221 protein-coding genes, 2 tRNA genes and 5 pseudogenes (2 of these 228 only partly in view) are annotated in these 219,596 nt (G+C 61.9%); 122 read left to right on the top strand and 106 right to left on the bottom strand.

What is annotated here, in order from left to right:
• The 8 genes from ATY02_RS08450 to ATY02_RS08485 form a co-directional block, all read left to right on the top strand.
• Nucleotides 1-209 carry the 3' portion of a TonB-dependent receptor plug domain-containing protein gene (locus ATY02_RS08450; protein ID WP_068582148.1) on the top strand. Its footprint begins 2,260 nt before the window's first position, so the window shows 209 of its 2,469 coding nt (coding positions 2,261-2,469); its start codon lies beyond the left edge, outside the window; its stop codon occupies nt 207-209.
• 3 nt (nt 210-212) lie between these two features.
• On the top strand, nt 213-1,178 hold the full coding sequence (locus tag ATY02_RS08455) for an aliphatic sulfonate ABC transporter substrate-binding protein (RefSeq protein ID WP_083235912.1): 966 nt from the start codon (nt 213-215) through the stop codon (nt 1,176-1,178).
• A gap of 289 nt (nt 1,179-1,467) precedes the next feature.
• Entirely contained in the window at nt 1,468-2,244 is a 777-nt protein-coding gene (locus ATY02_RS08460) for a 2OG-Fe(II) oxygenase (RefSeq protein WP_068582150.1), read from the top strand.
• A gap of 4 nt (nt 2,245-2,248) precedes the next feature.
• A complete protein-coding gene (locus tag ATY02_RS08465; RefSeq protein ID WP_068582152.1) occupies nt 2,249-2,998 on the top strand; it encodes a tRNA-dependent cyclodipeptide synthase in 750 nt (249 codons plus the stop codon).
• A gap of 74 nt (nt 2,999-3,072) precedes the next feature.
• Complete coding sequence (locus ATY02_RS08470; protein ID WP_068582154.1) at nt 3,073-4,500, top strand: MFS transporter; 1,428 nt, start codon at nt 3,073-3,075, stop codon at nt 4,498-4,500.
• Between the two features lie 13 nt (nt 4,501-4,513).
• Complete coding sequence (locus ATY02_RS08475; protein WP_068582207.1) at nt 4,514-5,845, top strand: LLM class flavin-dependent oxidoreductase; 1,332 nt, start codon at nt 4,514-4,516, stop codon at nt 5,843-5,845.
• Between the two features lie 62 nt (nt 5,846-5,907).
• A complete protein-coding gene (locus ATY02_RS08480) occupies nt 5,908-6,246 on the top strand; it encodes a YegP family protein (RefSeq protein ID WP_068582157.1) in 339 nt (112 codons plus the stop codon).
• A 174-nt stretch (nt 6,247-6,420) separates the two neighbouring features.
• A complete protein-coding gene (locus tag ATY02_RS08485) occupies nt 6,421-6,924 on the top strand; it encodes a hypothetical protein (RefSeq protein ID WP_068582160.1) in 504 nt (167 codons plus the stop codon).
• A gap of 102 nt (nt 6,925-7,026) precedes the next feature.
• Here the strand turns inward: ATY02_RS08485 and ATY02_RS08490 are convergent, their stop codons facing one another.
• Together ATY02_RS08490 and ATY02_RS08495 are read right to left on the bottom strand one after the other, a co-directional pair.
• Nucleotides 7,027-7,914, bottom strand: a complete 888-nt coding sequence (locus ATY02_RS08490) for a dihydrodipicolinate synthase family protein (protein WP_068582163.1) — start codon at nt 7,912-7,914, stop codon at nt 7,027-7,029.
• A gap of 33 nt (nt 7,915-7,947) precedes the next feature.
• The gene (locus ATY02_RS08495; protein ID WP_068582166.1) at nt 7,948-8,730 is read right to left on the bottom strand and encodes an aldolase; all 783 of its coding nucleotides are present in this window, start codon (nt 8,728-8,730) and stop codon (nt 7,948-7,950) included.
• Nucleotides 8,731-8,891: 161 nt separating this feature from the next.
• Here ATY02_RS08495 and ATY02_RS08500 point away from each other — a divergent pair, with 161 nt between their 5' ends.
• Nucleotides 8,892-9,434, top strand: coding sequence for a helix-turn-helix domain-containing protein (locus tag ATY02_RS08500; protein WP_068582169.1), 543 nt, complete (start codon nt 8,892-8,894; stop codon nt 9,432-9,434).
• A 138-nt stretch (nt 9,435-9,572) separates the two neighbouring features.
• Here ATY02_RS08500 and ATY02_RS08505 read toward each other — a convergent pair whose 3' ends face one another.
• On the bottom strand, nt 9,573-10,592 hold the full coding sequence (locus tag ATY02_RS08505; RefSeq protein WP_068582209.1) for a DUF4917 family protein: 1,020 nt from the start codon (nt 10,590-10,592) through the stop codon (nt 9,573-9,575).
• 157 nt (nt 10,593-10,749) lie between these two features.
• Between ATY02_RS08505 and yiaY the strand changes: the two genes are divergently transcribed.
• Complete coding sequence (yiaY, locus tag ATY02_RS08510; RefSeq protein ID WP_068582173.1) at nt 10,750-11,898, top strand: L-threonine dehydrogenase; 1,149 nt, start codon at nt 10,750-10,752, stop codon at nt 11,896-11,898.
• Between the two features lie 43 nt (nt 11,899-11,941).
• Here the strand turns inward: yiaY and ATY02_RS08515 are convergent, their stop codons facing one another.
• Both ATY02_RS08515 and ATY02_RS08520 read right to left on the bottom strand, forming a co-directional pair.
• Nucleotides 11,942-12,226, bottom strand: coding sequence for a type II toxin-antitoxin system RelE/ParE family toxin (locus tag ATY02_RS08515; protein WP_068582176.1), 285 nt, complete (start codon nt 12,224-12,226; stop codon nt 11,942-11,944).
• On the bottom strand, nt 12,216-12,455 hold the full coding sequence (locus ATY02_RS08520) for a CopG family ribbon-helix-helix protein (protein ID WP_068582179.1): 240 nt from the start codon (nt 12,453-12,455) through the stop codon (nt 12,216-12,218). Before ATY02_RS08520 ends, ATY02_RS08515 begins: the two co-directional genes overlap by 11 nt.
• Nucleotides 12,456-12,651: 196 nt before the next feature.
• Between ATY02_RS08520 and ATY02_RS08525 the strand changes: the two genes are divergently transcribed.
• The 7 genes from ATY02_RS08525 (at nt 12,652) to ATY02_RS08555 (ending at nt 18,368) form a co-directional block, all read left to right on the top strand.
• Complete coding sequence (locus ATY02_RS08525) at nt 12,652-13,392, top strand: hypothetical protein (protein ID WP_068582182.1); 741 nt, start codon at nt 12,652-12,654, stop codon at nt 13,390-13,392.
• 10 nt (nt 13,393-13,402) lie between these two features.
• Nucleotides 13,403-14,128 (top strand): hypothetical protein, encoded by a 726-nt coding sequence (locus tag ATY02_RS08530; RefSeq protein WP_068582185.1) that lies wholly within the window; start codon nt 13,403-13,405, stop codon nt 14,126-14,128.
• 3 nt (nt 14,129-14,131) lie between these two features.
• Entirely contained in the window at nt 14,132-14,575 is a 444-nt protein-coding gene (gene fos, locus ATY02_RS08535; RefSeq protein WP_068582188.1) for a fosfomycin resistance glutathione transferase, read from the top strand.
• A gap of 101 nt (nt 14,576-14,676) precedes the next feature.
• Nucleotides 14,677-15,315: a LysE family translocator gene (locus tag ATY02_RS08540; RefSeq protein WP_068582191.1), complete on the top strand. Its 639-nt coding sequence runs from the start codon at nt 14,677-14,679 to the stop codon at nt 15,313-15,315.
• Between the two features lie 109 nt (nt 15,316-15,424).
• Nucleotides 15,425-16,774 carry a GGDEF domain-containing protein gene (locus ATY02_RS08545; protein ID WP_068582196.1) on the top strand — a complete coding sequence of 450 codons (1,350 nt, stop codon included), beginning with the start codon at nt 15,425-15,427 and terminating at the stop codon, nt 16,772-16,774.
• Between the two features lie 123 nt (nt 16,775-16,897).
• Nucleotides 16,898-17,422, top strand: coding sequence for a DUF4142 domain-containing protein (locus ATY02_RS08550; RefSeq protein ID WP_068582198.1), 525 nt, complete (start codon nt 16,898-16,900; stop codon nt 17,420-17,422).
• Between the two features lie 172 nt (nt 17,423-17,594).
• Nucleotides 17,595-18,368, top strand: a complete 774-nt coding sequence (locus tag ATY02_RS08555; protein ID WP_068582199.1) for a GNAT family N-acetyltransferase — start codon at nt 17,595-17,597, stop codon at nt 18,366-18,368.
• 9 nt (nt 18,369-18,377) lie between these two features.
• Here ATY02_RS08555 and ATY02_RS08560 read toward each other — a convergent pair whose 3' ends face one another.
• The 5 genes from ATY02_RS08560 to ATY02_RS08580 all read right to left on the bottom strand — a co-directional run bounded on the left by ATY02_RS08560 (nt 18,378) and on the right by ATY02_RS08580 (nt 22,775).
• Nucleotides 18,378-19,154: an AraC family transcriptional regulator gene (locus ATY02_RS08560; RefSeq protein WP_068582201.1), complete on the bottom strand. Its 777-nt coding sequence runs from the start codon at nt 19,152-19,154 to the stop codon at nt 18,378-18,380.
• Between the two features lie 75 nt (nt 19,155-19,229).
• Nucleotides 19,230-20,498, bottom strand: a complete 1,269-nt coding sequence (locus ATY02_RS08565) for an NAD(P)/FAD-dependent oxidoreductase (protein WP_068595822.1) — start codon at nt 20,496-20,498, stop codon at nt 19,230-19,232.
• Entirely contained in the window at nt 20,495-20,728 is a 234-nt protein-coding gene (locus ATY02_RS08570; protein ID WP_068584276.1) for a (2Fe-2S)-binding protein, read from the bottom strand. The genes ATY02_RS08565 and ATY02_RS08570 overlap by 4 nt, the downstream gene beginning before the upstream one ends.
• Nucleotides 20,725-21,846: an NAD(P)/FAD-dependent oxidoreductase gene (locus tag ATY02_RS08575; RefSeq protein ID WP_068584279.1), complete on the bottom strand. Its 1,122-nt coding sequence runs from the start codon at nt 21,844-21,846 to the stop codon at nt 20,725-20,727. Before ATY02_RS08575 ends, ATY02_RS08570 begins: the two co-directional genes overlap by 4 nt.
• Complete coding sequence (locus ATY02_RS08580; protein WP_068584281.1) at nt 21,843-22,775, bottom strand: 4-hydroxyproline epimerase; 933 nt, start codon at nt 22,773-22,775, stop codon at nt 21,843-21,845. Before ATY02_RS08580 ends, ATY02_RS08575 begins: the two co-directional genes overlap by 4 nt.
• Before the next feature lie 317 nt (nt 22,776-23,092).
• On the opposite strand from ATY02_RS08580, the gene ATY02_RS08585 reads away from it, so the two are divergent.
• A complete protein-coding gene (locus tag ATY02_RS08585; protein ID WP_164823634.1) occupies nt 23,093-23,242 on the top strand; it encodes a hypothetical protein in 150 nt (49 codons plus the stop codon).
• A 121-nt stretch (nt 23,243-23,363) separates the two neighbouring features.
• The gene (locus ATY02_RS08590; RefSeq protein ID WP_068584283.1) at nt 23,364-24,935 is read left to right on the top strand and encodes an APC family permease; all 1,572 of its coding nucleotides are present in this window, start codon (nt 23,364-23,366) and stop codon (nt 24,933-24,935) included.
• A 138-nt stretch (nt 24,936-25,073) separates the two neighbouring features.
• On the opposite strand, the gene ATY02_RS08595 is transcribed toward ATY02_RS08590, so the two are convergent.
• Nucleotides 25,074-27,233 (bottom strand): TonB-dependent receptor, encoded by a 2,160-nt coding sequence (locus tag ATY02_RS08595; RefSeq protein WP_068584285.1) that lies wholly within the window; start codon nt 27,231-27,233, stop codon nt 25,074-25,076.
• A 231-nt stretch (nt 27,234-27,464) separates the two neighbouring features.
• Here ATY02_RS08595 and ATY02_RS08600 point away from each other — a divergent pair, with 231 nt between their 5' ends.
• A complete protein-coding gene (locus tag ATY02_RS08600) occupies nt 27,465-28,016 on the top strand; it encodes a GNAT family N-acetyltransferase (protein ID WP_068584286.1) in 552 nt (183 codons plus the stop codon).
• A gap of 54 nt (nt 28,017-28,070) precedes the next feature.
• Here ATY02_RS08600 and ATY02_RS08605 read toward each other — a convergent pair whose 3' ends face one another.
• A complete protein-coding gene (locus ATY02_RS08605; RefSeq protein ID WP_068584289.1) occupies nt 28,071-28,445 on the bottom strand; it encodes a hypothetical protein in 375 nt (124 codons plus the stop codon).
• A 165-nt stretch (nt 28,446-28,610) separates the two neighbouring features.
• On the bottom strand, nt 28,611-28,898 hold the full coding sequence (locus ATY02_RS08610; RefSeq protein ID WP_068584291.1) for a hypothetical protein: 288 nt from the start codon (nt 28,896-28,898) through the stop codon (nt 28,611-28,613).
• 607 nt (nt 28,899-29,505) lie between these two features.
• On the opposite strand from ATY02_RS08610, the gene ATY02_RS08615 reads away from it, so the two are divergent.
• From ATY02_RS08615 to ATY02_RS08625, 3 genes are all read left to right on the top strand, one after another.
• On the top strand, nt 29,506-31,281 hold the full coding sequence (locus ATY02_RS08615; RefSeq protein WP_068584294.1) for a sensor domain-containing phosphodiesterase: 1,776 nt from the start codon (nt 29,506-29,508) through the stop codon (nt 31,279-31,281).
• 199 nt (nt 31,282-31,480) lie between these two features.
• Complete coding sequence (locus tag ATY02_RS08620; RefSeq protein ID WP_068584298.1) at nt 31,481-32,575, top strand: alpha/beta hydrolase family protein; 1,095 nt, start codon at nt 31,481-31,483, stop codon at nt 32,573-32,575.
• Nucleotides 32,576-32,644: 69 nt separating this feature from the next.
• Entirely contained in the window at nt 32,645-33,073 is a 429-nt protein-coding gene (locus ATY02_RS08625) for an SMI1/KNR4 family protein (protein ID WP_068584327.1), read from the top strand.
• 115 nt (nt 33,074-33,188) lie between these two features.
• On the opposite strand, the gene ATY02_RS08630 is transcribed toward ATY02_RS08625, so the two are convergent.
• The 5 genes from ATY02_RS08630 to ATY02_RS08650 form a co-directional block, all read right to left on the bottom strand.
• Nucleotides 33,189-33,815, bottom strand: coding sequence for a hypothetical protein (locus tag ATY02_RS08630; protein ID WP_141698273.1), 627 nt, complete (start codon nt 33,813-33,815; stop codon nt 33,189-33,191).
• 348 nt (nt 33,816-34,163) lie between these two features.
• Nucleotides 34,164-34,237 (bottom strand) — tRNA-Gly (locus ATY02_RS08635).
• A 157-nt stretch (nt 34,238-34,394) separates the two neighbouring features.
• Nucleotides 34,395-35,279 (bottom strand): alpha/beta fold hydrolase, encoded by an 885-nt coding sequence (locus ATY02_RS08640; RefSeq protein ID WP_068584303.1) that lies wholly within the window; start codon nt 35,277-35,279, stop codon nt 34,395-34,397.
• 324 nt (nt 35,280-35,603) lie between these two features.
• Nucleotides 35,604-36,296, bottom strand: a complete 693-nt coding sequence (locus tag ATY02_RS08645) for a pseudouridine synthase (protein ID WP_068584306.1) — start codon at nt 36,294-36,296, stop codon at nt 35,604-35,606.
• A 33-nt stretch (nt 36,297-36,329) separates the two neighbouring features.
• Nucleotides 36,330-36,548: a cysteine-rich CWC family protein gene (locus ATY02_RS08650; RefSeq protein WP_068584330.1), complete on the bottom strand. Its 219-nt coding sequence runs from the start codon at nt 36,546-36,548 to the stop codon at nt 36,330-36,332.
• Nucleotides 36,549-36,860: 312 nt separating this feature from the next.
• On the opposite strand from ATY02_RS08650, the gene ATY02_RS08655 reads away from it, so the two are divergent.
• Nucleotides 36,861-37,238 (top strand): hypothetical protein, encoded by a 378-nt coding sequence (locus ATY02_RS08655; RefSeq protein ID WP_083235914.1) that lies wholly within the window; start codon nt 36,861-36,863, stop codon nt 37,236-37,238.
• A gap of 77 nt (nt 37,239-37,315) precedes the next feature.
• On the opposite strand, the gene ATY02_RS08660 is transcribed toward ATY02_RS08655, so the two are convergent.
• Entirely contained in the window at nt 37,316-38,428 is a 1,113-nt protein-coding gene (locus ATY02_RS08660) for an enoyl-CoA hydratase/isomerase family protein (RefSeq protein ID WP_068584308.1), read from the bottom strand.
• A gap of 131 nt (nt 38,429-38,559) precedes the next feature.
• On the opposite strand from ATY02_RS08660, the gene ung reads away from it, so the two are divergent.
• Nucleotides 38,560-39,252 carry a uracil-DNA glycosylase gene (ung, locus tag ATY02_RS08665; protein WP_068584333.1) on the top strand — a complete coding sequence of 231 codons (693 nt, stop codon included), beginning with the start codon at nt 38,560-38,562 and terminating at the stop codon, nt 39,250-39,252.
• Between the two features lie 43 nt (nt 39,253-39,295).
• Here ung and ATY02_RS08670 read toward each other — a convergent pair whose 3' ends face one another.
• From ATY02_RS08670 to ATY02_RS08695, 6 genes are all read right to left on the bottom strand, one after another.
• Nucleotides 39,296-40,324 (bottom strand): AbrB family transcriptional regulator, encoded by a 1,029-nt coding sequence (locus ATY02_RS08670; protein WP_068584311.1) that lies wholly within the window; start codon nt 40,322-40,324, stop codon nt 39,296-39,298.
• Nucleotides 40,317-41,831 carry a tripartite tricarboxylate transporter permease gene (locus tag ATY02_RS08675; RefSeq protein WP_068584314.1) on the bottom strand — a complete coding sequence of 505 codons (1,515 nt, stop codon included), beginning with the start codon at nt 41,829-41,831 and terminating at the stop codon, nt 40,317-40,319. The genes ATY02_RS08670 and ATY02_RS08675 overlap by 8 nt, the downstream gene beginning before the upstream one ends.
• 1 nt (nt 41,832) lies before the next feature.
• Nucleotides 41,833-42,291, bottom strand: a complete 459-nt coding sequence (locus tag ATY02_RS08680; protein ID WP_068584318.1) for a tripartite tricarboxylate transporter TctB family protein — start codon at nt 42,289-42,291, stop codon at nt 41,833-41,835.
• Between the two features lie 53 nt (nt 42,292-42,344).
• Nucleotides 42,345-43,331, bottom strand: coding sequence for a Bug family tripartite tricarboxylate transporter substrate binding protein (locus ATY02_RS08685; RefSeq protein ID WP_068584320.1), 987 nt, complete (start codon nt 43,329-43,331; stop codon nt 42,345-42,347).
• Between the two features lie 102 nt (nt 43,332-43,433).
• Nucleotides 43,434-44,720, bottom strand: coding sequence for an OprD family porin (locus tag ATY02_RS08690; protein ID WP_068584324.1), 1,287 nt, complete (start codon nt 44,718-44,720; stop codon nt 43,434-43,436).
• Between the two features lie 253 nt (nt 44,721-44,973).
• Nucleotides 44,974-45,954 carry an IS5-like element IS1384 family transposase gene (locus ATY02_RS08695; RefSeq protein ID WP_010466230.1) on the bottom strand — a complete coding sequence of 327 codons (981 nt, stop codon included), beginning with the start codon at nt 45,952-45,954 and terminating at the stop codon, nt 44,974-44,976.
• Nucleotides 45,955-46,147: 193 nt separating this feature from the next.
• On the opposite strand from ATY02_RS08695, the gene ATY02_RS08700 reads away from it, so the two are divergent.
• The gene (locus ATY02_RS08700) at nt 46,148-46,819 is read left to right on the top strand and encodes a response regulator (RefSeq protein ID WP_068580051.1); all 672 of its coding nucleotides are present in this window, start codon (nt 46,148-46,150) and stop codon (nt 46,817-46,819) included.
• Complete coding sequence (locus ATY02_RS08705) at nt 46,812-48,206, top strand: sensor histidine kinase (protein WP_068580049.1); 1,395 nt, start codon at nt 46,812-46,814, stop codon at nt 48,204-48,206. Before ATY02_RS08700 ends, ATY02_RS08705 begins: the two co-directional genes overlap by 8 nt.
• Before the next feature lie 12 nt (nt 48,207-48,218).
• Here the strand turns inward: ATY02_RS08705 and ATY02_RS08710 are convergent, their stop codons facing one another.
• Together ATY02_RS08710 and ATY02_RS08715 are read right to left on the bottom strand one after the other, a co-directional pair.
• Entirely contained in the window at nt 48,219-49,040 is an 822-nt protein-coding gene (locus tag ATY02_RS08710) for an HDOD domain-containing protein (protein ID WP_068580048.1), read from the bottom strand.
• A 38-nt stretch (nt 49,041-49,078) separates the two neighbouring features.
• Complete coding sequence (locus ATY02_RS08715; RefSeq protein ID WP_068580046.1) at nt 49,079-50,020, bottom strand: YgfZ/GcvT domain-containing protein; 942 nt, start codon at nt 50,018-50,020, stop codon at nt 49,079-49,081.
• A gap of 149 nt (nt 50,021-50,169) precedes the next feature.
• On the opposite strand from ATY02_RS08715, the gene ATY02_RS08720 reads away from it, so the two are divergent.
• Nucleotides 50,170-50,424, top strand: a complete 255-nt coding sequence (locus tag ATY02_RS08720; RefSeq protein ID WP_068580044.1) for a succinate dehydrogenase assembly factor 2 — start codon at nt 50,170-50,172, stop codon at nt 50,422-50,424.
• The gene (locus ATY02_RS08725; RefSeq protein WP_068580042.1) at nt 50,408-50,857 is read left to right on the top strand and encodes a protein YgfX; all 450 of its coding nucleotides are present in this window, start codon (nt 50,408-50,410) and stop codon (nt 50,855-50,857) included. The genes ATY02_RS08720 and ATY02_RS08725 overlap by 17 nt, the downstream gene beginning before the upstream one ends.
• A gap of 80 nt (nt 50,858-50,937) precedes the next feature.
• Here the strand turns inward: ATY02_RS08725 and nadB are convergent, their stop codons facing one another.
• The gene (gene nadB, locus ATY02_RS08730) at nt 50,938-52,542 is read right to left on the bottom strand and encodes an L-aspartate oxidase (protein ID WP_068580041.1); all 1,605 of its coding nucleotides are present in this window, start codon (nt 52,540-52,542) and stop codon (nt 50,938-50,940) included.
• A gap of 555 nt (nt 52,543-53,097) precedes the next feature.
• Between nadB and rpoE the strand changes: the two genes are divergently transcribed.
• From rpoE to ATY02_RS08750, 4 genes are all read left to right on the top strand, one after another.
• Nucleotides 53,098-53,679, top strand: a complete 582-nt coding sequence (gene rpoE, locus ATY02_RS08735) for an RNA polymerase sigma factor RpoE (protein ID WP_007930230.1) — start codon at nt 53,098-53,100, stop codon at nt 53,677-53,679.
• A 31-nt stretch (nt 53,680-53,710) separates the two neighbouring features.
• The gene (locus tag ATY02_RS08740) at nt 53,711-54,298 is read left to right on the top strand and encodes a sigma-E factor negative regulatory protein (RefSeq protein WP_068580039.1); all 588 of its coding nucleotides are present in this window, start codon (nt 53,711-53,713) and stop codon (nt 54,296-54,298) included.
• An 8-nt stretch (nt 54,299-54,306) separates the two neighbouring features.
• Nucleotides 54,307-55,263, top strand: a complete 957-nt coding sequence (locus tag ATY02_RS08745) for a MucB/RseB C-terminal domain-containing protein (protein WP_068580037.1) — start codon at nt 54,307-54,309, stop codon at nt 55,261-55,263.
• Nucleotides 55,264-55,487: 224 nt separating this feature from the next.
• A complete protein-coding gene (locus ATY02_RS08750; RefSeq protein WP_068580035.1) occupies nt 55,488-56,912 on the top strand; it encodes a DegQ family serine endoprotease in 1,425 nt (474 codons plus the stop codon).
• Between the two features lie 72 nt (nt 56,913-56,984).
• Here the strand turns inward: ATY02_RS08750 and ATY02_RS08755 are convergent, their stop codons facing one another.
• Nucleotides 56,985-58,418 (bottom strand): M48 family metalloprotease, encoded by a 1,434-nt coding sequence (locus ATY02_RS08755; RefSeq protein ID WP_068580033.1) that lies wholly within the window; start codon nt 58,416-58,418, stop codon nt 56,985-56,987.
• Nucleotides 58,419-58,649: 231 nt separating this feature from the next.
• Here ATY02_RS08755 and ATY02_RS08760 point away from each other — a divergent pair, with 231 nt between their 5' ends.
• Together ATY02_RS08760 and ATY02_RS08765 are read left to right on the top strand one after the other, a co-directional pair.
• A complete protein-coding gene (locus ATY02_RS08760) occupies nt 58,650-58,889 on the top strand; it encodes a sulfurtransferase TusA family protein (protein ID WP_016963906.1) in 240 nt (79 codons plus the stop codon).
• A 36-nt stretch (nt 58,890-58,925) separates the two neighbouring features.
• A complete protein-coding gene (locus ATY02_RS08765) occupies nt 58,926-59,996 on the top strand; it encodes an AI-2E family transporter (protein ID WP_068580032.1) in 1,071 nt (356 codons plus the stop codon).
• 49 nt (nt 59,997-60,045) lie between these two features.
• Here ATY02_RS08765 and ATY02_RS08770 read toward each other — a convergent pair whose 3' ends face one another.
• Together ATY02_RS08770 and ATY02_RS08775 are read right to left on the bottom strand one after the other, a co-directional pair.
• Nucleotides 60,046-60,519, bottom strand: coding sequence for a peroxiredoxin (locus tag ATY02_RS08770; protein WP_068580030.1), 474 nt, complete (start codon nt 60,517-60,519; stop codon nt 60,046-60,048).
• Nucleotides 60,520-60,529: 10 nt separating this feature from the next.
• The gene (locus ATY02_RS08775) at nt 60,530-61,090 is read right to left on the bottom strand and encodes a glycine cleavage system protein R (protein WP_068580029.1); all 561 of its coding nucleotides are present in this window, start codon (nt 61,088-61,090) and stop codon (nt 60,530-60,532) included.
• A gap of 327 nt (nt 61,091-61,417) precedes the next feature.
• Here ATY02_RS08775 and dapA point away from each other — a divergent pair, with 327 nt between their 5' ends.
• The 6 genes and pseudogenes from dapA to ATY02_RS08805 form a co-directional block, all read left to right on the top strand.
• The gene (gene dapA / locus ATY02_RS08780) at nt 61,418-62,296 is read left to right on the top strand and encodes a 4-hydroxy-tetrahydrodipicolinate synthase (protein ID WP_068580027.1); all 879 of its coding nucleotides are present in this window, start codon (nt 61,418-61,420) and stop codon (nt 62,294-62,296) included.
• Between the two features lie 17 nt (nt 62,297-62,313).
• Nucleotides 62,314-63,429 (top strand): outer membrane protein assembly factor BamC, encoded by a 1,116-nt coding sequence (bamC, locus tag ATY02_RS08785; protein WP_068580025.1) that lies wholly within the window; start codon nt 62,314-62,316, stop codon nt 63,427-63,429.
• 4 nt (nt 63,430-63,433) lie between these two features.
• The gene (locus ATY02_RS08790; protein ID WP_068580023.1) at nt 63,434-64,192 is read left to right on the top strand and encodes an MBL fold metallo-hydrolase; all 759 of its coding nucleotides are present in this window, start codon (nt 63,434-63,436) and stop codon (nt 64,190-64,192) included.
• A gap of 28 nt (nt 64,193-64,220) precedes the next feature.
• On the top strand, nt 64,221-64,934 hold the full coding sequence (gene purC, locus ATY02_RS08795) for a phosphoribosylaminoimidazolesuccinocarboxamide synthase (protein WP_011059799.1): 714 nt from the start codon (nt 64,221-64,223) through the stop codon (nt 64,932-64,934).
• Nucleotides 64,935-65,018: 84 nt separating this feature from the next.
• Nucleotides 65,019-65,108, top strand: a tRNA-Ser gene (locus ATY02_RS08800).
• Between the two features lie 236 nt (nt 65,109-65,344).
• Nucleotides 65,345-65,962 (top strand): annotated as a pseudogene (locus tag ATY02_RS08805) (IS3 family transposase); the annotation flags it as partial.
• Between the two features lie 294 nt (nt 65,963-66,256).
• Here ATY02_RS08805 and ATY02_RS08810 read toward each other — a convergent pair.
• From ATY02_RS08810 to ATY02_RS08850, 9 genes are all read right to left on the bottom strand, one after another.
• The gene (locus tag ATY02_RS08810; protein ID WP_141698172.1) at nt 66,257-66,967 is read right to left on the bottom strand and encodes a hypothetical protein; all 711 of its coding nucleotides are present in this window, start codon (nt 66,965-66,967) and stop codon (nt 66,257-66,259) included.
• Between the two features lie 705 nt (nt 66,968-67,672).
• Complete coding sequence (locus tag ATY02_RS08815; RefSeq protein ID WP_416220657.1) at nt 67,673-68,500, bottom strand: glycosyltransferase family 2 protein; 828 nt, start codon at nt 68,498-68,500, stop codon at nt 67,673-67,675.
• Nucleotides 68,500-68,856, bottom strand: coding sequence for an EamA family transporter (locus tag ATY02_RS08820; RefSeq protein WP_068580019.1), 357 nt, complete (start codon nt 68,854-68,856; stop codon nt 68,500-68,502). The genes ATY02_RS08815 and ATY02_RS08820 overlap by 1 nt, the downstream gene beginning before the upstream one ends.
• A 2-nt stretch (nt 68,857-68,858) precedes the next feature.
• Complete coding sequence (locus ATY02_RS08825) at nt 68,859-69,695, bottom strand: sugar phosphate isomerase/epimerase family protein (RefSeq protein ID WP_068580017.1); 837 nt, start codon at nt 69,693-69,695, stop codon at nt 68,859-68,861.
• The gene (locus ATY02_RS08830; protein WP_068580016.1) at nt 69,692-70,486 is read right to left on the bottom strand and encodes an NAD(P)-dependent oxidoreductase; all 795 of its coding nucleotides are present in this window, start codon (nt 70,484-70,486) and stop codon (nt 69,692-69,694) included. Before ATY02_RS08830 ends, ATY02_RS08825 begins: the two co-directional genes overlap by 4 nt.
• Nucleotides 70,487-70,515: 29 nt before the next feature.
• A complete protein-coding gene (locus ATY02_RS08835) occupies nt 70,516-72,546 on the bottom strand; it encodes a hypothetical protein (protein WP_141698171.1) in 2,031 nt (676 codons plus the stop codon).
• Nucleotides 72,512-73,570 carry an FAD-dependent oxidoreductase gene (locus tag ATY02_RS08840; RefSeq protein WP_228022311.1) on the bottom strand — a complete coding sequence of 353 codons (1,059 nt, stop codon included), beginning with the start codon at nt 73,568-73,570 and terminating at the stop codon, nt 72,512-72,514. Before ATY02_RS08840 ends, ATY02_RS08835 begins: the two co-directional genes overlap by 35 nt.
• A 121-nt stretch (nt 73,571-73,691) precedes the next feature.
• Nucleotides 73,692-74,672 carry an IS5-like element IS1384 family transposase gene (locus ATY02_RS08845; protein WP_010466230.1) on the bottom strand — a complete coding sequence of 327 codons (981 nt, stop codon included), beginning with the start codon at nt 74,670-74,672 and terminating at the stop codon, nt 73,692-73,694.
• A 184-nt stretch (nt 74,673-74,856) separates the two neighbouring features.
• A complete protein-coding gene (locus ATY02_RS08850) occupies nt 74,857-75,882 on the bottom strand; it encodes a glycosyltransferase (RefSeq protein ID WP_068586157.1) in 1,026 nt (341 codons plus the stop codon).
• A gap of 717 nt (nt 75,883-76,599) precedes the next feature.
• Between ATY02_RS08850 and ATY02_RS08855 the strand changes: the two genes are divergently transcribed.
• The 7 genes from ATY02_RS08855 (at nt 76,600) to ATY02_RS08885 (ending at nt 83,326) form a co-directional block, all read left to right on the top strand.
• A complete protein-coding gene (locus tag ATY02_RS08855) occupies nt 76,600-77,313 on the top strand; it encodes a GntR family transcriptional regulator (RefSeq protein WP_068586154.1) in 714 nt (237 codons plus the stop codon).
• Nucleotides 77,310-78,098, top strand: a complete 789-nt coding sequence (locus tag ATY02_RS08860; RefSeq protein WP_068586149.1) for an SDR family oxidoreductase — start codon at nt 77,310-77,312, stop codon at nt 78,096-78,098. The genes ATY02_RS08855 and ATY02_RS08860 overlap by 4 nt, the downstream gene beginning before the upstream one ends.
• 98 nt (nt 78,099-78,196) lie before the next feature.
• Nucleotides 78,197-79,129: a 3-keto-5-aminohexanoate cleavage protein gene (locus tag ATY02_RS08865; RefSeq protein ID WP_068586146.1), complete on the top strand. Its 933-nt coding sequence runs from the start codon at nt 78,197-78,199 to the stop codon at nt 79,127-79,129.
• Between the two features lie 76 nt (nt 79,130-79,205).
• Nucleotides 79,206-80,543: an MFS transporter gene (locus ATY02_RS08870; protein ID WP_176719760.1), complete on the top strand. Its 1,338-nt coding sequence runs from the start codon at nt 79,206-79,208 to the stop codon at nt 80,541-80,543.
• A 130-nt stretch (nt 80,544-80,673) separates the two neighbouring features.
• Nucleotides 80,674-81,600 carry a LysR substrate-binding domain-containing protein gene (locus ATY02_RS08875; RefSeq protein WP_068586141.1) on the top strand — a complete coding sequence of 309 codons (927 nt, stop codon included), beginning with the start codon at nt 80,674-80,676 and terminating at the stop codon, nt 81,598-81,600.
• Nucleotides 81,601-81,693: 93 nt separating this feature from the next.
• The gene (locus ATY02_RS08880) at nt 81,694-82,875 is read left to right on the top strand and encodes a low temperature requirement protein A (protein ID WP_068586138.1); all 1,182 of its coding nucleotides are present in this window, start codon (nt 81,694-81,696) and stop codon (nt 82,873-82,875) included.
• An 85-nt stretch (nt 82,876-82,960) separates the two neighbouring features.
• Nucleotides 82,961-83,326: a 5-carboxymethyl-2-hydroxymuconate Delta-isomerase gene (locus tag ATY02_RS08885; protein WP_068586135.1), complete on the top strand. Its 366-nt coding sequence runs from the start codon at nt 82,961-82,963 to the stop codon at nt 83,324-83,326.
• A gap of 48 nt (nt 83,327-83,374) precedes the next feature.
• Here ATY02_RS08885 and ATY02_RS08890 read toward each other — a convergent pair whose 3' ends face one another.
• From ATY02_RS08890 to ATY02_RS08910, 5 genes are all read right to left on the bottom strand, one after another.
• Nucleotides 83,375-84,313, bottom strand: a complete 939-nt coding sequence (locus tag ATY02_RS08890) for a LysR family transcriptional regulator (RefSeq protein WP_068586165.1) — start codon at nt 84,311-84,313, stop codon at nt 83,375-83,377.
• A 180-nt stretch (nt 84,314-84,493) separates the two neighbouring features.
• Nucleotides 84,494-85,402 carry a DMT family transporter gene (locus ATY02_RS08895; RefSeq protein WP_068586133.1) on the bottom strand — a complete coding sequence of 303 codons (909 nt, stop codon included), beginning with the start codon at nt 85,400-85,402 and terminating at the stop codon, nt 84,494-84,496.
• 31 nt (nt 85,403-85,433) lie between these two features.
• Complete coding sequence (locus ATY02_RS08900) at nt 85,434-86,618, bottom strand: cyanate transporter (RefSeq protein WP_068586130.1); 1,185 nt, start codon at nt 86,616-86,618, stop codon at nt 85,434-85,436.
• A 199-nt stretch (nt 86,619-86,817) separates the two neighbouring features.
• Nucleotides 86,818-87,288: a cyanase gene (gene cynS / locus ATY02_RS08905; RefSeq protein ID WP_068586127.1), complete on the bottom strand. Its 471-nt coding sequence runs from the start codon at nt 87,286-87,288 to the stop codon at nt 86,818-86,820.
• 35 nt (nt 87,289-87,323) lie between these two features.
• Nucleotides 87,324-87,983, bottom strand: a complete 660-nt coding sequence (locus tag ATY02_RS08910; RefSeq protein ID WP_068586124.1) for a carbonic anhydrase — start codon at nt 87,981-87,983, stop codon at nt 87,324-87,326.
• Between the two features lie 108 nt (nt 87,984-88,091).
• Between ATY02_RS08910 and cynR the strand changes: the two genes are divergently transcribed.
• Complete coding sequence (gene cynR, locus ATY02_RS08915) at nt 88,092-88,979, top strand: transcriptional regulator CynR (RefSeq protein WP_068586121.1); 888 nt, start codon at nt 88,092-88,094, stop codon at nt 88,977-88,979.
• On the opposite strand, the gene ATY02_RS08920 is transcribed toward cynR, so the two are convergent.
• Nucleotides 88,958-89,740 carry a transporter substrate-binding domain-containing protein gene (locus ATY02_RS08920; protein ID WP_068586118.1) on the bottom strand — a complete coding sequence of 261 codons (783 nt, stop codon included), beginning with the start codon at nt 89,738-89,740 and terminating at the stop codon, nt 88,958-88,960. The genes cynR and ATY02_RS08920 overlap by 22 nt on opposite strands.
• Before the next feature lie 175 nt (nt 89,741-89,915).
• Between ATY02_RS08920 and ATY02_RS08925 the strand changes: the two genes are divergently transcribed.
• The 4 genes from ATY02_RS08925 to ATY02_RS08940 all read left to right on the top strand — a co-directional run bounded on the left by ATY02_RS08925 (nt 89,916) and on the right by ATY02_RS08940 (nt 93,175).
• Nucleotides 89,916-90,578, top strand: a complete 663-nt coding sequence (locus tag ATY02_RS08925) for a class I SAM-dependent methyltransferase (protein WP_068586164.1) — start codon at nt 89,916-89,918, stop codon at nt 90,576-90,578.
• 121 nt (nt 90,579-90,699) lie between these two features.
• Nucleotides 90,700-91,833, top strand: a complete 1,134-nt coding sequence (rnd, locus tag ATY02_RS08930) for a ribonuclease D (RefSeq protein WP_068586116.1) — start codon at nt 90,700-90,702, stop codon at nt 91,831-91,833.
• Entirely contained in the window at nt 91,830-92,123 is a 294-nt protein-coding gene (locus ATY02_RS08935; protein WP_068586113.1) for a YcgL domain-containing protein, read from the top strand. The genes rnd and ATY02_RS08935 overlap by 4 nt, the downstream gene beginning before the upstream one ends.
• 119 nt (nt 92,124-92,242) lie before the next feature.
• The gene (locus tag ATY02_RS08940) at nt 92,243-93,175 is read left to right on the top strand and encodes a D-2-hydroxyacid dehydrogenase (RefSeq protein ID WP_068586110.1); all 933 of its coding nucleotides are present in this window, start codon (nt 92,243-92,245) and stop codon (nt 93,173-93,175) included.
• Between the two features lie 50 nt (nt 93,176-93,225).
• On the opposite strand, the gene ATY02_RS08945 is transcribed toward ATY02_RS08940, so the two are convergent.
• Complete coding sequence (locus ATY02_RS08945; RefSeq protein WP_068586107.1) at nt 93,226-93,819, bottom strand: nitroreductase family protein; 594 nt, start codon at nt 93,817-93,819, stop codon at nt 93,226-93,228.
• Between the two features lie 271 nt (nt 93,820-94,090).
• Between ATY02_RS08945 and ATY02_RS08950 the strand changes: the two genes are divergently transcribed.
• Nucleotides 94,091-94,540: a YcgN family cysteine cluster protein gene (locus ATY02_RS08950; RefSeq protein ID WP_068586105.1), complete on the top strand. Its 450-nt coding sequence runs from the start codon at nt 94,091-94,093 to the stop codon at nt 94,538-94,540.
• A gap of 54 nt (nt 94,541-94,594) precedes the next feature.
• On the top strand, nt 94,595-95,830 hold the full coding sequence (locus tag ATY02_RS08955; RefSeq protein ID WP_068586102.1) for a hypothetical protein: 1,236 nt from the start codon (nt 94,595-94,597) through the stop codon (nt 95,828-95,830).
• A gap of 8 nt (nt 95,831-95,838) precedes the next feature.
• On the opposite strand, the gene ATY02_RS08960 is transcribed toward ATY02_RS08955, so the two are convergent.
• From ATY02_RS08960 to ATY02_RS08970, 3 genes are all read right to left on the bottom strand, one after another.
• A complete protein-coding gene (locus tag ATY02_RS08960) occupies nt 95,839-96,213 on the bottom strand; it encodes a DUF2892 domain-containing protein (protein WP_068586099.1) in 375 nt (124 codons plus the stop codon).
• Nucleotides 96,214-96,295: 82 nt separating this feature from the next.
• Nucleotides 96,296-96,763, bottom strand: coding sequence for an RNA methyltransferase (locus ATY02_RS08965; protein ID WP_031321120.1), 468 nt, complete (start codon nt 96,761-96,763; stop codon nt 96,296-96,298).
• A 98-nt stretch (nt 96,764-96,861) separates the two neighbouring features.
• Nucleotides 96,862-97,236 (bottom strand): YajD family HNH nuclease, encoded by a 375-nt coding sequence (locus ATY02_RS08970; protein WP_068586096.1) that lies wholly within the window; start codon nt 97,234-97,236, stop codon nt 96,862-96,864.
• Between the two features lie 171 nt (nt 97,237-97,407).
• On the opposite strand from ATY02_RS08970, the gene ATY02_RS08975 reads away from it, so the two are divergent.
• Complete coding sequence (locus ATY02_RS08975) at nt 97,408-97,695, top strand: hypothetical protein (protein ID WP_068586093.1); 288 nt, start codon at nt 97,408-97,410, stop codon at nt 97,693-97,695.
• 18 nt (nt 97,696-97,713) lie between these two features.
• On the opposite strand, the gene ATY02_RS08980 is transcribed toward ATY02_RS08975, so the two are convergent.
• Together ATY02_RS08980 and ATY02_RS08985 are read right to left on the bottom strand one after the other, a co-directional pair.
• Entirely contained in the window at nt 97,714-98,187 is a 474-nt protein-coding gene (locus tag ATY02_RS08980; protein WP_068586090.1) for a cyclic nucleotide-binding domain-containing protein, read from the bottom strand.
• A gap of 93 nt (nt 98,188-98,280) precedes the next feature.
• The gene (locus tag ATY02_RS08985; RefSeq protein WP_068586087.1) at nt 98,281-100,335 is read right to left on the bottom strand and encodes a S9 family peptidase; all 2,055 of its coding nucleotides are present in this window, start codon (nt 100,333-100,335) and stop codon (nt 98,281-98,283) included.
• 109 nt (nt 100,336-100,444) lie between these two features.
• On the opposite strand from ATY02_RS08985, the gene ATY02_RS08990 reads away from it, so the two are divergent.
• The 3 genes from ATY02_RS08990 to ATY02_RS09000 are packed head-to-tail and all read left to right on the top strand — an operon-like array spanning nt 100,445 to nt 102,296.
• Nucleotides 100,445-100,933 (top strand): MFS transporter, encoded by a 489-nt coding sequence (locus ATY02_RS08990; RefSeq protein WP_068586083.1) that lies wholly within the window; start codon nt 100,445-100,447, stop codon nt 100,931-100,933.
• 33 nt (nt 100,934-100,966) lie between these two features.
• Nucleotides 100,967-101,743 (top strand): class II glutamine amidotransferase, encoded by a 777-nt coding sequence (locus ATY02_RS08995; protein ID WP_068586078.1) that lies wholly within the window; start codon nt 100,967-100,969, stop codon nt 101,741-101,743.
• A gap of 10 nt (nt 101,744-101,753) precedes the next feature.
• Complete coding sequence (locus tag ATY02_RS09000) at nt 101,754-102,296, top strand: DUF2937 family protein (RefSeq protein ID WP_068586075.1); 543 nt, start codon at nt 101,754-101,756, stop codon at nt 102,294-102,296.
• Between the two features lie 7 nt (nt 102,297-102,303).
• On the opposite strand, the gene ATY02_RS09005 is transcribed toward ATY02_RS09000, so the two are convergent.
• A complete protein-coding gene (locus tag ATY02_RS09005) occupies nt 102,304-103,224 on the bottom strand; it encodes a LysR family transcriptional regulator (RefSeq protein WP_068586072.1) in 921 nt (306 codons plus the stop codon).
• Nucleotides 103,225-103,357: 133 nt separating this feature from the next.
• Here ATY02_RS09005 and ATY02_RS09010 point away from each other — a divergent pair, with 133 nt between their 5' ends.
• From ATY02_RS09010 to ATY02_RS09025, 4 genes are all read left to right on the top strand, one after another.
• Nucleotides 103,358-104,641: an MFS transporter gene (locus ATY02_RS09010; protein WP_068586069.1), complete on the top strand. Its 1,284-nt coding sequence runs from the start codon at nt 103,358-103,360 to the stop codon at nt 104,639-104,641.
• A gap of 69 nt (nt 104,642-104,710) precedes the next feature.
• Nucleotides 104,711-105,463, top strand: a complete 753-nt coding sequence (locus ATY02_RS09015) for a 5-oxoprolinase subunit PxpA (RefSeq protein ID WP_068586066.1) — start codon at nt 104,711-104,713, stop codon at nt 105,461-105,463.
• Nucleotides 105,460-106,164: a 5-oxoprolinase subunit PxpB gene (gene pxpB / locus ATY02_RS09020; protein ID WP_068586063.1), complete on the top strand. Its 705-nt coding sequence runs from the start codon at nt 105,460-105,462 to the stop codon at nt 106,162-106,164. Before ATY02_RS09015 ends, pxpB begins: the two co-directional genes overlap by 4 nt.
• Nucleotides 106,161-107,078: a biotin-dependent carboxyltransferase family protein gene (locus tag ATY02_RS09025; RefSeq protein WP_068586060.1), complete on the top strand. Its 918-nt coding sequence runs from the start codon at nt 106,161-106,163 to the stop codon at nt 107,076-107,078. The genes pxpB and ATY02_RS09025 overlap by 4 nt, the downstream gene beginning before the upstream one ends.
• 143 nt (nt 107,079-107,221) lie before the next feature.
• On the opposite strand, the gene ATY02_RS09030 is transcribed toward ATY02_RS09025, so the two are convergent.
• From ATY02_RS09030 to ATY02_RS09040, 3 genes are all read right to left on the bottom strand, one after another.
• Nucleotides 107,222-108,400: a vWA domain-containing protein gene (locus ATY02_RS09030; protein ID WP_068586055.1), complete on the bottom strand. Its 1,179-nt coding sequence runs from the start codon at nt 108,398-108,400 to the stop codon at nt 107,222-107,224.
• A gap of 12 nt (nt 108,401-108,412) precedes the next feature.
• Nucleotides 108,413-109,258 carry an AAA family ATPase gene (locus ATY02_RS09035; RefSeq protein ID WP_068586053.1) on the bottom strand — a complete coding sequence of 282 codons (846 nt, stop codon included), beginning with the start codon at nt 109,256-109,258 and terminating at the stop codon, nt 108,413-108,415.
• A gap of 143 nt (nt 109,259-109,401) precedes the next feature.
• The gene (locus tag ATY02_RS09040) at nt 109,402-110,475 is read right to left on the bottom strand and encodes a DUF748 domain-containing protein (protein WP_068586050.1); all 1,074 of its coding nucleotides are present in this window, start codon (nt 110,473-110,475) and stop codon (nt 109,402-109,404) included.
• Between the two features lie 127 nt (nt 110,476-110,602).
• On the opposite strand from ATY02_RS09040, the gene cysK reads away from it, so the two are divergent.
• The 3 genes from cysK (at nt 110,603) to ATY02_RS09055 (ending at nt 113,956) form a co-directional block, all read left to right on the top strand.
• Nucleotides 110,603-111,577, top strand: coding sequence for a cysteine synthase A (cysK, locus tag ATY02_RS09045; protein ID WP_068586047.1), 975 nt, complete (start codon nt 110,603-110,605; stop codon nt 111,575-111,577).
• Between the two features lie 226 nt (nt 111,578-111,803).
• Nucleotides 111,804-112,742 (top strand): aspartyl/asparaginyl beta-hydroxylase domain-containing protein, encoded by a 939-nt coding sequence (locus tag ATY02_RS09050; RefSeq protein WP_068586044.1) that lies wholly within the window; start codon nt 111,804-111,806, stop codon nt 112,740-112,742.
• A gap of 350 nt (nt 112,743-113,092) precedes the next feature.
• Nucleotides 113,093-113,956, top strand: a complete 864-nt coding sequence (locus tag ATY02_RS09055; RefSeq protein WP_068586041.1) for a DMT family transporter — start codon at nt 113,093-113,095, stop codon at nt 113,954-113,956.
• A 63-nt stretch (nt 113,957-114,019) separates the two neighbouring features.
• Here ATY02_RS09055 and ATY02_RS09060 read toward each other — a convergent pair whose 3' ends face one another.
• Complete coding sequence (locus tag ATY02_RS09060; protein ID WP_068586038.1) at nt 114,020-114,913, bottom strand: DMT family transporter; 894 nt, start codon at nt 114,911-114,913, stop codon at nt 114,020-114,022.
• Between the two features lie 250 nt (nt 114,914-115,163).
• Between ATY02_RS09060 and aceK the strand changes: the two genes are divergently transcribed.
• The 6 genes from aceK to ATY02_RS09090 all read left to right on the top strand — a co-directional run bounded on the left by aceK (nt 115,164) and on the right by ATY02_RS09090 (nt 124,871).
• Nucleotides 115,164-116,885: a bifunctional isocitrate dehydrogenase kinase/phosphatase gene (gene aceK, locus ATY02_RS09065; RefSeq protein WP_068586035.1), complete on the top strand. Its 1,722-nt coding sequence runs from the start codon at nt 115,164-115,166 to the stop codon at nt 116,883-116,885.
• 94 nt (nt 116,886-116,979) lie between these two features.
• On the top strand, nt 116,980-120,891 hold the full coding sequence (hrpA, locus tag ATY02_RS09070; protein ID WP_068586032.1) for an ATP-dependent RNA helicase HrpA: 3,912 nt from the start codon (nt 116,980-116,982) through the stop codon (nt 120,889-120,891).
• 252 nt (nt 120,892-121,143) lie between these two features.
• On the top strand, nt 121,144-122,265 hold the full coding sequence (locus ATY02_RS09075) for a beta-ketoacyl-ACP synthase III (RefSeq protein ID WP_068586028.1): 1,122 nt from the start codon (nt 121,144-121,146) through the stop codon (nt 122,263-122,265).
• Between the two features lie 79 nt (nt 122,266-122,344).
• Nucleotides 122,345-122,959: an RNA polymerase sigma factor gene (locus ATY02_RS09080; RefSeq protein ID WP_068586026.1), complete on the top strand. Its 615-nt coding sequence runs from the start codon at nt 122,345-122,347 to the stop codon at nt 122,957-122,959.
• Nucleotides 122,953-123,186 carry an anti-sigma factor family protein gene (locus ATY02_RS09085; RefSeq protein ID WP_022642937.1) on the top strand — a complete coding sequence of 78 codons (234 nt, stop codon included), beginning with the start codon at nt 122,953-122,955 and terminating at the stop codon, nt 123,184-123,186. The genes ATY02_RS09080 and ATY02_RS09085 overlap by 7 nt, the downstream gene beginning before the upstream one ends.
• 350 nt (nt 123,187-123,536) lie before the next feature.
• The gene (locus tag ATY02_RS09090; protein WP_068586024.1) at nt 123,537-124,871 is read left to right on the top strand and encodes an OprO/OprP family phosphate-selective porin; all 1,335 of its coding nucleotides are present in this window, start codon (nt 123,537-123,539) and stop codon (nt 124,869-124,871) included.
• A gap of 102 nt (nt 124,872-124,973) precedes the next feature.
• Here ATY02_RS09090 and ATY02_RS09095 read toward each other — a convergent pair whose 3' ends face one another.
• Together ATY02_RS09095 and ATY02_RS09100 are read right to left on the bottom strand one after the other, a co-directional pair.
• Nucleotides 124,974-125,375: a nuclear transport factor 2 family protein gene (locus ATY02_RS09095; RefSeq protein WP_068586021.1), complete on the bottom strand. Its 402-nt coding sequence runs from the start codon at nt 125,373-125,375 to the stop codon at nt 124,974-124,976.
• The gene (locus ATY02_RS09100) at nt 125,356-126,726 is read right to left on the bottom strand and encodes an MFS transporter (RefSeq protein WP_068586017.1); all 1,371 of its coding nucleotides are present in this window, start codon (nt 126,724-126,726) and stop codon (nt 125,356-125,358) included. The genes ATY02_RS09095 and ATY02_RS09100 overlap by 20 nt, the downstream gene beginning before the upstream one ends.
• Nucleotides 126,727-126,816: 90 nt before the next feature.
• Between ATY02_RS09100 and ATY02_RS09105 the strand changes: the two genes are divergently transcribed.
• On the top strand, nt 126,817-127,719 hold the full coding sequence (locus ATY02_RS09105) for a LysR family transcriptional regulator (protein ID WP_176719761.1): 903 nt from the start codon (nt 126,817-126,819) through the stop codon (nt 127,717-127,719).
• Nucleotides 127,720-127,786: 67 nt separating this feature from the next.
• Nucleotides 127,787-128,911 (top strand): GNAT family N-acetyltransferase, encoded by a 1,125-nt coding sequence (locus tag ATY02_RS09110; protein WP_068586014.1) that lies wholly within the window; start codon nt 127,787-127,789, stop codon nt 128,909-128,911.
• A gap of 3 nt (nt 128,912-128,914) precedes the next feature.
• Here the strand turns inward: ATY02_RS09110 and aqpZ are convergent, their stop codons facing one another.
• From aqpZ to ATY02_RS09135, 5 genes are all read right to left on the bottom strand, one after another.
• Complete coding sequence (gene aqpZ, locus ATY02_RS09115) at nt 128,915-129,613, bottom strand: aquaporin Z (protein ID WP_068586012.1); 699 nt, start codon at nt 129,611-129,613, stop codon at nt 128,915-128,917.
• A gap of 327 nt (nt 129,614-129,940) precedes the next feature.
• Complete coding sequence (locus ATY02_RS09120; protein WP_068586008.1) at nt 129,941-131,773, bottom strand: ABC transporter ATP-binding protein; 1,833 nt, start codon at nt 131,771-131,773, stop codon at nt 129,941-129,943.
• An 87-nt stretch (nt 131,774-131,860) separates the two neighbouring features.
• A complete protein-coding gene (locus tag ATY02_RS09125; protein ID WP_068586006.1) occupies nt 131,861-132,424 on the bottom strand; it encodes a peptidylprolyl isomerase in 564 nt (187 codons plus the stop codon).
• A gap of 3 nt (nt 132,425-132,427) precedes the next feature.
• Complete coding sequence (locus tag ATY02_RS09130; RefSeq protein ID WP_068586003.1) at nt 132,428-133,231, bottom strand: alpha/beta fold hydrolase; 804 nt, start codon at nt 133,229-133,231, stop codon at nt 132,428-132,430.
• Between the two features lie 30 nt (nt 133,232-133,261).
• Complete coding sequence (locus tag ATY02_RS09135) at nt 133,262-134,185, bottom strand: LysR family transcriptional regulator (RefSeq protein WP_068586000.1); 924 nt, start codon at nt 134,183-134,185, stop codon at nt 133,262-133,264.
• Nucleotides 134,186-134,234: 49 nt separating this feature from the next.
• Between ATY02_RS09135 and ATY02_RS09140 the strand changes: the two genes are divergently transcribed.
• The 4 genes from ATY02_RS09140 (at nt 134,235) to ATY02_RS09155 (ending at nt 137,901) form a co-directional block, all read left to right on the top strand.
• Nucleotides 134,235-134,549, top strand: coding sequence for a 3-phosphoglycerate kinase (locus ATY02_RS09140; RefSeq protein ID WP_068585997.1), 315 nt, complete (start codon nt 134,235-134,237; stop codon nt 134,547-134,549).
• A gap of 158 nt (nt 134,550-134,707) precedes the next feature.
• Nucleotides 134,708-135,307 (top strand): FMN-dependent NADH-azoreductase, encoded by a 600-nt coding sequence (locus ATY02_RS09145; protein WP_068585994.1) that lies wholly within the window; start codon nt 134,708-134,710, stop codon nt 135,305-135,307.
• A gap of 211 nt (nt 135,308-135,518) precedes the next feature.
• Nucleotides 135,519-136,382, top strand: coding sequence for a carboxylate/amino acid/amine transporter (locus ATY02_RS09150; RefSeq protein WP_068585991.1), 864 nt, complete (start codon nt 135,519-135,521; stop codon nt 136,380-136,382).
• Between the two features lie 274 nt (nt 136,383-136,656).
• Entirely contained in the window at nt 136,657-137,901 is a 1,245-nt protein-coding gene (locus tag ATY02_RS09155; RefSeq protein ID WP_068585987.1) for an MFS transporter, read from the top strand.
• 215 nt (nt 137,902-138,116) lie between these two features.
• Here the strand turns inward: ATY02_RS09155 and ATY02_RS09160 are convergent, their stop codons facing one another.
• Nucleotides 138,117-139,415 carry a mechanosensitive ion channel family protein gene (locus ATY02_RS09160; protein WP_068585984.1) on the bottom strand — a complete coding sequence of 433 codons (1,299 nt, stop codon included), beginning with the start codon at nt 139,413-139,415 and terminating at the stop codon, nt 138,117-138,119.
• A 193-nt stretch (nt 139,416-139,608) separates the two neighbouring features.
• On the opposite strand from ATY02_RS09160, the gene ATY02_RS09165 reads away from it, so the two are divergent.
• A complete protein-coding gene (locus ATY02_RS09165) occupies nt 139,609-140,952 on the top strand; it encodes a DEAD/DEAH box helicase (RefSeq protein WP_068585981.1) in 1,344 nt (447 codons plus the stop codon).
• Between the two features lie 62 nt (nt 140,953-141,014).
• Here ATY02_RS09165 and ATY02_RS09170 read toward each other — a convergent pair whose 3' ends face one another.
• Nucleotides 141,015-141,290, bottom strand: coding sequence for a hypothetical protein (locus ATY02_RS09170; protein ID WP_068585978.1), 276 nt, complete (start codon nt 141,288-141,290; stop codon nt 141,015-141,017).
• 303 nt (nt 141,291-141,593) lie between these two features.
• Between ATY02_RS09170 and ATY02_RS09175 the strand changes: the two genes are divergently transcribed.
• A complete protein-coding gene (locus ATY02_RS09175) occupies nt 141,594-142,175 on the top strand; it encodes a hypothetical protein (RefSeq protein WP_068585975.1) in 582 nt (193 codons plus the stop codon).
• Between the two features lie 81 nt (nt 142,176-142,256).
• Here the strand turns inward: ATY02_RS09175 and ATY02_RS09180 are convergent, their stop codons facing one another.
• Both ATY02_RS09180 and ATY02_RS09185 read right to left on the bottom strand, forming a co-directional pair.
• The gene (locus ATY02_RS09180) at nt 142,257-143,201 is read right to left on the bottom strand and encodes an AraC family transcriptional regulator (protein WP_068585971.1); all 945 of its coding nucleotides are present in this window, start codon (nt 143,199-143,201) and stop codon (nt 142,257-142,259) included.
• Nucleotides 143,202-143,267: 66 nt separating this feature from the next.
• Nucleotides 143,268-144,014 (bottom strand): DUF899 domain-containing protein, encoded by a 747-nt coding sequence (locus tag ATY02_RS09185; protein WP_068585967.1) that lies wholly within the window; start codon nt 144,012-144,014, stop codon nt 143,268-143,270.
• A gap of 159 nt (nt 144,015-144,173) precedes the next feature.
• On the opposite strand from ATY02_RS09185, the gene ATY02_RS09190 reads away from it, so the two are divergent.
• Nucleotides 144,174-144,566, top strand: a complete 393-nt coding sequence (locus tag ATY02_RS09190; RefSeq protein ID WP_068585965.1) for a transcriptional regulator — start codon at nt 144,174-144,176, stop codon at nt 144,564-144,566.
• A 1-nt stretch (nt 144,567) separates the two neighbouring features.
• Here the strand turns inward: ATY02_RS09190 and ATY02_RS09195 are convergent, their stop codons facing one another.
• The 3 genes from ATY02_RS09195 to ATY02_RS09205 form a co-directional block, all read right to left on the bottom strand.
• On the bottom strand, nt 144,568-145,437 hold the full coding sequence (locus ATY02_RS09195) for a DUF6279 family lipoprotein (RefSeq protein ID WP_068585962.1): 870 nt from the start codon (nt 145,435-145,437) through the stop codon (nt 144,568-144,570).
• Between the two features lie 72 nt (nt 145,438-145,509).
• A complete protein-coding gene (locus ATY02_RS09200) occupies nt 145,510-146,229 on the bottom strand; it encodes a TorF family putative porin (protein WP_068585959.1) in 720 nt (239 codons plus the stop codon).
• Between the two features lie 194 nt (nt 146,230-146,423).
• On the bottom strand, nt 146,424-146,615 hold the full coding sequence (locus ATY02_RS09205) for a hypothetical protein (RefSeq protein ID WP_176719762.1): 192 nt from the start codon (nt 146,613-146,615) through the stop codon (nt 146,424-146,426).
• Between the two features lie 351 nt (nt 146,616-146,966).
• On the opposite strand from ATY02_RS09205, the gene ATY02_RS09210 reads away from it, so the two are divergent.
• A complete protein-coding gene (locus ATY02_RS09210; RefSeq protein WP_068585956.1) occupies nt 146,967-147,803 on the top strand; it encodes a S1 RNA-binding domain-containing protein in 837 nt (278 codons plus the stop codon).
• 228 nt (nt 147,804-148,031) lie between these two features.
• The gene (locus ATY02_RS09215) at nt 148,032-148,877 is read left to right on the top strand and encodes an SDR family NAD(P)-dependent oxidoreductase (RefSeq protein WP_068585953.1); all 846 of its coding nucleotides are present in this window, start codon (nt 148,032-148,034) and stop codon (nt 148,875-148,877) included.
• An 8-nt stretch (nt 148,878-148,885) separates the two neighbouring features.
• On the opposite strand, the gene ATY02_RS09220 is transcribed toward ATY02_RS09215, so the two are convergent.
• Nucleotides 148,886-150,046, bottom strand: coding sequence for a YbfB/YjiJ family MFS transporter (locus tag ATY02_RS09220; protein ID WP_068585949.1), 1,161 nt, complete (start codon nt 150,044-150,046; stop codon nt 148,886-148,888).
• A gap of 104 nt (nt 150,047-150,150) precedes the next feature.
• Here ATY02_RS09220 and ptrR point away from each other — a divergent pair, with 104 nt between their 5' ends.
• Nucleotides 150,151-151,044, top strand: coding sequence for a putrescine utilization regulator PtrR (gene ptrR / locus ATY02_RS09225; protein ID WP_068585947.1), 894 nt, complete (start codon nt 150,151-150,153; stop codon nt 151,042-151,044).
• 134 nt (nt 151,045-151,178) lie between these two features.
• The gene (locus tag ATY02_RS36335; protein WP_011059908.1) at nt 151,179-151,307 is read left to right on the top strand and encodes a PA1414 family protein; all 129 of its coding nucleotides are present in this window, start codon (nt 151,179-151,181) and stop codon (nt 151,305-151,307) included.
• Nucleotides 151,308-151,381: 74 nt separating this feature from the next.
• Here ATY02_RS36335 and ATY02_RS09230 read toward each other — a convergent pair whose 3' ends face one another.
• The 5 genes from ATY02_RS09230 to speB form a co-directional block, all read right to left on the bottom strand.
• Complete coding sequence (locus tag ATY02_RS09230) at nt 151,382-151,642, bottom strand: hypothetical protein (RefSeq protein WP_068585943.1); 261 nt, start codon at nt 151,640-151,642, stop codon at nt 151,382-151,384.
• Nucleotides 151,643-151,671: 29 nt separating this feature from the next.
• The gene (locus tag ATY02_RS09235) at nt 151,672-151,932 is read right to left on the bottom strand and encodes a hypothetical protein (protein WP_068585940.1); all 261 of its coding nucleotides are present in this window, start codon (nt 151,930-151,932) and stop codon (nt 151,672-151,674) included.
• A gap of 295 nt (nt 151,933-152,227) precedes the next feature.
• Nucleotides 152,228-153,607 (bottom strand): sodium:solute symporter, encoded by a 1,380-nt coding sequence (locus ATY02_RS09240; RefSeq protein WP_068585937.1) that lies wholly within the window; start codon nt 153,605-153,607, stop codon nt 152,228-152,230.
• 419 nt (nt 153,608-154,026) lie between these two features.
• The gene (locus tag ATY02_RS09245; protein ID WP_068585932.1) at nt 154,027-154,395 is read right to left on the bottom strand and encodes a hypothetical protein; all 369 of its coding nucleotides are present in this window, start codon (nt 154,393-154,395) and stop codon (nt 154,027-154,029) included.
• Nucleotides 154,396-154,405: 10 nt separating this feature from the next.
• Nucleotides 154,406-155,356: an agmatinase gene (speB, locus tag ATY02_RS09250; protein ID WP_068585929.1), complete on the bottom strand. Its 951-nt coding sequence runs from the start codon at nt 155,354-155,356 to the stop codon at nt 154,406-154,408.
• 355 nt (nt 155,357-155,711) lie between these two features.
• On the opposite strand from speB, the gene ATY02_RS09255 reads away from it, so the two are divergent.
• Complete coding sequence (locus ATY02_RS09255) at nt 155,712-156,605, top strand: LysR family transcriptional regulator (protein WP_068585926.1); 894 nt, start codon at nt 155,712-155,714, stop codon at nt 156,603-156,605.
• A gap of 9 nt (nt 156,606-156,614) precedes the next feature.
• Nucleotides 156,615-157,211 carry a tRNA-uridine aminocarboxypropyltransferase gene (locus ATY02_RS09260; protein WP_068585924.1) on the top strand — a complete coding sequence of 199 codons (597 nt, stop codon included), beginning with the start codon at nt 156,615-156,617 and terminating at the stop codon, nt 157,209-157,211.
• Nucleotides 157,212-157,240: 29 nt separating this feature from the next.
• Here ATY02_RS09260 and ATY02_RS09265 read toward each other — a convergent pair whose 3' ends face one another.
• On the bottom strand, nt 157,241-157,636 hold the full coding sequence (locus tag ATY02_RS09265) for a YbaN family protein (protein WP_068585921.1): 396 nt from the start codon (nt 157,634-157,636) through the stop codon (nt 157,241-157,243).
• A 10-nt stretch (nt 157,637-157,646) separates the two neighbouring features.
• A complete protein-coding gene (locus ATY02_RS09270; protein ID WP_068585918.1) occupies nt 157,647-158,234 on the bottom strand; it encodes a YecA family protein in 588 nt (195 codons plus the stop codon).
• 356 nt (nt 158,235-158,590) lie between these two features.
• Between ATY02_RS09270 and recQ the strand changes: the two genes are divergently transcribed.
• A complete protein-coding gene (recQ, locus tag ATY02_RS09275; protein ID WP_068585914.1) occupies nt 158,591-160,717 on the top strand; it encodes a DNA helicase RecQ in 2,127 nt (708 codons plus the stop codon).
• Between the two features lie 121 nt (nt 160,718-160,838).
• The gene (locus tag ATY02_RS09280) at nt 160,839-161,273 is read left to right on the top strand and encodes a MarR family transcriptional regulator (protein ID WP_068585911.1); all 435 of its coding nucleotides are present in this window, start codon (nt 160,839-160,841) and stop codon (nt 161,271-161,273) included.
• Nucleotides 161,274-161,369: 96 nt separating this feature from the next.
• On the opposite strand, the gene ATY02_RS09285 is transcribed toward ATY02_RS09280, so the two are convergent.
• Nucleotides 161,370-163,559: a patatin-like phospholipase family protein gene (locus ATY02_RS09285; RefSeq protein ID WP_068585908.1), complete on the bottom strand. Its 2,190-nt coding sequence runs from the start codon at nt 163,557-163,559 to the stop codon at nt 161,370-161,372.
• Nucleotides 163,560-163,630: 71 nt separating this feature from the next.
• Between ATY02_RS09285 and ATY02_RS09290 the strand changes: the two genes are divergently transcribed.
• Nucleotides 163,631-163,918: a SelT/SelW/SelH family protein gene (locus ATY02_RS09290; protein ID WP_068585905.1), complete on the top strand. Its 288-nt coding sequence runs from the start codon at nt 163,631-163,633 to the stop codon at nt 163,916-163,918.
• On the opposite strand, the gene ATY02_RS09295 is transcribed toward ATY02_RS09290, so the two are convergent.
• Together ATY02_RS09295 and ATY02_RS09300 are read right to left on the bottom strand one after the other, a co-directional pair.
• Nucleotides 163,912-164,805: a DMT family transporter gene (locus ATY02_RS09295; RefSeq protein ID WP_068585902.1), complete on the bottom strand. Its 894-nt coding sequence runs from the start codon at nt 164,803-164,805 to the stop codon at nt 163,912-163,914. The genes ATY02_RS09290 and ATY02_RS09295 overlap by 7 nt on opposite strands.
• A 51-nt stretch (nt 164,806-164,856) precedes the next feature.
• A complete protein-coding gene (locus ATY02_RS09300) occupies nt 164,857-165,672 on the bottom strand; it encodes an AraC family transcriptional regulator (protein ID WP_068585899.1) in 816 nt (271 codons plus the stop codon).
• Between the two features lie 132 nt (nt 165,673-165,804).
• Between ATY02_RS09300 and ATY02_RS09305 the strand changes: the two genes are divergently transcribed.
• Nucleotides 165,805-166,626, top strand: a complete 822-nt coding sequence (locus ATY02_RS09305) for a UDP-2,3-diacylglucosamine diphosphatase (RefSeq protein ID WP_068585895.1) — start codon at nt 165,805-165,807, stop codon at nt 166,624-166,626.
• 57 nt (nt 166,627-166,683) lie between these two features.
• Here ATY02_RS09305 and ATY02_RS09310 read toward each other — a convergent pair whose 3' ends face one another.
• Nucleotides 166,684-166,995: a DUF962 domain-containing protein gene (locus ATY02_RS09310; protein WP_068585892.1), complete on the bottom strand. Its 312-nt coding sequence runs from the start codon at nt 166,993-166,995 to the stop codon at nt 166,684-166,686.
• A 161-nt stretch (nt 166,996-167,156) separates the two neighbouring features.
• Here ATY02_RS09310 and ATY02_RS09315 point away from each other — a divergent pair, with 161 nt between their 5' ends.
• On the top strand, nt 167,157-168,218 hold the full coding sequence (locus ATY02_RS09315; RefSeq protein ID WP_068585889.1) for an AraC family transcriptional regulator: 1,062 nt from the start codon (nt 167,157-167,159) through the stop codon (nt 168,216-168,218).
• On the opposite strand, the gene ATY02_RS09320 is transcribed toward ATY02_RS09315, so the two are convergent.
• Nucleotides 168,175-169,629, bottom strand: a complete 1,455-nt coding sequence (locus ATY02_RS09320) for a TrkH family potassium uptake protein (RefSeq protein ID WP_068585886.1) — start codon at nt 169,627-169,629, stop codon at nt 168,175-168,177. The two genes, ATY02_RS09315 and ATY02_RS09320, sit on opposite strands and share 44 nt — an antisense overlap.
• Before the next feature lie 120 nt (nt 169,630-169,749).
• On the opposite strand from ATY02_RS09320, the gene ATY02_RS09325 reads away from it, so the two are divergent.
• Entirely contained in the window at nt 169,750-170,316 is a 567-nt protein-coding gene (locus ATY02_RS09325; protein WP_068585884.1) for an NAD(P)H nitroreductase, read from the top strand.
• Nucleotides 170,317-170,391: 75 nt separating this feature from the next.
• Here the strand turns inward: ATY02_RS09325 and ATY02_RS09330 are convergent, their stop codons facing one another.
• From ATY02_RS09330 to ATY02_RS09355, 6 genes are all read right to left on the bottom strand, one after another.
• The gene (locus ATY02_RS09330; protein ID WP_068585879.1) at nt 170,392-171,732 is read right to left on the bottom strand and encodes a sensor histidine kinase; all 1,341 of its coding nucleotides are present in this window, start codon (nt 171,730-171,732) and stop codon (nt 170,392-170,394) included.
• 65 nt (nt 171,733-171,797) lie between these two features.
• Nucleotides 171,798-172,235, bottom strand: coding sequence for an LTXXQ domain protein (locus ATY02_RS09335; protein WP_068585876.1), 438 nt, complete (start codon nt 172,233-172,235; stop codon nt 171,798-171,800).
• 187 nt (nt 172,236-172,422) lie between these two features.
• Nucleotides 172,423-173,100, bottom strand: a complete 678-nt coding sequence (locus ATY02_RS09340) for a response regulator transcription factor (RefSeq protein ID WP_068585874.1) — start codon at nt 173,098-173,100, stop codon at nt 172,423-172,425.
• A gap of 7 nt (nt 173,101-173,107) precedes the next feature.
• Nucleotides 173,108-173,518, bottom strand: a complete 411-nt coding sequence (locus ATY02_RS09345; RefSeq protein WP_068585870.1) for a translation initiation factor 2 — start codon at nt 173,516-173,518, stop codon at nt 173,108-173,110.
• Nucleotides 173,519-173,629: 111 nt separating this feature from the next.
• Nucleotides 173,630-173,929: a YciI family protein gene (locus ATY02_RS09350; protein ID WP_068585869.1), complete on the bottom strand. Its 300-nt coding sequence runs from the start codon at nt 173,927-173,929 to the stop codon at nt 173,630-173,632.
• A 1-nt stretch (nt 173,930) separates the two neighbouring features.
• A complete protein-coding gene (locus ATY02_RS09355) occupies nt 173,931-174,527 on the bottom strand; it encodes a septation protein A (RefSeq protein ID WP_068585866.1) in 597 nt (198 codons plus the stop codon).
• An 87-nt stretch (nt 174,528-174,614) separates the two neighbouring features.
• On the opposite strand from ATY02_RS09355, the gene ATY02_RS09360 reads away from it, so the two are divergent.
• The 5 genes from ATY02_RS09360 to rluB all read left to right on the top strand — a co-directional run bounded on the left by ATY02_RS09360 (nt 174,615) and on the right by rluB (nt 179,288).
• The gene (locus tag ATY02_RS09360) at nt 174,615-175,475 is read left to right on the top strand and encodes a PHP domain-containing protein (protein ID WP_124346082.1); all 861 of its coding nucleotides are present in this window, start codon (nt 174,615-174,617) and stop codon (nt 175,473-175,475) included.
• Between the two features lie 13 nt (nt 175,476-175,488).
• A complete protein-coding gene (locus ATY02_RS09365) occupies nt 175,489-176,118 on the top strand; it encodes an L-threonylcarbamoyladenylate synthase (RefSeq protein WP_068586229.1) in 630 nt (209 codons plus the stop codon).
• Nucleotides 176,119-176,238: 120 nt separating this feature from the next.
• Nucleotides 176,239-176,937 (top strand): segregation and condensation protein A, encoded by a 699-nt coding sequence (locus ATY02_RS09370; RefSeq protein WP_176719765.1) that lies wholly within the window; start codon nt 176,239-176,241, stop codon nt 176,935-176,937.
• A gap of 12 nt (nt 176,938-176,949) precedes the next feature.
• Nucleotides 176,950-177,954, top strand: coding sequence for an SMC-Scp complex subunit ScpB (scpB, locus tag ATY02_RS09375; protein WP_068586221.1), 1,005 nt, complete (start codon nt 176,950-176,952; stop codon nt 177,952-177,954).
• A gap of 176 nt (nt 177,955-178,130) precedes the next feature.
• Entirely contained in the window at nt 178,131-179,288 is a 1,158-nt protein-coding gene (gene rluB / locus ATY02_RS09380; RefSeq protein ID WP_068586215.1) for a 23S rRNA pseudouridine(2605) synthase RluB, read from the top strand.
• 78 nt (nt 179,289-179,366) lie between these two features.
• Here rluB and ATY02_RS09385 read toward each other — a convergent pair whose 3' ends face one another.
• Both ATY02_RS09385 and ATY02_RS09390 read right to left on the bottom strand, forming a co-directional pair.
• Nucleotides 179,367-180,332 carry a leucyl aminopeptidase gene (locus ATY02_RS09385; RefSeq protein ID WP_068586212.1) on the bottom strand — a complete coding sequence of 322 codons (966 nt, stop codon included), beginning with the start codon at nt 180,330-180,332 and terminating at the stop codon, nt 179,367-179,369.
• Nucleotides 180,333-180,394: 62 nt separating this feature from the next.
• Nucleotides 180,395-180,532 (bottom strand): hypothetical protein, encoded by a 138-nt coding sequence (locus tag ATY02_RS09390; RefSeq protein ID WP_164487269.1) that lies wholly within the window; start codon nt 180,530-180,532, stop codon nt 180,395-180,397.
• A gap of 1,024 nt (nt 180,533-181,556) precedes the next feature.
• Here ATY02_RS09390 and ATY02_RS09395 point away from each other — a divergent pair.
• Both ATY02_RS09395 and arfB read left to right on the top strand, forming a co-directional pair.
• On the top strand, nt 181,557-182,978 hold the full coding sequence (locus tag ATY02_RS09395) for an amino acid permease (RefSeq protein WP_068586210.1): 1,422 nt from the start codon (nt 181,557-181,559) through the stop codon (nt 182,976-182,978).
• A gap of 116 nt (nt 182,979-183,094) precedes the next feature.
• Entirely contained in the window at nt 183,095-183,508 is a 414-nt protein-coding gene (arfB, locus tag ATY02_RS09400; protein ID WP_068586206.1) for an alternative ribosome rescue aminoacyl-tRNA hydrolase ArfB, read from the top strand.
• Here the strand turns inward: arfB and ATY02_RS09405 are convergent.
• The 5 genes from ATY02_RS09405 to ATY02_RS09420 all read right to left on the bottom strand — a co-directional run bounded on the left by ATY02_RS09405 (nt 183,505) and on the right by ATY02_RS09420 (nt 186,706).
• The gene (locus ATY02_RS09405; protein WP_068586203.1) at nt 183,505-184,704 is read right to left on the bottom strand and encodes an MFS transporter; all 1,200 of its coding nucleotides are present in this window, start codon (nt 184,702-184,704) and stop codon (nt 183,505-183,507) included. The two genes, arfB and ATY02_RS09405, sit on opposite strands and share 4 nt — an antisense overlap.
• 117 nt (nt 184,705-184,821) lie before the next feature.
• A complete protein-coding gene (locus tag ATY02_RS09410) occupies nt 184,822-185,004 on the bottom strand; it encodes a hypothetical protein (protein ID WP_068586200.1) in 183 nt (60 codons plus the stop codon).
• Between the two features lie 74 nt (nt 185,005-185,078).
• Nucleotides 185,079-185,210: a hypothetical protein gene (locus ATY02_RS36340; protein WP_263986922.1), complete on the bottom strand. Its 132-nt coding sequence runs from the start codon at nt 185,208-185,210 to the stop codon at nt 185,079-185,081.
• A 195-nt stretch (nt 185,211-185,405) separates the two neighbouring features.
• On the bottom strand, nt 185,406-185,723 hold the full coding sequence (locus ATY02_RS09415) for a cupredoxin domain-containing protein (RefSeq protein WP_068586198.1): 318 nt from the start codon (nt 185,721-185,723) through the stop codon (nt 185,406-185,408).
• Between the two features lie 11 nt (nt 185,724-185,734).
• A complete protein-coding gene (locus tag ATY02_RS09420; protein WP_068586195.1) occupies nt 185,735-186,706 on the bottom strand; it encodes a metallophosphoesterase family protein in 972 nt (323 codons plus the stop codon).
• A gap of 150 nt (nt 186,707-186,856) precedes the next feature.
• On the opposite strand from ATY02_RS09420, the gene ATY02_RS09425 reads away from it, so the two are divergent.
• On the top strand, nt 186,857-187,366 hold the full coding sequence (locus tag ATY02_RS09425; RefSeq protein ID WP_068586192.1) for a sigma-70 family RNA polymerase sigma factor: 510 nt from the start codon (nt 186,857-186,859) through the stop codon (nt 187,364-187,366).
• A complete protein-coding gene (locus ATY02_RS09430; RefSeq protein WP_068586189.1) occupies nt 187,359-188,126 on the top strand; it encodes an anti-sigma factor family protein in 768 nt (255 codons plus the stop codon). Before ATY02_RS09425 ends, ATY02_RS09430 begins: the two co-directional genes overlap by 8 nt.
• A gap of 70 nt (nt 188,127-188,196) precedes the next feature.
• Here the strand turns inward: ATY02_RS09430 and ATY02_RS09435 are convergent, their stop codons facing one another.
• From ATY02_RS09435 to phhA, 3 genes are all read right to left on the bottom strand, one after another.
• The gene (locus ATY02_RS09435) at nt 188,197-189,393 is read right to left on the bottom strand and encodes an amino acid aminotransferase (RefSeq protein ID WP_068586187.1); all 1,197 of its coding nucleotides are present in this window, start codon (nt 189,391-189,393) and stop codon (nt 188,197-188,199) included.
• Entirely contained in the window at nt 189,393-189,749 is a 357-nt protein-coding gene (locus ATY02_RS09440; protein WP_007930096.1) for a 4a-hydroxytetrahydrobiopterin dehydratase, read from the bottom strand. Before ATY02_RS09440 ends, ATY02_RS09435 begins: the two co-directional genes overlap by 1 nt.
• 209 nt (nt 189,750-189,958) lie before the next feature.
• The gene (gene phhA / locus ATY02_RS09445; RefSeq protein ID WP_228022263.1) at nt 189,959-190,903 is read right to left on the bottom strand and encodes a phenylalanine 4-monooxygenase; all 945 of its coding nucleotides are present in this window, start codon (nt 190,901-190,903) and stop codon (nt 189,959-189,961) included.
• Nucleotides 190,904-191,054: 151 nt separating this feature from the next.
• On the opposite strand from phhA, the gene ATY02_RS09450 reads away from it, so the two are divergent.
• The 16 genes from ATY02_RS09450 (at nt 191,055) to ATY02_RS09525 (ending at nt 213,235) form a co-directional block, all read left to right on the top strand.
• Nucleotides 191,055-192,623, top strand: coding sequence for a sigma-54-dependent transcriptional regulator (locus tag ATY02_RS09450; RefSeq protein ID WP_068586180.1), 1,569 nt, complete (start codon nt 191,055-191,057; stop codon nt 192,621-192,623).
• Nucleotides 192,624-192,848: 225 nt separating this feature from the next.
• Nucleotides 192,849-193,589 (top strand): flagellar basal-body rod protein FlgF, encoded by a 741-nt coding sequence (gene flgF / locus ATY02_RS09455; protein WP_068586177.1) that lies wholly within the window; start codon nt 192,849-192,851, stop codon nt 193,587-193,589.
• Between the two features lie 45 nt (nt 193,590-193,634).
• A complete protein-coding gene (gene flgG, locus ATY02_RS09460; protein ID WP_068586175.1) occupies nt 193,635-194,420 on the top strand; it encodes a flagellar basal-body rod protein FlgG in 786 nt (261 codons plus the stop codon).
• Nucleotides 194,421-194,476: 56 nt separating this feature from the next.
• Entirely contained in the window at nt 194,477-195,172 is a 696-nt protein-coding gene (flgH, locus tag ATY02_RS09465) for a flagellar basal body L-ring protein FlgH (protein ID WP_068586172.1), read from the top strand.
• Nucleotides 195,173-195,179: 7 nt separating this feature from the next.
• Nucleotides 195,180-196,289 (top strand): flagellar basal body P-ring protein FlgI, encoded by a 1,110-nt coding sequence (locus ATY02_RS09470; protein ID WP_068586169.1) that lies wholly within the window; start codon nt 195,180-195,182, stop codon nt 196,287-196,289.
• 10 nt (nt 196,290-196,299) lie between these two features.
• A complete protein-coding gene (gene flgJ / locus ATY02_RS09475; protein ID WP_164823635.1) occupies nt 196,300-197,574 on the top strand; it encodes a flagellar assembly peptidoglycan hydrolase FlgJ in 1,275 nt (424 codons plus the stop codon).
• Nucleotides 197,575-197,584: 10 nt separating this feature from the next.
• Entirely contained in the window at nt 197,585-199,642 is a 2,058-nt protein-coding gene (gene flgK / locus ATY02_RS09480) for a flagellar hook-associated protein FlgK (protein ID WP_068585859.1), read from the top strand.
• A 13-nt stretch (nt 199,643-199,655) separates the two neighbouring features.
• A complete protein-coding gene (locus tag ATY02_RS09485) occupies nt 199,656-201,218 on the top strand; it encodes a flagellar hook-associated protein 3 (RefSeq protein WP_068607858.1) in 1,563 nt (520 codons plus the stop codon).
• Between the two features lie 120 nt (nt 201,219-201,338).
• The gene (locus ATY02_RS09490) at nt 201,339-204,908 is read left to right on the top strand and encodes a glycosyltransferase (RefSeq protein WP_068585853.1); all 3,570 of its coding nucleotides are present in this window, start codon (nt 201,339-201,341) and stop codon (nt 204,906-204,908) included.
• Nucleotides 204,909-205,157: 249 nt separating this feature from the next.
• The gene (gene rfbF / locus ATY02_RS09495) at nt 205,158-205,931 is read left to right on the top strand and encodes a glucose-1-phosphate cytidylyltransferase (RefSeq protein ID WP_068585851.1); all 774 of its coding nucleotides are present in this window, start codon (nt 205,158-205,160) and stop codon (nt 205,929-205,931) included.
• The gene (gene rfbG, locus ATY02_RS09500) at nt 205,913-206,998 is read left to right on the top strand and encodes a CDP-glucose 4,6-dehydratase (RefSeq protein WP_068585848.1); all 1,086 of its coding nucleotides are present in this window, start codon (nt 205,913-205,915) and stop codon (nt 206,996-206,998) included. Before rfbF ends, rfbG begins: the two co-directional genes overlap by 19 nt.
• Nucleotides 206,995-207,555 (top strand): dTDP-4-dehydrorhamnose 3,5-epimerase, encoded by a 561-nt coding sequence (gene rfbC, locus ATY02_RS09505; RefSeq protein WP_068585845.1) that lies wholly within the window; start codon nt 206,995-206,997, stop codon nt 207,553-207,555. The genes rfbG and rfbC overlap by 4 nt, the downstream gene beginning before the upstream one ends.
• A complete protein-coding gene (locus tag ATY02_RS09510) occupies nt 207,555-208,424 on the top strand; it encodes an NAD-dependent epimerase/dehydratase family protein (RefSeq protein ID WP_068585843.1) in 870 nt (289 codons plus the stop codon). The genes rfbC and ATY02_RS09510 overlap by 1 nt, the downstream gene beginning before the upstream one ends.
• Nucleotides 208,414-209,484, top strand: coding sequence for a class I SAM-dependent methyltransferase (locus ATY02_RS09515; RefSeq protein WP_068585841.1), 1,071 nt, complete (start codon nt 208,414-208,416; stop codon nt 209,482-209,484). The genes ATY02_RS09510 and ATY02_RS09515 overlap by 11 nt, the downstream gene beginning before the upstream one ends.
• 19 nt (nt 209,485-209,503) lie before the next feature.
• Entirely contained in the window at nt 209,504-210,241 is a 738-nt protein-coding gene (locus ATY02_RS09520) for a cephalosporin hydroxylase family protein (RefSeq protein ID WP_068585838.1), read from the top strand.
• Between the two features lie 51 nt (nt 210,242-210,292).
• Nucleotides 210,293-213,235 carry a TIGR00180 family glycosyltransferase gene (locus tag ATY02_RS09525; protein WP_068585836.1) on the top strand — a complete coding sequence of 981 codons (2,943 nt, stop codon included), beginning with the start codon at nt 210,293-210,295 and terminating at the stop codon, nt 213,233-213,235.
• Between the two features lie 136 nt (nt 213,236-213,371).
• Here the strand turns inward: ATY02_RS09525 and ATY02_RS09530 are convergent.
• Nucleotides 213,372-213,584 (bottom strand): annotated as a pseudogene (locus ATY02_RS09530) (IS5/IS1182 family transposase); the annotation flags it as partial.
• 87 nt (nt 213,585-213,671) lie between these two features.
• Between ATY02_RS09530 and ATY02_RS09535 the strand changes: the two are divergent.
• Nucleotides 213,672-214,212 (top strand): annotated as a pseudogene (locus ATY02_RS09535) (YkgJ family cysteine cluster protein); the annotation flags it as partial.
• A gap of 225 nt (nt 214,213-214,437) precedes the next feature.
• Here ATY02_RS09535 and flgE read toward each other — a convergent pair.
• The 5 genes from flgE to ATY02_RS09560 are packed head-to-tail and all read right to left on the bottom strand — an operon-like array spanning nt 214,438 to nt 217,798.
• Nucleotides 214,438-215,775: a flagellar hook protein FlgE gene (gene flgE / locus ATY02_RS09540; RefSeq protein WP_068586271.1), complete on the bottom strand. Its 1,338-nt coding sequence runs from the start codon at nt 215,773-215,775 to the stop codon at nt 214,438-214,440.
• Between the two features lie 28 nt (nt 215,776-215,803).
• Nucleotides 215,804-216,532 carry a flagellar hook assembly protein FlgD gene (flgD, locus tag ATY02_RS09545; RefSeq protein ID WP_164823636.1) on the bottom strand — a complete coding sequence of 243 codons (729 nt, stop codon included), beginning with the start codon at nt 216,530-216,532 and terminating at the stop codon, nt 215,804-215,806.
• A gap of 15 nt (nt 216,533-216,547) precedes the next feature.
• A complete protein-coding gene (gene flgC, locus ATY02_RS09550; RefSeq protein ID WP_068587379.1) occupies nt 216,548-216,991 on the bottom strand; it encodes a flagellar basal body rod protein FlgC in 444 nt (147 codons plus the stop codon).
• Nucleotides 216,992-216,994: 3 nt separating this feature from the next.
• A complete protein-coding gene (gene flgB / locus ATY02_RS09555) occupies nt 216,995-217,402 on the bottom strand; it encodes a flagellar basal body rod protein FlgB (protein ID WP_068595672.1) in 408 nt (135 codons plus the stop codon).
• A gap of 51 nt (nt 217,403-217,453) precedes the next feature.
• Nucleotides 217,454-217,798 (bottom strand): hypothetical protein, encoded by a 345-nt coding sequence (locus ATY02_RS09560; RefSeq protein ID WP_068578584.1) that lies wholly within the window; start codon nt 217,796-217,798, stop codon nt 217,454-217,456.
• Nucleotides 217,799-218,008: 210 nt separating this feature from the next.
• Between ATY02_RS09560 and ATY02_RS09565 the strand changes: the two are divergent.
• From ATY02_RS09565 to ATY02_RS09575, 3 genes and pseudogenes are all read left to right on the top strand, one after another.
• Nucleotides 218,009-218,119: pseudogene (locus ATY02_RS09565) on the top strand (SAF domain-containing protein); the annotation flags it as partial.
• 217 nt (nt 218,120-218,336) lie between these two features.
• Nucleotides 218,337-219,263: a ketoacyl-ACP synthase III gene (locus tag ATY02_RS09570; protein ID WP_068578582.1), complete on the top strand. Its 927-nt coding sequence runs from the start codon at nt 218,337-218,339 to the stop codon at nt 219,261-219,263.
• Between the two features lie 80 nt (nt 219,264-219,343).
• Nucleotides 219,344-219,596 (top strand): annotated as a pseudogene (locus tag ATY02_RS09575) (motility associated factor glycosyltransferase family protein) (it continues 1,038 nt past the right edge of the window).

Consider the following 219,596-nt stretch of genomic DNA (forward strand, 5'->3'; position numbering starts at 1 on the left):
CCTACAGCGCCAAGTGGATCACCGACCTGGACGTGGCCTACGACGTGACCCAGAACCTCACGGTGGCGGTGGGGGCCAACAACCTGTTCGATGTCTACCCGGACAAGATCGGCCTCAAGGCCTGGGCCGGCACCTACGAGTACGGGATGTTCTCGCCCTACGGCCTGGGTGGCGGCTACTACTACAGCCGCGTCAGCCTGGCGTTCTGAGTGATGGCCGAACCTACCGGCAAGTCCTGGCGCCAGCGCTTGGGCCAGGTGGTCGCGCTGTGCGGCGGCTTGCTGTTGCTTGGCGCCCAGGCCCTGGCCGAACCGACGCTGCGGGTCTCCAGCCAGAAGCAGTCGCTGAAGATCCTGCTGCAAGCGGCTGGAGAGCTGGAACAGGTGCCGTATCCCATCGAATTCGCCTCGTTCGCTGCCGCCGCGCCCACCGCCGAGGCCCTGGCCGCCGGGGCGGTGGACATCGGCAGCCTGGGAGATGCGCCGTTCGTGTTCGCCGCCGCGGCTGGGGCGCCGCTCAAGACGGTGGGGGTGATCAAGCTCAAGGTCACCCCCACGGCGGTGGCGATCGTGGTCAGGGACGACTCGCCCTTGCAGGACGCTACCAGCCTCAAGGGGCGGCGCATCACCACCACCCGGGGGTCCATCGGCCATTTCCTGGCGCTGGCGGCGCTGCGCTCGGTGGGCCTGCATGGCAGCGATGCGCAGTTCATCTTTCTCCAGCCTGCCGAGTCCCGCAGCCTCTTGAGCAACGGCCAGGTCGACGCCTGGGCGACCTGGGACCCCTACACCAGCATGGTGCAGCTGGAGGGCGGCACCCGGGTGCTGGTCAGCGGCGCGGGGTTATTCGCCGGGCATATGCTGCTGGTGGCCAACGACCAGGCGATTGCCGAAAAACCTGTGCAGATCGCCGATTTCCTGCGTCGCCTGGGGCGTGCCTATGCCTGGGCCAACCAGCATCAGGAGGCGTTCTCGCGGATCCAGGCTAGCTACAGCGGGTTGCCGGTGGAGGTGCACCTGCGTTCCAACCGTTATGCCGAACCCCGGCGTATCGCCGTGGGGCCGCCGGTGGTGGAAGACCTGCAACGCACCGCCGACCTGTATCGGGAGGAGGGCATCATCCAGAAGTCTTTCGAGGCCTCGGCCCATATCGATCGGCAGTTCAACGAAGTTGAATGAAAGATGGCGGTTTGATTAATAAAGCTCAGGAGGAAAGAGTAACTAACCAATTAAGTATGTGAGTCTTTCAAGTTAGCTATCAGTGAATTTAATACTTGTTCCGCAGCCTGTTCAAACGGCCTGTGATGGCCGGTATTTGCCTGATTTTCGATACATTTTTAAGTTTGGATATTAGAGATAAAGGGTATTTCACAAGCCTTGGGCGACTGCCTAAGGTGGCCTTGCAACAAATTATTACGTTCCATCCAGATGCACTTCATCGCTACTTCCAGGGAATAAGGGAGCTTGCATGTTCACAGTCACTACTGCCGACAAACTTGAAGCGCGGCACATTATCGATGTGGTGGAAAAACGCTCTTACGGCGTTCAGCTCAAAGGTTTCTGTCCGCCGGATACCTTGCAGGTGGCACGCGAGCACCTGTACCAGCAGGACCTGCGCAGCGCCTTCAGCCAGCAGCAGGAGTTCGTGCGCATCGGCAAGGCCTATATCGAGATCCAGGATGAGCAGAGCCGGGCCGAGTACCACGCCCTGGCGCTGCCCAACATCCGCAAGATCCGCAACCTGTTCCGCCCGCTGGCCTCGCCCATCGATGAGCTGCGCCTGCTAATGGACGAGGTCTGGCCCCAGGGTGCGCACCTTTTGCAAGTGGACGGGCAGAAGTGCTTTGTCGGTATCGCCCGTTTCCAGGGCTCGGGGGTCGATCTCACGCCCCATACCGACAAGCTCGAGCGCAATGCGCCAGAGGGCCACAGCCCGCCGTTGCTGACCCAGCTGTCCACCAACATCTACCTGGAGATTCCCGAGGACGGTGGCGAGCTGGAGATCTGGGGCATCGAGCCGGACGAGGAGGAGTACGAGCGCCTGCGCGGCGAACGGGCCTACGGCATCGAACGCCACCTGCTGCCGCCGCCGGACTTCGTGGTCAAGCCCGAGCCCGGCGACCTGATCCTGCTCAACCCGCGGCTGATCCACGCGGTGCGCCCCTCGGCCACCAGCACCCGGGTCACCCTCGGGGTCTTCATCGGTTACTACGGCGAACAACAACCTTTGGCCTACTGGAGCTGAATTCATGAGCAAGGTGCAGGAAATCAACCTCAAGGCCTACTTCAACAAGGGCGGCGAAGAGCATCAATTCGAGGGCAAGCGGGTGGTGCTGGCGGTCAGCGTCGGCCAGGAGTACCACGAGGACCAGAAGCTGCGCTCGACCATCCACCTGATCAACCAGTCCGGCTTCAGCCACGTCAAGGTGGTGGTGGCCGACACCCTGCAGCGCCACAACAAGCATGGCCAGTCGCCGGGGGAGGCGCTGTCGGCGGCGATCCGCGATGGCGATGCCTGGCTGGCGCGCAATCAGGTGATCCTCGATGGCTTGCGGGTGCCTTACCACATCACCCGCTGGAACCAGGAGCTGGCCAGCGATCGTTATGCCGAACTACGCCAGCGGCTCAACCAGGTCTACCAGCAGCAGGTGGAATTGCGCGAGGCCATCGACAGCACCATCGGCGTGTTCATCGAGCGCCTGCGATTGCGTGACGAACACGCTGACCTGGAGCGGGCAGCGGCCCAGTGCCGGGAATACATCCTCGAGGAGATCCCGATCATCCTGCCGCTATGGGCCGACGAGGGTTACCACTACGTGCTCTATCCGCAGCAGATGACCACGGCCATGGCCACCAGCCGCGACCTGCTGATCGAGCCCCACAGCCCGGACCGGGTGCGCTGGTTGCCGCTGAAGTTCAAGAAGCGCGGGATCCCGATCCCGTTCACCTTGCCCGGCGCCATCCACCCGAACTGGACCCGCGGCGCCATCGCCATCTGAGTCCGTGTTTTTTTCTGCCAATGGCCGTCGCCTTGGGGCACGGCCAACGGGATTTGTGAATTCAAGGAGTTTCCATGGGCGTTTTTGCGCAACAGCAACGCAAATGGTGGGCCTTGCTCGGAGTGAGCATCGCCAGTTTTCTCGGTTGTGTGGATTTCACCATCGTCAACACCGCGCTACCGGCCTTGCAGGCCGACCTCGGGGCGGCGGTGGACAGCCTGCAATGGGTGATCAACGGCTTCATCCTGGCGTTGTCCAGCTTCATGGTGCTGGTGGGGCGGCTGGCCGACCTGCACGGTCGCAAGCGGGTGCTGTTCATTGGTCTGAGCGTGTTCGGCCTGGCTTCGCTGGCGGCGGGCCTGGCCGGGCAGATCGATACCCTGATCGCGGCCCGGGTGATCCAGGGGCTGGCTTGCGCGGTGCTCTACACCGCCTCGGGGGCCATCGTCTCCAGCACCTTCGACAGTGCCGAGCAGGGCCGGGCCTTCGGTGTGCTGTTCGGGGTCAACGGCGTGGGCCTGGCGGCCGGGCCGGTATTGGGCGGGTTGATCACCAGCAGCTTCGGCTGGCAGTGGATCTTTTTAATCAATGTGCCGTTCGTGCTGCTGAGCCTGGGGATCTGCAGCTTCAGCGTCAGGGAGTCGCGAGGACCAGAGGCCGGGGCCCGGCTCGACGGCTGGGGCGCCTTGCTGTTGCTGATCGGCCTGCCGAGCCTGGTGCTGGTGATCGTCCAGGGCGCGGCCTGGGGCTGGGGATCGCCGCCGGTCCTGGGCCTGGCGCTGTTGGCGCTGCTGGCCCTGGGCGGGTTCGTGGCGGTGGAGCGGCGGGTCGCGGCACCGATCATCGACCTCAAGCTGTTCGCCAACCGGCGGTTCGTCGCGGCGGTGGTGGCGAGCTTCAGCCTGGCGGTGTTCTATTGCGTGGCGTTCTTCGTCATGCCGCTGTACCTGGCGCAGATCCTTGGTGCCTCGGTGCAGGCCAGCGGCCTGTTGCTGCTGCCCACCACCCTGGGCGTGGCGTTGCTATCGCCGCTGGTGGGACGCCTGGTGGACCGCAAGGGGCCGGGGTTGCTGATCAAGGCCGGGCTGGCGCTGTTCATCCTGTCGGCGCTGTTGCAGACCGGGTTCGAGCGCCAGACGTCGTTGCCCTACCTGCTGGGCGCCTTCGTGGTCATGGGCCTGGGCTGGGCGAGCATCCTCGGGCCATCGACGGTACTGGGGATTTCCTCGGTGCCCCAGGAGGTGGGGTCGGTGGCCATGGGCTCGTTGATGACCTTGCACAATGTCGGCGGCGGTATCGGGCTGGCCCTGGGCGTCGGCTTGTTCCACCAGTTTGCCGCTGCACCGGCGGGCGATGCCCAGGCGGCCTTTCTCAATGGCTACCAGGTGGTGATGGGTTTCCTGGCATTGGTCAGCCTGCTGGCCTGGAGCGCGGTGAGCCTGTTGCTGCGCGCCGCGGCCGCCCCGGCACCGGTGGCGCAAGAGGAAACCAGCTGTGGCTGAGCGCGGCGGGCAGATGGGGCTGGGGGCATTTCTTTCCGGCTCCGGTGCCCATGGCGGCAGCTGGCGTCATCCCCTGGCGGACGCCGATGCGTCGTTGAATTTCGAGCGTTACCGCCACTATGCGCAGACCCTGGAGCGGGGCTGTTTCGATGCCCTGTTCCTCAACGACAACGTGGCGGTGGGCGAGCTCGATCCGCGGGTGTTGGCCCACAGCTCCTACAGCCTGCGCTGGGACCCCTTGACCCTGCTGCCGGCCCTGGCGGTGGTGACCCGGCATATCGGCCTGGTCGCTACCGCCAGCACCTCCTACAACGAGCCGTACAACCTGGCGCGCAAGTTCGCCTCCCTGGATCACCTGAGCGGCGGTCGGGCTGGCTGGAACCTGGTGACCGGGCTGATCGGCGGCGAGAACTTCAACCAGCCCCAGCCCCCCGACCATGACCTGCGCTACGAGCGGGCCGAGGAGTTCTTCGATGTGGCCAGCGGCCTGTGGGACAGCTGGGCCGATGATGCCTTTCCCCGGGACAAGGCCAGCGGTGTGTGGCTGGATCCGCAGCGGATGCATCTGTTGCAGCATCGCGGCCGGCACTTCCAGGTCCAGGGCCCTTTGAATGCGCCAAGGCCGGTGCAGGGCTGGCCGGTGATCGCCCAGGCCGGTTCCTCGGGACCGGGGCGCGAGCTGGCGGCACGCTGCGCCGAACTGGTGTTCACCGCCCAGACCGACCTGGCCCAGGCCAAGGTTTTTTATGCCGGGCTCAAGGAACGGCTACCCCATTACGGGCGGCATGCCGGCCAGTTGAAGATCTTCCCGGGGATCGCCCCCACCGTGGGCCGCAGCCTCAATGAGGCTGAGGAGAAGTACCAGCAGTTGCAGGAGTTGCAGGATCCCCAGGCGCAGCTCAAGGCCCTGTCCTACCTGCTGGACCTGGGCATCGACCTGTCGCGCCTGGCGCTGCATGCACCCGTGCCGTTGCCGGACGACGGCAGCTCCACCGAACGCCACCAGAGCCGGCGGCAACTGGTGGTGGAGCTGATCCGGCGGGAGCGGCCAACCGTGGCTCAGTTGCTGCGCAGCCTGTCCGCCAGTGGGCATAAAGTGCTGGTGGGGACCCCGGGACAGATCGTCGATGAACTGGCCACCTGGTACCAGGAGTACGCCGCCGATGGCTTCAATGTGCTGTTCACCCACCTGCCGGGGGCCATCGACGACTTCGTCCGGCTGATCACCCCGCAGTTGCAGCGGCGTGGCCTGTTTCGCCGGCGCTATACAGGGCGGACCTTGCGCGAGCACTTGGGACTGGCGCGGGTGGAGAACCGCTTTTTCAAGGCACGGGAGCCTGGCTGAATCGTTGTGAGGGGCTTTACTCAGTAGGCGTGACACCTATCGATCAGCCAAGGAGCGACAGCATGTCCGGATGGTATGAGTTGAAGAAAAGCAGCAATGGCCAGTTTCGTTTCGTGCTCAAGGCCGCCAATGCCGAGGTGATTCTCACCAGCGAGCTGTACACCACCCGCGCGGCAGCGCAAAACGGTATCGCCTCGGTCCAGGCCAACAGCCCGCTGGACGAGCGCTATGAGCGCAAGAGCGCCAAGGACGGCAAGCCCTATTTCAACCTCAAGGCCGCTAACCACCAGGTCATCGGCAATAGCGAGTTGTATTCCTCGGAGGCGGCCCGGGAGAAGGGTATCGCCAGCGTCAAGAACAATGGCCCGACCCACAATATCAAGGACCTGACGGCGGCCTAGCCAGCCACTGGACCTGGTCGTCCATGGGGCGGCCAGGGCAGCGGATGCGGTTTCCTGACGGCGGAATTTTGTCGATGAGCCCCAAGCGGTTTATCCTGCGCGGGTCATCCGGCCGCGACGACCTGTCGAGCCAGGGTGAGGCTTTCGAACATTGTCCAAGGGAACTGCGACATCATGCTTCGTCCGTTGATTGTGCTGCTCGCGTTGTTGACGCTGGGCGGCTGCCAGACCCAACACAGCCTGCCTCCCGTGCAGTTGGAGCCGGCGCGCGAATTGCCGGTGATCTACGTCAGTGGCATGGGTGACCTGACGTCCGCGCCGCTGCGCGAGGCGCTGGCCCGGCGCGGGGCCTTTGCCGACGTGCTCAGGGGCCATGACCCCGAAGGCTACAACGTCATCGTCCTGGCCCAGAGCGATCTCGAAGACCAGCACAACCTGCCCCTGACCCTGCTCAGTGCCTGCACGCTGTTCATCGTGCCGGCACCGGTGAGCTGGAACAGCCAGATGATGTTCCATGTCAGCCGTGGCGACCGACCACTGGCCAAGTACATGATCGACAACCGCACCCAGGCCTGGCGCGGGCTGTTCAACCCCGATGGCGGGCGCAACGAGCATCTGCAGCGCATCGCCGACGACTTCATCGCGCAGATGCGCAAGGACCCCAGCTGGCGCGAGTAGCGTCGTGGCACCAGGCACCAGGCACCAGGCACCAGGCACCAGGCACCAGGCACAAGGCCCGAGCGGTTCGCACCGCTCGGGCCTTGTGCTTTCAGCGGCAGCTCAAGACAGCTGGTGCAACAGCCCCTGCAATTGCTGGCGTCCGGCCTGGGCCAGGGGGAACACCGGCCGGCGCGGTTCGCCGGCGGCCAGGCCTGTGAGCTCCAGGCCAGCCTTGACCGTGGCAGGCAGGCCGCCCTTGAGGATGAACTCCAGCAATGGCAATTGCCGGTAGAACAGGGTGCGCGCGCGCTCCAGGTCGTTGTCGCGCATCGCCTGGTAGAGGTCGAGGTTGAGCTGCGGGATCAGGTTCGCCGCCGCGGTGCACCAGCCCCGGGCACCGGCCGCGAAGGCTTCCAGCGCCAGGGGGTTGCAGCCGTTGTAGAACGGCACCTGTCCTTCGCCGAGCAGTTGCAGCTTGTGCATGCGCTGGATATCGCCGGTGCTTTCCTTGACCAGGGTGACGTTTTCCACGCTGTGGAAGATCTTCAGGATCAACTCCACGGACATGTCGATGCCGCTGGTGGCCGGGTTGTTGTAGAGCATGATCGGCACGCCGATGCTGTCGCCGATAGCCTGGTAGTGGGCGAGGATCTCGGCCTCGCCGAGCTTCCAGTAGGAGGCGGGCAACACCATCACCACATCAGCGCCCTGGGCTTCGGCAAAGCGCGCGCGGCGGATGGCCTTGGCGGTGGTCAGGTCGGAAACGCTGACGATGGTTGGCACCCGGCGGGCCACGTGGCGGATGCTGAATTCACTGACCTGCTCCCATTCGGCGTCGCTCAGGTAGGCGCCTTCGCCAGTGCTGCCCAAGGGGGCGATAGCGTGTACGCCGGCGTCGATCATGCGATCGATGGAGCGGCCGAGGGCTTCCAGGTCCAGGCCTTCGCCGTGGGCACTGAAGGGGGTGACGGTGTAGCCGATGATGCCGTGAATGTTGGGGGTGGACATGGTGGAACTCCTGCAAGGCATGAAAGGGGCGGATCAGTTCAGGCAGTCGGCGTGTCGTTTTAGGTTTTGCCGGGCGTAGTAGTTGAAGGCGGCGCCATGGCGCTTGGGCTTGGAGATCCAGTCGTGGGCTTCGCGGCCCAGCTCCGGGAGGATCGGCTTGATGCTGCCGGCAGCCATGGCCAGCAATTGCAGGCGCGCCGCGCGTTCGATCAGTTGGGCGATCACGCAGGCTTCCTCGATGCTGGCGCCGGTGGACAATTGGCCGTGGTGCGACAGTAGGATCGCGCGCTTGTCGCCCAGGGCCGCGGAGATGATTTCGCCTTCTTCGTTGCCCACCGGCACACCCGGCCAGGCTTCGAGAAACGCACAGTCCTCGTACAGCGGGCACAGGTCCATGTGCGAGACCTGCAGCGGCACTTCGAGCATCGACAGCGCGGCGACGTGGGTCGGGTGGGTGTGGATGATGCAGTTCACATCCGGCCGGGCGCGATACACCCAGCTGTGGAAACGGTTGGCCGGGTTGGGCATGCCGTGGCCTTCCAGGACGTCCAGGTCCTCGTTGACCAGCAGCAGGTTGCTGGCGCTGATTTCGTCGAAGCCCAGGCCCAGTTGCTGGGTGTAGTAGGTGCCTGGTTGCGGGCCGCGGGCGGTGATCTGCCCGGCCAGGCCGGAGTCGTGGCCGTGTTCGAACAGAATGCGGCAGGTCAGGGCCAGCTTTTGCCGGTCGGTCCACGTATTATCCGCCAGGGTATTGTGCATCTGGGTCAGGGCTTGCTTGACCAGTTGCTCTTTGGGCAGTGCTAATGTCTTGGCCATTTTCGGGGTCCTTTGATCGGTGCGATGGACGTCGGGTCTGCAGCTCACCCGCTGCTTGCGAGGTCGTTGGGTGAGCGCTAATGACACTAAAGAGGCTATATGACACTTTGTGTCATTGGCAAGCACCAATCGTTGTTTCCTAGATGGATTAATCGTTCTACATGTCTATCCGTTTGAAATTATTGAGAAAAAAACTTGGCGTGACCCTGGAGGCCCTGGCCGAGAAATCCGGCATGACCAAGAGCTACCTGTCCAAGGTCGAGCGGGGGCTGAACACGCCGTCGATATCGGCGGCGCTGAAGCTGGCCAAGGCCTTGAACGTCAAGGTCGAGGAATTGTTCGCCGAGGACAGCGTCAGTCTCGATAGCTACAGCCTGGTGCGCAGTCACGAACGCCAGTCACTGGCGGCCAACGACCAGGCCCCGGGCTATGCGGTGCTGGCCCATCAGGTCAGCGAGCGCAACCTGCTGCCGTTCATCATCTACCCGGCCCGGGAGTTCAGCGACAAGACCTTCAAGGAGCACCTGGGGGAGGAGTTCCTGTTCGTCCATGAAGGTCGGGTGGAAGTGGATTTCATGAACGAACGGGTGGTGCTCGAGCGTGGCGATGCGCTGCATTTCAACGCGCAAAAACCCCACCGCATCCGCTCCCTGGGGGACGAGCAGGCGCAGTTGCTGGTGGTGGTGCACAGCGCCGAGGAGTGATGCGCTACACGGCCGCTACTGGGCTGGCGAAGCTGTGCCAGGGCTCGCAGGGCCTTGCGCCAGGATGATCGTGCGGCCGCTACGCGCCCGTGCGCAGCCTGCGGCAGCGGCTACACGGGGCGTTTGTGGTCGATTGGCTCAGCGCTCTACCGGGACTGCCAGCGCCGGTTTGCCCAGGGCGTGGGTCCTGGAGTCGAAGAATCGCAGGTCCAGTTCCAGGCCGTCGAACAGCTTGGCGTAGTGGCGTTTCTGGTGCTGGATGAACGCCGGGCTGCGTGGGTAGATGGAGATGGCCAGGGTGCCGGCGCCGCACTGGCGGATCGCCTGGACCAGGTGGGCATCCTGGGGACCGAGGTTGTGGCCGAAGAGGCACAGGGCGCCCTGGTGGTCCAATAGCTGCTGGTAGCAGAACGACAAGTAGTCGCTGCTGCGGATGGTCTTGAGCTTGTCCGCCAGGGGGCCCTCGCTGACGAACAATGGCACGTCGTCCAGGGTCTTGAGGGTGTTGTTGATGGCGAAACTGCCCAGCAGGGTGCCTTCGGTGGAGGTCAGCTTGCGTGCGCTGCCATCGAGGTTGCGTACCAGGTGCAGGCCACCGTGCAAGTACAGGATGCGGGTTGCGCTGGCATCGGCGCAGCCCAGCTCGAAGGCCGGGTCGGCGCCCTGGAACAGGTCGCTGAGCCCTTGGGGATCATGCTGCACGGCCCAGTAGTTGAGCAGGTCGTAGTTGCTGGTGAACACCGTGGGGTATTGCCGCAGCTCGTGGTTGATCGCTGCCAGGCTTTGTGGCTGCACCAGGCGCCAGGGAATGTGCATGGCGTGCACGGTGTTGATCAGCGCTTCCTTGATGGCGTAGTAGCGATTGCGCGGTGCCGCCGAGCTGACGGCCAGGGCCTTGTTGACCCGGCTGGTGGTCTTCAGCGCGCCCAGCACTTGCTCGAAACTGCGGGTCTGCAGGGCATCGAACACGCTGAGTTCGGACTGGCCAAGGGGTTTGTCCTCAACGCTGCGGGCATTTTCGAACAACGACTCATAGGCGAAGTCTTCCCATACCGCCCGGCTGGCGCCGTTGCCGATCAGCAGGCCGGTAAACCCGGTGCTTGCGCGCAGGGCATTCCAGTCTTCAAGTTCGGCGTCAAATTCCTGGAAATCCATCATCGCGGTCATTGGTCTCAAGGCAGAAGGTAGGCGGGCGCAGACTTTATCACGACCGACCCTTGCGCCAGATCAAGAACGCCAGTGACCGATCGGTCGATTCTGTTCGACAGACATTGAATCGACACCCTGAAAGGGCCCCCCGCCTGGAGATTTCCTGATGAGCAGCACCTTCTTCATTCCAGCCGTCAACATCATGGGCATCGATTGCCTCGACGAAGCCATGAGCGCCATCCGCAACTATGGTTTTGGCAAGGCGCTGATCGTGACCGATGCCGGGCTGGCCAATGCCGGCGTGGCCGGAATGATCGCCGAGAAGCTGGCCATGCAGGACATCGACTCGGTGATCTTCGACGGCGCCAAGCCCAATCCGAGCATCGCCAACGTCGAGCAGGGGCTGGCGCTGTTGCGCGAGTCGCAGTGCGATTGCGTGGTCTCCCTGGGGGGCGGTTCGCCCCATGACTGCGCCAAGGGTATCGCCCTGTGCGCCACCAACGGCGGACAGATCAGCGACTACGAAGGGGTCGATCGCTCGGCCAAGCCACAGTTGCCCCTGATCGCCATCAACACCACTGCTGGCACCGCCAGCGAGATGACCCGTTTCTGCATCATCACCGACGAATCGCGCCACGTGAAAATGGCCATCGTCGATCGCAATGTCACACCGCTGTTGTCGGTCAACGATCCGGCGCTGATGGTTGCCATGCCCAAGGGGCTGACCGCCGCCACCGGCATGGATGCCCTGACCCACGCGGTGGAAGCCTATGTGTCCACGGCGGCCAACCCGATCACCGATGCCTGCGCGCTCAAGGCCATCAGCATGATCAGCCACAACCTGCGCCAGGCGGTGCATGACGGCGGTGACCTGGTGGCGCGGGAAAACATGGCCTATGCCCAGTTCCTCGCCGGGATGGCGTTCAACAACGCCTCCCTGGGCTTCGTGCATGCCATGGCTCACCAGTTGGGCGGCTTCTACGATTTGCCGCACGGTGTATGCAATGCCGTGCTGCTGCCCCATGTACAGAGTTTCAACGCCAGTGTCTGCGCCGAGCGCCTGACCGATGTGGCCCATGCCCTGGGCGCGGACATACGTGGCTTCAGCCCGGAGGAGGGGGCCCAGGCCGCGATCACCGCCATTCGTACCCTGGCTCGTGACGTGGAGATCCCCGCTGGCCTGCGTGAATTGGGCGCCAAGCTGCAGGACATTCCGGTACTGGCCGCCAATGCCTTGAAGGATGCCTGTGGCCTGACCAACCCGCGTCCGGCGGAGCAACGGCAGATCGAGGAGATTTTCCGCAACGCCTTCTAAAAGGGCAGCGCCGAGCGAATTGGGCCCCTGCCGTTGCAGGGGTCTACCAGCGCTGCGGAGGCTGGCGGCGAGTGTGGAAGATGCGCAGTATCTGCAACCGACTACCGCGCACTCGATAGGGAATCAGATAAGGCCATCCAGGCACGACCCATTCTCGGGTACCGGGTAGCCGACCTTCGCGCCCGCTGGCCGGAAAACGGGCCAAATGCCCGATGCCAGTGAGCAGGGTCTGCACGAACTCCCTGGCGGCTTCAGGATTGTCCTGGGCAATGTAACGCGCCTCGTCATCCAGGTTTTTCAGGGCTGTTCGCAGCCACTCAATGTGCATTGCCGGTCCATTTACCCGTGATGGCCGCTACTTCCTCCGCGCTGGCGAAATCCCCCGCATCAGCTTCCCCGAGCGCCTTTTGGATCTCCTCGATCTGCCAGGCTTCCCGGGCGAGGTATTCACGCAACGCATCCACCGCCAGGAACGACTTGCTACGCCCTGTCGCTTTCGCCAGCAGAGCAAGGGTTTCAGCCATTTCGTCGGGCAGGCGCAGGGACATGATGGACATAGCGTTCTCGTTGTAGTGATGTGTAATACAACATACTACTCCGTCATGTCGTGGTTGCGAGGTCGCCGTTCGTCAGGCCTGGAGTGGTGATCGGTCCATGCCAGGATGGGTGATTTCCTTCACTGATTGCATTGAAAGCGGCGGTTCCACGGAGGATAGTGCGGCCCTTGTCTGCCCTCATCACAAGGAGCCGTGAATGATCCGTCCATCGTCCCTGATCCAGGTCCTGGGTGGCATTGGGTTGCTGTTGGGCAGCGCCGCGGTCGCTGCCCAGTGCCTGCCGCCACCACGCAATGCCCAGGTGCCGGGGTTTTCCCTGTGCAAGGAGTGGCCGGCCTTCGCTGACCAGAGCATCAGCCTACTGGCCGAACTGACGCCGGATCCGGCGGTGGCCGATGCCTCCGATGATGGCTCCTATGATCTGCAACTGGCGGTGCTGGATCGCCAGGGCGGGCAGGTGCTGGCCAGCTACCGCCAGCCGGCGGCCTTCGTCTCCGACGCCATCCACCTGGACAGCCTGAAGCTCGACACCGGACGCTTCCAGCTGGCCCCGCAGGTGCGTGCCTTTGGCGTCAGGGCGGCATTCTCCGGCTCTTCGCGGGTCAATCCGTTCGATCAGGTGCTGCTCAGTCTCTATGTGCGCGAAGGCACCAGGCTGCGTCCGGTGATGGAGAAGTTCGTGGCCTATTCCTACAGCGGCGAGTGGGATGGGCAATGCACCGGACAGCGGGTCGAGACCACCCGTACCCTGGATATCGCCAAGACCGGCAGCCACGGTTATGCCGACCTGATCGTGCGCTCGGTGAGCGTCACCACCCTCGGCGAAGGCCAGGGCGAGCAGTGCCAGTCCCGTTCCGTCACCAGCAAGCCTGTGTTGACCACCCTGCATTACGATGGCCAGCGCTATGTGTTGCCCAATGAACTGAACGGGATTTGAAGGCGTGTCGATGAAGCGCTGTGGAGTTGGCCCTGGGCTGGCGTTATTGGGTTTGTTGGTGGTCACGGCGGCCCGGGCCGACTGTGATGACCGCGTCGATGTTCCTGGGCAGTTGCATGTTTGCAAGGCCTGGCCTGCGCAGCCTGGGATGAGCATCAGTGCCCGGGCGACCCCGATGCCCGGGCCTGGGGATGGCGACACTCGCCGCTACAGCCTGGATGTGGCCCTGGTGGATGGTGACTCCGGTTGGGCGGTGGCCAGCAACTACAAGGATTCGGCACTGTTCTGCGATGCCGTGGCCGTGCAGGGCCTGCAGATCGATACCGCGCGTTATCGCTTGAACCAGGCGGAGCAGGCCTTTGGCCTGCGGGTTCTTTACAGCCACGACTCCAGCGCCGCTCCCTACGAGAAATCCGTGCTGACTCTCTACCGGCGTGAGGACAAGGAAATCCTGCCCTTGCTGGAAGGGCTGGTGGTGGATGAGCGCTCCGGTGAGTTCGGTTGGGAAGGCCAGTGCTCGGGGCGTTCCCGGACAATGCACCGGACCTTGCAGATGGGCCCTGGCCAGCGTCATGGCTACGCCGACCTGATCGTGCGCACCCGCGAAATCAAGACTGAGCACTTCAAGGGCCGCGACGGTTGCGACAGCCGCGACCTGCCTGCTCGTGACAGTACCCTGACGTTGCACTACGACGGTGTGCGTTATCCGATTCCCGACGCCTTGAAAGGATCCTGATCCATGCTGACTGGCCTCAACCACCTGACCCTGGCGGTCACCGATTTGCCTCGCAGCCTGGCCTTCTATCATTCGCTGCTGCAACTGCGCCTGGAGGCCAGTTGGGATGGCGGCGCCTACCTGTCGCTGCCAGGGCTGTGGTTGTGCCTTTCGCTGGATGCGCAACGCCAGGTGCCGGCGGTGGCCGACTACACCCACTATGCCTTCAGCCTGGAGGCTGGCGATTTCGATTCCTTCGTCCTGCGTATGCGTGAGGCCGGGGTAAGGGAGTGGCGCGACAATCGCAGCGAGGGCGCTTCGTTCTATTTTCTCGATCCGGACGGGCACCGGCTCGAAGCCCATGTCGGCGACCTGGCCTCGCGGTTGCGGGCCTGTCGCCAGCGGCCCTATGCCGGCATGCGTTTCTATCCCGCCGACCAGAAGAGCAGTGCCGTGTTCGACAGTTGAACAAAGCCGCTGGTGGTCGGGGCCCGGGATCGTGCAGAATCCTGCACATTCATCCTGTACCTGGCGCCCTTCGCGAGGTGCACTGACTTGGAGTCTTGTCGATGACCTCATCGCTGTTGCTGGCCGTTATCACCTCGGGTTTCATTTATGCGATCACCCCCGGACCCGGGGTGCTGGCAGTATTCGGCATTGGCGCGGCTCGTGGACGGCAAGCCGGGGCGGGGTTTCTCTGTGGGCATATGGTCGGTGATGTGGTCTGGTGCAGCACGGCCCTGGTGGCCATTGTCGGTGCCCGGGAAATCGGCAGCGAAGCCTTCAATATCCTGGGCTTTCTCAGTGGCCTGTATCTGTTCTGGCTCGGTCTGCGAGCCATTCGCAGCAAGGGTGGCAGCGCCGATGATCCCCAGGGGGCGGCTCGTAATCCGTTCTGGCACGGCATCCTCTTCGGCCTGACCAATCCCAAGGCTTATCCGGTGGCGGTGGCGACCTTCACTGCGCTGCTTTCCAGCCGGGCCGAGATGCTCAGTTGGTCGATGCTCCCCGGCCTGATTGCCTTGAGTTTCCTTGGCGGTCTTGCGGCATACGCTATTCTCATCGGCATTGTCGGGGCTCGCCAGGTGCGTGGCTGGTATCAGCGTCACGAACTGGCGATCACCCGGGTGTGTGGCGTGATGTTCATCGGCTTTGCGGTCAATGCCCTGGTGCATGCGGTGCCCGGGCTGGTCGGCAACAAATCGTAGGCAAGGCCGTTCGCAGGTTGCGACGCAGCGCAGCCGGTGCCAGGCATCGGCTGATCGGGCTCAAGGGATGGGTACTCAGTGCATTTTCCATGGGTAGTAACTTTCTCTGATGGCAACCAAAAACTCCGCGCCTCTGGCCAGTTTCATCGACCTGCTCCTGGACGCCGTATGTGCGGTGGATGCCGAGGGTCGCTTCGTATTCGTCAGTGCGGCTTGCGAGCGTGTGTTCGGTTATACGGCCGATGAACTGATCGGCCGAATGATGATCGAGCTGGTGCATCCGGACGATCGCGAGCGCACCTTGCAAGCCGCCCGGGAAATCATGGGTGGCGTGCCCAAGCCCAATTTCGAGAACCGCTACCTGCGCAAGGACGGGCGGGTGGCGCATATCCTCTGGTCCGCGCGGTGGTCGGAAGTGGACCAGTTGCGCATCGCCGTGGCCCGAGATATCACCGAGCGCAAGCGAGCCGAATCCAAGCAGGCGGCACTGTATGCGATCTCCGAAGCTGCCCACGCCACCGAGGACCTGCTGGTGTTGTTCAAGCACGTGCACCGGATCATCGGCGAGTGGCTGCCGGCATTGAACTGCTCCCTGGCGCTGTATGACGAGCGTTGCGCCGGCTTGAGCTTTCCCTACCATGTGGATGATTGCGAGCGCAGCCCGGAACTGCCGGGGACATTGATCGGGCGCTTTTGCCACGAGGTGCTGCTCCGCGGCCAGCCCTTGCTGCTGGCGCCCGAGTGCTCGCCGACCCGAAGCATCTGGGACGAATTTGCGGCGATCCAGGGGCCGCGGTGCTGGCTTGGCGTGCCGCTCAACGCACAGAAGGGCACCATCGGCGTGCTCATGGTCAAGAGTGCTCCGGGTACCCAGGGCTACGGCGAGCAGGACCAGGAACTGCTGCAGTACGTCAGCGCCCAGCTGGCCGCGGCCATCGAGCGCAAGCAGTTGCATGCCCGGCTGCACTACATGGCCGAGTATGACCAGCTGACTCACCTGCCTAACCGCGAGCTGCTGAGGGAACGCCTCAGGTCGGCGCTGGCCCGTGCCCGGCGTGAAGCCGGGCGCATGGCCTTGTTGTATGTCGATCTGGACAGGTTCAAGGAGGTCAACGATACCTGCGGGCATGCGGTGGGCGACATGCTGTTGCAAGCCGTGGCCACCCGCCTCAAGGCCTGTATCAGGGAGACCGATACCGTGGCTCGGATTGGCGGCGATGAATTCGTGATCCTGCTGGAGAGCGTGCAGCACAGCGACGATGCCCAGCGGGTGGCGGACAAGATCCGCGGTGCGCTGGGTGAACCGCTGCGCCTGGACGGCCATTCGCTGCACATCCTGCCGAGCATCGGCATTGGCCTGTATCCCGAGCATGGCCTGGAGGAAAAGCAACTGTTCAAGCATGCCGACGAGGCCATGTATGCCGTCAAGCGCGCCCACAAGAGCCGTTCCAACGCCTGATCGAACGAGCACCGTCCCGGGCGCCGTTCGTCGCGCAAGCTAAACCTTTATGGCTTGGGCTTTTCCCTATGCAGACGAACGTTTTCGTTCACGACCGATTCATCTGCAACAGGAGAACTCCCCATGAACGCCATTGCCACTGTGATGCGCAGCGCCGGCCTGGCGCTGCTCCTGGGCCTGTGTGCCAACAGTGCCCTGGCCCAATCCCCTGTGGCCTTCATCGATGACGCATCGGCCCAAGGCATGGCCGACATCGAGGCCAGTCGCCAGGCGCACCAGCAAACCTCTTCCAGGGCGGTCAAGGAATACACCATCCAGGTCATCAATGACCGCACCACCGCCAACCAGCATCTGGCCAGGATCGCCAAGCAACTGGATTTGCCGATCGCTCCACGCGAGCAATTGATGGACCAGGCCAGGCGCCTGATTCCTGCCGTCGCCGAAGGCGAGGACGTCGACCGGGCCTACGCGACGAACCAGATCAAGAGCACCGAGCAGGCGATCCGGCAGATCCGCCAGCAGGCCCAGGCCAGCGAGCTGCCTGAGCTCAAGGCCTTTGCCGAGGAAACCTTGCCCAAGCTGAAAAATCACCTGCAGATGGCCAAGGCACTACAGGCCGGACGCCTGTCCGATCACCTGGAGGGGTGACGAACAGCGGGCTTCAGGGCCGGTACCGGGCGGGTGGTTGCCCTGATGGTTACACCTGAGAACATTCCTTCGCAGAATAAAACAGGATTGTGCTGGAGCCTTGGCGGTTGCGGGCTTAACGTGACCAGGACCCGGCGCCGCCAGGGCGCCGCGAGGCTCAAGGAGACAGCACATGACGAGTACGGCCGGGGATTCGGTCTGCGACCTGTATCACCGTGCGGAGGACTATTTCTTCGTATCCATCTCCCAGTTCTATCGTCGCTTCGGAGCGGACCTGAGTGCCTATTGCACCGGGGTCGAGGCCAGCAGCCTGAACTTGCTGATCATGAAGAACCAGGGCCCGCACAGCGCTGCCCAGCTGGCCGAAGGCGTGGCCTTCCTGCAACTGACCGGCATGCCGTTTTGCGTCGTGGTACCCGAGGCTCATGTAGCTCATGTCAGCGAACCGTTACGCCAGCAACAGCTACTGCCGGCAGACCGAACCACTTGCATGGTCCTCGACCTCGAGGCCTATGAAGCGCCACAGGTATCGGCGCAACGGCTGGATATCCGTTGCACCGATGATTGCCTTGAAGACTGGGGGCTGCCGGTGGAGAGCGCATTCGAGTCCGGCGCAGGGGGGATCGAACAGTACCTGGCCCGGCACCGGGCCGCGTTGCAGTCCGGTAGGGCATTGCGCCATTTCACCCTGTATGTCGATCAACGTCCGGTGAGCGCCTTGACCCTCTCCCTGGGGCCTGCAGTGGCGCGCCTGGACGACATCGGTACCTTGCAACAGTGCCAGGGGCGCGGTCACGCCACGGCGCTCATCCACCATGTGCTGGCTTTCGCCAAGGCCCAGGGGGCCGGGACTTGCGTCCTGGAGGCGTCTCTGGACGGCCTGTCGATCTATCGCAAGGTCGGCTTCAAGCGCCTGTTCGACTACCGCACCTTCTGCCAGGAGTGACTCGCGCCGCTAGCGACCGGCATTGAGTCGGAACTGGCGCGGGCTGACTCCGGTCAGGGCCTTGAACTGTCGGCTGAAGGCGCTGTGGTCGGTGTAGCCGCACTGCAGCGCCACCTCGGTGATCGGTTCCTCGGTGATCAGGAGGCGCGAGGCGTTTTCCAGGCGGGCCTTGTGAATCATCTGCCGTGGCGTCAGGTGGAAGATGCGCTTGCAGTAGCGCTCCAGCTGGGCGATGGACAGGTTGGCGATGCGGGTCAGGTCCTCCAGGCGGATGGCTTCGCTGTAGTGCTCGCGAATGTGCCGATCCACCGCTGCCAGGCGTTCGTAGGCCGGGTGGGTGTCGCGAGCGGCTTGCAAGTCAAGGGATATGCCGGCCATGCCGATGATCTCGCCACTGCTTCCGTGCAGTGGCAGCTTGTGGGTCAGGCACCAGCCTGGTTCGCGGCTGCCATACAGGTGCAATTCCAGCTGGCCCTTGATGGTGATGCCCTGGAGCAGCACGCGCCGATCCTGCTCGGTATAGACGGGCCCGAGCATTTCGGGGAAGACCTCGGCGGAGGTCTTGCCCAGCAACGGGCGGATGTTCTTGAAGCCACAGCGTTGGGCCAGGGTCAGGTTGGCAATCAGGTAGCGGGCCTGCAGGTCCTTGACGAAGAACACGGCGCTGGGAATGCCGTCCAGCAGGGGCATGACCAGCGCCAGGTTGGCCAGCAGGCTGTCGATGTCCCGGGGGCGCTGGGCGGCCATGGCCCGGGGCAGATGGTGCAGTTGTGCGCTATCGATCATCGTCGGCCTCTCTCCTGGGTGCTTGGCGGGTCGGATGCGGCATGAACTGGCTGGGGTATTTCCCCGTGCGCCCATTCAGGGATCGCAGGCTGGCTGCGCGTCATCGAGCAGCAGGCTGGCAATCCGGGCCGGCACCAGTGGCGCCCGTGGCGCCGGGATGCTCCAGCCGAACAGCTGCTGGGCGGCACTGGCACAGACCCGGCCCTGGCAAGCCCCCATGCCACAGCGGCTTTGCAGCTTCGCGGTAGGCCAGTCGGGGGCTGCTGCCACGGCGGCGTAGGGTACGTCTTCGCAGCGGCACAGCAGCGTATCAGGCTGGGCCAATTCCAGTATCTGCGGCTGCAGGGCGAAGTGTTTCCGCAGTTGACCGGCAAACCGCTGCCAGTGCTGCCGCTGGGCGTTCAATGCGGCGGCTCGACCGGCCTGGCCGGTAGCGGCGTAGCCGGCGATTTCCCCTTCGACCAGAGCCAGCTCACTGCCGCCGATACCCGTGCATTCTCCCGCGGCGTAGACCAGGGGCAGGCTGCTGCGCTGCTCCGAGTCCACGGCAATGGCACCTTGTTCCAGGCGGCAGCCCAGGTGGCTGGCAAGACGCGTGTTGGGTACCAGCCCGAAGCCACATGCCAGGTAGTCGCAGGAGATTTCCCGGATGCGTCGGCCCTGGCGGATGCGGACGGCTTCCAGGCGCCGTTCGCCCAGTGCCTCGACCACATGGGCGTTGCAACGATAGGCCGTGGTGCCCAGGTGCAGGGCCTGGGCCAGTTTGTTTGGCCAGCGCCACAGCTGGCTGGCGAACCCGAGCAAGGCACTTGCCGAGGCTTGCTCCAGTACTCGCTCCACCCGAGCCCCGGCCTGGCGTGCGGTGGCGGCACTGGCCAGCAGCAGGGGGCCGCTACCGGCGATCACCACGGACTGGCCGGCCATTGGCAGGCCGTTCTTCAGCAGGGCTTGCAAGCCGCCGGCGCCGGTGACGCCTGGCAAGGTCCAGCCGGGAAAAGGCAGCAGCAGCTCCTGGGCGCCGCAACACAGGATCAGCCGCTCGTACTGCACCTGCCAGGCTTGCTCGGCGTCCTCCAGGAGCAGGCTGTCGGGCCCCAATGCACAGATGATGCGGGTGCCACTGAGGTAGCGTACCGATGGATGTTGCAGGATCTGGAAGTATTCGGCCTGGGCGGGTGTCGGCGGATGGTTCGGGCCGTTGCGCCAGATCTGCCCGCCAGGGCGCGGATTATCGTCGATCATCAGGATCGAACGGGCGTTGTGGCTGGCGGCCCGGGCGGCGGCCAGCCCCGCGGGGCCACTGCCGACGATCAGGACCTGGCATTGCAGGTGAGGGTTCGTCATTGGCTGCGCTCCACCTGCATGCCGTCGCGGCACAGTGTCTGGCAGGCCAGTTGGCGGCGCCCGTCGATGGTCATCCGGCATTCCTGGCAGATTCCCATGCCGCAGAACGCTGCCCTGGGACTTCCGGTACAAGAGAGCCGGGTGCGTGAGTTGCCGCTGACGGCCAAGGCAGCGGCAACGCTGATGCCAGGGCGTACCAGCACGGCCTGCTGGTCCAGGTAGATGATCATGGGGTGACTCCAGTCAGGGAGGTAAAGCGCCCGGGCAGGTAGGGACGAGGGTCGATCGCTGGGGGCCGGTCGCACATCAGGTCAGCCAGCAACCGTGCACTGGCGGGGGCGGTGGTCACCCCCAGTCCTTCATGTCCGACTGCCAGCCACAAACCTGGCTGTTGCGGATGTTCGCCGAGGATCGGCAGGCCATCCGGGGTCGCCGAGCGAAAACCGGTCCAGCTTCGAATACCGTTGAGTTGCGCCAGTTCCGGCAGGTAGCCCACGGCCCGGCGCAGCATCGGTGCCAGCACTTCGGGATCGACCTGTGGATCGAGGGTGTCGAACTGGCGGGACGAGCCGATCAGCAACTGGCCGGTTGGGCGTGGCTGGACGTTGAAGGCCACGGAGGTGCCATTGCTGGCGTGGGCGCTGGCGGCGTACCCCAGCTCCACCAATTGATGATTAACCTGGCGCGGATAGCGATCGGTAATCAGCAGGTGGCCTTTTTTCGGGCGCAGGGGCAGGGTCGGTAGCAGTTGGCGAGCACCGAAGCCGTTGGCCACCAGGATCCTTGGGGCGTGCAACAGCTGGCCGTCATCGAGTTCCAGCCGATCTTGGACGACATGTCGTACATGGCCGCGCCGGCGGCTGATCGAAGGGTGACTTTCCAGCAGCCATTGGGCCGTGGCGGGTGCGTAGAGAATGCCGTCGCCAGGAATCTTCAAGGCACCACCCAGCCCCTTGCGCAGCATGGGTTCCAGCTTCGCCAGATGCGTTGCATCCAGTAGCTGGGTGGCCACGCCGTGCTCGGCCAGGGTGCGCTGCTTGGCCCGTGCCAGGTCCATTTCCGCGCTATCGGCGGCCAGCCACAACGTGCCGCAATTGCGATAGGCGCAGGCTGTCGGCAGGCGCTTCTGGAACTGTCGCCAGAGTTCTATGGAGTAATGACTCAAGGCCAGTTCGGCGGGGTTGTCGTCCATGACCACCAGGTGGCCCATGCCCGCCCCGGTGGCGCCGCCAACGGCGTCGTCCAGTACCAGTACCCGCAATCCGCGCAGCGCCAGCTCATGGGCGCAGGCTGCGCCGATGATCCCGGCGCCGACCACGATCACATCCGCTTCGGCTCCGTGGCTCACGAGCCGATGCCCCAGGCGAACGGATCGCTGTCGTCCAGTAGCAGGGTGGCTTCGGCGCTGATATGCGCGCTGCCACGCAAGGTCGGGATGATGCGCTCACCGGTAGTTTCATAGGAGGCGCTGAACTGGCTGCCGATGACGCTGGCCTGGCGCCACGTCTGGCCCGGAGCGAGCTTGCCGTCGGCTGCCAGGCAGGCCAGCTTGGCGCTGGTGCCGGTACCGCAGGGGGAGCGGTCGTAGGCCTTGCCGGGACAGAGTACGAAGTTGCGGCTGTCGGCTTGGGGATCGTCGGCGAACAGCTCGATATGGTCGATCACTGCGCCTTCGGCGCCGGTGATCCCGGTGGCCTCGAGGGCCTGGCGTACGTTCCAGGTGTACTGGGTCAGGGCTTCGACGTGGTCCAGGGCGATGCGTTGGCCGTGCTCGCTGATGAGGAAGAACCAGTTGCCACCCCAGGCGATATCACCGTGCACCAGGCCCAGGCCGGGAACCTGCACGCCCACCTGGCGACGATAGCGATAGGCGGGGACGTTGCGCACGCTCACCGACAGGTCTTCGTGCAGGGTGGCCTGCACCGTGCCCACCGGTGTTTCGATGTGGTGCACGCCACAGCCGATGCGCCCCAGGTGGTATAGCGAGCGGACCAGGCCGATGGTGCCGTGGCCGCACATGCCCAGGTAGCCGCTGTTGTTGAAGAAGATCACTCCGGCACAGGCGTCGGCCGCCTGCGGCTCGCAGAGCAGGGCTCCCACCAGCACGTCGCTGCCGCGGGGTTCGAGGACGCAGGCGCGGCGCCATTGATCATGCCGATCGCGCAGGATATCCAGGCGCTCGGCCATGGAACCCCGGCCCAGGTCGGGGAAACCATCGATGACCAGGCGAGTGGGTTCGCCGCCGGTATGGGAGTCGATCACGGATATTTTTTTCATGGCAGCACCTGATGGAAAAGAGCTACAGAGTGAGCGAGACAGGGGCTTGGTGCTTGTGGGTTTTCGCTGGCTTTGATGACGAAATCAGCATAGTCGAAAGGTTGGGCGCCTCTCGTGAGGTACGCGGGATGAGGCAGCTATTTGCTTGGCGCCTAGCGAAATAGAGAACGCTTGCTCCTCCGCGCGGGGCTTGAAAGTGTGCTGATTTCGTCTATTTCGAGGAGGAAAAACCTCAAGCTGCAACGAGGAGAAAAGGCGACTCTGGTTTTTGTTTCCGGCCTTGATCGGCTGGGACGACTCCATATAAGGACAAGACCATGAGCCGTACAGCCATCCGCCGGAGCGGTGCATCGCCCTCCGAGCCCCCTCAGTTCGACACCGGTTGCCCCCATCACCTGCCAGCTTTGCGCAAGGTATTGCGTTGCCAGCTGGAGGCCGCGCCCGGCCGGGCGGATTCACTGTCCTGAGGCGCTACCGCGCTTGTGAAGCCACTACGCACAGCTGGGTACAGCACTGCCGCTGCCGGATGATCCGGCCGGCGCAACGTTCGATCTGCCTATTCCAATAACCTCAAAAAGGCGCGCCTCCATGTCAGGCAAAGGTAAATTCAAGAAACAACTCTCTCTGGTGGACCTGACCTTCATCGGGTTGGGTGCGATCTTCGGTTCCGGCTGGCTGTTTGCCGCCAGCCATGTCTCGGCGATTGCCGGACCGGCAGGGATCTTTTCCTGGCTGCTGGGCGGTTTTGCCGTGCTGTTGCTGGGCATCGTCTACTGCGAGCTGGGGGCAGCCTTGCCGCGCGCTGGTGGCGTGGTGCGCTATCCGGTGTTCTCCCATGGCCCGCTGCTGGGGTACTTGATGGGGTTTATCACCTTGATCGCCTTTTCCAGCCTGGTGGCGATCGAGGTGGTGGCGGCCCGGCAATACGCAGCGGCCTGGTTTCCCAGCTTGACCCATGAAGGCAGCAGCGACCCGACGATCATAGGCTGGTTGGTACAGTTCGCGTTGCTGTGCCTGTTCTTCTGGCTCAACTACTACAGCGTCAAGACCTTCGCCAAATCCAACAACTTCATCAGCCTGTTCAAGTTCGTGGTGCCGTTGCTGGTGATCGGCGTCCTGTTCACCTTCTTCAAGCCCGACAACTTCCATGTCCAGGGTTTCGCCCCATTCGGCCTGTCGGGGATCGAGATGGCGGTCTCGGCGGGCGGCATCATCTTTGCCTACCTGGGGCTGACCCCGATCATCTCCGTGGCCAGCGAGGTACGTAACCCCCAGCGTACGATTCCCATTGCGCTGATCCTCTCGGTGCTGCTCTCGACCTTGATCTACGGCTTGCTGCAACTGGCATTCCTGGGCAGCATCCCCACGGAAATGCTGGCCAATGGCTGGAGCGGTATCAGCAAGGAGTTCTCGCTGCCGTACCGTGATATCGCCCTGACCCTCGGAGTGGGCTGGCTGGCCTACCTGGTGGTGGCCGACGCGGTGATCTCCCCCAGCGGTTGCGGCAATATCTACATGAACGCCACGCCGCGAGTGGTCTACGGCTGGGCCCGGACCGGCACCTTCTTCAAGATATTCACCCGTATCGACGAGCAGTCGGGTATCCCACGTCCGGCGCTGTGGCTGACCTTCGGCCTGTCGGTATTCTGGACATTGCCGTTCCCGTCCTGGGAAGCCCTGATCAATGTGGTCTCGGCCGCGTTGGTATTGAGCTATGCCGTCGCGCCAGTGAGCGTCGCCGCCTTGCGCAAGAGCGCCCCTGATCTGGCGCGACCGTTTCGGGTCAGAGCGTTCGCCGTGCTGGGGCCGTTGTCGTTCGTGATCGCTGCGCTGATCGTCTATTGGTCAGGTTGGAGCACCGTGTCCTGGCTGCTGGGGCTGCAGATCCTGATGTTCGTGATTTACCTGCTGTGCAAGCGCCTGGTACCCACCGATCACCTGAGCCTGGGTGAGCAGGTACGTTCGTCGTCGTGGCTGATCGCTTTCTACGCGCTGACCATCGTCATTTCCTACCTGGGCAGCTTTGGCGGGATTGGCGTCCTGGCGCATCCGTTCGATACCTTGACCGTCACCCTGATGGCCCTGTGTATCTACTACTGGGGAGCCAATACCGGCGTTCCCAGTGCCAAGCTGGCGCTGGATGGCGACGAAGAAGAGTGAGCGCCGTCTCTTTCGATCGATGACGGCTTGCGGTCTTGAGCACAGAGGGCCTGCTCAAGGCGGCTGGTCGGAATCCCTGGACCCATAGCTGACCAGCCGGCCCCACGAAGATCGTGGGGCCGGCTGGTATCCGGGGTATCAGAAGCGCACGTTGGCTGCCAGTTCGGCTGAACGGCCAGGGGCGACGATGGCGAACATGCCGACGTGGGAGGCGTCGTAGTAGGTCTCGTCGGTGAGGTTCAGCAGGTTGAGCTGCAGGTCGAGGTTCTTGTTCACCCGGTAGGCCAGCATGGCGTCGTAGCGCCAGTAGGAATCCAGGCTCCGGGTATTGGCATCGTCGGTGTAGCGCTTGTCTACATAGTTGGCGCCGGCACCGGCCTTCCAGCGTTCGGCGAAGCTGTAGGTGGTCCACACCGAGCCGCTGTTGGGAGCGATGAACTTGGCGCGGTTGCCGTCGAAGTTGGTGTTCTTGCCTGAGGCGTACTTGACCGTCTTGGCGTCCAGGTAGGTGTAGCCTGCCATCACTTCCCACTGGTCCGTGAGATGGCCAGTGGCTCCCACTTCAAAACCCTTGACCTCGACATTGCCGTCCAGGGTCACCTCATTGCTGAGCGGGTCGTAGGTCCGCGCATTGGACTTTTCGGTCTTGAACACCGCGGCCGTCAGGGCCAGGCGTTCATCGAGCAGGTCCCACTTGGTGCCCAGTTCGATGCTGCGGCTCTTTTCCGGATCCAGGTTGCTCAAGCGGCCGCCGGCCGCGCCGTCGGCCCCGCCGGATTGCCCGGCTGTTTCCCCAGATGGGTTGAACGAGGTGCCGTAGGACAGATAGAGGCTGGCGTAGGGCAGGGGCTTGAAAACGAGGCCGGCCTGGTAGGTCCAGATATTGCTGCGGTTGCTCTGGGCAGCGTCCCGGACGTGGTAGTTGTCGAAGCGCGTTCCCAGGTTCAGGTCCCACTGCTCGTGCAGGGCCAGGGTGTCCATCACATACAGGGCGCGGTTGTTGTGCCGGGTGACGTCGTGACTGCCATTACCTCGTGCTACCGGGGCATGGGCATCACGTGGGTTGGGGGCGTGCAGGCTACCTGGATCGGAACCACGGGGGGCGTAGCGGTTCTTCACATCGATCCGTTCACGGGAGAACTCCAGGCCGGCGCTGTAGCTGTGGCCGATGGGACCGGTGTCGAAGGTACCGAAGATGTCGGTCTGGTTGATCAGCGAGGTGTTGACCACGTTGCGTCCACGTGCGGGGCCACGCATCACCACGCCGGCCAGCTCATTGTCGATGGAGCCGAAGGTCGGCCGACTCATGATGTAGTCCTGCATGCTGCGCCCCTGGCGGGTGGTATTGCGCAGGGTCAGGTGTTCATTGACGTCATGTTCCAGCTGCAGGGTGGCGATGTCGGAGGAGGTCTTGCGGAAGTCGCGCTTGGCAAAACCGTAGAAGTTATCCCTGTCGACCTTGGCCGGCTTGCCAGTGATGGCCGACACCGGATGCCCCTGGTCGGGAATGTCGTCGCTCTGCATGTGGTAGTAGCTCAGCGTACCGCGGGTATCGGTGTTCAGGCCGAAGGAGACGCTCGGGGCCAGGCCCCAGCGGGTGACTTCGACATCGTCGCGCCCGGGCGTGTCGGCTTCGTGCTTCATCGCGTTCAGGCGCAGGGCCATGTTCTGTTCGGGCAGGTACTGGTTGACGTCGAGGGTGCTACGGCGAAGTTGATCGGTCCCCAGGGTCAGGCTGCCGGAGGCGAAGGATTCCTGCTTCGGGGCCTTGCTGATCAGGTTGATGCTGCCACCCGTGGAGCCGCGGCCGGAATAGGCTGAGCCTGGTCCCTTGACGATCTCGATCTGTTCGACATTGAAGGCTTCGTGGGTCATGCGCCCTACATCGCGAATGCCATCGATCATGATGTCGGTGCTGGCTTCGAAACCGCGAATGAACGGGCGATCGCCCAATGGCGTGCCACCTTCGCCAGCGCCGAAGGTGATGCCAGGAGTGGTGCGCAGGGCGTCTGCCAGGGTCGACACCGCACGCTCCTGCATCAGGGATTCGGTGATGATGGTGACCGACTTCGGGGTTTCTCTCAGCGGGGCTGTGAATTTCACCGAGTCGGAGGCCTCACGCTTGTAACCGGGCTGGTGCTGCCCCTTGACCTGGGTGGTGCCGAGGGTGACGGCAGCGCTGCCGGATGGCGCTTCGGGGTGTTCCGAGGTAGCACCCAGGCTGGCTTCACTGAGGGCCAGCAAGCCAAGGGATGTGGGCCACAACTTCCAAGAATGTGGACGGGTAGTGCTGGACATTGAGATATGACCTCCGGTTTATTTGGAAGTGATTCTCATATGCGAATTTGTGTCATTCAATCGGATCTATCCGAACAATCATGTCTAAAAATGTATTCGGATCGATAGGCTGGTCGTCAGCCAAACTTGGGGTTGTTGGCTGCGCATCCTGGATTCTGAGGTTGTTGCGGGCGATGTTCTTTTGCCCCAGATTACGCCTTCGTCGATACCGTCCGAACAAGGAGACCTGCCATGGACTTGCACTTCGAAACCGCCAACCTGTTGCTGCGACCGCGCACCTTCGAGCATTTCGAGGCCTGCCTTCGCATGGACCAGGACCCGCAAGTTACGCGTTTCATACCCGGTGAGTGGGACGGCGGGCAGTGGCACCGGGATTTCCTGCAGGCGCGGATTTCCCAGGACTTTGGTGAGCGGTGCGGTTATTGGGCGATCTTCGCCAGGCAGGCGCCTGACGAGTTGCTGGGCTGGGTCTCGTTCATCCCCTTCGATGCCGTAGGGCCCGAGTTGGAGATGGGCTGGCGCCTGGTGCAACGAGCCTGGGGGCGGGGCTTCGCTTCCGAGGCGGCCCGACGGATCGTCGAGCACGCGTTCGCCGATCCGCAGGTCGAGCGGCTGGTGGCCGATGCACATGTGGACAACCTTGCCTCGTTGGCAGTGGCCCGCAAGATTGGCTTTCGGGTTTCCCACGACGCTGACTTCGAAGGCCTGCCCAGCCGTTTCTTCGAGATGACCCGCGAGGATTTTCTTCGGCAGCAGGCCAGCGCTGGATTGTCGCGTGCCTGAGACTGGCAGGCGTGGCGCCATTGCTTGGCGCCACGTGATGTTGAACGCTTGGGATCAGAGGTGGCGGCCGACCCACCACAGCACCAGGAACGCGATGCAGGCGACCAAGGCCGAGAGTTGGAACAGATTGATCGACCACTTCAGGCCCAGGGGGAAGTTTCGATAGTCCCGCGCGTTCAAGCCGCCGTTACGCAGGAACAAGTGGGGCATGGCGAACATGGCGCCGATGCACAGCAGCATGAAGAAGCGGCTAAGTGGGTCCTTGCCCAGCAGGGGCAGGCGAATGGCGATGGCCCGGCAGCGGGATAGATGCCCGACCATGTCGTCGAGCCTGAAGTAACCCAGGTAGACCTGGATCGCCAGGGACACCAGTGCGGACATGACCACCAGTACCCAACCTGCGGTGTAGATATCTTCGGCGTTGCACATAGCTCTTCAATGACCTCCTCGAACCTTGCGACCAGGCGCTTGGTGTATTGCTCCTCCGATTGACCCTGCATGCAGGGCAGCCGGCCACCATACCATTCCCAGCGACATCAGGGCGCAGGTTCGCCCGCAGATGATGGCTGGCTGGGCAGGGCGCAAGGCAGAGAGTCAGAGTTTGGCGCACCGCTCCACATCGGCCTGGGTAGTGACCTGGGTGTCGATGCCAAGGCGATATTTGCAGTAGTCGATGATCATCTGCCGTTCTTCGGCGGTGAGCTTCTCCACGCGCCGGTAATCGCCGTCGTTGGCGTGGATATTGAAGAACTCCAGTTGCAGGCTCGGCGAATGCTTGAGGAACCAGCGGGTGTGGGTTTCAGCTTCTTCCAATTCGGTGTAGTAGCCGATATTGAGCTCGACCAGCAGGCCGATAACCAACAGGAGGATGAGTTTTTTCACGTGCGGCTCCTTCCATGGATAAGGCGCCAACGGCACCGGGGGCGCGCATGGTTCCGGGATTGGAGGCGCTTGGCAAGTACCTGTTAAGAGGTATGGCTGTCATGAATTGTGACGTTTGCCCGGGACAGGTTCAGCCAATAGACAGGAGCGGGCTGTTACAACGTTCACGCACTCGGCAGGAGCCGGGTGGACAAGGGGGCAGTGAGGTCGGGGCTATGGCCCCGACCTTCCCATGCAGCAATAGCAGTACGCAATAACAGAGAAAGCGATCTTGGGATCGCTTTTTTTGTGCCCGCAAATGGCCGGTCAATGAGTTTGGTCCTGTTGCCGGGCTCCGGCTTTGCGGAGCATGAACCCCCGGCATATCTGCTACCTGTGTTAACGGAAGGCTCTGGCCCGGCCATTACCTCGGTGGGGAACACTCTCTCCAGATTACCGTTCGTCCGACGGATGGAATTGGCAAGTATCAGTCACTGCGGCATGCTGTCAGAGGATGTCGTAGTGCCACTACTTTGGCGGTATGGACATTTCATAGCTGCTGTTGGGCTCCCCTTCGATGGTGAAATAGGTGTTCTGATGATTGTGTTGATCCTGTCCGAGTCGCGGCATGCCGGATAAGGCATTGGCCGAGGAGCAGCGCCTGGCCGCCTTGTATGCCCTCGAGCTGCTGGATACGGCCCGCTGCGAAAGCTTCGATCGCATCTGCCGCCTGGCCGCGCAGTTCTTCAAGGTCCCCACGGCGCTGATTACCCTGGTGGATCGTGATCGACAGTGGTTCAAGTCGCGGGTGGGGTTTGCCGTCGAGCAGACGCCGATCGATCAGTCGTTCTGCGCCTACACGATCAAGTCCGGTGAGGTGTTCGAAGTCCAGGATGCTCGCCAGGACGTGCGTTTCCATGCCAATCCACTGGTGACCGAGGGCCCGGGCATAGGTTTTTATGCCGGGGCGCCATTGATCACTTCCACGGGGCACGCCATCGGCAGCCTGTGCGTCATCGACAAGCAGCCGCAGCGGCTCGATGCCGCCGAGCGTCAACAGCTGCGTGACCTGGCCTCCCTGGTGATGGAGCAGATCGAGCAACGCCAGCGCCAGACCCGCCGTGATCCGGTCAGTGGCCTGCCCAACCGCGAGCAGTTCCAGCGCGACTTGCACGATCTGGCGGACGAACACCCCGGGGAGCGACGGGTGCTGGTGCTGGTGGATGCGGTGGACATGACCGTGGCCCATGAGTTGACCCTGGCCCTGGGCATGGCGCCGTTCGAGATCATCGTGCGTTTTCTTGCCCAGCAGTTGCTCGCCTACCTGGGTCGGCATGTGCGGGTCTATCACGTCTCCGCCAAGCGCTTCGGCTTCCTGCTGCCGGCCGCACCTGGGGTCGAGCGTTTGCTGGAGGGCCTGGTGCGTCGCTTGCGCCGCCAGCCGCCGGGCCTGGAATTGCCGATGGTGCCGGGAGTGTGTGCGGGCATGGTGGAGTTTTCCACGGATCATGACGCCGTGCCGGACGTGTTGCGCAAGGCCATGTTCGCCCTGGAGCTGGCTGCGCTGGAGCGCTGTACCTGGGCGCCCTACGACCTGGTGCGCGACCAGGCCTACCGGCGTGCCTTCAACCTGGCCGCGGACATCGGCGAGGCTCTGGACACCGGGCAGATCTACCTGATGTTCCAGCCGCGCTTCGCCCTGCCCGATGGCGCCCAGGTCAGTGCCGAGGCGCTGATCCGCTGGGACCATCCCTGGCTGGGGCCGATTTCCCCTGCGGAGTTCATTCCGGTGATGGAGCGCAACGCCCAGATCCACCAGGTGACCCACTGGCTGATCGATGCGGTGTTGCACAAGTTGCATCTATGGAGTGCCAGTGATGTGCAACGCCTGTCGATCAACCTGTCACCCCAGGATTTCGAGGACCAGGACATCGCCGATGTGTTGCGCGATGCCTGCCTGCGCCACCGCATCAATCCCCGGCGCCTGGAAGTGGAGATCACCGAAGGCGCCTGGCTGCGCTCCAACCCGAAAGTGCTGGAGCAGTTGAGCAAGATTCGCGCCCTGGGCATGGATGTGGCCATCGACGATTTTGGTACCGGCTACAGCAACTTCGCCTATCTGCACCAGATTCCGGCCAATGTGGTGAAGCTCGACAAATCCATGGTCACTGACCTTGAGAGCAGCGCACAGCACCAGAAGATCACCCGCTCGGTGATCGCCCTGGCCCGCGAACTGGGCTACCGCACCGTGGCCGAGGGCATCGAGAGCTTCAAGTGCCTGCAGATGTTGCGGTCCTTCGGCTGTGACGAGGCCCAGGGTTACTTCCTGGCCCGGCCCATGCCCCAGGACAAGTTCCTGGCCCGTAGCGAAGCGCAGCGCTTTCCGCTGCAGGCAGGCTTCTAGCATTGTGTGGCCTGGCCAGCGCCAGGCGATGTCGCCCGTGTTGGCCGGATCGCTGCCTTGGGTCGTGGCGGAGAGGCCCTGGCCAGGGCAGGTGGGGGTTTAACCTTTCTATACAAAATCCGCACACTTCGTGATGAAGAGCCCAGGGCACTTCTTTAGGCTGCTGTCATTTTTAGCCTGATGCCCTAAGGATCGCTGCATGATGAAGCCTGTCAGAGCCATGGCCTGCTGTGGTGCGCTGCTGTTCGGTATGGCCAGCTGTAGTCACGCTGCGCTGGAACAGCCATACATGCGCCGTTGCGAGTTGCCGGCAGTCAGTGCGCAGGTTCGGCAACTCCCCGCGCCTGGTGGTGCCTGGTGCGTCGGCAAGGCCAGTTTCGCATTGCGGGACGCGGCACGCCCCGAGCCATTCTCCAGGACGGAAAATGCCCGGCGCGAGCTGGCGCTGAAAGTCTGGTACCCGATTGCCAATCCCGCACGCCAGCTGCCTCGTGCCGAATATGCCGAACCCCAGGCCCTGATGGCGATGAAGATTGCCCCTGAGGAGCTCGCGGTGCTCAGCCACTCCGGCGCAGGAGCCCGGATGCAGAAACAGCGTCAATATCCGGTCTTGCTGTTTTCTCCCGGGTTGGGAGCGGTGGCCGAGTTCTACAGTGGCCTGCTCGAAGACCTGGCCAGCCGTGGCTACGTGGTCGTGGCCATCAACCATCCCCACATCTCCGGGGTCACCGTGTTGCCTGGAGGGCGGGTGGTCCCGATGCTTGCGGCCCTGGAAGAAGACGAGACCCGCTTGGCGAGCGCTGCGCCGGTGGTGGTGGATGACCTGCGCACGACACTGGACTGGCTGCAGCGGCAGAACCAGGACCCCAAGCACTTGCTGGGTGGCCATCTGGACTTGAATCGCATCGGTGCCCTGGGCCATTCCTTCGGTGGGTCGGCCGCCCTGCAAGCCGCTCGGGTAGACAAGCGCTTGCGGGCCGCAGCGAACCTGGACGGTACCATCCAGGGCAGCCTGGCCGGCCCCTGGAACAAGCCCCTGCTGCTGTATTCGGCTGGTAACGATCCGCAGGATGCCAGCATGGACCAGGTCTGGGCCGTCCATCGAGGGCCGGGGGTGCGCAAGGTCCTGGGGAATGCAGGCCACCATGATTTCACCGATGGCCGCTGGGTGCTCCCAGGGCCCGTGGTCGAAGAGATGGGGGAGGTGTTCGGCAGCATCGACCGCGGCTTGGCGTTGCGTTCCTTGCGCGTGGACCTCAGTGAGTTCTTTGCACGTTATGTGGCCCATCCATAGCCTGGAAGGGATAATGAACCGCTTCAAGAACCGGCCGTTGGGCCGGTTTTGCGTATGGGGAGAGGCATCATGGGCAAAGTGAGGGTGCTAGGCACGACGCAGGAGGCGATCCATGCCGCCGAGACGCAATTGGGGCTGCCCCTGCCGAAGTCTTTCGCCGATTGGCTTTTGGCTAACAATGGCAGGGCCCTGGGCGCCTTGGTGGTGCTCCCGGTCTTCGATGGGCGCGATCCCCGCAAGACCTGGGACTCCATCGTTCGCTATTTCCAGGGGGGCTGGCAGCGGTGGCAAGAGAATTTTGGCGATCGTCCGGAAGGCTGCTCCAGGTTACTGCCGTTCGCGGAGTTCGGAACGGGGGACTGCTACTGCTTCGATTACGCCACGCTCGGTGAAACCGGCGAACCCGTGGTGGTGCTTTGGTCCCATGAGACAGGCCAGGCTTCAGTCGTCGCCGATAGCTATGCAGCCTTCCTGGCCAGCCCTGATCGGCCTGGGTAGCAGGTATTCCCTGAAACCCTGGCAAGAATCAGGCTTGAGTGGCCAAGCTTGTAGTCGGTAGCGCAGGCGCTTGCGCCATGGGATTGGCAGGAGAGCTGCACATGAAGGAACCGGCTCACGGAAGAGGGGGCTGGCTCGCCCTCTGCTCGGTTTGGAGAGTGAGTTCGAAGCGCTCGGGATCGACCAATGAAAAAAATGCTCGGCTTGCGGCTGGTTCATTATCAAACGCACCATAACCGCAGTCGTCATGAGGATAGATCACTAAGCCACTTTTCTCGAAAACAACAAAAAGATGTCCGTGGAACCCACCGCTCAAGGTGTTCTGCGCCAAAGTCGCATGACTCACAGCCAGAAAGCCATCAAGGTTTTCTGGCGAAAGCTCAATGTCGCGTATCGGGAGTTCCGCAGGGGCGTCGTGATAGTCGTAATCGACGAACTGGACAAACCTCCCACGATTGATAGCCCGGGCGTACAACTCTTGGGCTTCGCGTGCCTTGTACCCTTTCCCTCGCAACTGTCTTTGCGTATAGGCGGTTACAAGTGAGCTGTACACGGTAACTTTCTGCGGGTGCTGTCGGAGGTAGTCAAGGACGATGGAGTTTGCTGCCGCGGCGCAGGCTCTTCGGTTAATACCTTTTTTTGAATGGAAATAACCAGCCCATCCTGGGGATGCGCAGTAGCTGCTGAAATCAAGAAAACGTTGAGCATTGTTCACAAGTGGCTTCATCCGTTGTTGTTTCATCCGGGTGCCGCAAGCCTTTGGAAGAATCACCTAGCCAGTGATTGAGCTAGCCACTGGAGCGGACTCTGCACCGGCTGTAGCCACATCGAAGCCTATCGTTCCCTTCTCACGGTGTGTGAGGGCAATAGAAAGATTGGACGATCGTGAATTGATTCGTGCACGTCTTGTTGCTTCAAAAGTGCGAGCGATGGTGTAGCGGGAGCGTAATGCCCAGGACATCGATTCTGTTCGGGTGGTGTTGGAGTTTGTTGCGTCGTGTCACATCGATAACCCTTTACAGGAGGACTCGCGTGACTTTGTGCTTTAGCTCATGTGATTTATTGAAAATCCATGAGTTGAGGAGGGAAGTGGAGCGGGTGAAGGGAATCGAACCCTCGTTATCAGCTTGGGAAGCTGGAGTAATGCCATTATACGACACCCGCTCGAACGGCTGACTTTGTACCAGATGTAACCGGGAATTTGAAGTTTTTCTTTATCTGGCCCGCATTTATCTGTTTTCCCACACTTGCCACAGGGACGCCAGGCGCCACGGACAGAGGGCTCGTCCAAAGACGGATGGCGACCTGTGGAAGCGGGATTTCAGACGGCTCGTGCATGTTGGCCCTGAACGTAGGAGGGGCGCGGACGAGCATCGTATTGCAAGGGCTTGAGGAAGCTCAGCAGCGCCCGGCGACTGTCCTGGCAAGCGGCCTTGTGTTCCATGTCCAGGAAATGCCCTGTCGCGCTGATCGTACTGAAGCTCGAGTTTCGCACATGGTTGGCGAACAGCCGGGCGTCCTTGGCCGAGGTGTACTCGTCCCACTCGCCATTGATGAACAGCACGGGTATCTGAATATTCTTCGCCGCCTTGATGTAGCACTGGCGATCGCTGTTGAGCACATGACTGATGTGAAAGTGCATCTGCCCGTACTCATGCTCGGCCAGGCTGCTCACATGGCGATAGTTGAAGCGCTTGAACAGCGATGGCAAGTGCTTGCCGATGGTGTCGTTGACCAGATGGCCGACGCGATGGCGGTCAAGGTTGCCGAGGTAGTCGACGCCGCGTTCCAGGTAGTCGCGCATCGGTTCGTTGATCACCGGCGAGAATGAGCTGATCACCGCCTTTTCGATGCGCCGCGGGCATTGGGCGAGTGCCTGCAAGGTCGCGGCCCCGCCCCAGGAAAACGACAGCACATGCTCGGCGGCGAAGTGTTCGATGAGCTCCAGCAGGATCTGCCCCTCGATTTCCTTGGTCAGCATGCGCTCATGCCGGTTATGGGCCTTGGAGCGACCTGCATAGGGCTGGTCGTAGAGCACCACGTTGAACTGCGGATGGAGGTTCTTCACGGTTTGGGCAAAGGACGCCGTGGTGGCCATCGAGCCGTTGACCAGGATGATGGTCTTGTCCGCAGCTTCCGCGCGATAGAACTCCGTGTAAACCCGATACTGACCTTGTATATCCAGCACAGCGATTTCTGGCCTCATGTCATAAGACTCCTGGCAAGCGGGTATGCGCGCATACGATGAGTGTGCACGGGCAATGTGACAGGTAGGCATACGCCTGGAATCGGGGCCCATGTCGATCCGGTAAGGCAGGTCGACGGGTATTGTTATAGGCGGGCGATTTACCGGCGCGAATGCAGAGCAGGCAGGGCTCAAGCCGGCAAAGGGTTTCTGGTTATGGGTGTGACTGGTCGGTCATAATTCGGCCGACGGACTGATTCAAGCAGGGAGGTCCGGAACCCGCAAGTGCCGTTGGGTAAATTGTTCGACAGCTTCCGCCCAGCGGTCGTCCCTGGGCGAAAGGTGTCACACCTGCTCTATCTCGGCGGTGTGAAGGGGCCGATATTCACCAGGGGCCAGGGCCGGGTCCAGTATCAGAGGCCCCATGCTCTCGCGATGCAGGCGCACGACCTTGTTGTCGAAATGACCGAACATGCGCTTGACCTGGTGGTAGCGCCCTTCGACGATGCTCAGCCGGGCGCTGCGGGGGCCGAGGATCTGCAACTGCGCCGGCAGGGTAGTGAGGTCTTCGAAGGCGAAGTACAGGCCCTGGGCGAAGGTCTGGACATACTCGGGGCCAATCTGCCGTTCGGTCTCCACGTAGTAGCGCTTGGGCAGCTTGGTTTGTGGCTGGGTCAGTCGCCGTGACCAGCTGCCGTCGTTGGTGATCAGCAACAGCCCGGTGGTGTTGTAGTCCAGGCGTCCGGCGATATGCAGTTCATGCAGGTCGGGCTCGTCGAGCAGCTCGAGCACGGTCTTGTGTTCGGGGTCGCGGGTGGCGCTGACGCAGCCCATGGGCTTGTGCAGCATGAAGTAGCGCGCTGGCTTGCCGGCCTGCACCACCTCGCCGTCCAGCTCCACCCGGCTGAATTCACGGACCTCGGCCATGGCATCGGTGACTGGCCGACCATCGATGCGTACGCGCTGTTGCGCTAGCAACAGGCGGGCTTGCTGGCGGTTCAAGTGCGGCAGGTTACTGAGGAAGCGATCAATACGCATGGTGCCCAGGCCTTGCAGGCAGGAAGCGCGGGCTCATGAGCGTGGTGCCTGGGCCGTGCGCAACTGCGCCTCGACACCCGCACAGCGCGGACACAGGCACGATTGGTTGCGCAGCTCTTGCGGCAGGGCCTCGATGACGGCAGGGTCGATACTCACGCTGTAGCACCAGCAGGCACGGTCGGCGCTGCGCGGGTCGGCCAGGGTGCAGTCATTGCGGGCGCCGCAGGCTGGGCAAAGGTCGGGTCTGTTCATGGTATGCAGGGGTGTTTGCGCGCAGGCTCGATGGTGTCCGGCCTGCTTCGCATGGGCGGCTCGGGGTAACAGGTTGTGCAGGGTGTCTGCGGATTGCGGACCGGTCAAGCAGCGGCTGACGATCAGTGGCAAGTACCGTGGCCTGGCGGGTTCTCGTGCCCAGGTCGCCGGTGGTCGTCAGGCACTATAAATGTGGGGGTGAGAACCGCACTGAAAGCGGTTTTCGCGGTCAGATATGTTGTCAGTCAGCCATTGCTGGCTGCCGCCTGCCAGCGTCGCTGGTCTGGCTTCTTCGCGGTCCAGGAGGCCGCCATGTATCGTCGACTTCTGCTGCTTATCCTGTTGGGTTCGAGTCTTTGCGCGTGCGTCCCCTATTACGATGGAGACTCCGGTTACTACGGCTCCCGGGTCTACAGCTCGCCGGCGCCGGCCTATTACTACGGTGGCGGTTCTTCCTATTACTACTCCACTGGGCGCAGCTACTACGCGCCCCGCTATTACCAGCCAGCCCCCCGTTACTACCAACCGGCACCACGCTACTACCAGCCTCGACCGGGGTACCGGCCATACCCGGGTCATGGTTGGGGAGGGCATGATCATCAGGGTAACTGGGGCAATAACAATGGGGGCAACCACGACTGGGGAGGCCATGGCGGTCATGACCGCGGCCGGGGAGGGCGCGGCCACTGAGGCTCGCACGACCCGCAATCCTAGGGCCGTTGCACGCCGGGGCTGGATACTTCCCATCCCCGGTAGTGGGTTGGCCGTTAATAGCCTGTGAGGTCCGCCAACGGATGACGGCCCTCCCAGGCCTTGTGGAAATGCGCCTTGACCACGGCTTCCGGCACGCTGGTGATATCTGCCCAGTGCCAACGTGGCTGGTGATCCTTGTCGATCAGGCGTGCACGCACCCCTTCGGCGAACTCCGGGTGCCGGCAGCAATTCAGGCTCAGGGTGTACTCCATCTGGAACACCTCGGCCAGCGACAGGTAGCGGGCCCGGCGGATCTGTTCCCAGACCAGGTGTGCCGTCAGTGGACAGCCTTCGGCGAGGGTCTTGGCCGCACGGCTGTAGAGCGTGTCCTGATGGTCGTGCAACTGGCCAATGGCGCGCCAGGCACAGGCCACGTCGCTGACGTCCAGCCATTGGTCGATTTCGGCCCGACGCGGCAACCATTGTGCTTCGGGCATCTGCCCCAGGGCTTCTTGTTGCAGGGCCTTGAGCAGGCTATTGAGCTGGCGTGGGGTCTGTTCCTGCCAGTTCAATTGCAGCAGCCCCTGGATCAACGCCTCTTGCTGCTCATCCAGCAGGAAGCGGTCGGCCAGGCCCAGGTCCAGGGCATCGCGGCCGTTCATGTGGGCACCGGTGAGCCCCAGGAACAGCCCCAGCTTGCCGGGCATGCGCGAAAGGAACCAGCTGGCCCCCACGTCGGGATACAGGCCAATGCTGATTTCCGGCATCGCCAGGCGGCTGCTGGGGGTGACGATGCGGATGCCGGCGCCTTGCAGCAGGCCCATGCCGCCTCCGAGCACATAGCCATGGCCCCAGCAGATCAATGGCTTGGGATAGGTGTGCAGACGGTAGTCGAGACGATACTCCGCGGCGAAGAAATGCCCGGCCAGGGCTGGTACCTGGCCGGGTTGTGCCAGGCAAGCCAGGGCCAGGCTGCGGACCTCGCCACCGGCACAGAAGGCCTTGGCACCGTTGCCACGCAACATCACGCAGACCACGCGGGGGTCCTTGGCCCAGGCGTCGAGGCGTTCGCTCAACTGCTGGATCATGGGCAGCGACAGGGCGTTGAGGGATTTTTCCGCGTCCAGGGTAGCGATGGCGATGCGGGCGCCGCCGGTACCGGTGAGTTCTTCGACGTGCAGGTTCATCGTGACCTCGATGGAAAATAAGAGCGGTCAGTATGATCGCCGTGAGGGAAAGTACTGCTCCTGTGTCAGATCAATTGACAAGCGAAGTCGGCTTTCCTAGGGTGCGGCCATTGTTTTTCACGGGCATGGCCATGACTGCTGACGATCGTATCAAACTCGAACCGAGCTGGAAGGAGGCACTGCGTGCCGAATTCGAGCAGCCCTACATGAGCGAACTGCGGGAGTTCCTGCGCCAGGAATATGCCGCCGGCAAGCAGATCTATCCGCCGGGTCCGCTGATCTTCAACGCCCTGAATTCGACACCCCTGGACAAGGTCAAGGTGGTGATCCTCGGCCAGGACCCCTACCACGGCCCGGGCCAGGCCCATGGGTTGTGCTTTTCGGTGCAGCCGGGCGTGCCCGCGCCACCCTCGCTGGTGAATATCTACAAAGAGCTCAAGCGCGACTTGAACATCGACATCCCCAACCACGGTTACCTGCAGAGCTGGGCCGACCAGGGCGTGTTGATGCTCAACACCACCATGACCGTGGAGCGCGCCAATGCCGCCTCCCATGCGGGCAAGGGCTGGCAATTCTTCACCGATCGGATCATCGAGGTGGTCAGCGCCCACCAGCCGCACCTGGTCTTCCTGCTCTGGGGCTCCCATGCCCAGAGCAAGCAGAAGTTGATCGACGCGACCAAGCACCTAGTGCTGACTTCCGTGCACCCATCGCCCCTGTCCGCTTACCGTGGGTTCCTCGGTTGCGGGCATTTCAGCCGTACCAACAAGTTCCTCGAGCAGAACGGCGAAGCCCCGATCGAGTGGCGCCTGCCACCGCTGTAGGCCAGCCCTGTGGTCGCTGCCCGACCCAAGTCTGCGGCAGCGGCTACAGGTCCTTGTTCCAGTGGCGGAACAGGGGCTCGGCAAGGAACAGCACGAACAACAGGCGCATCACCTGCATCGCTGTCACCAATGGCACCGACAGTTGCAGCACCTCGGCCGTCAGGCTCATTTCCGCAATGCCTCCGGGCATCATGCCCAGGGTCAGTGAACGCAGATCCAGGTGAGTCAGCAGGCTCAAGCACCAGGCCGCCAGGCCGGCGATCAACATGCTCAGGGCGGTGCCTACCAGCGTACGCCCCATGAATGAGGGCGCCCGACGAAAGAACTGCCGATTGAAATGACAACCCAGGCCGCTGCCGATCAGCCACTGGCCCAGCTGGCTGGCTCCGTCCGGCAGGCCGATGTGCAGGTTCCAGGCGATGCTCGCCGTGGCGCTGAGCAGCAAGGGGCCGAACAACCAGGGGTTGGGTTGGCGCAGGCGCTGCCAGAGCCAGGCCAGCAGCGCTCCGGCGGGAAACAGCAGGGCCAGCCAGTGCCAGTCGACGACCGCCCCTTGCAATACCGGTGAGCCTTGGCCCAGCAGGTACTTGAAGGCGGCGGGTACGCACAGCACCACCGCCAGTACCCGCAAGCTCTGTCCGGCGGCTACCCGGCTGAGTACCGCGCCATTGCGTGCGCCGAGGTTGACCATTTCCCCCGAACCACCCGGCATGCTGGAGAAGAAGGCGGTGGCCCGATCCTCGCCGGTACGTCGTAGCAACCAGACCGCCACTACGCTGGACAGGCTGGTAACCAGCGCACCGCAGAAGATCAGGCCGAAATGGCTCATGACCTGTTCCATCACCGCCGGGGTGAAGTGCAGGCCGATGCCGATGCCCACCACCCATTGTCCGCATTTGCGACCGCCGGGAATTTCCCCCAACTGCCATGGGGTCAGGCAGCGCACCAGGATGACGGCCAGCAACGAACCGACCATCCAGGGCAATGGCCAGCCGACCTGGCTGGCCAGATAGCCACCCGCCAGGCCCACCAGGGGCGTGCCCCACCATTGCCTGAAGGTGGCGTCAGACATCGGCTAAGGCGCGGCGTTGGCTGGCACGCTTGCGCCAGATGCGCAGCAGCGGCATGAGCAGCATGCACAGGGTCAGTGCCCAGACACCGACGGTGATCGGGCTCGACCAGAGGATTTCCAGGGCGCCGTTGGAGATCGACAGTGCACGACGCAGGTTCTGTTCCATCAAGCCGCCGAGGATGAAGCCCAGCAGCACCGGCGAGAGCGGGAAGTCGAGCTTGCGCAGGATGTAGCCGAAAATGCCGATGCCCACCATCAGGAACAGGTCGAAAGTGGTGGCATGCACGGCATAGACGCCGATCGCGGTGATGATCGCGATGGCCGGCACCAGGGCCCAGTTCGGCACCGCGAGGATGCGGGTGAAGATGCGGATCATCGGGATGTTGAGGATCACCAGCATGATGTTGGCGATGAACAACGAGGCGATCAGGCCCCAGACGATGTCCGGTTGTTGCTGGAACAGCAACGGCCCCGGCGTGATGTTGTACAGCGACAGGGCGCCGATCATCACCGCCGTGGTGCCCGAGCCCGGCACGCCCAGGGTCAGCATCGGCACCAGGGCGCCGCAGGCCGAGGCGCCGATCGCGGTTTCCGGAGCCGCCAGGCCGCGCTTGTCGCCTTCGCCGAACTTGCCGCTGGCCCCGGCGATGCGTTTCTCGGTCATGTAGGCCACGGCGCTGGCCAGGGTCGCGCCTGCACCGGGCAATACCCCCATGATGAAGCCCAGCAGGCCGCAGCGCAGGTTGACGGTGAACACCGAGGCGGCTTCCTTGAAGTTGAACAGCATGCGTCCGGTGGCCTTGACCGCTTCCTGGCCGCGGTGGGTCTTTTCCAGCAGCAGGAGGATTTCGCTGATGGAAAACAGGCCCAGTACCAGGACCACGAACTGAATGCCGTCGGCCAGATGGATGCTGTCACCGGTGAAGCGATACACGCCGCTGTTGGCATCGATGCCTACCGCCGACAGGAACAGCCCGATCAGCGCGGCAATGAAGGTCTTCAGTGGCCGGTCGCCCGCCATGCCGCCGAGAGCGACGATGGCGAACACCATCAGCACGAAATATTCCGCAGGGCCGAAGGCGATGGCCCACTTGGCCAGCAGCGGGGCGAACAGCACCATGCCGCAGGTGGCGATGAAGGCGCCAAGGAACGAACTCCAGGCCGATAACGACAGGGCCACCCCGGCCAGGCCCTTGCGAGCCATCGGATAACCGTCGAGGGTGGTCATCACCGTAGAGGCCTCGCCGGGGATGTTCAGCAGGATCGAACTGATCCGGCCGCCGTACTCGCAGCCCAGGTAGACCGCCGCCAGCAGGATCAGCGCCGACTCCGGCGGCAGGCCCAGGGCGAAGGCGATGGGGATCAGCAGCGCCACGCCGTTGATCGGGCCCAGGCCCGGCAGCAGGCCGACGACGGTGCCGATCAGGGTGCCGGTGAGGGCGGTGACCAGGTTGTACGGGCTCAGCGCGACGCCGAAGCCCTGGCCGAGATAGCTCAAGGTATCCATATCAATTCTCCAGAACGTCGAGCAGGCCCAGGGGCAGGGGCACGTCCATGACCCGATCGAACAGCCAGTACAGGCCGATGCTGAGCAGGCTGACGATCACCAGGCTGGGCAACCAGCGGCCGCCATACAGGCGGGCCATGGGGACGCCGACGAGGATCCCGGCGAGAATGAAGCCCAGGGGTTCGAAGGTGCCGGCCAATACCAGCAGCAGGGCTACGCAGAGGGCGATCTTGACCAGGGTTTCACGGTCCAGGGGCGGTTCGTCGTCGCTGTGCTTGATCGGTGTCGGGCGCACCAGCAGGTACAGCAGCGCCAGGCCCATCAGGCCGAGCATGAGTAGCGGAAAGGCCCTTGGGCCCACGGGTTCGTAGGAAAAGGCCGCCTGGTACGGCCAGGCCATCAGGGCCAGGCCCGCGCAGGCGAGCAATAGCAACGCGGCAAACAGACGTTGAATGAGCATGGCGAACTCCCGCCCACCCTCAGGTCCGAGGGCAGGCTGTCAGAAAGGAACGGTCACTGGATCAGGCCGAATTCCTTGGCCAGGGCCTTGTAGTCGGCCACCTGTTTCTTCACGTAGGTGTCCAGTTCCGGGCCGGTCATGGCGAAGGGGAACAGCTCGCGCTGGTCACGCAGCTTGGCGAACTCCTCGGAGGCCAGGAGCTTGTCGAAGGCGTTTTTCCACCAGGCGTATTCCTCGTCGCTGACCTTCGGCCCCAGGTAGAAGCCGCGCACCACCGGCCAAACGATGTCATAGCCCTGTTCCTTGGCAGTGGGGATGTTCTTCATTTCCGGCTCGTCCAGGCGCTGCTCGGAAAACACCGCCAGCAAGCGCATGTCGCCGGCGAGGATGTGCGGCATGGAGTCGGAGATGTCGGTACTGCCCACCTGGATGTGCCCGCCCAGCAGGGCCGTGGCGATTTCCCCGCCGCCCTCCAGGGCCACGTAGCGCAGGTCCCGCGGGTTGATGCCCGCGGCCTTGGCGATCAGCGCGGTTTGCATCCAGTCCTGGCTGCCGACGGTGCCGCCGGAGCCGATCACCACCTTGCTCGGATCTTTCTTCAGGGCCGCGACCAGGTCATCGAGAGTCTTGTAGGGCGAATCGTTCTTCACCGCGATGGCGCCATAGCTGGTGCCCACGGCCGCCAGCCAGTGCACGGCGTTTTCATCGAAGCGCCCGAACTTGCCCTGGGCCAGGTTCAGCAGCGAACCGCTGGACCAGGCCACCAGGGTCCCGGCATCGGCCGGGCGCTGGGCCACGACCGCGTTATAGGCCACGGCCCCGACGCCGCCGGGCATGTAGGTGACGCGCATCGGTTTGCTGAGGATCTTCTCGTTGACCAGGGCGCTCTGCACCAGCTTGCAGGTCAGGTCGAAGCCGCCGCCGGGGGAGGCCGGGGCGATGCATTCCGGGCGCTTGGGTTCGGCGGATGCGGCCAGCAGCTGGCCGGTGAACAACAGGCAGCCGACGGCGAGGGCCAGTTTACGCAATGAAAAGTCCATGAGTGTCTCCACAGGAGTTGTTATCGGTATGCCCGGGTCGTCCTCGATCCTTGGGCGCAGGGGCCGGCCTGCCAGCACCGGCCGTGGGCGCGGCCTGTGGGATCACCACAGGGCCACGCTGTAGCTCACCAGCAGGCGTACCTCGTCCGCGTCGCGAGCCGAATAGTTGGAGCGGTAGGTGGCATTGCGCAGGCGCACCGCAACATCCTTGAAGGTGCCGCTTTGCACCACGTACTTGACCTCGGTGTTGCGTTCCCATTCCTTGCCGGTGTCGCCGTTCTTCAAGGCGATGTTGTCGCCGCTCAGGTAGCGGGTCATGAAGCTCAGGCCGGGAATCCCCAGCTTGGCGAAGTCGTAGTCGTAGCGGACTTGCCAGGAACGTTCCTCGGCGCCGGCGAAATCGTTGATCTGCACGAAGTTCACCAGGTATGGGTCGCTGCCATCGACATAGGGAAAGGCGCTGTCGCCGGACATGTGCTGATAGCCGGCGCTGAGTTTATGTCCCTTGAGGGCGTAGCTCACCAGGCCGTTGAGGGCGCGGTTGTCGATTTTTCCACCGCGGGCCTGGCCCTGGTCATTGCTGATGGCCAGGCGCAGGTCGCTGGCGAAGGTGCCGGGCCCCATGGGGCGCGACGCCACCAAGCCGACAAAGTGCTGGTTGTAGACGTCGTCGAGCTGGGCGAAATGGTAGCTGGCGGTGATCTTGTCGCTGAGCTTGTAGTCCAGGCCGCCGAAGTTGAAGTGCTTGCCGGCCACGTTGCCGGCGAAGCGGCTGTTCTTGTTGTTGAGGCGGATATCCTCGTAGTTGCTGTCGTCGCGGTCCTTGGCTTTGTCCAGGCGGCCGCCGGTGAAGGTCAGGTTGCTGATTTCCCTGGAGGTCAGCAGGCCGCCCTGGAAGGTCTGCGGCAAGATCCGCCCATCGTTGGGCTTGAGGATCGGCAGTTCGGGGATCAGGCTGCCGACCTTCAGTTCGGTGGCGGAGAACCTGATTTTGCCGGTCAGGCCCAGCTTGGAGTACTGGTTGGCCGCGCGCCCATCGTCGTGGGTCGGCAAGAGGCCGGTGCCGGTACGGTCGGGGCTGGAGTCGAGCTTGACGCCCAGCATGCCCAGGGCATCGACGCCAAATCCCACGGTGCCTTCGGTGTAGCCCGACTGCAGGTTGAGCATGAAGCCCTGGGCCCACTCGTCGCGCTTGGATTGCTGGGCGCTGGTGCCGTCGCGAAAGTCGCGATTGAAGTACATATTGCGGGTTTCGAAGGTGGCGCTGCTGTCTTCGAAGAACGCGGCCTGGGTCAGCGGAGCAGCAAGGGCGGCGGCGCTGGCGAGGGCGGTCGGGGTCAGGCGGGAGAAACGCACAGGCGCGCTGGCCTGGGAGTGCGTGGATGGCATCCGGTGGTACTCCGATATTGTTCTTATTCTGATGAAAACGCTTCGAGGCGCTTTGCATGTCGGCGGAACTCGGCAAGGCTGCCGAAACTTTCCGTAACAGGACTCTAAGGATGGTCTGAAGTAGCCATGTATTTCCCCGGCATACCACCTAGCGCAACTTTTAAACTCGCCAAATGATCAAAAAACAATCAATTCGACGAGTATTTCTTACGTTTTCGCCACCCGGACCCCACTCCGGTGGCCATTTCCCGCATTACAGGCGCACCTCTCCTGCATTCGTCAGTAAATGTCGGCGCGCCATCCACAGGTTCGACAGAGCGAACAGTGTCACCAGTTGCGCCGTGTTTTTGGCCAAGCCGCGAAAGCGCACCTTGGTGTAACCGAACTGGCGCTTGATTACCCGGAACGGATGCTCGACCTTGGCGCGCACCTGAGCCTTGGCCTTTTCAATCTTGCGCTTGGCTTTGTACAGCACGCTGCGCTTATCGAGTTTTTTGTAGGTGCTGCGGCGTGCCGCCACCTGCCAGATAACTTCACGTCCTTCATGCTCGGGCCGCTTTTCGACACCGGTGTAGCCTGCATCGGCGCAGACCACGTTTTCGTCGCCATGCAGCAATTTGTCCACCTGGGTGACATCCGCCACATTGGCCGCCGTGCCCACTACGCTGTGCACCAGACCCGATTCGTCATCGGCGCCGATGTGGGCCTTCATGCCAAAATAATACTGGTTTCCCTTCTTGGTCTGGTGCATTTCCGGGTCGCGCTTGCCGTCCTTGTTCTTGGTCGAACTGGGCGCATTGATCAGCGTTGCATCGACGATGGTGCCCTGGCGCAGCGACAGGCCGCGGTCGCCCAGATAGCCATTGATGACAGCGAGGATGCCGGCCGCCAGCTCGTGTTTCTCCAGCAAGCGGCGGAAGTTGAGAATGGTGGTTTCGTCGGGGATGCGCTCCAGGTTCAGCCCGGCAAACTGGCGCAGGATCGTGGTTTCGTACAGCGCTTCCTCCATCGCTGGATCGCTGTAGCCGAACCAGTTCTGCAGCAGATGCACACGCAGCATCGCCATCAACGGGTAGGCCGGACGGCCACCTTCACCTTTCGGATAATGTGGCTCGATCAAAGCAATCAAGCCCTTCCACGGCACCACCCGATCCATCTCGATCAGGAACAACTCCTTGCGGGTTTGCTTGCGCTTGCCAGCGTACTCGGCGTCGGCGAAGGTCATCTGCTTCATCGGGAAACTCGGTGGGTGGGGTCGCGGTATTTTGCCAAATCAGAAAGTCTTTTTCAGAGTTTCCCTAAAGGGCCAACCTTTCGCTAACCTTTCAGCCAGCTTTCGCGGTTTCCAGGCTTCACAGCAGCGGTTGCGGCGGTACACTCCGCGCGCAAAAGTACTGTCGATTCCCCCCTGAACGAGGTGCAAAACCATGCGGGTCCTGCTGGTCGAAGACCATCTGCAACTGGCTGAAAGTGTCGCCCAGGCGCTCAAGAGCACGGGCCTGACCGTGGACGTGCTGCACGACGGGGTGGCCGCCGACCTGGCGCTGAGCAGCGAGGAGTACGCCATGGCGGTACTGGATGTCGGCCTGCCGCGCATGGACGGTTTCGAGGTGCTGGCGCGCTTGCGTACCCGTGGCAAGAACCTGCCGGTGCTGATGCTTACCGCTCGCAGCGACGTCAAGGATCGGGTCCACGGCCTCAACCTTGGGGCCGATGACTACCTGGCCAAGCCCTTCGAACTGAGCGAGCTGGAGGCCCGGGTCAAGGCCCTGCTGCGTCGCAGCGTGCTGGGCGGGGAGCGCCAGCAACGCTGTGGAGGGCTGGCTTATGACCTGGATACCCGGCGTTTCACTCTGGGTGATGAGCTGTTGACCCTGACGTCTCGCGAGCATGCGGTGCTCGAGGCGTTGATCGCCCGGCCAGGAAGGGTGATGAGCAAGGAGCAACTGGCCTCCCAGGTTTTTGGCCTGGACGAGGAGGCCAGTCCCGATGCCATCGAGATCTATGTCCATCGACTGCGCAAGAAGCTCGATGGCCACGCGGTGGCCATCGTCACTTTCCGTGGCCTGGGTTATCTGCTGGAAAGCCGCGATGCATAAGCCCAGCAGCCTACGCTGGCGCCTGCTGTGGAACCTGGCGCTGCTGCTGGTGGTGCTGATGCTGGCCAGCGGCCTGAGCGCCTACTGGAATGGCCGCGAGGCGGCCGATACTGCCTATGACCGGACCCTGCTGGCGTCGGCGCGAACCATCGCTGCCGGCCTGTCCCAGCGCGATGGCAGCCTGAGTGCCAATGTGCCCTATGTGGCCCTGGATACCTTTGCCTATGACAGCGCCGGGCGCATCTACTACCAGGTCAACGACATTCACCAGCAACTGATTTCCGGCTACGAGAACCTGCCCGGGCCGCCACCAGGTACTCCGCGTACCGATGACTATCCGGCCCTGGCGCGGTTCTACGACGCCAGCTATCTGGGGCAGAACGTGCGGGTGGTGAGTCTGCTCAAGGCGGTCAGCGAGCCGAACATGAATGGCATGGCGGAAATCCGCGTGGCCGAGACCGATGAGGCTCGGGTCGCCATGGCCCGCAGCCTGATGGCCGATACCCTGCTGCGCCTGGGCATGCTGGCCATCGGCGCCTTGCTCCTGGTGTGGTTTGCGGTGAGCGCCGCCTTGCGGCCCCTGGAGCGTTTGCGCAGTGCGGTGGAGGAGCGCCAGCCGGACGACTTGCGGCCCTTGCCGCTGGTTTCGGTGCAGCGCGAGCTCTGGCCTCTGGTGCGGGCGTTGAACCATTTCACCGAACGCTTGCGCGGGCAGTTCGAGCGCCAGGCGCAATTTATCGCCGATGCTTCCCATGAGCTGCGCACGCCCCTGGCGGCGCTCAAGGCGCGCCTGGAGTTGGGGCTGCGCTCCAATGAACCACAAGCCTGGCGCTCCACCCTGGAGAGCACGGCCCAGGGGACCGACCGCCTGACCCACCTGGCCAACCAGTTGTTGTCCCTGGCCCGGGTGGAGAACGGTGCCAGGGCCATCGCCGAAGGCGGTGCGCAATTGCTCGATCTCAGTCAACTGGCGCGGGAGCTGGGCATGGCCATGGCACCCCTGGCCCATGCCCGTGGCGTGGCATTGGCCCTGGAAGCCGACGAGCCGGTCTGGCTCAAAGGCGAGCCAACCCTGCTCAATGAGTTGCTGAGCAATCTGGTGGACAACGCACTGGCCCACACCCCGTCGGGCGGCAATGTGGTGTTGCGGGTTACCCCACCAGGGGTGCTGGAGGTGGAGGACGACGGGCCGGGGATTCCCCTGGAGGAGCGCGACCGGGTCTTCGAGCGTTTCTACCGACGTAACCAGCAGGTGGCAGGGTCAGGGTTGGGGCTGGCGATCGTCGGCGAGATCTGTCGTGCGCATTTGGCGCAGATCAGCCTGCATGACGGCCAGCCGTCGGGATTGAAGGTGCGGGTGAGCTTTGTCGCGGGCCGGGAGTCCTGACAAGGCACGCTCTCAATAGAGCATCGAACGGGATTCTTGCAGGTCGTTGCACATGGCCTGGTCGTCCGGATCGATCTTGAGTTTCTTGAAGGCCGGTACGCTGAAGGCATCGATGCGCGAGAGCGGGTGGTCGCTGTCCTTGTGGCAGTACAGGGTCGCCACCTGGACCAGGTCCACGTAGTCGATCCCGCTGGATTGGCGATTGAAGTCCAGGTAGTGCTCGGGGATCTGCACCAGTTGTTCGGGAAACTCCCAGACTTGCAGCAGCTTCTTGCCCAGGAGTGGGTGGATCTCTTCGATCACGTGATTGAGGCTCACCGAGTCGGCCAGCAGCTCATAGTGATCTTCGGCGTAGGTCAGGATCGGCAGTACGCCGATCTGGTGCACCAGGCCACCGAGCGCCGCCTGGTCCGGCTTGAGTTGGGTGTAGCTGCGGCACAGGGCATAGCTGACCCCGGCCACTTCCAGGCTCCGGCGCCAGACATCGCGCATCTTGCGCTCCACGACCTCGGAACGGGCGTTGAAGATCTGCTCCATCACCAGGCCGATGGCCAGGTTGCTGCTGTAGTTGACGCCCAGGCGGGTGATGGCGGTGTGCAGGTCGGTGACTTCCTGGGTCGCTCGCAGCAACGGGCTGTTGACCACCTTGATCAGCCGCGCCGACAGCGCGGTATCGCGGCCTATCACTTTGCTCAGGGTGCTGACGCTGATTTCCGGGTCTTCGGCGGCCTGGCGAATTTGCATGGCCACCTCCGGGAGGGTTGGCAGGACCAGGTCATCGTTGTCGATGGCCTCGACCAAATCCTGTTGGACCTTTTCCGCCAGCTCAGTCATTTCAATTCTCTAGGGTATTGCAGGAAAGGGGCAGGCAATCAGCGCTGGATTTCTCGATCACGATCCAACTGGTAGGGCAGGTCCAGCAATTGCAGGCCAGGTCCTTCGAGCGTCCCCAGGTGCAGGTTGTCATCCTCTACCGCTTCGGCCTGCACCACGGCCAGCAGTTCCACCTGGCCGGATGCCTGGGCGGACAGCACCACTTCACCGATGGAGCTGCCGTGGGTTGGGGAAAACAGCGGCGTGCCAGGAGCGGGAAGCTCGTCGCCGGCAAGTGCCAGGCGGTACAGGCGACGCTTGAGTTTGCCGAGGTATTGCATGCGCGCGACGATTTCCTGGCCGGTATAGCAGCCCTTCTTGAAACTGACGCCGCCCACGGCTTGCAGGTTGAGCATCTGCGGGATGAACAGCTCACGGGTCTGCGGCATGACCTGGCCGAGGCCCGCACGGATCTGGCCCAGCAGCCACTGGTTCAAGTCGCCTTGGGGAAGTTGTGCGATCAGTTGCTGGTGCAGGCTCTCGGCGCGTTCGGCCCGGGCCCAGAGCTCGGCGCGATCGGTCGAGACGCGTACGGCGATCAGGTCGTCCGTCCGGACCACGGCGCCGGCTTCCTGGGGCAGTTCCAGGCCCAGGCCGGCTAGCACATGCTGGGCGGCGTTAAGGCCGAAACGTGCCCAGCTGGTGCTTTCATCGGTGAGCTTGGCCTTGGAAAACACCGCGTATTTCTTCAGGTCCGCCAGTTGTGGCTCGATCAGTTCGCAGGCCATGGCCAGCAGGCAACCGTCGCCTTCCAGGAGAATGCGGAAGCTCGACTGCATTCGGCCCTTCTGGGTGCAGCGCGCGCCCAGGCTGGATTGGTCGGCACTGAGATAGTTGAGGTTGCAGGTCAATTGGCCCTGCAGGAATTTGCTGGCGTCGGGGCCGCGGACGGCGAGTACGCCTTCGTGGGACAGGGGGCAGAAAAAAGCGGAGTCAGCCATGGGTCATCGCAGGGTAAAAAGTCTGGGGCACATGATAAGGGGGTGCCCTTGAAATGGATAGTTCACAAAGGATAGGCGGTGGACGACCAAAGCCGACTGTCATCGCTTTCCTCGGGCTGTATACTGGCGCCCTATTTGAGGAGCGTTCCATGGTTGAAGATGTTGAACTGAATCGCCTCTACTGGCACAGCCGTCGCGGCATGCTCGAGCTGGATGTATTGCTGGTGCCGTTCGTCAGGGAGGTGTACCCGAACCTCAACGAGACCGACCGCGAGTGCTATCGCAAGTTGCTCGAATGCGAGGACCAGGACATGTTCGGCTGGTTCATGGAGCGCAGCGAGTCCTCGGACCCTGAGTTGCAGCGCATGGTGCGCATGATCCTGGACCGTGTCCAACCCAAGTAAGTTGTTCGAATGCCGCTGGCAGGCCTCAAGGCTGCTGCTGGCGGCGTACCTGCTGGCCCAGGCCATGGCCCTGGGCGCCATCTTCCTGCTTGATATCCCTTCAGTTGCCAAGGTACTGGCGGTTTTGTCGTGCCTGCTGCACGGCGCCTGGGTGTTGCCCCGGCAAGTCTTGCTGACCCACTCCCGGGCATTCAGGTGCTTGCGCCACGGTACCAGCGGTTGGCAATTGTGGAGCCCGGCACGGGGTTGGCAGGCTGTGGAGCTGCGTCCCGATAGCCTGGCATTGCCATTGATCGTGGTGCTGCGTTTTCGGTTGCCGGGGCGGCCTTGGGTTCATTGCATTTGCGTGCCATGGGACTCGATGGCGTCCGATGAGCACCGGCGACTGCGTGTGCGGCTCAAGTTCGGCCGCAGCAGATGGGGATCGGTCTAGGGGGAGGGCTGGCCCCAAAGAAGGTGTTGCGAAGAGACGGAAAGGGACTGGCGCATCATGCTCAAGCCCCGTTGGCCGGATCAGGTCGGGCAGAGAATGGTGTCTTTGGCTTCGTCGAGCATGCCTGGATAGTCCAGCGTGTAGTGCAGGCCGCGGCTTTCCTTGCGCTCCATGGCCGAGAGAATCATCAGTTCGGCGACCTGGGCCAGGTTGCGCAGCTCGATCAGGTCACGGCTGACCTTGTAGTTGCTGTAGAACTCATCGATTTCATCCAGCAACAGGCGGACTCGATGCTGGGCGCGTTGCAGGCGTTTGTTGGTGCGCACGATGCCAACGTAGTCCCACATGAAGCGCCGTAGTTCATCCCAGTTGTGCGCAATGATCACGTCCTCGTCGGAGTCGGTGACCTGGCTTGCGTCCCAGGCGGGCAGGGCGATGGGAATCGAGACATGCGGCAGTTGCCGGAGGATGTCGGCTGCGGCCGAGCGAGCATAGACAAAGCATTCCAGCAGTGAGTTGCTGGCCATGCGGTTGGCCCCGTGCAGGCCGGTGAAGCTGGTTTCGCCGATGGCATACAGGCCTGGGACGTCGGTGTGGCCGTGTTGGTCGACCATCACCCCACCACAGGTGTAATGGGCGGCCGGTACTACCGGGATCGGTTGCCGGGTGATGTCGATGGAGAACTCCAGGCAACGCTCGTACACCGTCGGGAAATGGCTCTTGATGAAGGCTTCCGGCTGGTGGCTGATGTCCAGGTAGACACAATCGATACCCAGGCGCTTCATTTCATGGTCGATGGCCCGGGCGACGATATCCCGGGGCGCCAGTTCCGCCCTGGCATCGAAGCGGTGCATGAAGCGCTCGCCGTTGGGCAGTTTCAGGTGGGCGCCCTCGCCACGCAGGGCTTCGGTCACCAGGAAATTCTTGGCCTGCGGATGGTAGAGGCAGGTGGGGTGGAACTGGTTGAACTCCAGGTTGGCCACCCGGCAACCGGCACGCCAGGCCATGGCGATGCCATCCCCACAGGCGCTGTCGGGATTGCTGGTATAGAGGTAGACCTTGGCTGCACCACCGGAGGCCAGGATCACGAAGCGTGCGCCAAAGGTGTCGACTTCACCGGTAGCACGATTGAGTACGTAGGCGCCCAGGCAGCGCTCGCCCCCAAGGCCCAGGCGTTTTTCGGTGATCAGGTCGATGGCGACCCGCTGTTCCAGCAGTTCGATATTGGCGTGTTGCCGGGCCTGGGCCAGCAGGGTGGTGAAAATGGCTGCGCCAGTGGCGTCGGCGGCATGGATGATCCGCCGGTGGCTATGGCCACCTTCTCGGGTCAGGTGGAATTCGAAGCCGTTGTCATCGTTGCCGGACTCGTCGTCACGGGTAAAGGGCACGCCTTGGTCGATCAGCCACTGGATGGCTTCTCGACTGTGTTCCACGGTAAAACGCACCGCATCCTCATGGCACAGGCCGGCGCCGGCGTTGAGGGTGTCGTCGACATGGGATTCTATGGTATCGGTGTCATCCAGCACCGCGGCTACACCACCCTGGGCACGATAGGTCGAGCCGTTGGCCAGGTTGCCCTTGCTCAGTACCGCGATACGCATATGGCTGGGCAGGGTCAGGGCCAGGCTCAAGCCGGCGGCGCCGCTGCCAATCACCAGGACATCGTGTTGAAACTGTTGGCTCATTTGATGGATTCCGCTCAAAGCGACCCGATATGGGGTTGGCGCAAGACGCCTGAATCGGCGAGTCGAAGCAGCCACACAGCCCACTAGTATATAGAGGGGGGGATCGGCACAATAGTCGCGCCTTCATGGCATTGTGCGACTTCGCTGAGCAAATGCGTTGTTCTCGATCACTGCGGCGTGTTGGATGTTGTTCGTAGCCGGGTAGATCGAGGGCGCCGGGCTGTTTTTCTCTTTAGCGTTACACAATCTTCGTCCAGCGCAGCTATAAAGATTGGGAACTTTTGCCGAGGCCCCAAACTCAATAGAAGGTTGCCTGAAAGAAGGGACAGCGTCGGTTTTACCCAGGGTTTGCAGTGTATTTCCCTCGGTCGGAATCGATGACAGGATTATTCGCGCAGCCGGCCTAGCCCGCGCTGCGTTTTTCGTGCGTGCCGCTTCAGAGCCCGCAGGAAACTTGCTTGGAGGGGGAGAACTTTTGCGAAAAGCCCGAGTCTATGTTTGCAAGCCTGATCGATTAGTGATGCAAGCCTCCTCCGAGCTTATCGAGGAGTGTTCATGCTAACCCAGGAAGAGGATCAGCAGCTGGTCGAGCGCGTTCAGCGTGGCGACAAGCGAGCGTTCGATCTGCTCGTGCTGAAATACCAGCACAAAATTCTCGGGTTGATCGTGCGTTTCGTGCACGACACCCATGAAGCCCAGGATGTCGCACAGGAAGCCTTTATCAAGGCATACCGTGCACTAGGTAATTTTCGAGGTGACAGCGCGTTCTACACGTGGCTGTACCGCATCGCCATCAACACGGCGAAAAACTATCTGGTTTCACGCGGCCGCCGGCCGCCGGATAGCGATGTAAGTTCCGAGGATGCGGAGTTCTATGACGGCGATCATGGCCTGAAAGATCTTGAGTCACCGGAGCGTGCACTGCTAAGGGATGAGATCGAGGGCACTGTCCATCGAACCATCCAGCAATTGCCGGAAGATTTGCGTACAGCGTTAACTTTACGTGAATTCGATGGTCTGAGTTATGAAGACATTGCCAGCGTCATGCAATGTCCGGTTGGTACCGTGCGCTCCCGGATTTTCCGCGCCCGGGAAGCCATCGACAAAGCCCTGCAGCCGTTGTTGCAGGAAACCTGAGACAGCGGCGACAGCCAAGAGAGGAACCGCCATGAGTCGTGAAGCCCTGCAGGAATCGCTGTCCGCGGTGATGGATAACGAAGCGGACGAATTGGAATTACGTCGGGTATTGAATGCCGTCGACGAAGTGGAGACCCGTGAGACCTGGGCTCGTTATCAGATCGCTCGGGCCGCCATGCACAAGGAGTTGCTGCTTCCGCGTCTGGATATCGCCGCTGCCGTTTCTGCAGCCTTGGCTGATGAAGCCACACCGACCAAGACTTCCCGTGGTCCTTGGCGCAGCCTGGGTCGCCTGGCAGTCGCTGCGTCGGTGACCGTGGCCGTGCTGGCTGGTGTACGTTTGTATAACCACGACGAAATTGCGGGTGTCGAATTAGCCCAACAGGCTAATCAACCTCCTCTGGTAACGCCTCAGGTCAAAGGTCCAGCGGTATTGGCCGGCTACAATGAAAGCTCGGAAGCCACAGGCCCCATGGCCAATGGCGTATTGCAAGGGCAGCCAGGTTGGCATGACCAGCGTCTGCCAAGCTATCTGCGTCAGCATGCCCAGCAAGCTGCACTCAAAGGCACTGAAAGCGCACTGCCTTATGCTCGTGCGGCGAGCTTGGAAAACCGTTAAGGAGGATCATGCGCGCCATCCCTCTACTCTCGCTTCTGCTCAGTGGCTGGTTCGTGGTTCCAGCCCATGCCGATGAAGCCCAGGACTGGCTGCAGCGTCTTGGGCAAGCGGAACAACAGCAAAGCTTTCAAGGTACCTTCGTTTACGAGCGCAATGGCAGTTTCTCCACCCATAACATCTGGCATCGAGTCCAGGATGGGAAGGTTGTTGAGCGGCTGATCCAGCTCGATGGTTCCGCCCAAGAGGTCGTGCGCGTCGATGGTCGCACTCAATGCGTCAGTGGTGCGCTGGTCGCAGGCTTGGGAGACTCGCCCGATTCTGCGGCGCGTTCTTTGGACCCGCAGAAACTCAAGAATTGGTACGATCTTGCCGTTATCGGCAAGTCGCGAGTGGCTGGGCGTCCGGCAGTCATCGTTTCGCTCGCACCCAGGGATCAGCACCGTTACGGTTTTGAACTGCATCTGGATCGTGAAACCGGGCTACCGCTCAAGTCGCTGTTATTGAACGACAAGGGGCAGTTGCTCGAGCGTTTCCAGTTCACCCAGCTGGATACGGCTGATGTGCCTGGGGATGCCGAGCTACGTCCTAGCGGCAATTGCAAGGCCGTAGTGCTGGACAGCGACAAGGCCTCGGCGATCAAGGCTACGCAGGCATGGCATTCCGATTGGCTTCCGCCAGGTTTCGAACTGACCAGCAGTAGCGCCCGCAAGGACCCTGAAACCAAGGTCATGGTCAACAGCCTGCTGTATGACGATGGATTGGCGCGTTTCTCGGTGTTTCTCGAACCGCTCAATGGCGCGACGGTCACCGATACTCGGACTCAGCTTGGGCCTACCGTTGCGGTATCTCGTCGCCTGACCACGCCCGACGGCGAAATGATGGTCACTGTGGTCGGGGAAATTCCTATTGGTACTGCCGAGCGTATCGCCTTGTCGATGCGTTCTGACTCCAGCACCAAGCAATGAAGCGTCGCTGGTTGTGCAAGAGGGCAGGGATGGCTACTTCACAATTGAGAAGATGAAATGTTCGGTGAACAATTTCATTTGCAAAATTCCCAGAGTTTTTCTATAGGTCAGAGCCCCCTCGGTTCTGACCTTATTCGTCGTTCCTGGAATAAAAGTGCCGCCCCTGCTACTACGGCACGGCTTGTTCCATATCGCTTAACCACGCTCGTCGTAACGGGAGCCGTATGTCGATACCACGCTTGAAGTCGTACTTCACCATTCTTGCCACTGTGCTGGTGCTTGGGCAGGCTGTTTCTGCCCAGGCCGCCGAGTTGCCTGATTTCACGCAACTGGTCGAGCAGGCGTCGCCTGCGGTGGTGAACATCAGTACTACCCAGAAATTGCCTGATCGCCGTGTTTCGGCGCAGATGCCTGACCTTGAAGGGCTGCCGCCCATGCTGCGCGAGTTCTTCGAGCGTGGCATGCCCCAGCAGCGCTCTCCTCGCGGGGATCGCCAGCGTGAGGCCCAATCGCTGGGTTCGGGCTTCATCATCTCTCCGGATGGCTACATCCTGACCAATAACCATGTGATCGCCGACGCCGACGAGATCCTCGTGCGCCTGGCCGATCGCAGCGAACTGAAAGCCAAGCTGATCGGTACCGACCCACGCTCCGACGTGGCCTTGTTGAAAATCGACGGCAAGAACCTGCCAGTGCTGAAGCTGGGTAAGTCCCAGGATCTGAAGGCTGGCCAGTGGGTCGTGGCCATCGGCTCGCCATTCGGTTTCGATCACACGGTGACCCAGGGCATCGTCAGCGCCATTGGCCGCAGCTTGCCCAACGAGAACTATGTCCCGTTCATCCAGACAGATGTGCCAATCAACCCAGGCAACTCGGGTGGTCCACTGTTCAACCTGGCGGGTGAAGTCGTAGGGATCAACTCGCAGATCTATACCCGTTCCGGCGGCTTCATGGGAGTGTCTTTCGCCATTCCGATCGACGTGGCCATGGATGTTTCTTCCCAGCTCAAGGCAGGCGGCAAAGTCAGCCGTGGCTGGCTTGGTGTGGTGATCCAGGAGGTCAACAAGGACCTGGCTGAATCTTTCGGCCTGGAAAAACCGGCTGGTGCCCTGGTCGCCCAGATCCAGGACGATGGCCCTGCGGCCAAGGGCGGCCTGCAGGTCGGTGATGTGATCCTCAGTCTCAATGGCCAGCCGATTGTCATGTCGGCGGACCTGCCGCATCTGGTTGGGGCACTCAAGGCGGGCGCCAAGGCCAACCTGGAAGTGATTCGCGATGGTAAGCGCAAGAACATCGAGCTGACCGTTGGCGCTATCCCGGAAGAAGACAAGGACCTGAGCCAGGCGTCCAAATCCGGTGTCGAGCGTAGCAGCAATCGTCTTGGGGTGGCCGTGGTCGAACTCAGCGAAGAGCAGAAGAAGGCTTACGACCTCAAGAGTGGCGTGGTCATCAAGGAAGTCCAGGATGGCCCGGCCGCGATGATCGGCTTGCAGCCAGGTGATGTGATCACGCACCTGAACAACCAGGCGATCACCTCGGCGAAGGAGTTCACCGAGATCGCCAAGGCGCTGCCGAAGAATCGTTCGGTGTCCATGCGCGTGTTGCGCCAGGGCCGAGCCAGCTTCATTACCTTCAAGTTGGCGGAATAATTCACCAGCCCCGGGGTTAACCCAATAAAAAGCCCGCCTCACAAGAGGCGGGCTTTTTTGTTGTTGCCAGGGTCAGCGCATCATGTTCTTGACCATCTGTTCCTGGTCCATCATCTCGCGCTGGCGAGCATCGATTCGTGAGGACAGAGGGAAATTGCTTCCGGCACGGCGCTTGGCAAAATCCAGCTGTTGAATGGCCTGGCGATAGTCGCCCACCAGAGCAAAGTACTCGGCCCGCGCCTGATGCAGGCCAATGATGTTGCCCGACAGGCCACGGGTTTCTGCGACCAGGTACCAAACGTCTGGGTCGTTAGGCCGGCTCTTGAGCAGGCCCTCCAGGGCTTTTTCCGCATCGCTGGGGCGATTCTGCTTGAGCATCAGGTCGACCCGGATCTGGTTCAGCGGATAGTTGTTCGGGTACAGGCCGAGCATCCGCTCGACGCGCGACTGCGCGTCCGGCAGGCGATTGTTGTTCATGTCCAGTTCGATCTGGGCCAGGTTGTAAGTGATGTCGTTGGGCGACTTGGCCAGCAATGGCTTGAGATTCTCCCTGGCTTCGTTCCACTGGCTGCCTTTGAGCTGGGCGATGGCCAGTCCGTAGCGAGCGATATCGTTCTTTGGGTTTTCGTCGAGCTGGGCCCGAAAACGCTTGGCCGCCAGGCCCGGAGACTCTTCGTAATTGAGTTGCACTCGTGCGCGGATCAGTTGATAGCGCAAGCTGTCCTCGACTCCCCCGGGCCTGGCCTGTTCGGCGCGGTTGCGGGTGTCGGCAATCCGTGATTCGGTGACCGGGTGGGTGAGGAGGAATTCTGGCGGTTTGGCATCGAAGCGGTATTGGCGCATCAGGCGTTCGAACATTGTCGGCATCGAGCGAGGGTCGTAGCCGGCCTTCTCCAGGTTGAGAATGCCGATCCGGTCAGCCTCTTGCTCGTTCTGCCGAGAGAAGCGCCGTTGTTCCTGGATCGCCGCTGCCTGGGTGCCGGCAATGGTCGCGATCCCTGCATCGCCAGCGCCGGCGGCGGCCACCACGATGCCGGCGAGTAGCGCGGCCATCATGGGGATCTGCATCCGTTGCTGGGCCTCGACGCCGCGAGCGAAGTGGCGTTGGGAAAGGTGCGCCAGTTCGTGGGCCAGTACCGAAACGTATTCGCCCTCGGTCTGGGCATTGAGGAACAGCCCGCCATTGACCCCGACAATCCCGCCTGGAGCGGCAAAGGCGTTGAGTTGTGGGCTGTTGATCAGGATGAACTCCAAGCGGCGGTCATTGACCTGGCTGGTCTCCACCAGCTTGTAGACGCTGCTTTCGACGTAGTCCTTGAGCTGCGGGTCGTTGAGTTGCGAAACCTGGCTGCGCAGCAGGGCCAGCCAGGCACGGCCCAGTTGGTATTCCTGTTGTGGCGAGACAATGGCTGAACTGGCATCACCGAGTGACGGCAGGTCGTCGGCGAAGCCCGGTGAGGCGAGCAGGCAAGCGAGCGTCAGCAGGGTAGGGCGCAAAAAATTCATGCACAAAGCCTTAATCGACAAAGGGTCTACTGTAGCTGGACACCTGCCTGGGGACCAGACAATAGCATTGAAAACTCTGATCGAAAAAAGGTGCTTTTCGGCAATATCCTGCGTCTACACCAGCAGCGTGATACCCCAGTTGCGTGTTGATTTCTCAGGCTGTCTTATTTGTCGGCAGCTTGGCCTCGCAGGGTATTCTAGGCACCTTGAATCGATCACCGGAGTAACGCCATGACGGATGTTGTCACCCATGATGCCGAGCTGGATGCCAGTGGCTTGAACTGCCCGCTGCCGCTGCTCAAGGCCAAGATGGAGCTCAATCGCCTGGCCAGTGGTGCGGTGCTCAAGGTCATTGCCACCGATGCTGGCTCCCAGCGTGACTTTCGCACTTTCGCCCGGCTGGCCGGTCATACCCTGCTGCGCGAAGAGGACGATGCCGGGGTTTATCGCTACTGGCTGAAAAAGGCCTGAGCGCCGTTCACCGCTTTCATCTTTTAAGGATCATTGATGTTCAAAGTGCTACGCGACTGGATACAGCGTTACTTCTCGGATGAAGAGGCGGTGGTGCTGGCCGTCCTGCTGTTCCTGGCCTTCACGGCCGTACTGACCCTGGGCGGGATGCTTGCGCCGGTGCTGGCCGGCATGGTCCTGGCCTACCTGATGCAAGGCCTGGTGGTGAGCCTGGAGCGCTTGCGTCTGCCCGGGGCTGCGGCGGTGGGGCTGGTATTCGCGCTATTCATGGGGGTGCTGCTGTTGTTCATCCTGGTGGTGGTGCCGTTGCTCTGGCACCAGCTGATCACGTTGTTCAACGAACTGCCGGGCATGCTCGCCAAGTGGCAGTCGCTGTTGTTGCTGTTGCCTGAGCGTTATCCGCACCTGGTATCCGATGAGCAGGTGCTCCAGGCTATCGAGGTGGCGCGCGGTGAAATCGGCAAGTTCGGGCAATGGGCGCTGACGTTCTCCCTGTCTAGCCTCCCGTTGCTGGTGAACATCATGATCTACCTGGTGCTGGTGCCCATCCTGGTGTTCTTCTTCCTCAAGGACCGGGCGATGATCAGTCGCTGGGTCATTGGCTACTTGCCGCGAGAGCGGGCCCTGATTACCCGGGTAGCCCATGAAATGAACCAGCAGATTGCCAATTACATCCGTGGCAAAGTCATCGAGATTGTCATCTGTGGCGGCGTGACCTATGTCGCCTTTGTCATGCTTGGCTTGAACTATGCGGCGCTGTTGGCGTTGTTGGTGGGGATTTCGGTGGTGGTGCCGTATGTCGGCACGGTGATAGTGACGGTGCCGGTGGCGCTGATCGCACTGTTCCAGTGGGGCTGGAGTGATCAGTTCATCTATCTGATGGCGGTCTACGGGATCATCCAGACCCTGGACGGCAACGTGCTGGTGCCACTGTTGTTCTCTGGTGCGGTGAACCTGCATCCCGTGGCGATCATCTGTGCGGTGCTGCTGTTTGGCGGGTTATGGGGATTCTGGGGGGTATTCTTTGCGATTCCCCTGGCGACCTTGTTCAAGGCCGTACTGGATGCCTGGCCACGAAAAGACCCGGTGGTGGCGCCTCTGCTCTAGTGCAGGGCCGGTAGATGCAAGCGGGGCGGCTTATGCCGCCCCGTTGTTTTCAAGCCTTGTGCAGTGCTTGGGCGGCAGCCAGTACCGCATCGACATGACCAGGAACCTTCACGCCGCGCCATTCCTGGCGCAGCACGCCGTCCTTGTCGATCAGGAAGGTGCTGCGGTCTACACCCAGGTATTCCTTGCCATAGAGCTTCTTCAGCTTGATCACATCGAACAGCTGGCAGACGGCTTCGTCCTTGTCACTGATCAGCTCGAAGGGGAATTCCTGCTTGCACTTGAAGTTTTCGTGGGACTTGAGGCCATCGCGGGAAATACCGAAAACCTCGGTATTGGCAGCCTGGAAGGCGGCGTATTGGTCGCGAAAGCCCTGGCCTTCGGTGGTGCAACCCGGAGTGCTGTCCTTGGGATAGAAATAGATCACCACCTGCTTGCCCTTCAGGCCAGACAGGCTGACGGTCTGGCCGCTGGTAGCGGGGGCCTGGAAATCGGCGACGGGTTGGTCGATAGCTACGGCCATGAGGGTTTCCTTACATGGGGTTCTGTGGGCGCCAGGGTTCGATCAGGGCATCGAGGTTCATGGCGTCGGCGAAGTCCAGGAACTGATCGCGCAGCCAGCTGATCTGGGTCCCGGCGGGCAAGGTCACGGTAAAGGTGGCATTGAGCATGGTGCCGCCGGTTTGCGGCGCCTGGTATGTGTCGCAGGTGAGGTTTTCCAGTTCGATTTGGTGGTCTATGAAGAACTGGCACAGCTCGTTGATGATGTCGGGGCGATAGGCTGCGCTGACGTAGGCGACATAAGGCAAGGCCTGGGGGCGATTCTCCAGGGCGGCACTACGCACTACATTGGCGGTGAAGGCATGCTTCTTGGCCAGGAACGGCAGGCTGCTTTCCAGGCGCGCCAGGGCGTCCCAGCTACCGGAAACCTCCAGTACCAACGCACTGCACTCGCCGTGCCGGGTCAGGCGCGAGGTCACCACGGCGCAGCGGTTTTCATGGCTGGCGCGGCACAGGACGTTGGTCAGCTCCATGGGGTTGGCGCCGAGGGCACTGATGACAAGGAATTGTTCGCGAACTGTGGGGGTGGACATGCAGCATTCCTAAAGCGATGAGCGGTCACCACTGTTAACAAGCCAATAGCGGGCAAGGGCCGTGGACGGGTCTGGATGGGCCTTGAACCTCAAGCCGACGGCGGGTCCCGAAACTCGCGGAACACGGGCAGGCAACACAAGAGTGGGGCTTTGCAGAACCAGCAGGCAGGCGATAACCCGGCTTATGTGCTTATTCAGTAGCAATCAAAGGCTGAAGGGTAGCGAAAACCATCGCTCAGGGGAATGCTCAGGGTGCGGGACTTCGCTTGTGCAAGGAACTTGGCGCCAGTACCATTACCGCTCTCTTTTTCCGGCAGGAGCGGTTGCATGATTGCGGGCAGTATGGTGGCACTGGTCACACCCATGGATGCACAGGGGAATCTCGACTGGGACAGCCTGAGCAAACTGGTGGACTTTCACCTGCAAGAGGGCACCAACGCCATCGTGGCGGTCGGCACCACAGGTGAATCGGCTACCCTGGACGTCGACGAGCACATCGAAGTGATCCGCCGGGTGGTTGACCAGGTGGCTGGGCGCATCCCGGTAATTGCCGGTACTGGCGCCAACTCGACGCGCGAAGCGATCGAACTGACCTCCAATGCGAAGATCGCCGGCGCCGATGCCTGCCTGCTGGTGACCCCGTACTACAACAAGCCGACCCAGGAAGGCCTGTACCAGCACTTTCGCACGATCGCCGAGGCGGTGGACATTCCGCAGATCCTCTACAACGTGCCGGGCCGTACCGCTTGCGACATGCAGGCCGAGACCGTGATTCGCCTCTCCAGCGTGAAGAACATCATCGGTATCAAGGAAGCCACCGGCGACCTGGACCGGGCCAAGGCGATCCTGGCCGGCGTGCCTGCCGATTTCCTGGTGTACTCCGGCGATGACGCCACTGCCGTGGAGCTGATCCTGCTGGGCGGCAAGGGCAATATCTCGGTGACCGCCAACGTCGCGCCACGGGCCATGAGCCAAATGTGCGCCGCAGCCATGGCTGGCGATGCCGACAAGGCCCGGGCGATCCACGAGACCCTGATGCCGCTGAACAAGACACTTTTCATCGAATCCAACCCTATTCCCGTGAAATGGGCCCTGCACGAAATGGGCATGATGCCGGACGGTATCCGTCTGCCGCTCACCTGGCTCAGTGCTGCCTGTCACGAACCGCTGCGGCAGGCCATGCGCCAGTCCGGCGTCTTGGTTTAATTGAGGAAGTACAACGCATGAAGCGAATGGCCGGACTTTCCGCACTTGCCTTGATTATCTCCAGCACCAGTGGCTGCGGTTGGATCTGGGGGCCGGAAGGCTACTTCCGTGACCGGGGTAGCGATTACCTGCAAGCGCAACAAACAGCACCGATGCAATTGCCAACGGATGTCCAGACCTCCAAGCGCCTGGATCCGCTGTTGCCGATTCCACGCAACGTTGCCGATGACAACGTCAAGGGCGAGTACGAAGTGCCTCGTCCGCTGCCGTTGTCGGCCATTGCCGACTCCAGCGACTACACCCTGCAGAAGAGCGGCGATTCCCGTTGGGTAATGGCCCAGCACCCACCGGCTGAAGTCTGGCCTGTGGCCGTGCAGTTCTTCCAGGACAATGGTTTCCGCCTGGACCAGCAGCGCCCACAGACCGGTGAATTCACCACCCGTTGGCAGCGCTCCGACGAACTGTCGGCTGCCGTGGCCAAGCGCCTGGCCAGTGCCGGCGTCGCCGCTGACAGCGAGACCCGCGTACGAGTGCGTATTGAGCCGGGCGTGCAGCGCAACACCAGTGAAGTCTATGTGGTCAGCGCCGAGCGTCCTGCCGGAAGCAGCGCGGATGTGGAGTTCACCAATCGTTCGGTCAACACTGGCCTGGACGCCGCCCTGGTGGACGACATGCTGGCAAGCATGAGCCGCACCTCCGAGAAAGGCGGTTCGGTATCGTTGCTGGCGGCCCGTGATTTCGATACCCCGAGCCGAGTCAGCCTCAGCGAAGACGGCAGCGGCAACCCGGTACTGAACCTGGGGGCTGACCTCGATCGTGCCTGGTCCAGCGTGGGTCGTGCCCTGGAGCAGGGCGAATGGCGAGTTGAAGACATCAACCGCAGCCTGGGCCTGTACTACATCAACCTGGCCGAAAAAGCCGAGAAGAAGAACGACGAGCCAGGCTTCTTCGGCAAGTTGTTCGGCAGCAAGCCGGCCAAGGAAGAAATCGAGGCCCGTGCCGAGCGCTATCAGGTTCGCCTGAGCAAGGTGGGCGAGAACGTACAGGTCACTGTCGAGAAGAACATCAACACCGTTGCCCCTGCTGATGTGGCGCGCAAGGTGCTGGGCGTGATTCAGGACAACCTGGGCTGATTGGATGCGTTTTGCCGTTCTCGGCAGTGGTAGCCAAGGGAATGGCACGCTGATCGCAAGCGCCGATACCTGTGTTCTGGTGGATTGTGGTTTTTCCCTGCGAGAAACCGAGCGGCGCTTGCTGCGACTGGGAGTCGATCCCGCGCAGCTGAGCGCTATCCTGGTGACCCACGAACATGCCGATCACGTGCATGGCGTGGGCTTGCTGTCGCGGCGCTACAATCTACCGGTCTACCTCAGCCAGGGCACCTTGCGCGGGATGCGCAAGCCGGTTGAGGCGACAGGTTTTGTCAGTGGTGGCGAGCGGCTGCAGATCGGTGCCTTGGGTATCGAGGTGATTGCCGTTGCCCATGATGCCCAGGAACCTACGCAGTTTGTCTTCAGCGACGGTCGGCGGCGTTTTGGCCTGCTGACGGACCTTGGCTCCTATGGCATTGATGTGCTGGGCGGCTACCGTGGCCTGGACGCCTTGATGATCGAGGCCAACCACTGCCGCGACCTGCTGGCGCGCGGTCACTACCCGTACTTTCTCAAGCAGCGGGTTGGCGGTGACCTGGGACATTTGAACAACCATCAGGCCGCAAGCCTGGTGGCCGAATTGGGATGGCAGGGCCTGCAACACCTGGTCCTGGCCCATCTGAGCAGCAAGAACAACCTGCCGCAGCTGGCCCGGCAATGTTTTGTCGACACCCTCGGGTGCGATCCGGATTGGCTGCAACTGGCCGATCAAGATTCAGGGCTCGATTGGCGCTACATCGCCTAGCCCACCTACTTAGCAAGCGGAGCCCATCATGGAAAAACGTGAAGAACTCTACCGTGGCAAAGCCAAATCGGTTTACAAGACCGATGACGCCGACCGCCTGATCCTGCTGTTTCGCAACGACACTTCGGCGTTCGATGGCAAGCGCATCGAGCAGTTGGATCGCAAGGGGATGGTGAACAACAAGTTCAACGCCTTCATCATGCAGAAGCTCGAAGCCGCGGGCGTGCCGACCCAATTCGACAAGCTGCTGGGCGACAACGAGTGCCTGGTGAAGAAGCTGGACATGATCCCGGTCGAATGCGTCGTGCGTAACTACGCCGCCGGCAGCCTGGTCAAGCGCCTGGGTGTGGAAGAGGGCATGAAGCTCAACCCCTACACCTTCGAGCTGTTCCTCAAGGACGACGCCAAGGGCGACCCGTTCATCAACGAATCCCACGTAGTGGCATTCGGTTGGGGCACTGCCGAGCAACTGGCCCGCATGAAAGAGCTGTCGCTCAAGGTCAATGAAGTCCTGAGCAAGCTGTTCGACGACGCCGGGCTGCTGCTGGTGGACTTCAAGCTGGAGTTTGGCGTGTTCAGCGACGGTTCCATCGTCCTGGGTGACGAGTTCAGCCCGGACGGTTGCCGCCTGTGGGACAAGGACACCAAGAAGAAGATGGACAAGGACCGCTTCCGCCAGGGCCTCGGTGACGTGATCGAAGCCTACGAAGAAGTGGCCCAGCGCCTCGGCGTACCGCTGTAATCGACGCAAGCATCTGATAGCACGGAAAAAAATTGCTAAAGGGGCTTCGCTTCCGGCAAAGGTGCTGTTATGATGCGCGCCGTTGGAGAGATGCCAGAGTGGCCGAATGGGACGGATTCGAAATCCGTTGTACCTTCGCGGGTACCTAGGGTTCGAATCCCTATCTCTCCGCCATATTGAAAGCCCCGAGCGCTTATAGCCCTCGGGGCTTTTTTCATTTGGGGAATTGGGAGAGGGTGATGTTCCGCCCAAGCCCCCGCTATCATCCCCGCCATGGCCTACTACGGGTGCGCGGACTCAAACTGCCACCAAGGGCCTGGTCATCACCGCTCTAGCGACATGGCTGCCTATCGCTCTGCCGATTCAGGGAAGGCAAGTCGACGGCGATTGTTTGTCTTAACCGCGTGGTGATCAGTCACCTCAAGGTACGCAAGCTGATGAGCGAGATGAAACTGGTCAGCAAGCAGCCGGGCTCACATGCCTATAAAAAGGCAACAGTGGAACGGCCAGATATCCCGAATGTACTGGGTCGGGAGTTCACTATAGAGAGGCTGAATAAGGTCTGGTGCGGTGACATCCCCTATATCTGGGCTCAAGGCCACTGGCACTATGTGGCGGCTGTGATCGATCTGTTCGCCCGCCGCGTAGTGGGTTGGGCATTTTCACCGAGGCCCAATGCCGACCGGGTGATCAAGGCTTTGGAGGTGGCGTATGAACAGCGTGGCCGCCCCCAGAATGCGCTATTTCACCGCGACCAAGCAAGCCAGTACGGCAGCCGAAGCTTTCGCCAGCGGCTATGGCGTTATCGCTTCACACAAAGTATGAGTCGGCGTGGAAACTGCTACCACAACGCACCAATGGAGCGGTTGTTTCACCGTCTGAAAACAGAATGGATACCGAGCGTGGGCTACATGAGCGCATCGCTGGCCCAGCAGGATATCGGTCGGTTCTTGATGCAGAGGTACAACTGGCAACGGCCACATCAATTCAACAGTGGGCTGGCGCCCGCAGTGTCCGGGATTAGTTGACCACTACAGGCAGCACCTTCGCCGGCAGGGGCTAGCGACCATCGCTTAGGCGCTAGCCTGCTATGTGGCGAGGAAAACCTCTTGGTCAGCTCGGTACCTTGATCGAAAACCTCTCCTGCTTGAATGTGCAGAGCACTACTATCTCGCTCAAACTTTCCACTTCATGGGCTCCGCCTTACTGGCAGACCGCTGGTCATGGTGTCAACTTCCTATTCGAGAGCTGAGAGTGGCTGCTCGAAATTATGTTTTTTAAGAGTTGACACCCAGTGTGAAATTTTAATCGAGCAGTAATTATTAGCTTGTCCTGTTTGTCTGGAAATTATTTTTTTCGCATGATATTTCTGTAGTGGTTTTACGGAATTTGATTTTCAGTAACCATCCGATAAATCTAACTTGATAAGCCGTGAAGATGACATATGCAGGGAATATATATCTGAATGATGCTGCTTGATTGAGTATGAAGAATGATCCCATGTAGGAAACAGTCAGCGCAATCAGCCAGCGATCATAACGTCCGTAGGATTTCCAGTTAAGTAGAAGTACAAGTAGTGTGATGGGCAGCCAGAAGAATGGTTTTGTGATTGCTTTTAACGCATCACCCATCCAGTTGCTTAGGTTCAAAATCGTACCACCAACCCCTGTCGCTTGACTGTAAGTCGAAACAAGGTTGTTTAGGGTAGGCCAGGGCTCGGCAGCAAACACTTGCGTTTGAATATAGCCTTCGCACAAACCGATCATACACTCATAAACTCTAATTTTCATATTGGCGTATACGAGGGGGTGATGGAGTATCATGCTCATCCATCGAGCCTTTAGTTCATCAGAGTTTACTAATATGATTCCTGGGGGCAGGATTGCATTTTCTCCCCAGAGTAGAGTTTCAATAGTAGAAAATGAATGTCGTTCTATAGCAATATTTGTGTCAGTGATCCCTTCTAGAGTTAGAGACGGCTCAATCGCGATTTTCGATTCTTCAGCTAAACGTAGCATCCCATCAGTTCCCATGCAGGTGCTGCTGAGCTTGTTCGTTCGCTGAAGCCTAGCCAGCTTGGGGATGCAGAAATAAGTCCGATTGAAACATGATCAATGCTATAAGCAAGCATTTGATTTTGCGTGGAATCGTTTTTCCCGTAAATATTAATGCCAATACTATTGGGATGAGTACAAGGGAGTTTTGGCGAAAGCCAAACAAAATAATGCAGGAGAAAAAATAAAGTAATTGGCGCCCATCTGCTGCCTTGCTCTATAGCAAAGATTGCACCTACAACCATAATGATCGATGCAAATGTCCATACATCCGGTACGACGAAGGATGTATAGACAAATGTCAGAGGTAACAAAAATATTAATGCTACCTAGAAAGAGTTTCTACTGGACAACGCTGTGATCCACAACGAGCAGGCTAATATCAGATAGCCAATCTGAACTGCAGTGAAAACGCTTGTGGGCAAGTCAAACAGTCCAATTGGCAGCATGAACATGGTCATTGTGGGTTGAAGCCATTGCTGCATGGGTCAGGCGATATTAAGCTTGCCTGTAATGCTGAAAGCTGTTGCCCATCTTGTCATTGTGTCACTCATGACAGTGTCGGGAGTGAATAAAATAAATGATGCACTAAGTATTAGTGCAAGCAAAGTAATCGCCAGCCATTTATGGCGCGATGCACAAAAAGGGTCTGGGCTCATTTCAAGTTTCTCATAATAAGCAGGCTTAGTTTTTTGGCGAGTAAAAACCAAGACAAGCAAAAAACAGAGTTTTAAGTACAGCAAAATTTCCTTTGAAAGCGCTAATTTTTGTAGGTACTTCACCTTTGGGGTATCGCCGAACAGTGGGGAGTTCCAAGCAGTTATACCCAAGTTTAGGAGCGCGATATGAAAGATACGCCAACAGTTCGTAAGCTATGAACTCATCACGAAATGGTGACACTTTCGGGTCTAGCAGCATTTTCCGGCTGTAAGCACGAAAGCCTTGAGTGGTGTCCGTCCACTTGAACCCGGAGAAAAGGCTAAGCATCGGTGCATGGATAAAGCGAATAGCGAAGTCTCGCGATTTAGGGGTGTTCTCGGCGACACCGCCCGCTACGAAGCGGGAGGCCTGCACAAAATCGACGCCCTGTTTCATCGCGTCGATAAAGCGCGGTATAGCCTCAGGGTCATCCTTGTCATTACCGTCAATGGTCACAATGCCTTCATAGCCTTGATCGAGAGCAAAGGCATAAGCGCAACGGAGCTGGGCGCTGAGTTTTCCGGGAGCCGTTTTGAGCAGTAATCCTCGCACGCCGACTTGTTGTAATGCTTGCAACTCCAGCGAGCCATCTGTGGTACCGCCATCGACAATGATTATGTCGGCAATATTTTCGATCTTGAGTGCCGCCATTCTGGTCAGCAGGCTTTTGATGCGTTCCCCCTCATTGATGACGGGAATCACCACGCACCAAGAGTGCTGACGGCCAAGCCAGAGTCGAGTGTCATAGGAAGGAACTTGCCATGTTTGGCTGGCAGCAGGAGCAATATTAGAAGAAGTCATCATGTTTACCATCAGGCCACGCGAGCTGTAATCAGCCCTACGCCAGCAATTACCAATACGATCCCTGCCCCTGTAGTCCAGTGGAAGGATTCACGAAAAATCACGACTGAAAACAGGGCTACAGTCGCCACTGCTCCGGCAGTCAGAACCGGGTGTGCCACATTCAATGGGAGGCGTGCCAAGGCAGCGGCATAAAGCAGAAAAGCTGCGCCATATAGCCCAAGCCCCACCCAAAATGGCCAATTACTCAACGCCACCATAGGCTCGCTGAGAGAGGGGAACTTACGGGGTGGCATCATGGCCATCTTCACCAGAACACTGGCGGAAGCATTGGAGAGAATGCCGAGAATGAGGATCAGCCACTTCATACTCATGTAGCCACCTCAACGCCAGTCACGCGGTAATGTTGTATCGCCACCTGAAGGGCTCGTTCAATCGACACTACATGCGATTCTCCCTTGGTAGCTACCATCTCGATGGAGACCACATTCGTAGGAAGGTACTGCGTCAGGGCGGCAGCCATTTGTCCATGCTCAGTACCACCATCGCCCAAAGGCAACAGGTCAGGTTCGCTGGCATGTACATGCCCAATCAGCGGGGCACAGTCGCTTAGGACCACCAGAGGATTTTCACCGTTAATAGTGAGCGCGCCAGTGTCCAGTTGCATTCGGATGGCTGGATGTGCAACGCGTTTCACTACATCGGCGGTTTCTGCGCTGCTGGTCATAAAGTTGGCGCCGTAACAGGTTGGGTTAGGCTCAAGACAGATAGTCACCCCGCAAGCCTGAGCGATATCTCCTAGCTGTCGGAAAAAAGGAATCGCGATGTCCAGAGCCTCTAGATCACTCAAACCGCTGCGATCTCGATTCTTCGGTGAGCCAAAAACCACCCGGGTCGCCCCCAGGATAGAGCCGATACGGCATATCGCTGCCAAATGCGTTAGCAGCGCAGCCTGGCTTTCAGCTGAGCCAAAGACATTTAGCCCTGTGGTACCAAACAATAGGGCTTGCATGCCGGTGATCTCGATCCCGCGTTCCGCCCACCAGTCTTTGACTTGATTAATCTCCCTATTCGTAGCTTTGGCTGGTTCTGGAAAATACTTGCCAGGAGCAATATCTATTGCATCAATCGCAAACCGCTGAAGCAGCATAGCGACCGTTTCATCTTCGTCGGTGTCCCACGCAATATTGGAAATCGCCAGCCTCATGCGCCAATCCCCGCGCTGGCTTTAATCGTCAGTGGTTCGGACTGCGCGTAAGCCCTGACCGCTAGAATTGTTTCGCGGGTGCTGTATTGATAGGCGCCCGATGCACCAAATACTTCGGCATGTTTGGTCCGCAGATCATAGGTCGCAGCGGGGTTTGCCAAGGTATGGGTGAAGGATTTACCAAAACCCTGTTGGGAAATGTTCTCGACACTAACGGGCTCTGCCGTAAAGTGAACCAACTTCAAGCCGGCATTGAGTGCTGTTTGAATGTCATACCAAAGGTTAACCATCGGGTAGAACTGGAATACCCCTCGGCTATCAATTGCTTGAAGGTTATTGTCATTCAGAAAGTCGAAGATGACGTTCTTGCGAAGACCTGGACCTACCAGGCCCGGTAGGCGAACAATCAGGTGATTCGGGAAGTGCTTTTCGATGAATGTTTCCAGTAGGCGACGATGCAAACCATAGGCGTGCAGTCCCGACTCATCGACAATAGTGTCCTCGTCAACACCCGTAGGGTTCTTAAAGACATCAACAGTACTGATCAAAATAAAGGTTTTGCACTGGATGGTTTTGAGGTGTGCGATCAGCTCCTCTATTTTTTGTCGGTCGGCTTCTGGCTCCCGGTTGGCGATCCATTTCTGCGCTGGAGCACCGGCACACACTACCGTATCAAATGATTGATTCTCTATCTCGAAAATATTTGTTGAACGGTATTTTGATTCAAAGTACTTCTGCTTTAGCAGTGTACTCCCTACATAACCAGAAAAACCAATTATTGCGCTGCTCATATAAACCTCACAAAACAGAACAGGAAGTATCAATCAATATTAAATCGATTGGGATACCCATCTAGATCAGGGTTGAGATCATGTCCTTCAAAATAAATATTGATATACGGTTCGGAATACTCAATAGATTTTATTGTTTTCGTACCAGACCCCGAAAATGTAACGACACCACCAACTTTCAATGACTGCCTATTTATAAAGCTATTCTCAACAAAAAAACCTGCACGGCTCCTGGAAACACCTTTGTTCCAGTTGATATCAGTAAAATCAAGAGGAGTCAGCGTTCTTAAGTAACTTTTTTCAGATAAATCTGCGCTGCCTTGCCAAATAATTTTCATGTCCGATACTGTAAATTGCCCGGTATTTATTTTTTTTAAGCTAAAGGCAGGCAGATCAACAAAAGCAACGCATGAATTACGATACTTTGAGAATATTCTTTTTGGTTGACTTTTAGATGCCCACTCAAAATCAAAGTTCCCAAACCCCGAAGCCATATCAACCTTACCCTCGGGCGATTCGGGATAGGCATGAAGAAAAAATCTTGGACCCAAGTCAAATGAATTACAATCTTTCTTGAGATAAATCAGTTCGTGACCTTGTGAGAAAAAAACTTTAAATCCAGAGCCGATATCAAACGAGTCAACCGAAGATTCCAGCTTAGCATCCAACACCCTATCAAGCTCTCTATCAGATTCTGCAGCCTTAACAGAATAAAGTAAGACCAACAAACCAAAAAAAGCCACTGCACTGATTCTTTCCAGCCGTCCACCATGCCTGAACAAATTGTAAGTATCAGCGAGCAACATCAGCGCAATGCAAAGCACAGCATAAGCTAAAGCCTGAATAAACCCAAAATACCACAAAACATAGTTGAGCTGAGTATGGATAAAAGAATGAGCCTTAGCCAAAAAAAACCAAGATACTGATGCTGCGAAATAAAACAAAATCAGAGCGGCAATTTTTACATCAAAAGTTTTTTTCTTTATGCCAAAATAACAAAGTCCCAGGAAAACAAAAGTAACGCTATAGTTTAAAAAAGACTTAGGTAGCCAAGCTATAATATCCGTCTTCCATCCAGACCAATACATATCAAACACAGTTATGATGGATGAGTTAAGCGATTGACTGTACACCTCGCCAAAATTCGATGCACTTCCATAAGTCCTTCTTTTTACATCTTGATCAATAATGTTTGAGATGCCCTGCAGGATCGAGTCTCCTCGCATTCCTGCGTGAATAAGAAAGGCACAAAGAAAACCAAAAATACAAGCAATTCCAACAAGGAACGCCATTTTTATATTGTATGAGTAATCGACTTTTTCATCCCTGAAAAATGGAGCTGTTACAAAAATAGCGCAAGTAAAGATGACAATATTCGAAAGGTATTCATAACCTGCAAGGCTCTTTAAGAAAATAGAAAAAGCCACGCAAAAAAGAAAAAAAGCTTTATGCCGCCACTGCTTGCTTAGATAAAGCATGGCCGAAAAAACTGCAGGCAAGAACCACAGAAACGGAACCCAATAAATGTTCCGTGCCATTGCAACGATCCAAGGGGACCCAATCATCACTAGGAAAAAGACAGCTCCAAACTTAAGGTCATAAACTTTTGTGTATAAATAACTCAGCGCGGTTACAGTGATGGAGAATAGTAGAGCGCCAACAAAATTCAGCCCCAATATGTTTTTAACGCCAAAAAAATTCGTAATCCATAAAAAAGCTGCACCTTGAATGCCGTACTGCGACGGATAATGAGTGAACTCTATTGACTTTAAATTGCCAGCCGCAACAGCCCTATTATAAGACTCCCAGTTATAATCCGAGTATTCAGTCTCCCCATTTATCGATATCGATCCAAGGTTCCACCCCCCCCTATCCAATCCGGCACTATCAGCAACAATATTGCCGGTCACCAATGCCTGAGAGTACCTATCGAATGTTGAAAAGAAGTAACTATCCGATGATCCAATGATGTTGCACTGGAAAACACTCACACCCAAGAATAAAAAAACAGAAAAACAAAAAATTCTAAATATTTGTATTTTTGATTTGAACAGATTCATCCAGAATCTCCAGGACGTCATAAATATTGTCAATTTTACCGCCAAGAACCGAATAACAACCTGGTAACTCTGCGTGTTTTTCAAAAAGAATTGGCCTTCCGTCATCACCCTCGTTCTTCATTAGAACGGTTTTAACTTCGAATAACGAGTCGATGTGTTTGGCCTTCAATACTTCAGGAATATATCGCCCTACGTCTCTGACCATCCGATCTACGCGAGTGTCGCGTTCGTAACATCGCAGTTTTTCATAAGGATCAATCTCTGGAAGGTCATTCCAGTGCAGGTGCGGTGTATAGCGAACATGGGACAAGGTGTGCAGCTCTCGCGCAGGAAAAGGCATCATCGAGAAAAACGGGCCGTCCATCACCGTAATACCCAAACCATTGAGTGATGGGGGCATTTGCATCAGGGCCATTTCCGTAATTTCTTGCTTGAGGCCGGTACTGACACCGGGGAAATCACCTTTGAACTGATTGAGGCCGCTATAAGTGCAGTTGAATACATAGCGACAGGGGATTGATTCCTGGCTTCCATCCTTCTTCTTGGCTACGACCTGCAACGGCGCCTGTACCCCTTTTGAAATCGAGGTCACTCGTGTGTCGTAGTGGACTTGCACACCGCTTTCTTTCAGTTCGCGCTCTGCCCACTGTGCGAGTTGACTGGTGTTGAACGCATATTCTTTGACCAGGTACACATCTTCGATCAGGCGGGGTTCGAACAAGCCCCGCAATACGGGATCTGCTGGCTGGATATCCGCACCAATTTCCCTACAAAAGCGCTCGAACTGTTTGGCCGTGACTTTCGAGTTTCGCCGGGCGATAGCGTAGAGCTTGGTGAAGTCTTGCTTCACCGCGAGCGGCCAATCCCGTACAAATTTCGGTAGGTTTACCCGACTTCGATAAGCGGTCGTAAAACTGCGTGGGTAGTGGTAGCCGTTATGTACTCGCGCCTGATTGTTGTAAGAGGCTCGCATCAACAGTGCTGGTTCGCGTTCAATTAGGGATGGTCTGAAGTAGCCATGTATTTCCCCGGCATACCACCTAGCGCAACTTTTAAACTCGCCAAATGATCAAAAAACAATCAATTCGACGAGTATTTCTTACGTTTTCGCCACCCGGACCCCACTCCGGTGGCCATTTCCCGCATTACAGGCGCACCTCTCCTGCATTCGTCAGTAAATGTCGGCGCGCCATCCACAGGTTCGACAGAGCGAACAGTGTCACCAGTTGCGCCGTGTTTTTGGCCAAGCCGCGAAAGCGCACCTTGGTGTAACCGAACTGGCGCTTGATTACCCGGAACGGATGCTCGACCTTGGCGCGCACCTGAGCCTTGGCCTTTTCAATCTTGCGCTTGGCTTTGTACAGCACGCTGCGCTTATCGAGTTTTTTGTAGGTGCTGCGGCGTGCCGCCACCTGCCAGATAACTTCACGTCCTTCATGCTCGGGCCGCTTTTCGACACCGGTGTAGCCTGCATCGGCGCAGACCACGTTTTCGTCGCCATGCAGCAATTTGTCCACCTGGGTGACATCCGCCACATTGGCCGCCGTGCCCACTACGCTGTGCACCAGACCCGATTCGTCATCGGCGCCGATGTGGGCCTTCATGCCAAAATAATACTGGTTTCCCTTCTTGGTCTGGTGCATTTCCGGGTCGCGCTTGCCGTCCTTGTTCTTGGTCGAACTGGGCGCATTGATCAGCGTTGCATCGACGATGGTGCCCTGGCGCAGCGACAGGCCGCGGTCGCCCAGATAGCCATTGATGACAGCGAGGATGCCGGCCGCCAGCTCGTGTTTCTCCAGCAAGCGGCGGAAGTTGAGAATGGTGGTTTCGTCGGGGATGCGCTCCAGGTTCAGCCCGGCAAACTGGCGCAGGATCGTGGTTTCGTACAGCGCTTCCTCCATCGCTGGATCGCTGTAGCCGAACCAGTTCTGCAGCAGATGCACACGCAGCATCGCCATCAACGGGTAGGCCGGACGGCCACCTTCACCTTTCGGATAATGTGGCTCGATCAAAGCAATCAAGCCCTTCCACGGCACCACCCGATCCATCTCGATCAGGAACAACTCCTTGCGGGTTTGCTTGCGCTTGCCAGCGTACTCGGCGTCGGCGAAGGTCATCTGCTTCATCGGGAAACTCGGTGGGTGGGGTCGCGGTATTTTGCCAAATCAGAAAGTCTTTTTCAGAGTTTCCTTAGCAGGATGCGCTTGAGCCCGCGTTGCTTGGCCAGATACACGGCGATGGCGGCACCGTAGAACCCACCCCCAATTACTACGGCATCCTGACTGGTTCGGCTTGAATCGAGGCGCGACATCAGGAAACACGTTCAACGGTCGGGGTTTTCGCCGCGGCTGAATCTGATAACACCTCTTCGATGTTCAGTTTTTCAAGCCGGGTCATACGGGCACTCGTGAACTCTTGGCCTACATGATAAAGCGGCCCCTCATTCGACAGGCTGGCCATGTTCAGAATGTATTCGCCTAAGACCAACAGAACGAGCGAGATCAGAAAAAACATGCCCGACTGTTGCAGCGAAAGGCTGATCCAGCCCGGTGCAACGTTGGTTTCTAAGATACCAACCGCGAGTACATAAACGCAGTACACCAAGTTGGCAATGGCGCCAAACAGAGAGAGAGAGGTAACCAAGCGCATAGGTGCACGCGTGGTCGAGACCAGCAAGCGCATGCCACGGTCGATGCTTTCACCCAATCGCTTGGGCCGAGATGTCAGTGGTGCGGAGCTGTAGTTCAGGTAAGCACGCGCGAATCCACCCGTTGCGGGAAGGTGCCTATAGGTCATCGCTGGCTGAGGGTGCTGCAGTATGAAATTGATCACCCGCTTACTTAGAATACGGTATTGCGGTGCTTCCTTGGCCAGATGAACACCATTGAAGCGATTGTAGAGGCCATGAAAAACGGCGTTGGCCCCACGATAAGCAAGGCTCTGCGCGGGCTTTTGCGCATTATTAGCAAACACCACATCAGCACCGCTGACTGCTTGATCGAGCATCTTTGGAATAAAGCTAATGTCATCGACCAGCGGATCGACAACGACAACAAAATCACCCAGCGCATTCTCCAATCCAACCCAGGAGGCAGTATCCGCATCTACCTCTTTGGTCAGGGCATAAATTTGTAAATTGGCCAGCCCGTTTTCAGCGGTTAACTGCTTCAACACTAAAATGCTGTCGTCATCCGAGGCGTTATCCACCACGATCAACTCATAATCACTAACGATGTTCGCAATGACAGCCGCGGCATCAGACAGGATATTTTCAATACTTGCTGACTGATTTCGCACCACAAACACGGCAGATAAAAAACAGGGAAAGGTGGGCATTTTTGTACTCTTAAATGGATTGCCTAAAGCAATGTCCTGTTAAACAAAAAATCCTAGCCATTTTGAGCTAAAAATTAGCCCCTCTTTGACGCAGGGCTTGGAGACCCAGCCTGCTTTACCCTACCTTGAAGAGGCTGAGAGTGGCCGCATTTCGAGCGTGGGCATTTTTATCTTCTGGATCGGTTGGAGCGGCGATTTTCGAAGGCACCCTAAGGGCCTACGCGGTGATTCGCTTCACATCGCCGCTCTTAAAAAGCCCATCATAATGGATAGGAGGCGTTTACGCCCTATGAGTAGCGTTTTGCGCTTGATCTTGTCCTCTGCAAGCATGAAATTCAACATCAATGGCGTTATGTACAATGTCGGGCTACACGATACCGGCTGCAACTGGAGTCCAATTGAGATAACTCACTCAAGCCCTGCTTGAGGGAAAAATCAGGGGGGAATTTAGAGGCGCTCTCGGCCACAAGGCATCTTGAGAGAACGACCAAAACGCCGTTTTTCTGGCCTTCAGCGGTCTACTGGGAAGCTAAAAGGGGTGGGTTCCCACCTCTGCGCCGTTGGTCAAAACAAAAGTCCCCGTGATCATCGATCGCGAGGGCTTTTTCGTTTTCGGACTTTTTGCAGCGGTCTCTTCAGTAGCTGAATCGGAATTTGACATATTTGATTTGTGATCACATATTGTCGGGCACAAGAATCACAATACAGGTGCGCCCCATGTCCGAAGGTCCAATCCCTCTTCCTACGCTGCGTCAGGTTTCGCGCGATACCTTGCAAGAGCAGGTATACCGGCAAATTCGCGAGGCCTTGATGAGCGGCCGTTTCCAGCCCGGCCAGAAGCTGACCATCCGCGGCCTGGCCGAAGCCTTGGGGTCCAGCCCGATGCCAGTACGAGAGGCGTTGCAGCGCCTGAGTGCGGAAAACGCCTTTGAAGTTACCGAGACCTCTCGCCTGCGGGTACGAATGATGACCGTAGAGCGTCTGCGGGAGATTCGTGATGCAAGGGTGGCGCTGGAAGGGCTGCTGGCGGAGAAGGCAGTGCAGCATTTGCAGCAGGGCGACATGCAGGAAATCGCCGAACTCTGTCGGCAGATGCGCAAGGCCGCCGACGAAGTGGATGTTTCCCGCTACCTATGGACCAACTTCGCCTTCCACCGGCGTATCTACGCCGTGGCTCGGGCCGAACTGACCATGGCTGCGGTGGAGAACTTCTGGCTGCACATGGGGCCTTGCTTCGCCCTGGTGGCCCCCGACAAGGCTCACCTGCAACGTTCCATGGAGGCCCACGACCGGATCGTCGCGGCCCTGGCGGCTGCTGATGCACCTGCTGCCCGGGCGGCGGTCACCGACGACATCATGCAGGCCGCCGACTCCCTGGGCCGTTTGCTGGCCAAGACATCCAAGGCGGTGGTCAAAGGAGGCCGGGCATGAGCATCCTGCAACGTTTGCAGCCTTATCCGGGCCTGCGGGTAATGATTTCCGGCGGTGCAGCGGGTATCGGCGAAGTGCTTGCCCGCGCCTATCTCGAAGCTGGGGCCGAGGTCCATGTATGCGATGTCAGCGAGGCGGCCCTGGCGGCGTTTCGCGACCGCCACCCCCAGGCCTTGGCCAGCCGGGCTGATGTCGGTGACCCGCAGCAGATCGAGGCATTGTTCCAACTGCAGGTCCAGCGCTTCGGCGGGCTGGATGTACTGGTCAACAACGCCGGTATCGCCGGGCCCACCGCGGGCATCGATGCGGTCAGCGATGCCGACTGGCAACGCACCATCGATATCAACCTCACCGCGCAATACCGTTTCGCCCACCATGCCGTGCCTTTGCTCAAGGCCTCGCAGAACGCTCATCTGTTGCATATCGCCTCGGTGGCCGGACGCCTGGGTTATGCCTGGCGCACCCCGTATGCGGCGACCAAGTGGGCGATCGTCGGGTTGATGAAGTCCCTGGCCGCCGAACTCGGGGCCAGCGATATCCGCGTCAATGCGCTATTGCCGGGGATCGTCGAAGGGCCGCGCATGGAGGCGGTGATCCAGGCCCGGGCTGAACAGACCGGCGTACCCATGGAGCAGATGCGCCAGGAGTACCTGGACAAGATCTCGCTCAAGCGCATGGTCAGCGCCGAGGACGTGGCGGCCATGGCCTTGTTCCTCTGTTCGCCGGCGGCCCGCAATGTCACTGGGCAGGCGATCAGCGTCGACGGCAACGTCGAGTACCTCTAACCGCCTCGGCGGCCAGCCCCGCCGAAGGACTCGGCGGCGGATTCCATCAGCGACACCCTGGGATTTTTTTCTTCAAGAATAAAAGTCGGAGCACCGTCATGCCTGGAAAAACCCCTGTCATCATCACCTGCGCCGTTACCGGTGCGATCCATACCCCCTCCATGTCCCCTTATCTGCCGATCACTGCCGGGCAGATCGCGAGCGAGGCCATCGCCGCGGCCGAGGCCGGAGCCGCCATCGTCCATCTGCATGCCCGTGACCCGGAGGATGGCCGGCCGAGCCAGGACCCCAGGCTATTTCGCCAGTTTCTGCCACAGATCAAGGCGGCCAGTGATGTGGTGATCAATCTCACCACGGGCGGTGCGCCGACCATGGGGGTCGAGGAGCGGCTACAGCCGGTTTTGGAGTTCAAGCCGGAACTGGCTTCGTTGAACATGGGCTCGATGAACTTCGGCCTGTACGAAATGCTCAGTCGCTATAGCGAGTTCAAGCACGACTGGGAGCAGCCCTACTTGGCGGAGAGCGACGATCGGATCTTCCGCAATACCTTTAGAGATATTGCCCACATCCTCGGGGCCTGCGCCGCGAATCGCACCCGCTTCGAAATCGAGTGCTACGACATCGGCCATCTCTATACCGCGGCACATTTCCTTGAGCGCGGGCTGCTCAAGACGCCGTTGTTCATCCAGTCGGTGTTCGGCTTGCGTGGCGGTATCGGTGGCCACCCCGAGGACCTGGCCCATATGCGCCGGACCGCCGACCGCCTGTTCGGCGATGCCTATCACTGGTCGATTCTCGGCGCCGGACGCAACCAGATCCCCCTGGGGACCATGGGCCTGGCCATGGGCAGCCATGTCCGGGTGGGCCTGGAGGACTCGCTCTGGGATGGCCCGGGCAAGCTGGCCGCCAGCAATGCCGACCAGGTGCGCCGTATCCGCACGGTCATCGAGGCCCTGGGTGGCCGCGTGGCGACTGCGGATGAGGCGCGGACCCTGCTCGGGCTCAAGGGGCGTGACCAGGTCGCGTTCTGAGTCGACGCTTGAGTGCCTGCACCGCGTAACGTCGGGCGCAGGCCATCCCGCATAACAATTACAAAGGGATATGCCCATGAGTACCGCTACCACCGCCGCTCCCCGGGACCAGCAGCAGTTGACCCGCTTGATGTTCCGCAAGCTCATGCCATTGTTGATCGCCGCCTATGTCCTGAGCTTTCTCGATCGCACCAACATCGCCCTGGCCAAGCACCAGCTGGATGTCGACCTGGGAATTTCCGCCGCGGCCTATGGCCTTGGCGCCGGATTGTTCTTCCTCACCTACGCGCTGTCCGAAGTGCCGAGCAACCTGATCATGCACCGGGTCGGCGCGCGTTTCTGGATCGCCCGAATCATGGCCACCTGGGGCTTGATCTCGGCTGCCATGGCCTTTGTCCAGGGCGAGACTTCCTTCTACGTGCTGCGCCTGTTGCTGGGGATCGCCGAGGCCGGGCTGTTCCCCGGGGTGATGCTGTACCTGACCTACTGGTTCGATCGCCAGCAGCGGGCCCGGGCCACCGGTTACTTCCTGCTGGGCGTGTGCCTGGCCAATATCATCGGTGGCCCGTTGGGCGCGGCGTTGATGAAGATGGATGGCTTGCTGGGCTGGCATGGCTGGCAATGGATGTTCCTGCTCGAAGGTTTGCCCGCGGTGTTCTTCGCCTGGGTGGTCTGGCGGCACCTGCCGGATCGTCCGGGCAAGGCCCGCTGGCTGAGCGCCGAAGAGGCCCGCGCCGTCGAGCAGCGCCTGGCCAGGGAAGCCGATGAAGGCGCAGGGCAGGGCGGGCATTCGTTCAGGCAGTGCTTCACCCCGCAGATCCTGCTGGCGATCTTTGTGTACTTCTGCCACCAGATCACCATCTATACCGTGATCTTTTTTCTCCCCGGCATCATCGGCAAGTACGGCAGCCTGAGCATCATGCATGTCGGCCTGTTGAACTCGCTGCCATGGATCGCGGCCGCCGTGGGGGCGCTGACCTTGCCCCGGCTGGCTACCAACCCTCGGCGCTCACGACACCTGCTGGTGATGGGCCTGTTGGTGATGGCCGCAGGAGTGCTTCTGGCCGCGGTGTCTGGCCCGGTATTGAGTCTGTTGGGGTTCTGCGTGGCGGCGCTGATGTTCTTTGTCGTGCAGTCGATCATCTTCCTGTACCCGGCCTCGCGACTCAAAGGCGCCGCCCTTGCCGGTGGCTTGGGCTTCGTGAACTGCTGCGGCCTGCTGGGTGGGTTTGTCGGGCCGTCGGTCATGGGCGCGATCGAAATGACCACCGGCGATGCCATGAACGGTCTGAAGGTGATCGCCCTGGTGCTGTTGCTGGCCGCATTGGTGGCGCTGCGTTTGCGCCAGGGGCAGGAAGATCGGCAGCCGTGTCATGGGGCAGTGGCCAGGTCGGCGAAGCAGCACTCGATATGAACTGGCCCGCCAGGTTCGGGGCCGGTGCGTGATGTCCGATTGAGTGCAGTGGCAACCGCAATGCCTTGGCTGGACGCCAACCCCCGGGCCTTTCTACACTGCACGGCATCTGGGGAATGGGGCATCGCCGATGAATCGCAATGAACTGCGCAAGGCTGACATCAACCTGATGGTGGTGTTCGAGGCGCTGATGCTGGAGCGCAACGTCACCCGGGTGGCGGAGAAACTGTTCCTCGGCCAGCCCACCATCAGTTCCGCGCTCAACCGATTGCGGGCGATGTTCAACGATCCGCTGTTCATTCGTGTCGGCCACCGGATGGAGCCTACCGCCCGTGCCGAGCAGCTGATCCAGCACCTGTCGCCCGCCCTGGATGCCCTGTCCTCGGCCTTGAGCCTGACCCATGATTTCGACCCCGCCAGCAGCACCATGACCTTTCGCATCGGCCTGTCCGACGATGTCGAGTTCGGCTTGCTGCCGCCCTTGCTGCGGGCCTTGCGCCAGGAAGCGCCGCAGGTGGTGGTCGTGGTCCAGCATGTGGACTACTGGCGGATTCCCGACTTGCTGGCCTCTGGCGATATCACGGTCGGCATCAGCCAGACCCGGGGCCTGCCGGCCAATGCCAAGCGCAAGTTGCTGCGACATATCCAACCCAGCGTGTTGCGCGCCGATGCCAGCGACACGCCGATGAGCCTCGATGAGTACTGCTCGCGGCCCCATGTGCTGGTGTCCCACACCGCCAATGTCGCCGGCTTCGCCGATGAGTGGCTGGCGGAAATCGGCCGTACGCGCCAGGTGGTGCTGTCGGTGCCGCAGTACAGTTCCCTGCCGGCCCTGCTGGCCGGTACCAAGCTGATCGCCAGCCTGCCGGACTACGCGGCCATGGCCATGGCGGCCTCGGGGCAATTGCATTGCGAGCCGTTCCCGTTCAAGACCCCGACCCTGGACCTGTCGATGGTCTGGCTCAGCCATGTCGACACCGATCCTGCCGAGCGCTGGCTGCGCTCGCGGCTGGAGGCATTCATGAGCGAACGAGCACCGCTGCCGCTCGCCACCTGAATGCCCCGCTGGTGATCGCTGCCCTGGCATTGTCGATGGCACCTGCTTTGCTCAGTGAAGCCCTTGTGCAAGTCCTAACCGCGGAGAATGTCCATGAGTCCAAACCGTTCCCTGTTGCGTGGCCGCGGCAGCCAAGACAGCGGCAAGGTGGGCATGGTCGAGCTGTTCTTCGACCTGGTGTTCGTGTTTGCCGTGACCCAGTTGTCCCATGCCTTGCTGGCGCACCTGTCCCTGGGCGGGGCGCTGCAGGTTGCCCTGCTGATGGTGGCGGTGTGGTGGGTATGGATCTTCACCTCATGGATCACCAACTGGCTGGACCCGGAAACCCTGCCGATCCGCCTCGGGCTATTCGTGCTGATGGTCGCGGGGCTGCTGTTGTCGTCCTCGATTCCCCACGCGTTTGGCGAGCGGGGCCTGCTGTTCGCCGGCGCCTATGTGTTCATGCAAGTGGGGCGTACCGCCTATTCGCTGTGGGCGGTACGGGGCGAGCCGCTGAACATGACCCGCAACTTCCAGCGGATTCTCCTGTGGTTGATGTTCTCCGGCGTGTTCTGGATCGCTGGTGGACTGCTGCAAGGGCCTGGCCGCCTGGTTTGCTGGGTGCTGGCACTGGGCATCGAAGTGTTGTCGCCGTCCGTGTATTTCTGGGTGCCGGGGCTGGGCCGCTCGACCCTGGATGACTGGAATATCGAAGGCAACCACATGGCCGAACGCTGTGCGTTGTTCGTGATCATCGCCCTGGGCGAGTCGTTGCTGGTCACCGGTGCCACCTTCGCCGAACTGGCTACCACGGCCCAGGGACTGCTGGGATTCGTGGTCGCCGTGCTGGGCAGCATCGCCATGTGGTGGGTGTATTTCGACAGCGGCGCCGAGCGTGCCCACCACCGCATCGCGCATTCCGCCGATCCAGGACGCCAGGCGCGGATCGCCTACACCTACATCCACTTGCTGATCATCGCCGGGATCATCGTCAGTGCGGTGGCCGACGAACTGGTGCTGGTCCATCCGGATCATGCCAGCCAGGCGGGGGTGCTGGTGATCGTCGCCGGGCCTTGGCTGTTCCTGCTGGGCTGTGCCTTGTTCAAGTGGGTGATGAACGACCGGCCGCTGCCACCGTTATCGCATCTGGCGGGGCTTGGGAGCCTGGCGCTGCTGTTGCCGTTCGCCTGGAACCAGGTGTTTTCCGCCTTGGCCCTGGGCAGCCTGACCAGCCTGGTGATGCTGGTGGTCGCAGCCTGGGAGACCCTGGTCCTGCGCGAGCGAGGCGCGGTGTAGCCATACGGCCAATGGAGGATTCATCCGGTCCGGGGCTTGTGTAGTATGTAGCGCCTTTTTCCCCTGACTGACTGGGAGCTCCACCATGCCGCACCTGCATATGGAATACACCGCCAACCTGCCTCAGCTGGACACCGACAAGGCGCTGCTGCGACTCAATCACGCGCTGGTGGCGTCCGGGCAGTTTTCCGATGAGTTCGACATCAAGAGCCGAGCGGTGAAAGTGGAGTCGTTCCGGGTCGGTACCGGTCTTGGCGAGCGGGCCTTTGTCCACGTCAAGCTGGCCCTGCTCAGTGGCCGTTCGCCGGAGATCAAGAAGCAACTGTCCGAAAGCCTGCTGGCCGTACTGCAGGATCTGGCCCCCTGGCCGGCCGAGTTGCAGGTCCAGCTGTGCGTGGAACTCCTGGATATCGATCGCGCTTCCTACACCAAGGCCGCCATCGGTCTCTGACGCTGCCAGGCGCCAGGCCCAGGCTCTCGGGGCGGGTATCCCGGGAGCCTAGAGCTGGCCTTGCTCGGCGCAGACCTTGACCACCTGCTCACGGAACCAGGTCTGCGCGCTGTCCTGATCGGTGTCCTGGCTCCACTGCATGTCCAGGGTAAATCCCGGCAGGCCGCTGGGCGCCTCGCAGTGATTGAACACCGCCTCATTGGCCAGCAGGGCCTGGATGCGTCGGGGCAGGGTGAGAATGAAATCGGTGCCGGTGATCATCTTCAAGGCTGCGCTGTAGCTATTGGAGCGGGCGACGATCTGGCGCTTCTGGGCCTGGCGCGCCAACCAGCCATCCACCATGTTGCTGTCCGAGGTCCAGGGCGTGGGAAACACATGCCGTCGTTCGATGAACGATTGCAGGCTGAAGCGTGGTTCCTCGGGCGGCGTCGCGCGCTTGTCGAACACGCACACCAGATCGTCCTCCAGCAGCATCTGTGACTTGAGATCGGCATGGCTGCGATGGAAGTTGGGGCCAAAGCAGATCACCAGGTCGAGGCTGCCATCGCGCAGCTCATCGGCCGGGATATCGGTTTCCAGCTTCTGTACGTTCACTGTCACCGGCAGGTCGGCGTAGTCGAAACCCTTGAGCAGGCGCGGCAGGATCAGCAGCTCGAAGTATTCCGGAGCGCAGAGGTTGAAGGTCACTGCCTGGCGGGTCGGATCGAAGGCCGCCACCCCGCTGTGGCAGAGATTGATGCTCTCCAGGATCTTCAGCACATGGCTGTACATGCTGGTGGCCTTGTAGGTCGGGCGCATGCCTGTGCGGGTGTTGACGAACAACTCGTCCTGGAAGCTGTTGCGCAGTTTCTTCAGGCAATAGCTGACGGTGGACTGGCTGACGCACAGGGTTTCCGAAACCCCGGTGACACTGCTTTGCTCGTACACCGCGATAAAGACCATGAGGTCTTGCATGTCGAGTTTTCTGAGCACATTGCTGATGAGCATCCGTTTCATCCCACTGGGCACCTGGCGCCGGTGGCGCGCAAACCGGATCGATGCTAGCGGAACGATCGTCCTAGTTAAATGCCCGGAGCCGGGATTCGCGGACAGCATCGGGACATTAATTTCCGATAACACGACCTGCACAGTTTCGCGCAAAAAAGCGCCCTGTGTCCCAGCCTGATTTCAGGCCGTTACCGCCTTGGGGCGGCTGCTGCGCACCAGGCCCAGCATACCCAGCGCAACCAGCAGGACGCCGAGCAGTTCCCCCGGGTGCGGTGCCTGGCCGAGCCACAGCCAATGGAACAGAGTCAGGAACAACGTGCTCAGGTACACATAGGAAATCACCGTCGAAGGGGCGATCACGCCAATGGCCCGGTGCAACAGCCAGAAGGTCGCCAGGGTCGCGAACATCGCCAGGTACAGCAGCCACAGCAGGTCGTTGCCAGTGAGCAGGCTGGCGCTGCGCCAACCACCGCTGGCCAGGCAGGCGACGAACAGGAACAAGGAGCCGAAAAGCATGTTCCAGAACGTCATCGCTGCCGGGCTGCGGCCCTGCAAGCTGCCCGCCTTGAAACGCTGGCTCAGGGGTGGATAGGCCGCCATGGCCAGGCAACCCAGGCCATAGACACCCATGGCGTACCACGACGGCAGTTGGTCCGGCGCACCGCCCTTGAGGATCAGCAGCAGCGCACCTGCGGCGGCGGTCAGCATTGGCAGCAACCGGCGCCGGCGACTGTCGCCGGGCAACAACCACCCTTCGAACAATAGGGTCAGCAACGGCACCAGGGTGTACAGGGTTCCGGTATTGACCGCCGAGGTGTGGCGCAGGGCCTCGAACAACGAGCCGAAGTACAGCGCCAGCAGCAGGCCGAGCGCGCCATGGGCCGCCAGCGCTGCCAGGGTCATCGAGGACAGGCCGCGGGACCACAGCAGGGGCACGAACAGCAAGGCTGAAAACAGCAGGCGCAGGGCCGTCAGCAGCACGGGATCGATGGCGCGGCTGACCTGGGCGGCAGCGAAGAAGGAGGCGGCGATCAAGGCCGCCCAGAGCAGCATGCCGAGGTTGGCCTGGGTGAAGTTCACAGGGTTCATGCAGGCCTCCCGGGCCGGGGTACAAGGCGGCTCAACGAATGTGCCTGGCGTAGTGCCGGGGATCGAAGCGCAGCACCATGAGGATCATCAGCAGCATCACCGCGGTCAGCGACCACCAGGCCCATTCGAAGCTGCCCAGCTGGTCGCGGATCATGCCTGCCAGCAGTGGTGACAGCCCGGCGATCAGGTAGCCGATGCCCTGCACGAAGGCTGTCAGGCCACCGGCGCGGCGCGGATCGCCCAGGTGATCCAGGGAGACGATCAGGCTCATCGGGAACAGCCCGCCGATACCCAGGCCCAGCAGGCAGGGCCAGAGCAGGCTCAGGTGTTGCGGGCTGAGGATCAGGCCGCAGAAGCCGGCGATGATCAGTGTCAGCAGGGCCACCAGCACCAGGCGGCGATCCTGGCTGCGGTTGGCGATGGCTGGGGTGATAAGGCCGGAGATCACCTCCATGGCGGTGAGAAACCCCAGTAGCAGGCCGGCATTCTGTTCGCTCCAGCCGTTCTCCACGTAATAAGGGGCAAGCCAGGCCAGTACGCAGGTATAGGAGGCGGTACCCAGGCCGAAGAACACCGCCAGCAGCCAGGCCCGGCGGTTGCTGGCGAACGATTCGCGCCCACCACGGGCGGCCGGCAGGCTGGGCAGGGAGCGACGCTGGGCATACCAGAACACCAGGGCCAACAAGGCCAGGGCCGCCCAGATCGCCAGGGCCAGGCGCCAGCTGCCGCTCTGGTTCATCACCAGGGGGGCGAAAGAAGCGGCGATGGCTGCGCCGCCCATGATCGAGGTGACATACAGGCCCATGAACAGCGAGACATTGTCAGCGAAGCGTGACTTGATCAGCGCCGGCATCAACGCCTGGATCAGGGCGATGCCGATCCCGGCCAGGACAGCGCTGAGGATCAGCTCTGCAGCCGAGTCCATGAACAACCGCGACACCGTGGCCAGGCCGATGATCAGCAGGGACAGGACCACGGTGCGGTGCTCGCCCAGGCGTTGGCTGATGCCCATGCCGAAGAACATCGCCAGGCCCATGGCCATGACCGGCAGCATGGTCAGCAACGAGGCCAGGCTGAAACTCAGGGGAATATCGCCACGAATGCCCGAGAGCAGCGGGCCGACAGCGGCCATCGACGGCCGCAGGTTGAGGGCCACCAGGACTACGCTGGCCATCAGCCAGAGTGCGGGGCGGGAGGTTGCACGAACGCTTTCCATAACCAGACCTTCAGTAAGCAGTGGGCTGATTAGGCGGTGCCGTGCGTGCCGGGGGCAAATCAGAAAGTTTGCCGCACTATTTAAAAATTAAATAAGACTTAAGCGGCAAGCGGCAAGCGGCAAGCGGCAAGCGGCAAGCTCCAAGCCGCAAGCATGTGCTTGAGGCTTGAGGCTTGAGGCTTGAGGCTTGCCGCTGCTCTTAGAACGGCTTGGTCGGCAGGTACTTGCCATCCAGGGTGATCACCGCGCGGGAGCCGCCTTCGGGGTCCTCGACCTTCTTGATGTCCAGCTTGAAGTTGATGGCGCTGATGATGCCGTCGCCGAACTGCTCGTGGACCAGGGCCTTGAGGGTCGAGCCGTAGACCTGAAGCATTTCATAGAAGCGGTACACGGTCGGGTCGGTGGGGATGCCGCCAGGAATGCTGCCGCGCGAGGGGATGCTTTGCAGCAGGCGGCTGGCGTCCTGGTCCAGGCCCAGTTTGTCGCACACCAGGTCGGCTGCGGCGGCCGGCAGGGCGTGCTGGCCCAGCAGGGCGGCGGTGACGAAGGCCAGGCTCAGCCCGGTGCCGTCGGTGAGGTCCTGCCAGGACAGGTTCTTGCGCGCCTTGGCGTCGATGATGGTGTCGGCCAGGGCCAGGCGTGGGGCTTGGGCGAATTGGGATTGCAGCATGGGTGGATTCCTCTTGGGTGAGTGAAGGTTGCTGCTCAGGCAGCGGTCGAAGGGCGGCTGGCCAGGGCACAGGTATACGGGTGCTCGGCCAGGGACACGAAGCGCCGGGCAGGGCCGTCGAGGGCGGCGATGGCGCCGCTCTCGATGTCGTAGACCCAGCCATGCAGGTTCAGCCGGCCCTGCTCCAGGGCCAGGGCCACCGAGGGGTGCGTCTTCAGGTTAGCCAACTGGGCGATGACGTTGTCCCGGACCAGGGCGTCCAGGTGTTCGGCGGGCGAGGCATGGTGCCGCGCGGCGTTGATCACTCGGGCCGATTCGGCATGGCGCAGCCAGTTGGCCACGGCAGGCAGGTGGTCCAGGCACTTGCAGGTGGAAAGGGCGGTCATGGCGCCGCAGTCGGAGTGGCCGCAGATGACGATGTCGCTCACCCCCAGTACCGCCACCGCGTATTCCACCGTGGCCGATACGCCGCCGGGCTCGGGGCCGTAGCTGGGCACGATGTTGCCAGCGTTGCGGATCACGAACAGGTCGCCAGGCTCTTGCTGGGTCAACAGTTCCGGCACCACCCGGCTGTCGGAGCACGTGACGAACAGCGTGCCGGGGCTCTGGGCGCTGGCCAGTTGCTTGAACAGTTCGCTGCGCTGGGGGAAGGCTTCGCGCTGGAACTTGAGGAAGCCGTCGATGATGTGCTGCATGGGAGTCTCCTTGCGTCGCTGATGGGGCAAGGATGGGCGGTTGCAGCTATAGCGTCCAAGACCGGTTTATTATGCTTTCCATAAGTCATGCCTATAGTTGGGACTGCCATGCTCTTGCGTCATATCCGTTACCTGCTGGCCGTGGCCGAGCACTGCAACTTCACCCGCGCCGCCGAGGCGCTGCACGTGTCGCAGCCGACCCTGTCGCAGCAGATCAAGCAGTTGGAGGAGTCCCTGGGGGCGCCGTTGTTCGATCGGTCCGGGCGCAGCGTGCGCCTGACCGATGCCGGCCAGGCCTATGTCGCCTATGCCCGGCGTGCCCTGCAGGACCTGGAAGCCGCGCGGCGGGCGATGCACGACGTGCAGGACCTGAGCCGGGGCTCATTGCGCCTGGCCCTGACCCCGACCTTCACCGCCTACCTGGCCGGGCCCTTGCTCAGCCGGTTCAACCAGCGCTATCCGGGCATCCGCCTGAGCATCGAGGAAATGACCCAGGATCGCCTGGAGGCGGCCCTGGCTGAAGATCGCCTGGACCTGGGCATTGCCTTCGCCGGCGAGCACCTGGCGGAGATCGAGCCCCAGGATCTGTTCAGCGAGACCCTGAGCCTGGTGGTCGGCCCGCAGTACCAGGCCCGGGAGCAAGAGCCGCTGGATGCCGAGGCGCTGGGGCGTCAATCGCTGGCGTTGCTCAGTGGCGACTTCGCCACCCGCCGCCATATCGACCTGTATTGCCGCCAGCAGGGCATTGCGCCATGCATCGCCATCGAGGCCAATTCGGTGAGTGCGCTGGTGGAGATCGTGCGTCGCGGGCAGCTGGTGACGTTGTTGCCCAGTGCCATTGCCCGGGAGCAGCCGGGCTTGCGCGCACTGGCCCTGGCCTCACCCCTGGCGCCGCGCAGCGTGGTGTTGCTGGGGCGCCGGGGCGCCTATCGCAGCGCGGCTTGCCAGGCTTTCCGGCAGTTACTGGAGCAGGATTACGGCGCCGCCAACCACTGATTGACCACCTGGTCGTAGGCGCCGGTGGCCTTGCTCAGGTGTAGCCACTGGTCGACGTAGCTCTTCCAGGCCACATCGTCCCGGGGCAGGAGGAAGGCCTTCTCGCTGTACTGCAGGGCATGCTCGGGGTTGACCGCGCACAGTCCCGGCTTGCGTCGTTGCTGGAAGCGCGCCTCCGAGGCATCGGTGATCATCACGTCGGCCTTGTGGCTGAGCAACTGGTCGAAGATCTTCACGTTGTCGGCGAACAGCGTCAGGTCGGCGTTGGGCAAGCGGGTGCGGGCGAAGACTTCGTTGGTGCCTCCCGGCGGTTCGATCAGGCGTACCGAAGGCTGGTTGATCTGCTCCACGCTCTGGTAGAGCTTGAGGTCCTGGCAGCGCACCAGGGGAATCTTGCCATCGACGCCCAGGGGCTGGCTGAAGAAGGCCTTTTTCTGACGCTCCAGGGACACCGAGATCCCGCCCACGGCGATATCGCATTGCTGGCTCTGGAAGTCCGCCATCAGGCTCTTCCAGGTGGTGTTGACCCACTTCACCCTGACTCCGAGGCTCTGGGCCAGGGATTCGGCCATTGCAATGTCGATGCCCTCGTAGTGCCCGTCATCGCGCAGGTAGCTGTAGGGCTTGTAGTCGCCGGTGGTGCAGACCGTCAGGTGGCCGCGTTCGAGCACCTGGTCCAGGTGCGAGGTCGACTCCTGGGCAAGGGCAAGGGCGGGGGCCGCGAGGCCGAACAGGGTACTGAGCAGAAGGCGTGGGAGCATCGAGTCGTTCCTTGAATGGCGGCTGGGCATAGTGCAGGAGCCTTGTCGGGGCGGGCAAGGGCCTGGATATTGCCGCGCGGCCGTGGCCAATGGCGGCTTGACCGGCTTTCGACCTTTTTTTCACGTATGGCTGGTTAACCTGTGGCCCCTGGATTCCAACAAGAGTTTGCCAGTCATGTCGTCCCACCCCCCACCGTCCATAGAGCTGGAGTTCGCTCGGCGCTACGACCAGGAGCATGCGCGCGTCTGCCGTGAGCCCCGGCCTGCCGGGGTGGGCACGCGCCTGGCGCTCTGGCGTACGACGCGGCTGGTGCGCCATGCCTTGAGCGTGGCTGGCGAGCCTGGGTTGATCCTGGATGTGGCGTGTGGGGCTGGGCGTTATTGGCCGGTGCTGGCCGAGCATGGCAACCGGGTGATCCTGGCGGCGGACCCTTCCGAGGAAATGCTGAGCCACGCCCAGACTCATCATCCGGTCAGCCTGATGAAGCGGATCAAGACCTTCCATAGCTCGGCGTTCGATATCGGCCTGTCGGCCAACGCGGTGGACAGCATCATCTGCATGCAGTTGTTCGCCCATGTCACCCATGGCGAGGACCGCCTGGCCCTGTTGCGCGAGTTCCACCGGGTCAGTCGTGACTCGGTGATCGTCGCGACCCGGGTCGAGTACTTCTTCCAGTCGTGGCAGCGTGCGACCACGGCTGCCGGTGCTCTGCCCCTGGTGAGCAAGGTGCAGCTGGAGGCCGAGTTCGCCGAAGCCGGATTCGACGTCCTCAGCCACCATGACCTGTTTCCCGGATGCGCCCCTTCACGGATCTACGTGTTGAGTAAACAGGGCTAGTCCAGGCTCCCGGACTATTCTTGTTTTTCGTCCCGGGGTTTCTCGCAGGCTCTTATCGGACCAATGCTCGGAAATGGCCGGGGCGATATATACTGCGCGCCATTCTTCAAGGGAGAGCCGTGTGGCCATCGATATACACTGGATTCGCGACAACGATAGCCTCGGTCAGTTTTGCGCCGAATGGCAGCACCTGCCCTTCGTCGCCCTCGACACCGAATTCATGCGGGTCGACACTTTCTATCCCATCGCCGGCCTGTTGCAGGTGGGTGATGGGCAGCGCGCCTACCTGATTGACCCTTTGACCATCGACAACTGGCAACCCTTGGCCGAGCTGCTGGAGAACCCGGCAGTGGTCAAGGTGGTGCACGCCTGCAGCGAGGATCTCGAAGTCCTGCTGCGCCTGACAGGGAGCCTGCCAGCGCCGTTGTTCGATACGCAACTGGCGGCGGCTTACCTGAACCTGGGGTTCTCCATGGGTTATTCGCGCCTGGTGCAGGAAGTCCTGGGCATCGAGTTGCCCAAGGGCGAGACCCGCTCCGACTGGCTGCAACGCCCGCTCTCGGAAACCCAGGTCAGCTATGCCGCCGAAGATGCCGTGCACCTGGCCCAGGTGTTCGGCCAGTTGCGTGCCAAGCTGTCCGACGACAAGTACCGCTGGGTGCTTGAGGATGGTGCCGAGCTGGTGGCCAACCTGCGTCGCGAAGTGGACCCCAACGAGGTTTACCGCGATGCCAAGCTGGCCTGGAAACTGTCCCGTGCCCAGCTGGCGGTACTGCGCGAGCTGTGTGCCTGGCGCGAGCGTGAGGCGCGAGCCCGCGACTTGCCGCGCAATCGAATCGTTCGTGAACATGCGCTCTGGCCCCTGGCCAGGACCCAGCCCGATACCTTGTCGGCGCTGGCCAAGATCGAAGACATGCACCCACGAACCGTACGCCAGGATGGCGAGTTCCTCCTGGACCTGATCAAGCGCACCGCCAAGCTCGGTCCGGAACAGTGGCCGCCGGCCCTGCCCGAGCCGTTGCCGATCGAAGCGTCGGCCCTGCTCAAGCGCCTGAAGGCGGTGGGCCAGGCCGAAGCGGAGCGCCTGGACATCGCGCCGGAACTGATGCTGCGCAAGAAAACCCTGGAAAGCCTGCTCAAGAGCGGCTTTCCCAATGGGCCTTACCAATTGCCTGATTCGCTGCGTGGCTGGCGCCGCGAATTGATGGGCCAGGCGCTGCTGGACAGCCTGGCCACTGCCGGAGAACAGCCTTGAAACATATCTGCTCCATCTACCGAAGCCCGCGCAAGAACGAGATGTACCTCTACGTGCTCAAGAGCGAAGCCCTGGAGCGCGTGCCGGAAACCCTGCTGGCGGCGTTCGGCAAGCCGCAGCATGCCTTCGACCTGGTGTTGACCCCGGAGCGCAAGCTGGCTCGGGAAGATATCCAGAAAGTGCTGGAGAATCTCGACAAGCAGGGTTATCACCTGCAGATGCCACCGGCCGAAGACGAGTACATCGAGCACCTGCCCGAAGAGTTGCTACGCCGCAATGATCCGGTCTGACTCCTGTTAGGCGCTCGGTCCCGGGCGCCCTTGCTGTGCACTTGACTGACCTGGCCACCCTGAACGATGGAGCGACACTCCATCGACGGTGGCCTGCACCGTTTTTTAAGGTTTGAACCATGCGCGTTCTGATTGCCGAACACGACCACGCTATTTATGCCCGCCTGTTGCGTCAGGCGGCTGCGGACCTGGATGTTCTGACCAGTGGCGATTCCGCCGAATTGGCTCGCCTGGCAGTGGACTGCCCGGTATGGCTCGGCCAGCCGGACCTGTTGGCGACCCTGCTGCGCCAGGGGCACAAGCCCCAGTGGTTGCAATCGACATGGGCCGGCATCACGCCCTTGCTGGCCGATGGCCTGCCTCGCCACTATCGCCTGACCCGGGCGGTGGGGATCTTCGGCCAGGTGATGGCCGAGTACGTGCTGACCTACATCCTGGGCCACGAGCGCGAAGTGTTGGCGCGCCTGGTCAGCCAGGTGGAACGCAAGTGGGACAACCGCCTGGGCCAGAGCCTGGTAGGGCGCAAGGTCTTGATCGTCGGTACCGGTGATATCGGCCAGAGCGTGGCGCAATTCCTGGTGCCGTTCGGCGTCAAGCTCTATGGCATCGCCAGCCAGGCCCGTGAACAGGCGCCCTTTATCGAGGTCGCCGGCCTCAAGGACCTGGGACGGCTGGTGGGCGAGGTGGATTACGTGGTCAACCTGTTGCCCAACACGCCCAGCACCCACGACTTGTACGATGCGGCGCTGTTCAAGCAATTCAAGTCAACGGGCTTGTTCATCAATGTCGGACGTGGTGTGTCGGTGGTCGATGCGGACCTGGTGCAGGCCCTCAAGGACGGCCACCTGGCTGGCGCGGTGATCGATGTCTGTCGCCAGGAACCATTGCCACAGCGCCATCCGTTCTGGACTGCCTGGGGCCTGCTGCTGACGGGCCACAGCTCGGCACCGACCTCGCCGGAACTGATGGTGCAGCTGTTCGTGGAGAACCTGCGGGCCTACCAGTCCAAGCAGCCCCTGCGCGGCGAAGTGGATTTCGCCCGGGGCTACTAGGACGCCGAAGCGGCAAGCTGCAAGCTTGAGGTTTGCAGCTTGAGGCTTGTTTAGAGATTGAAGTCGCCTTCGGATACGGTTTCGCTCAGTGGGCGACGCGGGCTCGGTACTTCGCGGGCCTGCAGGTAGTCGGCCAGGGTCGACTTGTCGCCCAGCTTGCCCACTGCCACGGCAGCGTGCAGGGCATAGCCTTCGGGAATCTTCAGCTCCTTGCGGGTCAGCTCCTGGTCGAAGCCGGCCATGCCATGGGTGTGCCAACCGCTGAGGCTGGCTTGCAGTGCCAGGTGGCCCCAGGCCGAACCGGTGTCGAAGGTGTGCCACAGGGCCGGGGTTTCCTCGCTGGCGCCTGGGGCGGTGAAGGTGGTCTTGGACATCACGATCACCAGGGCCGAAGCGTGTTGCGCCCAGCCACGGTTGAATTCGTTGAGCAGGCCCAGGAAGCGCTCCCAGTTCGGCGTGTCGCGGCGGGCATAGAGAAAGCGCCACGGTTGCGAGTTGTAGGCCGAAGGTGCCCAGCGTGCGGCTTCGAAGAAGCTCAGCAGGGTTTCCTCAGGGATGGCTTCTGCGGTGAAGGCCCGTGGTGACCAGCGCTGGGTGAATTGCGGGTGGATGGTGTAGTCGGCAACGCGAGGATTGGCGCTCATGCAAAGACTCCAGACAACATTTGGGAAAGATGGAATAACCGGCAGGCGCAGTTAGCTGGGCGAAGGGGTTTTCCTGACCTTGCGGGATGCTCCGGGTGCCATGTGATTGGCATTTCATGGCACCCGGGCGGGGGTGGTCCGGGGAGCAAAGCTACTGTGCCCCCTGGCAGCTGGCAAGCCCCGGGTTACCAGTAGTCGCCAGTGCTTGGCCCGCCGGGCCTTCGGCACTAGACTGGCGGCCTTTTCACCCTTGGAAACTGATTCTCGAACCATGGCCGCCAAAGTCGAACCATTCTGGATACGCAAGACCCTCGAACAACTCGACCAGGAGGAATGGGAGTCGTTGTGCGATGGCTGCGGCCTGTGTTGCCTGCAAAAGCTCGAGGACGAGGACGACAACAGCGTCTATTACACCCGTATCGCCTGCAAGCTGCTGGACCTGAAGACCTGCCAGTGCAGTGACTACGCCAACCGTCGCGAGTCGGTGCCCGACTGCATCCAGCTCACGCCGGGCAAGGCCGATGAATTCAAGTGGCTGCCACCCACTTGCGGTTACCGTCTGGTGAGCGAAGGCAAGGACCTGCCGCTCTGGCACCACCTGGTGTGCGGCGATCGCGATGCAGTGCACCATGAGCGCATTTCCCAGTCCGGACGCATGCTGGCCGAAGGTAGCGTGGCGGAAGAAGACTGGGAGGATCACCTGATTTTTCGCGCAGGCTGAGGCATCGCCGCGCTGACCTCGAGCCCAGGGCGGGCTCTCAAGCAAGGAGTGTGTATGAGGGGGAGGGCGAAGCTGGCGCTGGCCATGGCGCTGCTGGCGTTGAATGCATCGGCCTGGGCCGCGCAGAAAGTCGATCTGGATTACCACGTGCGTTTCCTGCCCCAGAGCGACCAGGCCGAAGTACGCCTGACCCTGGCTGAAGGGTCGGCGCTGCGCAGCCTGGATTTTGACCTGGGCCAGAGTGGTGACTACAGCGACTTCAAGGCCGATGGCCAATGGCAGGCTGCGCCGGCCGAGACCGGCGAGCAGCGCGGTATCTGGCGCCCGGCCAGCGGCAAGGCCAGCCTGAGCTACCGGGTACGCTTGAGCCATAGCCCGAAGAAGGGCAGCTACGACAGCCGCAGCAATGCCAACTGGGCCTTGGTGCGCGGTGAGACGCTGGTGCCGCCGGCCCGGCTCGATCAACAAGATGGCATCGAGCTGGTGGCACGCCTGGATTTCGAACTGCCCAGCGGCTGGAAGAGTGTCGAGACGGCATGGCCGCGGATCGGCAAGCAGCGCTTTCGCATCGATAACCCCTCGCGCCTGTTCGATCGTCCCCTCGGCTGGATGCTCGCCGGTAACCTGGGCAGCCGCCGCACGCGCCTGGGAAGCACCGAGGTCAGCGTGGTTTCGCCCCTGGGCCAGGGTATGCGCCGCATGGATATCCTGACGTTGCTCACTTTCGTCTGGCCCCAGGTGCAGGCGGTGTTTCCACGCCAGCCGGGCAAGCTGCTGATCGTCGGCGCCGCTGATCCCATGTGGCGCGGTAGCCTGGCCGGTCGCGATTCGTTGTACCTGCACAGCCGCCTGCCGTTGATCGGCGAGAACGGCAGCAGCCCGCTGTTGCGGGAGTTGGTGCAATCCCTGGCCCGTATCAACGACAGCCAGCACAGCGACTGGATCAGCGAAGGGCTGGCCCAGTACTACGCCATCGAGTTGTTGCGCCGGGCCGGAGGGATCAGCGATGAGCGCTATCAGGTGCTGCAAAAGCGCCTGGCCCGGGACGGCCACAAGGTCAGCAGCCTGCGCGGCGAGCAGGTGGATAGCGCAACGGTGGCCAGGGCGGTGCTGTTGCTACAGGAGCTGGATCGGGAGATACGCCTGAAAACCCGCAACAAGCGCTCACTGGACGATGTGCTGCAAGCGGCGATGCGCCTGGAAAGCGTCAGTACCGCCGAGTTCATCCAGTTGAGCGAAAGCGTGCTGGGGGAATCATCCAGGGTCCTGGACAGCCCGTTGCTACGTTGACCCGGGGCTCAGTCCTGGGGGCCGGGGAGGTTGGTATCCTCGGCGGTAGTCTTTGGACGACGTCCGGCGGCATCGGCAGTGGCCTTCAGGTTGCGTAGCTCCGCCGAGGCCTGTTCGATCTTCGTCCTTACGTGGTGCATGTCCCGGCGGCTCTTTTCCAGCAGGCTCTTGGCCGAACTGTGGCCCGTGATGCCTCGGGCCAGGGCCACACCGCCGAGCGCCACCTGTACCAGGCCGAACACACCGCCGCGGCGCAGGCCCTTGCCCACCATCACCACGCCACCGGCCAGCGAGCCGATGCGCTCCCAACCCTGGACGTTCTGCTGCGAAGGGCTCTGGAACGGGGTCGACTCTATCGTCTGCAACTGTTTGCGCTCGCTCATGATCTGTCTCCTGGGGCGGTGAGTGATATAGGGCTGACTGCGAGGAGCCCCTGGCGGTTCCCGGGCATCGAGCGGTGATGCTTCAGAACTTGGGACCGGAGCGGGTGTTGTTGCCCTTGGCCAGGCGGTCGTAGAGCACCACGTTGACCGTGGCCGCCAAATTCATGCAGCCGTTGGTGGGGATGTAGATCACGTCTTCGCACCAGTCGCGGATTTCCTTGTCGAGGGAGCCGTCTTCCGGGCCGAAAATGTACAGGGCGCGATCGGGGTGGGTGTATTCGGGCAGTGGGCGGGCGCCTTCGACCAGCTCCACGGCAACGGGAATACAGCCTAAAGGGAGGATCTTCTTCAGGTCGTCGATGCCGATCAGCGGAATGTCCTGATGGACTTTCTTGGTGTCGGTGACGAAGTCGCGGGCACGCTCATAGCGCTTGCCGGTGTAGAACACCGAGGCGACGCCATAGCAGCCAGCGGCGCGCATCACCGAACCGACGTTCTCCGGTGACTTGGGGTTATACAAACCGATGCAGCTGTACCTTTTGTTTGCCACGAGCGAGGAGCCTTGGAGAAAAAAGCGCGATTATACGGCGATTGTTCCAAGGCCGGGGGCCGTTGTGGCCAGGGAGAGCCCTGGCCACATCCGCATTCTCATTCGTCTTTCTTCATCATTCCGGCCAGGGCGGCGAAGGGGTTGTGGGTGGCCTTGGCGACTTTCGGCGTGCTCAGGGAGCCCTCGCCGAAATACTGCTGGTCGGTGTAGCGCGAGTGTTCGTTGTCGTGGCAGTACAAGCACAGCAATTCCCAGTTGGAGCCGTCCTGGGGATTGTTGTCGTGGTTGTGGTCGCGGTGGTGCACGGTCAGCTCGCTCAGGCGCTTGCCGGAGAACTCACGGGCGCAGCGGCCGCAGACGTGGGGGTACATCTTCAGCGCCTTGTCGCGGTAGCCCATTTCCCGGTCGCGCTGGGCGTCGGCAAGGATGCGGTCCAGCTTGGCGGTGTTGGAGCTAGGAGTGGACGAACTCATGGGTTCACCTTTGTAGAAAGACTAATGACGGTAATGGGTGAAGTTTAGCCCAGGCCCTTGGGGCCTCGTCAGTCCCGGCATGACGAAACCTTGCCGGGACATCGTATTGGGGCAGGCAAAACCCTGCGGTTGGGAGTAGCCTGACGCCAGACAATAGCCATGGAGTCATTGATGAAACGCACTATTGCGACGGTGCTGACACTGGCGGCGACCCTTGCCGCAGGAATGGGCCCGACCTGGGCCGATGAGCCACAAAGCGCTCCGGTGGTCACTCCCACGCCGACACTCGGCACGCCGGGAACCGCCACGCCCACCCCTTACCCACAAGTGACTCCCCCCAGCACTCCGAAGGCCAGCAATGGCGGCGCGCCGCTGTTGCCGCCAATCGACATGCCCAAGCCGCCCAAGGATCAGACCCAGCCAGCTCCTGAGCAGAACGACAGCAAGTCGGGTCGCTAGGGAGCGGCCTGGCCAGGGTCAGACCTGCTGTGCGAGCAACTGGCCGTCGGCCATGCGCAGGCGCTTGGACAGCGAGACAGCCAGGGCGCGGATGATCTTGGCGGCGATCTTCGGCGCATCATTGAGCATTTTCTCCAGGGAGTCCTTGCCCAGGTTGAGCAACTGGCAATCGCTGGCCGCCACGCAGGTGGCGGAGCGCCGTTCGCCATCGAGTACCGCCATTTCGCCAAAGGCCCGGCCGCTGCGCAGGGTCGCGACGCTCAAGAGCTGGCCGTCGTGACTGCGTTTCTGCACGGCTACCTGGCCGCTGTGGATGATGCACATGAAGCTGCCGGCATCGCCCTCATGAAAGATCGCCTCGCCCTGGGCGATGCTGCTGATGCTGAAGTAGCCGGCCGCCGCGTTGAAGTCGGCGGGCAACAGTTGGTCGAACAGGCCGCAGTCCATCAGCCAGTCACGGATTTCATTGTTCAGCAGGGTGGGTTCGGACATGGGATCACGGTCTTTTTCTTGTGTCGGTGGCTTGGGCGCAGGCCCGGATCGGCGGCGGTCCCGGATTAAGACAGGAGCGCCGCCGGGAGTTCCTCAGCCCAGGCCCAGAATGTTCAGGACAAAGGCATATTCGAGGGCTACGTCACGTAATCCCTGATAGCGCCCGCTCATGCCGCCGTGGCCGGCGCCCAGTTCGGTCTTGAGCAACAGCAGGTTGTCGTCGGTCTTGGTCGCCCGCAGCCTGGCCACCCACTTGGCGGCTTCCCAGTACTGCACGCGGCTGTCGTTGTAGCCGGCGATCACCAGCGTGGCCGGGTAGGCCTGGGCCTGCACGTTCTCGTAAGGGGCGTAGGCCTTGATGCGTGCATGCACCTGCGGCTCCTCGGGGTTGCCCCATTCGTCGTACTCGGTGACGGTCAATGGCAGTTCCGGGTCGAGCATGGTGTTGAGCACATCGACGAACGGCACTTCGGCGATGGCCACCTGGAACAGCTCGGGGCGCTGGTTGAGCACCGCGCCGATCAGCAGGCCGCCAGCGCTGCCACCGCTGATGGCCAGTTGGCGGGAGGTGGTCAGGCCCTGGGCCACCAGGTGCTCGGCGCAGGCGATGAAGTCGCTGAACGTGTTCTGCTTGTGCTCCTGCTTGCCGGCTCGGTACCAGGCTTCGCCCAGCTCGCCACCACCTCGCACATGGGCGATGGCGAAGGCCATGCCGCGATCGAGCAGGCTCAGGCGGGCATGGGAGAACCACGGGTCGAGGCTCTCGCCATAGGCACCGTAGCCATACAGGTACAGGGGCGTAGGACGACCCAGGTACTCGCGCTTGACCACCAGGCTGATGGGCACCCGGGTGCCATCGGTGGCGGTGGCCCACAGGCGCTGGCTGACATAGGCATCAGGGTCGAACTCGCCCAGCACCGGGGTCTGCTTGAGTACCTGCTGCTGGCCGTCGGCCAGTTGCAACTGGCGTACCTGGGCCGGGCGGTTCAAGGCTTCGTAGCGCAGGCGGATACGCTCGCTGGTGAACTCCAGGCTGTTTTGTACGTGCAGGCTGTAGGCGGCGTCTGGCAATTGCACGCGGTAGCTGGGCAGGCCTTGCGGGTGCACCTCGATGATTGGCAGGCCGCCTTCGCGCAGGCTCAGGGTCATGGCCCCGGCATTGAGGGTCACGCCGTCGAGCATCACCTCGGGGTTATGCGCAACCAGCAGGCGCCAGTCGTCCTGGTCGGGAACACGACCGGTGTCCTGGGCCTGGTAGAGGGCGAAGTTGATGCCCTCGCGATTACTGCGGATGAACCAGGTCCAGCGGCCTTCGAGCTGGCCGTGGTCGACATCGTACTCATGGCCCTCGACCCGGGGCGCCAGGCAGGTGAATGGCTGGTGCGGCTGCTCGGCGTCCAGGGCCCAGCTTTCGCTGGTGGTCTTGCTGCCCAGGGACAACAGCAGGTGGCGTTCGGAGCTGGCGCGGTAGCAATGCAGGAAGAAGCGCCCGTCCGGTTCATGGAACACCTCTTCGGCCGCTGTGCCGTCCAGGCGATAGCGCAACAGCTTGTGTGGACGATGAGTTTCGTCCAGTTCGCCGAAGAACAGGGTCTGGCTGTCGTTGGCCCAGGTCATGCTGCCGTCGCACTGCTGGAACGGCAGTTCGCTGACCTTGTCGTTGGCCAGTTCCTTGACGAACAGGGTGTAGGTCTCCTCGCCGCTGGTGTCGAGGCTATAGGCCAGCCGCTGATGGTCGGGGCTGATGCTGAAGGCGCCCAGGGAGAAGAAACCGCCATTGGCCAGGACGTTCGGGTCCAGCAGCAGTTGTTCGCGGCTTTCGTCCACCGTCAGGCTGTCGTCCGCCGGGCGTGGGCAGCGGTAATGCCGGGCGTACTCGTCGCCGGCAGTGGTCCGGGTGTAATACAGATAGGGGCCCCAGGGCGAGGGCAGCGACAGGTCGGTCTCGAGGATTCGTCCCTTGATTTCCTGGAACAGGACCTCGCGCAGGGGCGCCTGCTGGGCCAGTTGGCGTTCCTGGTAGCTGTTTTCCGCCTTCAGGTAATCGAGCACCGCGTCGGTGTCGCGCTCCTGCAGCCAGGCGTAGGGGTCAGCGCCGGCGGCCTTGTGGGCGATCGGGGCGCTGGTGTCATTGGCAGGTAAGGGCATGGGGGGCTCTCGAACGATGACAAATGAGGGCTTGGCAGACGGCGGGGCAGCCTGACACGGGAAAAGTCGTTATCATAAGCGCCTCTTTGCCTGCCTTGCCACGGACACCATGACCGAGAACGACTATCTGATCGCTTGGGGCTGCTATGCCTTCGCCGCCTTGGGCTGCCTGCTGGTATGGATGCGCCTGACCCGCTGGATGTGGCGCTGGTTGCGCGAGCCGCTGCGCGTGCTGGTCGCCGTGTTGCTGTTCAGCCCGACCATCATCGACCCGGTCAAGGAAAAAATCGCCCCGGCCGTGGCCATCACCGCCCTGGACGTGGCCTTCAAGGTGGGTAACAACGCCTGGCGCGCGGTTTCCGATCTGTTCATGTACGGCATGATCGCCTTCGGCGTGTACCTGCTGTTCGTGCTGATCCGCTGGCCGATAGAGCGCTCGATGCGCGAGCGCCGCCAGCGCAGCGAAGCGGCGAAAGCCGCAGCCAAGGCGGCTGAAGCGGAAGATGACCAGCCTTTTGGCAGTGCCGGCAATGACCGTTACGGTCGCCCGCCTGCTGGCAGTGCTCCCCTGAACACGCGGGTCGAGCCGCGTTTGTAACGTTGTCCCCGGCACTGCAGCGAGAGTCCGAGCATGTGTGAATTGTTGGGCATGAGCGCCAATGTACCGACCGACATCGTCTTCAGCTTCACCGGGCTGATGCAGCGTGGCGGTCGTACCGGCCCCCATCGTGATGGTTGGGGCATTGCCTTCTACGAAGGCCGGGGCCTGCGCCTGTTCCAGGACCCTGCGGCCAGCAGCGAGTCGGAAGTGGCCAATCTGGTGCAGCGCTATCCGATCAAGAGCGAAGTGGTCATCGGCCATATCCGCCAGGCCAATGTCGGCAAGGTCTGCCTGGCCAATACCCATCCTTTTGTCCGTGAGCTGTGGGGTCGCAACTGGTGTTTTGCCCATAACGGCCAGTTGGCGGATTTCCAGCCCGAGACTCAGTTCTATCGCCCGGTGGGGGATACCGACAGCGAGGCGGCGTTCTGCGACTTGCTCAATCGGGTCCGCCAGGCATTTCCCGAGCCGGTTGCGATCGAGCAAGTGCTGCCGATCCTGATCCAGGCCTGCAGCGAGTATCGCAGCAAGGGGGTGTTCAACGCCTTGCTCAGCGATGGCGACTGGCTGTTCTGCTACTGCTCCACCAAGCTGGCGCAGATCACCCGGCGCGCACCGTTCGGCCCGGCCCGCCTGAAGGATGTCGATGTGATCGTCGACTTCCAGGCAGAAACCACCCCGGACGACGTGGTCACGGTGATCGCCACCGAACCCTTGACCGAAAACGAAACCTGGACCCGCTACCAGCCGGGACAGTGGAGCCTGTGGCGGCGCGGAGAGTGCATCAGCCATGGCCAGACCGAATAAGGACACTCCTATGTTGCTCAGTTACCTGCGTCTGGTGTTGTTCGCGGCCGGCCTGTTGATCGGTGTGCAAGTGCCGGGCTTCATCAGCGACTACGCCAAGCGGGTCGAAGCCCACATGATCGAATCGCAGAACAGCCTGCAAGGGTTCCAGGCCACCGCGCAGCAGTTCTTCAAGGGCGACCTGAACGCCCTGGTGGCCCATTACCGGGCCAGCGACGATCCGGTGTTTCGCAGCGATGCCGACAGCCTGAGCGGCCTGCTCAGTCGCCAGCTCGCCCTGGACAAGCAGTACCAGGCGATGCAAGGCCCCTGGTACATCCGCATGCTGCAAGTCGCCCTGGCGGCCGACCCGGCGATCCGCAAGGAAACCTGGGATGGCTACAGCTACCAGATCCTGTTGACCCCGGAGGCGATGTCCTGGGCCATGGGCGGCGCCTTGCTGCTGTCCTTCGGCCTGGAATGCCTGTACCGGCTGATCGACTGGGTCGTGCTCGGCGGTCGTCGCCTGCGCCAGAGCCGGCCCATCGAAGAGCGCGATCTCAAGGGGCTCTGAGCCCTCTCTACAGGGACGGTGCCAGGAGCAGATGCTCCTGGCCGACCTTCTGGGCATAGCGCTGCACGACGCGCTGGCACAGCCCGACGATGTCCTCCACCAACTCCACTCCCACCCGCCACGACACCACCACCTGCAGGTTCGGTGGGCGCTGATCGATGTCCAACTGTGTCAGCTCGCCCCGGGCCAGTTCCTCGCGCACCAACACTGGCGGCAGCGCGCCGATCCCGAAGCCGTCGCGCAGCAGGCGGGTGATGGCCGAGACCGAGTTGACGCAACTGAGCCTGGGAGCCAACACGCCGCTGGCTTGCATCAGGCTCATCACCTGCTGATGGGGCAGGGAATTCTTCGAGTAGGTGACGATTCGCTCCCGGGCCAGTTCGGCCAGGGAGTCGTAATGGCGGTTGTAGATCGAATCGCTGGCGGCGATCCAGCTGACCGGATAGCTGGCCAGCTCCAGGCTGCGGATGCTTTCCCGGCGTAGCAGATCGGTCTGCAGCGCCAGGTCGAGAAAGCCCTTTTGCAGTTGCTCGCAAAGATTGAGCGAGGTATCGGCCACCAGCTCGATTTCCACCTGGGGATAGTGGTCCATCATCTGCGCCACCAGGGGGCTGAGCCAGGTGTGGATCACTGTGTCCATGACCCCGATCCGCAGCCGCCCGACCTTGCTCGAGGGCGCCTCTATCGACTGCTTCAATGCCTGTAGGGTGTCGAGCATCTGTTCGGCATGCTCCAGCACCTTCACACCTTCCGGAGTCAGGCTCACGCCCCGCGAGTCGCGCAGGAACAGCTTGACCCCCAACTCACCCTCCAGCACCGCGATGCGGCTGGACACGGCTGCCTGGGTGGTGAAGAGCTTTTCCGCAGTCAGGCTGAAGTTCTTCAGCCGAGCGACCCAGATGAAGGTTTCGAGGAACTTGAGATTCATGGGATCAACTTTTCTTATGCCTTGGGACGGCTTTTATTAGTTGGACGGGTGCCAGGCCCGAGTCGAAGAATGCGCCGACCCACGATATGCGTCGTCGGGGCCCAGAACAACACCAATAACCCTGGAGATCGCCATGAGTGCGCCCGAGACACTGGCCGCCAAGGCCCCGCGCCGCGCCGGCCCGTTTGACTGGTATACAGACATCAACCAGCAGGAGCGCCGGGCGTTCTGGAGCTGCAAGATCGGCTATGGCCTGGACGGCATGGACACCCAGATGCTCAGCTTCGTGATCCCGACACTGATCGCCCTCTGGGGGATCACCTCGGCCGAGGCCGGCCTGATCCATACCAGCACCTTGCTCGCCTCGGCCCTGGGCGGCTGGATCGCCGGGATTCTCTCCGACCGCATTGGCCGGGTGCGCACGCTGCAACTCACGGTGCTGTGGTTCGCCTTCTTCACCTTTGTCTGCGGCCTGGCCCAGAACTATGAACAGCTTCTGGTGGCCCGGACCCTGATGGGGGTCGGCTTCGGTGGCGAATGGACCGCCGGTGCGGTGCTGATCGGTGAAGTGATCCGCGCCCAGAACCGTGGCAAGGCAGTGGGCATGGTGCAGTCCGGCTGGGCACTGGGCTGGGGGCTGACGGCGTTGCTCTATGCGCTGTTGTTTTCCCTGCTCCCGCCGGAAGACGCCTGGCGCGGCCTGTTCATCCTCGGCATCCTGCCGGCGATCTTCGTGATTTTCGTCCGGCGCCTGGTCAAGGACCCCGAGGTCTATCGGGAAACCCGGGCCAAGGAGGCGCCGAGCAATCCACCGCGCTTCTACGAGATCTTCGCCCCGGGGATCATCACTACCACCCTGCGGGCCTCGCTCCTGGCCGCGGGTGCCCAGGGCGGCTACTACGCGATCACGTTCTGGCTGCCGACCTTCCTCAAGACCGAGCGCGGCCTGAGCGTGCTCAGCACCGGTGGCTACCTGGCCATGGTGATCGTCGGTTCCTACGTGGGGTATGTGATCAGTGCCTACCTGACCGATATCCTGGGGCGCAAGAAGAACTTCGTACTGTTCGCCGCCGGCTCCTTCACCATCATCCTGCTCTATACGCAGATGCCGGTCAGCAACGCCGTGATGCTCTGGCTGGGCTTTCCCCTGGGCTTCTTCGCCTCGGGTATCTTCAGTGGCATGGGGGCCTTCCTCACCGAGCTGTTCCCCACGCGCATCCGGGGTTCGGGGCAGGGCTTCTGCTACAACAGCGGCCGGGCAGTGGCGGCGCTGTTTCCACTGCTGATCGGCCTGCTCAGCCAACATGTCGCGTTGAGCGTGGCCATCGGCACCTTCGCCGCGGTTTCCTACGCCGTGGTGGTGCTGTCGGCCTTGAGCCTGCCGGAGACCCGGGGCAAGGAACTCGAGGCACGCTAACTGATAACCTGCAAGGCGCGGTATCGCTGCCTTGCAGCGCGAACCTATAACAACACAGGAGTGCCGACCATGAGCCGCCTGCTATTGAACTGCGACATTGGCGAAAGCTTTGGCAACTGGACCATGGGCCTGGATGCCGAGGTCATGCCCTTTATCGATTGCGCCAACATCGCTTGCGGTTTCCATGCCGGCGACCCGGGGATCATGCGCAAGACCGTGAGCCTGGCCCTGGCCAATGGCGTGCGTATCGGGGCCCACCCTGCCTATCAGGACCTGGCTGGCTTCGGTCGCCGCTCCATGAGCTATTCCCCACAAGAGATCCAGGACCTGCTGCACTACCAGGTCGGTGCCCTCGATGGCATCTGCCGGGCCCAGGGGACGCAGGTCAGCTACGTCAAGCCCCACGGCGCCCTGTACAACGACATGATGGCCAAGCCGAGCCAGTTGCGGGCGGTGATCCAGGCGGTCGCGGCCTACGACCGGCAACTGCCGCTGATGCTCATGGCCACTCGCGACAACAGTGCGGCCCAGGCCCTGGGGGACGAACATGGCGTGACCCTGTGGTTCGAGGCTTTCGCCGACCGGGCCTATGACAATGCCGGGCACCTGGTATCGCGCCAGGTACCCGGTTCGGTGCACCACGACCCCGAGATCATCGTCCGGCAAGCCCTGACCATCGCCCGAGGCGAACCCCTGGTCGCCAGCGATGGCAGCGCCTTGCTGCTACAGGCCAATACCCTGTGCGTGCATGGCGACAACGCCAGCTCGGTGGCAGCGGTACAGCGCATCCGTGAAGCCTTGAACCAGCAGTGCGGTCTATGAAACCAACGATTGAAGTGGTGGCCATCGATTGCCTGATGGTGCGTCTGTTCGAGAGCATCGCTGAAGACAACATGCCCTGGATGCTCTCCGCTGCCGAGCGTTTGCGCCAGGCTTTCGGCACCTGGTTGATCGACCTGGTGCCGTCCTACACCACGCTGATGCTGCATTACGACCTGCATGCCCTGGCCCCGTCCGAGGCACGAGCGTTGATCGATACGGCCCTGGCCGAGTTGACCCCGCTCGATGCCCGGGGTGGGCGCGAGCACGTGCTGCCGGTGTGGTATGACCCCAGCGTCGGGCCGGAGCTGGCGCTGTTGTCCCGGCGTAGTGGGTTGTCGGTGGCCGAGGTGATCGAATGCCATAGCCAGCGCGAGTACCAGGTGTTCGCCCTGGGGTTTGCCCCCGGATTCGCGTTCATGGGGCTGGTGCAAGAGTTGCTGGCAGCGCCCCGGCTCGATACTCCACGCAAGCGCGTGGCAGCCGGTAGCGTTGGTATTGCCGAGCGCCAGACCGCCGCGTACCCGGTGGTCTCGCCCGGTGGCTGGAACCTGATCGGGCGGACACCGAGTCGTTTGTTCGATCGCCAGCGTGATGGCTATAGCCTGTTGCAGCCGGGGGACCGGGTGCGCTTTGCGCCGGTGGAGCATGCGGAGTTCATCCGCCTGGGAGGTGACGACCGGCCTCTGGAGGTGTCGGCATGAGCCGTTTGTCGATCGAGGCCAGCACCCCCTTGTGCCTGTTGCAGGACGCGGGACGCTTTGGCGTGCGCCACTTGGGCGTGACCCAGGGCGGGGCGCTGGACTGGGTGTCGATGTCCTGGGCCAACTGGCTGCTGGGCAATGCCCTGGATGCCCCTGTGGTGGAAGTCACCCTGGGCGGCTTTACCCTGCTGGCCGAGGACTACTGCCTGCTGGCGCTGGCAGGAGCCGACCTGGGGGCTTATGTGGATGAACGCCCCTTGGCGCCGGGGCGCAGCTTCATCCTGCAAAAAGGCCAGCGGCTGCGCCTCACTCAGCCGGTCTCCGGGGCCCGGGCCTATCTGGCGGCACCGGGTGGTTTCGATGCGCCCAGGGTGCTGGGCAGTTGTGCCAGTGTGCTGCGTGAAGCCCTGGGCGGTCTCGATGGACTGGGCCGGTCCTTGAGCGAGGGCGATGTGCTGGGGTACTCGGGAACGGCGGGTGCGCTGCGTAGCCTGGCGGCGGTGCAGATGCCGGATTTGCAATCCGCTGCGCCGCTGGAGTTGATTCTTGGGGCCCAGGTGGGCCAGTTCAGTGGCTTGAGCCTGTTCGACGCCTTCAACAGCGACTGGGTCCTGGACAGCCGGGCCGATCGCATGGGCGCGCGATTGCTGGGGCCGAAATTGCAGTACCAGGGCCAGCCGATGATTTCCGAAGGCATCGCCCTGGGTGCGGTCCAGGTACCGCCGGATGGCCAGCCGATCGTACTGCTCAATGACCGGCAGACCATCGGTGGTTATCCACGCCTGGGGGCGCTGACGCCCTTGTCCCTGGCGCGGCTGGCGCAGTGCCTGCCGGGTAGCCAGGTGCGCCTGGCGCCGGTGGTGCAGGAGACAGCGCATCGGCAGCAGTTGGCGTTCTTGCGCCGCTTTGTGTAGTGGCTGATGGCTGTGGCGGCCGCTACGCGCCCGTGCGGCAGCGGCTCCACGAAACGGGTTATACCGTGTAGCCGCTGTCGAGCCGTGGCGAGGCTGCGAAAAGGCCCGCTGGGGCGGCTGTGCCGCCCCAGCAAGAGCGCCGCCTACTTGGACAGGAAGCGCATGCCTTCTTCCAGGCCGCGCAAGGTCAGCGGATACATCTGGTCCTCGATCAGCTCGCGGACGATGTTGGTGGACGCGGTATAGCCCCAAGTGTCCTTCGGATAGGGGTTGATCCAGATGAGCTTCTTGTACTTCTCCATGAAGCGCTGCATCCACACATAACCGGCTTCTTCGTTCCAGTGCTCGACGCTGCCGCCGGCCTGAGTGATTTCATAGGGGGCCATGGCGGCGTCGCCGACGAAGATCACCTTGTAGTCGGCGCCGTACTTGTGCAGCAGGTCCTGGGTCGAAGTCCGTTCCGAACCGCGCCGCAGGTTGTTCTTCCACACCGATTCATAGATGAAGTTGTGGAAGTAGTAGTACTCCAGGTGCTTGAACTCGGTCTTGCAGGCTGAGAACAGTTCCTCGCAGATCTTCACGTGGGCATCCATGGAGCCGCCGATGTCGAACAGCAACAGCAGCTTGACGCTGTTGCGCCGTTCCGGACGCATCTGGATGTTCAGCAGGCCGGCATCCCGGGCGGTGTGGTCGATGGTGCCGTCGATATCCAGCTCCTCGGCCGTACCCTGGCGGGCGAACTTGCGCAGCCGGCGCAGGGCCACCTTGATGTTGCGGGTGCCCAGCTCCACCGAGTCGTCGAGGTTCTTGTACTCGCGCTGGTCCCAGACCTTGACCGCCTTGCCCTGGCGCTTGCCGGCATCGCCGACGCGGATGCCTTCGGGGTTGAAGCCGCCGGAGCCGAAGGGGCTGGTGCCGCCGGTGCCGATCCACTTGTTGCCGCCGGCGTGGCGTTCCTTCTGTTCTTCCAGGCGCTTCTTGAACTCCTCGATCAGCTTGTCCAGGCCGCCCAGGGACTGGATCTGCGCCCGTTCCTCATCGCTGAGCGAACGCTCGAACTCCTTGCGCAGCCAATCCTCGGGGATCAGCGCCTGCAGGTGGTCGTCGAGCTTCTCCAGGCCGTTGAAGTAGGCGCCAAAGGCCCTGTCGAACTTGTCGAAGTGACGCTCGTCCTTCACCAGGACCGCCCGGGCCAGGTAATAGAACTCGTCCATGTCGGCGAAGGTCACGCGCTGCTTGAGGGCGTTGATCAGGTCCAGCAGCTCGCGCACCGACACCGGTACCTTGGCGGCGCGCATTTCATTGAACAGGTTGAGCAGCATGCCGATGCCCTCTTAACGACCGCCGCGACGGCTCATGAAAGCCAGGCGTTCGAGGAGTTGCACATCCTGCTCGTTCTTCACCAGGGCGCCGGCCAGCGGTGGGATGGCCTTGGTTGGATCGCGTTCGCGCAGCACGGCCTCGCCGATGTTGTCGGCCATCAGCAGCTTGAGCCAGTCCACCAGTTCCGAGGTCGAGGGCTTCTTCTTCAGGCCCGGCACCTTGCGCACGTCGAAGAACACATCCAGCGCCTCGCTGACCAGGTCCTTCTTGATGTCCGGGTAGTGCACGTCGACGATCTTCTGCAGGGTCGTGCGGTCAGGGAAGGCGATGTAGTGGAAGAAGCAGCGGCGCAGGAAGGCGTCCGGCAGTTCCTTCTCGTTGTTGGAGGTAATGATGATGATCGGCCGCTGCTTGGCCTTGATGGTCTGGTCGATCTCGTAGACATAGAACTCCATCTTGTCGAGCTCTTGCAGCAGGTCGTTGGGGAACTCGATATCGGCCTTGTCGATCTCGTCGATCAGCAGGATCACCCGCTCCTCGGATTCGAAGGCCTCCCACAGCTTGCCCTTCTTCAGGTAGTTGCGGATGTCGTGGACCTTGTCCACGCCCAGCTGCGAATCGCGCAGGCGGCTCACCGCATCGTATTCATAGAGCCCCTGGTGGGCCTTGGTGGTGGACTTGATGTGCCAGGTGATCAGCTTGGTACCGAAGGACTCGGCCAACTGCTCGGCGAGCATGGTCTTGCCGGTGCCGGGTTCGCCCTTGACCAGCAGCGGACGCTCCAGGGTGATGGCGGCGTTGACTGCCAGCTTCAGGTCATCGGTGGCGACGTATGCGCTGGTGCCTTCGAACTTCATCTGCAATTCCTCGAACGGTGACGGCGAGCTGCCCGGGGCAGGTCGGTTGAATAGGGGGTGATGGCGCGACTATAACGCGGCGCCTGCTCGAGTGTGAACGCAGACGCTCCATTCAGTCTCTGAATGGAGCGTCACGGGGTGACTCAGTCAGTCGACGGCTTGGGCTGTTCGTAGCGGGCATTGAAAGCCTGGATGAAACCGTTGCGCAAAATCTGCAAAAACGCCTGAAATGTGCTGGCATCTTGCTGGTGTACGTTGCCGCTGAGCTCGACCCGGGTGGCGAACTGGTTCTTGCGCTGGTTCTTCAGCAGGGTTTCCCCGGCGCCCACCAGGGCTTCCCAGACCGAGCGGAACACATTCTTGTCGCGGTTCTCGACGTCCTGTTGCCAGTCGAAGACTTCCACGTCCCGCAGCAGCGGCTTGATGTAGCCGTGCAGTTGGCCCTTCTCGGCCTGGGCCTCGATCACCAGGTCGCCGTGCCCGGCCTTGAAATCGAACTTGCCGTAGGCCGAGGCGAAGTCGTTGAAACGCCTGAGCTCGATATCCCGGGCCCGCAGGCGGAACTCGAAGTCCTCGAAGTTGCTCAGGGGGTCGAAGGTGGCGCTGGTTTCCAGGGGGGCCTGGCCCAGCAGCAGGGCCTTGCCCTCGAAGCGGGCGTCGCGTTTGCCCTGGGTGTCGACCACGTTGGTCAGGTTGTAGAAGCTGGCATTGACCTGGGTTGCGCCCAGGTTCACCGGTGGATTGGAGCCGAAGTTGCGAAAGTGCAGGGTGCCGTCGTCGATCCGCACTTCATCCAGGGTGATGGGCAACAGCTTGCCCAGTTGCGCCCGCCAGTCGGTGCCGGCACCGGTCTGCGAAGCCTGGCTGTCGCCGCCATCGACGAAGTTCACCTGGGGCTGGACGAATTGCACCCGCGCCACCACCGCATGGTCGTACCACAGCGCATGCCAGCTCACTGCCAGGTCGATCAACGGCGCCTTGACGAAAGGCACCGGCACCTTGCCGCTGACCTTGACGATCTCCAGGCCGTTGATGCGGTAGGCGCCGCGCCACAGGGCCAGGTCGACATCGCTGACCCGGCCACGGTAGTCGCCCATGTCCGCGAGCTTGTCGTTCAGGTAGTCACGTACCAGGTAGGGCAGGGCGATGTGCAGGCCGATCAGCAGTACGACCAGGCCCGCCAGGGTCCACAGGGGCCAACGATAGCGACGTTTCATGGGTGGCAGCCTCCAGTCCTATAAAGGCATTGACTGCCCAGGCTCCAGGTCGTTCGGCGCGACTGGACGCTCAAGGATGCCAGGCATACCCTTGGGGACTTCTTCACTGCTGCATAAGGACCCAGCCATGAGCCGAATTTTTGCTGACAATGCCCATTCCATCGGTAATACGCCCTTGGTGCAGATCAACCGCATCGCCCCGCGTGGGGTGACCATCCTGGCCAAGATCGAAGGGCGTAACCCGGGCTACTCGGTGAAATGCCGGATCGGCGCCAACATGATCTGGGACGCCGAAAGCACGGGCCGGCTCAAGCCGGGCATGACCATCGTCGAACCCACCTCGGGCAACACCGGGATCGGCCTGGCCTTCGTGGCGGCTGCCCGTGGCTACAAGCTGATGCTGACCATGCCGGCCTCCATGAGCATCGAGCGACGCAAGGTGCTCAAGGCCCTGGGGGCAGAGCTGGTGCTGACTGAGCCGGCCAAGGGCATGAAGGGCGCGATCGACAAGGCGGCGGAAATCGTCGCCAGCGACCCGGGCAAGTACTTTATGCCGCAGCAGTTCGATAACCCGGCCAACCCGGCGATCCACGAAAAGACCACCGGCCCGGAGATCTGGAACGACACCGATGGCGCGGTGGATGTGCTGGTGGCCGGCGTCGGCACTGGCGGCACCATCAGCGGCGTGTCGCGCTACATCAAGAAGACCCAGGGCAAGCCGATCCTCGCGGTGGCGGTGGAGCCCGCCACCTCGCCAGTGATCAGCCAGAAGCTCGCCGGGCAAGAGATCAAGCCCAGCCCGCACAAGATCCAGGGCATTGGCGCCGGTTTCGTGCCCAAGAACCTGGACCTGGAAATGGTGGACCGGGTGGAGCTGGTGACCGACGAGGAATCCAAGGCCATGGCCCTGCGCCTGATGCAGGAGGAGGGCATTCTCTGCGGTATTTCCTGCGGGGCAGCGATGGCCGTGGCGGTACGCCTGGCGGAAACCCCGGAAATGCAAGGCAAGACCATCGTGGTGATCCTGCCGGACTCCGGCGAGCGCTACCTTTCCAGCATGCTGTTCAGCGACCTGTTCACCGAGCAGGAGAACCAGCAGTAGGCAACCTGTGCCGATTGCCCTCCGGGTCGAACTGGTGGGCCATTGGCTGACCCACATCAGCCGTTCCCTACGCGACTTATGCTACTTAACGCCTTTGTTGCACGACCGTTAATGCTGAATGTTCGGTCGTGCGGGTTTTTCCGGGGTTCAGGAGTGTTTATCATGACCGGCTGCCAGGTCGGGTGGTCGCTCCCCCCACCGGTGCCTATTTCCAAGGAGTTGTTGCATGAGCTTTTCCTTTGCCGCCAAGTTCGCGGTGTTGTCGCTGTTCATCGGCAGCATCCTTTTCGTGCATCTGCGCGGTAAGGCGCGCCTGCCGGTACTGCGCCAGTTCGTCAACCATTCGGCGTTGTTCGCTCCCTACAACACCCTGATGTACCTGTTCTCGGGCGTGCCTTCCAAGCCTTACCTGGATCGCAGCAAGTTTCCTGAGCTGGATGTGCTGCGTGACAACTGGGAAACCATCCGTGACGAGGCCATGCACCTGTTCGACGAGGGCTACATCCGCGCCGCCGAGAAGAACAACGACGCCGGTTTCGGCTCGTTCTTCAAGAAGGGCTGGAAGCGCTTCTACCTCAAGTGGTACGACAAGCCACTGCCTTCGGCCGCTGCCCTGTGCCCTAAGACCGTGGAGCTGGTGAGTGCCATCCCCAACGTCAAGGGCGCGATGTTCGCGCTGTTGCCCGGCGGCAGCCACCTGAACCCGCACCGCGATCCCTTCGCCGGTTCGCTGCGCTATCACCTGGGCCTGTCGACGCCCAACTCCGATGCCTGCCGGATCTTCGTCGACGGCGAGGAGTACGCCTGGCGCGACGGTGAGGACGTGATGTTCGACGAGACCTACGTGCACTGGGTGAAGAACGAAACCGAGACCACCCGGGTGATCCTGTTCTGCGATATCGAGCGCCCGCTGAGCAGCGGCCTGATGACCCGCATCAACCGTTGGGTCAGTGCCCAGCTGGGGCGTGCCACTGCACCGCAGAACCTCGACGACGAGCGGGTTGGCGGCATCAACCAGGCCTATGCCTGGAGCAAGCGTTTCAGCGACAGCTTCAGTGGTGTGGTCAAGCAGTGGAAGCGCCGCAATCCGAAGCTGTACCGCATCCTGCGCCCGGTCCTGGCGGTGGTGGTGCTGGTTATCCTGTGGAAATGGCTGTTCGGATAAATCTTGCAATGAATATCGAGCGCTGGTTATATTCGGCGCTCGATGAGTCAAGCGACTCATTCTGTCCTTCTTCGAGAACCTTCGGCACATGGCCTTATCCCTCATCAACGCGGTAGTGGTTTCAGCGGTCAACGCTGGCGTCGTGCCGTGCGGGAATCAGCAGCCTGTGCAGATCGGTCAGAACCCCCCACCTGTCAGTAGCACGCCGGTGTACGCAGTCGTATCACCGCCGGGCGTTGGCTTCTCGGGCTGATCAGTAACCGCTGCTGTTCCCTGCGCCCGCCTGAAACAAACACTACTGAACTTCAGCTCCGGCTGAATTGGCTTCTTGCCTGACTACAGGTGGTTTCATGTTGCTCATTTCGAAAAAGTCCGCTTTTGCGGCGGCCTCCACGAGTCTGTTCGTCCTGCTCTGGAGCAGTGGCGCGATCTTCTCCAAATGGGGGTTGGCCCATGCCTCGCCCTTTGCCTTCTTGCTGGTGCGCTTCGCCATTGCCCTGGCCGGCCTGATGCTGCTGGTGCCCCTGCTCAAGCTGCGGTGGCCCAAGGGGCGACGGGCCATGGGGTTCGCCGTGGCCACGGGCCTGGTGTTGCTGGGTGCCTACCAGATCTTCTATATCCTGGCCCTGGACCTGAAGGTCACCCCCGGGGTGATGGCTACCATCATGGGGGTGCAGCCGATCCTCACCGTGGTGTTGATGGAGCGCCAGCGCTCCTGGAGCCGCCTGTTCGGCCTGGGCCTGGGGCTCGCCGGCCTGATCATGGTGGTGTACCAGGGCATCGGCCTGGCAGGCATCTCGATCTCCGGCATGCTCTGCGGCCTGCTGGCCCTGGTGAGCATGACTGCCGGTTCGATCATGCAGAAACGCATCACCGATAACCCGCTGGGAACCTTGCCGGTGCAATACCTGGCCGGTTTGCTGTTGTGCGGATTGTTCGCGCCGTTCCAGCCGCTGCATTTCGAGTACAGCGCCGGGTTCGTGATCCCGGTGTTGTGGATGGGACTGGTGGTGTCGGTGCTGGCGACCTTGTTGCTGTACCGCCTGATCGCCCAGGGCAACCTGGTGAATGTCACCAGCCTGTTCTACCTGGTACCGGCGGTGACCGCCCTGATGGACTACCTGATCTTCGGTAATCGCCTGGCCCTGCTGAGCCTGTTCGGCATGGGCCTGATCATCGTCGGGCTGGTGTTCGTGTTCCGCAAGAGCGCCTGATGGAATACACCGGCCGGGTGCAATGCCCGGCCGGTGGCCGTTTTTCCTGCAACTATCTGCTGCTCAGGCCGTGGCCTTCGCCGCCGGCCTGAGGACCAGCCACAGGGCCGCGGCGATCAGTACCCCGCCATACAGATGGCCCATGGACAGGGGCTCGTCCAGCAGCAGGGCTCCCCACAGTACGCCGAACGGCGGGATCATGAAGGTCACGGTCATGGAGCGTACCGGGCCGATGGAACTCAGCAGGCGGAAGTACAAGACATAGGCGAAGGCCGTGCAGCCCAACCCCAGGCCCAGCAACGACAACCAGACACTCAAGCCGCCCCAACTGGCCGGTGGCTGGCTGAGTGCGCTGTAGGCGAACAATGGCAACAGGAACAGCGTGGCACCCAGCATGCTGCCCAGGGCCGAGAGACGACTGTCCAGGCCCCCGGCCTGGTCCAGCCAACGCCGGGCGAGGAACCCGGCGAAGCCGTAGCAGGTGGTGGCCAGCAGGCAGGAGAGAGCGCCGAGCAGCAGTTCATGGTCGAAGGCCACTGGGCCGGCACGGCTCAGGATGCCGACGCCGAGCAGTCCCAGGAACACGCCGGCGAGCTTGCTCGGGGTCAGGCGTTCATGGAAGAACAGGCCGCCGATCAGCACTCCCATCAGTGGTGTGGTGGCGTTGAAGATCGCCGAGTAGCCGGCAGGCAGCACCAGGGCCGCCACCGAATACAGGGTGGCGGGCAACCCCGAGTTGATCACCCCCAGCAACAGGACCGTCTTGAGCTTGCCGTGGAAGTTCCAGCTCACCCGCATCAGCGCCAGCATGGCCAGCAAGCCGACAGCGGCGATCGATACCCGGAAGAAGGCCGTGGGCACGCTGCCCAGCACCGGGGCGATGATGCGCATGAACAGAAAGCTCGCGCCCCAGATGGCGGCTAGCGACAACAGGCGCAACAGATCGACAAGTCTCACGAAAGGTTCCTTGGGTGGCAGGGCGGGAATCTTGCCGAGCCTGGATAAGCATGGCAAACCTTATTGGTGCATGGGCCTGGCCCAGCCTGCACTCCGATTGTTGCGTTCGATTGTGGTGGCGGATTTTCCGGGGCCGATCGCTGGCGGCCGATGCTGGGCGAGGCGACCGTCGGGTCACAAAAATACGCTTCTCCTCGGGCCATTTCAGTCGCTAAGCTCAGGCAACGAAAATTCCCGTAGAGGTCTCCTTATGCCGCAGCCATGGCCCGCCATCGATATCGCTCGAATCATCCTGAGTGGCTTCGACGACTACCGCGACCACTTTCGTCGGATCGCCGATGGCGCCCGGCATCGTTTCGAGCAGGCGCAGTGGCAGGAGGCGCAGAAAGCCTCGACGGCGCGGATCAATCTCTACGAGGAGAAGGTCGGGGAAACCGTGGCCCGGCTGCACCACGGGTTCAACGACGAGGCATTGATGGATGTCGGCCAGTGGCCCCTGGTAAAAAGCGCCTACATCAGCCTGATCGACCTGCGCCTGGACGATGAGCTGTCCGAGACCTGGTACAACTCGATCTTCTGCGGGCTGTTCAGCCATGACCTGATCAGCGATGGCTGCATGTTCATCCACACCACCCGGCCCAGCCTGCGTCGAGCCCGTGCCGCCCAGACCCGCAGCTACACTCCGCGGGGCGAGCTGTCGACGATGCTCGAGCGGATCTTCAACGATTACCGCTTCAGCGAGGACTATGCCGACCTGGCCGGGGACCTGCTGCGCCTGGAGGCGCAGTTGCGCGAGAACCTGCCCGACTGGGTGTGCAAGGACCCGGAATTGACGGTGGAGTTGTTTTCCTCGGTGCTCTATCGCAACAAGGGCGCCTACCTGGTGGGGCGCATCTTTACCCACGAAGAGCAGTGGCCGCTGGTGATCCCGTTGTTGCACCGCGAAGGCCGGGGCATCCAGATCGACGCCCTGATCACCGACGAGGCCGATGTCTCGATCATTTTCTCCTTCACCCGCTCCTATTTCATGGTGGATGTGTCGGTACCGGCGGAGTTCATCGGCTTCCTCAAGCGTATCCTGCCGGGCAAGCACATCGCCGAGTTGTATACCTCCATCGGGTTCTACAAGCACGGCAAGTCGGAGTTCTACCGGGCGCTGATCAACCACCTGGCCAATACCGACGACCGCTTCATCATGGCCCCCGGCGTGCGCGGCATGGTGATGAGCGTGTTCACCCTGCCGGGCTTCAACACCGTGTTCAAGATCATCAAGGACCGCTTCTCGCCGTCGAAGAACGTCGATCGGGCCACGGTGATCGAAAAGTACCGGTTGGTGAAGAGCGTCGACCGGGTAGGGCGCATGGCCGATACCCAGGAGTTCGCCGACTTCCGCTTCCCCCTGGCCAAGTTCGATCCGGCCTGTCTCGAGGAACTGCTGGAGGTGGCGCCGTCCACCGTGGTGGTGGAGGGCGATACGGTGCTGATTCGCCACTGCTGGACCGAACGCCGCATGACGCCCCTGAACCTGTATCTGGAACACGCTAATGAGGCCCAGGTGCGCGAGGCGTTGGAAGACTACGGCCTGGCCATCAAGCAACTGGCGGCGGCCAACATCTTCCCCGGTGACATGCTGCTGAAGAACTTCGGCGTCACCCGCCATGGCCGGGTGGTGTTCTACGACTACGATGAAATCAGCTTTCTCACCGAGGTTAACTTTCGGCACATTCCTGCACCGCGTACCCCGGAGGACGAGATGGCGTCCGAGCCCTGGTACTCCATCGGTCCCCACGATGTCTTCCCCGAGGAGTTCCCGCCGTTCCTGTTCGCCGACTCAGGCCAGCGCAAGCTGTTCGACCAGCTCCACGGCGAGCTGTACAACGCCGACTACTGGAAGAGCCTGCAGGACGCCATTCGCGCCGGTAAGGTGATCGATGTGTTCCCTTATCGGCGCAAAGGCCGGGAAGACGAATAGCGGCAGTGCTGGGGGCCAGTCATAAGCTGCAAGCTAAAAGCGCCAAGCTGCGTTAACCTTGCGGCTTTTCGCTTGAAGCTAGTCGCCGTTTCCTATGACTGACCAATCGCCCGCTATCGACCAACTGCTGAAAAACCTCGATCAAGCCATGCTCGCCGACCGCCACCGGTTGCGTCGCCAGCTGCTCGAACTGCGCAAGAAGCCCGACGAGGCCAAGCTTGCCCAGTGGCTGGAGCGGATGCAGGCTTCCTGCAACCTGGTGACGGCGCGGCGCAACAGCGTGCCCACTATCCGCTATGACGACAGCCTGCCCATCGCCGCCAAGCGCGATGAAATCAAAGACGCGCTGCTCAAGCACCAGGTGCTGATCATCGCCGGCGAGACCGGTTCGGGCAAAACCACCCAGTTGCCCAAGATCTGCCTGGAGATCGGCCGCGGCCAGCATGGCCTGATCGGCCACACCCAGCCCCGGCGGATTGCCGCCCGCAGCGTGGCCAGTCGGGTTGCCGAAGAGTTGGCTACGCCATTGGGGGCGTTGGTGGGCTATCAGGTGCGTTTCGAGGACCAGAGTGACTCCAGCACCCTGGTCAAGCTGATGACCGACGGCATCCTGCTGGCGGAAACCCAGAACGATCGCTTCCTGGAACGCTACGACACGATCATCGTCGACGAGGCCCACGAGCGCAGCCTGAACATCGACTTCCTCCTGGGCTACCTCAAGACCCTGCTGCCTCGGCGCCCGGACCTCAAGGTGATCATCACCTCGGCGACCATCGACCTGGAGCGCTTTTCCAAGCACTTCGACGATGCCCCCATCGTCGAGGTCTCCGGCCGCACCTTCCCGGTGGAAACCTGGTACCGGCCCCTGACCCTGGAGCAGGACGAGGAGGGCAACCGGGTCGAGGACGACCTCACGGTGGACCAGGCGATTCTCGCCACCCTGGATGAAATCGCCGCCCATGAACGCAGCGAACGCCGCAGCCCCGGCGACGTACTGGTGTTCCTGCCGGGCGAGCGGGAAATCCGCGATGCTGCGGAAATGCTGCGCAAGGCCCAGCTCAAGCACACCGAGATCCTGCCGTTGTACGCGCGGCTGTCGCCGGCCGAACAGCAGCGCATCTTCCAGTCCCATCCGGGGCGGCGGGTGGTGTTGGCGACCAACGTCGCCGAGACCTCGCTGACAGTGCCGGGTATTCGCTACGTGATCGACAGCGGCACCGCGCGTATCAGCCGCTACAGCTACCGGGCCAAGGTCCAGCGCCTGCCCATCGAGGCCGTTTCCCAGGCCAGCGCCAACCAGCGCAAGGGCCGTTGCGGTCGGGTCGAGCCGGGCATTTGCGTGCGCCTGTACAGCGAAGAGGATTTCCTCGGCCGGCCGGAGTTCACCGATCCGGAGATCCTGCGGACCAACCTGGCGGCGGTGATCCTGCAGATGCTCCACCTGCGCCTGGGTGAAATCACCGCGTTCCCCTTCATCGAGCCGCCGGACGGCAAGGCCATCAGCGACGGCTTCAACCTACTGCAAGAGCTCTCGGCGGTGGATCGCAACAGCCAGCTGACCCCCCTGGGCCGGCAGCTGGCGCGCTTGCCGGTGGACCCGCGCATGGGCCGCATGTTGCTGGAAGCGGCTCGCCTGGGCAGCCTCCAGGAAGTGCTGATCGTCGCCAGTGCGATGTCGATCCAGGACCCGCGCGAGCGTCCGCCGGAGCGCCAGCAGGCCGCGGACCAGGCCCATGCCCAATGGAAGGATGCCGACTCGGACTTCGCCGCGCTGGTCAACCTGTGGCGTGGATTCGAGGAGCAGCGCCAGGCCCTGACGGCCAGCCCGCTGCGCAACTGGTGCCGCAAGAATTTTCTCAACTACCTGCGCCTGCGCGAGTGGCGCGACTCCCATCGCCAACTGAGCCTGATCTGTCGCGACCTGCAACTGAGCCAGAACAAGGAGCCGGCGGACTACCCGAAACTGCACAAGGCAGTGTTGGTGGGCCTGCTGAGCCAGATCGGCCAGAAGGCCGAGGACGGCGACTACCTCGGTGCTCGCCAGCGACGCTTCTGGGTCCACCCATCCTCGGGGTTGGGCAAGAAGCGCCCGCAGTGGCTGATGACCGCCGAATTAGTGGAGACCACCAAGCTGTATGCGCGCATGGTGGCCAAGATCGAGCCGGACTGGATCGAGCCCCTGGCCGGACATCTGGTGAAGAAGAACCACTTCGAACCCCATTGGGAAAAGAAGCGCGGCCAAGTGGTGGCCTACGAACAGATCACCCTGTTCGGCCTGATCGTGGTCGGCCGCCGGCCAGTGCACTACGGCCCGGTGGACCCGGTGGTATCCCGCGAGCTGTTCATCCGCGAGGCCCTGGTGCGTGGCGAGATCCAGTCCAAGGCCAAGTGCCTGACGGCCAATACCCAATTGCTGGAGCAGCTCGATGCCCTGGAGGCCAAGGCTCGGCGCCGGGACATCCTGGCGGACGAGGAAACCCTGTTCGCTTTCTATGACGCACGCTTGCCGGAACAGATCCACCAGACCGCCACCTTCGACAGCTGGTACCGGGTCAACAGCCAGAAAGACCCGCAACTGTTGATCATGCGCGAGGAAGACGTGCTGGCCCGCGAGGCCAGCGAGGTCACGGCCAAGCAGTATCCGGACACCCTGCATATCGGTGATCTGGAGTTGGCCCTGAGCTATCACTTCGAGCCCAACCATCCCCGTGATGGCGTGACCTTGCGGGTGCCGGCACCGCTGCTGCCGGCGCTGCCCGCCGAGCGCCTGGAATGGCTGGTGCCGGGCCTGATCGAGGCCAAGTGCATCGCCCTGGTGCGCAACCTGCCCAAGGCCCTGCGCAAGAACTTCGTGCCGGTGCCGGACTTCGTCAAGGCGGCCTTGCAACGCATGGCGTTTGCGGAAGGCTCCTTGCCCCAGGCCCTGGGGCGCGAGCTGCTGCGCATGACCGGCGCGCGGGTCAGCGACGAGGCCTGGAGCGAAGCCGAGCAGCAGGTGGAAAGCCACTTGCGGATGAACCTGGAAATCGTCGATGCCCAGGGCAAGTTCCTCGGCGAAGGCCGTGACCTGGCGGAACTGACGGCGCGCTTCGCCGAGGCCAGCCAGGCAGCCCTGGCAGTACCGCAGACCGCCAAGAACCAGCAGCCGGTGCAAGCCAAGGTGTTCGCCGAGGTGGCGCAGAAGACCCAGCAGAAGATCGCCGGGCTGTCGATGACGGTCTATCCGGCCCTGGTGGAAGAAGCCGGGACGGTCAAGGAAGGGCGCTTCTCCACCGCCGCCGAGGCCGAGTTCCAGCATCGCCGGGCCTTGCAGCGCCTGCTGTTGCAGCAGTTGGCCGAACCGGCCAAGTTCCTGCGTGGCAAGTTGCCGGGGCTGACCGAGCTGGGCCTGCTGTACCGCGAGTTGGGTCGGATCGAGGCCCTGGTGGAGGACATCCTCCTGGCCAGCCTCGACAGTTGCATTCTCGACGGCGAGGCCAGCCTGCCTCGGGATGGCGCCGGCCTGGCCTCCCTGGCCGAGCGCAAGCGTGGTGCCTGGACCGAGCATGCCGAGCGCCTGGCGCGCCTGACGCTGGAGATCCTCAAGCTCTGGCACGGCCTGCAGAAACGCTTCAAGGGCAAGATCGACCTGGCCCAGGCCGTGGCCCTCAACGACATCAAGGCCCAGCTTGGCAACCTGGTGTATCCGGGCTTCGTTCGTGAAACCCCGGCCCTGTGGTTCAAGGAACTGCCGCGCTACCTCAAGGCGGTGGAGTTGCGTTTCGACAAGCTGGGCAGCCAGGTGCAGAAGGATCGGGTGTGGAGCACCGAGCTCGCCGGGCTCTGGGCCCAGTACCAGGCCCGGGCGCAGAAGCACGGCCAGGAAGGCAAGCGTGATCCGCAGTTGGAGCTGTATCGCTGGTGGCTGGAGGAGTACCGGGTGTCGCTGTTCGCCCAGCAACTGGGGACCAAGGCGCCGATCTCCGATAAACGCCTGAACAAGCAGTGGAGCCAGGTGGAGGCCTGATTCATGCCGGCCCGGCTCCCAGGAGCCGGGCTCCGTCGATCTTGCAATTGCGGCGAAACGCCAGAGGTTATGGCAAACTTCGCGGTCATAAATACCGGCCCGGGCTGCCCGTAAAAACAGGCGACCCGGGCGAAGCGGAATAAAGCGATGCCAGGAAAGCGCTCCAGCACAGGCTGAGCAGCGGGGCGCTCCCTTTACGGTTTGGCACGAGGGTGCCAATACCTTCTGCCTCAACACACTAGAGGAACGACCGTGCATAACGTCGTCATCAGCGGCACCGGCCTGTTTACCCCGGCCAACAGCATCTCCAACGAAGAACTGGTGGAATCCTTCAACGCCTACGTCCACCAGTTCAACAGCGACAATGCCGCCGCCATCGAACGCGGTGAAGTGCAGGCCCTGACTGAGTCCAGCGCAGCGTTCATCGAAAAAGCCTCGGGCATCAAGAGCCGTTTCGTCATGGACAAGGACGGTATCCTCGATCCGCAGCGCATGGCCCCGCGCTTGCCGGAGCGCTCCAACGACGAGTGGTCGGTGCTCTGCCAGATGGCCGTGGCCGCCGCCGAGCAGGCCCTGCAACGGGCCGGCAAGACTGCCGCCGATATCGACGGGGTGATCGTCGCCTGTTCCAACCTGCAGCGCGCCTATCCGGCCATTGCCATCGAAGTCCAGGCTGCTTTGGGCATCGAGGGCTTCGGTTTCGACATGAACGTGGCCTGCTCCTCGGCCACCTTCGGTATCCAGGCGGCCTGCAACAGCGTCCAGTTGGGCCAGGCCCGGGCGATCCTGATGGTCAACCCGGAGGTCTGCACCGGGCACCTGAACTTCCGTGACCGCGACAGTCACTTCATCTTTGGCGATGCCGCCACCGCGGTCGTCGTCGAGCGGGCCGAGCTGGCCACGTCGGCGCATCAGTTCGAGATCGTCAGCACCAAGCTGCTGACCCAGTTCTCCAATAACATCCGCAACAACTTCGGTTTCCTCAACCGCGCAGCCGAGGAAGGCATCGGGGCCCGGGACAAGCTGTTCGTCCAGGAAGGTCGCAAGGTGTTCCGTGATGTCTGCCCGATGGTGGCCGAGCTGATCGCCGCCCACCTGGAAGAAAACCAGCTCAACGTCAGCGACGTGAAGCGCTTCTGGCTGCACCAGGCCAACCTCAGCATGAACCACCTGATCGTCAAGAAACTCCTGGGCCGCGAGGCTACGCTGGAGGAGGCGCCAGTGATTCTCGATACCTACGCCAACACCAGTTCGGCAGGCTCGGTCATTGCCTTCCACAAGCACCAGGATGACCTGGCCAGCGGGGCCCTGGCGGTGCTCAGCTCCTTCGGTGCGGGCTACTCCATCGGCAGCGTCCTTCTGCGCAAGCGTTGATCCACGTGGGCCGGGTGTGGCGCGACGGCTCTACGGCGCGTCTTACCCGGGCAAACCCGCATGATTGAACGAGGCATGAATGGCCGCTGCTGACGACACGCAACTGCTCGAGCGCCTGCTCGCGGGCGAACAGAAGGCCTACAAGGAACTGGTCGCCACCTACCAGGGCGCCATGCGCGCGGTGGCCTACGCCATTGTCGGCAACCGGCATGCCGATGAGGTGGTGCAGGATGCCTGGCTTTCGGTGGTGCGCAACCTGCCGGGCTTCCAGGGGCGTTCCAGCCTCAAGACCTGGCTGTTGACCATCACCGCCAACGCCGCCAAGGGCCGCTACAAGCAGAATCGCCGGGAGGTCCTGCTCGACGACCTGCCCGCGCCCCATGGCACGGTGGGCGACGAGCGTTTCTCTTCCGCCGATGGCCACTGGCTGGTGGCGCCCTTCGCCTGGCACGAGGACACCCCCGAAGCCCTGCTGACCGAAGCGGAACTTCGCGATTGCCTGGAGCACACCCTGCTCAGCCTCTCCGAACTGCAAAGCAGTGTGCTGATGCTGCGCGAGCGCCAGGGCCTGGAACTGGAAGAGATCTGTAATCTTCTGGGGATCACGCTATCCAATGTCCGGGTGCTGCTGCACCGGGCGCGTCTGAAGGTCTTCGCCACGGTGGAGCATTTTGAGGAGACCGGCCAATGCTGACCTGTAAGGAACAAGTGGCGCGATCCAGCGATTATCTCGATGGCCAATTGAGCTTTCGCGAACGCCTGATGGTCCGCCATCACTTGTTGTTCTGCCCCAATTGCCGGCGTTTCATTCGCCAGATGCGCCTGCTGCAGGCCACCTTGCGCGTGTTGCCGGAACCACCGCTGGAAGGTCTCGACGAGCTGGCCGAACGCTTGGCCGCCGAGAGTAAGCGCGAGCGCTGATCGTCATGAAGCCGCGGATGTCGCCAGGCATCCGCCGCGATGTTTTTCTGCCTGTTCCTGCCAGGGAATCACGTCCGTGATTCCCGCTTCCGTTGTGCTCGTTACACGTCGGCCCGCACAAAAATAACACTGTCGTCATCTTTGGCATTGTCCCTGAAAACAGCCGCAAACCGCTCTAGAACGGGCTTTTCGCCTTATTTCTTTTCGAAGTAAAAAAGTTCCTCTGTAATCAAATCTTTATTTTCCAGCAACCTGGCTGAAATCCTCGGACCCCAAGATTCCCCCCGACACCAGCGGCCCAGTCCGCGTGTTTTCCAACGCTACAGACCACCAATTAGGGGAACTCTTCGATGATCCGTAAGCACTTCGCCGGTTTTGCCGCCAGCGCCCTGGCCCTGGCAGTGACCGCCCAGGCTTTCGCTGGCACCGTCACCACCGACGGCGCCGATATCGTAGTCAAAACCAAGGGCGGCCTTGAGGTTGCTACCACCGACTCGGCCTTCAGCTTCAAGCTGGGCGGTCGCCTGCAAGCCGACTATGGCCGTTTCGACGGGTTCTATACCAAGAATGGGAACAGCGGTGACGGCGCCTACTTCCGCCGCGCCTATCTGGAATTGGGCGGCACCGCCTACAAGGATTGGAAATACCAGATCAACTACGACTTCTCCCACAACTCGGGCACTTCCGATGACGGTTACTTCGACGAAGCGACCATCTCCTATGTGGGCTTCAAGCCGGTGACCATCCGTGGCGGTCGTTTCGATGCGGACTTCGGCCTGGAAAAAGCCACCAGCTCCAAGTGGATCACCGCCATGGAGCGTAACGCCGCCTACGAGCTGGCCGACTGGGTCAACTCCCACGAGAACGGCATGGGCCTGCAGGTGAGCTCGGTGGTGGCCGACATGGCCTACCTGTCCGGTAGCGTGTCCGCCAAGGACATCAACGACAGCGACGGCGACAGCGTCAAGCAGTTCAACGCCCGTGCGGTGTTCGCCCCGATGCATGAAACCGGCAACGTCCTGCACTTCGGCCTGGATTTCGCTAGCCGTGACCTTAGCGACACCGCCTTCGACTCGCGGATCCGTCCACGCCTGGGTGTTCGCGGCATCGCCACCAACGGCGGCAACGATGCCGGCAGCAACGGCAACCGTGCCACCTTCGGCGGCGGCGCGGGCCTCAACGGCTCGAACCTGACCGCGGTGGGTGCCTACGACAACGACCGTGTGTTCGGTGGTGAATTCGCCTTCGCCAGAGGCCCGTTCTCGGCCCAGGCCGAGTACCTGACTCGCAAGATGAAGGCCGACAGCGCCGCTTACCAGGACGTCAAGGCCACCGGTTTCTACGGCCAACTGGCCTACACCCTGACCGGCGAGTCCCGCGTGTACAAGCTCGATGGCGCCAAGTTCGACACCATCAAGCCCGAGAACAAGCAGTACGGTGCCTGGGAAGTCTTCTACCGCTACGACAACATCAAGGTCGATGACAAGAACATCGTGACGTCCACCGCCACCCGTGAAGTGGGCGATGCCAAGGCCACCATGAACACCATCGGTGTCAACTGGTATGCCAACGAAGCGATCAAGGTCTCGGCCAACTACATCAAGGTCAACACCGACAAGATCACCAACAGCGTTGGCGATGACAGCGGCGATGCCCTCGTAGCCCGTGTGCAGTACGTGTTCTAAGGCTGTTGCAACACAGTAGAGCTCTTTCTCATCCGTTATAGCTCCTCTCGTTTTGACCCCGCCCCGGCGGGGTTTTTTTTGCCCGTAGCTACGGCAATGGCCTCAAGGGCAGGTTGTCTCATGCAGGTACAACCACTGGGCCGAGTCGTCCTGGACGCGGATCAGCGCCAGCGACAGGCGCGATGTCTGCACGTGCTCCAGGCGATGGGTTTCCTTGTAGCGGATCGCTGCACATTGGCCTTCCTGCCAGACGCAATGCAACTCGCTGACCTCGATCTGCAAGCCTTGGCGGGCGCCCAGGGCGCCGCGGAACAGTTGCTTCACTTGCTCGCGATCGGCCATGGCACCCGCGGTGGTGACCATCTGGAAATCCTCGGCCAGCAGCGCCATGACCTGTTCGACCTGCGCCGCGCCGTCGCCCTGGGAGTGAGTGAAGACGTCATGGATCAACTGGTGGATCTGGTGAACGCTGTGCAGTGCCTGTTTAACGATCGACTGGTGCATGAAGGACCTTCTTCTGTGGGTTGAGCTTGCCTAGAAACGGCAGGAGGAGCAGCCCGGCCAGGGCGGCCAGCAGCAGGCTCAGGTGAAAGGCGCTGGTGGCCGGGAGGTGTCCGAGCAACAGGTTGTAGAGCATCAGCAGCCAGGCCGCGCCAAGGCTGAAGGCCATCTGCCGGTTGATGTTCCAGATCACGCTGGCCTGGTGCGTGTCGCTGCCGCTGAAGTCCAGCAGGGCGGTGGTCTGTGCGGTATTGGCGCCGGCGCCGCCACCCAGGCCCATGAGCAGGTAGGCACCGATGAGCAAGGGCAGGTCGCGGCTCGCGTCGACCCAGCACAAGGTGGCGATGCCGGCGCTGTGTAGCACCAGGGCGATGGCGAACAGCCGGGCGGCGCCGAGCCTGTTGTAGAAGCGCCCGCAGGCCAGCATCGCCAGCAGGGCGCCAGCGGCGTAGAGCAACATGAACATGCCGCTCTGCTGGGCACTCAGGTGCAGGTTGTCCTGGAGGAAGAACAGGCTCAGCAGGTTGACCCCGGTGAAGATCCCGGGAATAGCGTGGTAGATACCCACCGACAGCCCAAGGCGCACATTGCGCAGCAGGTGCAGGTCGACGATGGGTTGCGGGCAGCGGCGGCAATGCAGGCCATACCCCACGGCAGACAGCAGGCCGCCAGCAAGGCAGGCCAGGGCCTGGTAGGCCGGATAGCCGCTGCCATACAGCGACATGCCCAGCAGCAGGCCGGCCAGGGCGGCGCTCACCAACAGCAGGCCACGCACGTCGGGCCGCGCCGGTGGCGGTTGGTCCTGGTTACCGATCCAGCACCAGGCGAGCACGGCCGTCAGCAACGAGAGCGGCAGGCTGGCGAAGAACACCCAGCGCCAGGAGCTGTGGTCGACGATGGCCCCGCCCAGAGTTGGCGACAAGGCCGGAGCCAGCAGGGCCACTGCCATTACCAGGGTCGAGATCCGTGCTCGTTGCGGGCCCTGGAACAGGTTGAAGGTCAAGGCCTGTCCGAGGGGAATCAGCAGTCCGCCGGCCATGCCCTGGACCAGGCGCCAGAACACCAGGGATGCAAAGTCGTCGGCTCGCCCGCACAACAGCCCGGCGAGGCTGAACAACAACATCGAAGCGGCAATGATCTGCCGGTGGCCGAAGCGTCCTGCCAACCAGGTACTGATGGGAATCACCAGGGTCAGGCCGAGGATGTAGGCGTTGGCCACCCAGGCCACGCTGGCACTGGAGACTTGCAGGTGCTCGGCGATGCTGGGCAGGGCCACCGCCGACATGAAGATGTTGATGCAATCGATGAAGAAGCCGAGGAGGAATACCACCGCCACTTTGTATCTATAGGTCATGTCGCCTCCTGTTTGGCCGGCAGCTTAGGGAGGCTGGGCCGAGCCTGTCGAGGCGCCTATACTTGATTCATTGTTTTTGGATTATTGACAATGAATGAAAGCCTGCACGGCCAGTTGCATCGAGTACAGACCTTCCTCGCGGTGGTGGACTTTGCTTCCTACACCCGTGCGGCGCAGTACCTTGGTATCAGCAAGGCCATGGCCAGCCTGCATGTGAAGACTTTGGAGCAGGTCTTGGCGACCCCCTTGCTGACCCGTACCACACGGCATATCGCCCTCACCGAAACCGGGCAGGATCTTTACGACGAGTTCAAGGGGATTGTCGCTAATATCGATACGGCTTTCGATAACGTGCTGCATGGGCGCAACCGCGTATCGGGCAAGTTGCGCATCAGTTCCACCGCCGAGTATGCCCAGGCCTACATCCTGCCATTGCTGCCTCTGTTCACTGCACGCTATCCCGAGGTGCGCTTGAGTTATCACTTCAATTCATCGCTGAACGATCTGGTGGCGGAAAAACTCGATCTGGTGATTCGCCTGGGCCACCTGGCGGACTCCGGATTCAAGGGGCGCCAGTTGGCCGACTACGGCATTGTCCTGGTGGCCAGCCCGGTGCTGCTGGCGAGCCTGGCGGTGGCCCAGCCCGAGGATCTCGCGGCTTGCCCCTGGATAGGCAACAGCAATCTTGCCGGGCCGCCGGCCTGGACCTTCGGCCATCCGCGTCGTGGCGAGGTGCAGGTGCGGATGACCCCTGGGCACGAATCGAACTCGGCGACGGCCATCCGTGCCATGGCCCTGGCCGGGCTGGGGGTGGCGGTATTGCCGGAATGGATGGTCCTGGACGACCTGGCCGATGAGCGCCTGGTGCGTGTGTTGCCCGAGTACAGCCTGGCCCGGCAGCCGGTGCATGTGCTGTTTCCCAATAGCCCGCACTTGCCGCGCAAGTCCCGGGTGTTCATCGACTTCCTGGCCGAACACCTGGGGCATGCCTGAGTGTTTCGGCGAGCCCGGCGATGGGGGATACTCGCCGGGTCGTTCGATTTGATGCCTGGGGACCCTGATGCCGCTGCAACCCTTGAACAGCCTGTCTGCCGTCGATCCTTTGCAATGGGATGGGCTGCTCAAGGACGGGCAACCTTTCGTGCGCCATGCCTTTCTCAGTGCCCTGGAAGACAGTGGCAGCCTCGGCCCTCGCTCCGGCTGGCAGGCCGAGCACCTGCTGCACGTGGAGGACGGCCGGCTGTTGGCGGCGCTGCCCAGCTACCGCAAGTGGCATTCCTACGGTGAGTACGTGTTCGACCATGGTTGGGCGGATGCCTGTGAGCGAGCCGGGATCGACTACTACCCCAAGCTGTTGACTGCGGTGCCGTTCAGCCCGGTAAGCGGTGCGCGGGTACTGGCGGCGACCCAGGCCGATGCCTTCGAGCTGCTCAAGAGCCTGCCGGGCTACCTGGAGATCGAAGGGCTATCCAGTGCCCATGTGAATTTCACCGACGATTTCAGCGACCAGGCCCTGGAGCTGCAATCGGGTTGGTTGCCGCGCCTGGGCTGCCAGTTCCACTGGCACAACCGCGGCTACCGTGACTTCCAGGATTTCCTCGATGTCTTGAGTTCGCGCAAACGCAAGCAGATGCGCAAGGAGCGCGAGCAGGTGGCGGGGCAGGGCCTGGACTTCCAGTGGCTGGAGGGGGCCGAGCTCAGCGAGGCCCAGTGGGATTTCGTCTACGCCTGCTACGCCAATACTTATGCGGTGCGCCGCCAGTCACCCTACCTGACCCGCGACTTCTTCAGCCTGCTGGCCCAGCGCATGCCGGAGGCGATCCGCGTGGTCCTGGCTCGCCAGGGTGGCCGGCCGGTGGCCATGGCCTTCAGCCTGGTGGGCGGCGGCAGTTTCTATGGGCGCTACTGGGGATGCCTGGCAGAGTTCGACCGCCTGCATTTCGAGACGTGCTTCTACCAGGGCATGGAGTATGCGATCGCCCATGGGCTGGAGCGTTTCGATGCCGGGGCCCAGGGCGAGCACAAGCTGATTCGTGGTTTCGAACCGGTGCTCACGCGTTCCTGGCACTACTTGCGCCATCCCGGGCTCAAGGCCGCGGTGCAGGATTTTCTCCAGCAGGAGCGGGCGGGCGTCCGGGCCTATGCCGAAGAGTCCCGGGACGCCTTGCCCTATCGCCAGGCCTGAGCCTCAGCTGTCTTCCTTGCCCAGCCAGCGGTAGACCACGCCGCCGACCACCGCACCGAGGATCGGCGCCAGCCAGAACATCCACAGCTGCTGCAGGGCCCAGCCGCCGACGATCAAGGCCGGGCCGGTACTGCGGGCGGGGTTGACCGAGGTGTTGGTCACCGGGATCGAGATCAGGTGGATCAGCGTCAGCGCCAGGCCGATGGCGATGGGTGCCAGCCCTGCCGGGGCACGCTTGTCGGTGGCGCCGAGGATGATCACCACGAACATGCCGGTCATCACCAGTTCGCAGACGAAACCCGCAGCCATCGAGTAGCCACCGGGCGAGTGTTCGCCATAACCGTTGGATGCCAGCCCCGACGCCAACTCGAAGCCGGGCTTGCCGCTGGCGATGAAGTACAGCAGCGCCGCGGCGATCACGGCGCCGATCACCTGGGCCACCACATAGGCGGGCAGTTCCCGGGCCGGAAAGCGTCCCCCCACCACCAGGCCCACGGACACCGCAGGATTGAGGTGGCAACCGGAGATGTGGCCAATGGCGAAGGCCATGGTCAGGACGGTCAGGCCGAAGGCCAGGGCGACCCCCAGCAGTCCGATGCCGACGTTGGGAAACGCCGCTGCGAGCACGGCACTGCCGCAACCGCCCAGCACCAGCCAGAACGTACCGAGCATTTCAGTCATGGAGCGCTTGAACAAAGACATGGGAAGAGTCCTTGATAGGTGTACCTATCAACGCGATATCGCCGTTATGCATCCCGCAGTTCAACAACAGGTTTCACTCTGGAACCTAGCCTCAGTACAGCAGGCTTTGGTGGCAATTCCACTGGCCCATGAAAAACGCCAGGCCCCGTGGGCTGGGGGCTGGCGTCTTTTCAGGAGGTTGTGCAGACCCTGTAGCCGCTGCTGAGCCTGCGAAGCTGCGCCAAGGCCCGCAGGGCCTTCCAACGATGGCGGCGGCTATCCGATCTTGCGGCCGCTACGCGCCCGTGCGCAGCCTGCGGCAGCGGCGACACGCAGCACCTGTAGGTCTCAGTCGATGCCGACAAAACCTCCGGTCTGGTGCTGCCACAGCCGCGCATACAAACCGCCGTGGGCCAGCAGCTCGGCATGGGTGCCGGTCTCGGCGATGCGGCCCTGTTCCAGCACCACCAGGCGATCCATGCGGGCGATGGTGGAGAGCCGGTGGGCAATGGCGATCACGGTCTTGCCCTGCATCAGGGTCTCCAGGCTTTCCTGGATCGCGGCCTCGACTTCCGAGTCCAGGGCCGAGGTGGCCTCGTCCATGATCAGGATCGGCGCGTCCTTGAGCAGTACCCGGGCAATGGCGATGCGCTGGCGCTGGCCCCCGGACAGCTTGACCCCGCGCTCGCCCACATGGGCATCGAAGCCAGTACGGCCCTGGGCATCGGACAGCAGTGGGATGAACTCGTCGGCGCGGGCCTTGCGCACCGCTTCCCAGAGTTCCTCGTCGCTGGCCTCAGGCCGCCCATACAAGAGGTTGTCGCGGATGGAGCGGTGCAGCAGCGAGGTGTCCTGGGTGATCATGCCGATGCGTTCGCGCAGGCTTTCCTGGGTCACCCCGGCGATGTCCTGGCCGTCGATCAGGATCTGCCCGCCCTGCAGGTCGTAGAGGCGCAGCAGCAAGTTGACCAGGGTCGACTTGCCCGCTCCCGACGGACCGATCAGGCCGATCTTTTCTCCAGGGCGGATCTGCAGGTTGAGGTCGCTGATGACCCGGTTGGCCTTGCCATAGTGGAACTCGACGTGCTCGAAGCTCACCCCGCCCTTGTTCACCTCAAGCCTGGGGGCCGCTTCGCGGTCGGTCAGTTGCAGGGGCTGGGCGATGGTCTGCAGGCCGTCCTGGACCATGCCGATATTCTCGAAGATGCCGTTGATCACCCACATGATCCAGCCGGACATGTTGACGATGCGAATGACCAGGCCGGTGGCCAGGGCGATGGCTCCGGCGCTGATCAGCGACTGACTCCACAACCACAGGGCCAGGCCCGTGGTACTGGTGATCAGCAGGCCGTTGAGGCTGGTGATGGCGACGTCCATGGAGGTCACCACGCGCCCGGCCAGCTGGCTTTTCTCGGTCTGCTCGGCGATCGCTTCGCGGGCGTAGCTCTGTTCGAAATGGGTGTGGGCGAACAGCTTCAGGGTGGCGATGTTGGTGTAGCCATCGACGATCCGTCCCATGAGCTTGGAGCGGGCATCGGAGGCATCCACCGAGCGCTTCTGGATGCGTGGCACGAAGTAGCGCATGGCGCCGATGAAACCGACGATCCACAACAGCAGCGGAATCATCAGGCGCCAATCGGCGTCGGCGAACAGCACCAGGGCACCGACGGCGTAGATGGTCACGTGCCACAGGGCGTCGATCACCTGCACCGAGGAATCCTGCAGTGAGTAGCCGGTCTGCATGATGCGCTGGGCGATGCGCCCGGCGAAGTCGTTCTGGAAGAAGTTCAGGCTCTGGCGCAGCACGTAGCTGTGGTTTTGCCAGCGAATCAGGCTGGTCATGCCGGGATTGATGGCCTGGTGGATCAACAGGTTGTGCAGGCACACCATCAACGGGCGCAGCAACAGGGCCACGACGGCCATCCAGGCCAGTTCCAGGCCATGGTCGCTGAATACCTGGATGCTGGGCGTGCCCTGTGCCAGGTCGATGATGGTGCTCAGGTAGCTGAACAGCGACACCTCGATCAGCGCCACAAACAGCCCGACCACCAGCAGCGCGACGAAGCTGGGCCAGACTTGCTTGATGTAATGGAAGTAGAAGGGCAGGACCCGGTTGGGCGGGGTGGTCGCGGGGGTGTCGCGGAAGATATCGATCAGTTGTTCGAAACGACGATAGAGCATGGGTTCTGCAGCCCGTTGTGCGGGCTCTCCTGTGCTAAAGCGGACGGGGCGCCGGATAGGCGCCGCCGTCGGGACAGGCTGCGAGATTCAGTCGAGGCGCTTGGCCGACTTGATCAGTACCGGGTCGACCGGGACATTCTGCATGCCTTGCTTGGTGGTGGTCTGGGAGTTGACGATCTGGTCCACCACTTCCATGCCGTTCACCACCTTGCCGAATACCGCGTAGCCGGCATCGCGACCCGGGTCGAGAAAGGCGTTGTCGGCAACGTTGATGAAGAACTGGCTGGTGGCCGAGTTGGGGTTGGAAGTCCGGGCCATGGCCAGGGTGCCGCGCACGTTGTGCAGGCCGTTGGAGGCTTCGTTCTTGATCGGGTCACGGGTGTCCTTCTGCACCATCTGGGCGGTGAAGCCGCCACCCTGGACCATGAACCCCGGGATCACTCGGTGGAAGATGGTGTTGGTGTAGAAGCCGCTGTCGACGTAGTCGAGGAAGTTCTTGCTGGAAACCGGCGCCTTGACCGGATCCAGTTCGATTTCGATCTTGCCGAAGCTGGTGTCCAGCATGACGTGGGGTGCCTTGGCCGGTTGTGCGGCCATCAGGTTGGCGGCAAAGAGCACGGAGCCGGCGACGAGGGCGATTTTTTTCAGCATGGGTCAGTGATCCTGGGTGGTGGTGTCGACTGTATTGATGAAGTGCAGCAGGGTCTGGTTGAAGCGCTGCGGTTGGTCCAGCGGTGTGGCGTGTCGGGAGTCCTCGATCACCACCAGCTGCGCATCCGGCAGCAGTTTGACGTAAGCCTCCTTGAGCGCCACCGGGGTGTAGTCGTGGTCGGCGCTGACGACCAGGGTTGGACAGGTGATACGGCCCAGACGTTCCTGGACTCCCCAGCCGACGATGGCGTCGAAGCTGGCGAGATAAGCACGTTTGTCGTTCTTTGCCCAGCGTTCGGCCATCTGCTGCCGTAACTCGGCTTGCTCCGGCTTGGGAAACAATCGTTGGCCCAGGGCCTTGCCGATGGCCGCCATGCTCAGCAGGCGGGCCATGCTCCAGCGCTTGAACCACTGCCAGTAGTCGTCGGCCGAGCGCAGCTTGACCTGCGGTGCGCTGTTGACGATGCACAGGCTCTTGAACAGCTGTGGCTGGTCCACGGCCAACTGGAAGCCGATCATGCCGCCCATGGACAGTCCGGCATAATGCACCGGCCCCAGGCCCAGGTGGTCGACCAGGGCTATGAGGTCGGCGGCAAAGCCCGGGATGCTGTAGCGCTCCCGAGGCTTGTCGGAGCGACCATGGCCGCGCACGTCCGGGATGATCAGGCGATAGCGGGTCGCCAGTTCCGGGACCTGTTTTTCCCAGTCCTGGGCGCTGGAGCCCAGGCCGTGGACCAGTAGCAGGGGCTCGCCCCGGCCGTATTCCTCATAGTGCAGGGTGCAACCTTCATGTTCGAAATACGCCATGGCAGAACTCCTGTTCTGGTAAATGGGACGTCAGGCTTGCTCGGGTGCGGCAAAGGGCGCATCCAGGGGCGCGGTGTCGAAGGTGCGCAACAGTTCCACGAGGATCTGCGTCGCCGGGCCCAGGGGTTTGTCCTTGTTGGAATAGAGAAAGAACGTCGGATGGCGGCTGCCGCCCTGGTCCAGGGGCAGCACCTTGAGCAGGCCCTCGTGCAGCTCGCGTTCGATCATGTGCCGTGGTAGCCAGGCGAAACCCAGGCCGCTGCTGACGAACTTCGCCGCGGTGGCCAGGCTGCCGACCGTCCAGCGCTGCTCGGCACCCAGCCAGCCCACGTCCCGCGGTTGTTGGCGGCCGGAATCGCGAATCACCACTTGCAGTTGGCTTTCCAGGTCCTGGAAGTGCAACTGTCGTTGCAGGCGGTGCAGGGCGTGTTCCGGATGGGCCACGGCGACGAACTCCACCGAACTCATCTCGGTGCCCAGGTAACCTGGAATATTGAAGCCGCTGATGGCCAGGTCGGCGACGCCTTCGAGCAGCACTTCCTCGACTCCGGACAGTACTTCCTCGCGCAGGCGCACACGGCAGCCGCGGCTCTGCGGCATGAAGGCGGTGAGGGCGCGGACCAGTCGTGCATTGGGGTAGGCGGCATCCACCACCAGCCGCACCTCGGCTTCCCAGCCTTGCTCCATGTGGTGGGCCAGGTCTTCGAGCTGGCTGGCCTGTTTCACCAGTTGCCGGGAGCGGCGCAGCAATACGCCTCCGGCCTCGGTGAGCACGGCCTTGCGGCCATCGATCCGCAGCAGGGGTACACCGAGCTGGTCCTGCATGCGTGCCACGGTATAGCTGACCGAGGATTGCGAGCGGTGCAGGGCCTCGGCGGCTTGGGCGAAGCCTCCGTGATCGACCACGGCCTGCAGGGTGCGCCATTGATCCAGGGTCACGCGGGGCGCTTTCATGAGGTGCTCCTCTTGTCCTAAGCTGGCGTTCCTTACCGGAGACCGCCGAATGAGAAAATTCTGTTGTGTGTTGCTGGCCCTGCTGCCCTTGAGCGCCTGGGCTTATCCCATCGATGTCGACAAGCAACTCAATGGCCTGAGCATCGACTACACCACCTACGATACCGACGCCGACATCGGCTCGATCCAGTTGAACAACTACGGCAAGACCGATGCCGTGTGCTCGGTGGTTTTTCGCAACGGTCCCGAATCACCGCGTACTCGCAAGGTGGAAGTCGCCGCCGGCAAGAGCCGCAGCGTGACCGTCAAGTTCAACCGCAACATCATCAAGTTGCGCCTGGACCTGAACTGCCAGGCCAAATGACCGTCGTGATACCGGTCCTGTCGATCGTGACGGGACTGGGTTCGCTTATAAACGAATTTATTGATTGGTTATAGCAGTTATTTGCGCTTTTTCATCGATATCTCTCTGTTTAATCTGCGCCCCATCGACTTACGCATACCCCGATGGAGGCTTCAGCCATGTCCCGCGTCCTGATCATTGAAAGCAGTGCCCGCCAGCAAGATTCCGTTTCTCGCCAACTGACCCAGACCTTTATCCAGCAATGGCAGGCTGCCCACCCGGCCGATTCGATCACTGTGCGCGACCTGGCCCGTAATCCGGTGCCGCACCTGGATGCCAACCTGCTGGGCGGCTGGATGAAACCCGCCGAGCAACGCAGCGCGGCCGAGCAGGACTCGCTGCAACGTTCCGACGAGTTGACCCAAGAGCTGCTGGACGCCGACGTACTGGTGATGGCCGCGCCGATGTACAACTTCGCCATCCCCAGCACGCTCAAGGCCTGGCTCGACCATGTGCTGCGTGCCGGGGTGACCTTCAAGTACACCCAGACCGGTCCCCAGGGTTTGCTCACTGGCAAGCGCGCCTATGTCCTGACTGCCCGGGGCGGGATCTACGCCGGCAGCAGCACCGATCACCAGGAACCCTACTTGCGCCAGGTCATGGCCTTCATTGGGATCCACGACGTGCAGTTCATCCATGCCGAGGGCCTGAACCTGGGCGGCGATTTCCACGAGAAGGGCCTGAACCAGGCCAACGCCCGGCTGGCCCAGGTGGCCTGAGGCGTTAATCCCCAGGTAATCGCTGGATGTTCAAGTAGCTCCTGTGTGCCCCTTCAAGCAGGTCCGCACATAGAACCTCCCTTTGCACTGGGTGCTCCTTCAGTGCCAATGCCCGATCGAACGCTTCGCGAGATCGGGCTTTTTTTTGCCGGTGATTTCACCCGCGCCGGCAAAAACGTTATCGTCGCCGCCATCCAACGATGAGGCGAGCATGGGCTATCTACTGGTTGTCACCCTGATCCAGGCGTTTTCCTTCAATCTGATCGGCGAGTACCTGGCCGGGCATGTCGACAGCTACTTTGCCGTGCTGGTGCGGGTGCTGCTGGCAGGGTTGGTGTTCATCCCGCTGACTCGCTGGCGCCGGGTGGAACCGGCCTTCATGCGCGGCATGCTGCTGATCGGTGCGCTGCAGTTCGGCATCACCTATGTGTGCCTGTACCTGAGCTTCCGGGTGCTGACGGTGCCGGAAGTGTTGTTGTTCACCATTCTCACGCCGTTGCACGTGACCCTGATCGAAGACGCCTTGAACCGGCGCTTCAATCCCTGGGGCTTGCTCGCGGCCCTGGTGGCGGTGGCGGGTGCCGCGGTGATTCGCTACGACCGGATCAACCCGGACTTCTTCATGGGCTTCCTGCTGCTGCAACTGGCCAACTTCACCTATGCCGCCGGGCAGGTGCTGTACAAGCATCTGGTGGCGCGCTATCCCAGCGACCTGCCGCACTACCGGCGGTTCGGCTACTTCTACCTGGGCGCGTTGCTGGTGGTGCTGCCGGCGTTCCTGCTGTTCGGCAAGGCACACTTCCTGCCGGATGCCCCGGTGACCTGGGCGGTGCTGCTGTTCCTCGGGCTGGTGGCCACGGCGCTGGGGTTGTACTGGTGGAACAAGGGCGCGTGCCTGGTCACCGGCGCGACCCTGGCGGTGATGAACAACCTGCATGTGCCGGTGGGCCTGCTGCTCAATTTGCTGATCTGGAACCGCCATGAAGACCTGGGCCGCCTGGCCCTCGGCGGATTGGTGATTCTGCTGGCGGTGTGGGTCAGCCGCCATGGCCAGCGCAGGGTGGCCACGGCGTGAAGGTTACAGGCGCCAGCGAGATGGGGTAGCGGTTCTACGCAGCTGTTACCCCTATCCCCAGGAGCGATGCTCTGTCCAGGACCCGCCCTATCGGCGGTTTTTTTGGGGTTCTGGTTTTTTACCTTTGAAAACAATCAGCTAGTTGAGTCAAGAGAAGAACCGAGCGCTCGGTGACGCGTCTGGCCATAAAATTGCATTCATATGTATATACAAGACATTACAAGATGAGCTGGCTTTGCTGACGCCAGTTCCTGGCAAGGGAGGGCGTTGTGCCATGAAGTTCCAGGTATTCCACGGCTGGTATGTGGTGTTGGCCACCCATGTGCTGCTGGCGCTGATCTTTGGCGGTGCCTATTCCTTCGGTGCGTTCTTCTCGCAGATCCAGGCCAATTTCGCAGTGGGGAGCTTTTCCGTGGCCTCGGTGTTTTCCCTGACGGCGTTGATCTATTACGCCATGGGGGTTGTCGCCGGCGTGCTGGCCGATCGCACTTCCACCCGGCGGGTGGTGGGGGTCGGCATCCTGTCCCTGGCCCTGGGGTTTTTCTGCGCGAGCCTGGCGTCCGGGTCGTTGTGGTGGTTCCTGCTGTGCTTCTGCGTACTGGTGGGGCTGGGCGTCGGCCTGGTGTATGTGCCGGCGGTGGCGGTGGTCCAGCGTTGGTTCGTCAGCCGGCGCAGCCAGGCTTCGGGCCTTGCCCTGGCGGGAACCGGGGTCGGGACCTTTGCCGGGCCATTGCTGGCCGGCTGGCTGATGGAGCATTTTTCCTGGGAGGCGACCCTGCAGATCTTCGCCGGCGCGATCCTGTTGCTTGGCCTGGCTGCCACGGCGCTGATCCGCAGCGGCCCCCAGGAGCTCGGGCTGTTCGCGGACGGCCTGCCTGCCATGGCCGAGCGGCCCCAGGTGGCCCCGTCCGGTCTGCACCTGGCCGAAGCCTTGGGCATGGCGCGTTTCTGGTGGTACTTCGCGGCGATCCTGTGCGGTTCGGTGGGATTGTTCGTGGCGTTGGTGCACATCAGCCCCTATGCCCGGCAGGCGGGGCTGGGTGTTTCCGAAGCCAACTTGTTGATTGGCCTGATCGGCGCCGGCAACGTCGGTGGCCGCCTGTTCCTCGGCAGCCTGGGCGACCGGATCGGCAGCCGGCGCCTGCTGGTCGCCCTGACCTTGCTCCTGGTGCTGTTGAACCTACTGTGGCTGGTGGCCGATGGCTTCATGGCGCTGGCGTTGTTCGCCCTGTGCTTTGGCGTGGCCAACGGCGGTTGCATTTCGCTCTACCCGGCCGTGGCGGCCGATTGGTTCGGCACGGCCAACCTGGGGGCTATCCTCGGTGCCCTGTACCTGTCGGTGGGGGTGGCGGCATTGCTGGGCGGCAGTTTCGCCGGCTGGTTGTTCGACCTGTACCAGGGCTACGACGCGGCGATTGGCCTGGGGGCTGCGTGCGCGTTGCTGTCCGTGCTGTTCATCCTCATGGCTTGCCGTCCTCAGCCCGATCCGCTGTTGCAGGCAGCGCCGACGGCTGCCTGAAAACGCCGGGAGCCGGGGTGGCCCAGGCGTTTTGCGGTGGGGCACAGCGCCTGATGCCGGTCAGTTAAGCAAGGTGCTCCCCGTAGGAGCAGCCGGCCGACGCTCGATTGCTCGCGATGCTCGTCGTGGCGCGTGTTTATGGGGTAAACGCAGCGCTCTGAAACCCATCGCGGGCAAGCCTCGCTCCTACCGTTTCCTTAACTGATCGGCATTTGTCAGAGCGCCTGTTTCTCGCTTGGGCCGATATGGCTGGCGCCCAGCACTGCCGGTAGCAGGCCGGCCCGCAGGTCGTTGCCGCTGGGTTGCTGGTACAGGCTCAGGCCGAACTCCGGCATCACCGCCAGCAGGTAGTCGAAGATATCCCCCTGGATTCGCTCGTAGTCGGCCCACACCGTGGTGCGGGTGAAGCAGTAGATCTCCAGGGGAATGCCCTGGGCCGTGGTCTGCATCTGGCGCACCATGCAGGTCATGTTCGGCTGGATCTCGGGGTGGCTCTTCAGGTAGGCCAGGGCGTAGGCGCGGAAGGTGCCGAGGTTGGTCATGCGCCGGCGGTTGGCCGACAGGGCGGCAACGTTGCCCTGGGCCTCGTTCCAGCTTTTGAGCTCGGCCTGTTTGCGCCCGATGTAGTCGGTGAGCAGGCGTACCCCGCTCAGCCGTGCTTCTTCGTCGTCATGCAGGAAGCGTACGCCGCTGGCATCGATGAACAGGCTGCGCTTGATCCGCCGGCCGCCGGACTGCTGCATGCCGCGCCAGTTGCGAAACGACTCGGACATCAGCCGCCAGGTGGGGATGGAAACGATGGTCTTGTCGAAGTTCTGCACCTTGACCGTGTGCAGGGTGATGTCCACCACGTCGCCGTCGGCGCCCACCTGGGGCATTTCGATCCAGTCGCCGACCCGCAGCATGTCGTTGCTGGTCAGTTGCACGCTGGCGACGAAGGACAAGAGGGTGTCCTTGTACACCAACAGGATCACCGCCGACATGGCACCCAGGCCCGAGAGCAGCAACAGCGGCGAGCGATCGATGAGGGTGGCGACGATGATGATGGCGCCGAATACGTACAACACCATCTTCGCCAGTTGCACGTACCCCTTGATCGAGCGGGTGCGGGCGTGTTCGGTGCGGGCGTAGATGTCCAGCAGGGCATTGAGCAGGGCGCTCAGGGCCAGCAACTGGAACAGGATGGTGAAGGCCATGGCCAGGTTGCCCAGGAACAGCAGGCTGGCCTTGCTCAACTCCGGCACCAGGTGCAGGCCGAACTGGATCACCAGGGAGGGAGTCATCTGTGCCAGGCGGTGGAACACCTTGTTCTGGCGCAGGTCGTTGAGCCAGTGCAGGGCGGGTTGCCGGCCCAGCAGTCGCACACCATGCAGGACCACATAGCGGGCTACCCGTCCGAGCACCAGGGCGACCACCAGCAACAGGGTCAAGCCAAGGCCAGCGTGTAGGAGCGGGTGTTGGTCGAGGGCTCCCCAGAGGTCCTGGGTATCGAGCCAGAGCTGTTTGAAATCCATGGGCTAAAACGATTCTTCTATGTGGCACAAAGAGGGGATTAGAGCATTGAACCCCGGCAAAGTTACCGTTGAGGACAAATCGGTTAACAAAAAACCAACTCTTTGCCACCGTTTGCACAAAGAAACTCGGCCTGGGCCTCCGAAACCGTTACCCTATGCAGCTGTTTTTCTGCACATCTTCGAGGTAGCACCCGTGTTTTCCCAATTCGCCCTGCACGAACGCCTGCTCAAAGCCGTGGCCGAGCTTAAATTTGTCGAGCCGACTCCGGTACAGGCCGCGGCTATTCCGCTCGCGCTGCAAGGGCGTGACCTGCGGGTGACGGCGCAGACCGGTAGCGGCAAGACCGCCGCCTTCATGCTGCCGATCCTCAATCGCCTGATCGGCCCGGCGAAAATCCGCGTCAGCATCAAGACCCTGATCCTGCTGCCAACCCGGGAGCTGGCCCAGCAGACCCTGAAGGAAGCCGAGCGTTTCTCCCAGTTCACCTTCATCAAGTCCGGCTTGATCACCGGCGGTGAAGACTTCAAGGTCCAGGCCGCCATGCTGCGCAAGGTGCCGGATATCCTCATCGGTACCCCGGGTCGCCTGCTGGAGCATCTCAATGCCGGCAACCTGGACCTCAAGGAAGTGGAAGTGCTGGTGCTCGACGAAGCCGACCGCATGCTCGACATGGGCTTTGCCGAAGACGTGCAACGCTTGGTGGATGAGTGCCCGAGCCGCCAGCAGACCATGCTGTTCTCCGCCACCACCGGTGGTTCCGGCCTGCGGGAAATGGTCGCCAAGGTCCTCGACAACCCTGAGCACCTGCAACTCAACAGCGTCAGCCAGCTCAACGAGACCACGCGCCAGCAGATCATCACGGCCGACCACAACCAGCACAAAGAGCAGATCGTCAACTGGCTGCTGGCCAACGAGACCTACCAGAAGGCCATTATCTTCACCAACACCCGGGTCATGGCCGACCGCATCTACGGCCGCCTGGTGGCCCAGGACTACAAGGCGTTCGTCCTCCACGGCGACAAGGACCAGAAGGACCGCAAGCTGGCCATCGATCGCCTGAAGCAGGGCGGGGTGAAGATCCTGGTGGCCACCGATGTCGCCGCCCGCGGCCTGGACGTCGAGGGCCTGGACCTGGTGATCAACTTCGACATGCCTCGCAGTGGCGACGAGTACGTGCACCGTATCGGTCGCACCGGTCGTGCTGGCAACGAAGGCCTGGCCATCTCGCTGATCTGCCATGGCGACTGGAACCTGATGTCGAGCATCGAGCGCTACCTCAAACAGAGCTTCGAGCGCCGCACCATCAAGGAAGTCAAGGGTACTTACGGCGGTCCGAAAAAGGTCAAGGCCTCCGGCAAGGCTGCTGGGACCAAGAAGAAAAAGACCGATGCCAAGGGCGACAAGAAAAAAGCCCTGGCCAAGTCGCCAACCAAGCGCAAGAGCGCCAACCGGCCAAAGAGTGAGAGCCCGGCCCTGGTCAGCCAGGATGGCCTGGCGCCGCTCAAGCGCCGCAAGCCCGCACCAGCCGCTGAGTAAAGTGCAGGCCTGATCGCCATTAGAAAGCCCGGACCTGGTCCGGGTTTTTTGTTTCCTGGGCCTCAGTGGTCGGTTTTTTGCTCGGCGTCGGCCAGTTCCTTGAGGCGTTGGTCAATCAACTGGCAATCGTCGGGCAGGTCCTTGTTGGCGCTGCCCAGGTTCATCTTCTGCAACTCGTCGTTGATTTCCTTGGCCTTGGCCGGGTTCTGCTCGGTGATCTTGCTGACTTCCCGGGCCAGTTGCTCGCGCTTGGCGGTGGCTTCGTCCGGGGTACAGGCCCAGGCGGGCAGGGCCAGCAGCAGGCTGCCGGCGAGAGTGAGCAGGTTCAGGGTTTTCATGGGCTGTGCCTCATGTTGTAGGCAGGGGGACATCCGGTTGAGGCGCCTGGAATGGGCAAAGTTCAGTTGGATCAGCCCAGGCAGGTGCCTTCGGGAGGGCGTGTGACGTTACAGGGGCTCGCACGTGCTGGAGGCGGGTCTTGTTCACGGCGGCTCTGGAGGCCAGGTTCAATTGACGCCTGGATAGTGGCGAATTAGTATCGCGCGCCGCTCCGGGTCAGGGGCGAATGCCGAGCGCCTGGACATGTTTCCTTGATCCGAGCCAGTGCACCTCAACGAAATCGCTTTCAAGGAAGATCCTTAATGCGCCTGCTGTCCCTGTTGTTCAGTTGTGTCCTGCTCGTGGGGTGTGCCTCCCGGCCGGATTACTACATCTCGTCCAAACCCGTACAGATTCCTGCCGACGCCACCTACTGGATCGATAACTTTGATTTGCAATTGATCGGGGAGAGCCCGCGTTTCTTGCCTGAGGACAAACTGCGCCAGCAATTGGGCACGGAACTGATCCAGCAACTGGGCAATGCCAATCGCTACGCCGCGACCAAGGACAGTGCCGATTACCTGCTGGATGTGGAGGCGGTGTACAAGCGGCGGCTCAGTGATTCCCAAGGTGGGCTGGTGTCCAAGATCGTCGATGACAATACGATCCTGGCCAGTATCGACTTCGGCTACAAGGTCCAGGTCAAGCGTGCCGGTGCCGAAGTGTTGCATTTCGCCCAACAACGCGACGGCCTCCAGCCTGCCGGTGCCATGGGCCAGTTGCGCAATATGAAAACCATGCTCGGGGTGATTACCAACAGCGGTAACTCCGATGTGGAGACGTTCTACGTCCGGGTTCTGCCGCGCTTCATCGTTCGCGATATCACGGCCATTCCGTCGCGTTGAGGCAAGCCTGCTTGCCGTGCATCCGGCAAAAACAACGGGGGAGCATGGGCTCCCCCGTGTTGTTTCTCGGCCTTTGATGGCCTACAGCGTTTTCACCGGAAAGCAGATATCGAACTCCAGCTCGCCGGTTTGATCGTATCTGGCGTCCACCGGATACAGCTCGAAGGCTGGCCGTGCGTCGGGCTGCATACCACTCTTGGGCAGCCAATCGCGGCACAGTTCGCTCCAGGTATCGGCGATATCGGGGCCTTTGCCCTGGTAGTGAGTGATCGCATAGAGGCCACCGGGTAGGGTGGTGACGACCGCAGAGTCCCGGCCCTTGAAGTCGAGGGGGACTTCGACGCAGGCATCGTAGCGGCATTTTTCGGGTGGGGTGACGTAAGGGTCGTCATGGCCGATGCCGTAGCGTGCGCGGCCCATGAGCCCGTTCTCGGCCATCCAGGGGATGACGGTCTGCTGCCAGAACAGGCCGATCCCCGGCCCGTAGGCGCCGATATAGCGCAGGTAAGCGACGCGTACGGGTGGCAGTTCCTTGATGGTGACCTTCATCGTGAGTTCCTTCAGGTGAATGAAGGCGTCAGGATCGTCGAAGGCCGGGATGTGTGTCTGATCAGGATTGCGCAATTGCCGCAGGCGTCGTTCGCGGATGTCTTCAAGGCGGCGGTGCCAGCGCTTGGGTTCGGTATCGCGCCAGGTGCTGGGCGATACCGAGAAGTGTTGCTTGAATGCCCGGGAGAAGGCTTCGCCGGAACCGAAACCGACCTCCAGGGCGATCTCCAGGACCGAGGCCTCGGGCCGGCTGGCCAGCAGGTGGGCGCCACAAGCCAGGCGGCGGCGTCGCAGGTAGACGCCCAGGGGTTCGCCGACCCAGGCGCTGAACAGGCGATGGAAATGGTAGGGCGAGAAATGGGCCACCTGCGCCAGGTCCGCCAGCTCCAGGGGCTGGTCCAGATGCTGGTCGATATGCTCCAGCACCCGGTTCATGCGCAGGGTGTATTCGTGGAGGCTGTGATAGGCGGGGCTCATGCCTACAGCTTAGTCGGCGCAGCAGCGGGACTGCCAGCGCAGTCTCGCTGCCGATCGAGTGGGCGTTCAATCCGTGCAACAGCAACCCTGTGCCTTCGGGTTGCTGGGGGTGTCGTCATAGCGGTCATGATGGCGGACCCAGTTCATGATGGGCCCCTCGTTACGGCCCTTGGGCGCCAGGTCGAGGAAGTTGTACGTGCCTATCAGCAGATCCAGGCCCCGGGTGTACGTGGAGTAGGTATGGAAGATCTCGCCCTGCTCGTTGCGATAGAACACGCTCAGGCCGGGCAGTTCTTCCTCGTTGCTGTTGATGGGCGCGTAGTTGTAGCTGGCGGTGGCAGTGCCCCGTTGCTCGTTGCTGAAGCTGACGCCGAAGTCCTGGTTGAAATCTTCGCCGGCGCTGGAGACCCAGTCGAACTGCCATCCCATGCGTTGGCGAAAAGCCTGGAACTGTTCGTAGGGCGCATGGGACACCGCCACCAGCGCTATATCGTGATGGGCCAGGTGCTGGTTGGCACCATCGAAATGATCGGCCAGGAACGAGCACCCCTTGCAACCTTCCGCCCAGCCTGCACCGAACATGAAGTGATAGACCAGTAACTGGCTGCGGCCACCGAACAGGTCCGCCAGGCTCAATGTGCCCTGCGGTCCCTGGAAACGATAAGGCTTGTCGATCCGCACCCACGGCAGCGCCCGGCGTTCGGCGCTGAGCAGGTCGCGTTGGCGGGTGAAGGCTTTTTCGTGGAGTAGATGCTGCTTGCGTGCTTCGAGCCATTGTTCCCGGGTGACCACGGGATGATCGCTGATATCCATGACGTCTCTCCTCGAACTGTGGAATGGGTCCTACACACGCTAGTCGTTTGCCATACCGTCGGATCGACAAGCTGCCCAGTGGTGCGAATGGCTTGAACGGCTGGTGTGCCTACGGGTCACAACTCAGGCAAGGCATTCCATCCTGGAGGGCGAATCAACATGGCGACTTACAATTGGGATCTGATCGAGCGTTTGCTGCACGAGGTGCAGAACGGCGCCGGCCATAGTTTCACTCCGCGGCCCTATGCCGAACAGCATGCCGCGGCGATGGCCGCCGAAGGTCAATCCACGGGCAACCTGGATGAACTGAAGACCACCGCTAGCGAGTACGAAAAGCTGCTGCTGGACCGGCACTTCATCCAGAGCAGGCCGGAGCAGGAGGGTGGCAACGGCGAGAACTTCATGCTCACCCCACGGGGTTCGAGCCTGCTGTGCCTGCTCGACAGCGGTATTCCGGGCAATGATCATCCACGCCAAGTGCTGGATGAGCAGGTCGACGCGCTGGACCCTGCCACCTTCGACGAGTTGGCCTCCAAGGCGCAGATTGCCTGAATCAGTTCTGCCTGGCGTTCTGTAAGCATTTCAAGGCGCTGAAGTCCTTGCGCACGCCGTCGAGCTTCTTCAGCAGGCGCTGGCGTTGTTCCGGGCTGCTATCGGCCATCAGGTCGACCAGCAGTCTGCGCGCAGCCTCCTCGGTATGGGCGTAGGCCTGGCGATAGTCGTCGGTCCATAGGCTTTCACGCTCGATCAGCAATTGCTCGACGCGTTGTGGGAAGTCGCTGGAGCGACGCTGTTGTACCGCGGCGCGAAATAGCGCCTGCCAGTGGGCTCGGTTGGCGATCCATTGCCGGTTCTGTTCCCCCAGCGAAACGGACCACTGTTCGACACGTCGCTGCTGGCTCGGACTCAGGCTGCCCAGCCAAGCCTTCAGGCGCTTGTCCATGCGTTGGCTGCGCTGTTCGATCTGTTGCGCCAGGGGCGGTTCCAGGTACTGCTCGCGGCGTTCCTGCAGATCCTTGGCCAGTGACTTGTTCAACTGTGCCACTTGCTGGTCGTCCAGGCCTTGCAGTAGCTCTATGGCCGACGGTGCGACCTGGCGTGCGATTTCGGCAATGGCCTGCTTGGCCTCTTGCGTGCGTGCTTGCAGGGCCTGGTCGTTGACCTGGTTGTCCTGGACCATCAATTGCAGGCGGTCGAGCCAGTCCAGGTAGCCTGGCAGCTGGGTGCTGCAATGCCAGTGCAGATGCTGCTGCAGGCGTTGGTCGAACCAGCTTTTCTGCTCGCCGGTCATCTCCAGGTAGTCGTTGAGGCTCCAGGGGATGATGACGTCAAGGTTGCGGTAGGCCAGGCCGACCCGGCTGCAGGCAGCGAGCGACAGGCCGAGAATCAGCAGCGGGATGAGCAGGCAGCGCCAGCGCGACATATCCGAGTCCCTGGGAGTGCGGTTCTTGCATCTGAACCCGGAAGGCCTCCAGCAGTTCAGCGCTCGTACTGACTAGTAGAACGCCCGCTCGGCCTTGAAGGTCAACAAGCCGTCGCATTGGCTGTTGTGCCCCGAATAGGCCGAGCAATTGCTGCCGTTGAGGCTGGAATCGCTGTAGATCAGGTTCAGGTCGATTCCCAGCCAGGGCCGCGAGAACTTGATCGACCAGTCGTTGAAGCCCGCCACATAACCCCCCTTGGCCACTGACACGGCGTTGTTGAGCCGGTAGTTGGTGTATTTGACGCTGACTCCGATGCCGAACGGCGGATTGCCGCCCAGGTCGGCGAACAGCGTGCTATTGCGCCGGTCCGGGTCATTGCTCAAGGCGGCGCCGAACCGACTGCCCAGCAGGGTCAGGCCGCCGTAGAACTCCTTGCTGTCCTGGGTGCGCAGTTGCGGGTAGTTGTAGTGGATCACCCCCAATTCGTACCCCAGGCTCCGGTCGAGCGGTTGCTTGAAGCCCAGGTAGGAATCCATCTCGAGGCGGCTTGCCGGGCTCAGGCCCATGCTCGGCGACCACTGGCCGAAGTACCAGCCGCTGTCGTGGCTCAGGTCGAGACCGCCGTGTACGGAGCCGCTGGAGGCGGGCTTGACCAGGCCTTGGGCCATGCTGCGGCTGGGGCTGGTGCCGAGCTTGAGGTCGAAGTCGCCCAGTTCGCGCTGAAAGATCTGGCCGTGGGCCAAGGGGCAGGCCAGCAGCAGGGCCAAAGCCATAATTGAAGGTTTGAGCATGCAGCACTCCTTGAACTGCGTGGAGTGTCAACCTGAAGGCGGGCTGAAACGTTTATTCCGTGGGCGCAAGGATACCGGCCTGCGCTTGTGGATAGAGGCCGTTCGTCGGTTTTCCAAGGAGGGGGGAGTAGCAGAGGTGCCAGTCCTGGCGCTTCATGGGTAAGCGCCGAGGGACCAGGACAATACGCGAGGGGTTACTTCTTGCCGAGGCTGATCTGCTTGGAGGGGCTGAAAGTCTGGCCGCTGACGCCCTTGGCGATCTGCTGGATTTCGCCGCCGGATTTCAGGAACGCTGCGATCTGTTCGTTGATGGATTCGCTGGTTTCAACGGCGGGAGCTGGTTTTGCTTTACTGCTGTTGGATGCTTTTACTCGCATGGCGGCCATTTAACCTTCGGGAAAATTAATTTGGCCAGCCATCCTAACAGAATTATTCGATAATTGTCCGTTGGGCATTCTCCGGCGCACTAGCGCAGGTCTTTCTTATTCCTGAATTTATCTTGCAAATGGCCTTATAAGTCACTGTTTTAAATCAGGACTTGTGGCGTTGGGCGCCAGCCCGGGCTGGCGCTGTTGTCGTTGCCCAAGCCCGGATCGGCCTGACGAGTGGAGCGCCAGGCGATGCCTGGTCAGGAATCTCCGGGGCTTGGCGCGGATTTTCTCCATGGCCGTCTCCCGAGCGTCAACCTGGACATGGAAAACAGGTAGAATGCCGCCCACGCAATGAGGGTATTGGAAATGGCTTTAGTCGGGCGCTACAACAGCTTGCAAGTGGTTAAGCATACTAACTTCGGTTTGTATCTGGATGGCGGTGCGGATGGCGAGATATTGCTGCCCAATCGTTATATTCCGAAGGATATTCCCAGCGAAGATGAAGATTGGCTGAATGTCTTTGTCTATCTGGACAGTACCGACAAGTTAATTGCAACGACCGAGAAACCGAAAGTTCAAGTAGGCGAATTTGCCAGTCTGAAGGTCGTCGAGGTCAACAGTATCGGCGTATTCCTGGACTGGGGGCTGCCCAAGGACCTGCTGCTGCCGTATTCGGAAGAGAAGCGCCAGTTGAATGCCGGCGATTACTGCGTGGTGCACGTCTATCTGGATCGCCATACCCGCCGTATCACCGCCACCGCTCGGCTGGATCGCTACCTGGACAAGACGCCGGCCAACTACCAGGCTGGCCAGGAAGTCGACTTGCTGGTGGTGGAGTCCACCGACATGGGCTTCAAGGCCATCATCAACAACAAGCACTGGGGCCTGATCCACAAGAACGAAGTGTTCAAGTTCCTGCGGCCAGGCATGCAGGAAAAGGGCTTTATCAAGGAAGTGCGGGCCGACGGCAAGGTCAGCCTGAGCCTGCAACCGGTAGGCGAGCAGGCCGGCAGCAGCCTGAATGCCAAGATCCTGGCCAAGCTGCGGGAAAGCAACGGTACCCTGGCTGTCAGCGACAAGAGCGATCCGGCGTTGATCAGTCGTTTGTTCGGTGTCAGCAAGGGCAACTTCAAGAAAGCCATCGGCGCGCTCTACAAGCAAGGGCAGATCGTCATCCACGCCGATCGTATCGAACTCAGCTAAGACTCTCTGCGGGCCTGGCCTGCGCATTCCCGATGATCAGGCCGGCCTGCGCCCAGCCGTTGGGCACGACAGCACCAATTTGCCGCGCAGGTTGGTGCTTGTGATCGACTCAGGCACCAGCGCCATCGCGCAACCACAGGCGCAGCGATGTGCCTGTATTTCCATGGGGATGTAGCCGCTCCCATGCACAGGGTCATCAGGTGCAAGATCGCCATCAAAGGAAGAATCATGGATTTCAAGGGAAAAACCGCGATTGTCACTGGGGCCGGGAGAGGGCTGGGCCTGGCGTATGCCTGTAGCCTCGCCGAGCAGGGCGCCCAGGTCGTGATCAGCGACTTGGGGACGGACCGGTCCGGTGCCGGTAGCGAGATGCAGGTGGCTTTCCAGGCTGCCGAGGGGCTAAAAGCCCAGGGCCGGAACGTGATTGCCCACGCTGGAGATCTGGCCGATGAACAGGTTGCCCGGCAGTTGGTGGAGCTGGCTGTCGAGACCTTCGGCGGCTTGGACATCATCATTCACAACGCTGGCTGGGTGGGGTACCAGGGGATCGAGGACGCGGAGGCCGGCTTTCTCCAGCGAGCCCTGGACGTCAACATCCAGGCCCCAATCTGGCTGTGCAAGCATGCCTGGAAATACCTCAAGCGCTCCGAGGCCCCACGGGTGGTACTGACCACCTCCGATCGGGCCATGTACCAGCAATACGCCCAGACCGGCCTGGCAGCCTACGCAGCGGGCAAGATGGCGCAGTTGGGCATCATGAATGCCCTGAGCATGGAGGGCCTGGAGCATGGGATCCTGGTGAATGCAGTCTCGCCGGTGGCCAAGACCCGGATGTGGGGGATAACGCAAGCCCCCAGCGACCTCAAGCCGGAATGGGTCAGCCCCGGGGTGATCTACCTGGCCAGTGCTGCCTGTCGCGATACCGGCTATGTTCTGCGGGCCAGCAATGGTCAGTTCACCGCGACTCGCTTCAGTGAGAATCCGGGAGTCGATTATCCGATGGACCTGGCCCGGGTCGAGGCCGCCAGCGCCGAGGAGATCGCCCGGCTCTGGGAGAGCATCAGGGAGTCCTGAGCGTGCGCTCAGGTCAGTGCCGTACACGAGCGGGCCTGGGGTTGCCGGGCCAATAGCAGGCCACCACTGAGCAGTAGGCCAACACCGGCCACCATCAACGCCAGCTGCAAGCTGCCGCTGAAGTGGCTGCTCAGGGCGGCCAGCAAGGGGCCGCTCAGCTGGCCTGTGGCAAAGCAGGCGGTGAGCAGTCCGGTATTGCGTTGGGCTGCCTGGGGCGCCAGTTCCCGGGAGCGCTGCATCACCAGTTGCATGCAGGACAGGAACGGCGTGCCACACAGCACTACCCCCAGCAACAATCCCCAGCCGTTGCCCAACAGGCAGGCGAAGACACCGGCCGCCTGTAGCCACAAGGTTGCGATCAGCCATTGGCGAGTGCCGTCCGGTGTGTGCCGGCGCAGGCTGACCAGGGCCACGCCCAGTGCTGCGGCGAGGCCGAAGCCGGGCCAGAACAGGTCGGCCTGCCACTGGCCCTGGAACCGTGCGCTGGCCATTTGCGAGAGGAAGGTCGCCGGGATGATGTAGCCCACCCCATACAGGCCATAGACCAACCCCAGGCGCCCAATCCCCTGGCCATTGGACACGGCATCCTGTCGGGTACTGCCTGGCGTCGTGGTGGGAGGCGGCAGGATCGGCAGGACCGCCAGTAGCATCAACAGCCCTGCGGCGGCATACAGCAGCCACAGGTCGGCTGAGTCGTGCCCCAGTAGGTTGGACCCCAGGGCCAACAGGCCGGTGAGCATGATGCCCAGGCCCGGCCCGGCGAACACCAGGGCGCCCAGCCGGGGTCGACCGGCAGCCAGGGCCAGGGGTTGGCTCAGGGCGGTGATCATCACCAGCACCCAGGCACTGGCCACGCCGGTCCCGAAACGCAGCAACAGATGCGGCCAGAACCCCCAGGCCCAGAACGAAGCCAGTGTCAGCAGCACGCACAACCAGAGTCCCCCCAGCAAGCGCAGGCGTACCTGGGGCGGGCGCCGGGCGAACATCGCATCCAGTGCGCCGAGGAGATAGCCCAGGTAGTTGGCGGCAGCGACCAGCCCTCCAGCGGTCAGGTCGACCTGGCCCTCGCTGATCAGGTGCGGCAACTGTGGGGTCAGGGCGAAGCGACCAATGCCCATGGCGATCATCAAGGCAATGAAGCTGGCGAGTAGGCGGATCAGGGGGGACATGACGGTTTTTCCGGCGGCAGGAACAGTGACCGCCAGGCTAGAGCGAATTGACTTTCGTTAAAAATGAATAATATTAAGCAACTTGTTCAGTTTTGGAGAAGGTCATGGAGTTCAGCCAGTTGCGTATTTTCCAGGCAGTGGCCGAGGAAGGCTCCATCACCCGTGCGGCGGAACGTTTGCACCGGGTGCCATCGAATCTCTCGACCCGCCTCAAACAACTGGAGGAGCAGTTGGGCGTCGAATTGTTTCTGCGTGAACGCCAACGCCTGCAATTATCGCCAGCGGGCAAGGTGCTGCTGGACTACACAGCGCGTCTGTTCGCCTTGCGTGACGAGGCCCAGGCCGCGGTACAGGGCGGCCAGCCAGCCGGAGACTTCGTCCTGGGCACCATGTACAGCACCGCGGCGATCCACTTGCCTGGGTTGCTGGCGCGTTATCACCGGGCCTATCCGGCAGTGAACCTGCAGGTGCAGTCCGGACCCACCGGGGAATTGCTCGAGGGCCTGTTGACTGGGCGCCTGGATGCGGCGTTGGTGGACGGACCGCTGGAACTGGCGGGGCTGGACGGCGTTGTCTTGTGCGATGAGACCCTGGTGCTGATCACCGAGATCGAGCATCCGCCGGTGCGCACGGCCCTGGATGTGGAGGGGCGAGCGGTGTTCACCTTTCGCCAGGGATGTTCCTATCGCATGCGCCTGGAGTCCTGGTTCTCCCACTACCATGCGGCCATGGGGCGGGCGATGGAGATCGAGTCCTACCAGAGCATGCTGGCCTGCGTGATTGCCGGTTCCGGTGTGGCCCTGATGGCTCGCTCCATGCTCGACAGCCTGCCGGGACGCGATCGCGTAGCGGTCCATCCCCTGGCCGAGCCGTTCACTCATTCCACCACGTGGCTGATGTGGCGCAGAGGCATGGTTGGGGCCAATCTCAATGCCTGGATCGAGTTGCAACAAGGCTCTTTCGAGGCGATGGAGCAGCCGGCGAGGGCCATGGCGTGAGTCCGTGGGCGATTGGCCATAATCCGGTAACAGTTCATTGCCATCACGGAGCGGCGCGCAGGAAAACTTAGGGCTATTATCTGCATTAAGGCGGCACAGACTTCGCCGCTCGGCACGACCCTTGAGGGGGCACTATGAAAGACAAATTGCAAAGCTGGCTGCACGACCTTGGTGTCGCACTGGGCCTGATCGAGCCACCGCTGCAACCGGTGCCGATTCCTACCGATGAAGAGCTACGGCGCCGCCAGCAACGCCGTCGTTGACCTCGATGCGGGAGCGCAGGGCAGGGATCCTGGACTGCGTTTCCCGTGTGTCGACCAAGGCCCGGCGCTTCAGGTCATTCCTCCTGTTGCCCTGACTTTTCCAGCAGCCACTCCACCAGCTCGTGGACGTTTGACAGGCTGGCCAGTATCCGCTGCTCTTCCTCCGTCGAGATGCATAACTCGAACCTGTCCTCCAGGCGCCAGAGCAGTTCTTCAATATCGCCACGTTCCAGCCCCAGGGCCTGCAAGTTGCTGTCGCCGTCCAGGCACAGGCGTTCGCCCAGCCAACTGCGGATCAATGCAAAGACCGCCCGACGGGCTTCGCCCCGGTTCATCTGCCTGGTTCCGGTGTGGTGAGCGGTCGTCACTGATGCACGGGCTGCAGATGCCGGCGCCGGGTTTTTTCCAGGATGAACTGGCTCAGCTCGCTGATGGAGTGGATCCAGTACAGGTCGTGTTCGGGGTCGAGCCGGACGTCGAACTCGCACTCCAGGCTGTGCAACAAGGCTTTCAGGTCCAGGGAGTAGGTATCGATCTGGGCCTGGCTGGGAGGGATTGGCCACTTTTGCGCCATCTGGACTTCTATGGCGTGGCGAATGCTTCGCTGGATATCGAAACGGTCCATAAACACCTCAGGGCAGGGAAGAGGTTTTTATTGTTATGACCCCGTCCAAGGGTGATGCGATAGCGCGCACAGATGCTGCCAGCGATCCATGTACTGCCCTCCTGCGGGAACAGTCGTCGCTGATTCAGAGTACAGCACAGGTTTTTTCCCGGTGAGATGACCACTCGTCCTGTCAGGGGCCTGGCGAGCGGGGTACAGGCCTTGTCGTTAGGCTCTTTTGTGCTGGTGAAAAAAAACGGATGTGGCCACCGACGCCACATCCGTCGAAGAAAACTTCAGGCAGTCGCTTTCAGGATCAGATCGCGCTGGCCAGGGACGCCGGGCGCCGGGAAGCCAGGCTGACCACCACGAAGCTCACCAGGCCGGCCATCAGGCTGTAGTAGATCGGGGTGTTGGCATCCAGGCCGTCCTTGAACATGAACACCAGGGCGGTGATGAACCCCAGGCTCATGCTGGCGATGGCGCCGGCGGTGGTGGCGCGCTTCCAGAAGATCGCCCCGATCAGCGGGATCAGCATGCCGCCTACCAGCAGGTTGTAGGCCAGGGTCAGGGCGCTGATCACGTCGTTGACCACCAGCGCGATACCCAGCACCACGATACCGGTGAGCAGGGTGAACAGACGGTTGATCCCCAGGCTCGATTGCTTGCCGCCACGCAGCCGTGGCAGCAGGTCCTCGGTCAGGGTGGTGGAAGCGGCCAGCAGGCCGGCGCTGGCGGTGGACATCATGGCGGCCAGGGCGGCAGCGATCACCAGGCCGCGGATGCCGTCCGGCAACGAGGCCTTGACGATGGCGGCGAAGGCGTTGTTCGCGTTGTCCAGGTCCGGCAGCAGCACGTGGGCGGCCATGCCGATCAGGGCGCAGGCCAGGCCGTAGAGCACGCAGTAGAAACCCGCCAGGGTGCCGGCGTACTGGGCGACCTTCTCGGTCTTGGCGGTGAACACCCGCTGCCAGATGTCCTGGCCGATCAGGATGCCGAAGAAGTAGATCATGAAGTAGGTGATGATGGTGTCCCAGCCGATGGTGGTGAAGCTGAAGCTCGAGGCCGGCAGCTTGGCCACCAGTTCATCCCAGCCGCCGACGCGGTACAGGCAGATCGGCAGCAGCAGGAACATCAGGCCAACGGTCTTGATCACGAACTGGACGATGTCGGTCAGGGTCAGCGACCACATGCCGCCAATCGCCGAGTAGATCACCACCACTCCGCCGCCCAACAGGACCGAGAGCCAGAACGGCAGGTTGAACAGCACTTGCAGTACGGTGCCGATGGCGAGGATCGAGGTCACGCCGATCATCAGCGCGTAGGCCAGCATGATCACCGCGCTGGCCTGGCGGGCCATGGGGTTGTAGCGCTTTTCCAGGACCTGGGTCACGGTGAAGATCCGCAGCTTGAGCAGCGGCTTGGCCAACAGCAGGTTCAGGGCGATGATCCCGGCGCCGAGGGCGGCGCACAGCCAGAAGCCGGAGATGCCATGGACGTAGCCCAGGCGTACGGTGCCGACGGTGGAAGCGCCGCCCAGCACAGTGGCGGCCATGGTACCCATGTACAGGGTCGGGCCCAGGTTGCGCCCAGCCACCAGGTAGTCCTCGTGGGTCTTGGCCTTGCGCATGCCGTAGTAGCCGAGCACGAGCATGCCGACGGCATAGATGAGTACGACGAATAGATCTAGAGCCATGATGGCGTGTCTCCGATTATCTTTTTTATGTGAAACAAACAGGTCATGTGCCGCAGTGGCTGGCCTGCCACCGGGCGTGGTCAGGCGGCTTGGCGCAGGGTGCTTTGCCGGGAACGTCGGGCGCGCTTGTGGGCACGCGGAGCCTCGGGGCCGTGGGGCTCTGGCTCCGGGAAGGATCCCGGCAGAGTGCTTCCGGGGCCACCGAGCGAGGAGGGGGCGAGGGGAGGCGAAAGGCGGCGGGATGAACCGCCGATGCGTTCGGGAACCGCGCGACGGGCGCCGCCAGAAATGGCGCGCAGGCGATCGCCGGATCCCGCGTTGCGTGCGTGGCCGAGAATCCTTTCGGCCCGATTGGTTTCAGTGCTGCTAAGGCGTGTTTCTTTGTTGTTGTTATTCATGATCTGCTCCGATCACATTGGCTAAGGGGGTGGCAGCCCTTCCGGCATCGCGGACAAAAATTCGTGGCAGGCCAGCCATAGGCCTTCTTGTTGTTGGCGAAACCGGCAGGTTCCGCGCTCCTGGCTAAAGTGTTGCTCCCCTTGCATGCGCGGCATCGTGGCCACGTCATGAATAAACACGACGGCATCGGCTTTTAGGCCGGCGACGACGTTGCTCGCGGTGCGTTTGCGCACCGCGAAACCATCCTTGGCACGCCGCCGATCCTGCGATGCCGGCCCGGCATCACGGGGCAGCACCGGCTGGGTACGGCAGTGGCGCAAGCTGGCATCGACCGTTGGCGCCGCAGCCCATCCGGCTGCGGCGTCGAGAGCGTATTGCCGCTTGTTCATCCGCTGGTTCTCAGCGATGGGCTACGCCCGGCAGTACGCAGAGCATTTCGTAGAGCAGGTTGGCGCCCAGCAGCGAGGTGTTGCCGGTGGTGTCGTAGGGTGGCGAAACCTCCACCAGGTCGCAGCCCACCAGGTCCAGGCCCTGGCAACCACGGACGATCTCCATGGCCTGGATGGTGGTCAGACCGCCGATTTCCGGGGTGCCGGTGCCAGGGGCCCAGGCCGGATCGATACCGTCGATGTCGAAGCTCAGGTACACCGGGCCACCACCGACTTTCTCGCGGACTTCGGCCATCAGTGGCGCCAGGGATTTGTGCCAGCACTCTTCGGCCTGGACCACGCGAAAGCCCTGCTTGCGGCTCCAGTTGAAGTCCTCGGCGGTGTATCCCTGGGCCCTCAGGCCGATTTGCACCACGCGGTCGCAGTCCAGCAGGCCTTCTTCCACCGCGCGGCGGAAGGTCGTGCCGTGGGCGATCTTCTCGCCGAACATGTGGTCGTTGACGTCTGCGTGGGCATCGATGTGCACCAGGCCGACCTTGCCGTGTTTCTTGTGGATGGCCCGCAGGATCGGCAGGGTGATGGTGTGGTCACCGCCCAGGGTCATGGGAATGACGTTGTGCTCGAGAATGTCGTCGTAGGCTTCTTCGATGATGCGTACGGCGTCCAGCAGGTTGAAGGTGTTGATGGCCACATCGCCGATATCGGCCACGTTCAGCGAGTCGAAAGGTGCGGCGCCGGTGGCCATGTTGTAGGGACGGATCATCACCGATTCAGCGCGGATTTCCCGCGGGCCGAAACGGGTGCCGGAGCGTAGCGAGGTGCCGATGTCCAGAGGGACGCCGACGAATGCGGCGTCCAGGCCGGCAGGGCTGGGAACATGGGGAAGACGCATCATGGTGGCGATGCCGCCGAAACGCGGCATTTCGTTGCCGCCCAGTGGTTGGTGGAGATTCTTGTCCACGGGATAGGCCTCATCGTTGTTTTATTTATGGGGTCGACGGCGCAGCGGCGCCTGCTTGTCTGACCAAGTGGGCCGATTCTGCGAAATGTAGTGCGCGGAAAGAATCGCTACGAGCAAATACTTAGTTCAGAATTTTCTAAACTAATGCCAGGCGGCACGCTAGACTCGTGCCGCCTCTACGAGGCATCTGTACACAGGGTTCTCACCTCCCCTGGCTTGCCAGGGCTGGCGCAATCCGGGGTGCCCGGCTCGCTGGAAAATATGCATGAGGAGGCTCGGGGCTGTCCTTCAGCTTGTCGAAGTCTTTTTCTCGGCCACGGAACCGGTGGCTTGTCACCTGTTGCTGGAGCTTGTCATGGCTAACGCTTTACCTGATCTGAAACTATTGCGCATCTTCGTTAGCGTGGTGCGGCACCAGGGGTTCGCCAATGCCCAGCATGAACTCAACCTCTCGACATCGGCCATCAGTACCTACATGAGCCAGTTGGAGGCGTCTCTGGGGCTGGTGCTGTGCCACCGTGGTCGTGGTGGCTTCAGCCTGACCAGCAAGGGCGAATTGTTTCATCAGGAGACCCTGCGCCTGCTGGCCGAGCTGGAAGGTTTCGAACAGTACGCCGCGGCCCTCAAGGGCGAGTTGCGCGGGACCCTGAACCTGGGGGTGATCGACTCCACGGTGAGCGACAAGGCCCTGCCGTTCGCCGAGGCTATTGGTGCCTATAGCCAGGAACATCCGGCGGTGCATTTGCACCTGTCGGTGATGAGCCCCCATGAACTGCAATTAGGGGTCCAGGACAATCGCCTGGACCTGGCCATCGGTGCTTTTTCCACGCGCATGAGCGCCCTGGTGTACATGCCGCTGTATCGCGAGCAGCATTGGCTGTATTGCAGCAACCGCCATCCGTTGTACAGCGAACGGCGCATTCCCGAGCAAGTCATCACCCAGCAGCGCATGGTGGGGCGTGGCTACTGGAGCCAGGCCGAACTGGCCCGGCATGGTTTCAAGCACAGCGCCGCGACGGTGGAAAGTATGGAAGCGCAGTTGATCCTGGTGCTTTCCGGCGCCTATATCGGCTACTTGCCGGAGCATTACGCCCAGGCCTGGGCCGACAAAGGCGACCTGCGGGTGTTGTTGCCGGCGACCTTCGGCTACCAGGCACCGTTTTCCATGATCATGCGCCGTGGTCGAGGCCGTGAGCCGTTGATCCAGACCTTTCGTGATCTGCTCAAAGCCCAGCTCAACCAGTCATAAGGAATTCCCATGTCCCGAGCACGCTGCGAGCGTTGCCTGCGCCCCTGTGGTCACTGCCTGTGCCCGCTGATCCCCGAGTTGCCCAGTCGTACCCGGGTTCTGGTACTGCAGCACCCCAGCGAGGTCGGCCATGCCTTGAATACGGCGCGGTTGGCGGCGCTGGGGCTGAACAATGCCGAATTGAGAGTAGGGGAGGTGTTCGAGGATCTGCCAGAACTGCTCGCTCGTCCCGGTTATCGGGCGCACTTGCTGTTCCCGGCGGACGATGCCCAGCCACTGCAGCCCTATGGGATGACGGATGAGCCGTTGTTGCTGGTGGTGCCCGATGGGACCTGGCGCAAGGCGCGCAAGCTGCTGCACCTCAATCCGCTGCTGGCAGCCTTGCCCAGGGTCACGCTGGAGGCCGCATCACCTTCGCGCTATCGCTTGCGCAAGGCTCCGGGGCCCGGTGCCTTGTCGACCCTGGAGGCCATAGTCCAGGCCCTCGAGGTCCTTGAGGCTCCCGCGTCGTTCGAGCCACTGCTGCGTCCATTCGAGTCCCTGATCGAAGGGCAGATTGCGGCCATGGGTGCCGAAACCTATCAGCGCAACCACCTCAAGCCCTGAGTTAAGGCGAGGTATGCCAGGCCCGGATTTCAGGGGCGATGCAGGGTTTTCTGGCGCAGGATATAGAGGCTCACCAGGATTGCGCTGGCAAGCATGAAGCCTCGCGCCCAGGGCAACGGTACCAGGTAGCAGGACAGGCCAATGCTCAACCACATCAGGCCGATCGCATAGGCCTTGCCCTTGAGTGGGATGCCATTGCCGTCCAGGTAGTCTCTGATCCACGGGCCCAGGCGTGGATGCTGAACCAGCCAGCGATAGAAACGTGGGGAGCTACGGGCAAAGCAGGCCGCCGCGAGCAACAGGAAGGGGGTGGTGGGTAAAACCGGAAGGAAGATGCCGAGTACCCCCAGCGCCACGCTCAACCAACCGATGGTCAGTAGAACGTAGCGCAGCAGCAGGGGGCGTTGGCCTATGGGCTTGGCCATAGGCGAAGACTCAATGGTGACGGGGCTTGAGCAGTGCCGGCTTTTCATCAGGGGCGTTGCACAGCAGGTACAACGCTGTCAGGGCCTCGGGGATCTGCACGATCATGTCGTCCATCAGGTTGGCATCGCTGGCGATATCGGAGAACTCGGGCTGTTCGTCGAACAAGCCGGAGCCCACCATGATCGGCAGGAGCATCTCGCTGACTTCTTCCTCGGCGGTTTCGAACCAGGCCGCTTCACGCAGGAATACGCCTTCCATGAAGCCGATGCACCAGCCGCGCAGGTCGGAGTCGTCCGGGTCGTCGCCCAGGTCGAGATCGCAGGGCAGCTCGAACTCCTCGTCGGAGGCCAGCTGGCGTGCGATATGTGCCTTGAGGGCCAATAGGGTCGACTCGATCGCCTCGCGTTCGGCGTCATCGCGATAGTGCGGTTCCTCGGCGAACAGGGTGTCGATCCACTCGCGCTCGGGAACGCTTTCCGAACAGATCGACAGCGCGGTCAGGTAGCCATGAGCGGCCACGTAGTCCAGCGCCTCGTCGTGCAGATCATCTGCGTCGAGGAAGACTTGCAGGCGGGTTAGTTGCTCAGCGAAGGACATTGACGGCTACCTTGGGGAATAAACGATGCTGAATTCTAGGCTTTCTTGAGCGCTCAGGCCAGCTACGTGGCAGATTCGAGCGGTTCTAAAGGTTACCAGCGGTCCATTGCAGTCGCCCTCTGTGGCGGAGGGCTCGGGTATACTCGCGCGTTTTGTGATGCCTGGCAGGCTGGCGACGGGACCAGACACGTCCGCTAACGCAAATGCCGATGAGCCCCGTCGGCATTTCGGTCAACCTGCAGGGCAGGGGGTGTACCGGTCCGATGACGAACAGCGTCGTCGGGCCCAGGTGGACTGGCCGGGCGATCGACCGCTGGCAGCGACCCTGGTGATTTCAGCAATTTTTGGAGTTCTTCATGCTCGAACAGGCTCAGCGCGTCCTCAAGGACATCTTTGGCTACGACAGTTTCCGTGGTCGCCAGGGTGCGATCATTGAGCGCGTGGCCAGTGGTGGCGATGCCTTGGTGCTGATGCCCACCGGGGGCGGCAAGTCCCTGTGCTTCCAGGTGCCGGCGCTGTTGCGTGATGGCCTGGCGGTGGTGGTATCGCCGCTGATCGCGCTGATGGATGACCAGGTGGCCACGCTGGAGGAGCTGGGAGTCGCGGCGGCGGCCTTGAACTCCACCTTGAGTCCCGAGCAACAGCGTGATCTGGCCGTGCGTATCCGCCGTGGCGAAGTGAAGATGCTCTACCTGGCTCCAGAGCGCCTGGTCCAGCCACGGATGCTGGCTTTCCTGCAAAGCCTGGAGATTGCCCTGTTCGCCATCGATGAGGCCCATTGCGTTTCTCAGTGGGGGCATGACTTTCGCCCGGAGTACCTGCAGCTGGGGCAGTTGGCGCAGATGTTCCCGAATGTTCCGCGTATTGCCCTGACGGCCACCGCCGACAAGCGCACCCGAGAAGAGATCGTCAACCGCCTGCACCTGGAGAATGCCGAGCGCTTCCTCTCCAGCTTCGACCGCCCGAACATTTTCTATCGCATCGTCCCCAAGGAGCAGCCGCGCAAGCAATTGCAGGCGTTCCTCAACGAGCGCCGCAGCGATGCAGGGATCGTCTACTGCCTGTCACGCAAGAAGGTCGATGAGGTGGCGGCGTTCCTCTGTGAGCAGGGTTTTACCGCCTTGCCCTATCACGCGGGGCTGCCCAGCGAGCTGCGTGCCTATCACCAGAAGCGCTTCCTCAATGAAGAGGGGCTGATCATGGTGGCGACCATCGCTTTCGGCATGGGTATCGACAAGCCCAACGTACGTTTTGTCGCCCATATGGATCTGCCCAAGTCCCTGGAGGCGTACTACCAGGAAACCGGTCGTGCCGGCCGTGACGGCCTGCCAGCAGATGCCTGGATGGCGTATGGGCTGCAGGACGTGCTGATGCTCAAGCAGATGTTGCAGAACTCCGAAGGGGATGAGCGTCACAAGCGCCTCGAACAGCACAAGCTCGATGCGATGCTGGCGCTCTGCGAGGAGACCCGTTGTCGGCGCCAGACGCTGCTGGCCTATTTCGATGAGGACATGCCGCAGCCTTGCGGTCATTGCGACAACTGCGTCGATGGAGTGCAGACCTGGGATGCCACCGAGCCGGCGCGCCAGGCACTATCGACGATCTACCGTACCGGCCAGCGCTATGGTGTCGGTCACCTGGTGGATGTGTTGCTGGGCAAGGATACGGAAAAGGTCCGCAGTTTCGGCCATCAGCACTTGTCGGTGTTCGGCGTTGGCAAGGCTCGCAGCGAAGGCGAATGGCGCTCGCTGTTCCGTCAACTGGTCGCCCGCGGGTTGGCGGATATCGACCTTGAGGGGTATGGCGGCCTGCGCTTGAGCGACAGCTGTCGTCCCTTGCTCAAGGGGGAGGTCACGCTGGAGCTGCGTCGGGATCTCAAGCCTCAAAGCGCGGTCAAGAGCAGCACCAGCCAGGCCAGCCAGCTGGTACGGGGAGAGGAGCGCGAGCAATGGGAGTCGTTGCGGGCGTTGCGCCGCAAGCTGGCGGAAGAGCATGGCGTCCCGCCTTATGTCATCTTCCCCGACTCGACCTTGCTGGAGATGCTTCGCAGCCAGCCGGGCTCCATGGCCGAGATGGCTCGGGTCAGTGGCGTCGGTGCGCGCAAGCTGGAGCGTTATGGCGCCGCGTTCCTCGAAGTGCTGGGCGGCGCTGCGCAGGCGCCGAAAGTGGTCGCCGATCTGCGCCACGAGCTGATCACCCTGGCCCGCGCCGGAATGACTCCAATGCAGATTGCCGGCCAGTTGCAGTGCACGGAGAAGAACGTCTACACCCTGCTGGCCGAGGCGATCGGCAAGCAGCAACTGTCTCTGGAGCAGGCACTGGACCTGCCTGAGGATCTGCTGGGGGAAATCCAGGATGCGTTCCTCGATGGCGAGGGCGAATTGCCGCCGGTGAGCGAAGTGAGCGAGTTGTTCGCCGGCCGGGTACCTGAAGGTGTGTTGTATTGCGTACGTGCCGCCCTGCAGTCGGAGTTCGAGATCTAGGTGGGGTGCGTCAATGTTGTAACGATTCAGTGCCTTACGGGCCTTGCCTCTTGGCAAGGGTCATGCTTAGCTGACTAATAATTAGTTTTCCCTTTATTTTCAGCCTGATCATGAGTGTTTTATGCCGTTGACCGATGAACACCGTTTTGGCATGCAGCTGGCGCAGATGTCCCGCGGCTGGCGTGCTGAACTGGACCGCCGCCTGGCTGGCCTGGGCTTGTCCCAGGCTCGCTGGTTGGTGTTGCTGCACCTGGCCCGTTTCGAAGAGGCGCCGACCCAGCGTGAGCTGGCACAAAGCGTCGGTGTGGAAGGGCCGACCCTGGCTCGCCTGCTCGATAGCCTGGAAACCCAGGGCCTGGTCCAGCGCCAGTCGGTGGTGGAGGATCGCCGGGCGAAGAAGATCGTCCTTTGTCCCTCGGCTCGGCCCTTGATCGAGCAGATCGAAACCATCGCCACAGCCTTGCGCCACGAACTGTTCATTGGCGTCGATGAAGAAGACATGCGGGTTTGCATGCGCGTCCACGGACGTATCCTGGCCAATCTGGAAAAATCCTGAGGCTTGCCCGGGGTCTCCTGGCCCCGGTGCACCTCGTCTCCCTTACCCGATCCCGCCCAAGGCCCGCCGTGCCTCTGGGGCCTTCGTGCCTATCCGTCAAAAAGACTGGCCAAGGTTCAGCGACAGGGCCTTCTGGTTTTCGTCGTTGATGCCATAGCTGAAATTCAAAGGGCCCAGTGGGGTGTCGAAGCCGAGGAAAATACTCGCTGCATTGATGTAGCCGCTGTCGAAGGCATTGTCATTGTTCCAGGCCCGGCCTCGTTCCAGGGAGCCGCCCAGGTACAGCGGGAAGTCCAGTGGCAGGTAGGAGCGCGGGGTCAGGCGGCGGAAGTACACGGCACGGGCCAGGCTGATGTTTTGCCCGGACAGGGCGTCCTGGCGAAAGCCCGACAATTGCCGTGCCCCGCCAAGCAGGAAGCTGGATGTCACCACGTCGGCATTGTCCAGGGTCCGGCCATAGCGACCGCCGAGGATAAAGGTGTTGGGGCCGCTGCTCAGGGCCTTGTCCAGCTTGAATTCCCATTGCCGGTAGTGTTTGTCCGAACCCAGGCCAGGCTCGAACTGGCGCAGGGTCAGGTGGATGTCTTCACCCGAATGCGGGAAATAGACGTTATCCAGGGAGTCGAAGGAGTACTGCAACTGGTAGTAGCCTTCGTTGAAGCTCCTCTTGGGCAGGTTCTGGTCGCCGATGCGTACATCGGCATTGCCCCAGGCTTCGCCGACACCCAAACGCACCTCGCCACTGTTGCCGATCTGACGACCCAGGTTGAGGCCCAGGCCGTAGCGTTCAACCCGGTATTCGGCGATCGGGTCGTTGTCCAGGGTCGCCTCGACATTCTGCGACTCGACACCGACGAAGGGGGCGATGAAGTAGCGCGATCCTGCGTCCAGTGGCTGGTAGAACTCGCTGTACAGCTCTTGCTTGTCACCGATCTGTGCCCGTGTCAGCCACTCAGCGCCCAGGCTGTTGATGCCGTTCATGCGATAACTGGCGCCGATATTGAAGGCGCTGTCGCCGCGCATGTCATCGGACAGGCTCAACCCCAACCGCAGGTAGTCGGTACCGCTGCGTTTGCCTCGGGCGCTGATCACCAGGGTGTTGTCCTGGCCTTTGTGGATCACCCGGTATTGCACCTGCTCGAAGAAATCCAGGCCATACAAGGTGCCCATGTCGGTTTCCAGGCGCCCCAGGTCCAGGGGCTCGCCGATGTGCTGGCGGATGTAGTAGAGGATCACGTCATCAGCGACCTTGGAGTCATTCTCCACCTTGATCTGGCTGATGATCGGCGTGCGCTGGCTGGGCTGGCGTGCCGCGTTGAGTTGCGCATCCTGGGGATTGGCCGGGCGCAGCCTGGCCAGGCGCGTATCGAGGACCCGGGCGGCCCGGTAGCCGGCGTCGATCATTTCCTGGGCGCGGCCGAAGTCGGTGACGCCGAACCCCGACAACGCTGGCTGGACCAGTACATCGTCGTCATACAACGCCGCCAGCTGTTCTTCCGAGTTGCGCCGGGTCATCAGCGTGATGGATTGGTTCAGCACATCGATAACGGTGTTCAACTGCTTGCGTGAGCGCAACGGTGTGCCGATATCCACCACGATGGCGATGTCCACGCCCATGTCCCGCGCGACATCCAGGGGAATGTTGTCGGTCATGCCACCGTCCACCAGGAGCCGGCCATCGATCTCCACTGGAGCGAACACGGCCGGAATCGACATGCTGGCACGGATCACCTGGGGCAAGTGGCCCTTGCGGAACACCACCTTCTCTCCGCTGGAGATATCGGTAGCCACCGCCCGGAATGGAATCGGCAGCTTGTCGAAGTCGCGGGTGTCGCTGGCGTGGGCGAGCTTGCTTTCCAGCAGCAGGGCCAGGTTCTGGCCCTGGATCACCCCCAGGGGCAGCCCCAGGCTGCCGTCGTCGCGGAAGCTGAGCTTTTGCTTGACCAGGAAATCCCGGTCGTCCTGCTTGCGCCGGAAGGGCACGTCCTCCCGGGGCGGGGCGTCGGACAGGGCCTGTTTCCAGTCGATTTCCAGGGCCAGTTTCTCCAGCTCGTCGATCCTGTAGCCGGAAGCGTAGAGCCCGCCGATCACCGCGCCCATGCTGGTGCCGGCAATCGCATCGACACGGATGCCTTGCTCCTCCAGAGCCTTGAGCACCCCGATATGGGCCAGGCCGCGGGCGGCCCCGCCAGACAGCACCAGGCCCACTTTCGGGCGTTGCATTGACGCGGACTGGGCGAACAACGGCAGCAGGCAGAGCAGCAGGCAGGACAGCAGGCGCAGCATCACGGATCTCGGGGCGGGTGATAAAGCCGGCTATTATAGCGACGCCCTCGAACTCAGGACCCCGTCGTACCATGACTGAACGTAAACCCGAAGTGGTCATCACCTATTGCACCCAATGCCAGTGGCTGCTTCGAGCAGCCTGGCTGGCCCAGGAATTGTTGAGCACCTTCAGTGACGACCTGGGCAGGGTTTCCCTGGAGCCCGCCACCGGCGGGACCTTCCGCATTCTCTGCGATGGGGTGCAGATCTGGGAGCGCAAGGCCGACGGCGGCTTTCCTGAAGCCAAGGTGCTCAAGCAGCGGGTGCGCGATTGCATCGACCCCGAGCGCGACCTGGGCCATAACGATCGTACTCAGTGAGAGCCCGATGCTGCCGGCGCCGCCTGGCCACCTGAGCCGGCGGACAAGCGACTCGAAACAACGATGGCGACAATGATCAGCGCGCCACCGAGCAGCATGCGCAGGGTCGGGGTCTCGCTGAATAGCAACCAGGCCACGGTAATCCCGTAGACCGGCTCCAGGGCGAATACCACGGCCGCCGTGCGGGCCTTGATCACTGCCAGGCTGGCCACGAACAGGCTATGGGCCAGGCCGGTGCAGAAGATCCCCAGCAGGCTGATCCACAGCCAGTCCATGGCTCGGACCTGGCCAAGCTCCGGCGCCGCCACCGGCAGCAGGCACAGGCCGACCACCAGGTTCTGGCACAACGCCGCCTGCACGGCAGGAACCCGCCCGGAGCTGGCGCGATTGTTCAGTGACAACAGGGCGAACAGCAGCCCCGAACCCATTGCCCAGAGCAGGCCCGAGGTCGCTTGGCTGGCCAGGTCGAAGTCCGGGGTGACCAGCACCAGCCCGATGCTGACCAGGGCCACCAGCAGCACTTCGTTGAAACGGATCCGCTCGCGGAAGATCAGGCCTTCGAGAATCACGGTGAAGGCCGGGAAGCTGGCAAAGCCCAGCGTGGCGATGGCCACCCCGGCGACCTTGACCGCAATGAAGAAGCTCACCCAATGGCCGGCCAGCAGCAGGCCGCTGAGCAGCAGGCGCTGGTAGTCGCCAGTGCTGAGTTTTTGCCAGGGAGTCTGGCTGGCCAGGCGGGCGAAGAAGGCCAGGGCGAGTACGGCAAAGGCCGCGCGACCGAAGACAATGACTGCCGGCGAAGCCACGGCGAGTTTGCCGAGCACTCCGGTCAGGCCGAACATCAGTGCGCCGATATGCAGGGCGCCAAGGGCGGTGCGAGGAGTCATTTTTTTCCTTGAACACTGGTCGGGCCGGATTGGCCCTGGACGACAACGAGATCAGTCTACGGGGGAGCCGATGGCGTCGTCTGTCGTGATCCTGGCGTATTTTGTCGTGGAACTCGCGTGGGCCCCCTGCCTGAGCTGGCGTGGCGAGTGGCCGAACTCGCGCAGTATCGCTGCACCAAAGGCGCTCTGGGAGCTGTAGCCCACGCGGCTGGCGATTTCGCCAATGGGCAGCGTTGAGCCGCGCAAGAGTTCCAGGGCCATCTGCAGGCGTCGTTGACGCACATAGTCCATGGGGCTGCGTCCGCATTCGGCGATGAAGCGTGCATGCAGGCGGGCACCTGACAGGCCGGCGATCCGGGCCAGGTCCGCCACCTGCAGCGGGTAGGCGGCGTGGCGGTCGATATGCGCGTTCAAGGCAGAGTAGGGCAGGCGGCGCTGGCCTGGCAGGCCGTCGCCAGCCTGGTTGAGGCTGGCCAACAGCAGCACTGCGCCTTGCTGGGCGATCAGCGGATCGTCCACCGGGCAGTCCGCCAGCCAGTTGACCAGCCGGCTCTGGTTCGGCGCCAGGACTCGGCGTTGGGCGTTATCCAGCAAGCGGCGGCTAGCTTGCGCATGTTCCCCCAGGTGTTGCCCAACCCATTGTTCTCCAGGGATATCCAGCACCAGGCAACGGCTGCCTCCCGGGCTGCCACAGACGTGTCGGGCTCCTGCCGGTACCACCACGAAGCTCTGTTGCTGCACCAGGCTGCCGTGGCCTTCGACTTCGAAATCAAGCTGGCCCGAGAGGCCGAACACCAGCTGCGCATGCTCGTGGCTGTGGGCGATCAGATCGTGGCTGTAGTGGCGCAGGGTGAGGATAGATCCCATCGCGGTCTCCTTGGCAGATCGGCAGTCTACACCGGCCATCGGCTGTTTCGCCTTGTCATCGCACTGCCGTATATCTGTCATGGGCTATTAATCGCTGGGGAGCAAGCTCGCAAAAAATCCCGGAGAGCGTCCATGTCCCATGCCGAACTCGCCAAGCCCAGCCGCAAGCAGCGGGTGCGGACCCTATGGATTTCAGATGTGCACCTGGGCACCCGGGATTGCCAGGCCGAGCATCTGGCACGGTTTCTCAAGAGCTATCACGCGGATCGTATCTACCTGGTGGGCGACATCATCGATGGTTGGAAAATGCGCGGCGGCATGTATTGGCCCCAGGCCCATACCAATGTGATCCGGCGTTTGCTGACCATGAGCAAGCGCGGTACCGAGGTGATCTACGTCACCGGCAACCACGATGAATTCCTGCGGCGTTACTCCAAACTGATCCTGGGCAACATCCAGCTGGTGGACGAGGCGGTGCATGTCACCGCAGACGGGCGTCACCTGCTGGTGATACACGGCGACCAGTTCGACGTCATCACTCGCTATCACCGTTGGCTGGCCTTTCTGGGGGATTCGGCCTATGAATTCACCCTGACCCTGAACCGCTGGCTCAATCATTGGCGGGCACGCTATGGCTACGGCTACTGGTCGCTGTCGGCCTACCTCAAGCACAAGGTGAAGACCGCGGTGAGCTTCATCAGCGACTTCGAGGAAGCCATCGCCCACGAGTGCATCAAGCGTGAGTTGCATGGCGTGGTCTGCGGGCATATCCATCATGCCGAGATCCGCAAGGTCGGTGAGGTGGAGTACCTCAACTGCGGGGATTGGGTAGAGTCCTGTACCGCCTTGATCGAGCACTGGGACGGTACCATCGAACTCTATCGCCTGGCCGAAGCCCAGGCCCGTGAGGCCCAGCTCAAGGCCGAGCGGACGAAGCTCGCAGAGCCGGCCTGAACGCCAGTTCAGGGCAGCGAACCGCCGCAGTCCCCCTTCGGCGCTTGCCCGGTTCGGTTAGAACGGCACCTTGCCGAGGATCATGTCGCGGTACATGACGAAGTCGCCCAGTAGGCTGTACAGCGGATGCTGGAAGGTCGCGGGACGGTTTTTCTCGAAGAAGAAGTGCCCGACCCAGGCAAAGCCATAGCCGGCTATCGGCAGGGCCAGCAGCATCGGCCAGGCGCCTTTGCCAATGCTGAAGGCGAGCAGGAAGATCACCAGGCTGGTGCCAATGAAGTGCAAGCGACGGCAGGTACTGTTGCTATGCTCGCTTAGATAATAGGGATAGAACTCGGCGAAGCTGTGGAACTGGCGGACGTTTTCCATGGCTGCGGTCTCTGTGCTTGTTGTTATGCCGGCGGGCGTTCCATGAGGAGTCTATTGGAGTCTAGAGTTCCTGGTGGCGCGGGCCAGTGACAATAGGCGCCACTTTAGTATCCTTGGGAAATCGTTTTTTTACCTGCTACTCATCATATAAGAGCTCCGCCATGAGCGAACGAACGACTTCTGCGAGCTGGGCCTTGGGAATAGTCAAAGCCCTGGAAATGGACGGCCTGGATTGTCGTGTCTTGTTCAAGCAGTTGGGGCTCGACTATGAGGCCCTGGAAGACCCGGATGCACGCTTTACCCAGGACTCGATGACTCGGCTATGGCAGCGGGCGGTAGAGCTGTCCGGCAACCCCGCGATCGGCCTGAACATGGGCAAGGTGGTGCGCCCGGCGTCTTTTCATGTGGCTGGTTATGCCTTGATGTCGAGCCGGACCCTGGCCGAGGGGTTCGAGCGGCTGGTGCGTTATCAGCGGATAATCGCCGAAAGCGCCGATCTGAGTTTCCGGCTCCTGCCTGAGGGCTATGCGCTGATCCTTACCGTCCATGGCGACCACCTGCCACCGACCCGGCAAAGCTGCGAGGCTTCCCTGGCCTGTGCCCTGGCCCTGTGTGGCTGGCTGACAGGGCGCGCCTTGCAACCTCGCCAGGTGCTGTTGCAAGGCGAGCAGCCGGAGAACGTCCAGCCCTACAAGGACATGTTCCATGCCCCGCTGGTATTTGCCGCGCCCTTCGATGCGCTGATTTTCGAGCGGGCCGACATGGAAGCACCGTTGCCTACTGCCAACGAGGCCATGGCCCTGTTGCACGATCGGTTCGCCGGTGAATACCTGGCCCGCTTCTCTGAAAGCCGCGTGACCCACAAGGCGCGGCAGGTGCTATGCCGGCTGCTGCCCCAGGGGGAACCCAAGCGTGAGCGAGTGGCGCAGACGCTGCACTTGTCCCAGCGCACCCTGCAACGTCGCTTGCAGGAGGAGGGCACCAGTTTCCAGGCGCTGCTTGACGACACTCGCCGGGAGCTGGCCGAGCAGTACCTGGCGCAGCCGAACATGACCCTGCTGGAGATCGCCTACCTGCTGGGGTTCGCCGATCCGAGCAATTTCTTCCGGGCGTTCCGCCGCTGGTTCGATGTCACGCCCGGCGAGTACCGGGCGCGATTGGCGCAGCTGCCGGTCTCGATCAATGACGCCAGAACGCCGGAATACACAACACGAACACCGTGATGATCTCCAGCCGGCCCAGGAGCATGCCCAGGGACAGGATCCACTTGGCGGCATCCGGCAGGGTGGAGAAATTGCCCGCCGGGCCGATGGTTTCGCCAAGGCCCGGGCCCACGCCGGATACGGTGCTGGCGGCACCGGTCAGGGCGGTCATCCAGTCCAGGCCCAGCAGCGACAGGGCCAGGGCGATCATGCAGATGGTAATGGCGAAGAAGAACGAGAAGGTCAGGATCGAACGGACGATTTCCTCGTCCAGGCGATGACCGTTGTACTTCTGCTTGATCACCGCCCGTGGGTGGATCAACTGGTTGAGGTTGGCCTTGAGCAGGATGTAGGCCACCTGGAAGCGGAAGATCTTGATCCCGCCGGCGGTGGAGCCCGAGCAGCCACCGACGAAGCCCAGGTAGAAGAACAGCATCAGCGAGAAGTTGCCCCACAGGCTGTAGTCACCCAGGGCAAAGCCGGTGGTGGTGACCACCGAGGTCACGTTCAGTGCCACGTGGCGCAGGGCATCGAGCCAATGCAGGTTGGTGGTCCACCAGTACCAGGTGCCGAGGACCAGCCAGGTCACCAGGAGCATGCCCAGCAAACCCTGGACTTGCTGGTCCTTGATCAGCGCCCGGCGATTGCCACGCAAAGTGGCCACGTACAGGGTGAAGGGCAGGCTGCCGAGGATCATCACCAGCACGGCCACCCAGTGCACCGCCGGTTGCTTCCAGTGCGCCAGGGACTCGTCGGAGGTCGAGAAACCACCCGTGGAAATGGCCGACATGGCGTGATTGATGGCGTCGAATACGCTCATCCCGGCCCACCAGAAAGCCAGGCTGCCAACGATGGTGATGCCGACATAGGTGGCGACGATCAACCGGGCCACCATGTGCGAGCGCGGCATGACCTTTTCCGAGCGATCCGAGGACTCGGTCTGGAACAGTCGCATGCCACCGATGCGCAGCAGCGGCAGGATCGCCACCGCCATGCCGATGAAGCCGATGCCACCGAGCCAGTGCAGCAGCGAGCGCCAGATCAGAATGCCCGGGGACATGTCGTCCAGCCCGCTGAGCACGGTGGAGCCGGTGGCAGTGATGCCCGACATGCTCTCGAAGAACGAGTCGGTGTAGCTGATGTGCTGGGTCAGCAGGAACGGCAGGGCGGCGAAGATGCACACCACCACCCAACTGGACACGGTCAGCAGGTACATGTCCCGGGGGCGCAGGTGAACATGCTCGGGGCGCCCGGGAATCACCAGGGCCAGGCCGGCGATGAAGGTGATCATGCTGGCCCAGAGGAACGACGGCAGATCGCCGGTTCGTTCGAAGATCACCAGCGTTGCCATCGGCACGACCATGGCGATGGCCAGGGTGATGAGGAAGATGCCGATAATGAAACCAATGATCCTGAGGGTCGGCAACGCCATGTGTTCGGCTCGGGCTGGAGGGGAAAGGCGCTCATTCTACCTGCGGGGCAGGGCATGTAAACCGGCACCCTGCCGGCAGATCCCGCTAGAATAGCCAGACATTTTTCTAGGAGGTGGCCGATGGAGGCTCTCGACGCTTTGCTCAACCGTGTTTCCGTGCCGCGCCTGGTGGAGCCCGCGCCTTCGGCGCAGCAGCGCGAAGCCTTGTTCGCCGCTGCCCTGCGTGCGCCCGATCATGGCCAACTGCGGCCCTGGCGTTTTCTGACCGTCGAGGGCGAAGCTCGCGATCGCTTGGGCGAGCTGTTGGTCGAGGCGGTGCAGTTGCAGGGGGGCGAAGTGACCCAGGCGGCGCTGGACAAAGCCCGGGCCATGCCGTTGCGTGCGCCACTGGTGGTCGTGGTGGTTGCCCGTCTGCAGGAGCACTTCAAAGTGCCTCGGTCCGAGCAGTTGCTGGCGGCTGGCTGCGCCGCCCATGGCATTCTCCTGGCGGCCTATGCCCAGGGGGTCGGTGCAGTGTGGCGCACCGGCGAATTGTCCTATTCGGCCCATGTGGCCAAGGGCCTGGGCCTGGCCAAGGATGAAGAGATCATCGCTTTCCTGTATCTGGGCACCCCGTTGAACGAGCCCCGGGTCGCTCCGAAAGTCGATACCAGCGAGTTCGTCAGCGCCTGGACCGCCAAGGCCTGACCAGCACCTCTCGATGGCCTTGCGGGCAAGCCCGTTGTTGCCGGAAGCGGCGACAACGGCTTGCCCGCATCAGGTTCAGGGCTGCGCCAGTGCGCCAGGCACGAGGGGGAGTTCCAGGGTAGCGATGAAGCCCCCCGTGGGGTGATTGTCCAGGTTCAGACTGCCACCATGGCGTTCTACCGCCCGGCGCGCGATGGCCAGCCCCAGGCCATGCCCGGCGGCGCTTTGTCCCGGGGCGCGGAAGAACGGCTCGCCCAGCTGGCCCAGGTATTCCACGGGTGCACCAGGACCATGGTCGCGCACGCTGATCAGGATTCGTTCGCCCAGGCGCTGGGCCTGGACCTCGATCGGTTGCCCGGCGGGATTGAAGCGCTGGGCATTGCGCAGCAGGTTGTCCAGGGCTCGTTCGAGCAGGGTGGGCCAGCCACGTATCTGCAACTGGGGCTGGGCATCGATCTGTACCTCCTGCTCGGAGCAGGCCAGCTGGGCGTCTTTCTGCAAGGCCAGGAGCAGGGCATTGAGGTCCACCTCCTCGGCACTGGCGTTGTCGGCATCGACTCGGGCCAGGACCAGGATCTCACTGATCAGGGCCTCCAGGCGGTCGCACTCGCGGGTCAGTCGCGGCCAGAGCTGTTCCCGCTCCTGGGGGGCGGCCCGTTCCGCCAGCGCCAGGGCGATACGCAGGCGTGCCAGGGGCGAGCGCAGTTCATGGGACACGTCGTGCAGCAGTTGGCGCTGGCTGCCGATCAGCCCTTGCAGGCGCGAACCCATGCGGTTGAAGTCCCGGGCCAGCACGCCAAACTCGTCGCGGCGGTTGGCCAGGCGCGCCAGGCTGTTCTGCTGGTAGGTGGTCTGGCCCAGGTCGTGCACCGCGCCGCGCAAGCGGCTCAAGGGACGGGTGATGGATAGCGTCACCAGCAGGCTGAACAGGGTCAGTACCACCAGGGCGATGGCCAGGGCGCTAAGGGGCCAGGTCAGGCTGTCGCGGTGCCAGGCGTTCAGCTCCGGGTGAGGAATGCGGTAGATGAACAGGTAGGTGTCGTCGGTTCGCGGGCTGGTGTATTCCGCGGTCAGGCGGCGCCAGGGCAGGCGCCGGTCATCGTTGTTCTGGCGTGCCTCGAAGGCGGCCGCGCGACGCGGGAAGGTGCCGCGCACCACCGGGTCGCCACTTTCGTTGAGTACCTGGACATCGATGTGATACTGGCGCTTGCGTTGCTGGAGGATTTCCTGGGCGGCGTCCTCGCCTTGCTCCTCATAGGTTTGCGTCCATTGCTCGGCGAGGGTGTTGAGGCCCGGATGACGACTGAGAATCCAGGCATCCTGGTTAAGCATATGGCCCAGCAGGATCGACAACCCGGCCACCAGGGCGATAGCCAGCCAGAAGCTGGCCAGGACACGCCAGAACAATGAGCGCACGCAAACTCCTTGAATGCAAGAAGCCCAGTGGCAGGGGCCACTGGGCTGGGTAGGACGCTAGCGCATTATTGCGCCTTTTGCGGTTGTTGCGCTTGCCAGGCCTTGAACTGGGCCCATTCGGCGCGCCGTTCTTCCTGCTTCTTGACGATGGCGTCGAACTGTTTCTGCTGTTCAGGCTTGAGCAGGGCACGGATATCGGCCTGGGTCTTCTGGTGCTTGGCAGCCAACTCGTCCTTCATGGCCTTCTGGTCGGCCGGGGAGAGTTTCTCCAGGTACTTCTCCACGAGCGCCTTGCGTTCGTGCATTTGCTCGCCCATCAGCTTGCCGATCTGCTGGCGCTGCTCGCGGCTCAGGTCCAATTGGCTCCAGGGGCCTTTGCCGCGCATGTGCTCGCTGTGCCAGGGGCCGTTCATCGGGCCCATCGCAGCGCTGCCTTCAGGCGCGGCCATGGCCAGGGTCGGCAGGGCGGCGGCGAACATCAGGGCGATCAGGGTCTTGCGCATGGTGTGTCTCCTTGTCTCATTCCCGGTCAGTTCCGGATGAGTTCAGGTTACGCACCTCAAGGTCAGCGGCAGTCAGTGGAGAGTAAAGCTTGGGTAAAGACGCAGAACCAACAGCCTGACAAAACCTGCACGCAGGATGTGCAAGGCTGGTTGTTCACGCCAGCGCGCGCTCCACCAGGGGCAAGTGCTACAGGCTGTAGTAGTAGCCGCGGCTGCGCAGGGCCACGATCCTCGGACGGCCATCCGGGTAGGGGCCGATCTTCTTGCGCAGGTTGCTGACGTGCATGTCCAGGCTGCGGTCATACAGGGTCAGCTTGCGGCCCAGGGCGATCTGCGCCAGTTCTTGCTTGTCCAGGGGCTCACCCGGTTGCTTGAGCAATGCCTCGAGCAGGCGGCTTTCGGAGACCGTGAGGCTGATGTCCTGGTCGTCGAGGGTGACCACGCCGCGCACGGGGCTGAAGCACAGGTCGCCCAGTTCCATCTGGCTGGATGCCGCCACGGGATGGCTGCGGCGCAGCACGGCACGCAGGCGTGCGGTCAGTTCCCGAGGGTCGCAGGGCTTGGCCAGGTAATCGTCGGCGCCCAGCTCCAGGCCGAGGATGCGGTCCAGCGGTTCGCCACGGGCCGAGAGCATCAGCACCGGCAGGTCCGGATGGTCGTTGCGCAGTTGCTTGAGCAGTTCCAGGCCGCTGCCGTCGGGCAGCATCACATCCAGTACCACCGCCGCAGGAGTTGCCTCGGCCAGCGCCTTGCGGGCGCTCAGGCCGTCATGGCAGGCGCGGACCACAAAGCCTTCCTGGGCCAGCCAACTGCCCAGGAGCTCACATAGTTCCTGGTCGTCATCAATCAGTAACAGGTCGCTCATGAATCACTCAATTTAGCCATTGTCGACGCTTGCGATGTCCACCACTGGCAAAGATACCGCAGAGCAGGGCGATGAGGGCGACGCCGCCACCGGTGATGAACCATTGCTGCTGGTCGGTCAGAAGGTTCGGTGCCGGGCTGGCCTGGCTCTCCTTGAGTTGCAGCTTGAGGCGCTGGTTCTCCTGGCGCAAGCGCGTCAGTTGCGGGCTTTCTCTTTCGGCATCGGCATTTTGCAGCTGCTTGCTCAGTTCTTCGCGCAGGCGCTCGCTTTCTTTCAAGCGTTGCTGCAACTCGGTGATCTGGCTACCGGCGCTCAGGGACAATGGCGTGGAATATCCGCCGTCCTGGGGTTCCTCGGCAAGGGCCGGAGCCCCGATCGACAACATGACCAACAACAGGCACAGCGGACCTTGGCGCATCGAAACTCCTGATTCCAAACGAGTGTTGGGCAGGTTGTCGGCCATCGAACGAGAATAATGAGCGATTGAGAACGCGATGAACCCTGAAGGTTCATCGCACTTTCAGGGACGTTACGGCATCGATTGCTTGAAAGGCTTGACCACGACGTTGTCGTAGACGCCAGCGGTCACGAACGGGTCGGCCGCGGCCCAGGCCTGGGCTGCTGCGAGGGAGTCGAACTGGGCAACGATCAGGCTGCCGCTGAAGCCCGCTGCGCCTGGGTCCTCGCTGTCCACGGCGGGATGCGGGCCGGCCAGGACCACACGGCCTTTGGCCTTGAGCTGTTGCAGGCGCTCAAGGTGTGCCGGACGGGTGGCCAGGCGTTTTTCCAGGGAGTTGGCAACGTCGGTGGCAATGATTGCGTAAAGCATGTCAGTCCTCGGTTTTCGGGGTAGTGGGATCAGCGTCATGCAGGTGGCGCGACAGGTAGATCCCCTGGCCCACCAGGAACAGCACGGTCATGCCCAGGCTACCGAAGACCTTGAAGTCGACCCAGATGCTCTGGAAGGTGAAGGCGACGAACAGGTTGGCGGCGCCGCAGAACAGGAAGAACGCGATCCAGGCGATGTTCAGGCGAGTCCATACCGCATCCGGCAGGGTCAGGGCGTGGCCCATAATGCGCTTGATCAGCAGTTTGTCGCCGATGAAGTGACTGCCGATGAACGCCAGGGCGAACAGCCAGTTGACCACGGGGGCCTTCCACTTGAGGAAGGTTTCGCTGTGGAAGGCCAGGGTCAGGCTACCGAAGACCAGGCAGGCGATCAGGGTCAGCCACTGGCTTTTTTCCAGCTTGCGCTGGGAAATGAACAGTGCGCCGTAGACCACCAGGGAACTGATGATCAGCACCGCCGTGGCGCTGTAGATACCGCCCAGGGTGACTTGTTGACCGGCGAGGTCGACGACGCGAGGGTCGATTTTGTAGACGATGAAGAACAGGAACAGCGGGATGAAGTCGATGAATTGTTTCACAGTGGCAGCCAGGAGCAGGATGTGTCGGCATAATAACAAACATCCTTGGTAGCGAAAGCGCCAGCTGACTTGAGGTTTTATTGTCCCGTGAACGTTGATTTGCACTGCCACAGTACGGCTTCCGACGGCGCCCTGGCGCCGGCGGCGGTGGTTGCCCGGGCGTATGAGAAAGGCGTGCGAATCCTCTCCCTGACCGACCACGACACCGTCGAGGGCCTGGCCGAGGCACGCGAGGCCGCCCGGGCGTTGGGCATGCAGTTGGTCAATGGCGTGGAACTGTCCTGTACCTGGGGCGGCGCCACCATCCATGTGCTGGGTTATGGCTTCGATACCGAGGCTCCGGCATTGGTGGCGGCCATTGGCAAGTTGCATGAGGGGCGCTGGCTGCGGGCCGAGGAAATCAGCCGCAAGCTGGCCCTCAAGGGCATGCCCGGGGCTCTGGAAGGCGCCAGGGCGATCCAGCAGGAGCTGGGCGACAGCGGCAATGCGCCGGCGCGGCCACATTTTGCCGACTATCTGGTGCGCGCCGGATTCGTCAAGGATCGTGCCGAAGCGTTTCGCAAATGGCTAGGGGCCGGCAAGCTGGGGGACGTCAAGCAGCACTGGCCGACCCTGGAGGAAACCGTCGGCACCCTGCGCGAGGCCGGGGCCTGGGTCAGCCTGGCGCATCCCTGGCACTACGATTTCACCCGCAGCAAGCGTCGCCGGTTGATTGCCGACTATATTCAAGCCGGTGGCCATGCCATCGAGGTCGTCAATGGTCACCAACCCGCGGAGCAAGTGGGCAGCCTGTCCATCCTTGCCCGTGAATTCGGACTGCTGGTCAGTGCTGGCAGTGACTTCCATGGCCCGGGGGGCTGGTCCGAGATCGGTGAGTACCGCCCGGTCCCAGAAGACCTGCCGCCACTTTGGTGTCGGTTCAAGCATGAGCCAATTATTGCCGCCTGAGCAGGTAGAGACAGTGAGTCAATTCTTCCAGATCCATCCGGAAAACCCACAGCCGCGCCTGATCAAGCAGGCCGTGGAGATCATTCGCGGCGGTGGCGTGGTGATTTACCCCACGGACTCGTCCTACGCCGTTGCCTGCCAGATGGGCGACAAGGGGGCGATCGAGCGGGTGCGGCGCCTGCGCCAGCTGGACGACAAGCACAATTTCGCCCTGATCTGCAGCGACCTCTCGCAACTGGGGCTGTTCGCCAAGATCGATACCGGCACTTTTCGCTTGCTCAAGGCCCATGTGCCAGGGCCCTATACCTTCATTCTCAATGCCACCCGTGAAGTACCGCGCCTGTTGCTGCACCCCAAGCGCCGCACCATCGGCCTGCGGGTGCCCAGCAATCCCATCGCCCTGGCGCTCCTGGCCGAGCTGGGAGAGCCGCTGATGAGCGTCAGCCTGATCATGCCTGGCGACACCGAGGCACTGAGCGACCCATATGAGATGCGCCAGTTGCTTGAGCACCAGGTCGACCTGATCATCGACGGCGGTTTTGGCAGCACCGAATCCTCCACGGTGATCAGCCTCGCCGACGGCGAACCGCAAGTGATCCGCGTTGGTTGCGGCGATCCTGCACCCTTCATGGCCGAGGCCTAGATGTCCGCAGTGGAAACCGTCGACGAACAGGCCGGCGCCCAGCAGGAGCTGCCATTCGCCATGGTCTACGGCCAGGCGGTCATGGAAATGCCCCTGGACCTGTACATTCCGCCCGATGCCCTGGAGGTCTTCCTCGAAGCCTTCGAGGGGCCTCTGGACTTGTTGCTGTACCTGATTCGCAAACAGAACATCGACATCCTCGACATCCCGGTCGCGGAGATCACCCGCCAGTACATGGGGTATGTGGAGCTGATGCAGTCGGTGCGCCTGGAACTGGCAGCCGAATACCTGGTGATGGCCGCGATGCTGGCCGAGATCAAGTCGCGCATGCTCCTGCCTCGCTCCGAGGAGATCGAGGCGCAGGAGGATGATCCCCGGGCCGAGCTGATTCGCCGCCTGCAGGAGTACGAGCGTTTCAAGGCGGCTGCCGAGGGTATCGACGAGTTGAGCCGGGTGGGCCGCGATGTGCTGGTGCCCAAGCTCGACGCCCCCGAGGCCCGGGCGCGCAAGCTGGTGCCGGACGTGGCCCTGGAAGAGCTCTTGATGTCGATGGGCGAGGTGCTGCGTCGAGGGGATATGTTCGAAAGCCACCAGGTCAGCCGCGAGGCTTTGTCTACCCGCGAGCGCATGAGCGATGTGCTGGAGCGCCTCAAGGGCGGCGGCTTCGTGCCCTTTGTCGAACTGTTCACCGCCGAGGAAGGCCGCCTTGGGGTGGTGGTGACCTTCATGGCAATCCTCGAGCTGGTGAAGGAATCCCTGGTCGAGCTGGTGCAGAATGAGCCTTTCGCGCCTATCCATGTACGGGCGCGAGCCGAATAACGAGCTTAAATGATGAATCTGAACGAACCCCGCGAGCTGGCCTCCCTGCTCGAAGCCTTCCTGTTGGCCTCGGGTAAGCCCCAGTCCCTGGAGCGCCTTTTCGAGCTGTTCGAGGATGCCGAACGGCCGGAGCCGGCGGTGTTCAAGAAGGCCCTGGTGCTGCTGGGCAAGTCCTGCGAGGGACGAGCCTTCGAACTCAAGGAAGTGGCTTCAGGCTATCGCTTGCAGATCCGTGAGAAGTTCTCTCCCTGGGTCGGTCGCCTGTGGGAAGAGCGGCCCCAGCGTTACTCCCGCGCCTTGTTGGAAACCATGGCCCTGATTGCCTATCGCCAGCCGATCACCCGGGGCGAGATCGAGGATGTGCGTGGCGTGGCGGTCAACAGCAATATCGTCAAGACCCTGATCGAGCGCGAGTGGATTCGCGTGGTGGGTTATCGCGACGTGCCGGGAAAACCGGCGATGTTTGCCACCACCAAGGCCTTTCTCGATCACTTCAACCTCAAGAGCCTCGACGAGCTGCCACCGTTGGCCGAGCTGCGGGAAATGGAAGCCGAGCCGGTGCTGGAGTTCGATGACGCCCCCGTGCCCGAACACCTGCAGCAACTGGCAGACGCCAGCGCCGAGCCGGAAGAACCCAAGGAAGAGACCAGCTTCCACACTCTGCTGCTGGAGCTGGACTCCATGGAGGAGGGGCTCAAGACCGACTTCGACGACCTGCATCGCGACGGTGTCGAGGTATCCGGCAGCCCGGAGCTATTGGAGAACCTGCCAGACGTGGCCGATAGCGAGTTGTCGTTGCAGGCCGAGCCTGTGCTTGAAGAGGCAGAGGAGCCGTTGCTTGCGCAGGCCCCTGCGCAGCCCCCGTCTGTCGATGACGATGTGCTGGGCGTTGCCGAGGCGCGGGCCAAGCTGCTGGCGGCAGTGGCGGCGCTGGAGCCTCAATTGAGCGAGGAGGAGGCCGAAGCCCTGGCGCTGGCCGAGGCCATCGAGCAGGAGCGGCGCCTGCTGGACGACTGACCCCGCGGCCGGCCAGCAAAAAAATGCCTCGATGCTGGCTTATCGACTAGTCTGTGATGCGCAACCGCCGTCATGAGCGTATGATTCGCGACCTTTTGGCGATCCCTTCGCCACAAACCTGTTTTTCCATGTCTTCAGGCCGCTCAGCCTGAAGCGATACACCGGGAGGTGCCCAGATGAGCGATAAAGACCAGAACGACCAGGACATTCGTCCGTCCGGCGAGAAACTGCAGAAAGTCCTCGCCCGTATTGGCGTGGGCTCGCGCCGCGACGTCGAAGCCTGGATCAGCCAGGGCCGGATCAAGGTCAATGGCACCGAGGCCACCCTGGGCCTGCGTGTCGACCTGCACGATGCCATTTCCATCGATGGCAAGGTCATCAAGCGTGAAGAGGCTGCCGAATCGGTACGCCGCGTCATCATGTACAACAAGCCTGACGGCGAGATCTGCACTCGCGACGACCCGGAAGGCCGTCCGACCGTGTTCGACAAGCTGCCGCGTCCTCGCGAAGGCCGCTGGATCAATATCGGGCGCCTGGACATCAACACCACCGGCCTGCTGATGTTCACCACCGACGGTGAGCTGGCCAACCGCCTGATGCACCCTTCCTACGAGATGGACCGTGAGTACGCAGTACGTGTGCGCGGTGAAGTCGATGACGAGATGATCGATCGCCTCAAAGCGGGCGTCATGCTCGAAGACGGCCCTGCCAAGTTCACCGACATCCAGCAGGCACCGGGTGGAGAAGGCTTCAACCATTGGTATCACTGTGTGGTGATGGAAGGGCGCAACCGTGAAGTGCGCCGCCTGTGGGAGTCCCAGGGGCTGGTGGTCAGCCGCTTGAAGCGCGTGCGTTTCGGGCCGGTGTTCCTCAACTCCGACCTGCCCATGGGCCGCTGGCGCGAAATGAGCCAGTACGAAGTCGATGTGCTCAGCGCCGAAGTTGGCCTGACGCCGGTAGCGATGCCACAGCTCAATGCCAAGTCCAAGGAAAAGCTGGAGCGCCTGCAGCGCAAATCCTCGCGCCCCATGGCCAAGGGCGAGCGCGTGCGGACCCTGCGTCCGGCCAACGGCGCCCCGGTTGCCCCGCGTGCTCCGCGCGAGCCGCAACTGGAAGGTGAACGCCCTGGCCGCAAGCCAGCGGCCCGTCCGGATGGTGAACGTGCCCCACGGGCTCCACGTCCAGCGGCCGGCCGTGGCACCCCGGTAGCCGAGCGTCCGGCGGACACCAAGCGTCCGGCCCCCAAGTCCAAGCGCCCAAGCCCGGGTCTGGACAAGGACGCCCCATCGGGCAAGCGCCGTGGTGCACCTGCCGGTCGTCGCAAGCCTGAGTGATTCTGGCCTGCAAACAACAACGCCAACCTTCGGGTTGGCGTTTTTTTACCTGCGATCCTGGCGTCGCCGTAGCGGTGCCTAGAAGGCGAACTGCCCGTCGAACACTGGCTTGTTATCCGCTGCCAGCACTCCGCTGCTGAAGATCAGATCCAGGTGATGGCTGCCCTTGGCGCCGCCCCCCAGGCCCAGGTGCAGGCCGCAATGGCGCTCCTCGAAGCCGGAGTTGCGTCCGTACAGCGACTTTATGCCCTCGTTGGTGCCGATCCCCAGTTCCTCGATCCGCCGGTTCGAGGGGTTGGCGTCCAGGTATTTGTTGAAGTCGTTGGCCAGCCCGGGAACCTGGGTAGCGACCTGGCGAATGCTCGAATTCTCGATCCACAGTTCCAGGGGCGTTTCCAGCACCCTGTACTTGCGGGCGAACGGGATGGTACTGAGGAAGGTGCCGAGAAACTTCACATGGCCATTGATCTGGTCACTGTGGGTGGCGATTTCCCCTGGCGCCAGGTCGTAGTTGCCGACACCGTTGATGTCGGTCCATTTTTTCACCGTGTCCAAGGGGGCTTCGAAGTACGAGCCCTGTGGGTCGCTGAAGCTCAAGATGCTGGCCTGGGACAGGCGTCGGATCAGGGTGGCATTGAGGTCGGCGATACGCTGTGGCTCGACGCTGAAGGTGTCGTAGAAGTACTCGCCGTAATCCTTGAACAACAGGGATTTCTTCCAGTGCTCGGCCATCAGTCCATGTAGCGGGCGCAGGAATTCAGGCCCGTCGGGACGTGGCTGGGGCAGGGTCGAGGAATCGTAGAAAAAGATGTAGAGATCACATTCAGTGATGGCCCGGACGAGGTTCTCGGCCGGTTCCAGGTCCAGGCGCAAGGCGCTGATGTTCAGCTGCGTGGCCTGGCGGGCTTGTTCGATGATGGTTGCGATCATCGCCTGGTACTCGGCGGTATGGCCGATCACTACCCTGGCCGGGCCCAGGCCGTTCAGGGCCGGGTGCCGTTCGAGGTAGTACAGGAAATGACGGATGGCGCGAATTGGGTCCATAAAACCTCCCTGTAGGACAGAAGTGACCGGGGCAGGCCAGGGCCCGCCCCGGTGCAAGCGTCTTACATCGGCCACATGGCAGTGCCGAATGGCACCACGGCATCGGCTTGCATCATTTCCACGGCGGCATCATGGGTTGCTGCTTCGAACCAATCGTCCAGTTGCAGTTCGGTTTCCAGATCTTGTTCCAGTACTTGCATGGTGCTTCTCCTGAATGACATTGCGCATGGCAGTCCATTGACGGAACGGATCGACAGCGATGAGCGGGATGGTTACCGAGGCTGCCCATTCGTTCCCGGGGCTTGCCGGGTGACTGATCCGGCAAGTGGCTGGAAACCTAGACCAGGGTGTTTTGAAGTGCAAAAAAATAATTAGATTATTTTTTGATGGACTTTATTTTCTATTTTCATCTGCTGATTTTAGCTCGGGAAAACAAAAAGCTAGGGATTGCCCCGGGGAAAATGGCCGGCGGCGTCAATTTGCAGTCGGCCGCTGGATGGATCTGTGGTGGCAAAAATACGTTACGCATCGTAAAGAAATACTTACGAAAAAGGAGGCTTTTACCGGTGGAGCCACGGGTTCTGGTTTGCTGTAAGGAAAATCTTCCGAAGGCAACCTCGTGCCTGGGCTCAGAGGGCTCTGGCCCGCTTGTTCCAGGGCGCCAAGGACGGTGAGATGTGCACATGCCTGCGTACAGGTGCATAACAAGAAGGAGGCGCAATGAACGCCGCAACCGACTTTAACCGACACCCTTCGAAGGGCGATGACCATCGCTTCTTTACCGACGACCCCACTCGGTCTGTCCCATTTTTTGCCGCCGATGCCGAGCATCGAGCAGGCCACGCAAGATCCCGGTTACCGGCACGCTGATAAGCGATGTCTGGCGGCAGGGGGGCAGGGGTGTACAATGCCCGGCGTTTTAACTGTGACCCCACTGCGTATCCGCGCATTTTGCGTCTGGACAGCGGTTTCCAGCCTGCTTGTATAGCCTTGGAAACACCTGCACAGAACCAATAACTCAAGGTTATCCACCTTGTTCATTCCGTCGCGTCACGAGCGTGATGGGTTCGATTTCGTCACAGATAAAAACAAACAGGTGACGCATGACCGTTAAAAAAACGCTGAACTTCTGGTGCCTGCGCTGGGGTTTGATCCGCGCCGCTTAAGCCTTCACCGGGCGGCAACGTCTGCAAATATCATCAAACCTTGCGTGAGAAAGTTTTCATGAGTGGACAAAACTCGCAGTCAGGCGAGCTGAAACGCGGCCTGAAAAATCGCCATATCCAATTGATCGCCCTGGGTGGCGCAATCGGCACTGGCCTGTTCCTGGGTTCGGCAGGTGTACTCAAGTCCGCTGGCCCGTCGATGATCCTCGGCTATGCCATTTGTGGCTTCATCGCCTTCATGATCATGCGCCAGTTGGGCGAAATGATCGTCGAGGAGCCTGTGGCCGGTTCCTTCAGCCACTTCGCCCACAAGTACTGGGGCGGCTTTGCCGGCTTTCTCTCCGGCTGGAACTGCTGGATCCTCTATATCCTGGTGGGCATGTCGGAGCTGACGGCAGTCGGCAAGTACATCCACTACTGGTGGCCAGACGTCCCGACCTGGGCTTCGGCAGCCGTGTTCTTCGTCATGATCAACGCCATCAACCTGGCCAACGTCAAGGTTTTCGGCGAGGCCGAGTTCTGGTTCGCCATCATCAAGGTGGTGGCAATCGTCGGCATGATCGCCCTGGGCAGCTACCTGCTGGTCAGTGGGCACGGTGGCCCGCAGGCATCGGTGAGCAACCTGTGGTCCCACGGTGGCTTCTTCCCTAATGGGGTTAGCGGTCTGGTGATGGCCATGGCGATCATCATGTTCTCCTTTGGCGGCCTGGAAATGCTCGGCTTCACCGCCGCCGAGGCCGACAAGCCGAAGACCGTGATCCCCAAGGCGATCAACCAGGTGATCTACCGTATCCTGATTTTCTACATCGGTGCCCTGGTGGTGCTGCTGTCGCTGACCCCGTGGGACACCTTGCTGGGCACCCTCAACGCCTCCGGCGATGCCTACAGCGGCAGCCCGTTTGTCCAGGTGTTCTCGATGCTCGGTAGCAACACCGCGGCGCATATCCTCAACTTCGTGGTCCTGACGGCCGCCTTGTCGGTGTACAACAGCGGCACCTATTGCAACAGCCGCATGCTCCTGGGCATGGCCGAGCAGGGCGATGCCCCGCGTGCCCTGGCCAAGATCGACAAGCGTGGCGTACCGGTGTTGTCGATCCTGGCCTCGGCGGTGGTGACCTTCGTCGCGGTGGTACTCAACTACCTGATCCCGCAACACGCCCTGGAGCTGTTGATGTCCCTGGTGGTGGCCACCCTGGTGATCAACTGGGCAATGATCAGCTACTCGCACTTCAAGTTCCGCCAGCACATGAACCGTACTGGCCAGACCTCGACGTTCAAGGCCCTGTGGTACCCCTACGGCAACTACGTCTGCCTGGCATTCGTGGTGTTCATCCTCGGTATCATGCTGATGATCCCGGGTATCCAGATCTCGGTGTACGCGATCCCTGTGTGGGTGGTGTTCATGTGGGTCTGCTACAGCATCAAGGTCAAGCGCAGCGCTCAACAACCGCTGCAGACCGCCAGCTCCTCGCTGAAGTAAGCGTCATCTGGCAACCACAGACCCGGCTTCGGCCGGGTCTTTCGTTTCCGGGGGAGTGCCACGGTATGGCTGGAATGGGCGTATCCTGTAGGCCTTGCAAGAAGGATTGCTGTTCCATGCTGGTGATTTCCAACAACGTGCATCTGCCGGATGCCGAGATCGAGTTGACTGCCATCCGCGCCCAGGGGGCCGGTGGGCAGAACGTCAATAAAGTGTCCAGCGCCGTGCATCTGCGCTTCGATATTCCTGCCTCATCGCTGCCGCCTTTCTACAAGGAGCGCCTGCTGGCGCTGCGCGACAGCCGTATCACCGCTGAGGGTGTGATCATCCTCAAGGCCCAGCAGTACCGTACCCAGGAGCAGAATCGTGCCGATGCCCTGGAGCGCCTGGTGGAATTGATCCAGGGCGCAATCAAGGTAGAGAAGAAGCGTCGACCCACCAAGCCCACCCTGGGCTCGCAAAAGCGTCGCCTGGAGGGCAAGGCCAAGCGAGGCAGTATCAAGGCCGGTCGTGGCAAGGTGGACTTCTAGGCGCTCTCGCGTTCTTTGCGCTGCTTGGGGGCCTGGTGGTACAGGTACAGGCTCAGCGCCAGCCCGCTGCAGGAGGCCATGGCGGCAAACAAAAAGATCGAGGCGAAGCCGAAACCGGCGGCAATGGCCCCGGCCAGCGGGCCGGTGATCCCCAGCGACAGATCGACGAACAGCGAGTAGGCACCCACCGCCGCGCCCCGGCTGGAGGCGGGTACCAGGTTCACCGCTTCCACCCCCAGGGCCGGGAACACCAGGGAGAAACCGAAGCCGCTCAGGGCTGCTCCGGCCAGGGCCCAGTACGCGTCGCTGGCCAGCCACAGCAGCAACAGGCCCAGGGTTTCCACGGCCAGGCAGGCGATCGCCACCCGAAAGCCCCCTAGGCGATTGATCAGGTTGCCGAACAACAGCCGGGCACCGATGAAGCTGGCGCCGAACAGGCTCAGGGCCAACACCGCGTTGGACCAGTCCCGGGTGGCGTAGTACAGGGTGATGAAGGTGGCGATGGTGCCAAAGCCGATGGAGCCCAGGGCCAGGCCGCAGCCATGGGGGAAGACCTTGCCCAGTACATGGATGAATGGCAGGCGTTCGCCGGCGACGATGGGCGCGGCCAGTTTTGGCCAGGCCAGCAACAGGCCGAGCACAGCCAGCAGGATGATGCTCACCCCCATGCTCCACAGCCCCAGCTGCTTGACCAGCAGCACCCCCAGCGGAGCGCCGATGGCCAGGGCGCCATAGCTGGCGATGCCGTTCCAGGAGATGACCTTGGCGGTGTTCTGGGCGCCGACCCGGCCGATGCCCCAGCCGATGGAGCCCGAGCCTACCAGACTTTCCGCGCTACCCAATACCAGGCGGCCGATCAGCAGGCTGGCCAGGCTCAGCACCGGAAACGGCTGCAGCCAGGCCGACGCCAGCATGAACACACCACTCAGGCCGCAGCCCACCAGGCCGTACATCACCGCGCGCTTGCTGCCCTGATTGTCGATGATGCGCCCGGCGTAGGGGCGACTGAGCAGGGTGGCCAGGTATTGCACGCTGATCACCAGGCCGGCGACCACCGCGCCGAAGCCCAGGTCGCTGTGGACATAACCTGGCAGCACCGCCAGGGGGATGCCGATATTCAGGTAGCCGATGAAGGTGAACAGGACGATGGAAACGACTTGCAGCGTGACCGCCAAGGGGCGCTGGGTATCTGGCATGGGAAGGGGTCCGCTACTGCAGCTAGATAGATAGGCTGCTCATGATACCGGTGTAGGCGTGGCAAAAGGGGGAGAAATCGACGTGCAGTGCCGATGCCTGTCGCTTGCAGGAAGGTGTCAGGCGTCCTTGTTGCCCAGCAGCTGGGTCGTGACCAGGGCGGCGAGGGCATTTTCCTGAGTGCCGAAACGGCTCAGCAGGGCGGCTTGTTTTTGCGGGCTAAGGCGATTCCAGACTTCGATCATGTGCTGTGCGGTGTCGATCAGCACAGTGGCCTGGGTTTCGTTGAAGGTGTCGGTCATGAAGGGCTCGGGTGGGTTCAGGCGGTGTGGAAAGCGCTTGATTAGCGCTTTCCACACTGTCTGGCTACAGCTTCTCAGTCTTCGCTGTCGGTCTTGCGACTGTCAGCGGCTTCTTTGGCGGCAGGCTTTTCGGCACTGGCTTGTGGCGGGGTTGTCTGCTCAGTTTCGTGCAGGCTTGGGAAGGGGAGATTCGGGATCTCGTGCATGTCGTTGCTCCTCGCAAAGTCTGTTTTTTAAATCGCTGGGTAGGTCCGCGCTTTTAAAAAGCCTAGGCAGGATACAGCAGTACAAATGACAGAAAGATTTTTATTTCCCTCAAGTTGTCCTCACTGGGTCAGGAAACCGACCAAGTGAAGACGCTCCGACAGGCGCCACAAGCAGCGTCAGGCCAGGCCTTGGGCTCAGGGTGGCGTAGGGGCGACGATGATCTTGCCGATCATCTGCGGGTGCAGGACGCAGAAGTATTCGTAGGTGCCTGGCGTGTCGAACTGGTAGGAAAAACTATCGTTGGTGTCCAGCGCCGCGGAGCGGAACAGCTTGTGGGTCTCGGTCACCGTGTGGGGGATCTGGTCATCGTTGACCCAAGTGACCCGGGTGCCGACCGTGACCTGCACGTCATGGGGGTTGTACATGAACTCGCGGATATCGATCCTGGTTTCCTGGGCCCAGGCCGGTGCCGCGAGGCATCCCAGGAGCAACACGCAGAGGAGTCTGCTCATGGCCGGGCTCCTCAGACCAGGGTCGAATCGAGCAGGGCCAGCGGATGCTCGCCCTGTGTGGCCCGGACATCGGTGATGCCCAGGTAGTTGCGCAGCTGGTCGGCGGCCACGGTCATCGGCCCGGGATTGGCTGCCGCTCCCGGGGCGGGCTGTGGGTAGGCGGTGCCGCGAGCGGTATGGAAGGTGATGTTGCCCTCGACCTTCTGGATGACCTGGTGGATATGCCCGTTGAGGACGGTCACGCAGCCATAGCGGCGTAGCAGGGCGATGGCCTGGTCGCCGTCCTCGGTGCCCCAGCCCCAGGGCTGATAGATGGTCCACAGGGGGATGTGGGTGAAGACCACGATGGGCGTGCTGCTGCTCACGGCGCGCAGGTCGTCCGCCAGCCAGGCAAGTTGCTCGGCCCCCAGGGTGGCTTCGTGGCCAGGCAACAGGTTGAACACATTGACCAAGGCAATGAAGTGCACGCCCTGCTGGTCGAAGCTGTACCAGCCATTGCCCTTGGTGCCCTTGCCGTAGCGTTGCAGGTAAAGCTGCCCGCCGCCTTCGTCGAGGGTATCGTGTTCCCCGGGAACGTAATGCACGGTGGAAGGCAGCCCCTTGAGCAGTTGTGCGGCGGTATCGAATTCTTCGGGGCGGGACAGGTGGGTGATATCCCCGGTGTGCAGGATCAGCGACGGCGGCTTGGGCAGGGCCAGCACCTTGTCGATGGCCACCTGCAAGGTCTGGGTCGGGTCGGGGTTGGCCTCCTTGTTGAAGCCGATGTGCGAGTCGCTGATCTGCACGAAGTGGAAGCTGCTGTTCAGCGCCGCCGGGTCTGTCGGCTGGCCTGCCTGGTCCAGGGCGAAGGCTTTTGGAATACCCCCGCTCAGGGCCCAGAGAACCCCGGCGCCGGCCCAGGCCGAGCACTTGAGCAAGGTGCGTCGCTGGGGATTTTGCAGCGTATCGGCAAATTGACGGTGGGATGTGTCATGAGTGTCCATGGAGCGCCCTCGGTAGCGGTCTACAGTGATTGGTCTCACATCGGTAAAACCCGGCGGCGCAGTGCTTTATTCCCCCCTGGAGAATTTTTTTGTCCCGGGAATAAAACCCGGGTTCGTACCGTTATAGGGTGCAAAGGAAATGGAGCCACCATGACGCGATTCGAGGAATTGTTCCTGCCGCACCTGGACGCGGCCTATAACCTCGCGCGCTGGCTGACCGGCAATGACAGTGCGGCCCAGGATGTGGTGCAGGAAAGCGCCTTGCGGGCCGTGAAGTTCCTGCATCGTTTCGACGGCGGCAATGCCAAGGCGTGGTTCCTGACCATTGTCCGCAACGAGAGCTACAACTGGCTCAGGGCCTCGACCCGCCACGCGTCGGTAACGTTCGAGGAGTCCGGCCTGGGGGACGATCCGGCGCTGTTCGATGGGCAAACGCCCGAGTGGCAGGTGATCCGCGGGCAGGAGGCCGATCAGCTGGCTCGCGCGCTCCAGGCCCTGGCGCCGGCCTTTCGTGAGGTGATCGTGCTCAAGGAGTTGGAAGACATGCACTACAAGGAGATCGCCAGGATCGTCGATATTCCCCTGGGGACGGTCATGTCGCGGCTGGCCCGCGCCCGGGCCATGCTCCGGTTGCAATTGCAGAAGTCCGGCCATGCATGAAATCGACTGCAAGACCTGCCGTGACTGGCTGCACGGCTACCTGGATACCGAGCTGGAGGCCAACGCCATGGCCGAGGTGGCCGTGCACCTGCGCCATTGTGCCGAGTGTGCCGCCGAGTGTGCCGAGGTACAGAGGCTGATCACCGAAACCAGGGCCCATGCGCCGTATCACGTGGCACCGGCTGCCTTGCGGCGCAGCCTGCTGGCCAGTATCGAGGTGCCCGCGGCGTCAGGTGGCCTGTTGCAGAAGTTGCTGGGGAGCAGGGGGTGGCGCTGGCTGGCCCCTGGTTTTTCCACCCTGGCGCTGGCCCTGTCCCTGGCGCTCTACCTGGCGACGCCTTCCAGCGAGCAGCCGTGGCTGGATGAAGCGGTGTCCAGCCATGTGCGTTCGCTGATGGTCGATCACCTGAACGATGTCGCGTCCTCGGACCGGCATACGGTCAAGCCCTGGTTCACTGGCAAGCTCGATTTCGCGCCACCGGTCTTCGACTTCAGCGCCCAGGGCTATCCGTTGCTGGGCGGACGCCTGGATTACCTGCAGCAGCAGAATGTGGCGGCCCTGACCTATGGTCGCGCACGGCACTTGATCAACCTGTTCGTCATGCCCACGACACAGGGCGATAGCGAGCCGCAGCAGCAGACCTTGCGTGGCTACAACCTGGTCGACTGGCGCCATGACCATCTGCGTTTCATCCTGGTTTCCGACCTGGAACCGGGCGAATTGCAGGCGCTGGGGCAGTTGGTCCGCAAGGGGCCTTGAAGAGAGGAGGGGAGAACCCGGCATCGGCTCCGAGAGGAGGATGCCGGGCAGGCAGGGCGTTGACCGAGGGTCAGGCCTTGCAGACGCTGGCGATGGCCGCTGCCAGCTGATCGAGGCGGCTGGCATCGATACCGGCCACGTTGGCCCGGCCCGAGCTGACCATGTATACGCTGTGATGCTCGCGCAGGTCCTGGACCTGGGCAGGGCTCAGGCCGGTATAGGAGAACATCCCGCGTTGTACGCCGATATGGGCGAAGCGCTCGGCCAGGCCATGGGGCTGCAGGGCTTCCACTAGGCCAGCGCGCAGCTGTGCGATGCGCAGGCGCATGGCTTCCACTTCGTCGATCCAGAGTGTTTTCAACTCTGGCGTCCCGAGGATGGTTGCCACCACGGCAGCGCCGTGGTCCGGTGGCGTGGACCACAGGTTGCGGGCGATATGCGCCAGTTGGCTGCGCACGTCCAGCAGCTTCTCGGCATCCTGGGTGCAAACGATCAGGGCGCCGGTGCGGTCGCGGTACAGGCCGAAGTTCTTCGAGCAGGAGCTGGTGATCAGCACCTCCGGCAGTTCGGCAGCGAACAGCCGCACGGCCCAGGCGTCCTGTTCCAGGCCATCGCCAAAGCCCTGGTAGGCGAAGTCGATCAGCGGCAGCAGCTTGCGACTGCGCACCACTTCCAGCACTCGCTGCCAGTCGGCATGGCTGAGGTCGAAACCGGTCGGGTTGTGGCAGCAGGCATGCAGCAGCACCACATCGCCTTCGGGAATCTGGTTCAGGGTGGCCACCATGGCCTCGACATCCAGGCGATTGTCACTGCCCACATAAGGGTAGTGGCTGACCTTGACGCCGGCGGCGGCGAAGATGGTCTCGTGGATCGGCCAGGTCGGATTGCTCAACCAGACGCCACGGCCTGGCAGGCAGTGGGCGATGAAGTCGGCGCTCAGGCGCAGGGCGCCAGTACCGCCAGGGGTCTGGGTGGCGCCGGCGCGCTGTTGGTCGATCAGCGGCGAGCCGCTGCCCAGCACCAGCTCGTTGATCACCTTGCCGAAGGCCGCGTCGCCGTGGCCGCCGATGTAGATCTTGGTGTCCTGGCTATCTACCAGGCGCTGTTCAGCCTGCTTGACCGCCTGCGGGATCGGCGTCAGGCCCTGGGAGTCCTTGTAGACCCCCACGCCCAGGTCGAACTTGCGCGGGTTGGGGTCGCTGGCGTAGGCCCCCATCAGGCCGAGGATCGGGTCGCCAGGCACACGACCGATGGCGTCGAAGTGCATTACTTGCGTCCTTCTGCGGTCTTGGCCACTTCGTCGGTGCGGGCGGCCATGATGAAGTCGTTGCGGTGCAGGCCCTTGATGGAGTGGCTCCACCAGGTCACGGTCACCTTGCCCCACTCGGTCAGCAGGCCTGGGTGGTGGCCTTCGGCCTCGGAGATCTCGCCCATGGCATTGGTGAAGGCCAGGGCGAACTTGAAGTTCTTGAACAGGAAGACTTTTTCCAACTGCATCACGCCGTCGCGAACTTCGATGTTCCAGTCAGGGATCTGCTTGATCAGTACCGGCAGTTCTTCGTCACTGACCTGAGGGGCATCGGCGCGGCAGGCTTCGCAATGGGCTTGGTTCAGAGCGGTCATGGTGTATTCCCGAAATCGATTCTTGTTGGGGCGGGCTGTGGGAAAACAGCTGCGTTGGGCTGTCCTGCCTGAGGGCAAGCGGAAAAAGCAATTCCAGGCTGGCCTGCTGCTTTTCCCCTTGCTTGCGGCGATGTTGCCCGTGCTCGTGAGGTTTTCACGCAACCCGTGGACGTTACTATTTTTTGCAGCGGCTCGCGAGTGCGGGCCGCTCAGGCCGCCTTGGGTTTTGGCGGAAACTTGGGCGCATGCAGGCCCAGCTGCATGCCTTGGTGGACCAGGGCCATGATGTCTTCATGGGCCAGGTCGAACAGGCGCTTGAGCTCGGGCAGGACGAAATAGATCGGCTGCAGGATGTCGATGCGGTACGGCGTGCGCATGGCTTCCAGCGGGTCGAAGGCCTGGTGCTCCGGTTCTTCGCAGAGGCTGTAGACGGTTTCCTTGGGCGAAGACAGGATGCCGCCGCCATAGATGCGCCGGCCGGCTGGGGTTTCCACCAGGCCGAACTCGATGGTCATCCAGTACAGGCGGGCCAGGTATACCCGTTCTTCCTTGGTGGCCTTGAGGCCCAGCTTGCCGTAGGTGTGGGTGAATTCGGCGAACCAGGGGTTGGTCAGCAGTGGGCAGTGGCCGAAGATCTCGTGGAAAATGTCCGGCTCTTGCAGGTAGTCCAGTTCTTCGCGGGTACGGATGAACGTGGCTACAGGGAAGCGCTTGCTGGCCAACAGCTCGAAAAAGGTCTGGAAGGGGATCAGCGCCGGAACCCGGGCCACTTGCCAGCCGGTGGTTTCGCCCAGGACCTTGTTGATTTCGCCCAGCTGCGGGATACGGTCGTGGGGCAGACCGAGCTTCTCGATACCCTCCACGTACTCCTGGCACGCACGCCCCTCGATCACTTTCAGTTGACGAGTGATCAGGGTGTTCCACACCGCGTGTTCTTCGGGTGGATAGTCGATAAAACCTTGCGCGTCGGGCTCGCGGGCCACGTACTGCGTCTGCTTCATGCTGCTCTCCTGCCAGGAATGCGTTCTTGTTATGAATGACCCCAGTGATACGCCAGGGTGCGGCGTTTTGCAGCAGGCAGCGGTGCGATTGCATCGAGGGTTTGGCGTGTAAATCGTAAATTTTTCGTTACGGATGCTGTGAAGTCCCGGCACTGCGGCTGATGCTTGAGTTGAAAAAGCCGCTTTGTGTCACATAATCTTGACGACTATCTGCGTCACCCGGCAGAAAGTTTTCCAGTTTCAAGGTCAAAAGCGTCGAGTGACGGCGCTTATGCCTTTCATCACTCGCTTCGGGCTTCTATCTATGCGCATCAAAGTTCACTGCCAGAACCGCATCGGCATCCTGCGGGACATTCTCAATCTGCTGGTGGAGTACGGCATCAACGTGGCCCGGGGCGAAGTCGGGGGCGAGCACGGCAATGCCATCTACCTGCATTGCCCGAACCTGATCAACCTGCAGTTCCAGGCCCTGCGCCCGAAGTTCGAATCCATTGCCGGGGTATTTGGCGTCAAGCGAGTCGGCTTGATGCCCAGCGAGCGTCGGCACATGGAGCTCAATGCGTTGCTCGGAGCCCTTGAGTTCCCCGTGCTGTCCATCGACATGGGCGGTTCGATCGTTGCCGCCAACCGCGCTGCGGCCCAGTTGCTGGGGGTGCGGGTCGATGAGGTGCCGGGAATTCCACTGTCGCGCTATGCCGAGGACTTCGACCTGCCGGAGCTGGTGCGGGCCAACAAGTCGCGTATCAATGGCCTGCGGGTGAAGGTCAAGGGGGATGTGTTCCTGGCCGATATCGCACCGCTGCAATCGGAGCACGACGACAGCGAGGCCATGGCCGGCGCGGTGCTGACCCTGCATCGGGCGGACCGGGTTGGCGAGCGCATCTATAACGTGCGCAAGCAGGAGCTGCGTGGCTTCGACAGCATCTTCCAGAGTTCCAAGGTGATGGCGGCGGTGGTGCGAGAGGCGCGGCGCATGGCGCCCCTCGATGCGCCGTTGCTGATCGAGGGCGAGACCGGCACTGGCAAGGAGCTGTTGGCCCGTGCCTGTCACCTGGCCAGTCCCCGTGGGCAATCGCCACTGATGGCGCTCAACTGCGCCGGGTTGCCCGAGTCCATGGCCGAGACCGAGTTGTTCGGTTATGGCCCGGGGGCATTCGAGGGGGCGAGGGCCGAGGGCAAGCTCGGGCTGCTGGAGCTGACCGCAGGCGGCACCCTGTTCCTCGATGGCGTGGGGGAGATGAGCCCGCGCTTGCAGGTCAAGTTGTTGCGCTTCCTGCAGGATGGTTGCTTCCGTCGGGTGGGCAGCGACGAAGAGGTGTATCTGGATGTGCGGGTGATCTGTGCCACCCAGCTCGATCTTTCCGAACTCTGTGCCCGTGGCGAGTTCCGCCAGGACCTGTACCACCGCCTGAACGTGCTGTCGTTGCATATCCCGCCGCTGCGCGAGTGCCTCGATGGCCTGGCGCCGCTGGTGGAGCACTTTCTCGACCAGGCCAGTCGGCAGATCGGCTGTCCCTTGCCCCAGCTGGCTCCCGCGGCCATGGAGCGGCTCAGTCACTATCACTGGCCGGGCAATGTCCGGCAGTTGGAGAATGTACTGTTCCAGGCGGTATCGCTGTGCGATGGCGGCACGGTCAAGGTCGAGCATATTCGCCTGCCGGACTACGGTGCGCGCCAGCCCCTTGGCGAGTTCTCCCTGGAGGGTGGGTTGGAGCAGATCGTCGGGCGCTTCGAAAAGGCCGTGCTCGAAAGCCTGTATGCCGAGTTTCCCAGCAGTCGCCAACTGGGCAAGCGCCTGGGGGTCTCCCACACCACCATTGCCAACAAGCTGCGCGACTATGAGGTGGGCAAGCCCACCAGCGACAATTCGTAGTCACCTGGGCCCTTGTGGCCCGGGTAACGGGGCGGTTACTTGCCGTTAGCGGCATAAGAGCGCCGTTTTTCCGTCTCCCGAAAAGCCGTCGCTACCGCCCTTTAGCCAGGCAAAGCCCTGTCCAGCCTGGGGATCACCCGCTCCTGGAAAAGTTGGTGCGCTTATTGCTTATGGCTTCGCAGTACAGCGGTGGGCGGCAAACGTCCGGCAGACAGAGGAAGCACTGTGGACAAGTACCTTTATGTGGCAATGACCGGCGCCAGCCAGAATGCTCTGGCGCAAAAGGCTCATGCCAACAATCTGGCGAACATCTCCACCAACGGTTTTCAGCGTGACCTGGAGCAGGCTCGCTCGATGCCGGTGTTTGGCGACAGCTTTCCGGCGCGGGCCTTTGCCATGAGTGAGCGTCCGGCCACGGATTTCTCCCCGGGCTCGATGGTGCAAACCGGTCGCGACCTGGATGTGGCGGTCAGCGGCAATGGCTGGATCGCCGTGCAGAGTCCTGACGGTAGCGAAAGTTATGTGCGCACCGGCAGCTTGAATGTCGATGCCCTGGGTGTGCTGCGTGCCGGCAATGGCATGCCGGTGATGGGCAATGGCGGTCCGATTGCCGTGCCGCCGCAACAGCAGATCGAAGTCGGCCAGGACGGCACCATCAGTATCCGTGCCATGGGCGAGGGCCCGCGGGTCATGGCCGAGGTCGACCGCATCAAGTTGGTCAATCCGGACATCAAGAACCTGACCAAGGGCCTGGATGGGTCGATCAAGACCAAGGACGGCCAGCCGGCACCGGCCGATGCCAACGTGCAACTGGTTTCAGGTTTCCTTGAGTCGAGCAATGTCAACGCGGTGCAGGAAATGACCGCGGTCCTGGCCTTGTCCCGCCAGTTCGAATTGCACGTCAAGATGATGAACAGCGCCAAAGAAGACGACCAGGCCATGGCTCGGGTCTTGCAGATCAGCTAATTACCAGTACCTAGCGCCGTAAAACAGGCGCGTGAGGAGAATCGAATGCTTCCGGCTCTATGGGTTGCCAAAACCGGCCTGTCCGCCCAGGACACCAACCTGAGTGTTATTTCCAACAACCTGGCGAACGTTTCGACCACGGGCTTCAAGCGTGATCGTGCCGAATTCCAGGACCTGCTGTACCAGATCAAGCGCCAGCCGGGTGCCCAGTCGACCCAGGACAGCGAGCTGCCTACTGGCCTGCAGGTCGGCACCGGTGTGCGCATCGTCGGCACCCAGAAGAACTTCACCGCGGGTAGCCTGCAAACCACCCAGCAGCCATTGGACCTGGCCATCAACGGTCGTGGTTTCTTCCAGATCCTGCAGCCCGATGGCACCACGTCCTATACCCGCGACGGTACGTTCCATCTCAACTCCAATGGCCAGGTCGTGACCGCCAATGGTTTTACCCTGGAGCCGGCGATCGTCGTGCCCAATGACGCGCAGACCTTCACCGTGGGCCAGGACGGCACGGTCTCCATCACTGTCGCCGGCAACCCGGCGTCCCAGGTGATCGGTAACCTGCAGACTGCCGACTTCATCAACCCCGCTGGCCTGCAGGCCCTGGGCAACAACCTGTTCCTGGAAACCGCATCCAGTGGTGCGCCACAGGTCGGCACCCCAGGCCTGAACGGCTTCGGCACCACCCTGCAGAACACCCTGGAAGGCTCGAACGTCAGCACCGTGGAAGAGATGGTCAACATGATCACCACCCAGCGGGCCTACGAGATGAACTCCAAGGTGATCTCCACCGCCGACCAGATGCTGTCGTTCGTAACGCAGAAGCTGTAATCAAGTCTTGAGGCCGCCACGCCAGTGAGCCGCCAGCAACATCGTGAGGAAGGGTCATGAATCGGTTTATCTGTGTGTTAGCGCTGACTGGGGGAGCCGTGCTCGCGGGCTGTGTCGCCCCTCCGCCCAAACCCAATGACCCTTACTACGCGCCAGTGTTGCCGCGCACGCCGCTGCCCGCGGCCTCCAGCAACGGCTCGATCTACCAGGCCGGCTTCGAGCAGAGCCTGTATACCGATCGCAAGGCGTTCCGGGTCGGCGACATCATCACCATCACCCTGAACGAGCGGACCGCGGCCAGCAAAGGCGCCAACTCGGCGTCGAGCAAGAACAGCCGCAACAGCATCGGCCTGACGTCGTTGTTCGGTGCTGTGCCCAACACCAACAACCCGTTCGGCGATGGCGACCTGAGCTTGAATGCCGGCTACAAGGGAGATCGCTCCACCAAGGGCGATAGCAAGGCGGCGCAAAGCAACAGCCTGACCGGTTCGATCACCGTCACCGTGGCCGACGTATTGCCCAACGGTATCCTCGCCGTGCGTGGCGAGAAGTGGATGACCCTCAATACCGGTGATGAGCTGGTGCGTATCGCCGGCCTGATCCGTGCGGACGATATCGCCACCGACAACACCGTGTCCTCGACTCGGGTGGCGGATGCACGCATCACCTATTCGGGCACCGGGTCGTTCGCCGACGCCAACCAGCCTGGCTGGTTCGACCGTTTCTTCCTCAGCCCGCTGTTCCCTTTCTAGGCGCACTATGTTGAATTTCAAGCACCTGATGGCGGCCGTCTTGTTGCTGTCCACCTCCCTTGGCGTACAGGCCGAGCGGCTGAAGGACATCGCCAGTATTTCCGGCGTGCGTTCCAACCAGTTGATCGGCTACGGCCTGGTGGTGGGGCTCAATGGCACGGGTGACCAGACCACCCAGACGCCGTTCACTCTGCAGACCTTCAACAACATGCTGTCGCAGTTCGGGATCAAGGTGCCGCCAGGATCGGGCAACGTGCAGTTGAAGAACGTTGCCGCGGTATCGATCAGTGCCGACTTGCCGGCGTTCGCCAAGCCGGGGCAACAGGTGGACGTCACGGTTTCGTCCATCGGTAACTCCAAGAGCCTGCGCGGCGGGACCCTGTTACTGACCCCGTTGAAGGGTATCGACGGCAACGTCTATGCCATTGCCCAGGGCAACCTGGTGGTGGGTGGTTTCGACGCCGAGGGGCGTGACGGTTCGAAGATCACCGTCAACGTGCCGTCGGCCGGTCGGATTCCTGGCGGTGCCTCGGTGGAGCGCGCGGTGCCCAGTGGCTTCAACCAGGGCAATAGCCTGACCCTGAACCTCAACCGTTCGGACTTCACTACGGCCAAGCGCATCGTCGACAAGATCAACGACATGCTCGGCCCGGGCGTGGCCCAGGCCATCGACGGCGGTTCGATCCGCGTCACTGCGCCCCTGGACCCAAGCCAGCGCGTGGACTACCTGTCGATCCTGGAGAACCTGGAGATCGATCCGGGCCAGGCGGTAGCCAAGGTCATCATCAATTCGCGTACCGGTACCATCGTCATCGGCCAGAACGTCAAGGTCTCGCCGGCGGCGGTGACCCACGGCAGCCTGACGGTCACCATCACCGAAGACCCGATCGTCAGCCAGCCCGGTCCTTTGTCCAATGGCCAGACGGCCGTGGTTCCTCGCTCGCGAGTCAATGCCCAGCAGGAGGCCAAGCCGATGTTCAAGTTTGGCCCGGGTACCACCCTGGACGAGATCGTGCGGGCGGTGAACCAGGTGGGGGCGGCGCCAGGCGACCTGATGGCGATCCTCGAAGCCCTGAAGCAGGCCGGCGCCCTGCAAGCCGACTTGATCGTGATTTGAGGTGTCAGCCATGGATATTCGTAAGAGCGGCCTGACTGCCAGCGGTGACTCCGGTGCGTACTCCGACCTCAATCGCCTGCAGCAACTGAAGGTCGGCGACAAGAACAGCGAAGCCAACGTGCGCAAGGTGGCGCAAGAGTTCGAGTCGCTGTTTCTCAACGAAATGCTCAAGTCCATGCGCAAGGCCACCGACGTGCTGGCCCAGGACAATCCGCTCAATACGCCGGCGACCAAGCAATACCAGGATATGTACGACCAGCAGTTGGCGGTGTCCCTGTCCCGCGAGGGCGGCGGTATCGGCCTGGCCAATGTGCTGGTGCGCCAGATGATGCAGAACAAACAGGCGGCAGCTCCCACCGGGCTGACCTCGGCCCTGCCAGGCGCCACGCCGACGCCACCGGTTGCTACACCGACACCGATTGCCGCGGGCACCACTGCCCAGGATGGCCCGCTCAGCCGGGTCAACGGCCAGCGGCCGATGTGGGCCTCCCGTGCTGTGGACCCGGTGCGCACCAGTGTTGCCCATAACGACATGGCCCTGCTCAACCAGCGGCGCCTGTCGCTGCCGAGCAAGCTCACCGATCGCCTGCTGGCCGGGATCGTGCCATCGACCGGTGCGCTGGAGGCGGGAGCGCAAAATGCCGCGCCGACCCGAACCACGCCGGCTGCCGATGCGGTGCTGCGTGGCGAGTGGCGAGTCAACCAGGGCTATGCCGCGGCTCAAGGCAAGATGCGCATCTATGGTCGGGCCGTGGCCCAGCCGCCGCTGGCCCCGGCCAAGCGTGCCTTCGGCTCGTCCGACGAATTCGTCGCCACCATGCTGCCCATGGCGGAGCAGGCGGCCAAGCGAATTGGCATCGATCCGCGCTATCTGGTCGCCCAGGCAGCCCTGGAAACCGGCTGGGGCAAGTCTGTGATGCGCCAGCAGGATGGACGTAGCAGCCATAACCTGTTCGGCATCAAGGCCGGTAGTAGCTGGCAGGGCGGGCAGGCCCGGGCGATCACCAGCGAGTTCCGCAACGGGCAGATGGTCAAGGAGACGGCGGCGTTCCGTTCCTATGATTCCTACCAGGACAGCTTCCACGATCTGGTGACCTTGTTGCAGAGCAATAATCGCTATCAAGAAGTGCTGAAGGTGGCCGATAAACCAGAACAGTTTGTTCGCGAGTTGCAAAAAGCCGGGTATGCAACCGACCCGGACTACGCAAGCAAGATTTCGCAGATAGCCAAGCAGATGAAGAGTTACCAGAACTACGCTGCGGCGGGCGTTTCCACGAATTTATAAGGTCTGAATCATGAGTTTGCTCAATATCGGGATGTCGGGGCTGGCTACCAGCCAATCGTCGTTGATGACCACGGGTAACAACATTGCCAACGCCGACACCGCTGGGTATTCGCGTCAGCAGACCGTGCAGGGCACCAAGGCCTCCAACCAGTTCGGCAACGTCTTCATCGGCACCGGTGCCACCCTGGCCGATGTGCGTCGGGTGTACAACAGCTACCTGGATGCCCAGCTGCGCAGCGCGACCTCGCGCAACAGCGACGTGGCCGCCTACCAGAATCAGATCACGCCGATCGACAAGCTGCTCTCCGAAGCCGATACCGGCATGACCAGCGCTTTGACCAAGTTCTTCGCATCGGTGCAGAACCTCAACGCCAAGCCCACCGACGAGGCTTCCCGACAATTACTGCTCAGCGATACCCAGGCCCTGAGCAATCGTTTCAACTCGGTATCCAGCCAGCTCAATGCACAGAATGGCAACATCAATGGCAGCCTGTCGAACATGGCCAGCCAGGTCAATAACCTGGCGGCTACCGTGGCCCAGTTGAACCAGAAGATATCCGAGGTGTCCAGCAACGGTGGTGGCATGCCCAACGGTCTGCTGGATCAGCGTAATGAAGCCGTGCGCCAGTTGTCGCAGTTCATCAAGGTGGATGTGTCCGAGCGCGGCTCCAGTCTCGACCTCTACCTGGGTAGTGGTCAGCCGCTGGTCCTGGGCAACTCCGCCAATTCCCTGGAAGTGGTGCCGGGCAAGAGCGACCCGACCCGTTCGACGCTGCAGATCAACCTTGGCAGTACCACCGTCGATATCACCAAGCCACCTAAGGGGCAGGATACCGGGGGCGAGATCGGTGGCCTGCTGCGCTATCGCAGCGAAGTGCTGGACCCGGCGCTGAACGAGCTGGGGCGCGTGGCGCTGGTCGTCGCCGATCAGATGAACAGCCAGATGGCCCAGGGCATCGACAAGAACGGCGAATTCGGCGGCAACCTGTTCAATGACATCAACAGCCTCAAGCTGATTGGCCAGCGCAGCATGGCCAATACCGGCAACAACTCGGCGTCCGGCAACTTCGATGTCACCATCAAGGACACTGGCAAGCTGACTACCAATGACTACACGGTGACCTTCACCAGCGCGACCGACTACAGTGTCAAGCGCTCCGATGGCAGCGAACTGGGCAGCTTCAGCACCACCACCACCCCGGCACCGGTCATTGACGGTTTCTCGTTGAATCTCAAGGGTACGGCAGTCTCGGGCGACAGCTTCAAGATCACTCCGACCCGCAACGCCTCGGCCTCCATCCAGACCGAGATGACCGATGCCAAGCGCCTGGCCATTGCCGCGCCGCTCAAGGCCGAGATCGGGGCCGGAGTCAAGAGTTCGTTGACCATCGCCAGCCAGCCATCGCTGGCCGTGCCGATCAACAACTATGATCCTGCTGCCAAGCTGGAAATGCAGACCGCGCTCAAGAACGCCGGTCCGATCAAGGTGGTGTTCAATGCGCCGGCCAACGGCAGCCAGGGTTATGACTACTTTGATTCCAAGGGCAACAAGATCGGCAGCGGTACCATGGTGCCGGGGCAGACCAATAGCTTGAGCCTGGATATCAAGATGGTCGATGCCAGTGGGAATCCGGTGCTCGATGGCAACGGGGTGCAGAAGACTTTCGCCGTGAAGATGGATGTGGCGGGAGCGCCGAACTCCGGCGACAACATGACGATCTCGCTCAACGGTGCCGGCTCGTCCGACAACCGCAACGGCCTGGCCCTGGCCGGCCTGCAGAGCAAGCAGACCGTCGATACCGGTTCGGCCAGCAAGGGCATGACCCTGGTGGACGCCTACGGCAAGCTGATCGAGAACGTCGGCTCCAAGGCCAGTCAGGCCCGGCTCGATAGCGCCGCCAATGGCAGCATCCTGGATAGCGCCAAGGGTGCCCGTGACTCGCTGTCGGGAGTCAATTTGGACGACGAAGCCGGCAATCTGGTCAAGTACCAGCAGTACTACACAGCGTCCTCGCAAATCATCAAAACCGCGCAAACCATCTTCAACACGCTGATCAACAGCCTTTAAGGAGTCGTAGGCCATGCGTATTTCCACGTCTCAGTTTTATGAGTCTTCGGCTGCCAATCTCCAGAAGAACTTCGCCAAGGTGGTCAAAAGCAGCGAAGAAGCCAGCAGCCTGGTACGGGTCAAGACCGCGGCTGACGATCCGGTCGGTGCCTCGCGTCTGCTGCAACTTGGCCAGCAGGCTTCGTTGCTCGACCAGTACAAGACCAACAGCAACTCGATCAAGGCTTCCCTGGGGCAGACCGAGTCGGTGATGACCAGCATCAATAACGTCCTGGCCCGGGCTCGGGAACTGGCCGCTGGTGCCGCCAACTCCGGCTACACCGATGCCGACCGTCAGGCCAATGCGTCGGAGTTGGGGCAGATCGAAGAGCAGTTGCTCAGCCTGATGAATACCCAGGACGAAAACGGCAAGTACATCTTCGGTGGTTCCAAGGATGATGTGCCTCCATACAGTCGCAACTCCGACGGTACCTATAGCTACAACGGCGACCAGAGTAGTCGGAAGTTGCCGGTGGGTGACACTATGTTGATGGCTGCCAACAGCACTGGTTGGGATGTGTTCCAGCAAGCGGTGAATACCAGCCGCACTCAGGTGACTACCCAGAGTGCGCCGTCTCCGGACAACGGCACGGTGTTCCTGTCCAATGGCCAGATGTCCAACGCCGGCAAGTACAACAGCGACTTCCGCAAGGGCGAGCCCTATTCGATTTCGTTCGTCAGCGCCACCCAGCTGAAGATCACCGATATCAATGGCAAGGATGTGACGTCCGAGGCCAGCCAGAATGGTGTGATCGGTAATACGTCGAACCAGACCGTGAGCTTTCGGGGGGTGGACCTGAGCCTGAACGTCAACCTCAAGCCCGGCGACAACGCCGGCGCGTTGCTGCCGCAGTACTCTTTCCAGTTGGGTTCCAAGCCAGACAGCTTCAACGTTGCACGTGGCCCGGGTAACCCGAGCACTGCCCAGGTGACCGGTACCAGTGTGACCGACCAGGCGGCCTACAACTCCACGTTCCCTAGTGGTTCGGCCGTCCTGAAGTTCACCAGCGCTACTCAGTTCGATCTGTATGCCGCCCCGCTGACCGCCGATAGCAAGCCCGTTTCTTCGGGAACCCTGGCGGGTAACCAGGCCACCGCTGCTGGAGTGACCTTCACCCTCAATGGCACGCCAGCTGCCAACGACCAGTTCAAGGTCGCGGTCAATACCCACGAAACCCAGAACATTCTGGATACCGTGAGCCAACTCAAAACGGCATTGAACACTCCTACCGCTGGCAATCCCGTAGCCACCCAGAAGCAACTGGCGGATCTCGCCTCCGGCATGGCCAACCTGGCCAGCGGTGCCGACCAGTTGTCGATCGCTATCAGCTCCGTCGGTGGTCGCGGTTCGGCCCTGGCGAATCAGGTCGAGATCAATGAAAACCTGGCGGCGGCCAATGTCACGACCCGCTCGGCCATCAGCGATTCCGACCCGGCCGAGGTCATAACTCGCCTGAACCTGCAGCAGACCATGCTGCAAGCCTCGCAACTGGCATTCAGCAAGATCAGCCAGCTCGGGTTGTTCAACAAGATCTGAGCCGGGCCCGTGGCGCTCGGTTCCGAGCGCCACGGCCGTCGAGCCGCCAACCGTCTTTATGTAAGCGGTTTTGCAGCCCGGGTCGTGTCGATCGGGCTCGCCGCTCGAGAGTTCCCAGCCGTGAACCAAGCCCCTCTAGTCAGTATCGTCATCCCCGCCTTCAATCCCCGCTTCTTTGCCCAGGCCCTGGACAGCGCCTTGGCCCAGACCTATCAGCCACTGGAAATCGTGGTCTGCGACGACAGTGTCGGTGACGAGATCCAGCGCATTGTCGAAGGTGTTTGCGAACCCGCGCATCCGCTGCGCTACCTGCGCAATCCGCAGCGCCTGGGCTTGCAGAAGAATATCCTGCGCGGTGTCCAGGAAGCCGACGGCGAGCTGATCAAGGTCCTGTGCGATGACGACCGGCTGTTCGCGCCCAGCGTTGCCCTGCAGGCGCCGATTCTGGCCGAGTATCCTGAGGTCAGTCTGGTGTGCGGGCTGCGCGTGTTCAGCGATGCCGGTAACTCCATCCTGCCTTCGCGGCTGGACAACAGTTGCTTCTCCCTCTGCGATTCAGTGTTCAAGGGGGACGACATACTGGGGATCCTCGAGGGCTGGCAGAGCAACTACCTGGGTAACTTCAGCTCGACGCTGATGCGCCGCGCCGATGTGCTGGAATGGCTGCCAGCGCTGATCCAGGAGGGCGCAGGGTTCGTGGCCTTGCTGGATACGGCGTTGTTCATCTGCCTGCTCAGGCGCGGCAACCTTGCGACGCTCAATACGGTGCTCAGTTGTGAGCGGCTCTATCCCGGGCGCTTCAGTGCGACTCCAGAAGTGCTCAAGCTGGCCGGTTCCGAATGGGATTGGTTGAAGCAGATGCTGGCCGCGCGAGCCGGTGAGTCGGCTCCGGCCGCTGGTTGGGTGCGCTATGTGGATCTGGTCCGGGCGGGTGAGGAGCCGCGTCGGTGGCAGGAGTTGTGCGTGGCCCGGGCGCTGGGTAATCGCAATACCGTGGTCAATGGCCGGGTAGGCGTGGCAAGCCAGAGCTATGAGGAGTTCTATCGCGAGTGGCTGGGCAGCCGCTGCCTGTCGCCGTCCGAGCAGCGCCATCTGCTTCAGCGTCTCGATAGCTGGTCGCGCCAGGCGCGTATCGTGCCGGTGGTCATCGATGTCGACGGTTCCGCTGTGGCGCTTGAGCGCACCTTGAGCAGCCTGGATGCCCAGCTGTATGCGCCCCAGGCGGTCCTGGTGCTGTCCGATGCCGACTGCTCGACGCGCGAGCGGGTTTTGCAGCAGCCGCTGCGCGGCGATGGGTGGCAGCAGCTCAATGAGTTGCTGCCGCAACTGGAAGGCTGTGACTGGTTCTATCTGTTGCAGGCAGGCGATCGCTTGTCCGCTTCGGCGCTGCTGGTGCTGGCCGAGCGCATCGCCAGCATCCCGGCCATGCTCGGTGCCTACAGCGATGAAGGCGCCCTGGTGGAAAGTGAGTCCGTCGAGCCGGTGTTCAAGCCGGATTTCAACCTTGACCTCATGCGCTCCTATCCCTATGTCGGGCGGACCCTGGCCTTTTCCCGCGAGCGTGTTCTGGCCGAGGGCGGTTTCGATCCGGCCCGGGGCGAGCTGGCCCCCCATGACCTGCTCTGGCGGCTGGTGGAGGCTGCCGGTCCGCAGGCGATCGAGCACATTGCCGAGATCCAGGTGGAATCGGAGTTTTCCTTTGCCCAATGGTTGTCGTGGCCGCAGGTGATCGAAGCCAGTGAGGGGTTGGTGAGCGCCCACCTGCAGCGGATCGGTGTGGAGCATCGGATTTGCCACGATGACCTGCCGCTGATCAATCGCATCGACTACCTGCACGGCAAGCGGCCTCTGGTATCGATCATCATCACCTGCGGCGACTCCCTGGCCGCACTGCAGCGCTGTGTCGAAAGCCTGATCGAGCAGACGGCCTACAACCACTACGAGATCCTGCTGGTGGATGCCGGCAGTCACGACCCGGCCATGGCCGGCTGGCTGGCGGCCATGGCCCAGCTGGGGGCGTCGCTGTTGCGGGTGCTGGCTTGTGACGGCGGGGGCAATCAGGCGGCGTTGGTCAATGAAGTCGCGGCCCAGGCGCGTGGCGAGTACCTGCTCTTGCTCAGCCATGATGCGCAAATCTGTACCCGCGACTGGCTGGATGAGCTGCTCAATCAGGCCCAGCGCCCAGAGGTAGGGATCGTGGGCGCGCGGATCCTGGCGGCCGATGGCTCCATCCTGCATGCCGGCCAGGTGCTTGGCCTGGCAGGCCCGGTGGGCTCGCCCTTCGTCGGCGAGGCCCTCGGTGCCCGTGGCTATATGCAGCGCTTGCAGGTGGTGCAGAACTGGAGCGCGGTGAGCGCCGATTGCCTGATGGTGCGCAAGGAGGTGTTCGACAACCTTGGCGGCTTGGATCAGGAGGGCTTCAGCGGTGCTCTCGGTGCCACCGACCTGTGTCTGCGAGTCGAGCGCAATGGTTACCTGGTGGTCTGGACTCCCCATGCCACCTTGATGCTGGGGGCTGTCTCGGGGGCCGAGAAGTCTGTAGCGCAACAGGTGCAATTGGCCGACCAGGAGATCTTCCACAGCCGCTGGCTGGCGAAGATCGCTCGTGATCCTGCCTACAACCCGGCCCTGAGCCTGGGGTTCTCCAGCTTCAGCCTGGAGCCCTCCTTGCGCAACAACTGGAATCCGTTCTGCAGCCGGGCCTTGCCCTTGATTCTAGGTTTGCCGGTCAATAGTTCCGCGGTCGGGCATTACCGGGTGACAGGCCCTCTGACGGCGCTGGAAGAGGCGGGGCGGGTGATTGCCCGGGTGGCCTACGAGTCGCCCTCCATGGTCGAGATCGAGCGGCTTTCCCCGGATACCATCGTGCTCCAGGGGCGCTATAGCGAAGGTTCGGCCGGCGATATCCTGCGGATGAAAAAGTACTCCAGTGCGCTGCGGATCTTCGAGCTCGACGACTACGTGGTCAGTGCGCCGAAGAAGAACAGCCATACCCGAAACAAGCCGGCCAATACCGAGCAGATGCTGCGTGAAGGTATTGCCATGTGCGATCGCGTGGTGGTGACCACCCAGCCCCTGGCCGATGCACTGTCCAGCATGCACAGCGATATCCGGGTCGTGCCCAACATGCTCGCGCCAGATCCCTGGGCGACCTTGACCTCCCGCCGAGGCACTTCCAGCAAACCTCGAGTGGGCTGGGGGGGCGGCACCAGCCACACCGGTGACCTGGAGATCATTGCCGATGTGGTGCGCGAATTGGCCGGCGAGGTGGAGTGGGTGTTCTTCGGCATGTGCCCCGATGAACTACGGCCCTATGTGCATGAGTTCCATCCGGTGATCAGCTTGCAGAGCTACCCCTTCAAGTTGGCCAGCTTGAACCTGGACCTGGCCCTGGCGCCGCTGGAGTTCCATATCTTCAATGACTGCAAGAGCAATCTGCGGTTGTTGGAGTACGGCGCCTGCGGCTACCCGGTAATCTGCACCGATACCGAGGCCTATCGCGGGTTCCTGCCGTGCACCAAGGTGCTGAGCAACAGCACCGAGGAGTGGTTGCAGGCCATTCGCATGCACCTGTCCGACCCGGCGGCCAGCTATCGCATGGGCGATGAGCTGCGCGCGGCAGTGCATCGCGATTTCATGCTGCGCAGCGACAACCTGCAGCACTGGTTGTGGGGGTGGCTGCCGGATTGATGGGGCCGGCCCGCGCATCCTCAGTGCGGGCCGCCGTTTCCGGCGCGGGGGCTCGCTCCTCGGCTCAGGAGTGTGTGCCTGGGTGGTTTTCGAAGGCAGGCCGCACACTTGGCGCAGTTCCTGCAAGTCTTGCTCATATCGCCATAAAACCTTCACCGCGCTGCGGTGCCGGCTGCATGGGATCTGCGTCTGGTGCTCTGCCAGGCCTCAAGAGGGCTGATTCAGCCCGCGAAGAGCAAGAGGACAGCGATGAAGGCAGTAATTCTGGCAGGTGGCCTGGGTACGCGTATCAGCGAGGAGTCCCATCTCAAGCCCAAGCCCATGATCGAGATCGGCGGCAAGCCAATTCTTTGGCACATCATGAAGTTGTATTCCGCCCATGGGATCCATGACTTTGTGATTTGCCTGGGCTACAAGGGCTACGCGATCAAGGACTTCTTCGCCAACTACTTCCTGCACACCTCGGACGTGACCTTCGACATGCGCAACAACCGCATGGATGTGCACCAGAACTACAGCGAGCCCTGGAGCGTGACCCTGATCGACACGGGCGAGGAGACCATGACCGGTGGTCGCCTGCGTCGGGCCGGGCGTTACCTGCAGGACGAAGAAGCGTTCTGTTTCACCTATGGCGATGGCGTGTCCGACCTGGATATCGGCGCCCTGGTGGCGTTCCACAAGGCCCACGGCAAGCTGGCCACGGTGACGGCGGTGCAGCCGCCCGGCCGCTATGGCGCTCTGGAGCGCGATGGCGACCAGGTCCTGGGCTTCACCGAGAAACCTCGGGGCGATGGTGGCTGGATCAATGGCGGGTTCTTTGTCCTGTCGCCCAAGGTGCTGCCTTACATACAGGGCGATAGCACCACCTGGGAAGCGGAGCCGCTGATGCAATTGGCCCGGGCCGAGCAACTGCGAGCCTTCGAGCACGGCGGCTTCTGGCAGCCGATGGATACCCTGCGCGACAAGAATCACCTGGAACAACTCTGGCAAAGCGGGGAGGCCCCGTGGAAGCAGTGGGACTGAGCGCGCAATTCTGGCGGGGCAAGCGTGTCCTGCTGACCGGCCACACCGGCTTCAAGGGCAGTTGGCTGAGCCTGTGGCTGGAGAGCCTGGGCGCCCAGGTCAGCGGTTTCGCCCTGGACCCTGGAACCGAGCCGAGCCTGTTCGAGCTGGCCCGGGTGGCCGAAGGCATCGACGCCCATCGCGGCGATCTGCGCGACCTGGGCAGCCTGCTGGAGCTGATTGCCCGCACGGAGCCGGAGATCGTCCTGCACCTGGCGGCCCAGCCGCTGGTCCGCGAGGCCTACCGCGACCCGCTGGGTACTTACTCGAGCAACGTCATGGGCACCCTGAACCTGTTGGAGGCGATCCGCCAGGTCGGCGGAGTACGAGCCTGCGTGCTGGTCACTACCGACAAGGTCTATGCCAACCAGGAGTGGCTGTGGCCCTACCGGGAGAACGAGCCCCTGGGCGGGCATGATCCCTATAGCAGCAGCAAGGCCTGCTGCGAATTGCTGGCGCAGTCCTATGCGTCGTCGTTTTTTCCTGCCCGGCGTCATGACGAGCACGGCCTGGCCCTGGCCACGGCACGTGCCGGCAATGTCCTGGGCGGCGGTGACTTCGCGCCGGAGCGCTTGATACCCGATGTGCTCAAGGCCTGGTCCGTCGGTGAACCGGTGACCTTGCGCTATCCCCAGGCCGTGCGTCCCTGGCAGCACGCCCTGGAGCCCCTGGCCGGCTACCTGCAACTGGCCGCCGGGTTGTACCAGCAAGGCCCGGAGTTCGCCGGGGCCTGGAATTTCGGCCCTAGCGAGCAGGACATGTGCAGCGTCGGCGATGTCGTGGAGTTGCTGGCCCGGCATTGGCCGGCAGCGCCGGGCTTGCGAATCGAACCGAGTGGACTGCATGAGGCCGGGCTGTTGCGCCTGGACAGCAGCCGCGCCCGCCAACTGCTGGGCTGGAAGCCGCGCTGGAGCCTGGAGCAATGCCTGACGCAGACCCTGGACTGGCACCTGGCCTGGAAGGGCGGTGCGGACATGCGAAGAGTGACATTCGATCAAATTAATCTCTATCAAAAGGGGCTGGCATGAGTGACATCAAGTTCCAGGCAGTGGGGCTGGAAGGACTTTATTTGATTCAACAAAAGGTGTTTTGCGATGAACGTGGGCGTTTTGCCAGGCTGTTCTGTCAAACCAGCCTGAGCCAGCAGGGACGTCAGTTTGATGTTCGTCAGATCAACTATTCCCGGACCCTGGTGCAGGGTAGTGTGCGTGGTCTGCATTACCAGCAAGCCGGGTATGCCGAGTCTAAGCTGATCACTTGTACTCGCGGCGCCGTCTGGGACGTAGCAGTGGATTTGCGTCCCGACTCGCCAACATTCTTGCAGTGGCACGGGCAAGAGCTGCGTGCCGATGACGGGCAAAGTTTGCTGGTTCCAGCGGGATTCGCCCATGGTTTCCAGGCACTGACCGACGACAGCGAGGTGTTGTATTTTACCGATGCAGACTATGCTCCGGATCATGAAGCCGGATTGTCTGTTTGCGATCCGATGCTGGCGATCACATGGCCGTTACCCGTTAAGAACTTGTCGTCCAAGGATGCCTGCCATCCATGGGTGGATGCGCATTTTCGCGGAGTCCGACTCTGATGAGTTGTCCGCGACATGTGCTGGTCACCGGGGCCACCGGCTTTGTTGGCCGGCACCTGGTCGCGGCCTTGCTGGCCCGCGGCTGCCAGGTGCGGGCGGTGGCCCGGGATGTGGAGAAGGCCCGCCGGATGCCCTGGTTCGAGGCCGTGGAGTTTCGTGCCCAGGATGTGCATGCCGCGGATATCGACATGGCGGCGCTGGTGGATGGCGTCGATGCCTTGGCGCACCTGGCCTGGCCTGGCCTGCCGAACTACCAGGCGCTGTTTCACCTGGAGCACAACCTGATGGCCGACTACCGCTTCATCAAGGCGGTGGTCGAGGCTGGCGTCTCCCAGGTGCTGGTCACCGGTACCTGTTTCGAGTACGGCATGCAGAGCGGGCCGCTGGACGAGCAGGCCGAGGCTCGGCCAGGCAATCCCTATGGCCTGGCCAAGCACAGCCTGAACTTGTTCCTCCAGGCCTTGCAGCAGCACGTGCCTTTCAGCTTGCAATGGGCCCGGCTGTTCTACCTCCATGGGCCGGGACAGAATCCGAAGAGCCTGCTGGCGGCCCTGGATCGGGCCATCGATGCCGGTGACGAGTCTTTCGACATGTCCGGTGGCGAGCAGCTACGGGATTACCAGGCCATCGAGGACGCTGCCGAGCAGTTGGCCGCGCTGTTGCAGGTCCGGACGTTCTCCGGGGCCGTCAACTGTTCCAGCGGCCAGCCGGTATCGGTGCGTTCGCTGGTGGAGCGGCAGATCGCCCAGCGTGGCTCGTCGATCCGCCTGAATCTTGGACACTACCCCTATCCGGACTACGAACCCATGGCGTTCTGGGGCTTGAACCAGCGCCTGCGACAATTGACGGGAGCTGCACATGACGCATGAGTTGTATCGGGTCGCCGACCTGCCGGTGTTGCAGAACCGCACCTTCGCCGATGCTCGCAGCGCCCAGGCTTCGGCCAGCGCGGACATGGTCCTGGTGCAGGACCTGCAAAGCGGGTTGGTCTATAACCAGGCCTTCGATGCCGACAAGCTCAGCTACGACAGCGACTACCAGAACGAACAGGCCCATTCGGCGCAGTTCCAGCGGCACCTGATGGATGTCGAGGGCATTGTCGCCCGGCACTTCAAGGGACAAAGGCTGATCGAGGTCGGTTGCGGCAAGGGGTATTTCCTCGAGCTGTTGCGCGGCCTGGATTACGCCATCACCGGTATCGACCCGGCCTACGAGGGCGATAATCCAGAAGTGATCAAGGCCCCGTTCACCCGTGACCTGGGGTTGTCCGCCGAGGCCATCGTGCTGCGCCATGTGCTGGAGCACATTGCCGACCCGCTGGCGTTCCTCAAGGAAATCGCCAGGGCCAACCAGGGTGGGCAGATCTATATCGAGGTGCCTTGCTTCGACTGGATCCTGGAGCATCGTGCCTGGTTCGATGTGTTCTACGAGCACGTGAACTATTTCCGCCTCGACGACTTGCGGCGGATGTTCGGCACGGTGCATGAGGCCGGGCACCTGTTCGGTGGCCAGTACCTGTATGTGGTCGCGGACCTCGGTAGCTTCAAGGACCCGTTGCAGGCGCCTGTCCAGCCTTTGCAGATGCCGGTGGACTTCACCGCCAGCATCGAGCAGGCCAAGCGCATCATCGGTTCGGCTCCGCAGGCGGGTGCCGGTATCTGGGGGGCATCTTCCAAGGGCGTGATCTATTCGCTGTTCCTGCAACGCGCCGGAGTGGCGGTGGACCAGGTGGTGGACATCAACCCTGCCAAGCAAGGGCGCTACATGCCGCTGAGCGGCATGCGCGTGTCATCGCCGCAAGAGGCCATGCAGGCGCTGTCGGAAGGGGCCAACCTGTTCGTGATGAATTCCAATTACCTAGAAGAGATCAAGCGCATGACCGATGGCCGTTATGTCTATCACGCCGTCGACAGCGCTTCATTCCGATAGTTTTCAGTGAGACCCGAACATGAGCGAGAACAACGTCATTCAAGCCTTCGAACAAGAGTGCCAGGCGCAGATCAGCGCCCAGGGCCAGGATGAAAAGCTCAAGGGCCTGGCCCGGGACTTTTTCAATGAGTCCGCGACCCACAAGTACAGCTATCACTTCTCCTGGATGGGGCGGCCGATCATCCAGTTGCCCCAGGACATGATGGCGATGCAAGAGATCATCTGGCAGGTCAAGCCGGACCTGATAATCGAGTGCGGCATCGCCCATGGCGGGTCGATCATCTACTACGCCTCGCTGCTGGAGTTGCAGGGCCATGGCGAAGTGCTGGGGATCGACCTGGACATTCGTCCCCACAACCGCGAGGCCATCGAGCAGCATCCGATGAGCAAGCGTATTCGCATGATCGAGGGTTCGAGCATCGATCCGGCCATCGCCGAGCTGGTACGGGCCGCTGCCGCCGGCAAGAAAGTGATCCTGGTCCTGGACTCCAACCACACCCACGAGCATGTGCTCGAAGAGCTGCGCCTGTATGCGCCTCTGGTGTCGGTGGATAGCTATTGCGTGGTCATGGACACGGTTGTCGAGGACATGCCGGCAGACTTCTTCCCGGATCGTCCCTGGGGGCCGGGAGACAACCCGAAGACCGCAGTGTGGGCCTATCTGGAGGAGAACCGTGATTTCGAGATCGACTATCAGATGCAGAACAAGCTGCTGATCACCGTGGCACCGGACGGCTATCTGCGTCGGGTTCGTTGAATATCAATAGCGGCAGGAACCAGGCGCTTGGCCGTTGGTGGGGAAAGGCATATGTGGGTTGAAGACAAGACAATGAAGACTGATACAGCGCCGTTGAGCGAACGAATCACACTGGTGGTGATGACTCACAAGCGCAAGGCGTTCCTGCAACGTACCTTGCAGTACTACAGCACTTATCCGTGTTCGATCCTGGTGCTGGACTCCTCGCCGCAAGCCGACGAGTCCATCGCCCAGCGCTATCCCCAGGTCGATTACCGGCACCTGCCGCAGTTCACCTACGAGGGGCTGCAGGACAAGCTGACCTATGGCGTGAACCTGGTGACCACGCCCTACATGGTGTTTGCCGCCGATGATGATTTCCTGATCCACGATGCCTTGACCGCATCGGTGGAGTTCCTTGAAGCCCATCCCGACTACGGGGTGTGCCATGGCTACGGGATGATGTACCTGGCCAGGGCTTCGGAAACCGCCTATTACCGTCGCGATCGCCGGGGAATCGAGGACTATGCCAGCGAAGATCCGGAACAGCGGGTCAAGGATTTCCTTGGGCATTTCCTGCCGCCATTCTATGCCGTGACCCGCACCGACCTGTTGCAGCAGTGGTACAACCAGTTGCCGGCGGGGACGAATTTCGAATGGCAGGAGATCGGCCACAGCTTCTACCTGCTGGCCTGCGCCAAGGCCCGGGTGCTGCCAATTCCCTTTGCCGTGCGTGAAGCCAACTATGGGGCTTCGGAACACAACACCAACGTGCTGACGGTGTTGATGTACAACGATGCGCAGTCGGTGGCGCAGCGGGAGTCATTCGCGGAGTTCCTGGCCTCGTTGCCCAGTGGTTTCAGCGGCCGTGACCCGCAGCAGGTCAAGCAGATTGCCCTGGACAGCTTCGCGGCCATGGCCGAATGCTTGACCAGCGGACGTTCGCTCAAGGGGACGATGATCTTCCGTTCGGCCTGGGTCGAGGTGGGAGATGAGCCGGTACGCTCCTTCGGTCCGGAGCAGTTTGTCGAGATGCCGTTCTACAACAAGCCGATGTTCGATCTGCTGACCCAGTTCGAATTCCTCATGCACGCGATGCCTGCCGGTCGGGTCCAGCTCAAGGAACTTGAAGGCGTATTGCTGCGCCAGGAAGAGCTGATGCGCGTGCAGCCCAACGATACGCCGCGCAGCCTGCGCAGCCGGTTGTGGGAGGCCCTGGGGCTGAACCTGTTCAACCGCCAGGTGGTCAAGCGCCTGGTCGAGGCCATGCAGGACAGCGACGAGCCACAAGAGCTGCGCAAGCTGCAAGCCTGGGCCGAGCGCCTGGAGTCGGTGCCGGGGCCGCAGGGGCGCGAGCTGCTCGACGCCACCGGGTCGGGCCGTTTGCTCAATTGGCTCGAGGCGCGAGCTCCACAGCCTGCACAGCTGAGCGCGATCGCCGCGCACCAGGCCCGCCAGGGGGGCGTGCCGCAGGTACAGATCCTGCTGCTCGATCTCGATGCCAGCATGGTCAAGTTGCAGGCCACCCTCGATAGCCTGGTCGCCAGCCACTACAAGGCGTTCAAGCTGGTGGTCTTCACCACGGGCGACCTGCCAGCCACGACCACGGCCCGGGACACCCTGCATTTCGTCAAGGTGACGCACAGCAACTACGTCGAGCGGATCAACCAGGCGGTGGCCCAGTCCGCTGCCCAGTGGGTGCTGATGGCGGCGGCCGGCGATCAATTCACCGCCAGTGGCCTGCTGCGGGCCAGCCTCGAGCTGGCGGGCGTCGAAGGCATTCGTGCCGTGGCCATGGACGAGGTCCAGCGCCGCAGCGATGCGACCCTGAGCATGGTGTGGCGCCCAGGGATCAACCTGGACCAGTTGCAGGGCGCGCCGTCGTTGATGGCGCGGCATTGGCTGTTGCAACGCCAGGCCCTGTTGGCGATTGGCGGGTTCTCCACTGAGCTCAAGCAAGCGCTGGAGCTGGATGTGTTGCTGCGCCTGATCCAGGACGGTGGCTTGGGCGGCCTTGCGCACCTGGCCGAGCCGTTGCTGATTTGCCAGGCCCCGGGCGATGAAGCCCATGCCGAGGAGCGCCAGGTACTGACTCGCAACCTGGCCGCACGGGGCTATCGGGCCCAGATCGGCTCGGCGCAGCCAGGTACCTACCAGATCGACTACCAGCATGCCGAGCGGCCGTTGGTATCGATCATCCTGGCCAGCCAGGATAACTTCGCCCAGTTGCAGCGCTGCCTGGTGAGCGTGCTGCAACGTACCCGCTACCAGCGCTACGAAGTGTTGATCGCGGAGAATCATAGCCAGAATGCCGAGCTCGACAGCTGGCTGGCCAGCCTTGAGAGCCGTGGCGAGCGCATCCGCGTGCTGCGCAGTGAGCGGCGCCTGAGCCACTCGGCGCTGTACAACGCCGCTTGCCGGGAGGCCAAGGGCGAGTACCTGGTGCTGCTGTCCTCGGATGCCGAGGTGGTCAACGCCAACTGGATGGAGAGCCTGCTCAACCAGGCCCAGCGTCCTGAGGTCGGGGTGGTCGGTGCCCGCTTGGTCGATGAGCAGGGCCTGACCACCCAGGCTGGCCTGATCCTGGGGCTCAATGGCCACCTGGGCGCGGCCTTTGCCGGCGAGGCCAAGGATGCACCGGGCTACATGAACAGCTTGTGGGTGGAGAAGAACTACTCGGCGGTGTCCGGCGCTTGCCTGATGCTGGCCAAGGACCTCTACGAGGCTGTCGGTGGACTGGACGAAGAACACTTCGACCAGGCTTTCGCCGATGTCGACCTGTGCCTGAAGACTGCCGATGCCGGTTATCTCACTGTGTTGACGCCGCAGGCGCAGATCCTGCACCCGGGCACCCTGGCTGACAACCCGCAGGCTGCCGCGGCCCTGAAGGACAAGTGGGCGGCGCGCTTTGCCCAGGATGTCAATTACAACGAAAACCTGGAGCTGGCTGGCAAGGGGTTCGTCCTGGAGGTCGAAAGCCGGGTGGATTGGTTGCAGCTACTAGGGATGGTCTGAAGTAGCCCTGCATTTCTACTCGATTTCAGTCTCCGCCGATTTTGAACGCGGCAAACTGATCAAAAACGATCAGATCACCCGCTCTTCCTTTGTTTTTAGCCGCTACGCGTATCTCGTAGCGGCCATTTCCCACATACAGCCCCACCTTTCCTGCATGAGTCAGCAGCTGTCGGCGTGCCATCCACAGGCTCGATAGGGCGAACAACGTCATCAACTGCGCGGTGTTCTTGGTAAGGCCACGGAAACGTGTCTTCATATGATCGAACTGGCGCTTGAGCACCGAAAACGGGTGATGCCGTGCCTTAGCTTTTTTGATCTTGCGATTGTTTTTGTACAAGACGCTGTGTCGTGCTGCTGAAAGCACCAACCCTGATTGAAAAGCATGGTGTAGTGCCTTCTTGCTTCAGTGCCAGTATCCACTCTGGTTGCTCGTGCCATGAACACTCGGTTTTCCTGCGTAGGCTGTGGCAAGTGCTGCCACGACCACCTCACCGAAGCCCGCGCCTGGGCGGCCGATGGCGGCCAGGTGATCGCCTTCCTGGGCAATGGCCTGAGTTTGCCGGAGCAACAGCGAGAACATGCCCAGCGCCGTTCCTGTCGTGTGCCCAGCGGCACCACCGATGCCTATGTAGCGATCACCTTCGCGGCCTATAACGTCGGCCCCTGCCGGAATCTTGACGAAGACCAACTATGCCGCATCTATGAACGTCGGCCGTTGGTGTGCCGTATCTACCCCATGGAGATCAACCCACACATTCCTCTGGCCCCCACGGCCAAGGATTGCCCGCCGGAATCCTGGGAACAGGGCCCGCAGTTGATCCTCGGCGGGCAACTGGTGGATGAGGAACTGGCCGGGCTGATCCAGCGCTCGCGCCAGGCCGACCGTGATGACATCCAGCTCAAGCAGGCCATCTGCGCCCGCCTGGGCATGTGTACCACGGCGCTTGAAGAGCAATGGTTTTACCGCCTATCTGCCGGGCACGGGCGAGCCTGCTCGGCAGTGGATAATGCTCTGCCCCAATTACGGGTGGGTCTCCAGTTTTAGGCGTGGCTCAACGCTGTGTAGGCAAGATGCAAGGAGTTTACTTGATTTTGTCTACATCCTCTTTGCGTACGATTTTTCTGAATTCTGAGGTGACCTCAAATGATAACGACCAAGTATAAAAAATAGAGGAGGGATTCTTGTCCAGCGCGTCAGACAATCATCGACCCATCTGAATGATGGTCTGCATGATACTGGCCTGGGTGGAGATGGTCTTGGCGTTCGCCTGATAGTTGCTCTGGGCCTTGATCAGGTTCACCAGTTCGTTGGTCAGGTTGACGTTGGATTCTTCCAGGGCGTTGGATTGGATTGAACCCAAGGTGCCAGTCCTCGGTGCATCATAACCCGGGGTACCCGAAGCGTAGGTTTCTTTCCACTGGGTGCCGCCTACCGGCTGCAGGCCTTGCTCGTTGGTGAAGCTGGCCAGGGATATCTGGCCGATTGCCTTGGTCTGCTCGTTACTGAAGTTGGCCTGCAGGACACCGCTACCATCGATCGTCAGGTTGGTGATCTGTCCAGTGGAATAGCCATTCTGCACGATCACCGAGCGGTTGCTGTCACCGAGTACCGAACCGGTCTTGGTCATGTCGATGCTGACTCCGCCCGGAGCAGCCTTGGCGCCGTTAGGGGTGAAAACGCCGTTGGTCACAGTACCTGGTGTCCAGGCTGTAGCCGACATGACAAGTTTGTTACCACTCACAGTGAATGGGCTTACGCCAGGTGAAGCCGGGGGCGTGATGGAAGCCAGCTTGCCCGAGGAGTCGAAGTTGATGGTGATCGGCGACTGCATCGGGTTGTTGTAGGCGCTCCCGTTCGGATTGACACCGTCGACCAGGGTATAGGTCTGCCACTGGTTAGGACCGGTCTTGATCATGTACTGGTCCATGACGTGCTTGTTGCCCTGGGTGTCATAGATCGGGGTACTGAACTGCTTGGTATAGGTAGTGTTATCGGTAGGGTTGAACTTGTAGGTCGCGGCCGTGGTGTCGATGACATCGGCGCTGGAGTTCAGGTTGATGGTCGAGGAGATCGCATCGGTTGGCTTTGGCGGCAAGTTCGAGGTATCGATCCGCAGGTCGGTCAGCACGCCATTGATGATCTTGCCGTTGGCATCCACGCCATAGCCCTGCAGGCGGGCAGTGCCATCACTGTTGGTGATGTAGCCTTCCTTGTCGGTCTTGAAGGTGCCGGCACGGGTATAGGACAGCGAACCGTTGGTGCTCAGCACGAAGAAGCCCTGACCCTGAATGCCCATGTCCAGCACGTTACCAGTGTTGTTGATATCACCGTTTCTGAACTGCTGGGAAACGTTGGCCAGACGTACGCCGTTGCCCACCACCTGGGTACCGCTGCCCAACTTGGTGGCCGAATACACGTCGGTGAACTCTGTCCGGGACGATTTGAAGCCGGTGGTCGCCGCGTTGGCGATGTTGTTGCCGGTCACATCCAGTTGTTTGCTGGCAGCGTAGAGGCCACTAAGGCCGATATTAAAAGACATATTCCACTCCTTTTGCCGCTAGCCGGCTCTAAATACCAATAGTTTGAATTTTGGACAGCCCGATCGGGTTGCTCATGCCTGCCAGGTTCAGCATCAACTCACCACCGGTCTGGCTGATGGTGACGCTGTTGACCGTGGCCGGCAGGTAGGTGACCAAGGCAGTACCCTTGCCATCGATAGTCGTGCTGGCCTTGAAGCTGTAGTTGCCCGGCGCGGCCTTGGTCCCGTCGGTCTTGGTGCCATCCCAGACAAAACTGGCGTTGCCAGCCTTCTGGCTGCCCATGTCGATAGTTTTGACGGTGTTGCCGTCCTTGTCGGTGATGGTCAGGGTCACCGAGTTGACGCTGGCCGGGATCATCACCGACCCCGTCATGCTCTTGGTTGTGTCAACCTGAGTAGTACCGCTCTGGACAATCACCGAGCGCCCCACCAGGGAAGACGCCTGCAAGGCCTGGGAGGACTTGTAGTTGCCTGCGATAGAGTTCACCGATTCATTGAGGGTAGTAATCCCCTCCAGGGTCGAGAACTGCGCCAATTGGGCAACGAATGCACTGTTTTCCTGTGGGTTCAACGGATTCTGGTTTTTCAGCTGGGTCACCAGCAATTTGAGGAACGCATCCTTGCCCAGGCCCTTCTTGCCAGTGGCACTGTTGGTCGCCGCGGCAATGCCATCGGCACTGGTATTCGCGGTTTTCTTCGACGAATTGGCCAACACATCCTTGAGGGATGGGGCGGTAGTGGTATCAGTAACGCTCATCGAATTCGCCCCTTATCACTGACCGAGGGTCAGGACCTTCTGCATCATGGTTTTGGCGGTATTCATCATTTCAGCGTTGGTCTGGAACGAGCGACTGGCAGAAATCATGTCGGCCATCTCTTCCACCACATTGACGTTGGGGTAATAGACATACCCCTTGGCGTCGGCAGCCGGATGATTGGGCTCGTAACGGGGCTCGAGATTGCTTTGGTCCTCCACCACGCCCAGCACCTGTACCCCTTGGCCGGCGGCATCCTGGTTCTGGAACAGCGAGCCACTGCCACCGCCCTGGGCGTTCTGGAACATGGTGGCGAACACCGGGTGACGAGCGCGATAGGTCTGGTCGATGCTCGACGACACGCTCTCGGCGTTGGCGATGTTACTGGCAACGGTGTTCAGACGAGTGGTCTGGGCGCTCATGCCACTACCGGCAATATTGAAAACACTGGCAAGGGACATGGATTACTCTCCGCGCAGGGCTGCAACCAGCCCTTTGAATTTGCTGTTGAGCAGCGTGAAGCTGGCCTGGAAGTCCACCGAGTTCTGCGCATAGTTCGACTGCTCGAGCTGGGCATCCACAGTGTTCTGGTCGATCGAGGGCTGCATCGGCGTGCGATATTGCAACGACTCGTCGCCCTGGCTCAGCCCCTGGGCTTCGATGTGTCGGTTATTGGTCAGGTTCAAGGCAAAGCTGCCGTTCTTGGTCTTGTCGACCTGATCGGCGAGCACAGCTGAGAAGTCCAGGTCCCGAGCCTTGTAGTTAGGGGTATCGGCGTTGGCAATGTTGTTGGCCAGCACCTCGGCGCGCCTGGCGCGAAAGCCAAGAGCCTGTTCGTGGATACCGAGCGCTTTATCGAAGCTGATGCTCATGTCGGGAAACCTTTGGGAAACCTGATTTTTCGTTACCCTGAACTGAGCAAACTACGTGCCAAGCCAATAAACCCCCATTTTTCGGGGGCTTTCCCGGTAGTGACAAAGCGGCAAATGCCAGAAAAGCGGCAACGGATTTCCGCGAAGCGCCGGCAAAGCGGCAATAGTCCTGCCGCCCCGGTATAGCGCTGGTAGGTAGCAGAACAACTGTGCGAGCATTTCCCGAAGATTACCCAATTGATGCACGACTGTGAGGATGAAGTACCGACCGTGGGCTTGTTTGTCGAGAGTCCCGGATTGCGCCACTGCCTGTCCGGGCGCGGGCGTGAGCTGGTGGATGGCCTGGGCGTGCAGCGCGTCGCTGTTCTGCGCGGTGTTGCGCTGGTAGCCGGCCATGTTGTTCGAGGGGCGCAACGCGGAAGCCGTAAGGCGTTGGTCAAGGCAGTCCGAACTTGCGGGCTGGCAGGAGCATGTGCAATAGCTGACAGGTGCGCTGGACGATCCAGAACGCCTGTTGCTGATCGCCGAGCTGCTTGACGGCCCTGTGGGCATGCTGCGCTACGATCGCCAGGGAGAAGCGGCCGAAGTGTCGACCTACCTGTTTGACGGGCGATTCGGTCAGGGCTGGCGCCCAAGCACTATGAGGCGTTGCTCGGGCGGCGCGCGCGCCAGGCGCTGAAACGTGGCACCGCGCTGGATTGGACGCTCGTCGAATAAGCCTTTATCCGGGTGATTCGGTCCAATGGCGTGACCTATAGGTCATAACGTGCATCTTCACTGTAATGTATGGCTCGGGAAGATGGCGCCAGCCTTGCGTGACAGCCCTTGGTTCTTCCCGATAACGCTATGCTCGCGGAATGATCCGTGTTTTTTCGGCAGCCCCTGCCAGGTGACTGAGCGGGGGTATTGAGCTGTTTATTATTGGGAAGCCGTAATGATTGGCATAAAAAGCATTGCGAGCTACGTGCCTGTAGCCGGCCTGGATAACTACGCACAAGGTGCAAAATTCGGCAAGGATGAAGAATTCATCCTGGGCAAGATCGGATCGGCCTTCCTGCCTCGCAAAGAGGCCGCCCAAGAAACTTCCGACCTGTGCGTCGAAGCAGTCAATGCATTGTTCGCCAACAACCCCGAACTCAAGCGCGAAGCCATTGACGTGCTGATCGTGGTCACCCAGAACGGCGACGAGGAGGGCTTGCCCCATACCGCGGCGATCGTTCAGGACAAGCTGGGCCTTTCAACCAGCGTGGCGGCCTTCGATATTTCCCTGGGCTGCTCCGGGTATGTCTACGGCATCTATGCCATCAAGGGCTTCATGGAGGCCGCCGGGCTGAAAAATGGCCTGCTGGTGACTGCCGACCCTTATTCGAAGATCGTCGATCCCGAGGATCGCAACACCACCATGTTGTTCGGTGATGCGGCGACCGCCACCTGGTTGGGTGAGGATGCGCCCTGGCAGTTGGGCAAGGCCAAGTTCGGCACCGATGGCTCCGGAGCTGCACACTTGAAGGTGTCCGATGGTGTGTTCTTCATGAATGGCCGCCAGGTGTTCAACTTCGCCCTGCTCAAGGTCCCGGCCCACCTGCACGAACTGCTGGGTGAGTCAGGCTTGCAGCCTGAGGATATCGATGCCTTCTGCATCCACCAGGGCAGTGCCGCCATCGTTGACGCCGTGGCCCGGCGTTTCGAGGACAATCCTGAGAAATTCATCAAGGACATGGTGGAAACCGGCAATACTGTGTCTTCGAGCATCCCGCTGCTGTTGGAGAAGCATATGTTCGACTCCAACTGGAAGCGCGTGGCCCTGAGCGGCTTCGGTGTTGGCCTGTCCTGGGGGGCGGCGATCATCTACCGCGCGTGACGATCTGCTCACGGTAATGAATGGGGCGCTCAAGCCATGGTCTTGAGCGCTTTTTTTGCATTACTCAAAGGCGAGGCAGCATGAGCGACTGCTTTGAACATAACGCCCGGGTACTGAGAGAGCGCTGGCCGGCGCTGCAGACCCGGATCGAGGCTGAGGATGGCGCCGCCCTGCAGGCGGACCTGGTGCAAGGACTGGGGTCGACCCTGAGCATTTCCGGCATCCAGTTGACCAGTCGCCATGACCGTACCCTGGAGGCTCGGCAACAGGCGGCCAGCTTGCCCCAGGAGGCGGTGCTGCATTTGTATGGAACGGGGCTTGGCGACCTGCAGT

Source organism: Pseudomonas sp. BIOMIG1BAC (genome assembly GCF_001705995.2).
Classification (GTDB): domain Bacteria; phylum Pseudomonadota; class Gammaproteobacteria; order Pseudomonadales; family Pseudomonadaceae; genus Aquipseudomonas; species Aquipseudomonas sessilinigenes.

Excerpts from the sequence above, each read along its gene's own strand:
- ATY02_RS08455 (WP_083235912.1), top strand. The coding sequence starts at position 213 with ATGGCCGAACCTACCGGCAAGTCCTGGCGCCAGCGCTTGGGCCAGGTG.
- ATY02_RS08460 (WP_068582150.1), top strand. The coding sequence starts at position 1,468 with ATGTTCACAGTCACTACTGCCGACAAACTTGAAGCGCGGCACATTATC.
- ATY02_RS08465 (WP_068582152.1), top strand. The coding sequence starts at position 2,249 with ATGAGCAAGGTGCAGGAAATCAACCTCAAGGCCTACTTCAACAAGGGC.
- ATY02_RS08470 (WP_068582154.1), top strand. The coding sequence starts at position 3,073 with ATGGGCGTTTTTGCGCAACAGCAACGCAAATGGTGGGCCTTGCTCGGA.
- ATY02_RS08475 (WP_068582207.1), top strand. The coding sequence starts at position 4,514 with ATGGGGCTGGGGGCATTTCTTTCCGGCTCCGGTGCCCATGGCGGCAGC.
- ATY02_RS08480 (WP_068582157.1), top strand. The coding sequence starts at position 5,908 with ATGTCCGGATGGTATGAGTTGAAGAAAAGCAGCAATGGCCAGTTTCGT.
- ATY02_RS08485 (WP_068582160.1), top strand. The coding sequence starts at position 6,421 with ATGCTTCGTCCGTTGATTGTGCTGCTCGCGTTGTTGACGCTGGGCGGC.
- ATY02_RS08490 (WP_068582163.1), bottom strand. The coding sequence starts at position 7,914 with ATGTCCACCCCCAACATTCACGGCATCATCGGCTACACCGTCACCCCC.
- ATY02_RS08495 (WP_068582166.1), bottom strand. The coding sequence starts at position 8,730 with ATGGCCAAGACATTAGCACTGCCCAAAGAGCAACTGGTCAAGCAAGCC.
- ATY02_RS08500 (WP_068582169.1), top strand. The coding sequence starts at position 8,892 with ATGTCTATCCGTTTGAAATTATTGAGAAAAAAACTTGGCGTGACCCTG.
- ATY02_RS08505 (WP_068582209.1), bottom strand. The coding sequence starts at position 10,592 with ATGATGGATTTCCAGGAATTTGACGCCGAACTTGAAGACTGGAATGCC.
- yiaY (WP_068582173.1), top strand. The coding sequence starts at position 10,750 with ATGAGCAGCACCTTCTTCATTCCAGCCGTCAACATCATGGGCATCGAT.
- ATY02_RS08515 (WP_068582176.1), bottom strand. The coding sequence starts at position 12,226 with ATGCACATTGAGTGGCTGCGAACAGCCCTGAAAAACCTGGATGACGAG.
- ATY02_RS08520 (WP_068582179.1), bottom strand. The coding sequence starts at position 12,455 with ATGTCCATCATGTCCCTGCGCCTGCCCGACGAAATGGCTGAAACCCTT.
- ATY02_RS08525 (WP_068582182.1), top strand. The coding sequence starts at position 12,652 with ATGATCCGTCCATCGTCCCTGATCCAGGTCCTGGGTGGCATTGGGTTG.
- ATY02_RS08530 (WP_068582185.1), top strand. The coding sequence starts at position 13,403 with ATGAAGCGCTGTGGAGTTGGCCCTGGGCTGGCGTTATTGGGTTTGTTG.
- fos (WP_068582188.1), top strand. The coding sequence starts at position 14,132 with ATGCTGACTGGCCTCAACCACCTGACCCTGGCGGTCACCGATTTGCCT.
- ATY02_RS08540 (WP_068582191.1), top strand. The coding sequence starts at position 14,677 with ATGACCTCATCGCTGTTGCTGGCCGTTATCACCTCGGGTTTCATTTAT.
- ATY02_RS08545 (WP_068582196.1), top strand. The coding sequence starts at position 15,425 with ATGGCAACCAAAAACTCCGCGCCTCTGGCCAGTTTCATCGACCTGCTC.
- ATY02_RS08550 (WP_068582198.1), top strand. The coding sequence starts at position 16,898 with ATGAACGCCATTGCCACTGTGATGCGCAGCGCCGGCCTGGCGCTGCTC.
- ATY02_RS08555 (WP_068582199.1), top strand. The coding sequence starts at position 17,595 with ATGACGAGTACGGCCGGGGATTCGGTCTGCGACCTGTATCACCGTGCG.
- ATY02_RS08560 (WP_068582201.1), bottom strand. The coding sequence starts at position 19,154 with ATGATCGATAGCGCACAACTGCACCATCTGCCCCGGGCCATGGCCGCC.
- ATY02_RS08565 (WP_068595822.1), bottom strand. The coding sequence starts at position 20,498 with ATGACGAACCCTCACCTGCAATGCCAGGTCCTGATCGTCGGCAGTGGC.
- ATY02_RS08570 (WP_068584276.1), bottom strand. The coding sequence starts at position 20,728 with ATGATCATCTACCTGGACCAGCAGGCCGTGCTGGTACGCCCTGGCATC.
- ATY02_RS08580 (WP_068584281.1), bottom strand. The coding sequence starts at position 22,775 with ATGAAAAAAATATCCGTGATCGACTCCCATACCGGCGGCGAACCCACT.
- ATY02_RS08585 (WP_164823634.1), top strand. The coding sequence starts at position 23,093 with ATGAGCCGTACAGCCATCCGCCGGAGCGGTGCATCGCCCTCCGAGCCC.
- ATY02_RS08590 (WP_068584283.1), top strand. The coding sequence starts at position 23,364 with ATGTCAGGCAAAGGTAAATTCAAGAAACAACTCTCTCTGGTGGACCTG.
- ATY02_RS08595 (WP_068584285.1), bottom strand. The coding sequence starts at position 27,233 with ATGTCCAGCACTACCCGTCCACATTCTTGGAAGTTGTGGCCCACATCC.
- ATY02_RS08600 (WP_068584286.1), top strand. The coding sequence starts at position 27,465 with ATGGACTTGCACTTCGAAACCGCCAACCTGTTGCTGCGACCGCGCACC.
- ATY02_RS08605 (WP_068584289.1), bottom strand. The coding sequence starts at position 28,445 with ATGTGCAACGCCGAAGATATCTACACCGCAGGTTGGGTACTGGTGGTC.
- ATY02_RS08615 (WP_068584294.1), top strand. The coding sequence starts at position 29,506 with ATGCCGGATAAGGCATTGGCCGAGGAGCAGCGCCTGGCCGCCTTGTAT.
- ATY02_RS08620 (WP_068584298.1), top strand. The coding sequence starts at position 31,481 with ATGATGAAGCCTGTCAGAGCCATGGCCTGCTGTGGTGCGCTGCTGTTC.
- ATY02_RS08625 (WP_068584327.1), top strand. The coding sequence starts at position 32,645 with ATGGGCAAAGTGAGGGTGCTAGGCACGACGCAGGAGGCGATCCATGCC.
- ATY02_RS08630 (WP_141698273.1), bottom strand. The coding sequence starts at position 33,815 with ATGAAACAACAACGGATGAAGCCACTTGTGAACAATGCTCAACGTTTT.
- ATY02_RS08640 (WP_068584303.1), bottom strand. The coding sequence starts at position 35,279 with ATGAGGCCAGAAATCGCTGTGCTGGATATACAAGGTCAGTATCGGGTT.
- ATY02_RS08645 (WP_068584306.1), bottom strand. The coding sequence starts at position 36,296 with ATGCGTATTGATCGCTTCCTCAGTAACCTGCCGCACTTGAACCGCCAG.
- ATY02_RS08650 (WP_068584330.1), bottom strand. The coding sequence starts at position 36,548 with ATGAACAGACCCGACCTTTGCCCAGCCTGCGGCGCCCGCAATGACTGC.
- ATY02_RS08655 (WP_083235914.1), top strand. The coding sequence starts at position 36,861 with ATGTATCGTCGACTTCTGCTGCTTATCCTGTTGGGTTCGAGTCTTTGC.
- ATY02_RS08660 (WP_068584308.1), bottom strand. The coding sequence starts at position 38,428 with ATGAACCTGCACGTCGAAGAACTCACCGGTACCGGCGGCGCCCGCATC.
- ung (WP_068584333.1), top strand. The coding sequence starts at position 38,560 with ATGACTGCTGACGATCGTATCAAACTCGAACCGAGCTGGAAGGAGGCA.
- ATY02_RS08670 (WP_068584311.1), bottom strand. The coding sequence starts at position 40,324 with ATGTCTGACGCCACCTTCAGGCAATGGTGGGGCACGCCCCTGGTGGGC.
- ATY02_RS08675 (WP_068584314.1), bottom strand. The coding sequence starts at position 41,831 with ATGGATACCTTGAGCTATCTCGGCCAGGGCTTCGGCGTCGCGCTGAGC.
- ATY02_RS08680 (WP_068584318.1), bottom strand. The coding sequence starts at position 42,291 with ATGCTCATTCAACGTCTGTTTGCCGCGTTGCTATTGCTCGCCTGCGCG.
- ATY02_RS08685 (WP_068584320.1), bottom strand. The coding sequence starts at position 43,331 with ATGGACTTTTCATTGCGTAAACTGGCCCTCGCCGTCGGCTGCCTGTTG.
- ATY02_RS08690 (WP_068584324.1), bottom strand. The coding sequence starts at position 44,720 with ATGCCATCCACGCACTCCCAGGCCAGCGCGCCTGTGCGTTTCTCCCGC.
- ATY02_RS08695 (WP_010466230.1), bottom strand. The coding sequence starts at position 45,954 with ATGAAGCAGATGACCTTCGCCGACGCCGAGTACGCTGGCAAGCGCAAG.
- ATY02_RS08700 (WP_068580051.1), top strand. The coding sequence starts at position 46,148 with ATGCGGGTCCTGCTGGTCGAAGACCATCTGCAACTGGCTGAAAGTGTC.
- ATY02_RS08705 (WP_068580049.1), top strand. The coding sequence starts at position 46,812 with ATGCATAAGCCCAGCAGCCTACGCTGGCGCCTGCTGTGGAACCTGGCG.
- ATY02_RS08710 (WP_068580048.1), bottom strand. The coding sequence starts at position 49,040 with ATGACTGAGCTGGCGGAAAAGGTCCAACAGGATTTGGTCGAGGCCATC.
- ATY02_RS08715 (WP_068580046.1), bottom strand. The coding sequence starts at position 50,020 with ATGGCTGACTCCGCTTTTTTCTGCCCCCTGTCCCACGAAGGCGTACTC.
- ATY02_RS08720 (WP_068580044.1), top strand. The coding sequence starts at position 50,170 with ATGGTTGAAGATGTTGAACTGAATCGCCTCTACTGGCACAGCCGTCGC.
- nadB (WP_068580041.1), bottom strand. The coding sequence starts at position 52,542 with ATGAGCCAACAGTTTCAACACGATGTCCTGGTGATTGGCAGCGGCGCC.
- rpoE (WP_007930230.1), top strand. The coding sequence starts at position 53,098 with ATGCTAACCCAGGAAGAGGATCAGCAGCTGGTCGAGCGCGTTCAGCGT.
- ATY02_RS08740 (WP_068580039.1), top strand. The coding sequence starts at position 53,711 with ATGAGTCGTGAAGCCCTGCAGGAATCGCTGTCCGCGGTGATGGATAAC.
- ATY02_RS08745 (WP_068580037.1), top strand. The coding sequence starts at position 54,307 with ATGCGCGCCATCCCTCTACTCTCGCTTCTGCTCAGTGGCTGGTTCGTG.
- ATY02_RS08750 (WP_068580035.1), top strand. The coding sequence starts at position 55,488 with ATGTCGATACCACGCTTGAAGTCGTACTTCACCATTCTTGCCACTGTG.
- ATY02_RS08755 (WP_068580033.1), bottom strand. The coding sequence starts at position 58,418 with ATGAATTTTTTGCGCCCTACCCTGCTGACGCTCGCTTGCCTGCTCGCC.
- ATY02_RS08760 (WP_016963906.1), top strand. The coding sequence starts at position 58,650 with ATGACGGATGTTGTCACCCATGATGCCGAGCTGGATGCCAGTGGCTTG.
- ATY02_RS08765 (WP_068580032.1), top strand. The coding sequence starts at position 58,926 with ATGTTCAAAGTGCTACGCGACTGGATACAGCGTTACTTCTCGGATGAA.
- ATY02_RS08770 (WP_068580030.1), bottom strand. The coding sequence starts at position 60,519 with ATGGCCGTAGCTATCGACCAACCCGTCGCCGATTTCCAGGCCCCCGCT.
- ATY02_RS08775 (WP_068580029.1), bottom strand. The coding sequence starts at position 61,090 with ATGTCCACCCCCACAGTTCGCGAACAATTCCTTGTCATCAGTGCCCTC.
- dapA (WP_068580027.1), top strand. The coding sequence starts at position 61,418 with ATGATTGCGGGCAGTATGGTGGCACTGGTCACACCCATGGATGCACAG.
- bamC (WP_068580025.1), top strand. The coding sequence starts at position 62,314 with ATGAAGCGAATGGCCGGACTTTCCGCACTTGCCTTGATTATCTCCAGC.
- ATY02_RS08790 (WP_068580023.1), top strand. The coding sequence starts at position 63,434 with ATGCGTTTTGCCGTTCTCGGCAGTGGTAGCCAAGGGAATGGCACGCTG.
- purC (WP_011059799.1), top strand. The coding sequence starts at position 64,221 with ATGGAAAAACGTGAAGAACTCTACCGTGGCAAAGCCAAATCGGTTTAC.
- ATY02_RS08810 (WP_141698172.1), bottom strand. The coding sequence starts at position 66,967 with ATGGGAACTGATGGGATGCTACGTTTAGCTGAAGAATCGAAAATCGCG.
- ATY02_RS08815 (WP_416220657.1), bottom strand. The coding sequence starts at position 68,500 with ATGGTAAACATGATGACTTCTTCTAATATTGCTCCTGCTGCCAGCCAA.
- ATY02_RS08820 (WP_068580019.1), bottom strand. The coding sequence starts at position 68,856 with ATGAAGTGGCTGATCCTCATTCTCGGCATTCTCTCCAATGCTTCCGCC.
- ATY02_RS08825 (WP_068580017.1), bottom strand. The coding sequence starts at position 69,695 with ATGAGGCTGGCGATTTCCAATATTGCGTGGGACACCGACGAAGATGAA.
- ATY02_RS08830 (WP_068580016.1), bottom strand. The coding sequence starts at position 70,486 with ATGAGCAGCGCAATAATTGGTTTTTCTGGTTATGTAGGGAGTACACTG.
- ATY02_RS08835 (WP_141698171.1), bottom strand. The coding sequence starts at position 72,546 with ATGAATCTGTTCAAATCAAAAATACAAATATTTAGAATTTTTTGTTTT.
- ATY02_RS08845 (WP_010466230.1), bottom strand. The coding sequence starts at position 74,672 with ATGAAGCAGATGACCTTCGCCGACGCCGAGTACGCTGGCAAGCGCAAG.
- ATY02_RS08850 (WP_068586157.1), bottom strand. The coding sequence starts at position 75,882 with ATGCCCACCTTTCCCTGTTTTTTATCTGCCGTGTTTGTGGTGCGAAAT.
- ATY02_RS08855 (WP_068586154.1), top strand. The coding sequence starts at position 76,600 with ATGTCCGAAGGTCCAATCCCTCTTCCTACGCTGCGTCAGGTTTCGCGC.
- ATY02_RS08860 (WP_068586149.1), top strand. The coding sequence starts at position 77,310 with ATGAGCATCCTGCAACGTTTGCAGCCTTATCCGGGCCTGCGGGTAATG.
- ATY02_RS08865 (WP_068586146.1), top strand. The coding sequence starts at position 78,197 with ATGCCTGGAAAAACCCCTGTCATCATCACCTGCGCCGTTACCGGTGCG.
- ATY02_RS08870 (WP_176719760.1), top strand. The coding sequence starts at position 79,206 with ATGAGTACCGCTACCACCGCCGCTCCCCGGGACCAGCAGCAGTTGACC.
- ATY02_RS08875 (WP_068586141.1), top strand. The coding sequence starts at position 80,674 with ATGAATCGCAATGAACTGCGCAAGGCTGACATCAACCTGATGGTGGTG.
- ATY02_RS08880 (WP_068586138.1), top strand. The coding sequence starts at position 81,694 with ATGAGTCCAAACCGTTCCCTGTTGCGTGGCCGCGGCAGCCAAGACAGC.
- ATY02_RS08885 (WP_068586135.1), top strand. The coding sequence starts at position 82,961 with ATGCCGCACCTGCATATGGAATACACCGCCAACCTGCCTCAGCTGGAC.
- ATY02_RS08890 (WP_068586165.1), bottom strand. The coding sequence starts at position 84,313 with ATGCTCATCAGCAATGTGCTCAGAAAACTCGACATGCAAGACCTCATG.
- ATY02_RS08895 (WP_068586133.1), bottom strand. The coding sequence starts at position 85,402 with ATGAACCCTGTGAACTTCACCCAGGCCAACCTCGGCATGCTGCTCTGG.
- ATY02_RS08900 (WP_068586130.1), bottom strand. The coding sequence starts at position 86,618 with ATGGAAAGCGTTCGTGCAACCTCCCGCCCCGCACTCTGGCTGATGGCC.
- cynS (WP_068586127.1), bottom strand. The coding sequence starts at position 87,288 with ATGCTGCAATCCCAATTCGCCCAAGCCCCACGCCTGGCCCTGGCCGAC.
- ATY02_RS08910 (WP_068586124.1), bottom strand. The coding sequence starts at position 87,983 with ATGCAGCACATCATCGACGGCTTCCTCAAGTTCCAGCGCGAAGCCTTC.
- cynR (WP_068586121.1), top strand. The coding sequence starts at position 88,092 with ATGCTCTTGCGTCATATCCGTTACCTGCTGGCCGTGGCCGAGCACTGC.
- ATY02_RS08920 (WP_068586118.1), bottom strand. The coding sequence starts at position 89,740 with ATGCTCCCACGCCTTCTGCTCAGTACCCTGTTCGGCCTCGCGGCCCCC.
- ATY02_RS08925 (WP_068586164.1), top strand. The coding sequence starts at position 89,916 with ATGTCGTCCCACCCCCCACCGTCCATAGAGCTGGAGTTCGCTCGGCGC.
- ATY02_RS08940 (WP_068586110.1), top strand. The coding sequence starts at position 92,243 with ATGCGCGTTCTGATTGCCGAACACGACCACGCTATTTATGCCCGCCTG.
- ATY02_RS08945 (WP_068586107.1), bottom strand. The coding sequence starts at position 93,819 with ATGAGCGCCAATCCTCGCGTTGCCGACTACACCATCCACCCGCAATTC.
- ATY02_RS08950 (WP_068586105.1), top strand. The coding sequence starts at position 94,091 with ATGGCCGCCAAAGTCGAACCATTCTGGATACGCAAGACCCTCGAACAA.
- ATY02_RS08955 (WP_068586102.1), top strand. The coding sequence starts at position 94,595 with ATGAGGGGGAGGGCGAAGCTGGCGCTGGCCATGGCGCTGCTGGCGTTG.
- ATY02_RS08960 (WP_068586099.1), bottom strand. The coding sequence starts at position 96,213 with ATGAGCGAGCGCAAACAGTTGCAGACGATAGAGTCGACCCCGTTCCAG.
- ATY02_RS08970 (WP_068586096.1), bottom strand. The coding sequence starts at position 97,236 with ATGAGTTCGTCCACTCCTAGCTCCAACACCGCCAAGCTGGACCGCATC.
- ATY02_RS08975 (WP_068586093.1), top strand. The coding sequence starts at position 97,408 with ATGAAACGCACTATTGCGACGGTGCTGACACTGGCGGCGACCCTTGCC.
- ATY02_RS08980 (WP_068586090.1), bottom strand. The coding sequence starts at position 98,187 with ATGTCCGAACCCACCCTGCTGAACAATGAAATCCGTGACTGGCTGATG.
- ATY02_RS08985 (WP_068586087.1), bottom strand. The coding sequence starts at position 100,335 with ATGCCCTTACCTGCCAATGACACCAGCGCCCCGATCGCCCACAAGGCC.
- ATY02_RS08990 (WP_068586083.1), top strand. The coding sequence starts at position 100,445 with ATGACCGAGAACGACTATCTGATCGCTTGGGGCTGCTATGCCTTCGCC.
- ATY02_RS08995 (WP_068586078.1), top strand. The coding sequence starts at position 100,967 with ATGTGTGAATTGTTGGGCATGAGCGCCAATGTACCGACCGACATCGTC.
- ATY02_RS09000 (WP_068586075.1), top strand. The coding sequence starts at position 101,754 with ATGTTGCTCAGTTACCTGCGTCTGGTGTTGTTCGCGGCCGGCCTGTTG.
- ATY02_RS09005 (WP_068586072.1), bottom strand. The coding sequence starts at position 103,224 with ATGAATCTCAAGTTCCTCGAAACCTTCATCTGGGTCGCTCGGCTGAAG.
- ATY02_RS09010 (WP_068586069.1), top strand. The coding sequence starts at position 103,358 with ATGAGTGCGCCCGAGACACTGGCCGCCAAGGCCCCGCGCCGCGCCGGC.
- ATY02_RS09015 (WP_068586066.1), top strand. The coding sequence starts at position 104,711 with ATGAGCCGCCTGCTATTGAACTGCGACATTGGCGAAAGCTTTGGCAAC.
- pxpB (WP_068586063.1), top strand. The coding sequence starts at position 105,460 with ATGAAACCAACGATTGAAGTGGTGGCCATCGATTGCCTGATGGTGCGT.
- ATY02_RS09025 (WP_068586060.1), top strand. The coding sequence starts at position 106,161 with ATGAGCCGTTTGTCGATCGAGGCCAGCACCCCCTTGTGCCTGTTGCAG.
- ATY02_RS09030 (WP_068586055.1), bottom strand. The coding sequence starts at position 108,400 with ATGCTGCTCAACCTGTTCAATGAAATGCGCGCCGCCAAGGTACCGGTG.
- ATY02_RS09035 (WP_068586053.1), bottom strand. The coding sequence starts at position 109,258 with ATGAAGTTCGAAGGCACCAGCGCATACGTCGCCACCGATGACCTGAAG.
- ATY02_RS09040 (WP_068586050.1), bottom strand. The coding sequence starts at position 110,475 with ATGAAACGTCGCTATCGTTGGCCCCTGTGGACCCTGGCGGGCCTGGTC.
- cysK (WP_068586047.1), top strand. The coding sequence starts at position 110,603 with ATGAGCCGAATTTTTGCTGACAATGCCCATTCCATCGGTAATACGCCC.
- ATY02_RS09050 (WP_068586044.1), top strand. The coding sequence starts at position 111,804 with ATGAGCTTTTCCTTTGCCGCCAAGTTCGCGGTGTTGTCGCTGTTCATC.
- ATY02_RS09055 (WP_068586041.1), top strand. The coding sequence starts at position 113,093 with ATGTTGCTCATTTCGAAAAAGTCCGCTTTTGCGGCGGCCTCCACGAGT.
- aceK (WP_068586035.1), top strand. The coding sequence starts at position 115,164 with ATGCCGCAGCCATGGCCCGCCATCGATATCGCTCGAATCATCCTGAGT.
- hrpA (WP_068586032.1), top strand. The coding sequence starts at position 116,980 with ATGACTGACCAATCGCCCGCTATCGACCAACTGCTGAAAAACCTCGAT.
- ATY02_RS09080 (WP_068586026.1), top strand. The coding sequence starts at position 122,345 with ATGGCCGCTGCTGACGACACGCAACTGCTCGAGCGCCTGCTCGCGGGC.
- ATY02_RS09085 (WP_022642937.1), top strand. The coding sequence starts at position 122,953 with ATGCTGACCTGTAAGGAACAAGTGGCGCGATCCAGCGATTATCTCGAT.
- ATY02_RS09090 (WP_068586024.1), top strand. The coding sequence starts at position 123,537 with ATGATCCGTAAGCACTTCGCCGGTTTTGCCGCCAGCGCCCTGGCCCTG.
- ATY02_RS09095 (WP_068586021.1), bottom strand. The coding sequence starts at position 125,375 with ATGCACCAGTCGATCGTTAAACAGGCACTGCACAGCGTTCACCAGATC.
- ATY02_RS09100 (WP_068586017.1), bottom strand. The coding sequence starts at position 126,726 with ATGACCTATAGATACAAAGTGGCGGTGGTATTCCTCCTCGGCTTCTTC.
- ATY02_RS09105 (WP_176719761.1), top strand. The coding sequence starts at position 126,817 with ATGAATGAAAGCCTGCACGGCCAGTTGCATCGAGTACAGACCTTCCTC.
- ATY02_RS09110 (WP_068586014.1), top strand. The coding sequence starts at position 127,787 with ATGCCGCTGCAACCCTTGAACAGCCTGTCTGCCGTCGATCCTTTGCAA.
- aqpZ (WP_068586012.1), bottom strand. The coding sequence starts at position 129,613 with ATGTCTTTGTTCAAGCGCTCCATGACTGAAATGCTCGGTACGTTCTGG.
- ATY02_RS09120 (WP_068586008.1), bottom strand. The coding sequence starts at position 131,773 with ATGCTCTATCGTCGTTTCGAACAACTGATCGATATCTTCCGCGACACC.
- ATY02_RS09125 (WP_068586006.1), bottom strand. The coding sequence starts at position 132,424 with ATGCTGAAAAAAATCGCCCTCGTCGCCGGCTCCGTGCTCTTTGCCGCC.
- ATY02_RS09130 (WP_068586003.1), bottom strand. The coding sequence starts at position 133,231 with ATGGCGTATTTCGAACATGAAGGTTGCACCCTGCACTATGAGGAATAC.
- ATY02_RS09135 (WP_068586000.1), bottom strand. The coding sequence starts at position 134,185 with ATGAAAGCGCCCCGCGTGACCCTGGATCAATGGCGCACCCTGCAGGCC.
- ATY02_RS09140 (WP_068585997.1), top strand. The coding sequence starts at position 134,235 with ATGAGAAAATTCTGTTGTGTGTTGCTGGCCCTGCTGCCCTTGAGCGCC.
- ATY02_RS09145 (WP_068585994.1), top strand. The coding sequence starts at position 134,708 with ATGTCCCGCGTCCTGATCATTGAAAGCAGTGCCCGCCAGCAAGATTCC.
- ATY02_RS09150 (WP_068585991.1), top strand. The coding sequence starts at position 135,519 with ATGGGCTATCTACTGGTTGTCACCCTGATCCAGGCGTTTTCCTTCAAT.
- ATY02_RS09155 (WP_068585987.1), top strand. The coding sequence starts at position 136,657 with ATGAAGTTCCAGGTATTCCACGGCTGGTATGTGGTGTTGGCCACCCAT.
- ATY02_RS09160 (WP_068585984.1), bottom strand. The coding sequence starts at position 139,415 with ATGGATTTCAAACAGCTCTGGCTCGATACCCAGGACCTCTGGGGAGCC.
- ATY02_RS09170 (WP_068585978.1), bottom strand. The coding sequence starts at position 141,290 with ATGAAAACCCTGAACCTGCTCACTCTCGCCGGCAGCCTGCTGCTGGCC.
- ATY02_RS09175 (WP_068585975.1), top strand. The coding sequence starts at position 141,594 with ATGCGCCTGCTGTCCCTGTTGTTCAGTTGTGTCCTGCTCGTGGGGTGT.
- ATY02_RS09180 (WP_068585971.1), bottom strand. The coding sequence starts at position 143,201 with ATGAGCCCCGCCTATCACAGCCTCCACGAATACACCCTGCGCATGAAC.
- ATY02_RS09185 (WP_068585967.1), bottom strand. The coding sequence starts at position 144,014 with ATGGATATCAGCGATCATCCCGTGGTCACCCGGGAACAATGGCTCGAA.
- ATY02_RS09190 (WP_068585965.1), top strand. The coding sequence starts at position 144,174 with ATGGCGACTTACAATTGGGATCTGATCGAGCGTTTGCTGCACGAGGTG.
- ATY02_RS09195 (WP_068585962.1), bottom strand. The coding sequence starts at position 145,437 with ATGTCGCGCTGGCGCTGCCTGCTCATCCCGCTGCTGATTCTCGGCCTG.
- ATY02_RS09200 (WP_068585959.1), bottom strand. The coding sequence starts at position 146,229 with ATGCTCAAACCTTCAATTATGGCTTTGGCCCTGCTGCTGGCCTGCCCC.
- ATY02_RS09205 (WP_176719762.1), bottom strand. The coding sequence starts at position 146,615 with ATGGCCGCCATGCGAGTAAAAGCATCCAACAGCAGTAAAGCAAAACCA.
- ATY02_RS09210 (WP_068585956.1), top strand. The coding sequence starts at position 146,967 with ATGGCTTTAGTCGGGCGCTACAACAGCTTGCAAGTGGTTAAGCATACT.
- ATY02_RS09215 (WP_068585953.1), top strand. The coding sequence starts at position 148,032 with ATGGATTTCAAGGGAAAAACCGCGATTGTCACTGGGGCCGGGAGAGGG.
- ATY02_RS09220 (WP_068585949.1), bottom strand. The coding sequence starts at position 150,046 with ATGTCCCCCCTGATCCGCCTACTCGCCAGCTTCATTGCCTTGATGATC.
- ptrR (WP_068585947.1), top strand. The coding sequence starts at position 150,151 with ATGGAGTTCAGCCAGTTGCGTATTTTCCAGGCAGTGGCCGAGGAAGGC.
- ATY02_RS36335 (WP_011059908.1), top strand. The coding sequence starts at position 151,179 with ATGAAAGACAAATTGCAAAGCTGGCTGCACGACCTTGGTGTCGCACTG.
- ATY02_RS09230 (WP_068585943.1), bottom strand. The coding sequence starts at position 151,642 with ATGAACCGGGGCGAAGCCCGTCGGGCGGTCTTTGCATTGATCCGCAGT.
- ATY02_RS09235 (WP_068585940.1), bottom strand. The coding sequence starts at position 151,932 with ATGGACCGTTTCGATATCCAGCGAAGCATTCGCCACGCCATAGAAGTC.
- ATY02_RS09240 (WP_068585937.1), bottom strand. The coding sequence starts at position 153,607 with ATGGCTCTAGATCTATTCGTCGTACTCATCTATGCCGTCGGCATGCTC.
- ATY02_RS09245 (WP_068585932.1), bottom strand. The coding sequence starts at position 154,395 with ATGAACAAGCGGCAATACGCTCTCGACGCCGCAGCCGGATGGGCTGCG.
- ATY02_RS09255 (WP_068585926.1), top strand. The coding sequence starts at position 155,712 with ATGGCTAACGCTTTACCTGATCTGAAACTATTGCGCATCTTCGTTAGC.
- ATY02_RS09260 (WP_068585924.1), top strand. The coding sequence starts at position 156,615 with ATGTCCCGAGCACGCTGCGAGCGTTGCCTGCGCCCCTGTGGTCACTGC.
- ATY02_RS09265 (WP_068585921.1), bottom strand. The coding sequence starts at position 157,636 with ATGGCCAAGCCCATAGGCCAACGCCCCCTGCTGCTGCGCTACGTTCTA.
- ATY02_RS09270 (WP_068585918.1), bottom strand. The coding sequence starts at position 158,234 with ATGTCCTTCGCTGAGCAACTAACCCGCCTGCAAGTCTTCCTCGACGCA.
- recQ (WP_068585914.1), top strand. The coding sequence starts at position 158,591 with ATGCTCGAACAGGCTCAGCGCGTCCTCAAGGACATCTTTGGCTACGAC.
- ATY02_RS09280 (WP_068585911.1), top strand. The coding sequence starts at position 160,839 with ATGCCGTTGACCGATGAACACCGTTTTGGCATGCAGCTGGCGCAGATG.
- ATY02_RS09285 (WP_068585908.1), bottom strand. The coding sequence starts at position 163,559 with ATGCTGCGCCTGCTGTCCTGCCTGCTGCTCTGCCTGCTGCCGTTGTTC.
- ATY02_RS09290 (WP_068585905.1), top strand. The coding sequence starts at position 163,631 with ATGACTGAACGTAAACCCGAAGTGGTCATCACCTATTGCACCCAATGC.
- ATY02_RS09295 (WP_068585902.1), bottom strand. The coding sequence starts at position 164,805 with ATGACTCCTCGCACCGCCCTTGGCGCCCTGCATATCGGCGCACTGATG.
- ATY02_RS09300 (WP_068585899.1), bottom strand. The coding sequence starts at position 165,672 with ATGGGATCTATCCTCACCCTGCGCCACTACAGCCACGATCTGATCGCC.
- ATY02_RS09305 (WP_068585895.1), top strand. The coding sequence starts at position 165,805 with ATGTCCCATGCCGAACTCGCCAAGCCCAGCCGCAAGCAGCGGGTGCGG.
- ATY02_RS09310 (WP_068585892.1), bottom strand. The coding sequence starts at position 166,995 with ATGGAAAACGTCCGCCAGTTCCACAGCTTCGCCGAGTTCTATCCCTAT.
- ATY02_RS09315 (WP_068585889.1), top strand. The coding sequence starts at position 167,157 with ATGAGCGAACGAACGACTTCTGCGAGCTGGGCCTTGGGAATAGTCAAA.
- ATY02_RS09320 (WP_068585886.1), bottom strand. The coding sequence starts at position 169,629 with ATGGCGTTGCCGACCCTCAGGATCATTGGTTTCATTATCGGCATCTTC.
- ATY02_RS09325 (WP_068585884.1), top strand. The coding sequence starts at position 169,750 with ATGGAGGCTCTCGACGCTTTGCTCAACCGTGTTTCCGTGCCGCGCCTG.
- ATY02_RS09335 (WP_068585876.1), bottom strand. The coding sequence starts at position 172,235 with ATGCGCAAGACCCTGATCGCCCTGATGTTCGCCGCCGCCCTGCCGACC.
- ATY02_RS09340 (WP_068585874.1), bottom strand. The coding sequence starts at position 173,100 with ATGAGCGACCTGTTACTGATTGATGACGACCAGGAACTATGTGAGCTC.
- ATY02_RS09345 (WP_068585870.1), bottom strand. The coding sequence starts at position 173,518 with ATGCGCCAAGGTCCGCTGTGCCTGTTGTTGGTCATGTTGTCGATCGGG.
- ATY02_RS09350 (WP_068585869.1), bottom strand. The coding sequence starts at position 173,929 with ATGCTTTACGCAATCATTGCCACCGACGTTGCCAACTCCCTGGAAAAA.
- scpB (WP_068586221.1), top strand. The coding sequence starts at position 176,950 with ATGAATCTGAACGAACCCCGCGAGCTGGCCTCCCTGCTCGAAGCCTTC.
- rluB (WP_068586215.1), top strand. The coding sequence starts at position 178,131 with ATGAGCGATAAAGACCAGAACGACCAGGACATTCGTCCGTCCGGCGAG.
- ATY02_RS09385 (WP_068586212.1), bottom strand. The coding sequence starts at position 180,332 with ATGGACCCAATTCGCGCCATCCGTCATTTCCTGTACTACCTCGAACGG.
- ATY02_RS09390 (WP_164487269.1), bottom strand. The coding sequence starts at position 180,532 with ATGCAAGTACTGGAACAAGATCTGGAAACCGAACTGCAACTGGACGAT.
- ATY02_RS09395 (WP_068586210.1), top strand. The coding sequence starts at position 181,557 with ATGAGTGGACAAAACTCGCAGTCAGGCGAGCTGAAACGCGGCCTGAAA.
- arfB (WP_068586206.1), top strand. The coding sequence starts at position 183,095 with ATGCTGGTGATTTCCAACAACGTGCATCTGCCGGATGCCGAGATCGAG.
- ATY02_RS09405 (WP_068586203.1), bottom strand. The coding sequence starts at position 184,704 with ATGCCAGATACCCAGCGCCCCTTGGCGGTCACGCTGCAAGTCGTTTCC.
- ATY02_RS09410 (WP_068586200.1), bottom strand. The coding sequence starts at position 185,004 with ATGACCGACACCTTCAACGAAACCCAGGCCACTGTGCTGATCGACACC.
- ATY02_RS36340 (WP_263986922.1), bottom strand. The coding sequence starts at position 185,210 with ATGCACGAGATCCCGAATCTCCCCTTCCCAAGCCTGCACGAAACTGAG.
- ATY02_RS09415 (WP_068586198.1), bottom strand. The coding sequence starts at position 185,723 with ATGAGCAGACTCCTCTGCGTGTTGCTCCTGGGATGCCTCGCGGCACCG.
- ATY02_RS09420 (WP_068586195.1), bottom strand. The coding sequence starts at position 186,706 with ATGGACACTCATGACACATCCCACCGTCAATTTGCCGATACGCTGCAA.
- ATY02_RS09425 (WP_068586192.1), top strand. The coding sequence starts at position 186,857 with ATGACGCGATTCGAGGAATTGTTCCTGCCGCACCTGGACGCGGCCTAT.
- ATY02_RS09430 (WP_068586189.1), top strand. The coding sequence starts at position 187,359 with ATGCATGAAATCGACTGCAAGACCTGCCGTGACTGGCTGCACGGCTAC.
- ATY02_RS09435 (WP_068586187.1), bottom strand. The coding sequence starts at position 189,393 with ATGCACTTCGACGCCATCGGTCGTGTGCCTGGCGACCCGATCCTCGGC.
- ATY02_RS09440 (WP_007930096.1), bottom strand. The coding sequence starts at position 189,749 with ATGACCGCTCTGAACCAAGCCCATTGCGAAGCCTGCCGCGCCGATGCC.
- ATY02_RS09450 (WP_068586180.1), top strand. The coding sequence starts at position 191,055 with ATGCGCATCAAAGTTCACTGCCAGAACCGCATCGGCATCCTGCGGGAC.
- flgG (WP_068586175.1), top strand. The coding sequence starts at position 193,635 with ATGCTTCCGGCTCTATGGGTTGCCAAAACCGGCCTGTCCGCCCAGGAC.
- flgH (WP_068586172.1), top strand. The coding sequence starts at position 194,477 with ATGAATCGGTTTATCTGTGTGTTAGCGCTGACTGGGGGAGCCGTGCTC.
- ATY02_RS09470 (WP_068586169.1), top strand. The coding sequence starts at position 195,180 with ATGTTGAATTTCAAGCACCTGATGGCGGCCGTCTTGTTGCTGTCCACC.
- flgJ (WP_164823635.1), top strand. The coding sequence starts at position 196,300 with ATGGATATTCGTAAGAGCGGCCTGACTGCCAGCGGTGACTCCGGTGCG.
- flgK (WP_068585859.1), top strand. The coding sequence starts at position 197,585 with ATGAGTTTGCTCAATATCGGGATGTCGGGGCTGGCTACCAGCCAATCG.
- ATY02_RS09485 (WP_068607858.1), top strand. The coding sequence starts at position 199,656 with ATGCGTATTTCCACGTCTCAGTTTTATGAGTCTTCGGCTGCCAATCTC.
- rfbF (WP_068585851.1), top strand. The coding sequence starts at position 205,158 with ATGAAGGCAGTAATTCTGGCAGGTGGCCTGGGTACGCGTATCAGCGAG.
- rfbC (WP_068585845.1), top strand. The coding sequence starts at position 206,995 with ATGAGTGACATCAAGTTCCAGGCAGTGGGGCTGGAAGGACTTTATTTG.
- ATY02_RS09510 (WP_068585843.1), top strand. The coding sequence starts at position 207,555 with ATGAGTTGTCCGCGACATGTGCTGGTCACCGGGGCCACCGGCTTTGTT.
- ATY02_RS09515 (WP_068585841.1), top strand. The coding sequence starts at position 208,414 with ATGACGCATGAGTTGTATCGGGTCGCCGACCTGCCGGTGTTGCAGAAC.
- ATY02_RS09520 (WP_068585838.1), top strand. The coding sequence starts at position 209,504 with ATGAGCGAGAACAACGTCATTCAAGCCTTCGAACAAGAGTGCCAGGCG.
- ATY02_RS09525 (WP_068585836.1), top strand. The coding sequence starts at position 210,293 with ATGTGGGTTGAAGACAAGACAATGAAGACTGATACAGCGCCGTTGAGC.
- flgE (WP_068586271.1), bottom strand. The coding sequence starts at position 215,775 with ATGTCTTTTAATATCGGCCTTAGTGGCCTCTACGCTGCCAGCAAACAA.
- flgD (WP_164823636.1), bottom strand. The coding sequence starts at position 216,532 with ATGAGCGTTACTGATACCACTACCGCCCCATCCCTCAAGGATGTGTTG.
- flgC (WP_068587379.1), bottom strand. The coding sequence starts at position 216,991 with ATGTCCCTTGCCAGTGTTTTCAATATTGCCGGTAGTGGCATGAGCGCC.
- flgB (WP_068595672.1), bottom strand. The coding sequence starts at position 217,402 with ATGAGCATCAGCTTCGATAAAGCGCTCGGTATCCACGAACAGGCTCTT.
- ATY02_RS09560 (WP_068578584.1), bottom strand. The coding sequence starts at position 217,798 with ATGGCCGGCTACCAGCGCAACACCGCGCAGAACAGCGACGCGCTGCAC.
- ATY02_RS09570 (WP_068578582.1), top strand. The coding sequence starts at position 218,337 with ATGATTGGCATAAAAAGCATTGCGAGCTACGTGCCTGTAGCCGGCCTG.